The organism is Gammaproteobacteria bacterium (assembly GCA_017999615.1).
Taxonomy (GTDB): domain Bacteria; phylum Pseudomonadota; class Gammaproteobacteria; order JAABTG01; family JAABTG01; genus JAGNLM01.
Genome location: JAGNLM010000001.1, coordinates 114782 through 345467, shown reverse-complemented (window position 1 = coordinate 345467; position 230686 = coordinate 114782). Strand labels below are relative to the sequence as shown.

The following is a 230686-nucleotide window of genomic DNA, read 5'->3' as shown; positions in this document are numbered from 1 at the left end:
CGTGGGGTCTTCCGGAAGCGTCCGCACCCGCACCAGGTGGCGATAGAAGCGGCGCAGCGCCGAGAGCCGGCGGGCGGTGGTGCGCACCCGTGCGCCCTCGCGGCTCGCCAGGTACTCGAGGAGTTGCGCGCGGCCGGCCGAGACGAGGTCCAGCCCCTCCCCGGCCAACCACCCGGCGAGCGCCAGGAGGTCGCTGCGATAGGCCGCCAGGGTGTTGGCGGAGAGCCCGCGCTCCATCCACAGGGCGTCCAGGAACTGGTCCACCAGGGCCGCGTCGGCCTCGCGCGGAAGACCGCTCACCGGCGCTCGTGGGAGAGAAGCCAGGCCTTCACGGCGAGGGCCTCGGCCGAGCCCGACCCTGCGCCGCCGCCCAGGTAGCCACCGAGCCCGGAGGCCGCGACCACCCGATGGCACGGGACGACGATGGGGATCGGGTTCGCGCGGCAGGCCCCCCCGACCGCGCGGGCGCTGCCGCCGACCGCCCGGGCCAGGGCCCCGTAGGTCACCTGGGCGCCCAAGGGGACCGCGCGCAGCGCCTCCCACACCCGGCGCTGGTACGCTGTGCCGCCGGTCTCCAGGGGAAGGTCGAAGGGGAAGCCAGGGTCGGCGAAGTAGGCGGCGAGCTGACGGGCCACCTCGGCGGCCGGGGAGCCCCCCGCCGGCGCCCGCAGCGCCGCCGAGGGTCCGAGCAGGTCGACGCCCGTCAGCCGCCCGTCCCGGATCCGAAGCCCCAGACGGGCCCCGGGGCCGGGCAGCGGGGTGGCAACCACCGGTTCGGACGGCTCGGAAACGATGACTGCCTCCGCCCTCGAGGCCGTTCCCCGGTGCCGTCGCCCGGGGCCACCCGAGGCCACGGACGGCGCCCGGCGAGGCCCGAGGGACGTATGCCCGGCGTCCCTCCGGGGTTACACCTTCTCGCGGATCTTCGCCGCGTTGCCGCGGCGGTCGCGCAGGTAATAGAGCTTCGCACGGCGGACGTCACCGCGGCGCTTCACCACGATGTCGTTGACGGCCGGGCTGTAGGTCTGGAAGGTGCGCTCGACACCCTCGCCGTGGGACACCTTGCGCACGGTGAACGAGGAGTTGAAGCCGCGGTTGCGTTTGGCGATGACCACGCCCTCGAAGGCCTGCAGGCGCTCGCGGGCACCCTCCTTCACCTTGACGTGCACGATCACCGTGTCGCCCGGGGAAAAGTCGGGCACTTCGCGGGTCATCTGTTCCCGCTCGATCATCTCGACGAGGTTGCTCATCGCTCCGGTCCTCCTGCGTCCTCTCTCCCCGCGCCGGCCCACTCGCGCCGTTCGCGGATGAATTCCTCCAGCAAGGCCCGGCGCTCCGGACCCAGTTCCAGCCCCGCCAGCAGGTCGGGGCGCCGCTGCCACGTGCGTCCGAGGGCCTGCTTCAGGCGCCAGCGACGCACCTCACCGTGGTCACCGCTCAGCAGCACCGCCGGCACCTGCCGGTCCCCGGCCACCTCGGGCCGGGTGTAGTGCGGGTAGTCCAGCAATCCGTCGGCGAACGAGTCCTCCCGCGCCGAGTCCTCGTGGCCGAGGGCGCCCGGCAGCAGGCGCGTCACGGCGTCGATGACGACCATGGCCGCCAGCTCGCCGCCCGAGAGGACATAGTCCCCGATCGACCACTCCTCGTCGACCACCGCATCGACGACCCGCTCGTCGATGCCTTCGTAGCGCCCCGCCACCAGCACGAAGCCGGGCCGCTCCGCCAACTCCCGCACACCGTCCTGGTCGAGCCGCCGGCCCTGGGGGCTCAGGTAGAGCACCCGGGCGCCCTCCACCCCCGCCTGCGCCGCCTCGATCGCGGCCACCAGCGGGTCGTAGAGCATCACCATCCCCGGCCCTCCGCCGTAGGGCCGGTCGTCCACGGTCCGGTGGCGATCGCGGGTGAAATCCCGCGGGTTCCAGAGGTCGACGCGCAGCCGCCCCTCCTTCACCGCCCGGCCGCTGACACCGTAACCGGTGACGGCCTCGAACATCGGCGGAAACAGCGTGACGACGCCGATGTGCATGGCGCTCAGAAGTCCGGGTCCCAATCCACCCGGACACGCCGCGCCGCCAGGTCCACCTCCTGCACCACCGAGCCGGGCAGAAACGGTATCAGCCGCTCCCGCTCGCCCTGTACCACCAGCACGTCGTTGGCCCCGGTGGCCATCAGTGCCGCCACCCGGCCGAGCTCCTGGCCTGCCGCGCTCACCACCGTGAGCCCGATCAGGTCCGCCCAGTAGTACTCACCTTCGCCGGGGTCGGGCAACTCGGCCCGGCGTACCGCCACCGTGGCGCCCGCCAGCGCCTGGGCCCGGTCGCGGTCCTCACAGCCCTCCAGCCAGGCAGCCACGCCTTTGCCGTGCGCGCGGCCGTCCCGCACCCGCCACAGACTGCACCGCCCGCCGCGGCACAGGTACCACGACGGGTACCCCAGCAGGTTCTCCGGCGGCTCGCACCACGACACCACCCGGACCCACCCGAGCACCCCGTGCGCACCGGCCACGCGGCCGAGCTCGACCAGGTCGCCCGGGTCCGGGACCGCGGCACCAAGGCCCCCGCCCCGGTCGGGCGGCGGCTCGAGCGCGGGCCCCTTACGCGGGGGTCGCGGCGGCCGGCTGCTGCTTGACGAGCTGGGCAACCCGCGCGGAGGCCTGGGCACCTTTCGAGACCCAGTAGGCGTACCGGTCGGCGTCGACCTGGAACGAGACCTCTTGGCTGGCGGCGATCGGGTTGAAGAACCCGACGCGCTCGATGAAGCCACCGTCCCTGCGGTTGCGGGAATCGGTGACCACCACGTGATAGAAGGGCCGCTTGTGCGCGCCGCTGCGGCTGAGTCGAATCGTAACCATGCGTCTCGCTATGTCCCGGGCCGGCCGAAAAGACGAGTATTCTACCGATCCTGGCCCGGATTGGAAGGCGCCCGTTCCGTCGCGGCGCTACCCGGGGAACGCCCCCGGGGGGGGCATCCGTCCGCGCATGCCCCGGAGCAGGCCGGCGAGCCCACCCTTCTTGCCCATGCGCTTCATCATCTTCTGCATCTGCGTGAACTGCTTCAGCAGGCGGTTGACGTCCTGGACCTGGGTCCCGGAGCCCGCGGCGATCCGCTTGCGGCGCGAGCCGTTGATGACGCCGGGGTGGCGGCGCTCCTGGGGGGTCATGGAGTTGATGATCGCCTCCACGTGCAGGAGCTCCCGGTCGTTCACCTGCGCCTTGACCTCGGCGGGCAGGTTGCCCATGCCCGGCAGCTTGTCCACCAGGCCGGACAGCCCGCCCATGCCCTTCATCTGGCGCAGCTGATCGCGAAAGTCCGCGAGGTCGAAGCCTTTGCCGGTCTTGAGCTTGGTGGCGATCTTCGCCGCCTGCTCCCGGTCGACCTTGCGCTCCACCTCCTCGATGAGCCCGAGCACGTCGCCCATGCCGAGGATGCGCGAGGCGATGCGGTCCGGGTAGAAGGGCTCGATGGCCGTGGTCTTCTCGCCGGTACCGATGAACTTGATGGGCTTGCCGGTGACGTGGCGCACCGAGAGCGCGGCGCCGCCGCGCGCGTCGCCGTCCGCCTTGGTGAGGACCACCCCCGTGAGCGGCAGGGCGTCGTGAAAGGCCTTCGCCGCCCGCGCGGCGTCCTGACCGCTCATGGCGTCCACCACGAACAGCGTCTCCACCGGGTCCACGGCGGCGTGGATGCGGCGGATCTCCTCCATCATCCCCTCGTCCACGTGCAGCCGCCCGGCGGTGTCCAGGAGGACCACGTCCAGCATCCTGCGCTTGGCGTCGCCCACCGCCCGGGTGGCGATCGCGACCGGGTCCTCGCCGGCGTGGGAGGGGTGGAACTGGGCGCCCACCTCGCGGGCGAGGACGGCGAGCTGCTCGATGGCGGCCGGCCGGTAGACGTCCGTGCTCGCCACCATCACGCTCTTCTTGCGCTCCTTCAGCCAGCGGGCGAGCTTCGCCACCGTGGTGGTCTTGCCCGAGCCCTGCAGGCCCGCCATCAGGAGGACGGCCGGCGGCCGCGCCCTCAGGTCCAGACCCTCCCCCGCCTCGCCCATCACCGCGATCAACTCGTCGCGCACGACGCGGATGAGCTCCTGGCCAGGCGTGAGGCTCTCCATGACCTCCTGGCCGAGGGCGCGCAGCCGCACCCGCTCCACGAGCTCCTTCACCACGGGGAGCGCGACGTCCGCCTCGAGGAGCGCCATGCGGACCTCGCGCAGGGTGTCGCGGATGTTGTCCTCGGTGAGGCGCCCCTGCCCCCTCAGGTTCTTCAGCGTGCGGGTCAGGCGCTCGGTCAGGCTTTCGAACACGTGGGCTTCCCCTTCAATACCGGAGGGTTATTGTGCCATGATGGCCCGGCGCCGCCGCCCCGGACCACCACGCCATGTTACCTGTCGTATTCAGTGTGAGTACCGTCCTGCTGTACCTGGTCGCCACCGCCCGGTTGGCCATCCCCATCGTCAAGGGTGTTCCGGACCCCCAGGCAAAGCCCCAGGCCCTCGCGCTCGCCGCCCTCGCGGTGGTCCTGCACGGGGTGGTCCTGTCCCAGGCCGTCTTCGTGCCGGGTGGGCTGAACCTCGGCTTCTTCTACGCGGCGTCGCTCTTCGCCTGGGTCATCGCCGCGATCATCGTCATCGCGAGCCTGGGGCAGCCGCTCGAGAACCTCTTCTTCGTCGGCCTGCCGCTGGCGGCGACGAGCGCCGCACTCGCGCTCGCCTTCCCGAGCAGCCGGGTGGTCGCCCTCGGACGGGGATTCGGCTTCGAGATCCACCTGGTGCTCGCAGTCATCGCCTACGCCCTGGTGTCGGTGGCGGCCGTGCAGGCGGTCGTCCTCGCGTTCCAGGAGCACCAGCTGCGGCGCAGGCGCCTCGGGGGCGCGGTCCGCGCCCTGCCGCCGCTGCAGACCATGGAGACGCTGCTCTTCCAGCTCATCGCCGCCGGCTTCTTCATGCTCACCACGGCCATCGTCAGCGGGGCGATGTTCGTCGAGGACCTCTTCGGGCAGCACCTGGCCCACAAGACCGTGCTCTCGGTCATCGCCTGGGTCATCCTCGGCATCCTGCTCTGGGGCCGCTGGCGCTTCGGCTGGCGCGGCCGGGTCGCCATCCGCTGGAGTCTCGGCGGGTTCTTCGCGCTGATGCTCGCCTACTTCGGCAGCAAGTTCGTGCTGGAGCTGGTGCTCAAGCGCTGAAGTGATCGGCTGAAGTGATCGGAGGCACCGCCACCGTTGTCTGACCTCTCCCTGGGGGCGCTCTTCGCCGTCCTCGTCCTGCTGGTCCTGATGTCGGCCTTCTTCTCCGGCTCCGAGACCGGGATGATGGCACTCAACCGCTATCGGCTGCGCCACCTGGAGAAGAGCGGCCACCCCGGCGCGCGGCGCGCAAGCGCGCTCCTCGCCCGCCCGGACCGGCTGATCGGGCTGATCCTGGTGGGCAACAACTCGGTCAACGTCCTGGCCTCGGCGATAGCGACCGTGATCGGCATCGAGCTCTTCGGCGAGGCCGGCATCGCGGTGGCGACGGTCGTCCTGACGCTCGTGATCCTGGTCTTCGGCGAGGTCACCCCGAAGACGCTCGCGGCGCTCGCGCCCGAGCGGGTCGCCTTCGCCGCCTCCTACGTGCTGACCCCCCTGCAGAAGCTCTTCTACCCGGTCGTGTGGCTGGTGAGCGCGACCTCGACGGGCCTGCTGCGCCTGCTCGGACTCTCGCGCGAGACCCTCGAGTCGCAACCGCTCAGCCGCGAGGAGCTCAGGACGGTGCTGAACGAGGCCAGCGCCATCCTGCCCCAGCGCCACCGCACGATGCTGCTCGGGATCCTGGACCTGGAGCACGTCACGGTCGACGACATCATGGTCCCCCGCACCGAGATGATGGGGATCGACCTCGAAGCGGAGATCGAGGAGATCCGCGAGCGGCTGCTGCGCTGTCAGCACGCCAGGGTGCTCCTCTTCGACGGCGACGTGGACCGGGTCGTGGGGATCCTGCAGTTGCGCCGGGCACTCGCGCTCCTCGACCGCGGCGAGCTCACCCGGGAATCCCTCCGGACCCTCGCGGTCGCGCCCTACTTCATCCCGAGCGGGACGCCCCTCGCGGTCCAGCTCCTGCACTTCCAGCGCCGGCGCGAGCGCCTGGGGCTGGTGGTCGACGAGTACGGCGACGTCCAGGGGCTGGTCACGCTCGACGACATCCTGGAAGAGGTGGTCGGCGAATTCACCACCGACCCGGGCGACCACACGCCGGAGATCGTGCCGCAGCCCGACGGCAGGCTCCTCGTCGACGCCGGCATCGGCGTGCGCGACCTCAACCGCGCCCTCGGCTGGGACCTGCCCACGGACGGCCCGAAGACCCTGAACGGCCTGATCCTGGAGTACCTGGAGACGATCCCCGACCCCGACACCAGCCTGCGTCTGGACGGGCACGCGATGGAGATCCTGCAGACCACGCCAAACGGCGTGAAGACGGTGCGCATCGACCCGTCGGTGCGCGTGCGCCGTCCCCGTCGAGCGGAGCCCTGACCGGCGGGCGTCAGAGCGCGTCCAGGGCCTCCTGCAGCCGGGTGACGGCGACGACCTCGATGCCCTCGGGCGGACGCCGCGGGGCGTTGGCCTTCGGCACGACGGCGAGGCGGAAACCGTGCTTGGCGGCCTCCCGCAGCCGCTCCTCCCCCCCCACCACCGGGCGCACCTCCCCGGCGAGGCCCACCTCCCCGAACACCACGCGGTCGCCGGCCCAGGGCCGGTTGCGCAGGCTCGAGAGCACCGCGAGCAGCACGGCCAGGTCGCCCCCCGTCTCCGTGACCCGCACGCCTCCCACCACGTTGACGAACACGTCCTGGTCGTAGGTCGCGACCCCACCGTGGCGGTGCAGCACCGCCAGCAGCATCGCGAGCCGGCTCGGGTCGAGGCCGACCGCCACCCGGCGCGGGGTGGAGAGGTGGCTCTCGTCCACCAGCGCCTGGACCTCGACCAGCATCGGCCGGCTGCCCTCGCGGGTCACCATCACGACACTGCCGGCGACCGGCGAGTCGTGGCGCGAGAGGAAGATCGCCGAGGGGTTGCCTACCTCCCGCAGCCCGCGGTCGGTCATGGCGAAGACCCCGAGCTCGTTGGCCGCGCCGAAGCGGTTCTTGAACGCCCGCACGACCCGGAAGCGGCTGCCCTGGTCGCTCTCGAAGTAGAGGACGGTGTCCACCATGTGCTCGAGCACGCGGGGCCCCGCGATGGTCCCCTCCTTGGTCACGTGGCCGACCAGGAGCACGGCGGTGCCGGTCTGCTTGGCGAAGCGCACCAGGCGCGCCGCGCTCTCCCGCACCTGGCTGACGCTGCCGGGAGCCGAGGGGAGCTGCTCGGAATAGACGGTCTGGATCGAGTCGACCACCGCCACCCGGGGCCGCTCGCGCTGGGCGGCGGCGAGGATGCGGTCCACCTCGATGTCGGCCAGCAGGCGCACGCCGGCGACGCCGAGGCCGAGGCGGTCGGCCCGCAGCCGCACCTGCTGGGGCGACTCCTCGCCGGTGACGTAGAGCACCGGCACGCCGTGGCGCTCGGCGACCGAGGTGAGGGCCTGCAGGAGCAGGGTGGACTTGCCAATCCCCGGGTCGCCGCCGATGAGCACGACCGACCCGGCGACGAGGCCGCCCCCGAGCACCCGGTCGAGCTCGTCGAAGCCGGTGGGCAGGCGGCCTTCCTCGTTCTGCTCGACGCTGGCGAGGTCGAGTACGCCCCCCTCCGCGGCGCCCGCCCACCCTCCCGAGGCGGCCTTGCGGGGCAGGGCCAGGGCCTCGACGAGGGAGTTCCAGGCCCCGCAGTCGGGGCACTGCCCGGCCCACTTGGGCTGCTCCGCCCCGCAGGCCTGGCACTGGTAGACGCGGCGGTCCTTAGGCGGCATGAGCGTCCGTGCCACCCTGACCGGTACCGAGGCGTGGCACCCGCGTTGTCAGCCCACAGAGGAGCTGGTACGCGATGGTCCCGGCGGCCTCGGCCACCTCCTCCACCGGCAGACCCTCGCCCCAGAGGACCACGCGGTCCCCCGGCCGGGCATCGGGCACGGAACGCAGGTCCAGGGTCACCATGTCCATGGAGACCCGGCCGACCAGCGGCACCCGCACGCCGTTCACCAGCACCGGCGTACCCGACGGCGCGTGGCGGGGGTAGCCGTCCCCGTAGCCGACCGCAGCGACCCCCAGGGGCATGTCCTCGGGGCAAACCCAGGTCCCCGAGTACCCAACGGCCTCGCCCCCCACAGCCCGGCTGACCGCAATCAGGCGGGTCTCCAGGGTCATCACGGGGCGAAGCCCGTCCTGCGCACCGACCCGCCCCGGGAAGGGCGAGGCACCGTAGAGCATGATGCCCGGCCGGACCCACTCCCGGTGGCTCTCGGGCCAGGCGAGCACACCCGCCGAGTTGGCGACGCTCGCCTCGGCCTCCAGTCCGGAGAGCGCCGCGCCGAGCCGCTCGAGCTGACGCGGCGTGCCGGGCGCGGCGGGGTCGTCTGCCATAGCGAGGTGGGTCATGAACCGCACCGGCGAGGCGACGTTGGGGCTCGCCCGCAGCCGGTCGCGCACGGCGCGCGCCTGCCCCGGGGCGAAGCCCAGCCGGAGCATCCCGGTGTCGAGCTTGACCCACACCCGGACCGGGGACTCGAGCCGCACCGACTCCAGGGCCTCGATCTGCCAGGGGTGGTGGATCGCGACGTCCACGCCGTGATGGGCGATGGCGTCCAGCTCTCCGGCCTCGAAGAAGCCCTCGAGCAGGAGCACCGGCACGCGCACGCCATGCGCGCGCAACCGCAGGGCCTCCTCCAGGGCAGCAACGCCGTAGGCGTCCGCACCGGCCAGGGCATCGGCGGCCGCGAGAAGCCCGTGGCCATAGGCGTCGGCCTTGACGATGGCGATGACCCGCCGGCCCGGGGCGGCCTCGCGGACCCTCCGCAGGTTGTAAGCCAGGGCCCCGAGGTCGACGAGTGCCCGGAGCGGGCGGCTCACAGATAGGCCCCCGCCCCCGCCGTCTCCGGTGAGTGGTTCTCGAAGCGGGTGTACTTGCCAAGGAAGGTCAGGCGCACCGTCCCGATGGGGCCGTTCCTCTGCTTGGCGACGATGATCTCCGCCGTCCCCTTGTCGGGGCTCTCCTCGTTGTAGACCTCGTCGCGGTAAATAAACATAATCAAATCAGCATCCTGCTCTATGGCCCCGGAGTTGTGGCTCACCACGCCGTCGGCCAACCAGCATGCTGGGCCAGGGACGGTCAGGTCGAAGACCTCCTCCTCTCCGTCAGGCTCCACGGCGACGACCCGGTCCCAGTACAGGTCGGACTGCGCCCAGCGGCGAAGGCTATCGCTCTCCAGCAGGTCGGCGTAGCTCGCCAGCGTTCTGCGGCTGGGTGCGAACCGGAAGTGACTTGAGCCGCCGTAGGCTGTCCCGCGCAGGGCAGCCATGCCCCGCTGGGTCACACCGCGCGCGTTCATGGCGGCCCGAACTTCCGCAAACACCTCCTTCGGAAGAGTGTCCACATTGGGGTTACTCTGCATCTCGAGAACAACCGAGCGCAGGCGGCTAGCCGGGACCACCCGCGGACCGAAAGCACCGACCTCGTCGAGGAAGCTGCGCTGCTGGTCCGAGCCCGTCACATCCACCGTGTAGACGGGGCGATGGCTCCGCTGGGCAACCCCTCGAATGCGCGCGACGATTCCGAAGCGCAGCAGCAGCGCTGCCACGTCGGACGCCAAACCGTCGCTCGCCGTCGAGAAGAAGACCCGGGCCGCACCTTTTGACCCCTGTGAGCGTACGCTGATGGAGCCATCCGTCGCCCAAAGGTGCCGAAGCAAGAGGGCAACCTTCTCATTACCAAGCCCGAACACCGAGACCGGTAGCCGCTTCTCGTGTGAACGCTGACCATAGATGCCGAGCGACTTGAGCCAGGCGCCGACACCGGCCGCATGCCAGCGGTTGCCGTTGCCGGCGATGACGAGCTGGTGCCATTGTCCCCGCCCAGCCTGCCGCGACACCGTGCTTCCGAGAGCCTCTGCCGCCGCACGTACCGCCCGACTGTTCTCCTCGGATGCCGTGGTGTAGCGAAGGGGCTGATGCTTCAGATAGCTCCCGTCCCCCACCAGGTGTCCGAGGAGCACGATCTGCTCCTCAGACCAATCCAGGTCCGACGGCCCCGGCTCGGGAATACGTCGTGCCATTGCCAGGCGGTCGCCGGGCCCAAGTTCGGAGACGGTCCTCCAGCCCTCGGCACCGAGCAGGCGGTGGGCGGCCGTGGCCCGCAGGGCCCGCCCACTCGCGAGTGTCACCCGGAATACCGGTCGGACACCGACGGACCAGACCTTGTCTGAGTCCGCTTCAACGACCCGCTGGTCCGCGTCCAGAGACCACACGCGGGGGGTCTGCCCGACCAGGTCCCGAACCGGAACCCGTCTGCCGTCGGAGAGGCAGACGAGGGTGTCCCCGGTCACGCATTCACGAAGGTCCGACATCACCGGCCGCTTGTTCGGGCGCTGCTCGAGGCTGCGGTTGAGCTGGGACAGGGCCACGATGGGGACCGCGAGCTCCTTGGCGAGCGCCTTCAGGGAGCGGGAGATCTCCGAGATCTCGGTGGCGCGGTTCTCCCGCGTGCCCGGCACCTGCATCAGCTGGAGGTAGTCGATCACCACGAGCCCGAGCCCGTGCTCGCGCTTCAAGCGCCGGGCGCGGGCGCGCAGCTCCGTAGGAGTGAGGGCCGGGGTGTCGTCGATGAACATGGGCCGCTCGGAGAGCATGCCGATGGCCGAGGTGAGCCGTGGCCAGTCGTCCGGGTCGAGCTTGCCCGTGCGCACCTTGTGCTGATCGATGCGCCCGAGCGAGGACAGGAGCCGCATCACCAGCTGCTCGGCAGGCATCTCCATGCTGAACACCGCCACCGGCAGCTTGTCGCCGAGCAGCGCGTGCTCCGCGAGGTTCATCGCGAAGCTGGTCTTGCCCATCGACGGGCGCCCCGCGACGATGACGAGGTCGGAGGCCTGCAACCCAGAGGTCAGGCCGTCCAGGTCGCTGAAACCCGTCGAGACACCGGTGATCGGATTGTCCCGCTGGTAGAGGGCGTCGATGCGGTCGACCACCGTGACCAGCAGGTCCTTGACCACCCGGAACCCCGCCCGCCGGCGCAGCCCCCGCTCGGCGATCTCGAAGACCAGCCGCTCGGCGTGGTCCAGCAGCGCCGAGGTGTCGCGGCCATCCGGTTGGAACGCCGAATCCGCGACCTCGCCCGCCACCCGGATCAGGTCGCGCAGCACCGAGCGCTCGCGCACCAGGGTCGCGTAGGCCTTGATGTTGGCGGCGCTCGGGGTGTTCGCGGCGAGCTCGCCGAGATAGGCGAGCCCACCGGCGGGCTCGAGCTCGCCCCGGTCCCGGAGCCAGCTCGAAAGGGTCACCACGTCGAAGGGGTTGTTCTGCTCGGCGAGCGCCCCGATGGCGCGGAAGATCAGGCGGTGGGCGTAGCGGTAGAAGTCCGCCTCACCGACGAGGTCCGCGACCTGGTCCCAGGCCGCGTTGTCCAGCATCAGCCCGCCGAGCACCGACTGCTCGGCCTCGATCGAGTGCGGCGGCACCTTGAGGGCCGCCGCCTCGGGATCGGGTCGGACGTCTCGGGGCGAGAGGGTTGCCATCACGGCCCCGGTCTATCACCGCGCAGGGGATTTCGCAATCGGGCCCGGCGACGACCGCCGCCGGGCCGGGCGGCCTCACGCCTCGGGCACGACCTCGACCGTGATCTGGGCGTCCACGTCGGCGTGCAGGTGCAGCGGGACCGAGAATTCCCCGAGCTGACGCAGCGGCCCCTCGGCGAGACGCACCTCGTGCTTGTGCACCTCGTGCCCCGCGGCAGCGGCCGCCTCGGCGATGTCAGAGGTGCCGACCGAGCCGAAGAGCCTGCCCTCGTCACCGGCCCGCCGGGCGATCCGCAGGCGCACCCCCTCGAGCTTCGCGGCCCGGGCCTGGGCCGCGCCGAGCGTCTCGGCCTGAGCCTTCTCCAGCTCCGCCCGGCGCTTCTCGAAGGCCTCCAGGTTGGCCGCCGTCGCCTGCGCCGCCTTGCCCTTCGGGATCAGAAAGTTGCGCGCATAGCCCGGCTTCACCCGGACCTTCTCGCCCAGGTTCCCGAGGTTCTGAACCTTCTCCAGCAGTATCACTTCCATCGTCCTACCTCACGACTTGTAGAATCGGCGCCGGAAATCGACCCACGCGTCGGCCCACCCAAGCGCCGCGAGCGCGACCATGGGGTACGGCCACAGCACCACCAGCGCCACGTAGAGTCCCGTCAACCAGGCTCGGCCACCCTTGCGCGGGCCGAGCAGCGCGTGCGCGACGGCCAGGCCCTGCAACGTCAGCACCACCAGCCCCACCAGCAGAATCTCGGCCGCCAGGCGCCGCAACCCGCCGGGTGCGAGGAGCAGCGCCAGCGCCACCACCGCGGTGGCCGCCGCGACCCGCCAGTCGAGCCGCAGCGCCCTGAACTCCTGCCCGAACCCGCCGGGGTTGTACAACAGCGCCTGCCACCAGCGCGCCACGAAGAGCGAAATGCTCGTCCCCAGCACCGTGGCCGCCGCCACCACCCCGGTCATCACCTCGGCGATGCGGGCGATGACCTCCGGGTTCAGCTTGATCCCCTGGCCCTCGAACATGGGCACCAGCCCGTCCTCGAGCACCCCCCGCCACCAGTCGGCCGGCGAGTCCACGACCCCGTGGACCAGCAGGATAGCCCCAGCCGCGGCGAGCGCCGCGAAGGTCAGGGTCGGCCCCTGGGCCGAGGCGCCGCGCAGCACCTGCGCGAGCGCCCACACCGGCAGCCACAGCAACCCCAGGAGCGCCAGCACCGGCAGCGGGCTGCCCAGCGCCACCCACCCGAGGGCCCCGGCGAGCAGCGTCGCCCCGGCCGTCACGAACAACCCCTCGAGCCAGCCCCGGCGCAGGGTCACCAGCCCCACCGCGCCGCCCGCCAGGTAACTCGCCGGCGGGATCACCACCGACAGGAGCGAGAACGCCACCACGGCCAGCACCGCCTGGCCCCGGCCCGCCATCACGAATGCCGCCAGGCCTTTCATCGGGCCGCCGGCTCGAGCGCCTGCCCTGCGCGTCTACTGGTGGGCGTCGGTGTACGGCAGCAGCGCCAGGAACCGCGCCCGCTTGATGGCGGTCGACAGCTGGCGCTGGTAGCGCGACTTCGTCCCGGTGATGCGGCTCGGGACGATCTTGCCGGTCTCGCTGACGTACTGCTTCAGCGTCGCGATGTCCTTGTAGTCGATCTCCTTGACGCCCTCGGCGGTGAACCGGCAGTACTTCTTGCGGCGGAAGAAACGCGACATGTCCTACCCCTCGTATCGTTCGTCCAGCGACCGGGCGCGCGCGGCGCCCGCCGTCACTCCTCGTCCTCGGCGGGCAGCTCGTCGGCCACCCGGTCCTCGCGCGGCGGCCGGGGCCCGCGCTCGCGGCGCTCTTCGCCCTCCTCGCGGGACCTGGCCATCGGCGAGGGCTCGGTGACCGCCTCGTCACGCTTGATGACCAGGTTGCGCAGCACCGCGTCGTTGAAGCGGAACGCGCTCTCGAGGTCGTCGAGCGTCTTCTGCTCGACCTCGATGTTCATCAGGACGTAGTGCGCCTTGTGGACCTTGGCGATGGGGTAGGACAGCTGGCGGCGGCCCCAGTCCTCCAGGCGGTGGATCCGCCCGTTGCCGCCTTCGATCATCGAGCGGTACCGCTCGAGCATCGCGGGAACCTGCTCGCTCTGGTCCGGGTGGACCAGGAACACGACTTCGTAGTGACGCATGGACGCTCCTTTCGGCTGTCGAGCCTCCCGGCGTTCCGGTCTGCCGGCGTTCCGGTGAGGCAAGGAGTCACACCCCGGCCTGTCCGGGGAAGCGCGGCATCATAGCCGAAAGCGGCCCTCGCCGGAAGCCCGATCAATGGGGTCAGACTCGATTGAACGGACTCGATAGGGATCACATTTTGTGGGATGTCCCTCTGCGCTGACGATGGGGCGTGACAATCGGTGCAGACGCCACTGGTCCTCAGACGCCCGCTCCCGTTTTCCGCTCACGCGCGCGTCGCGCCCAGCAGCCAGTCGCGGGCAGCGATCACCGTCACGTCGTCGGGGGCTGCGAGCACCGCCGGCCGGTCCAGCGTGACGAGCACCCGGGCGGCCCGGGGATGCTCCGGCGCCGCCTCCCGCAGGGCCCGGACCTCCCGCGCGAGCGTCTCCGGGGCGTCGACGCTCGCGCAGACCTGGATCAGCTCTTCCCGGCCTTCGAGATGACGCACGTGGAAGTCGACCTCGTAGCCGCTCGCGGTTCGCACGTAGGCGACCTCGGCGCCGCGCCGCCCCAACTCCAGGAACACGGCGGTCTCGAGGGCGTGGCCGAGATTCGCCCTGGCCGTCCGGTCGAAGAGGGGGATGAGGCCGGGGTCGACCGGGTAGACCTTGCGCGGGTTGACCTGGCGCCGGCGCTCGGAGTCGGTGGCGACGGCGACGCTGCGGAGCAGGAAGGCGTCCTCCAGGTAGCCGAGGTAGCTGTGCAGCGTATCCTTGCCGACCGGGACGCCCTGGGACTTCAGGTCGACGTGAAACTTGTGGATGCTGAAAGTCCCGGCTGCGTTGCCGAGCAGATGCCGCACCATCCAGCGCAGGACCAGCGGCTGGGTGACTGCGTGACGCTCGACGACGTCGCGCAGCAGCACGACGTCGACGTACCCTCGCAACAGCTCGATGCGGCTGCGCGCATCGAGCCCCTGCGCCTCGGGAAAACCGCCCTCGGTCAGGTAGCGGCGCAGGGCGTGGTCGAGCAGGGATTGCTCGGCCTTGGTCAGGCGGCCCGGCAGGCCTTGCGGCTCCTGCCCCGCGTGGCGCAGGCTCTCCCGGAAGCTGAACGGCAGCACGAACGCCTCCATCGCGCGCCCGCGCATGCGGGTGGCGACCTCGCGGGAGAGCAGGCGCGCCGATGACCCCGAGAGGAACAGGTCGACCTGCTCGCTGTCGAGCACGCGGCGGGCGAAGCCCTCCCAACCCGGCACCACCTGGATCTCGTCCAGGAAGAACGTGGCCCGTTGCCGGTCCCGCCAGTGGGGGTTGAGGCGGTAGTACTCCTCCACCAGCACGCCCAGGTCCCCGGCCTCCATGCCGGCGAGCCGCTCGTCCTCGAAGCTGAAGTAGAGCAGGCCGTCGCGCGGGGTGCCCCGGGCCAGGCGGTCACCGAGGATCTGCCAGAGCAGACTGGTCTTTCCCGCCCGGCGCATGCCGATCACGGCGGTCGCCTTGTTCGGCACCGCGGGCAGCCACACGTCGCGCCGGGTCAGCACCGGGACCGGAGCAGCGAGCCCGTCCAGGATCGTCTGCCGGATGAGCGGGCGGAATTGGTCTTCCATGACGGACACGTTAGTCCGGATATGTCCTTTTAGGAAGGACGAATCTCCCGGACACCCCGAGGACGGGCGACTGCGTGCCGTTGGGGTCTGCGTACCGTTGGGCTCTGACCCCCAGAAGCACAACGACCGGACGCAAGGTGCGGACCCGTGGTGTGGGACCGAGCAGTCCTAGCTGCGCTGCCGGACGGCCTCGTACAGGCAGACGCCGGCGGCGACGGAGACGTTCAGGCTCTCGACCGTGCCGGCCATGGGCACGCGCACCAGGGCGTCGCACTGCTCGCGGGTGAGGCGGCGCAGGCCCCCGCCCTCCCCACCCATCACCAGGGCGAGCGGGCCGGAGAGATCGGCCGCGAAGAGCGGCTGCTCGGCCCCGCCCGCCGCGCCCACCACCTGCAGGCCGCGGTCCTTGAGGGCCCGCAGCGTCCTGGCCAGGTTGGTCACCTGCACGAAGGGCACCGACTCGGCGGCCCCGCTCGCCACCTTGAGGACGGCCGGCGTCAGCCCGACGGCCCGGTCGCGCGGGGCGACGACGGCGTGAACGCCGGCCGCGTCGGCCGTGCGCAGGCAGGCACCGAGGTTGTGGGGGTCCTGGACCCCGTCCAGCACCAGGACCAGCGCCGGGCCCTGCGCTGCGTCCAGCAGCCGCTCCAGGTCCGCCTCACCGAGGGGAGCGGACTCCCCCGCATAGGCGGCGACCACCCCCTGGTGGCGGGCCCCCTCCGCGAGGCTGTCCAACTCCACGCGAGTGGACTCGTTGATCGGTACGCCGCGCTTGCGGGCCACCTCCACCAGCCGGTTGAGACGCGCGTCCTTGCGGCTCTCCAGCACCCAGAGCCGCGTCACCCGACCCGGCTCGTGCTCGAGCAGTGCGGCGACGGCGTGCAGTCCGAAGACGTTACGGTTCACCCCCACCCTCCCGCATTCCCAGGGAAACTGGGACATTCTGCGCTCCGGGATCGTGAGGCGTAGCACGAGTTTCGAGGGCCGCACGGAGGTAGCCCGGAAAGCCGCGCCAGCGTTGGGCTGCGGGAAAAGCAGAATGTCCCCATTTTTCTAGCGCTTTCCGCGGCGGCCCCGTACAGGCGGCGCCTCGGCGTCGGCGAGCTCGAAGTCGATCTTGCGGTTGTCCAGGTCGACCCGCACGACCCGGACCCGCAGGCGGTCGCCGAGACGGTAGACGCGGTGGGTGCGCTCACCCACCAGGCGATGGTGGGCAGCCTCGAAGTGGTAGTAGTCCGCCTTGAGGGCGGTGACGTGGACCAGGCCCTCGACGTAGACCCCGTCGAGCTCGATGAAGAGCCCGAAGGACGTCACCCCGCTCACCGTCCCGTCGAACACCTCGCCCACCTTGTCCACCATGTACTCGGCCTTGAGCCAGTCCACGGCGTCGCGGGTTGCGTCGTCGGCCCGCCGCTCGGTCATGGAACAGTGTTCGCCGAGCGGGACCATGTCCACCGGCCGGTAGACGAAGTCCCCGGGGCGCCCGCCCTCCAGCACGTGCCGGATCGCCCGGTGCACGACGAGGTCCGGGTAGCGGCGGATGGGCGAGGTGAAGTGCGCGTAGGCATCGAGCGCAAGCCCGAAGTGTCCGTTGTTCTCCGGGCTGTAGACCGCCTGGGCGAGCGAGCGGAGCATCACGGTCTGGATCAGGTGGCGGTCGGGCCGCCGGCCCACTTCCTCCAGGAGCTTCGCGTAGTGCCCCGGCTCCGGCGAAGCCCCGCCCCGGAGGCGCAGCCCCAACTCGGTCAGGAACTCCCGCAGGCTCTCCAGCTTCTCCCGGGTCGGCCCGTCGTGAACGCGGTACAGCGCCGGCATCTTGTGGCGGGCGAGAAAGCGCGCGGCGGAGATGTTGGCCGCGACCATGCATTCCTCGATCAGGCGGTGGGCGTCGTTGTGCTCCACCGGCTCGACCCGCTCGATCTTCTTGCCGGGGCCGAAGACGATCCGGGTCTCCACGCTCTCGAAGTCGATGGCGCCCCGCTCCTCCCGGGCCGCACGCAGCGCCCGGAAGAGCGCGTAGAGCTCCTCCAGGTGCGGCAGCAGGTCGCCGAGCTCCCGGCGCACCTTTCGGTCACCCTCCACCAGCGCGGCGGCGACCTGGTCGTAGGTGAGCCGGGCGTGGGACCGCATCACGCCCGGGTAGAAGCGCGAGCGGGTCACCTCGCCCTCCCGGGTGACCAGCATCTCGCAGACCATGCACAGCCGGTCGACCTCGGGGTTGAGGGAGCAGAGGCCGTTCGAGAGGGCCTCGGGCAGCATGGGAATGACACGCCCCGGGAAGTAGACCGAGGTGCCGCGGCTCCTCGCCTCGGCGTCGATGGTGCTGCCCGGCTGGACGTAGGCCGATACGTCGGCGATGGCGACGTAGAGCCGCCAGCCCTTCGGCGTGGGCTCGCAGTGCACGGCGTCGTCGAAGTCCTTGGCATCCGCGCCGTCGATGGTGACGAGCGGGAGCGCACGCAGGTCCTTGCGCCCGGCGAGTGCCGCCTCGGGCACCGTGTGGCCGAAGCCGGCCGCCGCGTCCTCCACACCCTCGGGCCAAGTGAACGGCAGGCCGTGGGAGCGGATGGCGATGTCGATCTCCATCCCCGGCCCCATGTGGTCGCCGAGGACCTCGGCCACGCGCCCGAGCGGGGGCGCCCGGTGGGTCGGCTGCTCGATCAGGTCCGCGACCACGATCTGGCCGGTCTTCGCCCCGTGCAGGTCCTGGGGCGGGACCAGGATGTCGTGGCGCACCCGCGAGTTGTCGGGGACCACGAAGGCGACGCCCTTCTCCACGAAGAGACGGCCGACCACCTGCTGGGTGTTGCGCTCGATGACCTCGACCAGCGCCCCCTCGCGCCGCCCGCGCCGGTCCACCCCGGAGACCCGGACCACCGCGCGGTCGCCGTGCACGAGGCCCCGCATCTCCCGGGCCGAGAGGAACAGGTCCGCGCTGGCGTCGTCGGGAACCAGGAAGCCGTAGCCGTCCGGGTGTCCGATGACCCGCCCCGAGACCAGATCGGTGCGGTTGACGAGCAGGTACCCCTCGCGGCGGTTGCGGACCAGTTGGCCGTCCCGGACCATCGCGTCGAGACGGCGCTGGAGCGCGTCGCTCTCGTACTCGTCGAGCCCGAGCTCCGTGGCCAGCCGCTCCCGGGTCCGGGGCTTGCCGGCCGCCTTCAGGTGCTCGATGACGAACTCACGGCTGGGGATCGGCCGCTCGTAGAGCCGGGTCTCCCGGCCGAGGTGGGCGTCGGCCTCGCGCCAGGTGTCTTCCTGGCGGCGCGTCTTGCGGGTCACGGGGGGTTCCTCCGGGGGGCAGGGGCGCATTGTAGGGCCCGCTTACGGAAATGGGGACATTCTGCATTCCGGGAGCGCGAGGCGGGCCGCGGGCCCCAGGGACCACACCAGGGCCCTCTGGAGACCCGCAGCGGCGTTGGCCTGCGGGAAAACCAGAATGTCCCCATTTTCCGTTGACAACCCCGGGGGTGGACAGTACATTTTCTGCCCTCCCTGCAAGGGGAGACCGCACCTGCCGGGGTGGCGGAATTGGTAGACGCGCTAGTTTCAGGTACTAGTGGGGGTAACCCCGTGGAGGTTCAAGTCCTCTCTCCGGCACCAACCGCAGCCCTGCGGCGGTCGCGCCCCTGAGTCGGGGCCGGCTCTTCCTCACCCCCTCGATCTCCCCTCCCGGCGCTCGGCCTCGGGTGCTCGGCGCGTCGAGCGCTCCCCTCCTCTCCCCGCGCCCGGGAACACGGGCTTGTCGGTGGACTTTACAGCCGGCGACCCCGACGGGGCGGGGCCGAACCCTCGCCTATGTCAAATGGCTGAGTCTCCGCGGGTTGGGCGCCATCAGGCACGGGAAATGCTTCGGCCCGACCGCATCCTGGCGACTGCACTCGACCCTCGTCAAACTGCATCGAGCCAACCACCCAGAACCCAGGGAGTCTCAGCGATGTTCACGAAACGCACGCTAACCGGGGCCGTCGTGGCGGCCGGTCTGAGCTTGGCCACCCTGCAGGCGGCGCAAGCAGTGGAAGTTGATTTCACGTTCACCGGGGGTGTCGGTGCGTGGTTCTATGATTCGACATCGGCTGTGTTCAACACCCCCGTGCCCATCTCGGGCGTGCTCACGCTCAACCTCTCGGACGCTGCTGCGGCCGGCGCTTCCGTTGAGTGGACCGTGAACGATGTCGTGAGCCTGAAACTGAACGGCTACCTCGCGCAGGAGAACAACCCCCCGTACTCCCCGACAAACGTCTACAACGATTCCATGCCGGTCTTCTATCGGAGTGATGCGAACATCGCCACCAGCGCTGGAGGCGAAAACCCTGGCCTTGTGCAGCCCCTGGTACCCGGTGTGGTCTGGGAGGACCAGAGCTTTTGGGAGCTCGACCCCGGAACAAACGGCGCTGTCAAATCCCTCGGTAGCGCTTCCTACGGCGCCAATCCGTTCGAGGACTCCGGTTCCGGTTACCTGCAGATCAACGCAGAGATCTTTCGTACCGATGCCCTGCCAGGGACCCATGTTTATGACCAGTTATATACCCTTTACCTCCAGCTAGACTCCGGGACGCTTTCAGAGACCCTTGAGTATGGCGATACGAACAAGGTTGGCGGGACAAATTATGCCTTCGACGGTTCGCACACCAGCGACATCACGTGGCAGGCCAGCCCCGTGCCCGTGCCGGCCGCCTTGCCGCTCTTCCTTTCGGCCCTCGGGCTGCTGGGCGCCCTGCGCCGGAGCCGGGCGGGTTAGGATGACGCGCTGGAACGACACACGCGGGAAGGACGACGCCTGGCGCAAGGGGATCGCAACGGGCTCGCAGGCGGGCTGGAAGGTAGCGTTGCGCGGATAGTGTAGCGGCAGGGCCGGCCCTCGAGGACGAGGGGGGTCGGCAGCGTAGCAAGGTTCGTGGCTCGAGCCAGGGGAGGCAGGGGCGGGCGGTCACCCTCCGGGTGACCGCCCGTTTCCATTTTCGCGGCGCCCCCTCGTCTCCCTATGTCGGAAACATTTACAGTGTCGGCAGGCCGCCGGACACGTCGCCCGCGGCAGAAAGACCCCTGAAATGGGAACTGACTCACAGATCCGGGCGGCCATCGCTTCCCCCGGTCGGGCCGGGCTGCGGGGACGCTGTCGAACTTGTTTACACTCCCCGCGAGCAGCCTCCTCCCACCCCTCACCCGAGCCCGTAACCCATTTGAATTCCCTGGGTTTCCAGCGCCCCGGCGCACCGGGCACGACTGTTGCAAAGGATGGGCGACGGGGAACCGGTCCAGGTCGCCAGTTCTGGGCGAACAACGGACCATTCTCCGGCGGAGCGAACCAGTCACCTTCTACAGAGGCTGCCGAGCGTATCGGGAGCCTGACAAGGGCTTCGGAGGGGGGCGCTGGGTCTCGCGGACGTCCAAGACTTTGCGCATGAGGAAATCGACCATGGCACTGCAGAAGTTCGTGCTGTTCAACAATCAGGCCAACACCACCTCCGGGGTGATTCCGGGATATGGGTTCCTCCCGACCTTTGGTGTGGTGCTGGATGGCTCCAACAACCTGTCGCAGCTCGAGAATGCCTACAACAACGCCCCGTACGGCACCCAGGAGCTGGACGACTTCGTCGCCAACCCGAACGACTGGGCAGCCATGGGCGGCGCCGCCGACTTCGTGAACGGCGAAGGCGGTGACGACGTCATCTACGGCGGCTACGGCCTGTATGTCAATGAGGTGAAGGCCTATTCGGACGAGTTGGGCCTTGCCGCCGTTCCTTACGGCAACAAACTCCCGTCGGGATACGGCGACGACTTCTCCGGTGACAGCATCTACGGTGGCGAGGGCAACGACGTCCTGTTCGGCGAGCGCGGCACCGACTTCATCTCCGGCGACAACGGCAGTGACTTCATCAGCGGTGGCTCGCACAACGACGTGCTGATGGGCGGGGCAGGCGACGACACCGTCCACGGCGACGCCGGCAACGACAAGATCTGGGGCGGCAGCGGTGACGACCTCCTCGAGGGTGAGACCGGCAACGACACCATGAAGGGCGACGCCGGCCAGGACACCATGTACGGCGAGGAAGGCAACGACCTGATGTATGGCGGCGCCAATGACTTCACGTCGGTCGTGTGCAACCCCTGCGAGGATGCGCTCCAGAAGCCCCTCGGTGACCTGATGTTCGGTGGCACCGGCTATGACACCATGTACGGTGACACCGGCAACGACACCATGTACGGCGGCGACCAGGACGACAAGATGTACGGCGGCGCCGACCAGGACGTGATGTACGGTGAGGCCGGAAACGACACGATGGACGGCGGCGCCGGCTTCGACATCATCGAGGGCGGCGAGGGGAACGACGTCATCACCAACGGCGAGATCGTGTCCGGTGGCGGAGGCAACGACAACATCACCGGCAGTGAAGACGACGACTGCATCTGCGGCGGCGACGGACAGGACACCGTCAACGGCGCAGGCGGCAACGACACGGTTGGCGGTGGCGCGGACAACGACTACGTGTCCGGCGGCGCCGGTGCCGACACGTTCGTCTACCGCTTCGCGACCATTTCGTGGTTCGGCTATGAAGACGGCCAGATCACGATGGGGCTGGACGGCAACGACATCATCAAGGACCTCGAGGCAGGCGACAAGATTTGCCTCGACGACGTAACGGACCTCGTCTCGAGCACCGAGGCGCTGAGCGACAACCCCGCAGCGAATGGCCAGCGCGGCATCGAGGTGTGGGACAACGGCGTGGACACCTACCTGGCGTTCGACAACACCACGTGGCTTGCCTATGACAACCCCGGTCATCCCGAGCTCGAGTCCAACTTCTGGATCAAGCTCGAGGGCGTGACGGGCGGCGATGTCGGCGCTTACCAGACGATCGAGGACATCGAGGCTGGCGAGAGCGTGGACATCTTCGTCGGCAACTGTGCATGCCCCGGCATGCCGGGCGACTGCGACCTGTACGACGTGCAGCCCGCGTAAGCCATCCGTAACGTCGGCCGGCCCACGCCGGCCGACGGCAGCGGTCAGAAGTGGGGCCGGGGGGCCTCGGCCACCCCGGCCCTTTTTTTTGCCCGGTGCGGGACCGGCCGCTTGGCCTACAATTCAGGCCGGGACGTCCCCAACCGGTTCGGAGACCTCAACCGATGACCCCCAGGCAACCCTCCCCGCTCCTGAAGGTCCTGCGCCAGTTCCGCGGCGCCTTCCTGGCGGTCGTCCTCTTTTCCTTGTGCATCAGCGTCCTGCAACTGGCGCTGCCCATCTACATCTTCAGCGTCTTCACACTGGTCTTCAACACCATGAGCGGGGAGACCCTGCTCATGCTCACCCTGATGGTGATGGGCGCCATTCTCGCCACCGCCGCCCTGGAGCTGGTGCGCGGCAAGGTCCTGGCGCGCGTGGCCCAGGGCCTGGACGCCCGCCTGGGGGGGGACGTGCTGGAGGCCGTGCTGCGAACGAGCGGGATCGTGCGCCCGGCCAGCGGCCAGGCCCTGCGGGACGTCACGGAACTGCGCGGCCTGCTCACCGGTAGCGAGATCTACCGGATGGTCGAATTCCCGCTGGTGCCGCTCTACATCGGCGCCCTGTACTTCTTCCACCCCACGCTGGCCTGGGTCGCCCTGGCCGGAACCGTGGTGCTCATGATCCTTGCAGTGGTCAACGAGGTGGTGAGCCGGCCCGCCCTGAAGAAGATGAACACCGAGACCCTCAAGGGCTTCTCGCGGGTCGACGACTACGTGCGCAGCGCCGACGCCATCCAGGCGATGGGCATGGTGCCGGCCGTCGTCCGGCGCTGGGAGCGCCAGAACCAGGAGAAGCTGCGCCAGCTCTCCGTCGCGAGCGGCCGGGCGGTGACCGTGAGCACCTTCGCCCGCTTCGTCCGCATGGCCCTGCAGGTCGCCCTGTACGGCGTCGGCGCCTATCTCTTCCTCCAGCACGAGCTCCTGGTCGGCGCCATGATCGCCGCCAACATGATCATGTCGCGCGGCCTGGCGCCGGTGGAGGCCTCGATCTCGACCTGGAAGACGCTCGTCTCCGGCCACGCCGCGTTCGGCCGCCTGAGCGAGCTCCTCGCGCAGAATCTGCGGCAGGCCGGCGGTCTCGCCCTCCCCTCGCCGGAAGGCCGCCTACAGGTGGAAAAGGTGACCGTCATCAGCGGCTCCCCCACTGCGGGAACACCGCGGGTCATCCTGCAGGGCGTGTCCTTCGACCTCGAGCCGGGCAAGCAGCTCGGCATCGTCGGACCGAGCGGCGCCGGCAAGACCACGCTCGGCCGGGTCATCGCGGGGGTGATCCCGGCGGCATCGGGTACGGTCCGACTGGATGGCGCGGACCTGCGCCACTGGGACCCCGACCAGCTCGGACACCACATGGGCTACCTCCCCCAGGAGGTCCAGCTCTTCTCCGGGACCGTCGCAGAGAACATCGCCCGCATGGCACCGACCGTGGACGTGAAGCCGGTGATTGCGGCCGCGCGGCTGACCGGCGCCCACGAGATGATCCAGCGCCTGCCGAAGGGCTACGAAACCGACGTGGGTGAGAACGGGTCTGCCCTCTCGGCCGGCCAGCGCCAGCACATCGGGCTGGCCCGGGCCTTCTTCGGGAATCCGCGCCTGGTGGTGCTCGACGAGCCCAACTCCAATCTGGACAGCGAGAGCGAGCAGGCGCTGGTTCGGGCCCTGGGGACCGCCCGCTCCGCCGGGATGACGGTCATCGTGATCACCCACCGGCCGAGCCTGCTCGACGGGGCGGACAAGCTCCTGGTGCTCCGCAACGGCAACGTCGAGCTCTTCGGGCCACGCTCCGACGTCCTGGCCCGGATCCTTCCGCCTGGGCCGGCAGTGGGCCGCCTGCCCGCCGGGGCGCCGGCCGCCCGCCTGCAGGTGCTCGGTCAGAACACCTAAAGGGGGGCCCAGCGGGTGCCGCTTACAGGCCGGGAACGGGGGTGGAGAACGAACGGGGACTGTCGGGCCATACCATGAGCATCATCGAGCGCGCGATCGAGAGGGAGTTGGAGGGCCAGCAGGCTGAGCGGCGCCGGGGCCCGGCAAAGCCGGCGACGCATGGCGAGGGCGAGCCGGAGGCCCTCGAGCTACCGCCGTACCCCCGGGCGCCCAGTGGCGCGACGCCGACCACTGCAGGCAGGCCTCGGCCGAGGGTTCCTGGCAGGCCCGCCGGAGCCGGCGGTCCCCCGCCCTCCCCGGGCCCAGCCCCCTCCCCGTCTCCCTCCGCATCCCCGGGAGCCCTGCCCCAGCCGTCCCGGGGAACCCGGGCAGTCGCCCTCCCCGCCGCCGACACGGAGAAGTCCTCGCGGGCAGAAGGCCCGCCCTCCGAGCCGATCGAGGGTGAGGCCGCGTCTGGCGAAGGCAGCCAGTCCCCATCCTCCGCCGGCCCGGCGGTCCCGGTCGAGGACGCTGAAGTTGTCCTTCCCGCCACCGACGTCCGGGGAGAGGCCCCTCCCGTCAAACACGAGTATCGCTCCATCATCGCGGTGGGCCTGCTGATCCTGCTCCTCGTGGTCGGTGGCTTCGGGGCCTGGGCAACGCTCGTCCCCTTGCAGGTGGCCGTCGTGGTCACCGGCGAGGTCAAGCTCGCGGGGGGCGACAAGCCGGTCCAGCACCTGGAAGGCGGCATCCTGCGCGAGGTCCTGGTGGAAGACGGCACGCACGTCGAGGCCGGACAGGTACTTGCCCGGCTCGACGACACCCAGTCCCGGGCGCGGCTCCAGGGGCTCGACGCCCGCTACAAGAGCCTGCGGGTGCGGGAGGCGCGGCTCATCGCGGAACGGGACGGGACCGACGCCATCGCGTTCTCCCCGGAGATCCTCGGGATGACCGGCGACGGGGGAGACGCCGCCGCACTGATGACAGCCCAGGAGAACCTGTTCCGGGCCCGCCGCGACGCACTGAGCGAGCAGCTCAAGACCCTGGAAGAACGCATCAAGCAGTACGAGAACCAGATTTCGGGCTACGACGTCCAGCGCCGCTCCACCGAGGAGCAGCTCGGCTACATCAAGGAAGAACTGACCGCCGCGAAGACCCTCTTCGACAAGGGCATTTACGAGAAGCCGCGGCTGCTCGCGCTGCAGCGCAACTCGGCCGCGCTGAAGGGGACCATCGGCCAATACACCGCGCAGATCGCGAGCACCAACGACCGCATCAGCGAGACGCGCTCGCAGATGGCGTCGGCGCGGACGCAGCGCCTGAGCGAGGTGAGCCGTGAGCTGCAGGAGGTCCAGTCCGACCTGCTCGACGCGACGGAAAAGCGCAACGCCGCGCGGGACATCCTGGAACGCACGGTGGTCCGCGCCCCTTACGCCGGGACCGTAGTCGCGCTCAAGTACCGAGCGTCGGGCATCGTGCTTCCGGCAGGCGCGAGCATCCTGAGCCTCGTGGCAGGGGACGAGTCCCAGGTGGTGGAGGTCAAGGTCAAACCGACCGACGTGGATTCCCTCAAACTCGGCATGCGCGCAGATGTGCTGTTCACGGGCTTCAGCCGGCGCACCACTCCGCGCGCGGAGGGGACGCTCGCCTACATCTCCGCCGACCGGCTGCAGGACCCGGCCGGATACCCGTATTACCTCGCCCGGATCGAGATGACGAGCGACTCGATGAAGGGGATGGAGGGCGTAGTGCTGAGCCCCGGCATGCCCGCAGAGGTCCACATCGCGACCGGCCAGCGCACCGCCCTGAGCTATGTGCTGAAGCCCATCCTCGACAGCTTCCGGCGGGCCGTCACGGACGGATGAGGATCGCCTTCGTACACAACAACTGCCCGGGGCAATACAAGCACCTGGCCCCGAGGCTCGCGGCCGACCCGGACAATCAGGTCGTCTTCTTCTCGAAGCCGAAGCGCCCCGAGCTTCCCCGTGTGCGCAAGATCGAGTGGGTGCCGAGGCGCGCCCCCTCCCCATCGACGCACCGGTACCTGCGGAATTTCGAAGAGGGTGTGCTGAACGGCCAGGAGGTGGCGCGCGCCGCCCAGGCCCTGAAGAAGGAGGGTTTCCAGCCCGACGTGGTCTGCGCCCACATGGGATGGGGCGAGGCCCTGTACCTGAAGGACGTGTGGCCCCGGGCGGCCCTTCTCGGGTATTTCGAGTATTTCTATCACGCGTTCGGAACGGACGTGGATTTCGAGCCGGGACGCGAGGTCGGCCTGGACGACGTCTGCCGGATCCGCACCAAGAACGCGCTCCATCTCCTCAATCTCTCCATCGCCGACCACGGGGTCACCCCGACCCACTGGCAATGGACGCTGCATCCCCCGGAGTATCGCGACAAGCTCACGGTGCTCCACGAAGGCATCGACACGACGACCGTTCGGCCCGACCCGTCCGCGAGGCTGGAGGTCGACTCCGGCCTGACGTTGTCCGCGCAAGACGAGGTCGTGACCTACGTCGCCCGGAACCTCGAGCCGTACCGGGGGTTTCCGTCCTTCATGCGAGCCCTCGCGATCCTCCTGAAACGCAGGCCACGCTGTCACGCCGTCATCGTCGGAGGCGACGGGGTGAGCTACGGCAGCCGTCCGGTCGACGGACGCAGCTGGCGCGAGCACCTGCTGGAAGAGGTGGACCTGGACCGATCCCGGGCTCACTTCCTCGGGCGAGTCCCCTACGAGCGCTATCTGAAGGTCCTGCAGGTCTCCCGGGCCCACGTGTATCTGAGCTACCCGTTCGTCCTTTCCTGGTCGATGCTCGAGGCCCTGGCCGCGGGCTGCCTGGTCGTAGGGTCGCGCACGGCTCCCGTGGAAGAGGTCATCGAGGACGGGCGTAATGGCTTCCTCGCGGATTTCTTCTCGCCGGAGGAGATCGCGGGACGCGTCGCCGAGGCGCTCGACCTTCACGCCGGGCGGGACACCTTGTGCGAGCGGGCGAGGCAGACCGTGGAGGAGCGTTACTCGCTCGCCCGCTGCCTGCCCCGGCACGTCGAGCTGGTCCGGAAGCTGGCGAGTGGCGCCCCCTCCCGTACCAGGGCACAGGGGCCTGCAGGCGGGCGCAAGGCAACGCCCCGGTAGCCTCGCCGGGAAAGACGGACACGCAGGAGACGCTGACTCAGCGGCGACTCAGCGGCGACTCAGCGGCCCCGGGGGCGGCGGCTCAATGCCAGGAGTGCAGCCAGCGCCCCCGCGAGAGAGACCCCGGCAGGCGGAAGCGGCGTGTGGAAGGAGGCCCGGGCCCGGCCAGTGGCCTCCGCGACGCCGTAGTCCAGGTTATCCATCACCAGCAGCGGCGGCGCCACACCCCACGCGAGCAGCCACCGGAGCGCCATCCCGTCGATCTGGACGACGAGCCGGGAGACCGGTGCCCCGGAGTACTCGAAATGCCCCGAGACCGCCCAGGCGCCCGGCACCGGCTCCACGGCGACGACCGAGGTCCAACTCTGCTCGAGGTCGGGACCGAAGAGCTCGAACCCGCCCACCTCGCTCACCCACCGGTACGTGCTCACTGCGAGGTCGAAGCCCAGGCGGTCCACGGGACGGGCGAAGTCCAGGGTCAGCACACCCCGGGCATCGGCGTAGAGGACTCCCCCCGAGAACACCGAGGGCTCGAAGCCCGAAGGCCACGGCACCCCGGCCCGGGCGTTCACGGCTGACCCCCAGAGCGAGTCCTGGTACCCGAAGGTGACGCCACCTGCAGTCAGGCCGTCCAGGGGAACGGGATTCGGCACGTCGAACGAAATCGTGTCCGCGCGGGCGGGCAAAGATGCCGCGAGCGAGGCCTGGAGAAGGGCCCCGAACAGGAGCAGACCTGGCAGCCTCATGGCACCGACCCCACCGTTTGCAGCCGGCCGTTTGCACGGCAGGAACTACCACAGCAACCACAGCAAGAACCGTGCCTCTAGAGCTTTTTCAATCGGTTACGCACGAACGAGCCCACACGAGGCTTCCATCCCCGTGTCCCTGTAAAGGGCCTCGACAGGCTAAAACGTGCCCCAGTCGACAGTCCCGCGCCAGACCGGCGGCGCCAGCCCCCTGGGCCAACCCCCTCAGTGATGCGTCCTTGCCGGCTTCGGCGCCCGCACGGGCTCGTCGACCACGAGACCCCGGCGGACGCGCTTGCCGAGCAGCACGCAGGCGCGGGAGAACGCCTCCTCCGCCTGGATGGCGCACCACTCCCAGTCCGAAGGGCTCGCGTCCTCCTCGCTCCGCCAGTGGGCGGTGACGTAGACCTCCCCCAGACGCAGTTCCACCGCCCAGTCGTGCCAGCTCACGTCGGGCTGCTCGTCCTCGGTGTAGGCCTGTTCCACCAGCCGGCAGTAATTGCCGCTGGAGTCGTCCCCCACGGTCATGTCGGAGACGACGAGCGCGGGGTCCACGCAGGAGTCCCAGCCGGTGTGCACCTGGTCGGCAGTGGCGAAGACCGCGTCCATGATGGCCGAGGGCGTGAGCGTCACCGTCACGACACTGTCGTGGTCTGGCTCGGAGATGGTCTCAACGTCGGTGGAGCTCATTCCAGTCCCTCACAGCTCGAGGAAGCTCAAGCACTGTGGCTTCGTCAGCCCTTCGAAAGAAAGCTGCCCGGGCCTGCTCCTGCCTGCCCTGGGGCCGCACGTGGGGGGCGAAAGATAACACATTGCAAGCCCCCGGATTTCCTGCGCACCCGCATCCGGGCAACCCGCCCCTCCCCCACCGCGAGTTGGACTCCGGAAAGTCCGCTTGAAGCGCGCTTCCGTCACGCTTATGGTGCCCTCATCCAGCGGCACACGGCTCTGCAGGTGACGGCCATGCGCGGTACTTCGCTCGCCTCCCTCGCTGCCGGCCTGGGCCTGACCCTCGTCGGCTGCGCCACCCCCCCCTCCAGCCCCTACGCCAGCCTGGCCTACCAGCAGGTCGCCCCGGGGTGGACGCTGACCCTGCACGAGCCCCTGCGGATCCCCGCCAACCAGGCCCACGCCGACGTCCAGGCCGTGGGTTCGGGGGAGATGGACCCGTACTGCGAATTCGAGATCGTGACCGTGTCCGAGTCGCCCCAGACCGTGGAACCGGACGTGTTCGAGGTCTGGCGGGTGGGCCGGTCCGTCAGCCCGAGCAGCGACTGGGGGATGAGTCAGCCGGTCCAGCTGGCGGCGGTCGGCATCAGCCTCGGGACCGGCGTGGGTGTCCTCTCCGACGTGGGGATTGGCATCGGGATCGGCGGCGGCCGCGGCTCCACCGGTGTGGGGATCGGGATTGGCATCGGCGACGGCTACGGCGGGTGGTGGTCGGGGCGCGACCCACCGACGCAGCTCTTCTACAAGACCCGCCTCTGGCTGCGCTCGGCGAAACAGCCCGGCGTGCGGCAGGTGACCTGCCAGTGGGACCAGATGACCCCGAGCGGGGCCGCGTACGCGCGGCACCTCACGCTGGAGGAGATCCGCAGGGCGCTCGGCCCGGCCTTCACCCTGGCCGCCCCAGGCGGGAGCCCTCGCCCGTAGCCCGCGGGTTGTAGCGCTACGGCCGCGAGCCGAGGTCTCCGGGCAGGATCCCCCGCCGCTGCAGCTCCGCCACGATGGCGAGCGCGCACTCGGGCGCCGACATCCGGTCCGGGCGCAGCTCGATCTCCGGGGCGAGCGGCGGCTCGTAGGGGTCGTCGATGCCGGTGAAGGACTTGATCTCCCCCGCCCGCGCCCGGCGGTAGAGGCCCTTCGGGTCGCGCTGCTCGCAGACCTCGATCGGGGTGTTCGCGTAGATCTCGAGAAACGGCAGGCCCGCCTCCCGGTGCAGGTCACGGACCCGGTCGCGGTCGGCCCGGTAGGGCGAGATGAAACTCGTCAGGGTGATGACGCCGGCGTCCGCGAAGAGCCCCGCGACCTCGCCGATCCGGCGGATGTTCTCGGCCCGATCCTCGGCGCTGAAGCCGAGGTTCTTGTTGAGCCCGTGGCGGATGTTGTCGCCGTCGAGCACGTAGGCGGTCCAGCCGTGCTCGATCAGCAGGTGCTCCAGGGTGAAGGCGATGGTGCTCTTGCCCGAGGCGCTCAAGCCCGTGAGCCAGAGCGTCGCACCGCGCTGGCCGAGGCTCCGGGAGCGCTGGTCCCGGTCCACGTGACCCTCGTGCCAGGTGACGTTGGTGGCCTTCATCGCGTCCATCGACTCCCTCCTTTCCCCCTCCACGCCCCGTGGCCGGCCGCTGGCCGCCCGGCCCTCCCGCCCAACCGGCCCGGGCCGGCCCGGGTTGTGTACATCGACCGGCAGCCTCGCCACTATACGGCCAGCGAGCGGAAGCCCGAAGGGCCAGGGGGCCAACGAGATGCATCACCCGAGATCGAGGCTGTGTCCTGTCCGGGCCCCGGACCGGAGCCCCTGCGGGGGCCTCGGCGCCATCAGCCCCGGCACCGGAGCCGGAGCGGGAGCGGGAGCGGGAGCGGGAGCGGGAGCGGGAGCGGGACAGGCTGCCCCCGGCCGCCACGCGGCCGGCATCCTCCTCGCCCTGGCACTGACCGCCCTCGCCGGCTGCGGCCAGAGCGAGCCCCCGGCGGGCGCGGCGGGCACGGGCACCGGTGCTGGCCCTGGGGCTGGCACTGGCGCGGACGCAGGCAAGGCCGCGGTCACCCGCACCCTGGTGCTCGGCGCCTACACCACCCCGCGCGAGGCCTACGGCAAGGCCATCCTGCCGGCCTTCCAGAAACACTGGAAGGAGAAGACCGGCGAGACCGTGGTCTTCCAGGAGTCCTACCTCGGCAGCGGCGCCCAGGCCCGCGCCATCGTCGGCGGCTTCGAGGCCGACGTCGCCGCACTCTCGCTCGAGGCCGACGTCGAAGCCATCGCCAAAGCGGGGCTCATCAGCGACGACTGGAAGGCGGGCCCCCACGGGGGGATGGTCACCCGCTCGGTCGTCGTGCTCGCGGTGCGCCCCGGCAACCCCAGGGGCCTGAAGGACTGGGACGATCTGCGCGCCCCCGGACTCAACGTGCTGACCCCCAACGTGCGCACGAGCGGCGGGGCCATGTGGAACGTCTGTGCCCTCTACGGCGCAGCCCTGCGCGGGGGGACCTCGGCCCCGAAGGGCGACGCCGCGGCGGCCGAGAAGCTCCTCGGCGAGGTGCTCGGCAACGTGAGCGTCATGGACAAGGGGGCGCGCGAGTCCATCCTCACCTTCGAGAAGGGGGTGGGGGATACCGCCATCACCTACGAGAACGAGGTCCTCGCGGCGCGCCAGGCGGGCCAGCCCTACGAGTACGTCATCCCGCGCGCCACCATCCTGATCGAGAACCCGGTGGCGGTCGTCGACCGCTACGCCGAGAAGCACGGCACCCGCGAGCTCGCCGCGGGCTTCGTCGCATTCCTCGGTAGCCCCGAGGCCCAGCGCGCCTTCGCCGAGTACGGCTACCGCCCGGTCGACGCAGGCGTGGCGCAGGAGGTCGCGGGCCGCTTCCCGGCGGTCACCGATCTCTTCACCGTCCGCGACCTCGGCGGCTGGCCCGAGGTGCAGAAGACCCTCTTCGCCCCCGGCGCCCTCTACGACCGGGTGGCCCGCGCCACCGGCGCCCGGCGCTGATGCCGGTCGGCCCCGCGGTCGAGCCCAGCGCGGGCGGCATCGCCGTCCGCTGGGGGGTCGTCAGCTACGTCGGCCTGCTCGTCGCCGTGCCCCTCGCCGCGTTGCTGGCGAGCGGGCTCGGCGAGGGGGTCACGGCCCTCTGGCAGGCGGTCACCTCGCCGGTCGCCGCCGACGCCCTCGCCCGCACCCTCTGGACCGCCGGGGTGATGGCGCTCGTCAACGCGGTGATGGGCACCGCGACCGCCTGGGTCCTGGTGCGCTACGAGTTCCCGGGCCGGGGGCTCCTCTCGGGCCTCGTCGACCTGCCCTTCGCCATCCCGACGCTCGTCACCGGGGTGATGCTGGTGCTCCTCTTCGGCCCCCAGTCCGCCCTCGGCGGCTGGCTCCACGCCCAGGGCCTGCCGGTCGCCTTCGCCACCCCGAGCATCGTGCTCGCACTCCTCTTCATTACCGTGCCCTTCGTGGTGCGGGCGGTCGAGCCCGTGCTGCTGGAACAGGACCCCGCCGAGGAGGAGGCCGCGCGCACGCTCGGCGCCGGCACCTTCACCGTGTTCCGCCGCGTGCTGCTGCCCCCGCTCCTGCCCGCCATCCTCTCGGGCACCATCCGCTCCTACGCCCGGGCGCTCGGGGAGTTCGGGTCCATCGTGGTGGTCTCGGGCAACATCCCCTACCAGACCCTGACCGCCCCCATCTACGTCTTCGGGGAGATCGAGAGCGGGCGCCCGCAGGTGGCCGCCGCGCTCTCGGTGGCGCTGCTGGCCGTCGCCCTCGCGCTCACCTTCGCCGCCCACGCCATCGAGCGCCTCACCGGGGTGCGCCGTGGCTAGCGGTGCAGGGCCGCGGCGGTCTGTGGCGGGCACGGCGCCGGGAGGTCGCGGCCGTGGCTAGCCGGGCCCCGACCCGCCACCTCTCCGCCGGGCAGTGGCTCCTCGTCGGCGCGGTCGCCCTCTACCTCGGCGGGGTCCTCCTCCTGCCCCTCTCGGCCATCGTCACCCAGGCCCTCGCGCGGGGGCCGGGACCGCTGCTGGCGGTCTTCGCCGATCCGGCGGCCCGCCACGGCCTCTGGCTCTCGCTCGCGCTCGCGGCCATCGCCCTCCTCGCGAACGGCCTCTTCGGCATCGCCGGGGCGCTCGTGCTCACCCGTGACCGTTTCCTCGGCCGGCGGGTGCTGGACGCCCTCGTCGACCTGCCGCTCGCGGTCTCGCCGGTGATGACGGGCCTCGCCTTCCTGCTGGTGTTCGGGCGCGGGGGCTGGCTCGAGCCCGCGCTCGAGGCGCTCGACTGGAAGGTCACCTTCGCCTTCCCGGGCCTCGTGCTCGCCACCCTCTTCGTCACCTTCCCGTTCACGCTGCGCGAGGTCGCCTACGTGCTGGAGGAGCTCGGCACGAGCGAGGAGGAGGCCGCCGCCACCCTCGGCGCCTCGCCCTGGCAGACCTTCTGGCGGGTGACGCTGCCCAACATCCGTTACGCGCTCGGCTACGGGGTGGTGCTCACCACCGCCCGCGCGCTCGGGGAGTTCGGCGCCGTGCTCATCCTGGGCGGGGCCATCTCCGGGCACACCGAGACCGCCACCACCTTCATCTACAACGCCCTCGAGGAGCGCCAGGAGAGCGCCGCCTACGCCATCGCCCTCGTCCTCGCGCTGGCGAGCGTGGTGCTCCTCGCGCTCCTCGAGTGGCTGAAACGCCGGCGCGCCCGGGAGCGTTGAGCCCATGAGCATCCACGTCCGCAACCTCACCAAGCGCTTCCACGACTTCCTCGCCGTCGACGACGTCACGCTGGAGGTCGCGAGCGGCGAGCTCGTCGCCTTCCTCGGCCCCTCCGGGAGCGGCAAGAGCACCATCCTGCGCATCATCGCCGGCCTCGAAACGGCCGATGCCGGCGAGATCTGGTTCGACGGCGGGCGCGCCGACCACCTGCACGCCCGCGCCCGGGGCGTCGGGTTCGTGTTCCAGCACTACGCGCTCTTCCGCCACATGACGGTCGCCGAGAACATCGCCTTCGGGCTCAACGTCCAGGGCGCCCGGCGCAAGCGCAAGGCCGCGCGGGTCGCCGAGCTCCTCGCCCTGATGGGCCTGCAGGGCCTCGGGGACCGCTACCCCGCGCAGCTCTCCGGCGGCCAGCGCCAGCGGGTCGCACTCGCCCGGGCGCTCGCCCCCGAGCCCCGGGTGCTGCTGCTCGACGAGCCCTTCGGCGCGGTCGATGCCAAGGTCCGCGAGGAGCTCCGGCACTGGCTCCGGCGCCTGCACGACGAGGTCCACGTCACCAGCATCTTCGTCACCCACGACCAGGAGGAGGCCTTCTCGGTCGCCGACCGGGTGATGGTCATCCACCGCGGACGCCTCGAGCAGGCCGGTCGCCCCGACGACATCCTGGACTACCCGGAGACCGAATTCGTCGCCCGCTTCATCGGCGAGGCCAACGTTTACGAGGGCAGCGCCCAGGACGGGCTGATCCGGGTCGGCGCGCTCGCCATCCCGGTCCCCGAGCTCCCCGACGGCACCCGGGCGACCGCGGTGCTGCGCTTCTACGACCTGAAGTTCTGGCGCGACGACGCCGCCGGCATCGCCACCGTGACGCGCATGACCACCCTCGGCGACCGGGTGAAGGTCGAGGCCGTCATCGACGGGGCCGGCGCCATCTTCTCCCAGTTCCCCCGCAGGAGCTCGCTGCTGCACGGCATCGAGCCGGGGTGCCGGATCCACGTGGCGATCACCCTCGCTCGAGTGTTCGCGCAGGGAGCGGACGGAGAGCGCCGCGGGGCCCTGCTCACGAAGGCGTCCTGATGGGGACGCGGGGGCGGGCGCGGCCTTCCCGGTCCGGCCTCAAGCGCGGTTTCCCGCGCTGTCCACCGCCCTCCCCCGTTCACCGAGAAACCCCTTCAGGAACCGCGCGGTGTGCGACCCCCGCCGCACGCGTGCGACCACCTCCGGAGGCCCCTCGGCGACCACCCTCCCGCCTGCGTCCCCGCCCTCCGGGCCGAGGTCGATGACCCAGTCGGCCTCGGCGACAACGTCCAGGTTGTGCTCGACGACGACCACCGTGTGGCCCGCGTCCACGAGCCGGTGCAACACCCGGACGAGCTTCTCCACGTCGGCCATGTGCAGACCCACGGTGGGCTCGTCGAGCAGGTAGAGGGTGTGGGGGCTCGATCGGCGGCGTCGGCCGCGCAGGCCGCGCGCCGCCTCGGCAGGCTCAGCAGGGCCAGCAGGATCAGCAGTGTCTGACCCCCCGGCCCCAGGCCCAGGCACTTCCCCCGGCTTCGCGCGCGCAAGCTCCGTGACGAGCTTCAGGCGCTGGGCCTCGCCGCCCGAGAGGGTCGGGCTGCGCTGGCCGAGGGTCAGGTAGCCGAGCCCCACGTCCTCGAGGAGCGCCAGGGCGTGGCGCACGGCCGGGTGGGCGGCAAAGACCTCGAGCGCCTCCTCCACCGGCAGCGCCAGGACCTCGGAGACCGTGAGGCCCCGATAGCGCACGGCGAGGGTCTCCGCGTTGAACCGTGCGCCCCCGCAGACCTCGCAGGGGACCTCCACGTCGGGCAGGAAGCTCATCTCCAGCTTGCGCACCCCCTGGCCCTCGCAGGCCTCGCAGCGCCCACCCGCGACGTTGAAGGAGAACCGCCCGGGGCCGTAGCCGCGCATACGGGCCTCCGGCGTCCCGGCGAAGAGCTTGCGGATGGTGTCCCACACCCCCACGTAGGTCGCCGGGCACGAGCGCGGGGTCTTGCCGATGGGGGTCTGGTCCACCTCCAGCACCCGGGCGACCTCCCCCCACCCCTGGATGGACGCACAGAGCCCCGCGAGGACGGCCGCCTCGGTCGCCGCACCGCCCTTGCGCCTGCGCGGGCGGAGCCTCGTGGCGGACGATGGGCGCACGCCGGCCGCGCCCTCCCTGGCCACCCCCTCCTTGGCCTCCCCTCCCCTCTCCGGCCGCTGGGCCAACAGCCGGGCGAGCCCCTCGTAGAGGACGTCACGGACGAGGGTGCTCTTGCCGCTGCCGCTGACGCCGGTGACGCAAACGAGGCGCCCGAGCGGCAGGGCTACGTCCAGGCCGTCGAGGTTGTGGCGGTGGACCCCCTCGACGTGCAGCCAGGCGGGGGCGCCGGGCTCGGCCTCTCCCGCGACGGCGCGCCTGGGGCGCTGGGGGTGGCGCAGGGGGTGGGCCAGCAGCCGCCCGGTCACCGACTCCGGGTTCGCCGCCAGGGACTCCGGCGTGCCCTCGGCCACGACGCGGCCGCCGTGCAGACCCGCCCCCGGGCCGAGATCGATGACGTGCCCAGCCTCGCGGATGGTCTCCTCGTCGTGCTCCACCACGACGACCGTGTTGCCGCGTCCGGACAGATCGCGAAGGGTGTCGATCAGGAGCCGGTTGTCCCGGGGGTGCAGCCCGATGGTGGGCTCGTCGAGCACGTAGCAGACCCCGCGCAGGTTGGAGCCCAACTGGGCCGCCAGGCGGATGCGCTGCGCCTCGCCGCCGGAGAGCGTCGGGGCCGAGCGCTCGAGGCTGAGGTAGCCGAGGCCCACCTGCTCCAGGAAGCCGAGCCTCCCCTGGAGCTCGGCCAGGGCATCCCGGGCGATCTCCGCTTCCCGGCCGGCGAGGCGCAGGGCGCGGAAATGGCGGTGCGCCGCGGCCACGGTCATCGCCGCGTATTCCGCGATGGACCGCCCCTGGAAGCGGACCGCCAGCGCGACGGGGTTGAGGCGACGGCCGGCGCAGGCGGGGCAGGTCTTCTCCTCGCCCTCGAACCAGTCGTTCCACCACACCTCCTCCCCGCTCTGCTCCGCGTCGAACCCGGGAAGGAGCGCGCCGGTGCCGTAGCAGCGCTCGCACCAGCCGTGCTTCGAGTTGAAGGAGAAGAGCCGGGGATCGGGCTCGGGAAAGCTGCGCCCGCAGGAGGGGCAGGCGCGCCGGGTGGAGAAGAGGGACTCGCCGACCCGCGCGAGCCCTTTGCCGTGCTCGAAGGCGGTCCCCAGCAGACCGCGGAGGTCCCCTTCGCGGCGCGGCTCCAACACGACCTCCCCCACCGGGAGATCGATGTCGTGCTCGCGGAAACGGTCGATCCGCGGCCAGCGGCCGGTCGGGGTCATGACGCCGTCGACCCTGAGCTCCCGGTAGCCCTTTCCGGCAGCCCAGCGGGCCAGGTCCGTGTAGTAGCCCTTGCGGGCCACGACGAGGGGCGCGAGCACCTGGGCCCGCTGGCCCCGTCGCTCCCGGAGCAACTGGGCCACGATGGAGTCCGGGGTCCGCGGCTCGATGGGACCGCCGCAGTCCGGGCAGTGCTGCACTCCGAGGCGTACGAACAGGAGCCGCAGGAAATGATAGGCCTCGGTGAGGGTTGCCACCGTGCTCTTGCGCCCGCCGCGGCCGGTGCGCTGCTCGATGGCCACGGTCGGCGGGATGCCGAGCACCGCGTCCACCTCCGCCCGGCGCGCCGGCTGCACGAACTGTCGGGCGTAGGCGTTCAGGGACTCCAGGTACCGGCGCTGGCCCTCCGCGAAGAGGATGTCGAAGGCCAGCGTGCTCTTGCCACTCCCGCTCACCCCCGTGACCACGGTGAAGCGGTCGCGCGGGATGGAGACGTCGACCCCCTTCAAGTTGTGCTCCCGGGCATTGAGGACCCGGATGGCACCCGGGCGCCCTCGCCCCGGGAGGTCCGCTCTGCCGGCGGGGGCGCTCTCACCCGGAGGGGAGGATCCCGCAGGAACGGACGGGGGTTGACCCGAGCCCATCGTCCGCAGCGCCGCCCCCGTGTGGCTCGCCGGGTGGGCCGCCACCTCCGCCGGGGTCCCCGCGCAGACCAACTCGCCGCCACCGTCCCCGCCCTCGGGTCCGAGGTCGATGATCCAGTCGGCGGCGCCCATCACCTGCAGGTTGTGCTCGATCACCACCACCGAGTGGCCGGCCTTCACCAGCGCCTGCAACGCCCCCAGGAGCGTCGCGACGTCCTCGGAGTGCAGCCCCGTCGTCGGCTCGTCGAAGAGGAACAGAACAGAAATGGGGACATTCTGCTTTTCCCGCGAGCCGCGTAGGCGCTTGCTCTCCGCGACGTCCCCGACTGCCCTTACCCCCCCCTCGGAAACCCGCGCCCCGCCTGGTTCTCCGGAAAACCAGAATGTCCCCATTTTTGCGAGCTTCAGGCGCTGGGCCTCGCCGCCGGAGAGGGTGGGGACGGGCTGGCCCAGGCGCAGGTAGTCGAGGCCGACGGCGACCAGGGGCTCGAGGGCGCGGGCGATCTCGGCGTCGCCGGCGAAGAACGCGAGGGCCTCGGAGACGGTCAGGTCGAGCACGTCTGCGATGGACAGGCCGGGCCGGGGAGCCCCATCCGCACCCGCGGGACCACCCGGTCCTTCCAGCCGGACCTCGAGCACCTCGGGACGGTAGCGCCGCCCGTCGCAGTCGGGGCAGCGCAGGTAGACGTCGGACAGGAACTGCATCTCCACGTGCTCGAAGCCGTTCCCGCCGCAGGTCGGGCAGCGCCCGTCACCCGCGTTGAAGCTGAAGGTGCCGGCGGTGTAGCCCCGCTCCCGGGCGAGCGGCTGGGCGGCGAAGCGCTTGCGGATGGCGTCGAAGGCGCCGACGTAGCTGGCAGGGTTGGAGCGGGTGGTCTTCCCGATGGGTGACTGGTCCACCAGGACCACGTCCCCGAGGGACTCGTGGCCCCGCAGGTCCCGGTGGGCGCCGGGCGCCTCGGTCGCGCGCCCGAGCCGCTTCAGCAGCCCCCGGTAGAGGACCTCCTCCACCAGGGTCGACTTGCCCGAGCCGCTGACACCCGTGAGGCAGACCAGCCGCCCGAGCGGGATGCGGACGTCGATCCCCTTCAGGTTGTGCTCCGCGGCGCCCAGGACCTCGAGCCAGCGGGTCGCCCCGTCGGGGGGGCCGACCCCGCCGCCTGCGCCAGCGCCAGCCCCCGGGAAGACGAGGGCGTCGGAGTCAGCCACCCTGGCAATGCCTGCCGATGACTCCAAACCCTGTTTCACCCGCTCGCCCGGCGGACCGAAGAACACCACCTCGCCGCCGTTCTCCCCCGGCCCCGGCCCCAGATGGAGGATCCGGTCCGCGGCCAGCATGACCTGGGGGTCGTGCTCGACCACGACCAGCGTGTTGCCGGCGTCACGCAGGCGCTGCAGGACCCCGATGATCCGCCCCACGTCCCGCGGGTGCAGCCCGATGCTGGGCTCGTCCAGGACGAAGAGCGTGTTGACGAGGGAGGTGCCGAGGGCGGTCGTCAGGTTGATCCGCTGCACCTCGCCACCCGAGAGCGTGCGCGATTGGCGGTCGAGCGTGAGGTAACCGACCCCGATCTCCACCAGGTAGGCGAGCCGGGTGCGGATCTCCCGCAGCAGCAGGTCGGTCGCCTGGTCGAGTGGGGCCGGCAGGTGCAGGCCGTCGAAAAAGGCGCGGGCCGTCCCGAGGGGGAGGCCCGCGAGGTCGTGCAGGGTGAGGCCCGGCAGGGCGCTCAGCACGGCGTCCGGGAAAGCCACCCCGGCCGGGCGGAAACGGGCGGTGCCCCCGAGCGCCGCGTCGGCGTCCTCCCTCGTACCGAGCCGCCAGAGCAGCGCCTCCGGTTTCAGGCGCGCCCCGCCGCAGGCCGGGCAAACCGCGTAGCTGCGGTACTTCGAGAGCAGCACGCGCACGTGCATCTTGTAGGCCTTGCTCTCGAGCCAGGAGAAGAAGCGCCCGACGCCGTACCAGACCCGGTCTTCCCACTCCCCTTCGCCTTCCAGCACCCAGCGGCGCTCCTCGGGGGAGAGGTCCCGCCAGGGCACGTCGGTGCGCACCCCCCGCCGGCGGGCGAAGCGCAACAGGTCGTCCTGGCACTCACCGTAGCTCTCGGTCTGCCAGGGGCGCACCGCCCCACCCGCGAGCGTCCTGGCCGGATCGGGGACGACCAGGTCCGGATGGATGCCGAGGGTGCGCCCGAAGCCCCGGCAGGTCTCGCAGGCCCCCAGGGGCGAGTTGAAGGAGAACAGGCTGGGGACCGGGTCACGGTAGCGCAGGTCACAGTCCGGGCAGTGCAGATCGCGGGAGAAGCGCCGGGGCGGCTCCTGTGCGTCGGCCCGATACACGCTGACCCGCCCGCGCCCGCGCTCGAGCGCCGCCTCCAGGGCCTCGACGAGCCGCGCGCGCCGCTCGGCGGCGGGCCGCAGGCGGTCCTGCACCACCTCCAGCGTGTCGCCGTCGCGCCGGTGGACGCGGGTGTAACCCTGGGCGGCGAGGAAGCCCCGCACCTCCTCCTCGGAGAAGGAGGCGGGAACCTGGACCGGGAACGTGACGAGCACCGGCAGCCCGTCGCCGAGGAGCGCGTCGGCGATGCTCTCCGGCGTGTCCCGGCGCACGGGGCGCCCGCAGCCCCCGCAGTAGAGCTGGGCCGCCCGGGCGTAGAGCAGCTTCAGGTGGTCGGACAGCTCGGTCATGGTGCCGACCGTCGAGCGCGAGGTCCGCACCGGGTTCGTCTGGTCGATGGCGATGGCCGGCGGTATCCCCTCGATGCGGTCCACCCGCGGGCGGTCCATGCGGTCGAGGAACTGGCGGGCGTAGGGCGAGAAGGTCTCGACGTAGCGCCGCTGGCCCTCGGCGTAGAGGGTGTCGAAGGCGAGCGAGGACTTGCCCGCGCCACTCACGCCGGTGACCACCAGGAGCTCCCCGAGGGGCAGGTCCAGGTCGAGACCTTTCAGGTTGTTCTGGCGGGCGCCCCGGATCCGGATGCAGTCGTCGCTCATGGCGCCGATGGTAGGGCAATCCTGGCCCGCTGGGCGCTCGCCCAACTCGGGCTTGGCACTCGGCGCTGGCCCCCTACGAAATCGAGCGGCTCAGGCGGCTCTCCCTGGACTTCCAGGCAGGGCTCAATGGCCTCCCGAACGTTGCAGTCGGCAGCGGCAGACCTTACCCTGCCCACCGTCCCCGGGGCGTACTCAGGCGAATCGGTCGCCGGAACGGCGCTGCCCCAGAACGATAAACGCTTTTGGAGGAGGCATCCGATGGCGAACGAGAACAACGCCGGCCACCAGCACAAGTGGCGGTTCTTCCGCTCCGGCGGATTCGACCAGGTCCGGCTCGAGACCGCCGAGGACCTGCGCAACCTGGAATCCCTCGATCAGAAGCTCTGGGCGGCGCTCGCCTGCCCGACCCAGGGCGTGGAATTCGACGAGAAGACCCTCGCGATCCTGGACGCCGACAAGGACGGCCGCATCCGCGCCCCCGAGATCCTCGCCGCGGTGAAGTGGGCCTGCTCCGTGCTGAAGAACCCCGGCGACATCACCCGGTGCGGGACCGCCCTGCCCCTCGCGGCCATCGACGACAGCAAGCCCGAGGGCAAGAAGCTCCTCGCCTCCGCCCGTCAGATCCTCACCTACCTCGGCAAGGCGAAGGCCGATTCCATCGCGGTCGAGGACACCTCCGACACCACCCGGATCTTCGCCCAGACCCGGTTCAACGGTGACGGTGTGATCCCGCCCGAGGCGGCCGAGGACCCCGCCGTCAAGTCCGTCATCGAGGACGTGATCAAGCTCCTCGGGGCCAAGACCGACCGCTCGGGCGGCCCCGGGGTGGACCAGCAGCTGGTGGACACCTTCTTCGACGAGGCCCGCGCCTACTCCGACTGGTGGGCGGAGTCCGAGAACGACGCCGGACTGCGGCCCCTCGGCGACGACACCGCCGCCGCGTCGGCCGTCTTCGAGGCCGTGAAGGCCAAGGTCGACGACTTCTTCACCCGCTGCGGCCTCGCGGTCTTCGACCCGCGCGCCGCCGGACCCTTGAACCCTGCCCTCACGGGCTACGAGGCCCTCTCGGGGCGCACCCTTTCGCCCGGCACCGAAGAGGTCGCCGCCCTGCCGCTCGCCCGCATCGAGGCCGGCGGCGCCCTGCCCCTCGGCGACGGGGTGAACCCGGCCTGGGCCGGCGCCATCGCCCAGCTGCGCAGCCGGGTGGTCGAACCGCTTCTCGGGTCGCGCAAGAGCCTGAGTGCCGCGGAGTGGGCCGAGATCTCCTCGAAGTTCGCCGCCCACGAGGCATGGCTCGCGCGCAAGAAGGGCACCGTCGCCGAGCCGCTCGGCCTCGACCGCGTGCGCGAGGTCCTCGGCAACGGCAGTCAGGAGACGGTCCAGGCGCTGCTCGCCCAGGACGCCGCCCTCGAGGCCGAGGCGAGCGCCATCGACTCGGTGGACCGGCTCGCCCGCTACTACCGGGACCTCTACACGCTGCTCAACAACTTCGTCTCCTTCCGCGACTTCTACACGGGCAAGAAGAAGGCGATCTTCCAGGCCGGCACCCTGTACCTGGACGGCCGCAGCTGCGACCTCTGCGTACGCGTCGAGGACGCCACCAAGCACGGTTCGCTCGCCAACCTGAGCCGCACCTACCTGGCCTACTGCGACTGTGTGCGCCGGGGCAGTGACGAGAAGATGACCGTCGCCTGTGCCTTCACGGCGGGAGATTCCGACAACCTCCTCGTGGGGCGCAACGGCGTCTTCTACGACCGCAAGGGTCGCGACTGGGACGCGACCATCACCAAGATCATCGACCACCCCATCAGCGTGGGTCAGGCGTTCTGGTCACCGTACAAGCGCATCGCCCGGATGATCGGGGAGCAGATCGAGAAGGTCGCGGGGGCACGCGAGAAGGCGGTGCAGGACCAGGCCGCTGCCGGGGTCGTCGACGTCTCCACGAAGGTCGAGGCGGGCAAGGCACCGCCGCCACCGCCCTTCGACATCGCCAAGTTCGCCGGTATCTTCGCCGCCATCGGCCTGGCCATCGGCGCCATCGGCACGGCCATCGCCTCGGTGCTGACGGGCTTCCTGGCACTCTCCCCCATCGAGATGCCGCTCGCCATCGTCGGCATCATCCTGGCCATTTCCGGGCCGTCGATGGTGATTGCGTACCTGAAGCTGCGCCAGCGCAACCTCGGTCCCATCCTCGACGCCAACGGCTGGGCCATCAACACGCTCGCGAAGATCAACATCCCCTTCGGCGGCTCCCTCACCTCGACCGCGAAGCTCCCCCCGGGCGCCGAGCGCTCGCTGCAGGACCCGTACGCGGAGAAGAAGCGGCCCTGGAAGACCTACACGGTGCTCGCGATCCTGGTGGGGGCCCTGGGCTTCCTCGGTTACCAGGGCTACCTGAAGCAGTGGTGGGACACCTTCGCGGCCCGGGTGCACCAGGTGCAGGGCGACGCCAAGAAACAGGAGGCCGGCGCCGCGCCCGCCGCCGAGGCGCAGCCGGCCGCTCCGGCTGAGGCCAAGCCGGCCGCCCCCGTCGAGGCGAAGCCTGCAGCGGAGAAGCCTGCCGAGAAGCCAGCAGCGGCAAAGCCCGCCCCCGACAAGCCGGCGAGCGAGAAACCAGCGGCTGAGAAACCGGCCACCCAGAAGCCGGCACCGGAAAAGGACTGACGCCAGCTTGGGCGCCGGACCTCACACCCAGCATTTTGGGCCCGTGAGGTCCGGCGGAACACGCCGAGGCTCGACGGCAGGGGGTGGGCAGGGGCTTGCGGGACACGCCGCAAGTACGTCCCTGTAGGCTCGTCTGCCGCCGTCCCTGGCGGCAGACGGTCCCGCAAGCCCCTGCCCACCCCCTGCCCTACCGCTACCTCTCCACCCCGCCGTTCCCCACCCCGCGCACCACGACCGCTCCTTTACGGGATACCGGACCGCGGGGTCCTCAGTCGAAGGGGTGCTGCAGGACGATGGTCTCGTTGCGGTCGGGGCCCGTGGAGACGATCGCGAGGGGCGCACCCGAGAGTTCCGCCAGCCGCTCCAGGTACGCGCGGGCCGCAGCCGGCAGGTCGTCGTAGCAGGTGATGCCGACCGTCGACTCGCTCCAGCCGGGCATCTCCTCGTAGACCGGCTCGACCTCCGCCATGGCCTCCGCACCGCTCGGAGGCGTATCCCGCACCTCCCCGCCCTGTGCGTAGCCCACACAGACCTGGATCGACTCCAGACCATCCAGCACGTCGAGCTTCGTGACGCAGAGGCCGGTCACGCTGTTGACGCGCACCGACCGGCGCAGCGCCACCGCGTCGAACCAGCCGCAGCGGCGCGCCCGGCCGGTCGTCGCCCCGAACTCCCGGCCGCGTTCCGCGATCCGCACGCCCGTCTCGTCGAAGAGCTCCGTCGGGAACGGGCCACCACCGACGCGGGTCGTGTAGGCCTTCGTGATGCCAAGCACGTAGTCGATCTCCCGCGGCCCGACCCCGCTCCCCGTCGCCGCCCCGCCGGCGGTCGTGTTCGAGGAGGTCACGAAGGGGTAGGTGCCGTGGTCGATGTCGAGGAAGGCCCCCTGGGCGCCCTCGAAGAGGATGCTCTCGCCCCGGGCGATCGCCTCGTGGAGCAAGTGAGGAACGTCGGCGGCGAGCGGCGCCAGTTCGTCGACCATGGCCATGGATTCGTCCAGCACGCGCTGGAAGTCGATTCGCTCGGCCTTGAAGTAGTGCTGGAGCGCGAAGTTGTGATAGTCGAGCACCTCCCCCAGCCGGGCGGCAAAACGCTCCCGGTGGAACAGGTCACCGAAGCGGAGCGCCCGGCGCGCCACCTTGTCCTCGTACGCGGGGCCGATGCCCCGCCCCGTGGTGCCGATGGCCGAGCTGCCCCGCGCGTTCTCGCGCGCCCGGTCCAGGGCCGCGTGGTACGGCAGGATCAGGGTGCAGGCGTCGCTCACCTTGAGCCGCTCGCGCACGGGGACGCCCCGGGCCTCGAGCCGCGCGATCTCGCCGAGCAGGGCATCCGGGGCGAGCACCACCCCGTTCCCCACGTAACAGGTGCCCCCCGGGCGCAGGATGCCCGAGGGCACGAGGTGAAGAACGGTCTTCTCGGCGCCGATCACGAGCGTGTGGCCGGCGTTGTGCCCGCCCTGGAAGCGCACCACGTGCTGCGCGCGCTCCGTCAGGAGGTCGACGACCTTGCCCTTACCCTCGTCGCCCCACTGGGTTCCGACGACTACGACGTTCTTTCCCATGACCTCCACCTTTCCTCAGGCCTTCGTATCGAGTGGCCGGGCCATCGCCGGACCTCGGGTGCGGTTTCGCGGGACCGTCTGCCGCCAGGGACGGCGGCAGACGAGCCTACAGGGATGTACTTGCGGCGTGTCCCGCGAGGCCGTACCCGGAGGTCCGCGCGACCCCCGGAAGCGGGGAGCGCATCCGGAGGTCCGCGCCGCGCCCGGAAGCCCGCGCCACGCCGAGACCTCAGCCGGGCTCCCGCAGTAACGGGGTGGACAGCGCCTCGACCACCCAGCGCGCCTCGTGCTCCACCAGCACACGGTCGCAGCCCAGTTCCCCCGGGTCGGCCGGCGCACCCGGGAGCGCGCTCACGACCCGCTCGCCGGCAGCCCGCAGGTCCCGCACCGCGGCGAGCAGCCCGGGCGCGTCCGACCAGGGCGCCAGGATCCCGGAGCGCGGGGCGGGCGCCCGCACGTCGCCGAGAGCGATCAGGGTCATCAGGTCCGTGCTGAAGCCCCGCGCCGGCCGCGCCCGGCCGAACACCCGGCCCACCTCGTCGTAGCGCCCACCGCGCGCCACCTCCTGGCCGTGCCCGGGAACGAACGCGGCGAACACGAGGCCCGTGTGGTAACGGTACCCCCGGAGCTCCGCCAGGTCGAAGTGGAGCGGGACCTCGGGCCTGCGCGCGGCCATCGCCCGCGCCACCTGGTCGAGGTCGCTCAGGCAGCCCCGCACGGCCTCCCCCGCCCCGGCGAGCACCGCGGCCGCCTCGCCGAGGACCTCACGGCCTCCGTTCAGCACGGGCAGGGCGGAGAGCCGCGCGCGCACCGGCGCGGGCAGCTCCCAGCGCGCGAGCCACTCCTCCACCTCCGGGACCGCCTTGCGCTGGAGCGCATCGAAGAGCTGCCGCTCCTGCTCCGCGTCGAGGCGCGCCTCCCGGGCGAGCCCCCGGAACACCCCGACGTGCCCGAGGTCCACGTGCACCGGGCGCACACCGGCGGAGGCGAGCGACTCCAGCATCAGGCAGAGCACCTCGACGTCGCTCTCCATCCCGGCGTGCCCGTAGAGCTCTGCGCCGACCTGGATCGGGCTGCGGCTGCGGGCAATCCCGTCCGGGAGCGTGTGCAGCACCGTGCCGAGGTAGCACAGGCGCACCGGCCCCACCCGGCGCAGGCTGTGAGCGTCGATGCGGGCCACCTGGGGCGTCATGTCCGCCCGGACCCCCATCAGCCGGCCGGTCAGTTGGTCCGTGAGCTTGAAGGTCTGCAGGTCGAGGTCCCCGCCCGTGCCCGTGAGCAGGGACTCCAGGTACTCGACGAAGGGCGGCACGACCAGTTCGTAGCCCCAGCGCTCGAAGAGGTCGAGCAACCGGCGCCGGGCCCGCTCGAGCGCGGCGGCCTCCGCCGGGAGGACCTCGGCGATGCCTTCGGGCAGCAGCCAACGGTCGCGGGCGCTCATCAGCGGACGAGATTCAGGATCAGGAGGCCCAGCAGCATGCTGGAGAGCCCGGTGAAGCGAAGGGCGCCGTCACTCATCCCCTCGACCCGGGCGAGCGTCCTGCGCAGGGTCGCTGGACTGACGAATGGCATCAGACCCTCGAAGACGAACACGAGGGCGAGCGCGGCAAGGAGGTCGTCCCACATGGCTGCTCCGTTGCGCCGGGTCCATTCGGAGGACTCCCGAGACGCCGCGCCCCGGAAACGACGACCGGGGGTTGGCCCCCCGGTCGCGCGGCTCACCCGGCTCCGTTACTGACCGCCTTTCTGGCTCTTGAAGTAGCGGAAGAAGTCGTTGTCCGGCCCCAGCAGGATCACGTCCGACGGACTGTCGAACGAGGCCCGGTAGGCCCCCAGGCTGCGGTAGAACGCGTAGAACTCCGCGTCCTCCCCGTACGCCTTCGCGTAGGTCTCGGCGGCCTGGCCGTCGCCCTCGCCGCGCACGCGCTGGGCGTCGCGCTCGGCCTCGGCCAGGATGACCTCCCTCTCACGCTCGGCCCGGGCGCGGATGCGCTTCGCCTCCTCCTCGCCGCGGGAGCGGAAGTCGCGCGCGACGCGCTGGCGCTCGGCCTGCATGCGCTGGTAGACGGAGGTGCTCACCTCGGTCGGCAGGTCGATCCGCTTGACGCGCACGTCGACGATCTCGATGCCGAACGGCTCGGCCTGGGCGTTCGCGGTCACCGTCAGGATGTCCATGATGTCCGCGCGCTTGCCCGAGACCACCTCCTGGATGGTCCGCTTGCCGAACTCGTCCTTCAGGCCCTTGCGCACGAACTCGCCGAGGCGCGCCCCCGCCCGGGCGATGCTGCCGCCGGTCGCGGTGTAGAAGCTCTCCACGTTCTTGACCCGCCACAGCACGAAGCTGTCCACGAGCACGTTCTTCTTCTCGCTCGTCAAGTAGAGCTCGGGGTCGGACTCGAGCGTCTGCAGCCGGGCGTCGAACTTCTCCACGTTCTGGATGACCGGGATCTTGAACTGCAGTCCGGCCTCGTAGTCCGAGCTCACCACCTTACCCAACTGGAACAGGATGGCCTTCTGCCACTGCTCCACGGTGAAGATCGAGAAGACGCCGATGACCACCATCAGCCCCAGCACGAAGACCCACAGCTTGCTGCGCGCCATCACCGGTCCCTCCGCCGCAGGTCCTCACGGCTGCGCCGCGCCGCGTCGACGGCCGCCGTCCCCAGTGTCGATCGCACGGAGGCGTCCGGCTCGGTGCCGGTGCCGGTGCCTGCGCCAGCGCGCGCCTTCTCCCCGAGCTTGTCGAGCGGCAGGTAGAGGACGTTGTTGGACCCCTCGGCCTCGAGGACCAGCGGGGTGCTGCGGGAGAGCACGTCCTCGATCGCGTCGAGGTACATGCGCTCGCGGGTGACGCCCGGGGCCTTCTGGTACTCCTTCAGTACCGCCAGGAAACGGCTCGCCTCACCGTCGGCGACCGCCGAAACGCGGGCCCGATAGGCGGCGCCCTGCTCCCGGATGGCGTCGGCGTCGCCGCGCGCCTTGGGCAGGATCTCGTTGGCGTAGGCCTCGGCCTCGTTGCGGAAGCGGACCTCGTCCTCGCGCGCCTTGACCGCATCGTAGAAGGATTCCTGCACCTGCGCAGGCGGCTGGGCGTCCTGCATGTTGACGCTGGTCACGACGAGCCCGGTCCCGTAGCGGTCCAGGATCGACTGCGCCAGATCCTGCACGGAGGCGGAGATGGCGCTGCGGCCCTCGGTGATGACGAAGTCCATCGTGCTGCGGCCCACCGTCTCGCGCACCGCGGACTCGGTGACGTCGCGCAGGATGCGGTCCGGGTCGCGGGTGTTGAAGAGATAGTCGGGGGCGTCCTTGACCCGGTACTGGATCGCGAATTTCACGTCGATGATGTTCTCGTCCTGGGTCAGCATCAGGGCCTCGCTGCCCACCGCGCCCTGGGTCCGGCCCGTGGACCGGAAGCCGATCTCGGCGGTGCGGACCTGCTGGACGTTGACCTTCTGGACGCGCTCGATGAAGTACGGCAGCCAGTGCGGCCCGGGGCCGGCGGTGCGCACGTAGGCGCCGAACCGGGTGACCACGCCTTCCTCGGCGGGGTCGATGATGTAGAAACCGGCCGCCGCCCAGACCGCCGCCAATATCCCGAGGCCGATGCCGAGGCCGCGCGAGTTGAACCGGGCGGCCCGGCCCGCGCCCCCGCTGGAGCCGCCCCGGCCGAAGAGATCACCGAGCTTGCTCTGCAGGTTGCGGATGACTTGGTCGAGGTCCGGAGGACCCTGATTGCCACTGCTGCCCCAGGGGTCCCGTCCCCCGCCCGGCTCGTTCCAGGCCATTCGGTGTGCTCCGCTGTGCGTTGGATGCCGGACGGCGCGCTGTGCGCCGCGTACGTCTTCGGATTCTATCGACCCGTCCGCCCGGGCCGCAACCGGCGCCCGCCGGCCGGAGGGCCCGGAAGGCGCTCACCCCGGGGATTGGCTCAGTGGCGGCGGCGCAGGGCCTCGAGGTCGGCGGGGGCCATGTCCACTTCGAGAAGCCACTCCCCGTCGCCCACGCTCTCGCCCACCACCACCCCCGAGGCGAAGAGGCTCGCCCGCATGCGGCCGGCCGTCATCGGCAGGCGCACGCTCATGCGCCTGCGCGGGGGCAGGACGCGCTCAGCGATGGCCTCGCGCAGGGCGTCGAGCCCAAGGCCCGCGGTCGCCGAGACCCAGACCTGGCGCGGCACCCCGTCCCCGTCCCGGGCCACGTGAGGCTCGACCCCGGGGCAGCGGTCGACCTTGTTGAGCACCTCGAGCTGGGGGACCTCCCCCGCTCCGATCTCCTCGAGCACCCGCTGGACCTGCTCGGCCTTCACCTCACGCTCCGGGTCGGAGGCGTCGACCACGGAGAGCAGCAGGTCCGCCTCGCGGGTCTCCTCCAGCGTGGCGCGGAAGGCGGCCACCAGGTCGTGGGGCAGGTGGCGGATGAAGCCCACCGTGTCGGCCAGGATCACCGCGCGGCCGCCGGGGAGGTCCAGGCGGCGCAGGGTCGGGTCGAGGGTCGCGAAGAGCTGGTCGGCCACCAGAACGCCCGCACCGGTCAGACGGTTGAAGAGCGTGGATTTCCCCGCGTTCGTGTAGCCCACCAGCGACACGGTGGGCAGCTCGGCGCGGCGCCGGCCACGCCGCTGCTGGGAGCGCTGGCGCTCCAGGTGCTCGAGCTCGCGGGCGATCTGCTGGATGCGGACCGAGATCAGGCGACGGTCCGTCTCGAGCTGCTTCTCGCCAGGCCCCCGCAGGCCGATGCCGCCGCGCTGACGCTCCAGGTGGGTCCAGCCGCGGACCAGCCGGGTGGAGAGGTGGCGCAGCTGGGCCAGCTCGACCTGCAGCTTGCCCTCGAAGGAGCGGGCGCGCTGGGCGAAGATGTCGAGGATCAGGCCCGTGCGGTCGAGGGTGCGGCAGGAGAGGAAGCGCTCGAGGTTGCGCTCCTGGCCCGGCGTCAACGCGTGATTGACGAGTACGAGGTCGGCACCCGAGGCCTCGACGGCCGCCTTGACCTCCTCGACCTTGCCGCTGCCCACGAACAGGCGGGGGTCGGGGCGCTCCCGCACACCGCTGACCTCGGCGACCGGCTCGACGCCCGCCGACACCGCGAGGGAGCGCAACTCCTCGAGGTCCTCGCCCTGCGCCTCCCCGTCCGGGAAACGAACGTGCACGAGGACCGCGCGCTCACCCCGCCGCGGTCGCTCAAACAAGCGCTCGAGACCCTCTGGCAGGCGCCGTGATCAGCCCTCCTCCTCCTCCGGCTCCGAGGCCTCGTCCGCACCCCGGGGCAACTTGACGTTGCGCGCCGGCACCACCGTCGAAATGGCGTGCTTGTAGACCATCTGGTTCACGGAGTTGCGCAGCAGCACGACGAACTGGTCGAACGATTCGATCTGGCCCTGCAGCTTGATGCCGTTGACCAGGTAGATCGACACCGGCACCCGCTCCTTGCGCAGTTGGTTCAGGAACGGGTCCTGCAAAGACTGGCCCTTACTCATGGAAACGTGCCCCCGTATCTTGTCTTTCTGCCGGTCCGAACCGCGCCACGCAATTAGTTTACCACCAAAGGAGGATAAACGCTCCTCTTGCCACGGAGGGTGAGAAGCGCGGGGGCCTCAGGAGAGGCTCTGCCGGGCGAGAAAACCCAGGACGAGGTCCACGGCGCCGGGGTCCAAGGGGTCGACCCGCAGGGCCCCGCTCTCCCCGCGCAGCCAGGTCAGCTGGCGCTTGGCGAGACCTCGCGTGGCCGCCACGGCGCGGGCGACCAGGGTCTCCCGGTCGGTCTCCCCCGCCAGGAAGGCCCACACCTGGCGGTAACCGACCGCGCGCATCGACGGCAGGTCCGGCGACAGGTCCCCCCGGGACCGCAGACGCTCCACCTCGGCCACGAGGCCCGCCTCCAGCATCGCCCGGAAGCGCGCCTCGAGCCGCCCGTGCAGGGCTGCGCGGTCAAGCGGCTCGAGCACCACCTTGACGACCCGGTAGGGCAGCGCGGAACCGGGCGATTCCGCGAGGAGCTCGCTCATCGGCCGCCCGGTCAACTCCCGGACCTCGAGGGCACGCTGGATGCGCTGGGGGTCGTTCGCGTGGATGCGGGCGGCGGCCGGGGGGTCGAGCGCGGCCAACCGCGCGTGGAGCGCGGGCCAGCCGAGCGCCCCGCCCTCCTCGCTGAGGCGCCGGCGCACCTCGGGGTCCGCCGGCGGCAGCGCCGAGAGCCCCCGCTCGAGCGCGCGAAAGTAGAGGCCGGTGCCGCCCACGAGCAGCGGCACCCGTCCCTCCCGGCGCACCTCCACGATGGCGTCGAGGGCATCGCGCCGGAACTCGGCGGCCGAATAGGACTCCCGCGGGTCGCGCAGGTCGATGAGCCGGTGCGGGGCCCGTGCCAGCACCTCGGGGCCCGGCTTGGCCGTGCCGATGTCCATCCCCCGGTAGACGAGCGCCGAGTCGACACTGACGATCCCGCAGCCCAGGCGCTCCACGAGGTGCACCGCCAGGTCGGTCTTGCCCGCGCCCGTCGGCCCCATCAGGAACACGACCGGCGGGGCGGCCGGTCCGGGGGGGACCGGGGTCACGGTCCGCGGCCCCCGGCGGGGGCGCCGAGGAGACGCTCGAGGTCCTGCGTGGTCACCTCCGCCACCAGCCCGGGTGGGCGTTCGTCCGCGGGGAGGGCGTCGAGCGCCCGCAGCAGCGCATCCACGTCCCCGGGTGCCGAGAAGGTGCCGGTCCCGGCCGCCGCCGCGGCGGAGTCGACCAGGGCCCCCAGCAGGGTCTCCCGCGCCGCCGACCTCTGGGCGTGCGCGAGTGCCCGGAGGACCCCCATCGCCAGTCCGGCCGGGTCCACGTCGTGCACCGCCGCCGGCACCCGGCGCACCAGCACCACCGCGGGCCCCGAACGGCTCAGGTCGAGCCCGATGGAGGCGCAGAGCGGCCCGAGGGCCTCCGCGGCCTGCGCTTCCTCGGGGCCGACAGTCACCGAGACCGGGACCAGGAGCGGGCGGGAGGGCGGCTCCTCGGCCGCGCGCGCGGCCTCAACCCCCCGGCGCGCCAGGTGCACGGCGAGGGCCCGGAGGTCCACCAGGGAGAGACCCCGCGAGTCCTCCGCAAGGAGGAAGCGACCGAGGACGACGCCCAGAACCCGCCGGGGCGCAGGGGGCGCGCCATCGCCCCGGGGCCCCCACTGCCGCAGCCGGGACTCGGGAATCCCCCGGGGGTATACCGCGGCCGGCTCGCGAAGTACCGCGCCGGCGCTCGGGCGAGGTTCCGGGGCCCCGTCCGGGGCCTGCGCCACCGACCGCACGAGGAAGTCGTGGACCAGCCTCGGCTCACGAAACCTCACCTCCTGCTTGGTCGGGTGCACGTTGACGTCGACCTCTTCGGGGTCCACCGAGAGGTACAGCACGTAGGCGGGGTGGCGGCCCGGGTAAACCCGATCCTGATAGACCTCGCGCAGGGCGTGCACCAGCACCCGGTCCCGCACCGGGCGCCCGTTCAGGAAGAGATACTGGACGTCCGCCTGGCTGCGCGCCGACTCGGGCAGACCGAGCCAGCCGGACAGGCGCATCCCCTCCCACGGGAAATCGACCTCGAGTGCCCCCTCCAGGAAAGCGGCGCCGCAGACGGCCGCGACCCGCCGCGCCCGCCCGGGCTCACCCGCCGCAGGCCGCAGGTCGAGCACCTCCCGCCGGTCGACGCGCAGGCGCAGACCCACCTCGAAACGGGCGAGCGCGAGCCGGCGCACGGCCTCTTCCACGTGGGCGGTCTCTGTGCGCTCGCTCTTCAGGAACTTGCGCCGCGCCGGGACATTGTGGAAGAGGTCCCGGACCTCGACGGTCGTGCCCGGGGGGTGGGCGACGGGGAAGGGCCCCTCGAGGGGACCGCCGGAGTCGACCCGCACCTGCCAGCCCCGCTCCTGGCCCGCGGCCCGCGACGCGAGCGTGAAGCGGGAGACGGAGGCGACGCTCGCCAGGGCCTCGCCGCGGAAACCGAGGCTCCCCACCCGCAGGAGGTCTTCCGCCGTGCGGACCTTGCTCGTGGCGTGCCGCGAGAGCGCGAGTGCCAGGTCCTCCGGGTGAATCCCAACGCCGTCGTCCCGCACACGCAGCAGGCGCACCCCGGCGTCCTCGACCTCGACCTCGATGCGCCGCGCCCCGGCGTCCAGGCTGTTCTCGAGGAGTTCCTTCACCACCGAGGCCGGCCGCTCGACCACTTCCCCGGCGGCGATCTGGTTGGCGAGCGCCGGCGGAAGCTCCCGGATCCGGGCGAGCACGGGGCTGACGTCATCGACCTGGGGCATGAGAGGCAGTGTACCCGGGCGCACGGAGGCGGCGGTTTTTTTCCGCGACCGGCTCTGAAGCGCGCGCTATCATGGCCGTTACAGGAGAACAGGGGACCACCCGCCACCGACCGCCCAGATGCTCGAGCCCCTCCGCCGCCTGGTCCAGGACGTCTCCACAGCCGAAAACCTCGACGAAGCGTTGCCCCTGATCGTGCACCAGGTCAGGGAGGCCCTCGAGGTGGACGCCTGCGCGGTGTTCCTGCGCGACGACGCCAGCGGCGAGATGGTCCTGATGGCGACCGAAGGACTCCCCCCCGGCTGCGAGGGGCGGGTTCGCCTGGCGCCGGGCGAGGGCCTGGTCGGATTCGTCGCCGAGCGCAAGGAGCCGGTCAACCTGGAGAACGCCGGGGCCCACCCCCGCTACGTGCCCTGTCCCCAGACTTGCGAGGAACGCTTTCACGGCTTCCTCGGCGTGCCCATCGTCCACTACCGGGAAGTCCTGGGCGTGCTGGTCGCCCAGCAGCGCGGGCACCGCCTGTTCAATCCCAGTGAGGCGGCGTTCATGGTGGCGGTCGCCGCGCAGCTCGCCGGCGCGATCCGGTCCGCACGCACCACCGGCGGGATTGGCAGGATCGGGGTGGGCACGAGCTTCGTGCAGGGCGTTGCCGGGGCCCCGGGCGTCGCCATCGGGACCGTCGCCGTCAGCCATCCCCTCGCCCGTCTCTCGGACGTGCCCGACCGCCCGGCGACGGACCCCAACGCCGAGGCCGAGCTGTTCCTCACCGCGGTCGAGCGGGTCCAGGACGAGCTGCGCAGCCTGGGCGACCGCATGTCCACCCTCCTGCCCCGGGAGGAGCGCTCACTGTTCGACGTCTTCGCCCTCCTGCTCGACAGCAAGCAGCTGGTGGAGCCCACCGTGCGCCGCATCCGCGCCGGGAGCTGGGCCCCGGCCGCCTGGCGCGACACGGTGATGGAGCACGTGCGGGCCTTCGAGCAGATGAACGACGAGTATCTGCGCACGCGCGCCGGCGACCTGCGCGACATCGGCCGGCGCGTGCTGGTGGCCCTGCAGTCCGAGGCCCGGGAGCCGCGCCGCTACCCCGAGCGCTGCGTGCTGGTGGGCGAGGAGATCACCGCGGCGGACCTCGCGGAGGTCCCTGCCGGCCGGTTGGCCGGTGTGCTCTGCAGCCGCGGCTCGGTGCTCTCCCACACCGCGATACTGGCCCGCGCCCTCGGCGTGCCGGCGGTGATGGGCCTCGGCGACCTGCCCATCGGACGCATCGACGGCGCGCCGGTCGTCGTCGACGGCTACCAGGGACGGGTCTACGTGCGCCCGCACCGCCGGGTGGTGGTGGAATTCGAGCGCCTGCTGCGGGACGAGGAGGTCCTGGCCGCGGGGCTGCGCGAGCTGAGGGACCTGCCCGCGCGCACCCCCGACGGCCACTCGGTGGAGCTCCAGGTCAACACGGGACTGGTGGCCGACATCCAACTGGGCCTCGAGAGCGGCGCCGAAGGGGTCGGGCTCTACCGCACCGAGTTCCCCTACATGATCCGCCACGCCTTCCCGAGCGAGGAGGAGCTGTTCCGCAACTACCGCCACGTGCTGGCCGCGCTCGCCCCGAGGCCGGTGGTGATGCGCACGCTCGACGTCGGCGGCGACAAGACCCTGCCCTACTTCGCCATCGAGGAAGACAACCCGTTCCTCGGCTGGCGAGGGATACGGATCACCCTCGACCAGCCCGAGATCTTCCACACCCAGCTGCGCGCCATGCTGCGGGCGAACATCTCCTTCGACAACCTGCAGATCCTGTTACCCATGGTGAGCCACGTGCGGGAGGTCGACGAGGCCCTCGCGATCGTCGACCGCACCGTCGCGGAGCTGCGCGAGGAGGGCCGCGCGGTCTCGCGCCCGCCGGTGGGCGTGATGGTGGAGGTGCCCGCGGCCGCCCTGCAGACGGCGGCGCTCGCGCGCCGGGCCGACTTCCTGTCCATCGGCACCAACGACCTGATCCAGTACCTGCTGGCGGTCGACCGCAACAACGCACGCGTCGCGGCGCTCTACGACGCCCTGCACCCCGCGGTCATCCAGACGGTCAACTGGGTGGTCGAAGAGAGCCACCGGACCGGCACACGCGTCGGAGTGTGCGGGGAGATGGCGGGCGACCCGGCATCCGCCCTGCTCCTGCTCGGCATGGGCGTGGACAGCATGAGCATGGCGGCCTCGAGCCTGCCGCGCGTCAAGTGGGTCGTGCGCAGCTTCACCCGGGACCACGCGCGCGAACTGCTCCAGGAGGCCCTCCAGCTCGAAGAGGCGTTTGCGGTGCGCCTGCTGGTGCACGCGGCCCTCAAGGACGCGGGCCTCGGCAACCTGATCCGGCCGCTGAAGTCGGCCGCCTAGCCGCCTGCCCCGCGGCGGCGGTCCAGGCGCTCCACGAAGTCGGCGATGAGGGTCCGGTAGAGCTCGTCCTTCAGCACCTTGTCCTCGACCCCGGCGTCGATGCTCGGGTTGTCGTTCACCTCGATGACCACGACACCCTTGTGGGTCTGCTTCAGGTCCACCCCGTAGAGCCCGTCGCCGATCAGGTTGGCCGCCCGCAGGGCCGTCTTCACGACCTCGGGCGGGGCATCTTCCACGCGCAGCGTCTCGAAACCGCCCTCCTTTGGGCGGCCCTTGACGTCGTGGTTGACGATCTTCCAGTGCCGCTCCGACATGTAGTAGCGGCAGACGAAGATCGGCTTGCGCGACAGGACCCCCACCCGCCAGTCGTAGTCGGTGTAGAGGAATTCCTGGGCCAGGATCAGGTCCGAGTCCTTGAACAGCCGGCCCGCGATCCGCTGCAGCTCCGCGCGGTTGTCGGCCTTGAAGACCCCGCGGGAAAACGAGCCGTCCGGGATCTTCAGCACGATGGGGTACGGGATCTCCGCTTCCAGCTCGTCCAGGCTCTCGCGGCGCACGATCTCGGTCTTCGGGGTCGGCACCCGGTTGGCCTGGAGCAGTTCCGCGAGGTAGACCTTGTTCGTGCAGCGCAGGATGGAATCGGGGTCGTCCAGCACCACCATGCCCTCGCTCTCGGCCTTCTTGGCGAAGCGGTAGGTGTGGTGGTTGATCTGGGTCGTCTCGCGAATGAACAGCGCGTCGTATTCCGCGAGCCGGCCGTAGTCCTTGCGGGTGATCAGGTCCACGTCCACGCCGAGATCGCGCCCTGCGGCGACGAGCCCCTTCAAAGCCTGCGCGTTCGAGGGCGGCATCGACTCGTCGGGGTCGTGCAGCACGGCCAGCTCGTACTTGAACCGGTGGCGCGCCCGGGGCTGGCGCCAGCGCTGCGAGAGGTAGCCGTCGAGCGCGGCGAAGAATCCCTGCTCCTGGGAGGGGGAGAGCGTGTTGACGGGCACCGCACGGACCTCGTCGATCCGCCACGCACCCTGCACCAGCCCGAACTCCACGCGCAGCAGCGGGCAGCGGAAGGCCTCGAAGATCTGCCGCGCGATGTCCCGCAGCTCCTTCACCTCGGTGTGACCGAAGCAGATCGTGATCTCGTAAGCGGTGGGCTGCAGGGTCGATTTCCGCCGGCCGAGGATCTTCTGCACATGGCTGTCCAGGTCCTCGGTCGAGAGGCTGTAGATGGAGCGGCGCGAGAGGTCCTGGATCGTGCGCACCGTGGGCACGACCTTGTGGCCCCGGGCCTCGGCGAGCAGCGAGCAGTAGTACCCGACGGACAGGTAGCGATAGCTGCGGCAGAGGTTGATGACGCGCATCTGCTTGCGCGCCGACCACTCGGGGCGGTTCAGGTAATCCCGCGCGGAGATGACGGGAAGGCTCGGGTAGTGCGCCTTCCAATCGGAGGCGTGCTCGACCAGCAGGACGTGCTCAGCCATGGCCCTCGTTCCGGTAAACGATCACCACCGCCTGCAGGCCCGCGCGCCCGTAGCGGGCCATGTGCGCGAACTCCCGGTGGGGGATCGGCATGTTGATGCTGTCGACCTGGCGCTCGCCCTCCGCGTAGTCGACGTAGGGGTCGTGGGCGTACACGAAGTGGTCGTCGAACCCGGTGACCACGACCCAGTGGGGAAACTTCTCCTCGTAGATGCGGTACGAGCTGATCAGCACCAGCGGGATCCCGCCGGCCCGGAATCGCTCGCGCAGCTCGGCGACCGAGAGCGTGCCGTGCTGGATGGGGATGCCGCGGCGCCGGCACTCCCCGATGAAGTCCTCGTGGACCAGGCGCATGACCTCCTTCTTCTCGGGGCTGCGGACCGAGTCGACCAGCGGCACGCCCTCGTCGTTGACGAAGACCTCGACGCGGAATCCCCGGCGCAGGGCCGACAGGGCGAGCCCGTACGGTCCGCACCCGCCGTGCCCCGAGGTCATGAAGATGGTCGTGGCCTCGCGCCAGATCCGCAGCTCCAGCGTGCGGTCGAGCGGCAGCGGGGGCGAGATCGCCTTCATCGCCATCATCAGCGAGGAGGCCCCGCAGGTGAAGTCGAGCGTCTGCTCGTAATAGGGGACGCGACCGAGGTCCGGGTTCAGGTGCGGCGCGAGCGACTTCTCGTAGCGCACGGCCTGCATGTGGTCCTCATAGTAATCGTCGTAGACCCCGAGCTCGCGGTATCCCAACGACTCGAAGAGACCTCGCGACGGGGCGTTGTCGCGGCGGATCTCCAGGCGCATGTAGGCCCGCTCCCGGCTCTGCGCCGCCGCCTCGGCCGCTCCCACGAGGGCCCGCCCGATGCCCTGGCCACCGTACTCGGGCATGACGGCGATGGAGTACAGCCGGGCCGTGGAAGTGGCCTTCGAGAACAGCACCAGGACGTACGCGACGAGCCGGCCGTCGCGCTCGCAGACGAGCGTCTCCGAGTTGCCACGGGCCAACAGGTAGCGGAATTGCCGCCGGCTGATCCGGTCGCCCTTGAAGGTCGCCTGCTCGATGGCCACCAGGGCCGGCGCGTCCGCGAGCGACGCGCGCCGGATCTCGCAGGGCGGACGGCCTTCCTGGACCCGGCGCGCGGGGGCCGGCGGGGTGCCGGGGGCAGGCGTCACGGCAGGTGTCGGTACGGGTGCGGGTGCGGATGCGGGTGCAGGTATGGGCATGGGGCTCGGGTCGCTTCGCGGCCGCGGCGGGACGACGCCCTTCATTCTCCGCCCCCCTGCCTCCAGGGGAAAGGACCGGGTCGGCAAGGGTTCGCTGGGGACGGGGGCCGGCGGGCGACGGCGAAAAGGCGCAGGCGTTACTATGAGCGGATGCACCGCGCGACACCCGACGTGATGGAGATGATGGCACGGCTGGTGGCCACGCCCTCGGTGAGCAGCGTCAGCCCCGCCTTCGACCAGAGCAACGCAGCGGTCATCGCCCTGCTCGCGGAATGGGCCGAGGGACTGGGCTTCACCGTGGAGGTCCGGGACCTGCCCGGCCACCCCGGCAAGCGGAACCTCGTGGCGACCCTGGGCCAGGGGGGGAATGGGCTGGTGCTCGCCGGTCACACGGACACGGTGCCCTACGACGAGGGGCAGTGGCGCCACGACCCCTTCCGGCTGACGCAAGACGGCGGTCGCCTGTACGGGCTTGGGATCGCCGACATGAAGGCCTTCTTCGCGCTCGCCCTCGAGGCGGCGAGAGGCCTGGGGCCAAGCCCTCTCGCGCGCCCGCTGGTGCTGCTCGCCACGGCGGACGAGGAATCGTCCATGTGCGGGGCCATCACGCTCGCCGAGAGCGGACGCCCCCTGGGGCGTTACGCCGTCATCGGCGAGCCGACCGGCCTCGTCCCGGTCCGGATGCACAAGGGCATCCTGATGGAGGCGGTGCGCCTGGTGGGCCGCGCGGGCCACTCGAGCGACCCGGCGCTCGGCAACTCGGCGCTCGAGGGGATGCACAGTCTCCTGTCGGAACTGCTCGCCTGGCGCACCGAGCTCCAGGCCGCGCACCGCGACGACACCTTCGCCGTGCCCGTGCCCACCATGAACCTGGGCCGCATCTGGGGCGGGGACAACCCCAACCGGATCTGCGGGGAGTGCGAGCTGCACCTCGACCTGAGGCCACTGCCCGGGATGCGCTTGGCCGACCTGCGCGCCGAGCTCCGACGCCGGGTGGAGAGGGTCGCGGCGGCTCGGGGGCTCGCCTGGGAGACCCGGCCGCTCTTCGCCGGGATCGAGGCGATGGAGACCCCGGCGGCCTCCGTACTCGTCCGGGCCCTCGAGGATCTGACGGGTTATCCGGCGGGCGCGGCGGCCTTCGGGACAGAGGCGCCCTACCTGACCGCCCTCGGCATGGAGACGGTCGTCTGGGGTCCGGGGGACATCGCCCAGGCCCACCAGCCGGACGAGTACCTCGCGCTCGAGCGGGTTCCCCGGACCGTGGGGCTGCTGGGGGCACTGATCGAGAGGTTCTGCCGGGAGTAGCCAGCGCTGAAAAACCCCTTTCGGTCGTCACCCCCGGAGGGGCCCCACGGGACACGCCGCAAGTACATCCCTGTAGGCTCGTCTGCCGCCGTCCCTGGCGGCAGACGGTCCCGTGGGGCCCCTCCGGGGGCCACGACCGCGCCGGGCTGGCCGCGCCAAACTCGCCGCTCCAGGCTAGGCACTCCAGGATGGGGTGCCGGCTCCTACCTCACCTGCCACCCTCGCCCGCCGTGACCCCCGTGACCCTGAGCGGGCTCCTGCCCCGAGCGCCCGGGGAACCCCTGGGAACCCCCAGTGAACCCCTGGGGGCTCCCTCCCCGCCCCGCCGTGCCGCCACTGGGTGCCACGCGCGCTCCACCCGGCCGCGAGCCGTCAAAGGCGGCCCCCGGCATCGGGCGACCGGGGTTCACCGCGGATCCGCCGACGCTCCGCTCCCGAACCACGGACCGGTCCACGCGCGGGGAGCGGTCCGTAGTCGCGGGGCGGTCCCGCGCTACGGAGCGGTCCGGCGTCGCGGGGCGGTCCCGCGCTACGGAGCGGTCCGGCGTCGCGGAGCGGTCCCGCGCTACGGAGCGGTCCAGCGTCCGGCCGGTCTGCCACGAGCGGGGCCGCTCGGGCTGCAGCCCCCCGTCGACCCGCGGACCCCCCAGCCTCTGCTGCAGGTGCTGCGCGTCCATACGCCGGGCGGACTGCCCGCCCGGACGTGCGCCCGGGATCCCCGTGAAGCGCTCGCGCGCCTGCTGCTCCCGGTAGCGCAGCCCGTGCCGGTGGCTCGGGTCGTGCTGCCAACGCCGCACGTCGGCCTCGCCGGCGAGCACCGGGTGCAGGTTGACGTGCCGGTTGAAGGTGACGTTGCGCACCGGGTCCCGGTGCCGGTGGACGTGAATGTAATGGTGGTGCCAGTCAAACCCGCCCCAAAGGTAATCGCTGACGGCGATTCCGAGGCCGAAGGAGATGCCCGCGACCAGGCCCGAGCTGACGACGTAGCCCCGCGGGTACCACCCGTACGGGGCGACCGGCCACCACCACCCCCCATAGACGACGGTCGGGTTGTAGACCGGGACGTAGACCACCTCGGGGTCCGCCGGCTCGATCACGATGACCTCCGGCTGCACCAACACCTTCTGGCGGTCGTTCGTGCCCAGGTTGCCCGCCTCGTGGGCACGGCGCCTGAGCTGCTGGACCGTGTCCATGACCCGGTCCTGCTCCGTGAGCACCGCGTCACCCAACCGCTGCGTCCACTCCAGGCGCTCGCTCATCATCTCCAGGACCTGCGGGAAGGGAGCCAGGGCCTTCACGCTCGGGTCCCACGGCTCGTCCTCCAGGGCACGCCCCAGGGCCCCACCGGAGAGGCCGGGGTTCGCCTTGACCCAGCGGGCCGCCTGGACGACCTCCAGGGGATAGGTCGAGGCCATCAGGACCTGGGACAGGAGGGCGTCCGGGTACAGGGCCACGGGCGCGAGGATGCGGTCCAGCTCCTGCTGAGACAGGGCCCCTCCCTCCTGAGCCCGGGCCACTGGCGCCAGGCCCACCAGGACCGCCAGCGTCAGTCCCACGAATCGCTTCCACAGGGCGTTCACGACCACGTCCTCCCGGTGCGCCCGCGCACCCTACCGAGACGGGCACCAGCCCGAACCGTGGCAGGATTGTCCCCAGGTGAGAATGAACGGCGACTGAACGGGTCGACCCCACCCTGGAGGACCCTTGCCGCCCCGGCAGACCCTCTGCATGCAGGGCGAGGGGGGGGTGGACTAGACTGTCATCAGGCCGCATCGCCGACGCGGATTCCTGAATTGAAATAACATACATTAATTTAGTATCTTCTGATTTTCCGCTAGAATTTACCGGTTTCCGCGACGTGCGGGTCCATCGAGTTTCGGGGTATCGTGAACATGAACAAAACGGTCACTTATGTGCTGACCGCCGGTCTCCTGGCGGCCGGCTTGAAGCTCACGCTGGTTCAGGCGCAGGGCGAGCCAGCAGCCGGCGCAGCGCCGGCGCCGCAACCCGTATCGCGGGAGATCATCGAGGTCAAATCCGGCAGCGCCGGCGGCGTGGTGTCCCTCGGGGGCACGGTGATGCCCGAGAAGATCGTCACCCTCTCCGCCCAGATGCCGGGTGACGTGAAGTTCGTGGCGGGCGCCGAGGGCGACACCTTCAAGAAGGGCGACCGCCTGGTGGAGTTGGATACGAACGCGCTGCGGGCAAAGCGCCTGCAGGCCGAGGCGCAGCTCGCTTCGGCGGACGCAGGGTTCCGCAACGCCATCGTCCAGTACAACCGGGAGTTACTCAACCCCAACGCCCAGGCCCAGTCCTACCTGGGCGGCATGCCCGCTCTGACGAGCATGTTCACCGACCCGATGCGCTCGATGATGGGCCAGGGCACACCGGGGGTGGAGCGCCATTCCAGCCTCTATGGCCAGGGTGTGCAGGTCGAGACCGCGCGTAACGCGGTGGAGCAGGCCCGGGCCGCCATCCGCGAGCTCGACCAGAGCCTGGAGAACGCGGTCAGCTTCGCGCCCTTCGACGGGGTGATCCTGAAGAAGATGGCCGAGCAGGGCGACATCGTTCAGCCCGGCATGCCGCTCGTGACCTTCGCCGACGTCACCAAGTTGCAGGTCCGGGTGGAAGTGCCTACCGGGCTGCTGAACACCGTCAAGTCGGCCGGCACCCTGCAGGCCAAGCTCGACAACGACTCCCAGCCCGTGGACGTCTCGGTCGACCGGATATTCCCCATGGCCGACCCCGGCGGACACACCACCACGGTGAAGTTCAACCTGCCGGACGCGACCGGGGCCCACTCGGGCATGTATGCCGAGGTCCTGATCCCAGACCCGACGAAGAAGTCCAGCGAGCACCCGGTGATCCCGAGCTCCGCCATCCTGTGGCGCGGTAGCCTGCCCGCGGTGTTCCTCGTCGAGGAAGGCGGGAACCTCAAGCTTCGCCTCATCCGCCTCGGGGACCGGACGCCCAGCGGGATGATCAGCGTGATCTCGGGGCTCAAGGCCGGCGACCGCATCCTGGCCAACCCGTCCGCTGGCACCCGCGCCGGCTCCTGAGCCGGAACGGACGTCCGCTATAGACACAGGCAGGGGCCGCACTGACACGGCCCCTGCCTTCCTCTTCACGGTCTCTCACCGGAAATCGAGTTCGCCCACACCATGACCGACCCGACTCCCAAAGAACCCACCGCTTCCTGCAAGGAAGTCCAGCAGGTCACCGAGATGGAACTGGGCTTCGCCGGAAAGCTCGCCCAGGCCTTCATCCACTCCCCGCTCTCACCGCTGCTCTTCGCGGTGATGATGCTGCTCGGCATCTACGGCCTGGCCGCCTCTCCGCGCCAGGAAGACCCCGAAATCTCGGTCCCGATGATCGACATCTTCTACCGGATGCCGGGCGCCTCGGCCGAGGAAATCGCCAAGATGCTGGTCGGCCCGCAGGAGCGCGTGCTGTCCGAGATCCCGGGCGTGAAGCACGTGTACTCCGCGAGCGATCAGGAGATGGGCATGATCACGCTGGAGTTCCACGTCGGCGAGGACATGGAGGCGGCGATCGTGCGCACCGGCGAGAAGCTGCGCACCAACGAGGACCTGCTCCCGCCGGGCGCCGAGAAGGCGCAGATGAAGCCCAAGGAGATCGACGACGTCCCCGTCCTGACGCTCACCCTCTGGTCCTCCGACGTGGACGACGCCACCCTGCGTGCGCTCGCCGTCAGCCTGCAGCAGCACCTGAAGCAGGTGCCCAAGACCGGAAACACCTTCGTGGTCGGTGGCCGCGCCCGCCAGGTGCGCATCGACGTCCGGCCCGAGCGGCTGAAGAGCTACGGCATGAGCATGGGCCAGATGGCCCAGGCGCTACAGGGTTTCAACGCCGAGGCGACCGTCGGGTCGACGGAGCGCGACGGCAAGTACACCTACGTGGTGACGGGCACCTTCCTCAACAACGCGGACGACATCAAGCGCCTGGTCGTGGGCATGAGCCGGGATGGTCGGCCCATCTACATGAACGACGTGGCCGAGGTATCCGTGGGGCCGGAAGAGCCACGCCAGATGGTGACCTTCGCCACCGGCGCGGCGCACGCGGGTGAGTCCGTCGATTACGCCCAGGCGGTGACCATCGCCATCGCCAAGCAGAAGGGCGCGAACGGCGTGGCGGTCGTCGACGCGGTGCTGGCCGAGGTCGAGGACGTCAAGGGGTACCTGATCCCGGACAACGTCCAGGTCACGGTCACGCGCAACTACGGGAAGACCGCGAACGACAAGGTCAACTCGCTCATCCTGAAGCTGTTCATCGCGACCGGCGCCGTCACCCTGCTGGTGTGGGTCTCGATGGGGTGGAAACCCTCCCTGGTCGTGCTGTTCACCATTCCGGTGGTGCTGGTCATCACCGTGTTCGCGGGCATGATGACGGGTTATTCCATCAACCGCGTATCGCTCTTCGCGCTGATCTTCTCCATCGGCTTCCTGGTCGACAACGCCATCGTCATCGTGGAGAACATCTACCGGCGCTGGCTTATGCACGGGGAGCCCTGCACCCACGTCGCCATCGACGCGGTGCGCGAGGTCGGCAACCCGACCGTACTCGCCACCTATACGGTGGTCGCGGCGCTGCTGCCCATGGGATTCGTCTCCGGGATGATGGGGCCGTACATGGAGCCCATCCCGGCGCTCGGCTCCGTGGCCATGGTCTTCTCGCTGGTCGCCGCCCTGCTCTTCGCGCCGTGGCTGGCGATGCGCATCGTGCCCAGCATGGACAAGCTGCGTGCGATGCACCACCGCGACGAGAAGATCGACAACTGGCTCGAGGGGGTCTATCAGAAGACCATCGGGACAATCTACAAGAACCGGTTCTACGGCCAGCTGTTCCTGTGGGGATTGATCGGGCTGTTCGCCCTCGCCGCCCTGATGTTCTACACGACGGCGATCACGGTGAAGATGCTGCCGTTCGACAACAAGTCCGAGTTCCAGGTGGTCATCGACATGCCTGCCGGGACGGCCCTGCCCGACACGGCGAGCTTCACGGCGGAGGTCGCCGACCTCGTTCGCCAGGTCCCCGAGGTCCTCTCCGTTCAGACCTACGTGGGGACCGGGGCGCCCTTCGACTTCAACGGCCTGGTGCGCCACTACTACCTGCGCATGTTCCCCTGGCAGTCCCAGATACAGGTCGTGCTCCTGGACAAGGAGGACCGGGACCGGAACGGACACGAGATCGCCATCGACGTGCGCGGGCGGCTCGCCAGCTTCATCGATGCGTCCGGGATCAAGAAGTACGACGGCGCAGGCGTCACCGTGGTCGAGATGCCGCCGGGCCCGCCGGTCCTGCAGACGCTGGTCGCCGAGGTCTATGGCCCTGACGCCGCTACCCGCAAGGACTCGGCCCGGGCCATACAGCGCGCCTTCGCCGAATCCGACCTGGTGGGCGAAGAGCAGACGATGATCCGCGCCCCGATGACCTCCTGGCGCTTCGAGGTGGACGCCGAGAAGGCGGCCCTGAGCGGCGTCAGCATCGACAGCATCAACAAGCACCTGGCGATGGCCATGGGCGAGTTCAAGGTCGGGGACGTCAAGGAGAAAGGCGTCCAGGAGCCCACCTTCATCCTGATGCAGGTGCCCCTGGCCAAGCGCTCCGTCCTGACCAACCTGAACGACCTGCCCATCATGAACCAGCGGGGCACGGCCAGTGTGCCGCTGGGTGAGTTGGGCCGCTTTGTCGAGGAGACGCGCGACGACATCATCTTCCACAAGGACCTGCGGCCGATGGAGTACGTGATCGGCGACGCCAAGGGCCGCCTTGCCGCACCCATCTACGCCCAGATGGACGTGGACCGTCTGCTGCAGAGCCATCGGACCCCCGACGACGTCGTCCTGTCGGGGACCTACGCCGGGCCGCCGGCGTCCGACAGCCACTCCGGGTTCGAGTGGAGCGGCGAGTGGACGGTGACCTTCGAGACCTTCCGGGACATGGGGGTGGCCTACGCCATCGCGCTGCTGGCCATCTACATGCTGGTCGTGTGGCAGTTCGGCAACTTCGTCATCCCGGCGGTCATCATGGCCCCCATTCCCCTGACGCTGCTCGGCATCGTTCCGGGACATATGATGTGGGGAGCGGACTTCACGGCGACCTCCATGATCGGCTGGATCGCGCTCGCGGGCATCATCGTGCGCAACTCCATCCTCCTGGTGGACTTCACGCTGGTCCTGGTGCGCAGGGGACTGCCGCTCTACGACGCCGTCATCACGGCGGCGAAGGCGAGGACCCGGCCCATCATGATCACGGCGCTCGCCCTCGTCCTCGGGTCCATGGTGATCCTCACCGACCCGATCTTCCAGGGCATGGCGATCTCGCTGCTCTACGGGGTGTTCGTCTCCACCATCCTGACCCTGCTGGTGGTGCCGCTCGGATGCCTCAGCGTGGGAGAGGACACCTTCCGCTGTGCCGCCTGTCTGGACACGGACGAGAACACGCCGGACTCCGCAGCCCAGAGCAAGGCCTCGTAAGCAGGCCATCGCAGACAGAAAGACGTAGAGAGCTGCTTGCGGCGGACGCCCCCCTCGGGGGGCGTCCCGCTGCAACAGCAGCGGCCGCCAGGGCCGCACCCTTCGGGAACCACCCTCCCTTCTCGCCAACACGCTGCTCTCCCCACGAATGGGTGGCAACGCCCGGTGTGTGTGGCTCGTTCGTACGCGATGGGTAAGCCCCCCCTCCCTCTCGGCACGCGCAGTCCTGAGCGCGCACCGCAAGCGCGAGGTTCACGCAACGCTTACGAAGAATGGGGGGGGAACTGCGGAAAGGACTTCCGTCCAGGCCGAGAGAAGCCCGGACGGAAGTCCCCAGTTACTTCAGGCGTAACGCGGGTACTCGGGCTTCCACATCTGCTTGCGGATGAATGCCGCCAGGTCGCGCGGCTTGCGGATGCCCGCCAGGCGGTCCCGGAAGGCGGACTCGGCGACGGCCACCGCGATGGCCGCAGAGACCTCCTGGATGCGCTCGAGCGAGGGGTAGATCCGCCCCATCTCCAGGTCGCTCTCGAGCACCTGGGCCGCCAGGGCCTTCGCCGACTCGAAGAACATGCGGTCCGTGACGCTCTTGGCCTCCACCGCGATCGCCCCGAGGCCCACGCCCGGGAAGATGTAGGCGTTGTTTCCCTGCCCCGGCACGTAGGTCTTGCCGTTGTACACGACCGGGTCGAACGGGCTGCCGCTCGCGAAGATCGCCTTGCCCTTCGACCAGGTATACGCCTCTTCCGCGGTGCACTCCGCCTTGGAGGTCGGGTTCGAAAGCGCAAAGACGATGGGGCGCTCGTTCATCGCCGACATCGTCTCGATCACTTCCTGACTGAAGGCCTTGGCCTGGGTCGAGACACCGACGATGGCGGTAGGCTTCAGCGCCTTGATCGCACTCAGCAGGTCCGGCTGGAACGGGAAATCGTGAGCGAAGCGCTGCTTGTGCTCGGCCAGCCCCTCGCGGCTCTTCACCACGAGGCCCTTGCTGTCCACGTACCAGCACTTGCGCCGAGCCTGCTCCGGCGGAACCCCCTCGTCGATCATCGCCGAGACGATCAACTCCCCGATTCCGACTCCGGCCTCACCGGCGCCGAAGAAGAGCACCTGCTGCTCAGCGAGCGTCTTCTTCGTCAGGCGCAGGGCCGAGTAGACCCCCGACAGCGCGACCGCCGCGGTGCCCTGGATGTCGTCGTTGAAGGTCAGCACGCGGTCCCGGAAATCCTCGAGGAGCCGGAAGGCGTTGAGGTTACCGAAGTCCTCGAACTGGATGAGCGCCTTCGGGTAGCGCTTGGCCGCGGCCATCATGAACTCTTCGACGAACTCGTCGTACGCCTCGCCGCGCACCCGGCGCTGACGGATCCCGATGTAGAGCGGATCCTCCAGGAGGGAGTCACGCTCGGTGCCCACGTCCAGCAGCACCGGCAGGGACTTCGAAGGATCGAGCCCTGCGCACGCGGTGTAGAGCGAGAGCTTTCCGATGGGGATGCCCATGCCGAACGCGCCCTGGTCGCCCAGGCCGAGGATGCGCTCCCCGTCGGTGACGACGATGATGCGCACGTCCTTCTCGGGCCAGTTCTTCAGGATCTCGGCGATGCGCCCCCGGTCCTTGTAGGAGAGGTACAGACCCCGCGGCCGGCGGAAGATGTGGCCGAACTTCTGGCACGCCTGCCCCACGGTCGGGGTGTAGATGATGGGCATCATCTCGTTGATGTGGTCCATCACCAGGCGGTAGTACAGCGTCTCGTTCCGGTCCTGCAGGGACGCGAGGTGAATGTAGCGGTCGAGGTCGGTCTGCTTGGCGCGGTAGTTCTCCAGCACCCGAACCAACTGCTCGTCCATCGTGTGGACGTACGGCGGCAGCAGGCCGCGCAGGCGCAGGGCCTCGCGCTCGGCCTCCGTGAACGCGGTGCCCTTGTTCAGCAAGGGGTCGCGCAGGAGCACCTGTCCCTTCGGGATCCGGGGCGCCGGCGCGCCGGCACTGCGGGTGGCCTTCGGGGCCGCCCGAGCGCTCGCCTTCGCGGCCGCCGTGCGGCTCCTCGCAGGTGTCTTCAGGCTCGCCTTCGCGGCCGTCTTCGCGCCCTTCCTCGGGCTCGTCTTCGCGCTCGCGCGCGTACTCTTCGTCTTCGGCATTGCGGGACTTCCTCCGGTGCAATGGACGGTGGGGAGGACTGCGCCCCCCCCACCGTCATCGAGTCAAACCACGGCTACATCATGCCCAGTGTCTTCGGCAGCCAGGTCGAGATGATCGGGATGTAGGTCACCATGCCCAGGAACACCAGCATGGTCAGGAGCCACGGCCAGACCGCGACCGTCAGCTCCGTGATCCCCATGTTGGTGATGCCGCTCGACACGTAGAGGTTGAGGCCCACCGGCGGGTGGCACATGCCCACCTCCATGTTCACCACCATCATGATTCCGAAGTGGACCGGGTCCACTCCCAGATTGATGGCGATGGGGAACAGGATGGGAGCCATGATGAGCACGATGGAGGACGGCTCCATCACGTTGCCGGCGAGGAGCAACAAGACGTTGACGATGAGAAGGAACCCGATGACGCCGAGGCCGGTGCCCATCATCCAGTCGGCCATGGCCTGCGGGATGTTCTCGTGGGTCATCAGGAACGAGAACAGCACCGCGTTCGTGATGATGTAGAGAAGCATCGCGCTCATGTTGGCCGAGTTGAGCAGTACGCGCGGTACTTCCTTCAACTTGAGGTCCTTGTACACGAAGACGGCAACGAAGAAGGCGTAGACCGCGCTCATCGCCGCCGCCTCGGTCGGGGTGAACATCCCGCTGTAGATGCCCCCGATGACCACGACGACCAGGAAGAGCCCCCACGCGCTCTTCCGGAACGTCTGCCACCGCTCGCCCCAGCTCGCCCGCGGCAGGCGCGGGAAGTTGCCCTTGCGGGCACGGTAATAGGTCGTGATCCCGAGCATGGTCGCGAGGATGATGCCCGGGATGATGCCGGCGATGAACAGGGCGCCGACAGAGGTGTTGGTGGAAACCGAATACATCACCATGACGATCGAGGGCGGGATCAGGATGCCGAGCGCGCCGGAGGTCGTGATGACCCCCGCGCCGAAGCGCTTCGGGTAACCCATCCGGACCATCGCCGGCAGGAGGATCGAGCCGATCGCCACCACCGTCGCCGGCGACGAACCGGACACCGCGGCGAAGAGCGCGCACGCCACGACGCCGCCCAACCCGAGCCCCCCATGCCAGTGACCCACCATGCTGTTGGCGAAGTTGATCATCCGCCGAGCGACGCCCCCGTGGGTGAGGAAGTTGCCGGCCAGGATGAAGAACGGGATGGCCATGATCTCGAACTTCTCGATGCCGGTGAACAGCTTCATCGCCACCGACTCGAGGGGGACGTGGGTCATGGTGAAGAGGAAGGTCAGCACGGTCAGGCCCAGCGAGATCGAGATGGGCATGCCCGTCAGCATCAGGGCAATCAGCAGAATGAAGATGAAGGCAGTGCTCATGGCTCACACCTCGTCCTTCGGTGGCATGCGGGGCGGGCGCGGGTGGGAGTCGTCCTGCAGGGCGTACCAGTTGAAATCCTTCTCAATCTTGATTTCCTTGGGGAGCTCCGCGCCTTCCGCCTCGAGCCCTTCCACGTGGCCGTGCTCGTGACGGGGCAGATTGCCGGTGCGCCAGAAGGACCAGGCCACCTGCAGAAACCGGAAACACATCAGGTAGGAGCCGAGCGGGATCGCCAGGTACGCGATCCAGGCGGGTATTTCCAGGTCCGGCGACGTCTGGTCGGTCTGGGAGAGCCCCCAGACGAACTCGGCCCCGAGGGTTCCGATGACACCGGTGAAGAGCGCGCCCGCGAGGAGACCGAACAGGATGAACAGGTCCCGCGGGCGGTCATGCAACTGGTTGACCAGCACGTCCACACCCACGTGGATGCCGGTGCGCACGCCGTAGGCGGCGCCGAACTTCGCCATCCATACGAACATGTAGATGGTGAGCTCCTGGGCCCAACCCATGTCGAGCCCGATGAGGAAGTCCTGCACGTAGGGTATCGCGTGTCCGGCGAGATAGCGGTGCGCGACTGCGGCGAAGGTGATGAGGGTGGCCCCACCCATCAGAAAGGTGATGAGCCACTCCTCCAGGTGATCTAGGATCTTCAGCATTGTGCCCCCTGAACGAGACACCGCCCGCACGGGGCGGGCGGTGTCTCGCGTCGGACTACTTCTGTTCGGCCGCCTTGATGCAGTGGCAGCCCGTTGCCTTGTAGACCGACTCGAGGAGCTCCCGCCCGACCCGGTCCTGCATCTGCGAATGCACCGGGAAAAGGGCCTTCTTGAAGGCGTCGCGCTCCGCCTTCGTCGGCGTATAGATCTCGGTCCGGCCACTCGCCTTCACGGCGGCCAACGCGTCGTCGTTGTCCTTCTTCGCGATCGAGTTGGCGTATTCCGTCGCCTCCTTCATCGCCTTGTCGAGCTGCTCGCGGACGTCCTTGGGCAGACCCTCCCAGAACGCCTTGTTCACGATCACCGCGTACCCCAGGTACCCGTGGTCGGTGAGCGTCAGGTGCTTCTGCACCTCGTGCATCTTCTGGGTGTAGAGGTTCGAGATCGGGTTCTCGGTGCCGTCCACCACGCCGGTCTGCAGGGCCTGGTACACCTCGGAGAAGGCCATCTGCTGGGGCAGGGAGGCGAGCGCCCGCATCTGGGCGTCGAGCACCTTGGAGGACTGGATCCGGAACTTCTTGCCCTTCATGTCCTCGGGCTTGCGGATGGGGGTGTTCGCGGAGAAGGACTTGAAGCCGTTGTCCCAGTACGCGAGGCCCCGGATCCCCTTCGGCTCGAGCTTGTCCAGGATCTGCCGGCCCACGGGGCCCTGGGTGACCTTGTGCAGGTCCTCGTAGCCGTCGAAGATGAACGGCAGGTCAAAGGCCTCGAACTCCCTGACCCCGAGCGGCCCGAACTTCGCGAGCGACGGGGCGAGCATCTGCACCGCACCGAGCGTCAGCGCCTCGAGCTCTTCCTTGTCCTTGTAGAGCGTGCTGTTGGCGTAGACCTCGACCTTCACGCGGCCCTTGGTGTACTCCTCAGCGACCTTCTTGAAGAACTCGGCGGCCCGGCCCTTGGGGGTGTCCGTCGCGACCACGTGGCTGAACTTGATCACGATCGGCGCGTCCGCCGCGTAGGCGGACAGCGAGGCGGCGCAGGCGAGAGCGCCTACCAGGAGGTGTCTACGCTTCATGGGTCGTTCTCCTCAGCAATGGGCGTCGAAAGGCTCGTTCTTTCTACCGGTTGATGATCCGCTCGTCAGCCTCGGGTGAACCCCTGCTTGGCCATCTGGCGGCGCACGTAGGCGATCCTCGCCTGGAGCGGCAGGTCCTTCGGACAGACGTCCTGGCAGCCCAGCAGCGACATGCAGCCGAACACGCCGTTGTCGTCCCCCACCAGCTCATAGTACTCGGCATCCGTGCGCGCGTCGCGCGGGTCGAGACGGAAGCGCGCGATCTTGCTCAGACCGACCGCCCCCACGAACCCCGGGCGCATCTGGGCGGTCGCGCATCCGGCGATGCAGCAGCCGCACTCGATACAGCGGTCGAGCTCGTAGATCTTCTCGGCCAGCTCGGGGTCCATCCGCTCCTCGAGCCGAGTGAGGTCCAGCTCCTGCTCCCTGGTGTGCACCCAGGTCTCGAGCCGCTCGCTCATCCCGCGCATCCACTTGCCGGTGTTCACCGCGAGGTCCGCGATGAGCTCGAAGCCGGGCAGGGGCGCCAGCATGATCTCGAGGCCCAGGTTCTTCGTCTGGGTCCGGCACGCGAGCCCGGGACGCCCGTTGATCAGCATCGCGCAGCTGCCGCAGATCCCTGCGCGGCACACGAAGTCGAAGACCAGCGAGGGGTCCTGTTTCTCGCGGATCTCGTTGAGCGCGATGAAGAGGGTCATCCCGTCCCCCTCCTCCAGCGGGTATTCCTGGATCCGCGGCACGCTCCCCGGCTCCTGCGGGTTGTAGCGCAGGACACGGATGGTGAGCCGCCGGTGGGCGGCCGTAACTGCGTTCTCGCTCATGCCCGGCCCTCCCCGACACGCTCGTTACGGCCCCGGAGACGGGGGGGCAACATCCCCTCCCAGGGCATCAACGCCTGCTGGACCGCGAAGCGGTCGGCACCGGCCATTTCGTTGCGCACCTGCTCCACCTCTGCCGTCCGCTTGGGGCTGTCGGGGTGGTCGATGTAGTCCTTCGCCCCGTAGCCGCGCCAGCCGGGGGGCAACTCCATGCGCATGATGTCGAGCGGCTCGTACTCGAGGGTGGGCAGGGTGTCGTCCTCGCCCCGCCAGAAGGCCAGGGTCCGAGAGAGCCACTGGCGGTCGTCACGCTGGGGGTAGTCCTCGCGGAAGTGGGCCCCCCGGCTCTCCGTACGCTGCAGGGCGCCGTAGGCGGTGGCCAGGGCGAGCTTCAGCATTCTCTGGGTCCGGTAGGCGACGACCAGCTCCGCGTTGGCGCCCCGCGCCTTGTGGCGCAGGCCGATGTGGCGGCTGCGCACCAGCAGGCCCTGGAGCTGCTCGACGCCCGCCGCCAGGTCGGCGCCGGTACGGAAGATCCCCACCTTCTCGGTCATCACGTGGAGCATGGCGCTGCGCAGGGCGTCCGCGCTCTCCGTGCCGCCGCCGTCGAGCAGCAGGTCGAGCTTGCCCTGCTCGCGCCGCACGAACTCCTCGACGAGCCCCATGGGCACGTCGATGCGGTTCTCCGGGCGCTGGCAGAAGTCCGCCACGAACTCGCTCACGATCATCCCGGCCACCACCGTCTCCGCGACGGAGTTGCCGCCGAGCCGGTTGAAGCCGTGCATGTCCCAGCAAGCCGCTTCACCGGCGGCGAACAGGCCCTTCAGCCAGGGGCTCTCGCCGGTGTGGTTGGTGCGCACCCCACCCATCGTGTAGTGCTGGGCGGGCCGCACGGGGATCCACTGCTCGGCCGGGTCGATCCCGAGAAAATACTCGCAGATCTCCTTGACCTCGCGCAGGTTGTGCTCGATGTGCTGACGCCCGAGGAGCGTGATGTCGAGCCAGAGGTGGGTGCCGAAGCGCCCCTTCACCCCCTTGCCCTTGCGGATGTGCTCCTCCATGCGCCGGGACACCACGTCGCGGGAGGCGAGCTCCTTCTTCTCCGGCTCGTAGTCCGGCATGAAGCGGTGGCCGTCCACGTCGCGCAACAGGCCGCCGTCACCGCGGCATCCCTCCGTCACCAGGATCCCGGTGGGGACGATGGCGGTCGGGTGGAACTGGACCGCCTCCATGTTGCCGAGCGGCGCCACGCCCGTCTCGAGGGCCAGGGCGTGACCCATACCCTCGCAGATCACGGCGTTGGTGGTGACGCTGTACAGCCGCCCTGCCCCGCCGGTCGCGACGACCGTTGCCCGCGCGACGTAGGCGCTCAGCTCGCCGGTCGTGAGGTCACGCACGACCGCACCGTAACAGCGGCCCCCGTCGTGGATCAGGGCCAGCGCCTCGGTGCGCTCGTGCACCGGGATGGAGTGGGCGATCGCCCGATCGCCCATCGTCGACAGCATCGCGTGCCCGGTACCGTCGGAGACGTAGCAGGTCCGCCACTTCTTGGTGCCGCCGAAGTCACGCTGGGCGATCAGCCCCGCGGCCTCCGCCCGCTCGGTGATCGTCACCCTCTGCCCGTTGGCCACGATCTCCCGGTCGCCGGGCCGAACCCGGCTCCAGGGCACGCCCCACGCGGCGAGCTCCCGGGCCGCCTGGGGGGCGGTGTGGACGAACATCCGCACCACCTCCTGGTCGGCACCCCAATCGCTCCCCCGCACGGTGTCGGCGAAGTGAACGTCCTCGTTGTCGCCGATGCCCCGCGTCACGTTGGCGAGACTGGCCTGCATGCCTCCCTGGGCCGCTGCGGAGTGGGACCGCTTCGGGGGCACGAGGGAGAGGATGATCGAATCGAGACCCCGCTGGCGGGCGCCGATGGCCACACGCAGGCCGGCGAGGCCACCGCCAATCACGAGCACGTCGCTGTAGATGAGCTTCACGGCTGACCCCCCAGGGAGAGGCCGATCCGCAGGTAGGCTACGAGCGCGGCCAGATCGATCACGAGATAGAACGCCGCGACCCCCAGGGTCGCGAGGAGCAGGCGCCGGCGCCCCTCCGCGCCGATCGTGAAGCTCGGCCAGCCCCACTTCAGCGCCAACCGGTAGAGCCCGAGGGCCGCGTGAGCCACCACGATGGGCAGCAGCACGATGTAGAGGGCCCAGGCGTTGTCCTCGACGACTCGCCGCGCCGAAGGCAGTCCGCCGATGTCCTCCGGCACCGTGATGGGCATGAAGAGGTGGACGGCGACCAGGAAGAAGAGCGCGAACCCTGTCAGCGCCTGGACCCACCACAGCCGGGTGTCGGTGTGGCGCAGGGTCGCGTTGTGGTGGCGGAAGATGGCGAGCTGGTGGTAGTCGTGCGGCAGCTTGCGCATGGCAAGGGCCGCGTGGGCCACGAGCAGGGTCAGGATCCCCAGCGAGAACACCGTGACGATCCAGGGTTGAGGCTCATCGAGGATGCCCTTGCCCTCGAACAGGCGGGCGATGAAGTCGACCGCCTCGGGCCCGAGCAGGATCGAGGAGTCGAGGAACAGGTGGAACCCCACGAAGAGGCCCAGGACGAGCCCCGTGAGACTCTGGGCCACGTCGAGCCGCGCCGGCCAACGGCTCGCGCGCCGACTCGGCACGGGGGCGGTGTGCACGGTCACGGCGCCCGTAGAGTTGGAAGTCATCGATTTTCTCCCCTGTGGGAGTCCGGCGGACTGCCGGTCCCGCTATCGGTAATTCTTATATACCTATAAGTCGCGGTTGCCCCTATCCCTATGACCTAGCTCAAAAAGCCGGGAGCGACCGCCTATCCCCTGTGGAATACCCATCGTATCCCGACAGGGTGACCCGGGGGTCTCCCTGTCGGGATATGGGTTACGAGGCGTAAGCCCTGCGGGCCTTTCGGGGAAGGTCCTCGGTCGCCCTAGCCTCCGCGAGCCGGGTTCTTCGCCGCGATTCGGGCCTTCCACTCCCTGGGACCCGACTCGTGGACGGCGTTGCCCTGGGCGTCGACCGCCACCGTCACGGGCATGTCCTTCACCTCGAACTCGTAGACCGCCTCCATGCCAAGCTCGGGGAAGGCGAGGACGCGCGAGGAGCGGACCGCCTTCGCGACCAGATAGGCCGCGCCGCCGACCGCAATCAGGTGCACCCCCTGGTGACGCCGGATGGCCTCGACGCCCTGGGGCCCCCGCTCCGACTTGCCGATGGAGCCGAGGAGGCCGGTCTGGCCAAGCATCGTGTCCATGAACTTGTCCATGCGCCGGGACGTCGTGGGGCCCGCGGGGCCCACCGCCTCGTCCCGCACCGGGTCCACCGGGCCGACGTAGTAGATGAGGCGGTTGGTGAAGTCGACCGGCAGGGGCTCGCCCCGGGCCAGCAGGTCCACCACCCGCTTGTGGGCGGCGTCCCGCCCGGTGAGGATGCGGCCGTTCAGGAGCAGCCGGTCACCCGCCTTCCAGGCGGCGCTCTCGGCCTTCGTCAGGTGCTCCAGGTCCACCCGGCGCGCGCCCGCCGAGACGTCCAGGGCGAGCTTCGGCCAATCCTCCAGGCTCGGCGGATCGAAGCGGGCCGGGCCGGAGCCGTCGAGCCGGAACTCCAGGTGCCGCGTGGCAGCGCAATTGGGGACCAGCGCAACCGGCTTCATGACCGCGTGCGTCGGGAAGTCCAGCACCTTCACGTCGAGAACCGTGGAGAGTCCACCCAGGCCCTGGGCACCGATACCGAGCGCGTTGACCTTGTCGAAGAGCTCCAGGCGCAACTCCTCGGCGCGGTTCTTCGGGCCCCGCGCCCGCAGCGCCTGGATGTCCACGGGCGCCAGCAGGGACTCCTTCGCCATCACCATCGCCTTTTCCGGCGTGCCCCCCACGCCGACCCCGAGGATCCCCGGTGGGCACCAGTCACCGCCCATGGTGGGGACCTGCTCGAGGACCCAGGCCACGAGGTCGTCGCTGGGGTTCAGGATGGTGAAGCGGGTCTTGCTCTCGGAGCCGCCACCCTTGGCCGCGATCTTGACCTCGAGCGTGTCGCCGGGAACCAGTTCCACGTGCACGACCGCCGGGGTGTTGTCACGGGTGTTCGGGCGCTTGCCGTCCGGGTCGGCGACCACCGACGCACGCAGCGGATTGTCCGGGTGGGTGTAGGCGCGGCGTACACCCTCGTTGACCATCTCCTGGATGCTGGCCCGGGCGTCCCACTGCACTCCCATGCCGACCTTGAGGAACACGACCGCGATGCCGGTGTCCTGGCACACGGGGCGGTGCCCCTCGGCGCTCATGCGGGAGTTGATCAGGATCTGGGCGATCGCGTCCTTCGCGGCAGGCGACTCCTCGCGCTCGTAGGCCTCGCTCATGGCCCGCACGAAGTCGACGGGGTGATAGTAGGAAATGAACTGGAAAGCGTCGGCAATGCTCTGGACGAAGTCGTCCTGACGAATGACGGCCATGGGCCCTCCACGGGAGCCATAAGGGATTTCAGTTTACTACCGCGCCCCTTCGACCCGCCTACACCTGTGTCAAGCCGCGGGGCGCCCCGCGGTACACGCGTCGGCGGAGCGGAATGCCCGCCGGGACCGCATCCTAATCCCGCTGGTCGGGGGGGACGTAGCGCAGGCCGGTCTCGCCGACATAGACCTGGCGCGGCCGGGCGATGCGGCGGTCCGGGTCGAGGCTCTGCTCGCGCCAGTGGGCGATCCACCCGGGCAGGCGGCCGATGGCGAAGACGACCGTGAACATGTTCGTGGGGATCCCGAGCCGGCGCAGGATGATTCCGCTGTAGAAGTCCACGTTGGGGTAGAGGCGCCGCTCCACGAAATACGGATCCTCGAGTGCGATCTCCTCCAGCCGGCGCGCGATGTCCAGCAGCGGGTCCGACACAGCCAGCTCGGTGAAGAGGCGCTCCGCGGCCCGCCGCAGGATGGTGGCGCGCGGGTCGAAGTTCTTGTAGACCCGGTGCCCGAAACCCATCAAACGCACTTTCCTTTCCTTGCCCTTCGCGAGCGCCACGTACTCTTCCGGGGTCATGTGCCCCCGGTGGATCGTCTCCAGCATCTCCAGCACTTCGACGTTCGCGCCCCCGTGCAGCGGACCCCAGAGGGCGCACACACCGGCGGCGCAGGACGCGAAGAGATTCGCGCGCGCCGAGCCCACCATGCGCACGGTCGACGTGCTGCAGTTCTGCTCGTGGTCGGCGTGCAGGATGAGCAGGAGGTTCAACGCGTCACGCACCACGTCCGGCGGCTCGTAGGGCTGATAGGGCATCGAGAACATCATGTGCAGGAAGTTCAGCACGTAGGGCAACCGGGGATTGGGATACATGTAGGGCAGGCCGCGCGAGTTGCGGTAGGCGTACGCGGCCAGGGTGCGCACCTTGCTGATGAGACGCGCCGCCGCCTGCTCGAGCTGGCTCGAGTCCTCGAGCTCGAAGAACTCCGGGTGGAAGCAGGACAGCGTGTTGATCATCGCCGAGAGGATCGCCATCGGCGGGGCCGAGCGGGGAAAGCCCTCGAAGTGGTGCTTCATCCGCTCGTCCAGATTGGCGTTGGCGGTGAGCTCCTGGCTGAAGCGGTCGTATTCCTCGCCGTCCGGCAGGCGGCCGAAGATCAGCAGCCAGGCCACCTCGACGAAGTTGGGGCTCTGCTCGAACTGCTCGATGGGGATCCCGCGGTAGCGGAGCACACCCCGCTCCCCGTCCACGAAGGTGATCGCGCTCTCGCAGCTGCCGGTGTTGGCGAAGCCCGGGTCGAGGGTGACGAGCCCGGTCCTGTCGCGCAGGTGGCGGATGTCCACCGCCCGCTCGCCTTCCGTGCCCTGGACGACCGGAAGCTCCACCTCCGTGTCGCCCACTATCAACCTCGCCGTTTGCGACATGCCCCTCACTCCTCCCCTCACTCCGAGCCGTGGATGTTAGGGCGAGACGCCCCCGCCGCCAATCGAAACCTCAGCAGCCACGCGCGCAGGCGACGGTCTGCTCGGCGATCTCCAACTCCTCGTTGGTGCGCACCACCAGCAGGGCCACCCGGGACCGCGCGGCGTGCACCTCCGAGACCTCCCCCGCGGCCGAGCGGTTGCGTTCCTCGTCGAGGGTGATGCCGAGACCCTCGAGGCCGCCGCAGACCCGGCGGCGCAGATCCGCGTCGTTCTCCCCGATCCCGGCCGTGAAGACGACTGCGTCGACCCGGCCCAGCACCGCCGTGTAGGCACCGATGTACTTGCGGATACGGTAGGCGAAGACATCCAGCGCCAGCAGTGCCCGCGGGTCCCCGGCGTCGGCCGCCCGGTGCACCTCGCGCAGGTCCGGGACGCCGCAAAGTCCCTTCAGGCCGCTCTCCTGGTTGAGGGCCGCATCGATCTCGGCCGGCTCCAGGCCGGCGACGCGCCCCAGGTAGAAGACCACCGCCGGGTCCAGATCCCCCGACCGGGTCCCCATCACCAGCCCCGCGAGCGGGGTCAGCCCCATCGAGGTGTCGACGCAGCGCCCGCCCTCGACGGCCGCCGCGCTGGCGCCGTTGCCCAGGTGCAGGGTGATCAGGTTCAGTCCCTCGAGGGAGCGCCCCAGGTAGTCGGCCGCCCGGCGGGCCACGTAGGCGTGGGAGGTTCCATGGAAACCGTAGCGCCGGACCCGGTGGCGCGTGTACCACTCCTCGGGCACCGCGTAGCGGTAGGCCCGGGCCGGCATGGTCTGGTGGAAGGCGGTGTCGAAGACCGCGACCTGGGGCACGTCCGGCGCGGCCTCCAGCGCCGCCTCGATTCCGACCAGGTGTCCCGGGTTGTGCAGCGGCGCCAGGGGTGCCACCTCGCGGATGGCCGCCACCACCGCGGCGTCGATCCGCGCGGGGGCCCGGAAGACGGGCCCCCCGTGGACCACCCGGTGACCGATGGCGTAGAGCTTCCGGGGGTCGTCCAGACCACCGCCCGAGCGCAGGGCCTCGCCCATCAAGGCGAAGGCGGCGCGGTGACTCGGCACCGGCAGGTGGCGCACGGAGGTGTCGACGCTGCCGTCCCCGCGCCGCACCCGCTGGGTGATCGCGCCGTCGGGCTCCCCGATTCGCTCCACCACGCCACCGGCTACTTCTTCCCGGCGGTCCATTTCGAACAGGCGGTACTTGACCGAGGAGCTCCCGGAATTCAGGACCAGCACCTTCACGGACACCTCCTGCAGGGGGCGTTTGTGCAGCGCCCCGCCCCGCTCCGCTCAGCCTCCGGCGGCGGCCTGGGCCTGAATGGCGGTGATGACGACCGTATTGACGATGTCGGTGACGGTACAGCCCCGCGAGAGGTCGTTCACGGGCTTCGCGAGACCCTGGAGGATGGGGCCGATGGCGACCGCGCCCGATGAGCGCTGCACCGCCTTGTAGGTGTTGTTGCCGGTATTGAGGTCAGGGAACACGAACACCGTCGCCTGCCCCGCCACCTCGCTCGAGGGCAGCTTGGTGCGCGCCACCGCCATGTCCACGGCAGCGTCGTACTGGATCGGGCCCTCGACCTTCAGCTCGGGGCTGCGCTCGCGCACGAGGCGCGTGGCCTCGCGCACCCGGTCCACGTCCTCGCCCTGTCCGGAGTCGCCGGTCGAATAGGAGAGCATGGCGATGCGCGGCTCGATGCCGAAGTAGGCCGCCGTCTCCGCGGAGTTGATGGCGATCTCGGCGAGCTGCTCGGCATCGGGGTGGACGTTCACCGCGCAGTCGCCGTAGACCAGCACGCGGTCGGAGAGGCACATGAGGAAGACGCTCGAGATGAGCGACCGCCCCGGGGCCGTGCGGATCACCTCGAAGGCCGGCCGGATGGTGTGCTGGGTGGTGTGCACCGCGCCCGAGACCATGCCGTCGGCATCCCCCTGATAGACCATCATGGTCCCGAAGTAGCTGACGTCGGTGAGCGCGTCGTACGCCCCACCCCGGGAGACCCCCTTGTGCCGGCGGAGCGCGAAATAGGTCTCCGCGTAGCGCTCGCGCTTCTCGCTCTTCAGCGGGTCGATGATCCGCACGTCGTTGAGCCGCAGACCCAGGCGCTCGATCTCCCGGCGCACCGCGCGCTCGTCGCCGAGCAGGGTCAGGTCGGCCACGTCGCGCAGGCGCAGGATCTCGGCCGCCCGCAGCACACGCTCCTCGGTGCCCTCGGGCAGCACGATGCGCATGCGCCGGCGCCGGGCCCTCTGGATCAGTTCGAATTCGAACATCAGCGGGGTGACACGCTGGGGCCTGGGCATCTCCAGCCGGCGCGTCAGGTCGGCCCCGTCGATCCGCGACTCGACCAGGCCAAGTGCCGCGGCGATCTTGCGCGGGTTGTCCGCGGTCAGGTGCCCCTCGAGCGCGGCGACCGCCATCGCCGTGGTGAAGGTGTCGGTCTGCACGCTCAGCACCGGCACGGGCGAGCGGTCCAGCCCGCCGAACACACGCAGCACCTGGGGAGCCGGCTCGAGCCCACCCGAGAGCAGCAGCGCCGCGACCCGCGGGTAGGCGGTCGAGGAGTCCGCCAGCAGACTGCCCAGGATGATGTCGGCGCGGTCGCCCGGCGTGATCACCAGGCTCGATTCCTCCAGGTGGTCGAGAAAGTGCGGCAGCTCCATGGCCGCGACCAGATAGCGGGCCACCTCGCGGCTCGCGCCGTCGTTGCCCTGGGAGAGCCAACGGGCCCCGAGCGCCGTGGCCACCTCGCCGACGGTGGGCATGGCGAGGACCGGGTTCTCGGGGATCAGGTAGACCGGCACGTCCCGCCACGGCCGGGCGGCGAACAGGTGCTCGGCCTCGACGAGGTCCGCGGGCTCCACGCCGTTCACGGCGACCGCCAGCACGTCGCCCTGCCGGTCCGACAGGCTGTCGAGGACCAGGTGCACGGCGTCGACGAGCTCCGAGGGCTCACGCTCCCGGCCGTTCACGACCAGGACCACGCGCGCGCCCAGCTGGCGCGAGAACTCGAGACTGAACCGGAGCTCGAGGGACGCGGTCACCCCCGAGAAGTCGGGGCCGAGGCAGAGCACCACGTCGAACTGGGACTCGATGGCCTTGTATCGCTCGAGGACCCGCTTCAGGAGCTCGTCCCCCGTCCCCTCGCCCATCAGGGAACGGGCCACGTCTGCGGTCACCCCGTACAGGGCGTCGGTGCTCACGTTGAGGGAGTAGCGGCTGGCGACCATCTCGAGCACCCGGTCGGTGCCGTCGCGCGAGGCGACCACCGGCCGGAAGAACCCGACCCGGTCGGTGCTCGCCGCCAGGAGGTCCATCAGACCGAGCGCTACGAGGGCCTTTCCCGACCCGGGACCGGCACCCGTTACGAAGAGGACTTTTGCCATCGAAGACTCACGTCATGGAAGCCGGGCACGCGTCGCCTCGCCAGAGCGTACCACGCCCGCGAGAACCTGCCCCCGCGCGGCCCGACTCGTTTGGGGACCACACCCGCCGGGGCGCCCTCGCCCACGGCATCACTCGAAGACATAACTGCCGTCGCTACGGACGGTGATGCTGTCACAGAGGTAGCGCACCTGCTCGTAGCCGTTCTTCCGCAGGAAGTGGTAAGCCATCTCCGAGCGCGGGCCGTTCGTGCAGTAGGCCACAATCGGGCGGTCCTTCGGCAGCGACGCGAGGTTCGCCTGCAGCCGATCCAGCGGCAGATGCGTCGCGCCCTTCAGGACACCCCCCGCGGCCTCGGCGTCGTCGCGCACGTCAAGAAAGAGCACCGCGCCGGGGTTGGCGGCCAGCCGGGCGAACTCCTCGCTGGAAACCGCACCCTCCTTCAGCTTCTTGGTGTAGCTGATCCGGGTCGGCGCCTCGCCGGCGGCGGTCGGCAATCCCCGCGCCGCCCACTGCCGGAAGCCACCCCCCAGGATGGTTGCGTTCCTGTAGCGGTACTTCTTGAGCTCCGCGAACGCCGTCAGGACGTCCTCGCCCTCCTCGCCGTTGCCGTAGACCACGATGGGCGCGCCGAGGTCGCTGACCCCGGGCAGCCGGGCGACCACCTTCTGGGCGATGAACTGCCGCGTCATGGCCGGAAAGGCCGCGGCCTCCAGGGACACGGCTCCCCGGATGTGCCCCGCGGCCACCTCGCCCGCGGGGCGCACGTCGATGACCACGTGGTGCGGGTCGAGCCGCGCGGCGAGCCATTCGGGCGTCGAGGTCACCGGCTTGCCGGCCTTGCGCCAGGCGGGGATCCCACCCTGGAACGCCTTTGCTTCGGCGTACCCGGCCCCGAGCGCAGCATCGACCGAACGGCCCGTGTAGAGGCAGGTCGGTCCGTCCCCGTAGAAGACGATGGGCAGATTCCGGTCCGGGGCCAACTGCCCCAGGCCCTTCAACAGGTCGTCCGCGGAGAGGCAGACGGCCCCCGGGATGTGGCCCTGCGCGTAGGCCTCCCGCGGGCGTGCGTCCACCAGCAGGAACGGGGCCTCCTCGCCGCGCAGCCACTCGAGCTCCTCGAGGCTCATCTCGGCCCCGGGCGGAAGCGTGAAGACCAGCCGGGTGATCCGCTCCGCGGGCCGGCCGGGGGTGAGCTCGACCCGGACCCGGTCGGGAACGGCGAGGTCCTTGACGCCGCCGGCGTTCACGAACTCGGTCTGCGGGCCGTAGAGGACCAGGTGGCACCTCCCGCCCACCTCGAGGCGCAGGGTGCTGGCCTTGCTCGAGACGTCCTCGATGGCGCCCTCGACGGTGTCGGCGCGCGCGCCGCAGGCGAGGGTGAGGGTGGCGCAGAAGAGCAGGCAGATCGGCGTCGGGCGCGGGATCGACATACGCGGATACCTCGCAGTGGGACGCCTGCCCGGCTCAGGACTCCTCGTAGCCCGTCACCATCGCCCGGATGTGGCCGAGCGCGGTGGGTCCCAGGGTGGACAGGTAGACGTGGACGAACAGGAACGCCAGCAGCGCGAACGACACGGCCACGTGCACACCGGCAACGACGCCCAACCCGCCGAGGACGTCGATCACCGGGGCGAGCCGGACCACGTCCATCAGCAGTGCGCCGGTCCCAATCTGCACGGGGAACAGGACCAGCATGACGAAGAAGTAGGCGATCTGCTGCAACGGGTTGAACCGCGTCTCGGCCGAAGGGTGGTGCGGATTGGGCTCGCCCCGGAAGATTCCGTGGCCGTAATAGTGCGCCTGGGCCAGCATCCACTGCCAGTAGTCCCGCCGGTGCGGCCGGGGCAGGTAGAGCCCGAGCCTCCCGGAGCAGGCGTACCCGCAGAGCCAGAGGAGGAACCCCACGGCCATCAGGACCCCCAGGATGTCGTGCAGCACCACGGCCGACCGGAACCGCGCGAGGCTGACGAGGTCCTGGTAGCGCAGCGCCAGCCCCGTGAGCAGCAGGAGCACGAACACCACCGCGTTCCCCCAGTGCCACAGGCGCAGAGGCAGGGAGTTCACGTAGACCCTCTGCCCGGCGCCCCCCGCGGGCGCGGCGGCCCCGCCCTCGCGGGGCGACCGGCCGGCGGCGGCGCGCCGGCGCAGCCAGAGGTGGGTGAGCGGCACCACCAGCCCCAACCCGGCCAGCGCGGCACCGAGCCCGTCGAGCCACACGCCGCGGGTCCCGCCCAGGACGTAGAAGCCCCTGCCGCCCCCGACCGGGTCGGACGAGGTCAAGGTCTCCGGAGACGCCTTCGTGGAGGTCCGCCGACCATCCTCCCGGACCAGGGCGAGATGGACGTTGCGGTAGGTCGGGGAATCCCTGTGGTGGCAGTTCTCGCACTCCTTGACCGCCCCGCCCGTGAAGGCGAGCTGGTGCGCATCGGACTGCTCGTTGACGTCCATCCTCCCCACCAGACCGATGCGCCTGCCCCCGCCCTGGCGGTTCGCTTGCTTCAGGAGGAAAGAGACCTCCGCCGAGTCGACGGCGCCGGAGCGCTCCAGGACCCGCGCGGCGAGGTCCCGCGCCTCCGGACCGACGAGTCCGGAGAGCTCCTCCTCCCTCACGGGGAGGCCGGTCTCCAGGTCCACGATCTGCAGAAACACCCCCTTGTCCGCCTGCGGGGCGTGGCACGCCCAGCAGGCGACGCTCTGCAGGTGCAGGTCGGCGTTGGGCAGCCAGGCCCGGTGCACCTCCTCGGTCCCCGGGTGGCAGCCGAGGCACGCCGCCTTCATTGCAGTGCCGCCCGTGGCCGATCCCACCTGGTGGGCGAAGTGGCACGAGGAGCAAAGCGGGGCGCGGTGCTCCCCCTCGGCCCGGGACTTGCCGTGCACGCTCTGTTCGTAGACCGTGAAGATGTCTTCGTGACACTTGCGGCAGGGAAGCCCGGCGAGAGTCCGGTAGGAGTCCCTCGGACCTACCGTGTGGAATCCGTGGCAGTCCGTGCAGACGGGGCCGTCCCGGCGCTGGGACGGACCTGCCCCACCCGGTCCGGTACCGGACAGCCGGTAGTGGACGCTACCCTGGACCCGTGCCGCCTGGTCGGAGTGGCACGTGCCGCAGGCACCAGCGGCCTGGCGCCGGAGCTCGGCGCGGCTCCCGGCCTTCCGTCCCGGGTGGGGCCCTGAGGCGACGTCCCGATGGCAGGACTCGCAGGGCAGCGCCCGATGCACCGAGGCCTCCAGGTCCGCCCGATCGACGAAGCCGGAGACCCGCTCGCCGTCGAGGAAAGTGACCGAGAGTCCGGGGGAACCGTGACAGCCAAGGCAGTTCCCCGGCCCGTCGGCATAGGCACCGGGGGCGAGCCCGAGCAGGGCCAGCAGCGCGGCAGCCGCCCGCAGACGCGGGCGAAGCCCGGACCCCAGACGACTCACGCGTCCGGACCCCGAGCTTCGCCCACTCGACGTGACAGGCCGATACTTCCCAGGAACCCCGGCCTCGAGCCTACCGCGCTGCGACGTTCAGGTTCACCTGCGGCCACTTCCTGCCGTGGCAGGCAGGGTTCGCGCAGAACGACCCGCCGTCCCGGCCGAACTCGGTTTTGCCATGGCAACCGGCGCAGCTCGGGTCGAGCCGCGTGCGGTGGTCGTGCATGAAGTTCGGCTCCAGGTGCGTCGGCGGCTGGCGCATCCCCGGCATCGAAGTGGACGCCACCGGAGCCGGCCCACCCTCGCGCTGGACCTCCGGCACGTTGTGGCAGAGGTTGCACTGCAGGCGGATGGCCTGACCCTTGGCGTTCAGGTGCTTGCCGTCGTGGCAACGGAAGCACCCGGGGAAGTCCTTGTGGGCCCCGTTGGCGGGGAAGGTGCGCCAGGTGACCTCGGGCGCCGAGAAGACGCTCTTGCCGAGGATGTCCGTGAGGACCTTCCGGAACTTGTCGCCGCCGGCAGTTGGCCCTGCGGCGCCCGCCTCCTGGCGATAGCGCGCCGCCGCCTCCTCCACCAGCTTGGACACCGTCTCCTGGCTCACCACGCCCTTCTCGTCGAGGGCCGCCAGCTCCTTCATCACGGCCATGACCCGCGCCTTGATGTCCGGGATGCTCTGGCGCAGCTGACTGGCGTAGATGGCCGCGTCCATCCGGTCCTCGGGGTTGGGGAAGGGGTGCCCCGACGCGTTGTGGCAGTCGATGCAGTCCATGGTCTTGCGGGGCAGCGCGTCGCGCGCGTCTGCCGCCAGCTTCGCGGTCGCGTCGGTGAAGGTGTCCGTGCGCCCGTCGGCGTACGTCACCTGGACCCAGGGGATCTCCTGCTTCTGGGGGTCCACCGCCGCGTATTGCACCGTGTTCTCCACGTGCCAGTGGATGCCCCGGGCGTCGGCCTCGCGGATCGCCCCGAAGCCGGTGTGCAGGGTCAGGCGCGTGGTCGTCTCGGTGCTCTTCGCGTCGGCGTCGTAGTGCTTCTTCACCCGCACCGTGTCGTCGTGGGCGGTCGCCGGCCAGTGGCACGCCTCGCAGGCGATGCGGGCGGGCTTCAGGGTCTTCGCCACCACGGGCCGGTCGTAGCCGACGATCATGGACCAGAGCTCGTGGGCGTGCTCGGTCTTCAGCACCATGGCCTTCAGCGTGGGCACCCGGCCCATATGGCACTCCACGCACTGCACCCGCGCGTGGGGCGACTCGGCGTGCGCGACCGGCTCCTCCGGGTGGACGGCGTGGCAGGCGTTGGTGCAGAACCAGTTGCTGTTGGTGAACTCCCAGGCCACGATGCCGCCGGCCGCCAGCGCCGCCAGCCCGATCAGCACGGCCACCAGCGCCAGGGCGCCACCCGCAATCCCACGCGACAGCGAAGGTTTCATCACGAAACTCCTCCCAAGGCCCTCGGCGACACTAGCCCCCGGGAAGATGACGCGTCAACCGCGAGCGGGCCTATCTACTTGATCCCGAGCACTCTTGCGGACCAGGGGACGGCGCGTACGCCCCCCGCCGGCCGCCCCTGCGGCCGGGCTCAGCCCGGGGTGGCCGGAAACGCCAGGCGCACCCGCAGGCCGGGGGCGTTGTCCGCCAACTCCACCCGCAGGCCGTGCAGTCGGGCGACGGCGTCGACGAGGCTGAGACCGAGACCGTTCCCCGGCGTGGACCGGGCGCCGTCGAGCCGGTAGAAGCGCCGGAAGACCTTCGGGCGCTCGGCCTCGGGGATCCCGGGTCCGCTGTCGGCCACCAGCACCACCGGACCGGTGGGCGTGCCCTCGACCGTCACCTGCACCGCCCCGCCGACGGGGGTGTACTTCACCGCGTTGTCGAGCATGTTGGCCAGGGCCTGGAACAGGAGGTCCCGGTCACCCCGGGCGAGGGCCTCGCCGGCGGCGTGCACCTCGAGCCGCAGGCCCCGCTCCTCCGCCAGCGGCTCGTAGAGCTCGGCCACGTCGCGCACGAGCGCCGCCAGGTCGAGCTCGGCGAAGCCGGCGCGGTGGGCGGGGGACTCGGCCCGGGCGATCCGCAGCAGGGAATTGAAGGTCGAGAGGAGAGCGTCGGCGTCGACGACTGCGTGGTCCACGGCCTCGAGGTCCACCTGCCCCCGCTGGGCCACGCCGCGCAACTGCTCCAGGCGCCCGCGCAATCGCGAGAGGGGCGTGCGCAGGTCGTGGGCGATGCTGTCGGAGACCCGCCGCACGTCGTCCATCAGGGCCTCGATGCGGTCCAGCATGCCGTTCAGGTTGACGGCCAGCTCGTCGAACTCGTCGCCGGCGCCGCGGGCGGGGACCCGCCGGGAGAGGTCCCCCGCCATGATCTCCCGCGCCGTCTGGTTCACCGCCTCGACCCGGCGGGCGGTGCTCCGGCTCATGAGGGCCGCGCCGAGGAGCGTGAGCGCCGCGGTCACCGGCAACCCCCAGGCGAGCGCCCGGACGATGCGGTTGCGGACCGCGCTGAGCTCGTGCAGGTCCCTCCCCACGAGGAGGGCGTATCCGCCCTGCAGGCGAAACACACGGCCCCGGGCGAGGTGCGCCTGGACGGGCGTCCACCCCGTCTCCTCCAACCGGAAATCCACCCACCCCTCGCCGCTCTCCGGGACCGGGGGCCACTGGCTCAAGTTGCCCACCAGGGGGTGACGCCGTGCGTCGACCAGCAGGTACACGGTCGAGCCCGCGGGGCGGCGGGCGACCCGCTCGAGGAGCGTCGCCGTGAGGCCCGCGAGGCCGTTCCGGCGGTAGCGCTCGGCGAGGCTTGCGACCTCGGTCTCGATGGCCTCGTCGGCCTCGCGGAAGAAGTAGGCGGCGGTCGACCAGTACACGAACCCGAGGAGGAGCACCGCCGAGACGGCGAAGAGCCCGGCGTAGACCAGCGCCAGGCGGAAGGTGACGCTGCGCAGCAGCCTAGGCGGGGGCACGGAGCACGTACCCGGCGCCGCGCACGGTGTGCAGCAGCGGCGTCTCGAAGTCCCGGTCGATCTTGCGCCGCAGCCGGCTCACGTGGACGTCGATGACGTTGGTCTGGGGGTCGAAGTGGTAGTCCCAGACGTGCTCCAGCAGCATGGTGCGGGTGACCACCTGACCCGCGTGGCGCATCAGATACTCCAACAGCCGGAACTCCCGGGGCTGCAGGTCCAGGGGCCGCCCGCCCCGGGAGACGGTGCGGGCGAGGAGGTCCAACTCCAGGTCGGCCACCTGCAGGCGGGTAGCGGGGGCCTCGCTGGCGCTCCGGCGCAGCAGCGCCTCCAGGCGTGCGTGGAGCTCGGAGAACGCGAACGGCTTGACCAGGTAGTCGTCGCCGCCGGCCCGCAGCCCCTCGACGCGGTGATCCACCTCCCCGAGGGCGCTCAGGACGAGCACGGGGGTCCGGTCCCCCGCCGCCCGCAGCGCCCGCACGATGGAGAGCCCGTCGCGCCCGGGGAGCATGCGGTCCACCACCATCGCGTCGTACCCGCCGCCGGAGGCGAGGAGGAGCCCCTCCTTGCCCTCGGCGGCGTGGTCGACGCTGGCCCCCGTCTCCCGCAGGGCCTTCATCAGGAACCCGGCGACGTGCGGGTCGTCTTCGATCAGCAGGATCTTCACGCCTCGAACTTTACCGCCACGAAGCGCCGGTCGCCCTCCCACTCGATCAACAGGACCACCGCGGAGCGCTTCTGCTCGTAGGCCTGACGCACCCTCTTCGCCACCGCGTCCGGCGAGTCGACCGGCGCCTGGTCGACCATCAGCACCAGGGTGCCGGGCTGGATCCCGGCGCGCGCGGCCGGGCTACCCTTCTTCACGTCGACCACCAGCACCCCGTCGGCCTCGCCTTTCACACCATACTTCTTCTTCGTGTCAGGCGTGAGCGCGGCCAACTGCAGGCCGAGCTGACCCCGGGCCGGCACTGCCTCACCGACCTCGCTCGAGGCCACCTTCTCGGAGTCCGGCGTCTGACCGACCGTCACCGTCAGCTCCCGGGTCCTCCCCTCGCGCAAGACCTCCAGGGTCGCCCGCTTGCCCGGCTCAACGGCGGCCACCAGCCTCGGCAGGGCCTTGAAGTCCTCGAGCGCCTTGCCGTCCATGGAGACGATCAGGTCACCGGGCTTCACGCCGGCCTTCGCCGCCGGGCTCTCGGGCGTCACCGCCGCCACCAGCGCCCCCTTGCCCTCCGGGACACCCAGGCCCTGGGCCAGGTCCTCGCTGACCGGCTGGATCTGCACCCCGAGCCAGCCCCGGGCGATGCTGCCGTGGTCGCGGAGTTGCTCGACCACGCTCTTCGCGAGCGAGGACGGTACCGCGAAGCCAATCCCAACGTTCCCGCCGGAGGGCGACCAGATGGCCGTGTTGATCCCGATAACGCGCCCCGTCGTGTCGAAGAGGGGCCCGCCAGAGTTGCCGCGATTGATCGGGGCGTCGATCTGCAGGTAGTCGTCGAATGGCCCCGAGCGCAGGTCCCGACCGCGGGCCGAGATGATACCGGCGGTCACGGACCCGCCCAGGCCGAAGGGGTTGCCCACGGCGATCACCCAGTCCCCGACCTTGGCCCCATCGGACTCGCCGAGCTCCACGTGGGGCAGGGAGCGGCCGGCGTCGATCTTGATGAGCGCCAGGTCGGTCTTCGCGTCCCGGCCCTTGACCGTCGCGCTGTGCTTGCTCCCGTCGTCCAGGGAGACAGTGATCTCCTGGGCGCCGTCGACCACGTGGTAGTTGGTCACGATGTAGCCGGTGGGGTCGATGATGAAGCCCGAGCCCTGGGCCTGGCGCGGGACGGCCGGCCCCTCCTCGTCACCGGGCACCCCGTGCTCCTCGAAGAAGCGGCGGAACAGGTCGTTGAACGGCGAGCCCTCGGGCAGCTGCGGCATCCGGAACTCCGGCCGCCCGACGAGCCTGCCCTCGATGCCCTTGCCCTTCACCGACACGTTGACCACCGCTGGCTTCACCCGTTCCACCACCCCGGAGAAGCTCGCGGGCCCGGCGGACTGGGCGCTCACCGCGTGAGCACTCCAGTCCGCGCTGAGCGGTGGCGCCACCAGAGCCCCACCGAGCGCGGCCAACACGGCCGCCGCGACGAGCAGGCGGGCCGGGCGGGTGCGGGCACCCACCGGGTGCGAGCGGACGACCGGCGTCCGGGACGGCGCGAGAACGACGTCGAATGTCTGTCTCATGGGGGCACTCCTCTCCAGTCTGGCTCGGGGTCGGGTCCGCGGGCGGCTGAGCCGCACCGCAGCTTCGAATCCCTTTATAGGGGCGGGAGGGTTACGCCAGGCTTGCCGCCGGATTACGGATTGGCAAGGTCCGCCACCCCCACCCACCGGCTGGATTGCCCGCGCCCGCCCGCTCGGCTACCGTGCTAGGTACGTGCCGGTCCCGGCCGGAGCCGCTCCGGCGCCGGCCCGGCGCCCTTTGCCCCTTGCCAGGAGGCCTCTCGCGTGAAGCAGCGGAGCCGCGCGTTGATCGCCCTCGCCCTCCTCGTGCCCTCGGTAGGGACTCTCGCGGCGCCCGCCGCCCCCACGGGGTCGCCCCGCATCGGCCTGGTGCTGAGCGGTGGGGGGGCCCGGGGCTCGGCGCACATCGGGGTCATCAAGGTCCTGGAGGAGCTGCGCATCCCCGTGCACGCCATCGCCGGCACCAGCATGGGCTCCCTCGTGGGCGGCGCATTCGCCGCCGGCCTGGGGGCCGCGGACCTGGAGCGTGCGGTGACGGGCGCCGACTGGAACGAGCTCTTCAACGACGACCCCCCGCGGGCCCTCTGGCCCGCCCGACGCAAGGAGGGCAGCTACCGGCCCACCTGGAATTTCTCCATCGGGGTACGCGACGGGAAGGCACGCCTGCCCCCGGGGGCTATCGCGGGCCAGAACGTCCAGTTGTTCCTGAGCGAGTTGACGAAGGGCGTCGAGGGGATAGAGCGCTTCGACGAGTTGGCGATCCCGTTCCGGGCGGTGGCCACCGACCTCGAGAGGGGCACCATGAAGGTCTTCGACCGGGGGTCGCTGCCCCTCGCCATGCGCGCGAGCATGGCAGTGCCCGGGGTGTTCGCGCCGCTGCACTCCGAGGGCCGCATCTACGTGGACGGGGGACTCGTGCGCAACACCCCCGTCGACGTGGCCCGGCAGATGGGCGTCGATCACCTGATCGTCGTGCGCCTGCTCGGTGACCCCATGAAGCCCGAACAGCTCAACACCGTCGTGGGCGTCGCCGGGCAGATGATCAACATCCTGATCAGCCAGAACGAGTCCGCGTCGCTCGCCGAGATCGACCCCGCGCGCGACGTCCTGGTCCAACCCAATCTGGGCGACATCGGCTCCGGCCAGTTCAACCGCGCCGCCGACGCCATCGCCATCGGCGAGCGGGCCGCGCGCGCCGCCGCTCCGCTCCTGGCGCGCTTCAGCCTGAGCGAGGCCGACTACGCGGCCTGGCGCCGGTTGACGGTCCGGCCCGCCCAGCCCGTCGAGCGGGTCGAGGAGGTCCGGGTCGTGGGACTCGAGCGGGTGAACCCGGAGGTCTTCACCCCACTCGAGCAGGACCTGGAGAAGAAGCCGCTGGACCGGGAGCGGCTGGTGGACGACATCCGGGTCGCCTACGCCAAGGGCGACTTCGAGCGGATCGGCTACCGCTTCGAGCGCGGGGACGAGGGCCACGTGCTGGTCGTCGACGCGATCGAGAAGTCCTGGGGTCCGGGCTACTTCAGCCTGGGCCTCGGCTTCTCCAGCGACAACCAGGGCGACGACCGCTTCGGGCTGCGCGGCACCTATCGCCAGAGCTGGCTCAACCGTCTCGGCGCCGAGTGGACCACCTCGGTCACGGTGGGCAACGAGCCGAAGCTCGCGACCGAGCTGTTCCAGCCGCTGCGCCTCGACCGGGCGGTGTTCGTGGCCCCCTACCTCGACTACTCGAAGACCCCGCTCAGCGTCTTCCGGGACGACCGCCGGGTGGCCCGCTACGACATCGCCCGCACGCGCGCCGGCGCAGACCTGGGCACGACGCTGGAGAACGGCGTCGAGGCCCGGGTGGGGGCATACTTCCTGTCGAACGACACGCAGGTGGACACGGGCCCGATGGCGCTGCCCGAGGGCCGCGTCAACGAGTCTGGGGCACGGGTCCGGGTCAGCTACGACACCCTGGACAGCCCCTACCTACCGCGCACCGGCAACCGCGTCACGCTGGAGGTCGACCGCCCGCTCCCGCCCATGGGCTCGGAGACCGACTTCATCCGCGCCTACGCGCGCTGGACCGGGGCCTGGGCGTTCGGCGAGCACACCCTCAGCACGGACGTGCGGGGCGGGAGCAGCTTCGGCGACCGCATGCCCTTCTACGAGCAGTTCGCGCTCGGCGGTTTCACGCGGCTCTCCGGCAACCCCAACGAGCTCTTCCGCGGCAACCAGATGGCCTTCGGGAACCTCATCTACCACCGCCAGATCGCGACCCTTCCGGCGCCGTTGGGCCGGGGGCTGTACGTCGGCGGGTCGCTCGAGGCGGGCCGGCTGTGGGACGTAGACGAGGCCCTCGACAACCCGTCGAGGTGGCGCTTCGGCAGCAGCGTCTTCTTCGGCGCCGACACCTGGATCGGCCCGATCTTCCTCGCCTATGGCCTGTCGGACGAGGGCGATCACACCCTCTACTTCATGCTCGGACGGCCCTGACGCGGCCGGGCGGCGCGACACCCATGGACAGCTACGACGAGATCCCCTACCACAGCGCGCCCTTCGCGGAGACCCACCCCGTGAACCTCGCGGTGCTCGGCCGGCTGTTCGGGCTCGAGACCCCCGACCCGGACCGCTGCCGGTTCCTGGAGCTCGGCTGCGCGAGCGGCGGGAACCTCATCCCCATGGCCGTGCACCTGCCCGGGGGCTGGCTCGAGGGGATCGAGCTCTCCGCCGCCCAGGCGGCGGACGGGGCGTCGCTCGTGGCCGAGCTCGGCCTCGCCAACGCACGCATCCGCCAGGGCGACATCCTGGACCTGGGGGACGACCTGGGGGAATTCGACTACATCGTCACCCACGGGGTGTACTCCTGGGTGCCCGAGGCGGTGCAGGAGCGGATCCTGGGGCTCTGCGCCGAGCACCTCGCGCCGGGCGGCGTGGCCTATGTGAGCTACAACACGCTACCCGGCTGGCGCATGCGGGGGACGCTGCGCGACGCCCTGCTCTACCACGCGCGCGGGGTCGAGGCGCCCGCCGAGCGGCTCGCCCGGGCGCGCGAGGTGCTCGCCCGCCTGGACGCGGCGTTGGCGGGCGTCGACACCCTCCCCGCGCGTTTCCTGCGCCAGGAGATCGGCTACCTGCGCGATGCCCACCCGAGCTACCTCTACCACGAGTACCTGGAGAGCCGGAACGAGCCCCTGCTGGTGAGCGAGCTCGTGCGCCGGGCCGGGCGCCACGGACTGCAATACCTCGGCGACACGGACCTGGCCGGGATGTTCCCCGCCAGTGCGGGCGCTGGCGTGGCCCCCCTGATCGAGGGCATCGAGGACCAGGTGGAGCTGGAGCAGTACCTCGACTTCGTGCGCAACCGCGGCTTTCGCCAGACCCTGTTGTGCCGGACGGAGCGGGACCTCCGGCGGGAGATCGACCTGGAGACCCTGGACCGGCTGGCCGTCTTCGCCTCGCTCGAGCCGCCGCGCAAGCTGGACCTGCGCACCACCCGGCCGGCCCCGTTCCGCAAGGCGAACGGCAAGGGCTTCGAGGTCCACCATCCCCTGACGCGGGCCGCCCTGGCGGTCCTGGGAGAGGCGTTCCCGGACTCCCTGACCCTGCCCGCCCTGCGCGAGGAGGCGGTCCGCCGGGTGAGCGCCGCCGGCGCGGGCCCCCTCGCACGCCAGACCGACCACCTGGCGGGCGAGATCTTCAGCCTCTACGCCCACGCGGCCCTCGGGCTCGACACCCGTGCGCGGTCCTGGCCCCGGGGGTCTCTCGAGCGCCCGCGCGCGGCCCGGCTCGCCCGGGCTCAGGCGGCGAGGGGCGCCGGGCACGTGGCCACGCCGCGCCACGGCACCCTCACGCTCGACCCGTTCGCCGCGCGGCTCGTAGCCCTCATGGACGGGACGCGGAGCCGTGACGAGCTGGTCGAGGGGCTCGCGACCGACCTCGCTGAGGGGCGGCTGGACGCCGGCGTCCCCGTCCCCCAGCCCCTGCGCCCCCGGGTGGCCGAGAACGTGGACCGCCTGCTGCGCCTCTTCGCCCGGCAAGGGGTGCTCGAGTAGCGCCCGAAAGCCCTTCGACCTGTCTCTTCCTGGCGACAGGCTGATCCCTTACCCCTCAATCAGTTACCGCCTCGGTCGCCCGGGCCTGTCGGCGCGCGGCGACAACCTGGGCGAACGCCGCGGCCCGGGACCCAGGCGCGGCGCGGTTCCCAGGCACCCCTCCCTTCTGGCATATCTCTTGCTGTCATTGGGCCGCCCGCACCGAAGGGGTGCCGGCGGCCCGGGCAAGCCTCGACTACCCCAGAACAGGAACACCCTGCACCCTATCCATGGTCACGCGCACATCCTTACGCCTGTTCGTCGCCGCCCTGGCAGCGGCCGTCAGCCTGGGGGCCTGGGTCTGGCTGAACCAGGCGCAGCCCGCCGCCGACTGGCACGGCACCATCAACGGCGTGTCGTTCAGCCCCTATCAGCGGGGCCAGGACCCTCTGGCCGAGCGCTATCCGAGCGCCGCGGACATCGACGGTGACCTCGCCCTGCTCGCCGGCAAGGTGAAGCGGGTCCGCACGTACTCCTCCCTCGACGGTATCGAGGAGGTGCCCCGGCTCGCCGCGAGACACGGACTCACCGTCACGGCGGGCGCGTGGCTCGACCAGCGCATGGAGCGCAACGAGCAGGAGGTCGTCAACCTCATCCGCAACGCCCGGGCCTACCGCAACATCGACCGCCTGATCGTCGGCAACGAGTCGGTGCTGCGCGCGGACCTGAGCGTGGACCGCCTGATCCGCTACCTGAAGGTCGTGCGCAACGCGACCGGCCTCCCGGTGTCCACCGCCGAGCCGTGGCACGTCTGGCTCAAGCACCCGGAGCTGGTGCGCGAGGTGGACTTCATCGCCGTGCACATCCTGCCCTACTGGGAAGGCGTGCCCGCCGACGGTGCCATCGACTACGTGCTGCACCGTTACGACGAACTGCGCGCCAAGTACCCCGGCAAGCCGATCCTCGTGGGCGAGGTGGGCTGGCCGAGCGGCGGCAGCAGCCGTGCGACCGCGGGCGCCACCCGGGACGCCGAGGCCACCCGCGTCAATCAGGCCCAGTTCGTGCGCAGCTGGCTCAACACCGCCCGCGAGCGCGGCATCGAGTACTTCGTGATGGAGGCGTTCGACCAGCCCTGGAAACGCCCCATCGAAGGCAGCGTCGGTAAGTACTGGGGCATCTGGGACGTGGACCGCCTGCCCAAGTTCGAGATGACCGGCGCGGTGGTCGAGAACCCGCACTGGGGACTCCACGCGGCCCTCGCCGTGACCCTGGGCCTGCTGCCCGGCCTGTGGTTCGTGCTGCGCCAGCCGCGCCTGCGCTCGACCGGGCACGTCTTCATGACCGCGCTCCTGCAGGGCGCCGGCGCCCTCTTCACCTGGAACCTGCTGATGCCGTTGCGCGAGGACTACGGTCCGGCGGGGCTCGCCCTGTGGGCCGCCCTGGTCGCGGCCCAGCTCGTGCTGATCGCCGTCGTCCTGGTGAACGGCTTCGAGCTCGCCGAGATGCTCTGGACCGGGCGCTGGGCGCGCCGGTTCCTCCCGGCGCAGCCGCTGCCGACCCAGCGCTTCCCGAAGGTCTCGCTGCACCTGGCGATCTGCAACGAGCCGGCGGACCTCGTCATCGAGACCCTGGACAGCCTCGCCGCCCTCGACTACCCGGACTTCGAGGTCCTGGTGATCGACAACAACACGCCGGACCCCGAGACCTGGAAGCCGGTCGAGGCGCACTGCCGCCAGCTCGGTGAGCGCTTCCGCTTCTACAGCCTCGGCAAGTGGCCTGGCTTCAAGGCGGGCGCGCTCAACTTCGCCCTGCGCGAGACCGCCCCGGACGCGGAGATCGTCGGCGTGGTGGACAGCGACTACGTGGTGGAGCGCGACTGGCTGAAGGGCCTGGTTCCGCACTTCAACCGCCCCGAAGTGGGCTTCGTGCAGGCGCCCCAGGACCACCGCGCCTGGGAGGGCAAGCGCTTCCAGGAGATGATCAACTGGGAGTACGCCGGCTTCTTCCACCTCGGCATGGTCCACCGCAACGAGCGCAACGCGATCATCCAGCACGGCACCATGACCCTCATCCGGCGCCCCGCGCTCGAGGTCCTGGGCGGCTGGGCCGAGTGGACCATCTGCGAGGACGCGGAGCTCGGCCTGCGGCTGCTCGAGTCGGGCTACGAGTCGGTGTACGTCAACCACGTCTACGGGCGCGGGCTGACCCCGCACTCCTTCGGCGCCTACCGCAAGCAGCGGTTCCGGTGGGCGTACGGCGCGATGCAGATCCTGAAGGGTCACTGGCGCGCCCTGACCGGCCGCGCGGAGAGCAAGCTCGACGGAGCCCAGCGCTACCACTTCATCATGGGCTGGCTGCCCTGGGTTGCCGAGGGCCTGTACTTCGTGTTCACCGGGGTCGCGCTGGCCTGGACCGCCGCGATGCTGTTCTGGCCCCAGCACTTCGATTTCCCGCCGGTGGGCGTGCTGCTCCCGGTGCTCGGGGTGCTGGTGTTCAAGCTGGTGCACTCGCTCTCGCTCTACGCCGCCCGCGTTCCCTGCGATTGGAGCCAGCGCATCGGCGCGGCGATCGCCGGCATGTCGCTCACCCACGTCATCGGGCGCGCCATGCTGCAGGGCATGGTGACCAACAAGGTGCCCTTCCTGCGCACCCCGAAGGCCGAAGAGAAGCCGGGCCTCGCGCTCGGCCTGTCCATGGCCCGCGAGGAGTCGCTGGCGATGGCCGCCCTGTGGCTCGCCTCGGCGGGCACGGTGCTGCGCTTCGGGACGCAAGGGGCGGAGGTGACGCTCTGGGCGGTGGTGCTGCTTGCCCAGTCGCTGCCCTACGCGGCGGCCCTGGTGACCTCGCTTGCCAACGCCCTGCCCACCCGCGAGCCGGCGAGCGCGCCGAGGCCGGCCCTGGAGCCCATCGGCCTGCCGGAGCCCGAGGAGGTGGCCCGGCGCGCCTGACGGGCGCCGTCCACCCGCACGGTCCCCCATTGCCCGGTTCCCCGGTGGCGTCGGCCGCCGGGGAACCGGCCCCGTCTCAGGGGGCCGCCACCACCGCCAGGTTCTGCCCCCGGTAGGGCTGGACGTATTCCACCCGGCCCGGCCCGGTGTAGGACTCGCCCCGGAAGTAGACCACCACGCGCCCCGAGGGGTGGCCGGCCAGCCAATCGGGGATCTGGTCCTCTCGAACGACCTCCAGGGGCCGCTGCAGCCGGCCGAGGAAGTGGAACTGGCCGTGGTACTTGCCCTCGTTCGCGAGCGGAACGCCCTGCGCCTCGAGGGAGCGCAGGGTGGAGGAGACCGCTCCCAGGTCGAAGGCCGGCCCGAGCACCGGCACGGCCGCCACCGCGAGCACCGCGACGGCAACGCCGCTCGTCAGGGCAAACCCCTCGACGCCGCGCCGGCCCCCCCCCGGCTCGCGGCGCCCGGCCAGCATCCGCCCCCCCAGCGCCGCCAGCACCGCCACCTCGGGCAGGAGGTACTGCTCCTGCTTCCCGCTCACGAGGCTCAGGGCCAGCAACGCGGACGCGCCCTGGACCAGGACGAAGCGCACCCCAGCCTCCCGGAAGGGCGTGCCCCGGGCCCCACGCCAGAGCGCCGGCCACCCCCACCAGGGCAGCGTCAGCACGGGCAGGGCCGCCAGATAGAACCACCAGGGCTCCCGGTGGGCAAAGGATTCGCTCAGCCGCCCCGCGGTCTGCCCCCACAGGATGGCGTCCCGGTAGGCCTCGCCCCCGGCGATCCCCGCGGGAACGGCCCAGGCGAGGGCCACCGCCGCCCCGCCGAGGGTGCCGAGGAGGAGCCTCCCGTACCACGCCCACCCGAGCGTTCCGGCCCCCCGTCCCCAGAGGGGCGCCAGCACGGCGACCGGCAGCAGGTGCAGGAGCACCACGGGCCCCTTGGTGAGGAGCCCCCCGCCGAGGGCGACCGCGTAGACGGCCCAGGCCGAGGCACCCCCTCCGCGCCACGCCCGGACGAGCCCGAGGGCGCCCAGCAGGACGAAGAACGAGAGCACCAGGTCGAACATGATGGCCGAGGAGAAGTACGCCCAGGGCCAGGAGGTGGCCAGCACCAGGGGCGCCCACCCCGCGGCCTCGGTCCGCTCGGGGAAGAGCTCCCGGGTGAGCGGGCGCAGGAGCCCCAGGCTGCCCAGGGCGAAGAGCGCGACCAGGGTCCGCGGCCACCAGGAGCTGACCCCGGCCGCCGCCCACCCGGCGTGGACCAGCCAGAAGAGGAGCGGCGGCTTGTGGCTGTAGGGCTCGCCGTTCAGGGTCGGGACCAGCAGGTCCCCGCGCTGCCACATCTCCCAGGCGACCGCGAGGTACCGCGTCTCGTCGACCGGCAGGACGGGACGCGCGAGGCTCGCCGCGAGGTAGAGCGCGAGGAGCGCGACGGCGAGTGCCGCTGCCCGGGCCGACTCGCTCACGGCCCCGGGGTCCCTTCTTTGCCCCCAGGGGGCCGGGCGAGGACCGGGCGGCGCATCCGCCGCTGCAGCCAGGCGACGCCCAGCAGGTCGACGATGCCGACCCAGAGCCGGTTGCTCACCCCGTACTTGGAGCTCCCGGCTGCCCGGGGCCGGTGGCTCACTGGCACGGACAGGACCCCGCCGCCCTCGCGCAGGGCCAGGGCGGGCAGGAAACGGTGCACGTGGTCGAAGTACGGGAGGGAGAGGAAGAAGTCGCGCCCGAAGACCTTGAGCCCACAGCCGGTGTCCGGGGTGTGGTCACCGAGCAGCCAGGACCTCACGCCGTTGGCCACCCGCGAGGAGAGCCGCCTCAGCCAGGTGTCGCGGCGTGTCACCCGGTTGCCGGCGACGAGCTCGAGGCCCGGCGCGCGGCGCGCCGGGGAAACCAGGGCGAGCAGCGCCGGCAGGTCCCGGGGGTCGTTCTGGCCGTCACCGTCGAGCGTGGCGACCCAGGGGAAGCGGGCGGCGCGCACCCCGGAGCGGAGGGCGGCGCTCTGCCCGCACGCCTCGGCGTGCCGCAGGACCCGCAGCCGCGGGTAGCGCGCGCACGCCTCGCCCAGGGCCTCGGCCGTCCCGTCCCGGCTGCCATCGTCCACGTAGAGGACCTCGAGGTCGGCGAGGCCGGCGAGCGCCTCGTGGATCTCGGCCACGAGCGTGGCCACGTTCTCGCGCTCGTCCCTGACCGGCACGACCACCGAGAGTCGACCGTCGAAATCGGGCGTCGCGTCGGTCACGTGGGGATCCCCTCCGCCGCGCCCCGTGGCGGCGCCTCCGAGGCCGGACAGCTTAGCCCAGAGCCAGCCGGCCTTTCACCACCTCCCCCAGGACCCGCGCACCGGCCCCTTCTCACCCTCGACTCTCCCCCTTCAGGTCCCCCGCCCCCCTGGTACATGATGGCCGTGACCGGGACCCCCCCGGGCGCCGCCGCGCGCACTGCGCCCCGGGGGCCCAGCCCCATCCTTTCCGGCCTGCGAGGACCGCCTGCGTTGACCACGACCCGTGACCTCTTCTCCTACCCCCGCTTCTGGGCCGAGCGCCTGGGTCCCGCGCCGTTCCTGCCCATGTCCCGCGCGGAGATGGACGCCCTCGGCTGGGAGGAGTGCGACGTGGTCCTGGTGACGGGCGACGCCTACGTGGACCACCCGAGCTTCGGCATGGCCCTCATCGGGAGGCTGCTCGAGGCCCAGGGATTCCGGGTCGGGGTCATCGCCCAGCCAAACTGGCACGGGCCCGAGCCCTTCCGGGCCCTCGGCCGGCCGCGGCTCTTCTACGGCGTCACCGCGGGCAACATGGACTCCATGGTGAACCGCTACACGGCCGACCGGCGGCTGCGCAGCGACGACGCCTACACGCCCGGAGGCGAGGCCGGGCGCCGGCCGGACCGGGCCGTCATCGTCTACGCGCAGCGCTGCCGGCAGGCCTTCCCGGACGTGCCCATCGTGCTCGGCGGGATCGAGGCGAGCCTGCGCCGCGTGGCCCACTACGACTACTGGTCCGACAAGGTCCGCCGCTCCATCGTCCCCGATGCCAAGGCCGACCTGCTGCTGTACGGCAACGCCGAGCGCGCCCTGGTGGCCCTCACCCACCGTCTCGCGGCGGGGGAGCCCGTCGGGTCCATCACGGACCTGCGGGGGACCGCCCTCGTGCGCCCCGCGGGCGCCCCGGCCGACCCCGACGCGGTCCGCCTACCGGCCTACGAGGAGGTCGCCCGCGACCCCGTGCGCTACGCCCAGGCCTCGCGCCTCGTGCACCTGGAGTCCAACCCCGGCAACGCCCGGCCCCTGGTGCAGCGCCACGGCGACCGCGACGTGTGGGTCAACCCGCCGCCGCTTCCGCTCTCCACCCGCGAGATGGACCGGGTATACGAGCTGCCCTACGCGCGCCGCCCTCACCCCGCCTACGGCGACGCCCGCATCCCCGCCTACGAGATGATCCGGTTCTCGGTGACCATCCTGCGGGGCTGCTTCGGCGGGTGCACCTTCTGCTCCATCACCGAGCACGAGGGCCGAATCATCCAGAGCCGCTCCGAGGACTCGGTCCTGCGCGAGGTGGAGACGCTGCGCGACGAGGCGCCCGGCTTCACGGGCGTCGTCTCCGACCTGGGCGGGCCCACGGCCAACATGTACCGCCTGGCCTGCCGGGACCGGCGCATCGAGGCGCAGTGCCGGCGGCTCTCCTGCCTCTACCCGGTCATCTGCCGCAACCTGCGGACCGACCACGGGGCGCTCGTCGGGCTCTACCGCAAGGTCCGGGCGCTGCCCGGCGTGAAGAAGGTCCTGATCGCCTCGGGCGTTCGCTACGACCTCGCGCTCGAGTCCCCCGAGTACGTACGGGAGCTCGTCACCCACCACGTGGGCGGCTACCTGAAGGTCGCCCCGGAGCACGTCCGCCCGGGTCCCCTCGCGCACATGATGAAACCGCCGGTCGCGGCCTTCGAGCGGTTCCAGGCGCTCTTCGAGCGCTACTCCCGGGAGGCGGGCAAGGAGCAGTACCTCGTGCCCTACTTCATCGCCGCGCACCCGGGGACCACCGACGAGGACATGCTGGAGCTCAGCCTCTGGATGAAGCGCAACGGCCTGCGCGCGGACCAGGTCCAGGCCTTCCTGCCCTCCCCCATGGCGCTGGCGACGGCGATGTACCACTCGGGCAAGAACCCCCTGCACCGGGTGGACGCGGGATCCGCCGAGGTGCACGTCCCCCGCGGCGGACGCGTGCGCCGCCTGCACAAGGCCTTCCTGCGCTACCACGACGCCGAGAACTGGCCGCTCCTGCGCGAGGCCCTGCGCCGGATGGGGCGGGCGGACTTGATCGGCAACGGCCGCCACCAGCTGGTCCCCTCCTGGCAGCCGCCCGGGACCGGACAGCGGCCCGAGGGCACCCGGGGTCCGGGGGGCGCGGGCCCCGCGCGGCCGGCACCGGGGCGGCGCCGGCGTTGAGCGCCCCGGCGGGCGCTGCGACTCCGCACTTCAGCGCTCGAAGAGCGCGATCGACTCCACGTGGGCGGTGTGGGGAAACATGTCCATCACGCCCGCCCGGGCGAGACGGTAGCCGTGCCGGCGCACCAGTTCCCCGGCGTCCCGGGCCAGCGTCTCGGGGTTGCAAGACACGTACACGAGACGCGCGGGCAACTGCGGGCCAAGACCCTGGATGACCTCCAGGGCCCCGCTGCGCGGGGGGTCCAGGAGCAGTGCGTCGGGCGAGGGGGTGAGCCAGGCCTGGCCCGCGAGGGGCCGGGTCAGGTCCGCAGCGTGGAATTCCACGTTCTCCAGGCCGTTCCTCGCGGCGTTCTCGCGCGCCCGCGCCGCCAGCGTGGGGTCGCCCTCGACCCCCACCACGCGGCCGCTCACCCGGGCGAGCGGGAGGGAGAAGTTTCCGAGGCCGCAGAAGAGATCGAGGACACGGTCGCCCGGCCCCACCCCGAGCAGGTCGAGGGCGAGCCGGACCATGGCGGCGTTGATCCCGGCGTTCACCTGGGTGAAGTCGGTCGGCTGGAAGCGCAGGGTGAGGCCCCACTCCGGCAGCCCGTAGGCGAGGGGGCGAGGGTCGGCGGGCCAGACGGGCCGGACGCTGTCGGGCCCGCCGGGCTGGGCGAGGACCTGCAGCCCGGTCTCCTGGCCCAGGGACCGCAGGACGTCGAGGTCCCCGGGGCCGAGGGGCTGGAGGTGGCGGACCACCACGGCGGCGTCTTCGTCGCCCACGCCCACCTCCACCTGGGGGACCGTGTGCGGGGCGGCGAGCGCCCCGAGCGCACCCCGCAGGGGGTCGAGCACCCCGGGGAGGGGCGCCGCCAGGACCTCGCAGCGGGTCAGCTCCACCAGGCGCTGGCTGCGCCGCTCCCGGAACCCCAGGAGCAGACGCCCCGGCCCCCGCAGGTACCGGACGCTCAGCCTCGCCTTGCGCCGGTAGCCCCAGACCGGACCGGTGAGGGGCGCCAGGACCTCCTCGGGCTCCACCGAGCCGATGTGGGTGAGGCCCTGGATCAGCCGGTCCTGCTTGAAGCGCACCTGGGCGGCAGGCGCCAGGTGCTGCAGCGTGCAGCCCCCGCAGACCCCGAAGTGGGGGCAGCGGGGGACCACCCGGTCGGGGGACGGGTCGAGGACCTCCACCACCTCGCCCTCGTCGAACCGGCCCCGGTGTCGGGTGACGCGCAGGAGCACCTCCTCCCCGGGGAGCGCGCCGTCGACGAACACGACCTTGCCGTCGACGCGGGCGATGCCGTGCCCCTCGTGGGTCAGGTCACCGATGCGGGCCTTCACGGGGGCCGCGGTTGCCCCTCGCGCCCGCGTCACGCCGGCCACGCGCGCAGCAAGGCCTGCAGGTGCGGGCGCTCGTCCCCGGCCAGGGTGTCGCGCACGAGCTGGCACTCGCGGGCGTGGCCCTGGGGGTCGAGGCGCCCGCGCACCAACTCGAGGCGCAGGTAGACGAGGTAGGTGTTGAGGACGTCGAGCTCGCAGTAGTCCCGGATCCCCGCGAGGTCTCCGGCGAGGTAGCGGTCCCAGACCTGGGCCCCGCTCTGCCCCATCTTCCCGGGCAGCCCCAGCAGGGTCGCCACCACCTCGAGGGGCGCCGCGGCCCTGCCCTGGTAGGCCGAGAGGACGTCCATCAGGTCGGTGTGCCGCTGGTGGAAGCGGCTGAGGTAGTTGTTCCAGCGAAAGCCGGGGTCCTCCTCACCCGTCTCCCAGTAACGCGGGGCGGCGACCCCGTGGAGCAGGGAGCGGTAGTGCAGGACCGGCAGGTCGAAGCCGAGCCCGTTCCAGGAGACCAGCGTGGGCGTGTAGCGCTCGATGCCGTCGAAGAAGCGATGCACGAGGTCGCGCTCGGGAGACTCGAGGTCGCCGAGCGACCAGAGCCGGAAACGGTCACGGTCCCGCAGGGCCACCGAGATGGCCACCACCCGGTGCAGGGGGTGGCGCAGGAAATCGCTCCCCGACTCCTGGTGGCGCAGGTGGAACATCGCCCGCCCCACCTGATCGTCCGGGAGCCCCTCGAGCCCGTAGAGCCGGCGCCCGGCGTCCACGTCTGGCACGGTCTCGATGTCGAAGGCGAGAACGTTCATGGCAAGGTCTCAGTCTCAGCCCGCGGACTCAGCCCGCTGGGAACACTCCGGTGGAAAGGTAGCGGTCGCCGCGGTCGCAGACCACGCAGACGATGACCGCCCCCTCGACCTCGGTCCCGAGGCGCAGCGCCGCCGCCACCGCCCCCCCCGAGGACACGCCGGCGAAGATGCCTTCGCGGGCGGCGAGGAGCCGGGTCGTCTCCTCCGCCTCCCTCTGCCCGACGTCCATCACCCGGTCCACCCGGGAGGGCTCGTAGATCGCCGGCAGGTAGGCCTCGGGCCAGCGCCGGATCCCGGGGATCTGGGCCCCCGCGGCCGGCTGGACGCCGATGACCTGGACGGCGGGGCTGCGCTCCTTCAGGTAACGCGAGGTCCCCATGATCGTGCCCGTGGAGCCCATCGTGCTCACGAAGTGCGTGACGCCGCCACCGGTGTCCCGCCAGATCTCGGGGCCGGTGCTCTCGTAGTGGGCGCGGGGGTTGTCGGGGTTGGAGAACTGGTCCAGGACGAGACCCTCCCCCGCCGCCTCGAGGGCGCGCGCGGTGTCGATCGCCTGCTCCATCCCGCCGGCGGCGGGCGTAAGGACGAGCTCGGCGCCGAAGGCCCGCATCACCGCCCGGCGCTCCTCGCTCATGTTCTCCGGCATCACCACGAGCATTCGGTAGCCCCGGGTCGCGGCGACCATCGCGAGTGCGATGCCCGTGTTGCCGCTGGTGGCCTCGATCAGGGTGTCCCCGGGGCGGAGCCGGCCGCGCTGCTCGGCGCGGAGGACCATGGAGAGCGCCGGGCGGTCCTTCACCGAGCCCGCCGGGTTGTTGCCCTCGACCTTCGCCAGGAGCTGGTTGCCGCTCCCCGCCCCGAGCCTCTGCAGGCGCACGAGGGGGGTGTTGCCGACGAAGGATTCGATGGTCGACCGGGTGGTCATGACTCGCGGCCCTCGGGGCCCTCGGTGAATGGGTGCCAGTCGTCGGGGCCCAGGTGCAGGGCCAGGATCAGCGCGTCCTCGCGGCCGTTGGCGGCGGGGTAGTAGCCCCGGCGCATGCCGACCTCGTTGAAACCGGCCTTGCGGTAGAGCGCGAGCGCGGGCCGGTTGGACGGGCGGACCTCGAGCAGCGCGGTGTCCGCGTGGTGCCGGCGGGAGAGCGCCACCAGGTGCGCCAGCAGGCGCGCCCCGTACCCCCGGCGCTGGTGCCCCGGGCTGACGCACACGTTCAGGATGTGGGCCTCGCCGACCGCCATCATCATCACCCCGTAGCCGACCAGCTCCCTGCCCTCCTCGAGCACCCAGCAGCTGTAGCCGACCCGCAGACAGTCCTCGAAGATCCCCCGGGTCCAGGGATGCGAGTAGGCTGCCCGCTCGATGGCGAGGACCGTCTCCAGGTCCGCCTCGCGCATGGGGCGCAGGCCCGCGCGCGGCTCACCCGCTCGCCCGCTCACCCGCCTCCTCGAGCAGCCGCAGCACCAGTCGCAGGTCTTCCCAGGCGCGGCGCTTGTCCGCGGGGTTGCGCAACAGATAGGCCGGGTGGAAGGTGACCACCAACGGCGTGCCCGCCGGACCGTAGGAGTGCGTGCGCCCCCGCAGCGCCTTTAGCGGGGCCTCCACCTTGAGCAGGTTCTGGGCGGCGATGCGCCCGAGGCACAGGATCACCGCAGGGCGCAGCAGGGCGACCTGCCGGTGCAGATACCCCTCGCAGTGTGCCACCTCCTCGGGCCGGGGGTCCCGGTTGTTCGGGGGGCGGCACTTCAGGATGTTGGCGATGAAGACCTGGTCCCGGGACCACCCCACCGCCCGCACCATGGAGGTGAGCAACTGGCCCGCCCGCCCCACGAACGGCAGCCCCTGGCGGTCCTCCTCGGCGCCCGGGGCCTCGCCGACCAACATCCACCGCGCGCCCGGGTCCCCGGCCCCGAAGACCGTCTGGTTGCGGGTCGCCGCGAGGTCGCAGGCCGTGCACGCGCGGACCCTGCGGGCGAGCGCCTCCCAGTCGTCGCCCGCGCAGGGCCCCGGGGCGGGGCCCCCAGCCGGGCCCCCGGCCGGGGACGGCGCCGGAGACCGCGCGAGCGGACCGTCGCCCCGCGGCTCCAGCGCCTGCACGCCGAGCAGCCTCAGATACTCCCTCCGCCGCTCGTCCACGACCGTGCGGCCCCTACAACTGCGGGTGGGTACGCTCGGCCGGGGCCATGATCTTGTTCAGGGCGTGCAGATAGGCCTTCACCGAGGCGACCACGATGTCGGTGTCCGCCCCCTGGCCGTTCACGATCCGCCCGCCCCGCTCGACCCGCACGGTGACCTCGCCCTGGGCGTCGGTGCCGCTGGTGATATTGTTGACCGAATAGAGCTGCAGCGTCGAGCCGCTGTGGAGCACCCCGTCGATCGCCTTGAAAGATGCGTCCACCGGACCGCCGCCGTCCGAGCGCGCCTGCACCTCCTGGCCGTCGACCAGCAGCGTGATGTCGGCGTGGGGCGAGCGCCCCGTCTCCGACACGACCTTGAGCCCCACGAGCCGGAAACGCTCGTGCTCGGACTCGGTGCCGCTGTTGGTCACCAGCGCCTGGAGGTCCTCGTCGTAGATCTCGTGCTTCTTGTCGGCCAGCTCCTTGAAGCGCTCGAAGGCCGCGTTCAATTCGGCGTCGCTCGCGAACACGACGCCGAGCTCCTTGAGCCGCGCCTTGAAGGCGCTGCGGCCCGAGTGCTTGCCGAGCACCATGCGGTTCGCGGACCAGCCCACGTCCTCCGCCCGCATGATCTCGTAGGTCTCCCGGTGCTTCAGCACGCCGTCCTGGTGGATGCCGGACTCGTGGGCGAAGGCATTGGCGCCCACGATGGCCTTGTTCGGCTGCACCGGAAAACCGGTGATGTTCGAGACCAGGCGCGAGCAGTGCACGATCTGCGTGGTATCCAGGCGCACGTCCAGCGGGAAGAGGTCCTGGCGCGTGCGCACGGCCATCACCACCTCCTCGAGCGCGGCGTTGCCCGCCCGCTCTCCCAGGCCGTTGACGGTGCACTCCACCTGACGCGCCCCGTTCGCGACCGCCGAGAGGCTGTTGGCGACGGCAAGGCCGAGGTCGTTGTGGCAGTGGACCGAGAACACCGCCCGGTCCGCGTTCGGCACCCGGGAGCGCAGCTCGCGGATGAGCGCGCCGAACCGATCCGGGGTGTTGTAACCCACCGTGTCCGGGATGTTCACGGTCCGCGCACCGGCGTCGATGACGGCCTCGATCACCCGGCAGAGGAAGTCGGTCTCCGACCGCCCGGCGTCCTCGGGCGAGAACTCCACGTCGTCCGTGTACTGCCGCGCGCGCTTGACCGCCTGCACCGCCTGAGCGAGCACCTGGTCCGGCGTCATGCGCAGCTTGCGCTCCATGTGGATCGGAGAGGTGGCGATGAAGGTGTGGATGCGCGGCGCCGCCGCCTCGCGCAGGGCCTCCGCCGCCCGGTCGATGTCCCGGTCGAGCGCCCGGGCCAACCCGCAGACGCCGCAGTCCCGGACCGCCCGGGCCACCGCCTGCACGGCCTCGAAGTCGCCGACGCTCGCCATCGGGAATCCCGCCTCGATCACGTCCACCCGCATGCGCTCCAGCGCCTTGGCGATGCGGACCTTCTCGTCGCGGGTCATGGAGGCCCCGGGGCTCTGCTCGCCGTCCCGGAGGGTGGTATCGAAGATGATCAGTCTGTCACGCATGGGGTCTGCTCCGTCGGTGCCGCGCCGCCCGGCGGCGCCGGCATGGCATCTCTCCGTCGGCCCGAGCCGGCGGCATCTTGAATCCTGGAATTTTGCGGCCCCCGAAGGGCCGAGGGGAGTGTGCGTGCGCTGCCGTCAGGGCAGCCGCAGTCGCAGCGACAGCAGGACGAGGGCGGTGACGCAGGCCTGGGCGCTCGCAAGGACGCCGCACCGGCGTACCGGTGCCGCGCAGACCGTGCCTGGCTGGCTCCGAATCATCTCCCCGCACCGCATCGAGACCCACGTACGCTGCGAACGATACTATGGCCCGCCCGGCTTGCCAAGCTCGGGAGGCCCTTCCTCCTCCGGCCTCGCCGGAGCCTGCACCTTGCGGGCCGCACGCCGGCGCCGGCGCTGCACCACCGTCACCGCGGGCCCGGACACGGCGTAGGCCAGGAACAGGCCGAAGAGGACGTGGGACGGGTGGATGGAGACGAGCACGAAACCGAGGACGGCGAGGAGCACGCCCACGAAGGGGACCCGCTCCTTCAGGTCCAGCCCGCCCTTGAAGCCCTTCAAATCCAGTCCGCCCTTGAAGCTGTAATAGCGCAGCTTGCTCACCATCAGGACGCCGGACAGCACGGTGAGCACCCAGGTCGCGTAACGCAGCGTCTCGCCCGAGAGCTCCCGGTCGGTCGCGAACCAGACCAGGCCCGCGACGATGGCCGCTGCCGACGGGCTCGGCAGGCCCTGGAAGTAGCGCTTGTCGGCGACCCCCACCTGGGTGTTGAAGCGGGCGAGCCGGAGCGCGGCGCCGACCGTGTACACGAACGCGGCGAGCCAGCCGAGCTTGCCGAGGGACTGCAGCGACCACTCGTAGGCCACCAGCGCCGGGGCGACCCCGAAGGACACCATGTCCGAGAGGCTGTCGTACTCGGTGCCGAAGGCCGTCTGGGTGTGGGTGAGACGGGCCACCCGGCCGTCGAGGCCGTCGAGCAGCATGGCCACGAAGACCGCCACCGCGGCGGCCTCGAATCGCTCCCCCATCGCGGCCACGACTGCGTAGAAGCCCGCGAACAGGGCTGCGGTGGTGAACAGGTTCGGCAACAGGTAGATCCCGCGCCGGCGCCGGTCCTGCGGGACGATGGGGTGGCTGTCCAACGCTGAGGCCCCTGCTCTTTCGCCTGGAAGGCTGGGTGCGCCCCGGAGGGCACGGAGTACACCAGGAAGAGGGTATCAGGAAATCCGGACCCCGCTCACCCCCGGCGTGCTCCGTGGCCCCTGGGGCCACGGTCCGCTCGCCGCCTCAGTTCCTGCTGCGGTCCACCAGCTTGTGGGCCTTGATCCAGGGCATCATGTCCCGCAGCTTGGCGCCGACCTCTTCCACCGGGTGGGCCTGCGTGAGACGGCGCATCGCCTTCAGGCTCGCCGCGCCCGCCTGGTTCTCGAGGATGAACTCGCGGGCGAACTGCCCCGTCTGGATCTCCTGCAGGATCTTGCGCATCTCCGCCCGCGTCTCGTCGGTCACGATGCGCGGGCCGCGCGTCAGGTCACCGTACTCGGCGGTGTTCGAGACCGAGTACCGCATGTTGGCGATGCCGCCCTCGTAGATCAGGTCCACGATCAGCTTCACCTCGTGCACGCACTCGAAGTAGGCCATCTCGGGGGCATAACCCGCGTCGACCAGCGTCTCGAAGCCCGCCTGGATGAGGGCGGTCAACCCGCCGCAGAGCACGACCTGCTCACCGAACAGGTCCGTCTCGCACTCCTCGCGGAAGGTCGTCTCGATGACCCCTGCCCGCCCGGCGCCGTTCGCCGAGGCGTAGGAAAGGGCGATGTCCCGCGCCTTGCCGCTCGCGTCCTGATAGACCGCGATGAGCGAGGGCACGCCGCCGCCCTCGGTGTAGGTGGAGCGCACCAGGTGGCCGGGGCCCTTCGGCGCGATCATGATGACGTCCACGTCGGCGGGCGGATCGATCTGCTGGAAGTGGATGTTGAACCCGTGCGCGAACGCGAGCGCCGCGCCCTTCTTCAGGTGCGGGCCGATCTCCTCGCGGTACACCTTCGCCTGGAACTCGTCGGGCACCAGGATCATCACGACGTCCGCGCCCGCGACCGCCTCGGGAACCGGCTTCACCGCAAAACCCGCGTTGCGCGCCTTGGCCTCCGCGGCCGAGCCGGCACGCTCGCTCACCACCACGTCGACACCCGAATCCTTCAGATTGTTGGCGTGTGCGTGGCCCTGGGAGCCGTACCCGATGATCGCCACCTTCTTGCCGCGGATGATCGACAGGTCGGCATCCTTATCGTAATAGATCTTCATAGCTGTCCCCTTAAAAAGTTCACTCCGCCACGGTTCGAAAGCCTTCCGTCACGCACGCAGGCACCGCTCGCCCCTGGCGATCCCAGACACCCCGGAACGTACGACCTCCACGATGTGTTTCGGTCCGACCGCGGCGATGAAGGCGTCGAGCTTGTCGCTCGAGCCAGTCAATTCGATGGTGTAGGTCGCGTCCGTCACGTCGACGATGCGCCCGCGAAAGATGTCCGCCAGCCGCTTCAATTCGTCGCGCTCGACGTCGACCGCACGGGCCTTGAGCAGCATCAGCTCGCGCTCCAGGTGCGGCCCCTCGGTCAGGTCCGCGAGCTTGACGACGTCCACCAGCTTGTTCAACTGCTTGGTGATCTGCTCCACGATCTCGTCACTGCCCCGGGTGACGAGCGTCATGCGGGACAGGGAAGGGTCTTCGGTCGGCGCGACCGTGAGCGATTCGATGTTGTAACCGCGCGCGGAGAACAGCCCCGCGATCCGCGACAGGGCGCCGGACTCGTTCTCCACCAGGATCGAAATGATGTGTCGCATGTCAGGCGAGCTCCCGCTCGGCGGAAAGGTGGGGCGGGAGCCGCATCTGGTCCTGGCCCTTGCCCGCTTCGATCATTGGGTACACGTTCTCGGTGGGGTCCGTCATGACGTCGAGGAACACCAGCCGGTCGCTGGCCATGGCCTCACGGAGGGCCGGCTCGACCCGGTCCGGGCGGTCGACCCGGACCCCGACGTGCCCGTAGGCCTCCGCGAGCTTCACGAAATCCGGCAGCGCCTCCAGGTAGGTGTGCGAGTACCGGCTCTCGTAAAAGAATTCCTGCCACTGGCGGACCATGCCCATGTAACGGTTGTTCAGGTTCACGATCTTCAGGGGCAACTTGTACTGGAAGGCCGTGGACAGTTCCTGGATGCACATCTGGATGCTCGCGTCGCCCGTGACGCAGACGACCGGCGCGTCGGGGAACGCCAGCTTCACCCCGATGGCGGCCGGCAGGCCGAACCCCATGGTCCCGAGCCCCCCCGAATTGATCCAGCGCCGCGGCTTGTCGAACTTATAATACTGCGCGACCCACATCTGGTGCTGCCCCACGTCCGAGGTGACGTAGGCGCCGCCCCCCGTGACCCGGTAGAGGGTCTCCACCACGGACTGCGGCTTGATGCGGTCGAGGGAGGGCGTGTACTCGAGGCAGCGCAGGGCGCGCCACTTCTCGATCCGCTCCCACCACTCGGCCAGCGCCCTCGCGTCGGGGCGCACCTCGCCTCCCTTCACCAGGTCGATCATCTCGCGCAGCACGTGCTGCACCGTGCCGACGATGGGCACGTCCACCCGCACGTTCTTCGCAATCGAGGACGGGTCCACGTCCACGTGGATGATCTGGGCGTGGGGGCAGAACTGCTCGGTGCTCCCCGTCACGCGATCGTCGAACCGCGCCCCCACGGCGAGCAGGACGTCGCACTCGTGCATTGCCATGTTGGCTTCGTAGGTGCCGTGCATGCCGAGCATTCCGAGGAACTGCCGGTCCGTGCCCGGGTAGGCCCCGAGACCCATCAGCGTGTTCGTGATCGGGTAGCCGAGCAGGCGGGTCAGCTCGGTGAGTTCGCCCGACCCGTTGCCGAGGACGACGCCACCCCCGCTGTAGATCATGGGACGCTTGGCGCCGAGGAGGAGGTCCGTCGCCCGCTTGATCTGCTTGCTGTGGCCCTTGACGGTGGGATTGTAGGAGCGCACGTGGACCTTCCTCGGGTACACGTAGGGCACCTTGACCCGCGGGTCCGTGACGTCCTTGGGGATGTCCACGACCACCGGCCCCGGCCGTCCCGTGGAGGCCAGGTAGAAGGCGCGCTTCAGCGTCTCGGCGAGGTCCCGCACGTCCTTCACGAGGAAGTTGTGCTTCACGCACGGCCGCGTGATGCCGACCGTGTCGACCTCCTGGAAGGCGTCGCTGCCGATCCAGGGCGTCGGCACCTGACCGGTCAGGACCACCAGCGGAATCGAGTCCATGAAGGCCGTGGCGATGCCGGTGACGGCGTTCGTGGAGCCCGGACCGGAGGTGACGAGGGCCACGCCCGTGCGCCCGGTCGCGCGCGCGTACCCGTCGGCGGCGTGCGTCGCGCCCTGCTCGTGACGGACCAGCACGTGCTTGACGGCGTCCTGCTTGTAGATCTCGTCGTAGATGTGCAGTACGGCCCCCCCGGGGTACCCGAAGATGCATTCCACGCCCTCGTCCTTGAGGAATTGCACGATGATCTGCCCGCCACTGAGCTCCACGGTTCGCCTCCGGATGGGGAACAACGCCACGGCCGCCCGCAAGCCCTCGGGGCGACAATCAGGCAAAGCTAATACGTCCTCGGGAGGGTAAGCCGCGCGGCCGGCGCCACGCAAGCCCCCTGCCGTGCGCGGCTTTTCCCGCCCCGTCAGGGCCTTCTCCGCAACCCGAGGGCTCCCGTGCGTGTCGGCCCGCACAGTCCCGGTCCGCGATTGTGACGATCTTCGCGCTGCCGGAACGGAGACCGCGGCCGGGGATGATCGGGCGTGCGCCGGGGGCTATAATTGCCACAGGATCCACGGGGCAGGACTGATGAAAGGAATCGGGCGCGTCCTCGTGCTCACGGTCGCGGCCACGGCACCCGCCCTCACGGCGGCGGCCCAGGTCTACCGTTGGGTGGACAGCGCGGGGACCGTGCAGTACTCGGAGCGCGTCCCCGCGGGCGTGCACGCCGAGCCCGTTCCCCTGTACTACGCCCCCGCGAGCCAGAACCAGGCGAGCGAGGAACTGAAGCGCCTGCGCGAGCGCTCCGGCCTCGGGGGCGCCTCCGCCCCGCCCGGCGTGCCCACCCAGCCCTCGGCCGACCGCAAGGCCGAGCAGGAACGGCAGCAGGCCGAGAACTGCCGCGTCGCCCGGGAGAACCTGCGCGTGCTCGAGACCGCCCAGCGCGTCTGGTCCAAGGATGCCCAGGGCAACGACGTGCGCCTGGACGACGACCAGAAGCAGGCGCGGCTCGAGGAGACGCGGCGCCAGGTCCAGCAGTACTGCGGCCCGTCGCCGTAGCCCGCCTGCGCCGCGCGCCCGCGCGGCTCCCCTCGCTGGAACGCCTCCACGAGCGCCCCCCGGGCGTCCCGGGGCCGTGGACGCCAGACCCCCCGCTTTTCCGGTAGACTCGCGGGTCCTCGAACGGGAGAGACCCTAGCCATGCGCGCCAGCCGACTGTTGCTCGCCACCGTCAAGGAGACCCCGGCGGACGCCGAGGTCGTCAGCCACCAGTTGATGATCCGGGCGGGGATGATCCGCAAGCTCGCGGCCGGCCTCTACACCTGGCTGCCGCTCGGGCTTCGCGTGCTGCGCAAGGTCGAGGCGGTGGTGCGCGAGGAGATGGACCGCGCCGGCGCCCAGGAGGTGCTGATGCCCGCGGTGCAGCCCGCCGAGCTCTGGCAGGAGTCGAAGCGCTGGGACTTCTACGGCTCCGAGCTCCTGCGCCTGAAGGACCGCCACGAGCGGGAGTTCTGCTTCGGTCCGACCCACGAAGAGGTCATCACCGACCTCGTCCGCCGCGAGGTGCGCAGCTACAAGCAGCTGCCGGCGAACTTCTACCAGATCCAGACGAAATTCCGGGACGAGGTCCGGCCGCGTTTCGGCGTCATGCGGGCCCGGGAGTTCCTGATGAAGGACGCCTACTCCTTCCACCTGGATCAGGCCTCGCTCGACGAGACCTACCGGGTGATGTACGAGGCCTATTCGCGGATCTTCCGGCGTATCGGCCTGGAATTCCGCCCGGTGCGGGCGGACACCGGGGCGATCGGCGGCAACCTCTCCCACGAGTTCCACGTGCTGGCCGACTCCGGGGAGGACGCCATCGCCTTCTCCGACGGGAGTGACTACGCAGCCAACGTGGAGCTGGCCGAGGCCCTTCCTGCCGGCGGGCCGCGTCCGGAGCCCACCCGGCCCATGGCCGTCGTGGAGACCCCGGCCCAGCGCACCATCGACGAGGTGAGCGCGTTCCTCGGCGTACCGCCCTCGCGCACGCTGAAGACGCTGATCGTGGACGGCGCCGACGGCGGGCTCGTCGCCCTGGTCCTGCGGGGCGACCACGCCCTGAACGAGGTGAAGGCCGCGAAGCTCCCCGAGGTGGCGCGCCCCCTCACCTTCGCGGCCGCGGAGCGGGTGCGGGAGGTGGTGGGCTGCGAGGTGGGGTCGATCGGGCCGATCGCGCTGCCGGTCGCCCTGGTCGTGGACCACGCGGCCGCCGCCGTGAGCGACTTCGTGTGCGGGGCGAACGCGGACGGCCAGCACCTCGTGGGCGTGAACTGGGGCCGGGACCTTCCCGAGCCCGCGACCGCAGACCTGCGCAACGTCGTCCCCGGCGACCCGAGCCCGGACGGGCGCGGCACGCTCTCCATCGCGCGGGGTATCGAGGTCGGGCACATCTTCCAGCTCGGCACGAAGTACAGCGAGGCGATGAAGGCCGAGGCCCTCGACGAGGAAGGCCGGCCGGTCACCCTCATCATGGGCTGCTACGGGATCGGGGTGTCCCGCGTGGTCGCCGCGGCCATCGAGCAGAACCACGACGACAACGGGATCGTCTGGCCGGAGGCCATCGCCCCCTACGCGGTGGCACTCCTACCCATGAACATGCAGAAGTCCATGCGCGTCGCCGAGGCTGCGGAGCGCCTCTACGCCGAGTTGCAGGCCGCCGGCGTCGAGGTGCTCTTCGACGACCGCCCGGTGCGCGCCGGCGTCATGTTCGCGGACATGGATCTCATCGGTGTCCCCCACCGGCTGGTGGTGGGCGAGCGGGGGCTCGACGCGGGGACGGTGGAGTACAAGGGCCGGCGGGACCAGGACAGCACCCAGGTCCCCCTGGCCGGTGTGGCCGCCTTCCTTCGCGAGCGCCTGGCCGGCGCCCGAACGGGCTGAGGGTCCGCGGGGGCGCGGTCAGGGGCCCGGCCGGAGGCTGGCGCCTACCGCGCTGGGCTGCCCTTGCGCCGGCTGCCCCGCAGCGGCGGAACACTGGCGTCCAGCGCGCGCGCCGATTCGTAGGCCCGGCGGCCTTCGTTGCCGTGGTAGGCCGCACGTGCCGCGGAGTAGCGCTCGAGGTCCTCGGGCGACATCGCCGAGACCCGCTTCTCGAGCCCGGCAAGCAGGTCCCGGGCACTGTCCAGATAGTGCTGGTTGAGGTCAGCCTCGGCCGCCGTCCGTGCCCGCTCGGCCAGCTCGGTCGCCTCGGTTGCGCGGCCACCCGCCGCGGCCCGCCGGGCCTCCTCCAGGTCCGCCCGGGCCTGGGGCACCGGGACGCCCGCGCGGTCGGCCCCCTCCAGGGAGGCCTGTGCGGCGCGCAGGGACAGGGCGAGGCGGCGGGCGGCGCTCGCTCCCTCCCGGGCCGCCAGGGCCTCGGTGCGGGCCTCCGGATAGTCATAGGACTTGATCGCGCGCTCGGCCTTCACCAGCCGGCCCTCGGCCTGGTCGAGCGCCGACCGGGCGTAGCTACCCGCGCCGGCCTCGCGCGCGGCCTGCACGGCCTGGCGGGCGTCGGACATCTCCTGGATGGGGGGCACGTGGGAGCACGCGCCGAGGAGCCCGAGAGCGAGGGTCGGGACGGCCAGCCATGCAACGCGCGCTCTTCTCATGGGGGTAGTCGGGGCCGGACCGGTAACCGGGCGCCGCACGCAACGGGGCGTGCAACTGGCCCGGACCGTAGCACCGGCCTTTCCGGGGTGTCAAGGCAACCGGGCCGGGGGGTTGAAGCCCGTCAGGCGACCACCGACACCCGGGCGAATTTGCGCTTGCCGACCTGGTAGACGTGGGTCGTGCCGGAGGAGACCTCGAGGTGGGGGTCCTCGACCCGCTCCCCGTCGATGCGGACCGCACCCTGGCGGACCATGCGCATGGCCTCCGAGGTGCTCGCCGCGAGGTCGGCCGCCTTCAGGAGGTTGCCGATCGGGAGCTTCCCGGCGGGGGCCTCGACCTGCCGCTCCGGCACCTCCTCCGGGATCTCCCGCTGCCGGAAACGCCGCTCGAAGTCCTCCAGCGCCGCCCGCGCGGCGGCCGCGCCGCGATAGCGGCCCACCAGCTCTTGCGCCAGGCGCACCTTCACGTCGCGGGGGTTCGTCTCCCCGGCTTCGGCCTGGGCCCGCAGCCGCGCCTGCTCGGCGGCGCTGGTGTCGAGCGAGAGCAGCTCGAAGTAGCGCCACATCAGGGTGTCGGAGACCGACATCAGCTTGCCGAACATCTCCGCCGGCGGCTCGTCGATCCCGACGTAGTTGCCGAGGGACTTCGACATCTTCTGCACGCCGTCCAACCCCTCGAGCAGAGGCATCGTGACGACGACCTGGGGCTCCTGCCCGTACGCCTCCTGGAGCTGGCGTCCCACCAGGAGGTTGAACTTCTGGTCCGTGCCCCCGAGCTCCACGTCGGCCCGCAGGGCCACCGAGTCGTACCCCTGGACCAGGGGGTAGAGGAATTCGTGGATCGCGATGGGCTGCCCGGAGCCGTAGCGCTTCGCGAAATCGTCGCGCTCGAGCATGCGGGCGACGGTCTGCCGGGCCGCGAGCTGAATCAACTCCGCGGCGCTCATCTCGCCCATCCAGCTCGAGTTGAAGACCACCAGCGTGCGCTCGGGGTCCAGGACCTTGAAGATCTGCTGCTCGTAGGTCCTCGCGTTCTCGAGGACTTCCTCCCGCGTGAGCGCCTTGCGCGTGGCGCTCTTGCCCGTCGGGTCACCGATCATCCCGGTGAAATCGCCGATGAGGAAGAGCGCCTCGTGGCCGAGCTCCTGGAACTGGCGCAGCTTCGTCAGCAGGACGGTGTGCCCCAGATGCAGGTCGGGGGCGGTGGGGTCGAATCCGGCCTTCACCCGCAGCGGCCGGCCGGTCGCGAGCTTCTTCTTCAGGTCCTGCTCCAGCAGGACCTCGACGGTTCCGCGCTTGAGCGCCTCGAACGATTCCAGAGCGTCGGTCACGGTCGCCCCCCCCGGGGAAGTCCCCTCAGCCGCAGCCCGAGGACCCGCAGCCCGAGGACCCACAGCCGCCCCCCGCCGACGAGCCGCAGCCGCAGCCGCTCGCCACGTTGGGGTTGCGGATGACGAACTGGGCCCCCTGGATGCCCTCGACGAAGTCGATCTCGGCGCCCATCAGGTACTGGACGCTCATCGGGTCGACGAGCAGCCGGACGCCTTCGGTGTCGACCACCGTGTCGCCCTCCTCCACCGACTCGTCGAAGGTGAAGCCGTACTGGAACCCCGAGCAACCCCCGCCCTGCACGAAGATGCGCAGCATCAGCAGGTCGTTGCCCTCATCGGTGATCAGCTCGCGCACCTTCTTCGCGGCGCTGGACGTCAACACCAGCGGGCTGTCCTCGGTAGCGACTTGGCTCATGGTCCCATCCTCGTGAACGGTCGGTCGGCTTTTATACGATTCCCCACAACCTGAGTCAACTTTTGCCTGGACTCAGGGCATCACCGCCACCAGGTCCAATCCGGTGGTCTCCGGGATCCCGAGCATCAGGTTCATGTTGTGGACCGCCTGGGCCGCAGCGCCGCGCCCGAGATTGTCGATGACCGACAGCACCACCACGGTGTCGCCCCCCTGGGGCCGGTGCGCGGCGATGCGGCACACGTTGGTGCCGCGCACGCTGCGCGTCTCCGGGTGCCCCCCCTCCGGAAGGACGTCGACGAAGGGCTCCCCGGCGTAGCGCTCCTGGAACAGGGCCTGCAGGTCCCAGCCGCCCCCGAGGGCGAACGCGTACAGGGTCGCGTGGATCCCCCGAATCATGGGGGTCAGGTGGGGCACGAAGGTGAGCCCCACCGGCCGTCCGGCCGCCCGCGCCAGCCCCTGGCGGATCTCCGGCAGGTGCCGGTGCCCGGGAACGGCGTAGGCCTTCATGCTCTCGCTCGCCTCGCACAGGAGCGAGCCCATGGTGGCCTTGCGCCCGGCCCCGCTGACACCGGATTTCGCGTCGGCGACCAGCCGGTCGAGGTCCACCAGGCCCCGCTCGACGAGGGGCAGGAAACCCAGCTGGACCGCCGTGGGGTAGCAACCGGGGTTCGCCACCAGGCGGGCGCGACGGATGGCGTCGCGGTTGACCTCCGGCAGCCCGTACACGGCCTCCTCGAGGAGGTCCAGGGCACCGTGCGGCGTGCCGTACCAGCGTTCCCACACCGCGGGGTCCTGCAGCCGGAAGTCGGCCGCGAGGTCGATCACCCGCACGCCCGCCTCCAGGAGCTCCTGCGCCATTCCCATCGCCGTACCGTTCGGCGTGGCGAAGAACACCACCCCGCAGGCCGCCAGCGCGGCCGGGTCCGGGGCCGTGAAGACGAGGTCGGTCCAGCCCCGCAGGCTCGGGAACAGGTCGGCGACCGCGGTTCCCGCCTCACCACGCGAGGTGATGACCGCGAGCTCCACCTCGGGGTGCCGCACCAGCAGCCGCAGCAGCTCGACCCCGGTGTAGCCGGTGCCGCCCACCACTCCCACCCTGATCATCGAGTCCCGTCCCTCCCGCATCGAGCCCGCGCGGGGCGCGGATAACAAAAAAGCGGCAAACGCCGCTTCGAAGCGATACACGAGCTCTTATTGTTGTAGTGCTCTCGCGAACGTTAGGCCACCCTGCGTGGCGCTGTCAACGGGCGGCGGGCGCCAGCTGAGACGCCCGCCGCGCGCGGCGATGGCTCAGCTCAGCACGACGCCGGTGTACTCGGCAATCCCGGGGTTGTCCCTCACGTTCCTGAGCTTCGGCTCGTTCACCTTTTTCACCCGCGCGGACTTCTGCGCACGCAGGTAACCCGCGACCACGTCCCAGACGTGCGGACCCGGGGCCTGGCTCCCCACCGTCGCCCAGCCCGCCACCTTGTACTTCTTGCCGGCCTCCACCTTCTCGCCGTTGTCGAGGGTCATCTCGGAGACGCGCCTGCCCATCCCCTCGAGCGGGTCGAGCACGTAGTCCAGACCGCCGACCCGGACCATGTCGCCGCCCTGCTGATAGTACGGGTCCTGGTTGAACAGGTTGTCGCAGACATCCTCCAGGATCACCTTGACCTCCGCGCCGGTCATCTCCCGGACGTAGGTCTCGGGATAGGTGATGCAGGTCTGGTCGAGGACGTGCTCCATCGTGATCATCTGACCGGGCAGGACGGTGGTGCCCCAGCGGAACCCGGGGGAGAGCGAGATCTGGGCGTCCCCCTGCACCCGCAGTGCGTCGCAGATGAGCTGGTCGAACGTCCCGTTGAAGTTGCCGCGGCGGAACATCAACTGCTCGGCCACCGCGAGCTCCTCCCGCAGCACCGAGAGGTGCGGCTTGCGAACCTCGGTGATGAGCTTCTCCATCTCCGGGTCAGGGGGCAGCAGGTTGGAGAACACCGGCACCAGGCGGTACCGGTAGCCCCTGACCTTGCCCTCGCCCAGATCGAAGTCCATCACGCCCACGAATTTGCCCTGCGACCCGGCATTGGTCACCAGCGTGACGCCGCCGCGGTTCCTGACCTCTACCGCAGCCGGCACGCCGTCGTGGGTGTGACCGCCGAAGATGGCGTCGATCCCAGTCACGATCGAGGCCATCTTCAGGTCCACGTCCATGCCGTTGTGGGAGATGACCACCACGGCGTCCGGCTTCTCCTTCGCGCGCACCTCGTCGACCACCTTCTGCATCTCGGCATCGCGGATACCGAAGGTCCAGAGAGGAATGAAGCGCTGGGGATTCGCGATGGGCGTGTAGGGAAACGCCTGACCGATCACCGCGACCCGCACGCCGCCGAGCTGCTTCACGGTGTAGGGTTGGAACGCGCGGCCGGTGTTCTCGTTGAAGCCCGGGTATTTCGCGAAGGGGTAGTCGAAGAGGGCGTCTTCGGTGACCGTGATGTTCTGGGCGACGAAGTCCCCCTGGAACTGGCCGAGATTCTCCAGCACCTCGGTGTCCCGGTAGGTGAACTCCCAGTGGCCCGTCATGACGTCGACGCCGAGCAGGTTGCAGGCCCGAACCATGTCCTTGCCGCGCGTCCAGTACGCGGTGCCCGAGCCCTGCCAAGTGTCACCACCGTCCAGGAGCAGGGTACGGTCCTTGCCGTAGCTCTCCCGCAGGCGCGTCACCAGCGTCTTCAGGTGCGCGAATCCGCCCACCTTGCCGTATTGCTCCGCCTCCTTCGCGTAACCGAGGTAGGTGAACGCATGAGCCTCCAGGCTGTCGGGCTTCACCTGGAACTGGTCCATCAGGTGCCTGCCCACGAGGTGCGGGGCCTTGCCCTTTGCCTCGCCCACGCCGAGGTTGACGTTGGGCTCCCGGTAGTACACCGGCAGCAACTGGGCGTGCGCATCCGTGATGTGCAGCAGGCGCGCGTTGCCGAACTTCGGCAGCTCGTAGAAGTCTCCGGGGACCTTCTGCGCGGCGAAGACCGACCGCGGCAGCATACCGGCCGCACCGGCGAAACCGACGAGGCGCACGAAATCGCGACGGGTGAGAGACATGGGGTGACCTCCTCCGATGGGATTGCCCGTCGCTTCGGGAGGACGGGCCTGTTCGAGCTTATTGCGGCGGAGACCGGGGTGAGACCGGCGAGCCGGACCCGATCCGCCGCTCCCTGACGGGCTTCTCGATTATGCCCGCCTCCACCCTTCGATTGCACGCCGGCCCCGGGTCGCCGATCATGCGTGGCATGGACCCACGCTCCGACCTCGTCCGGCACTATCTCTGGCTGCGGCGCTACGGCCTCAACGACTCCCACAGCGGCAACGCATCGGTACGCGACGGGGACCTCGTCTGGGTGACCCCGACCGGGTGCTGCGCCGACACGCTGCGCCCCGCGGACCTGCTCCCCTGCGCGCTCGACGGACCGCCCCCGGGCGGTGCCTCGCTCGACGCCCCGCTGCACCTCGCGGTGTACCGCCGGAACCCGGGGCTCGGGGCCGTCCTGCACAGCCACGGGCCCCACACGGTGGCGCTCACCTTCGAGGGCGGCGACTACGACCCCCCGGATTTCGAGGCCCAGTACTACTTCGGGCGGGTCCCCGTTCTGCCCATCCCCTACGACCGCTATCTCGCCGAGGCCCCGGAGGCCGTCTCCCGGGCCCTCGCGCAGCACCGGGTCGCGGTGGTCCGCGGGCACGGCGTCTTCGCCGCCGCCCCGAGCCTCAACCTGGCGTACAAGTGGACCTGTTCCCTGGAGCTCTCGGCCCGCACCGCCTATCTTGCCCGGACGCTTGGCTAGAATTACAGCATGTCGTTCCCACCGGCCACCGTGCCGACCGTGCTCGTGTTCGCCGGCCTCGACCCGACCGGGGGCGCCGGCCTGCAGGCGGACACCGAGGCCATCGCGAGCATGGGCTGCCACGCCGCGCCGGTGGCTACCGCGCTCACGGTGCAGGACACCCGCGACGTTTACGCGAGCTATCCCGTCGACCCCGGGACGCTGATCGAGTCCGCCCGGGCCGTCCTCGAGGACCTGCCGGTTGCCGCCTGCAAAGTCGGGCTCGCCGGCAGCGTCGCCCTGGTGGAGGCCATCCACTCGATCCTGGTGGACTACCCGGAGCTGCCCCTCGTCCTCGACCCGGTGCTCGCCTCGGGGGCGGGGTCTCCACTCGCCGCGGGGGACACCCAGGCCGCGCTGGTGGAACTGCTCCTGCCCCGCACCACCGTGCTCACCCCGAACAGCCGCGAGGCAAGGGCGCTCGCGCCCGAGGCGGATTCCCTGGAGGCGGCCGGCCAGGCGCTCCTCGACCGGGGCTGCGAGCTGGTGCTGATCACCGGCACTCACGAGGCGACGCCCCGCGTGGTCAACCTGCTCTACGGCAACCTCCGCCAGCTGGAGAGCTTCGAGTGGGACCGCCTGCCCGGGGAATACCACGGCTCGGGCTGCACGCTGGCCTCGGCGATCGCGGGGCTCCTGGCCCAGGGGCACGAGCCGCTCACCGCGATCCGCCAGGCCCAGGAGTACACCTGGGAGTCGCTCAAGCACGCCTATCGGACCGGCCACGGTCAGCTCATCCCGAACCGGCTCTTCTGGGCCCGCAGCACGCGGGCGAGCCGGACTTGAGACCCTGTCGGGGCCTGTACGCGGTCACCGACGGGGGGGACCGGCCGGTCGGGGACCTGGTCGCCCGGGTGGATCAGGTCCTCCTCGGCGGCGCGGTGCTGGTCCAGTATCGCGAGAAGACCGGCGACACCCGGCGGCGCGGCCGCGAGGCCGCCGCCCTGCTGGAGCTCTGCCGCGCCCGGGGGGTCCCGCTCATCGTCAACGACGACGCGAGACTCGCCCGCTCCCTCGGGGCCGACGGCGTGCACCTCGGGCGCGAGGACCTGCCGGTGGCCGAGGCCCGCGCCCTGCTGGGGCCGGGCCCGATCATCGGGGCCTCCTGCTACGCCGACCCGGATCGGGCCCTCGCGGCCGAGGCCGCCGGCGCCGACTACGTTGCCTTCGGGCGCTTCTTCCCCTCGCGCACCAAGCCGCTCGCCCCGGGGGCGAGCGTCCAGCTGCTCGCGGCCGTGCGGCCCCGGTTGCGGGTGCCGATAGTTGCGATAGGGGGCATCACACCCGAGAATGCCCCTGCACTGGTCGCGGCCGGGGCAGACCTGCTGGCCGTGGTCCACGGACTGTTCGGCGAGCCTGACCCCCGCGCCGCCGCTGCCCGTTTCGCCACCCTTTTCGAGACAGCCCCATGACCCGTTCCCACGACCTCTTCACCGAAGCCCAGCGCTTCATCCCCGGCGGTGTGAATTCCCCCGTGCGTGCGTTCCGCAGCGTCGGGGGCGACCCGGTGTTCGTGCGCCGCGCGGCGGGTGCCTACCTGGAGGACGAGGACGGCCGGCGCTACGTGGATTACGTGGGCTCCTGGGGCCCCATGGTCCTCGGCCACGCGCACCCCGAGGTGATCCGCGTGGTCCAGGAGACCGCGGCCGACGGCCTGTCCTTCGGCGCCCCCACGGTCCTGGAGACCCGCCTCGCCGAGCGGGTGTGCCACCTGGTGCCCTCCCTGGAGAAGGTGCGCTTCGTCTCCTCGGGCACCGAGGCCACCATGAGCGCGATCCGGCTCGCCCGGGGCTTCACCGGCCGGGACGCCATCGTCAAGTTCGAGGGCTGCTACCACGGCCACGCGGATTCGCTGCTGGTGAAGGCCGGCTCGGGCGCCCTGACCCTCGGCGTGCCGAGCTCCGCCGGGGTCCCCGCGGACGTGGCGCGCCACACCCTGACCCTGCCCTACAACGACGCCGGGGCGCTGCGCAAGGCCTTCGCGGAGAGCGGGAAGGCCATCGCCGCCATCATCGTCGAGCCGGTGGCCGGCAACATGAACTGCGTGCCCCCCCAGCCGGGGTTCCTCGAGACCCTGCGCGAGGTCTGCGACCAGTACGGCGCGCTGCTCATCTTCGACGAGGTGATGACCGGCTTCCGGGTCGCGCTCGGGGGCGCCCAGGCGCGGTTCGGGGTGCGTCCCGACCTGACCACCCTCGGCAAGGTCATCGGTGGCGGCATGCCCGTCGGGGCCTTCGGCGGACGCCGGGAGGTGATGGACCACATCGCGCCGCTGGGGCCGGTCTACCAGGCCGGGACCCTGTCCGGAAACCCGGTCGCCATGGCCGCGGGCCTGAAGACGCTCGAGCTCATCGCCGAGCCCGGGTTCTTCGAGCGCCTGGGGACGGCCACCGCGCGGCTCACCGCCGGACTGCGCGAGCGCGCCGCCGCCGCGGGCGTCCCGCTGGTCACGAACCAGGTGGGGGGGATGTTCGGGCTGTTCTTCTCGGACCGTCCGGCGGTGACCTCCTTCGCCGACGTCATGGCCTGCGACGTGGAGCGCTTCAAGCGCTTCTTCCACGGCATGCTGGAAGAGGGCGTGTACCTCGCCCCCTCGGCGTTCGAGGCCGGGTTCGTCTCGAGCGCCCACGGCGAGGCGGAGCTGGCGCACACCTGGCGCGCCGCCGAGCGGGTGCTCGCGCAGCTGGCGGGGTAGCCCGCGCCTACTCGACCGTCACCGACTTCGCGAGGTTGCGGGGCTGGTCCACGTCCGTGCCCTTCTGCACCGCCACGTGGTAGGCGAGGAGCTGCAGGGGCACCGTGTAGACGATGGGCGCCGTCCACTCGCCGACCGCGGGGACATCCATGACGTGCACGTCCTCCCGGGACACGAAGCCGGCCTCGGCGTCGGCGAAGACGTACAGCTGGCCGCCGCGCGCCCGCACCTCCTGGAGGTTGGACTTCAGCTTCTCCAGGAGCGCGTCGTTCGGGGCGACCGCGATCACGGGCATGGAGGAATCCACCAGCGCGAGCGGCCCGTGCTTGAGCTCGCCCGCCGGATAGGCCTCGGCGTGGATGTAGGAGACCTCCTTCAGCTTGAGCGCCCCCTCCATCGCCACCGGGTAGTGAAAGCCCCGCCCGAGGAACAGGGCGTGGTGCTTGTCCACGAACCGCTCGGCCAGACGCGCGACGATGGGGTCGAGCTCCAGCGCCTTCTCCACCTGGCCGGGGAGCGCGAGCAGCTGGCGCACCACGTCGGCCTCCGCCTCCGGGGAGAGCCCCCGGCGCCGGCCCAGCACGACGGCCAACAGCAGCAGGGCCGTGAGCTGCGTGGTGAACGCCTTGGTCGAAGCGACCCCGATCTCCGGCCCGGCCCGGGTCATCAGGACGAGCGACGACTCGCGCACCAGCGAGCTCTCGGGCACGTTGCAGAGCGCGAGCGAGGGGCCGAACCCCATCTCGCGCGTCGCCCGCAGGGCGGCCAGGGTGTCCGCCGTCTCGCCGGACTGGGAGATGGTCACCACGAGGGTGTCCGGGTCCACCACGTGGCGCCGGTAGCGGAACTCGCTCGCGACCTCCACGTCGCAGCGCACCCCCGCCAGCTGCTCCAGCCAGTACCGGGCCACCAGGCCCGCGTGGTAGCTGGTCCCGCAGGCGACGATCTGCACCCCCCTCACCCGATCGAAGGTCGCCGAGGCCGCGGGGCCGAAGGCCGCCTCCAGGACCCGCCCGTTCGCGAGCCGCCCCTCCAGCGTGTCGGCCAGCGCCCGGGGCTGCTCGAAGATCTCCTTCAGCATGTAGTGGCGGAACCTGCCGCGCTCGACGGCGTCGGCCGTCAGCTCGCTCACCCTGACCTCACGCTGGACCGGAGCCCCACCGGCCCCGTAGATCGTCAGGCTCGCACGCCGCAGGTCGGCGACGTCTCCGTCCTCCAGGAAGATGAAGCGCTGGGTGACCGGGAGCAGGGCCGAGACGTCCGAGGCGATGAAGTGCTCGCCGATCCCCACCCCGATGACGAGGGGGCTGCCCCGGCGGGCCGCGACCAGCCGCCCCGGCTCCTTCCGGGAGACGACCCCGATGGCGTAGGCCCCCTCGAGATCGAGGGCGGCGGCCTGCACCGCCCCGAGCAGGTCCCGACCCTGCTCGAGATACAGGAAGACCTGGTGGGCGATCACCTCGGTGTCCGTCTCCGAGGTGAACCGGAAGCCCTGGGCCAGCTGGCGCGCTTTCAGGGCCTCGTAGTTCTCGATGATCCCGTTGTGCACCACCGCCACGGTGTCGTTGCAGATGTGCGGGTGCGCGTTCGCCTCGCTCGGCACCCCGTGGGTGGCCCAGCGCGTGTGGGCGATGCCGAGCCCGCCGCGCAGGGGGCTCGCCTCCAGGGACCGCACCAGCTCGGCGACCTTGCCGGAGACGCGGACCCGGCCGAGGCCCCCCGCGCCGTCGATGACGGCGACGCCCGCGGAGTCGTAGCCGCGGTACTCCAGACGGCGCAGGCCTTCGACGAGGATGGGCAGGACGTCGCGCTCGGCGACCGCTCCAACGATGCCGCACATGGGATGCTCCTGGGACTCCGGTCGTGGCTCGAGTGTACAGCGGCGGGCGGTGGCTGATCCTGAGCGGGCGCCCCCGAAGGCGCGTCGCGGCGAAGCCCCTCGGGCCTGCGCCCCGACCCTGCCCTTACGGGAGGTGGGCCCCGCGACCCTTCCCGGCCCGGACCCAGGAGAGCGGGTCCAGCCAGCTGCCGGGCCCGACGCACGCGCCTTCGACGACGCAGTGGGCGCCGATCTCGGCGCCCTCCCCCACCTCGGCGTCCCGCAGGACGGCGCCGGGGCCCACGCGGACGCGGTCACCCAGCACGACCCGCCCCTCCAGCACGACGTTCACGTCGAGGAACACGTCGCGCCCCACCGTGACCTCGCCCCGGACGTCGAGGCGCGCAGGGTCGGCGAGGGCCACCCCGGAGAGCAGCAGGCGCTCGGCCTGGCGGCGCTGGTAGGCACGCTCCAGCTCGGCGAGCTGCAGGCGGTTGTTCACGCCGAGCACCTCCGCCAGGGCCCCCGGCTGCACGGTACGGACGGGCAGTCCCTCGGTGACGGCCTGGCCGATGACGTCGGTGAGGTAGTACTCGCCCTGGGCGTTGTCGTTGCCCAGCCGCGCGAGCCAGCCCCGCAGGCGCCCGGCCGGCACCGCAAGGATCCCGGTGTTCACCTCCCGCACCGCGCGCTCCGCGGGGGTGGCGTCCTTCTCCTCGACGATCCGCGACACCCGGCCCGCACCGTCCCGGATCACCCGTCCATAGCCCGTGGGCACGTCGAGGTCGACCGTGACGAGGGCCAGGGCGTCGGGCCCGGCGAGCGCGACCAGCTCGCGCAAGGTCTCGACGCGGGTGAGCGGCACGTCGCCGTAGAGGACCAGCACCGTGTCGGCGTCCGCCACCACCGGCATGGCCTGGGCGACGGCGTGGCCCGTGCCGAGCTGCCGGGCCTGCTCCACCCACTGCACCGGCATACGGGCCAGGCGCTCGGGCACCACCCGCCCGCCGTGCCCGTAGACGACCACGACCCGCGCGGGGTCGAGCTCCAGCGCGGTGGCGACGACGTGGGAGAGGAGCGGCCTGCCCCCCAGGGGGTGCAGGACCTTCGGCAGGTCGGAGTACATCCGCTTGCCCTGGCCGGCCGCCAAGACGACGACAGAGAGGTCGCTCATGTCGGATATCGAGCCCCGGCAGGTGCCGGGGCTGAGTCGCTGCTAACGCCCCTTCTTGCGCAGGCGCCGGATGGCCGCGAGCTGGGCGATGGCCTCGGCCAGCTCGGCCTGCGCCTTCGCATAGTCGATCTTGGCCGTCCGGTCCTTCAGGGTGCGCTCGGCGGTGGCCTTGGCTTCCAGGGCCTTGGCCTCGTCCAGATCCTTGGCCCGGAGCCCCGTGTCGGAGAGCACGGTCACGAGATGGGGCTGCACCTCGAGGAACCCCCCGGAGACGTAGAAGGACTCCTCCTCGCCTCCGGGCAGCTTGACCCGCACCTCGCCGGGCTTGAGCTCGGAGAGGAACTGGGCGTGCCGCGGCAGGATGCCCACGTCGCCCATCAGCGCAGGGGCGATGACCATCTCCGCGACGCCCGAGAAGACTTCGGACTCGGCGCTGACGATCTCGACCCGGATGGTCATGGCCATAGGAAGATCACTCCGCCGCTCAGAGCTGCTTCGCCTTTTCCACCGCCTCGTCGAGCGATCCGATCATGTAGAAGGCCTGCTCGGGCAACTGGTCCATCTCCCCTTCCACGATCGCCTTGAAGCCCCGGATGGTCTCCCGGAGCGGCACGTACTTGCCCGGCGTGCCGGTGAAGTTCTCCGCCACGAAGAACGGCTGGGACAGGAAGCGCTGGATCTTGCGGGCCCGGGACACGGTGAGCTTGTCGTCCTCGGACAGCTCGTCCATGCCCAGGATCGCGATGATGTCCTTCAACTCCTTGTAGCGCTGCAGGGTCTTCTGCACGCCCCGCGCCACCTCGTAGTGCTCGTTGCCCACGACCAGCGGATCGAGCTGCCGACTGGTGGAGTCGAGCGGGTCCACCGCGGGGTAGATGCCGAGCTCGGCGATCTGGCGCGAGAGCACCAGGGTCGCGTCCAGGTGCGCGAAGGTGGTCGCGGGCGACGGGTCGGTCAGGTCGTCCGCGGGCACGTACACCGCCTGGATGGAGGTGATGGAGCCGGTGCGGGTCGAGGTGATGCGCTCCTGCAGCGCGCCCATCTCCTCCGCGAGCGTCGGCTGGTAGCCCACCGCGGACGGCATGCGCCCGAGCAGCGCGGACACCTCGGTGCCTGCGAGCGTGTAACGGTAGATGTTGTCGATGAAGAGCAGGACGTCCCGGCCCTCGTCCCGGAAATACTCGGCGATGGTGAGACCGGTGAGGCCGACGCGCAGGCGGTTGCCCGGCGGCTCGTTCATCTGCCCATAGACCAGGGCCACCTTGTCGAGGACCCCGCCGTCCTTCATCTCGTGGTAGAAGTCGTTGCCCTCGCGGGTGCGCTCGCCGACACCGGCGAACACCGAGTAGCCGCTGTGCTCGACCGCGATGTTGCGGATGAGCTCCATCAGGGTGACGGTCTTGCCGACGCCGGCGCCCCCGAACAGGCCGACCTTGCCGCCCTTCGCGAACGGGACGATGAGGTCGATGACCTTGATGCCGGTCTCGAGCAGCTCCACCGTCGACGCCTGGTCCGCGAAAGCCGGGGCGCTGCGGTGGATGGCCCAACGCTCGGGCGCCTCCACCGGGCCCTTCTCGTCCACGGGCTCGCCGAGCACGTTCATGATCCGCCCGAGCGTCGCGGTGCCCACGGGGACCGAGATCGGCCCGCCGGTGTTGCGCACCGGCACCCCACGTTGGAGGCCGTCACTCGAGCCCATGGCGATCGTGCGCACGACGCCGTCCCCGAGCTGCTGCTGCACCTCCAGCGTCAGCCGCCCGTCCTCCAGGACCAGCGCGTCGTACACCTTCGGCACAGACTCGCGCGGGAACTCCACGTCGACCACGGCGCCGATGACCTGAACGATCTTCCCCGAGCTCATCTTCTCTTACCCCTTGGGCCCCGATGAAAGGGCTCGAATCGGTTCCGGGCGCGCGCGAGCGCGACCCCATCCTCAGACCGCTGCCGCGCCGCCCACGATCTCCGAGATTTCCTGCGTGATCGCGGCCTGGCGAGCCTTGTTGTACGCGAGCTGCAGCTCGTCGATCAATTCGCCGGCGTTGTCGGACGCGGACTTCATCGCCACCATGCGGGCCGCCATCTCGGAGGCGACGTTCTCCACCACCCCCTGGTAGACGAGCGACTCGATGTAGCGCGTGAGCAATACGTCCAGAACCCCCTTCGGCTCCGGCTCGTACAGGTAGTCCCAGTAGTAACTCCTGGTGTCCTCCTCCGAGGGCACGAGGGGAACCAACTGCTCGATGCGCGGGCGCTGGGTCATCGAGTTCACGAACTCGTTGTAGGCCATGTAGATCCGGTCTACCGCCCCTTCCGCATAGCGGTCCAACATCACCTTGACCGAGCCGATCAGGTCCTGGAGCGAGGGAGAGTCGCCGAGGTGCGTGCGCTGGGCGAGCACGTTCGCGCCGATGCGCCGGAAGAAGGCGTTGGCCTTGGTCCCGAACAGCACGAAGTCGAACTCGACGCCCGCGTCCCGCAGCTTTCGCATCTCCGCCACGGTCGCCCTGAACAGATTGACGTTCAGGCCCCCGGCCAACCCCCGGTCCGAGGAGAGCACGATGAAGCCGGCGCGCCGCAGCTCCCGGTGTTCCATGAACGGGTGCCGGTACTCCGGGTGCGCACTGGCCAGGTGCGCGATCACCGTGCGGATCTTCAGGGCATACGGCCGCGCCGTCGCCATGCGGTCCTGGGAGCGCCGCATCTTGCTCGCCGCGACCATCTCCATGGCCTTGGTGATCTTCTGGGTGTTCCGGATGCTCTTGATCTTCGTCCGGATTTCTTTCGCGCCCGCCACGGTGTCCCCTCGCGCTGTGCTGCCTCGCCGGTCCGCTGCCTCAGAAGACTGGGCGCGACTTGAACGTGTCGAGCGCCCGCTTCAACGCCTGCGCTATGTCGTCGTCGAAGGCACCGCTCTCGTTGATCCTGGCCAGCAGGCCGGACTGCTCGTCCGCCATGTAGCGCAGCATCGCCGACTCGAACTCCACGACCTTCTTTAGCGGAACGTCGTCGAGATACCCGCGGTCGACTGCGAAGAGCGACACCGCCTGCTCCGCCACCGACATGGGCGAGTACTGGCGCTGCTTCATGATCTCCGTGACCCGCTGGCCCCGCTCGAGCTGCTTGCGCGTGGCGTCGTCCAGGTCGGAGGCGAACTGCGCGAAGGCGGCCAGCTCCCGGAACTGGGCCAGCGCCAGGCGGATACCTCCGCCGAGCTTCTTCACGATCTTGGTCTGGGCCGCGCCGCCCACGCGCGAGACCGAGAGGCCCGCGTTGATGGCCGGGCGGATGCCCGAGTTGAACAGATCGCTCTCGAGGAAGATCTGCCCGTCCGTAATCGAGATGACGTTCGTCGGCACGAAGGCGGACACGTCGCCGGCCTGGGTCTCGATGATGGGCAGCGCCGTGAGCGAGCCGGTGCGGTTGGTGATCCGCCCGCCGGTCGTCTTCGTGACGTATTCGGCGTTGACGCGAGCCGCACGCTCGAGCAGCCGCGAGTGCAGGTAGAACACGTCGCCCGGGTACGCCTCGCGGCCCGGCGGACGGCGCAGCAGCAGCGACACCTGCCGGTAGGCCCAGGCCTGCTTGGTCAGGTCGTCATAGACGATCAGCGCGTCCCCGCCCCAGTCGCGGAAGTACTCGCCCATGGCGCAACCGGCGTAGGGCGCGATGTACTGCATGGCCGCGGATTCGGACGCCGGGGCAGCGACGATTACCGTGTGCTCCATCGCGCCGTATTCCTCGAGCTTGCGCACGACGTTGGCAATCGAGGAGGCCTTCTGCCCGATGGCGACGTAGATGCACTTAACGCCGGTGCCCTTCTGGTTGATGATCGTGTCGATCGCGATGGCGGTCTTGCCGGTCTGGCGGTCGCCGATGATCAGCTCGCGCTGGCCGCGGCCGATCGGCACCATCGCGTCGATGGCCTTCAGTCCCGTCTGCAGCGGCTGACTGACCGACTGGCGGCTGATGACACCAGGGGCCACCTTCTCGATGGGCGAGGTGTTCTGGGTCTCGATGGGCCCCTTGCCGTCCAGCGGCACGCCGAGGGAATTCACCACCCGCCCGAGTAGCACATCCCCGACGGGGACCTCGAGGATTCGCCCGGTCGTGCGGACCGTATCCCCCTCGGTGATGTGGCGGTACTCCCCAAGGATGACCGCGCCGACGGAATCACGCTCCAGGTTGAGCGCGAGACCGAAGGTGTTGTTGGGAAACTCGATCATCTCGCCCTGCATCACGTCCGATAGGCCGTGAATGCGCGCGATGCCGTCGGTCAGACTGACCACCGTCCCTTCCGTCCGTACCTCGGTGGCCAGGTTGAAGGACTCGATCCGCTTGCGGATCAGGTCGCTGATCTCTGTCGCGCTCAGTTGCATCTTCGAACCCCTGTCTGACTCCCGACCCTGTGCCCAGACCGCTGCCGCTTCGTCAGGCGAGCGCGCCGGCGAGCTGGGCAAGACGCCCCTTTACGGAGCCGTCGATCACGCGGTCTCCCGCGCGAATCACGACACCGCCGATGATCGACGAATCGACCTTGACCTCGAGGTCGACCTCGTGCCCGAGACGGTCGCGCATCGTTCGCGCGATCGCCCCCTCCAACTCGGCTCCGAGCGGGTACGCCGAGCGCACCTCCACCGTCTCCCGGCGCTGGGCCCGGGCCCGCTCGGCCTCGAACTGCTCGGCGATCCCCGGCAGCAGTCCGAGACGCTGGTTCTCCACCAGCATGCGAACGAAGTTACGCGACTGCTCCGACACCCCGTCGCCGAGGATCGAGAGCAGGAGCTCCGAGAGCGTATCCCTGGGAACCCGCGGGTCGGCGATGACGTCCCGCATGAGCGGGTCCGAGACCACGGCCGCCAGAAAACTCAGCAGGTCCGACCACTCGGCGACGGCATCCCCCTGCCACGCGATGCGGAAGACGGCCGTCGCGTACGGCCGGGCGAGCCTGGCGTGTTCCTTCATGCGGACTGGCCCTGCAGGTCGGCGACCAGCTTGTCGAGCACGACGCGGTGCTGCGCCTCGTCGACCTCCCGCCCGAGCACCTGCTCGGCGCCCCTGATCGCCAGCGCCACCACTTCGCGGCGCAGACCCTCGCGCGTACGGTTGGCCTCCTGCTCGATCTCGGCCCGCGCCGCGGCGACCATCCGCTCGCCCTCGGCACGGCCGGCGTCCTTGGCCTCTTCGATGATGTCCGCGGTGCGCTTCTGGGCGAGCGAGATCAACTCGTTCGCCTTGTCGTGCGCCTCGCGGATGATCTCCATGGCGCGCTTCTCGCCGAGCTCCTTGTCCCGCAGACCGCGCTCGGCCGCCGCCAGACCGTCGGCGATGCGCCTCTTGCGCTCCTCCAGCATGCGCAGCATCGGCTGCCAGAGGACGGCCTTGATGAACAGGACGAGCACCGCGAAGGTGATCATCTGACCCAACAGCGTGGCGGTGAAATTCACTGTCCGACTCCCGTTGCGAGCGTGACCGCGCCCTGCGCCGCGTCGCAGACCCTGAGCGTCGCGCCTATCCCGCGATGGCGGCCTTGGCAGCGCTGATGAAGGGGTTGGCGGTCACGAACCACATGGAGATACCGAGCACGATCATCGGGAAGGCCTCCATCAACCCGCCCGTAAACAGCATCTGGCCGAGCAACTGGGCGCGCATCTCGGGCTGGCGGGCCAGGGACTCCAGGTACTTCGAGGCGATGATGCCCCAGGAGAACGTGGTGGCAAGGGCCGCCGCGGTGAGGATGATACCGACCACCCACGCGGTGTTGGTGTACAGGCTGGTAACCAGTTCAGGACTCATCACAGCTCTCCTCTGTCTCAGGAATCGAACAACCCAATCAATGCGCCGCCTGCTGCTCGCTGGCCAGGGCCAGGAAGACGATGGTCAGCAGCATGAAGACGAAGGCTTGGAGCAGCACCACGAGGATGTGGAAGATCGCCCAGGCACCCCCCGGGATCCACTGGATCCACCAGGGCAGCAAGGCGATCAGCAGGAAGATGAGCTCGCCGGCGAACATGTTGCCGAACAACCGGAGCCCGAGGCTCAACGGCTTGGCGAGCTCCTCGATGATGTTCATCAGGACGTTGAACGGGGCCGCGTACTTGCCGAAGGGGTGGGTCAGGAGGTGATGCCCGAAGCCCGCCAGGCCCTTGCTCTTGATGTGGAAGCCGATGATGAGGAGGAACACCGAGAGGGACAGCCCGAAGGTCGTGTCCAGGTTCGTCGTCGGCACCATCTTCAGGTAGATGTGGTGCGGGTCGAGGCCGAAGAAACGCTCGCCGATGAGCCCTGCGATCCAGCCGCTCAGGTCGACCGGCAGGAGGTCCATGGAGTTCATCAGGACGACCCACACGAAGATCGTCAGGGCGAGCGGCCCGACCAGGGGGCTGGCGTGCGGGAAGATGTCCTTCACCTGCTGGTTGACGAACTCGACCACGACCTCGATCACGTTCTGCAGGCCGCCGGGCCGCTCCAGCTTCAGGTTCCTGCCGACCTTCCAGGCGATCAGCATGAAGACGCTGGCGAGCGCCAGCGACACCAGGAAGGTGTCGAGGAAGAAGACGGTGAAATCGACGAGATCAGCGGGGCGGTGAGTTGCGGGGTCGCACCCGACGCAGGCGTTGGTCAGGTGGTGCTGGATGTAGGCGACCGGATCGAAGGCGCCGTGCGTCGCTGCCTCGCTCATCCCCACTTCTCCACGCGGGCTCCCGCCCTCTCGACGCCGGACCGCGCGATTGCGCCGGCGATGTAATACGCCAACTGGGCCAGCCCGAACCCGACCAGTACGCCCGGCGCGGGCAGCGCCAGGTGCCCCATAGCCAGCCAGAACATGCCCAGTACGAACACGAAGCGCTCGACCGCCCCGGCGTACAGCGAAACTGTCTCCAGTCCGGGGCTGGTCCGACCCAGCTCAGCCGTCCTGCGCAGGCGCCTCCCGAGCAGCCAGGCGCTCACGAGCGCCACCGCACCGCCGAAGGCAACGCCCAACGCAGGCTCGCGTCCCCAACCCAGGAACGCGACCAGCGCCGCGCCCGCCACGATCGAAAACTGCACCAGCAGCAATCGGTAGACGTCGCTCGCCTTGAGCTCGAGGGAACGAGTCACGGTGACCATTCTTTCTTCTTTGCTGGCCCGCGACCCCAGGTTCCACAGCCGGCGACAGCCGCACGCCCCGTTCAGGAGCCGCGCCGACGCCGGTCCCCGCGAAAGCGGCGGCGAGTATAAGTTAATTCTGAATCACTGATCAACGGGCCCGGAGGCCCGCCGGTCCCGCCCCGGTCAGGCGCTCAGCGGATGTGGGCGAGGATGCCGTCGAGCTCGTCCAGGCTGTTGTACTGGATGACGAGCCGGCCCCTGCCCCGGGAGCTGTGCTGGATGTGCACCCGCGCGCCGAGGCGCTGGGCGAGGTCGTCCTGGAGACGCCGGGTGTCCGCGTCCAGGGAGGCAACGGATTTCCCGATCGCCGGCTCCTGCAGCATGCGCTGCACCAGCCGCTCGGTCTCCCGCACCGAGAGCCCGCGCGCCACCACGACCCGGGCGGCCTGGGCCTGCGCCTCGCCGCCCAGGGCGAGGAGCGCCCGGGCGTGGCCCATCTCGATGTCGCCGTTCTCGAGGAGCGTGCGGACCTCGGCCGCGAGGTCCAGCAGGCGCAGGAGATTGCTCACCGCCGCGCGCGAGCGGCCGACCGCGTCCGCGGTCTCCTGGTGGGTCAGCTCGAACTCCTCGATCAGGCGATTGAGGGCGCGCGCCTCCTCGATGGGGTTCAGGTCCTCGCGCTGGATGTTCTCGATGAGCGCGATGGCCACCGCCGCCTGGTCCGGGACTTCGCGCACCACCGCCGGGATCCGATCGAGCCCCGCGATCTGCGACGCGCGCCAGCGGCGCTCCCCCGCGATGATCTCGTAGCGCTCGCCCCCGAGCAGGGGCCGGACCACGATCGGCTGCACCACGCCCTGGGCCCGGATGGACGCCGCGAGGTCCTCGAGCGCCGCCGGGTCCATGTCGGTGCGCGGCTGGTAACGCCCCCGCTCGATGAGGTCGAGGGGCAGCTCCCGCAGGCTGCTCGCGGCCGGCTCTTCCTCCGGCAACGGCTCACCCGGTGCGCCGAAGGCGCCGCCGAGCAGCGCCTCGAGTCCCCGCCCCAATCCTCGCCTCTTGCTCACCTGGAACCCCCCCGGGCCCGCGGACACGGCCTGCCGTGGGGCAGGCCGGCGGCTTCGCCAGCGCTCGCGGGCGGCTGCCGGCCGGAACTATAGCACCGCCGATCCAAAAGCCAACGGGCCCGGACCGTCCTCACTCGAGGCTCGGACCTCACGCGAGGCTCGGACCTCACGCCGGGCTCGGGACCGCCACGCCCTCCCGGCGCAGGATCTCGCCGGCGAGCGCGAGGTAGGCGAGCGCCCCCTTGGACGCCCGGTCGTAGAGCAGCACGGGCAGGCCGTGGCTCGGGGCCTCGGCCAGGCGCACGTTGCGCGGGATGACGGTGCGGTAGACCCTGTCGCCGAAATGGCTGATGAGCTGCTCGGAGACCTGGTTCGCGAGGTTGTTGCGCACGTCGAACATGGTGCGCAGGAGCCCCTCGATCTTCAGCGCCGGATTGAGGTAGCGGCGGATCTTCTCCACCGTGTCCATGAGCGCCGAGAGCCCCTCGAGGGCGTAGTACTCGCACTGCATGGGGATCATCACGGTGTCCGCGGCCACCAGTGCGTTCACGGTGAGCATGCTGAGCGCCGGGGGGCAGTCGATGAGGACGTAGTCGTACTCGTCCCGGATGGGCTCGAGCCCGTGGCGCAGGCGCACCTCGCGCCCCACCTCGTCCAGCAGGCCGACCTCGGCGCCGGTGAGGTCGCCGTTGCTCGGGAGCAGGTCGTAGTGGGTCTGGGGCAGCCGCACGCGGATGTCCGCCGCGCTGGCCTCGCCCATCAGGAGGTCGTAGGTCGTGCGCTTGCGCGCCCGCTTGTCCACGCCGCTGCCCATGGTCGCGTTGCCCTGGGGGTCCAGGTCGACCAGCAGGACCCGCCGGCGCGCCGCGCCGAGCGAGGCGGCCAGGTTCACGCTGGTGGTGGTCTTGCCGACCCCGCCCTTCTGGTTCGTGATCGCGATCACGCGCGCCATGTCAGCCCCCTTCACCGGCCGGGGCCTGCGGCGGCCTCGACCTGCACGACCACGAGGTGGCGCTCCGCGCCGAGACCCGGCACCTGCAGGCGGTGCACCGAGACGGGTCCGGGCGGGTCCACGAGCTCCGCAAGCTCCGCGTGGGGCAACACCCCCTTCAGCGCCAGGATACGCCCTCCCCGCCGGACGAGCCTCGCGGCCTGCCGCACCACCTCCGCCAGCGGCGCCCAGGCCCGGGCGGTCACCGTGTCGTACGGGCGGTCGGGGCGGAAGTCCTCGACCCGGGACTGGACGACCTCCACGTTCTTCAGCCCCAGCTCCAGCACCACCTGGCGGCAGAAGCGGGTCTTCTTGCCGGCGCTGTCGAGGAGCGTCCACATGCGCCCGCCGTCCGCCACCGCCAGCACCAGCCCCGGCAGACCCGCGCCGGTGGCGACGTCGAGGCAGCGCTCGCCGCGCACGTACGGCGCCACGGCCAGCGAGTCCAGGAGATGGCGAGTCACCCTCTCGCCCGGCTCCTTGACCGAGGTCAGATTATAGGCGCGGCCCCAGTGTTCCAGTAACCGCAGGTATCCGAGGAGGTCCTCCACCTGCCGGGCAACCAGCGCGATCCCCAGCTCCGCCGCCCCGGAGACGAGCTGCCGGCGCAGGTCGAGCTCGTCATCCACCGCGGAGGAGTCACTCACCCGCCCCGGCCTCCGGCCGGCCCGCGGGCGGGCGCTTGCGCAGGTGGACGAGGAGCAGCGAGACGGCGGCCGGCGTGACCCCGGGGATGCGCGAGGCGTGGCCGAGGGTCACCGGCCGCTGGGCGGCGAGCGTCTGGCGGACCTCGAACGAGAGCCCCCGGACCTCCCCGTAATCCAGGTCCTCGGGCAGTGCCAGGTCCTCGTGCCGGCGCTGGCGGGCAACCTCCCCTTCCTGGCGCTCGATGTACCCGTGGTAGTGCGCCTGCACCTCCAGTTGCTCCGCGACGCTCGGGTCCGCGACACCGGGCCCGGCGCCGGGGAAGGTCATGAGGGCCCGGTAGCTCACCTCCGGGCGGCGCAGCAGGTCGAGGAGCGAGCTGTCCCGGGACGGCGCCTGGCCGAGGACGGCCAGCGCCTCGACGCTCGCGAGGGCCTCGGGGCGCAGGCGCGTCTCCCCGAGCCGTTGGCGCTCGCGCTCCAGCGCCTCGCGCCTGGCCTCGAACGCGCCCCAGCGCGCGTCGTCGACCAGCCCGAGGGCGCGCCCGGCGGGCGTCAGACGGAGATCGGCGTTGTCCTCGCGCAGCAGCAGCCGGTACTCGGCCCGGCTCGTGAACATCCGGTAGGGCTCGCGGGTGCCGCGGGTGACCAGGTCGTCGATCATCACCCCCACGTAGGACTCCTCCCGCCGGGGCCACCAGGACTCGCGGCCCTGCACCCGCAGCGCGGCGTTCACCCCGGCCACCACGCCCTGCGCGGCGGCCTCCTCGTAGCCCGTCGTGCCGTTCACCTGCCCGGCGAAGAAGAGACCCTCCACCTGGCGTGTCTCGAGCCAGGGCCGCAGGTCCCGCGGGTCGAAGAAGTCGTACTCGATGGCGTAGCCGGGGCGGGTGATGTGCGCCTCCTCCAGGCCCGGGATGGAGCGCACCAGGGCGTACTGGACGTCGAACGGCAGGCTCGTCGAGATGCCGTTCGGGTAGAGCTCGAAGGTGTCCAGCCCCTCGGGCTCGAGAAACACGTGGTGGCTCGGGCGCTCGGCGAAGCGCACCACCTTGTCCTCCACCGACGGGCAATAACGGGGCCCCACCCCCTCGATGCGCCCGGTGAAGAGCGGCGAGCGGTCGAGCCCGGCGCGGATGACGTCGTGGGTGCGCTCGTTGGTGCGCGTGATCCAGCAGGGGACCTGACGGGGGTGCTCCGCGGCGCTCCCGAGGAAGGAGAAGACGGGCGCCGGGTCGTCCCCCGCCTGGACGGTGAGCCGCGAGAAATCCACCGTGCGTGCGTCGATCCTCGGCGGGGTGCCGGTCTTCAGGCGCTCGACCCGGAAGGGCATGTCCCGCAGGCGCGCGGCGAGCGCGGTGGCGGGGGGGTCACCCGCGCGTCCCCCGGGGTAGCTCGTGAGTCCCACGTGGATCTTGCCCGCGAGGAAGGTGCCCACCGTGAGCACGACGCAGGGGGCGTCGAAGCGCAGGCCAATCTGTGTGATGACCCCGGCCACGCGGCCGCCCTCGACGACCAGGTCGTCCACCGCCTGCTGGAACAGGGTGAGGCCCGGCTGGCTCTCGAGGGCCCGGCGGACCTCGCGCTTGTAGAGCTGGCGGTCGATCTGGGCCCGCGTCGCCCGGACGGCCGGCCCCTTGCGCGCGTTCAGGGTCCGGAACTGGATCCCGGCGCGGTCGGCGGCGCGCCCCATGAGCCCCCCGAGGGCGTCCACCTCGCGCACGAGATGGCCCTTGCCGATCCCACCGATGGCGGGGTTGCAGCTCATCTGACCCAGGGTCTCGACGTTGTGGGTGAGCAGCAGCGTCCTCGCGCCGGCCCGGGCCGCGGCGAGCGCAGCCTCGGTGCCGGCGTGGCCGCCGCCGATCACGATGACCTCGAAGGAGTGCGGGTGTCTCAAAGGCAGCAGCGACTCGAAGGAAGCAGGGACCCACCGGAAGGGCGATTGGGAGTTGGCCCGATTTTCCCTAGAATCGGGTCTCCCCCTCAACCGGCGCCGTCATGACTGCAACTGCCAAGCTGCCCATCGGGGTGTTCGACTCCGGTGTGGGCGGCCTCACGGTCGTCCGCGCTCTCATGGAGCGCCTGCCCCTCGAGAGCATCCTGTACTTCGGCGACACCGCGCGGGTCCCCTACGGCGTGAAATCGGTGGCGACCATCGAGGCCTACACCGCGCAGATCACCGACTACCTGCTGGAGCAGGGCGTGAAGATGCTCATCATCGCCTGCAACACCATGGCGGCGGTGGCCTCCCACGTGGTCAAGGAGCGGGCCGGGGGCATCCCGGTGCTGGACGTGATCGAGGCCGGCGCCCGCGCCGCGGTGCAGGAGTCGCCCGCGCGCGCCATCGGGGTCATCGGCACCCCCACCACCATCGACAGCAACGCCTACGCCCGCCGGATCCACGCCCTCGACCCGCACGTGCGGGTGTACTCCCAGGCCTGCCCCCTGCTCGTGCCCCTGGTGGAGGAGGGCTGGCTCGACCACGCGGTGACCCACCTGACCGCCCAGGAGTACCTGCGCCCGGTGGTCGCCGAGAACGTGGACGCACTCGTGCTCGGGTGCACCCACTACCCGCTCTTGAAGCCCCTGCTGCAGGAGGTCGCGGGGCCCGGCGTCCGGCTCGTGGACTCGGCCATCACGGTGGCCGAGCAGGCGGCCCGCACCCTCACCGGGCTCGGCCTCGCCAACCCGGGGGACACCCTGCCCACCTACCGCTACACGGTGACGGACGTCCCCCTGCGCTTCCAGACGATCGGGGAGCGCTTCCTCGGCCGCTCCCTCGGGACCGTGGAACGGGTGCAATGGTAGACCCTGGGGGCGCTCGGCCTCCCAGCGCCTCTCGGGGGACCCGCGGCCGGGCGTGAGGCTCAGGACGTCTTGTTGGACTTCTTGGCCTTCTTCTCCGCCCGCTTCTCCTTCAGGGTCTTCGTGGGCTTCTTCTTCGGCTCTTTCTTGATGTCTTCGTTCTTGCTCACGGGTTTCTCTCCTTCCACTTGCGGCCGGCCGGGCGCACCGCTGCGGCGCACACCGGCGCCCACCCGCATGATACGGGGTCCGCGCGAGCCATCGTAGGGGGGGCTTTCTCCGGGCCGCGGCCCCCGGAGCCACAGGCCCCCCGGGAGCATGGGCACCGTGCGCCCCCCGGGTGCCGTAGAATGATCCGGGGCCAGGGGAGGAAACGAGTGGACAGAGCCGACTGGACGATCGCCCGCGCGCGGGAGGTTTACAACATCGACGACTGGGGCGAGGGCTACGTCGACATCGGCCCGAACGGACACCTGGTGGCGCGGCCCCGCGGCACCCGCGACCCCCGCACGGTCGACCTGCACACGCTCGCCCGGGAACTGAAGGACCTGGGGCTCTCCCCCCCGGTGCTGGTGCGCTTCACCGACATCCTCCACGACCGCGTCGACGCCCTGTGCGGGGCCTTCGCCGCCGCCATGCAGGAGGTGGACTACCAGGGCAGCTACACGGCGGTCTACCCCATCAAGGTCAACCAGGAGCGCCGGGTGGTCGAGGCGATCATCGGCCACGGCGCCGGGCGCATCGGCCTGGAGGCCGGGAGCAAGCCCGAGCTGATGGCGGTCCTGGGGCTCGCGCCGGCCGGCAGCACCATCGTCTGCAACGGCTACAAGGACCGGGAGTACGTGCGCCTCGCGCTCCTCGGCCGGCGCCTCGGGCAGCGGGTCTACCTGGTGGTCGAGAAACCCTCCGAGCTCGAGACGGTGCTGCGGGAGAGTGCGGCGACCGGCATCGAGCCGCTGCTCGGGCTGCGCCTGCGGCTCGCCTCGGTGGGCAAGGGCAAGTGGCAGAACACCGGCGGCGAGCGCTCCAAGTTCGGGCTGTCGGCCGAGCAGGTGCTCGCCATGATTGCCCGGCTCGGGCGCGAAGGGATGCTCGGCGTGCTCCAGCTCATGCACTTCCACATGGGCTCCCAGATCGCCAACGTGAGCGACATCCAGCACGGGCTGCGCGAGGCCGCCCGGTACTACGCGGCGCTGCGCGAGCTCGGGGCCGACATCCGCGTCGTGGACGTGGGCGGCGGGCTCGGCGTCGACTACGAGGGCACCTCCTGCCGCAGCTTCTGCTCGGTGAACTACTCGGTGCAGGAGTACGCCAACAACGTCGTGTACGCCCTGCGCGACGTCTGCGAGGAGGCGGGCCTGCCGCACCCGGACCTGATCACGGAGTCCGGCCGGGCGATGACCGCCCACCACGCCATGCTGATCACCGAGGTCCTGGACGTCACGCCGGCCCCGGGCACGGAACCTCCCCCGCCCCCGGCAGAGGCCGAGCACCGGCTCATCCAGGAGCTCTGGAACACCTACGAGGGCCTGTCGCACCGCAACAGCGTGGAGGCCTTCCACGATGCCGCCCACGGCCTGGAAGAGGCCCAGTCGCTCTTCACCCACGGCGTCTTCGACCTCGCCCAGCGGGCCCGCGCCGAGGCGCTCTACTTCGCGATCGGCCAGCGCCTGCGGGGGCTCCTCTCGGCGCGCAGCCGCGGCCACCGGGAGCTGCTCGACGAGCTGAACATCCGCCTCGCCGACAAGTACATCTGCAACTTCTCCCTCTTCCAGTCGATCCCGGACGCCTGGGCGATCGACCAGATCTTCCCCATCGTGCCCCTGCACCGCCTGGACGAGCGCCCGGACCGGCGCGGGGTCGTCCAGGACCTCACCTGCGACTCCGACGGCCAGGTCGACGTGTACGTCGACGGGGCGGGCATCGAGGCGACCCTGCCCCTGCACGCGCGCCGCCCCGGCGAGCCCTACCTGCTCGGGATCTTCCTCGTGGGGGCCTACCAGGAGATCCTCGGCGACGTGCACAACCTCTTCGGGGACACCCACTCGGCGAACGTGGAGCTCGGCGGCGACGGCTACCGCGTGGCCGAGCCCCGCTTCGGGGACGCCGTGCGCGACGTGCTCGGCTTCGTGGACCTGGACGCGCAGCGGCTGGTCGCGGCCTACCGGCGGCTCGGGGTCGAGGCCGGACTCGACCGCACGGAGCTCGAGGCGCACCTCTCCGAGCTGCGCGCGGGCCTCGAGGGGTACACCTACCTCGAGGAGTGAGGGGCCCGCGTGACCCCGCGTGACCCCGGGAGAGCGCCGCCGCTATACTCCAGGACCTCGCGCCGCGACGGATCGGAGGCATTCCCTTGCCCGCCAGCACCACACCCCACCCCCCGGTCGACGTCCGGACGTTCCAGGGGCTCGTCCTCGGCCTGCAGCAGTACTGGGGCCGCCTCGGCTGCGTCCTGCTGCAGCCCTACGACCTGGAGGTCGGGGCCGGAACCTTCCACCCCGCCACGTTCCTGCGCTCCATCGGCCCCGAGCCCTGGCGCGCCGCCTACGTGCAGCCCTCGCGGCGCCCCACGGACGGCCGCTACGGCGAGAACCCGAACCGCCTGCAGCACTACTACCAGTACCAGGTGGTGCTGAAGCCCTCCCCGCTCGAGATCCAGGAGCTCTACCTGGACAGCCTGCGCATGCTCGGCATCGACCCCCTGGTGCACGACATCCGCTTCGTGGAGGACAACTGGGAGTCGCCGACGCTGGGCGCCTGGGGCCTCGGCTGGGAGGTCTGGCTGAACGGCATGGAGGTCACGCAGTTCACCTACTTCCAGCAGGTGGGCGGCCTCGACTGCCGCCCCGTCACGGGCGAGATCACCTACGGCCTCGAGCGCATCGCGATGTACCTCCAGGGGGTCGAGAGCGTCTACGACCTGACCTGGGCCGAGGGTCCGCTCGGCCGGGTGACCTACGGCGACGTCTACCACCAGAACGAGGTGGAGATGTCGACCTACAACTTCGAGCAGGCCGACACCCGGGCGCTGTTCGCCTGGTTCGACACCTGCGAGGGCGAGTGCCTGCGGCTCATCGAGGTGGGGCTGCCCCTCCCAGCCTACGAGATGGTCCTCAAGGCCTCGCACACCTTCAACCTGCTCGACGCCCGCCGCGCCATCTCGGTCACCGAGCGCCAGCGGTTCATCCTGCGGGTGCGCACCCTCGCGCGGGCCGTCGCCGAGGCCTACTACAAGGCCCGCGAGGCCCTCGGCTTCCCGATGCTCGCCGGCTCCCGGGGGACCCGCCATGGCTGACCGTGACCTGCTGATCGAGATCGGCACCGAGGAGCTGCCGCCAAAGGCGCTCCAGGGCCTGGCCGAGGCCTTCCGGACCGGTGTCGTGGCGGGGCTCGACCGCGCCGAGTTGGCCCACGGCGAGGTGCGCGCATTCGCCACCCCGCGCCGGTTGGCCGTCCTCGCGCGCCAGGTCGCCGACCGCCAGCCCGACAAGGCCGTGGAGCGTCGGGGGCCGGCGCTGCGCGCCGCCTACGACGCCGAAGGCCGGCCCACGCAGGCGGCCCTCGGCTTCGCCCGCTCCTGCGGCTTCGACATCGCCGAGGTGCAGCGGCTCGAGACCGACAAGGGCAGCTGGCTTGTGCACCGCAGCACCCAGGTCGGGGCCCCGGCCGTGAGCCTGTTCGCCGGGATCGCCGAGGAGGCGCTGGCGCGCCTGCCCATCCCGAAGCGCATGCGCTGGGGCGATGGGGAGGTGGAGTTCGTGCGCCCCGTGCACTGGGTGGTCCTGCTCTTCGGCGGGGACGTGGTGCCCGCTGAGGTGCTGGGCGTGCGCGCGGGGCGCGAGAGCCGTGGCCACCGCTTCCACCACCCCGGCCCGGTGACCCTGTCCTCGCCCGGCGAGTACGCCGAGCGGCTGGAGGCCCCCGGCCGGGTGCTGGTCGACCTCGGGGCGCGGCGCGAGCGCATCCGCCGGCAGGTCGAGGCGGTCGCCGCCGACCTCGGCGGGCGCGCGGTGATCGACGAGGCCCTGCTCAGCGAGGTCGCCAGCCTGGTGGAGTGGCCCGTGGCCCTCGCGGGCGGGTTCGACGCGCGCTTCCTCGAGGTCCCGGCCGAGGCCCTCATCGCCACCATGAAGGGCAACCAGCGCTACTTCCACCTGGTCGACGGGAACGGGCGGCTCCTGCCCCACTTCATCGCGGTGGCGAACGTGGAGAGCCGGGACCCGGGCGCGGTGCGCGCGGGCAACGAGCGGGTGGTGCGCCCGCGCCTGGCGGACGCGGACTTCTTCTGGAAGAAGGACCGCGCGGCCCCGCTCGCGAGCCGCGCCGAGACGCTCGGCGGGGTCGTGTTCCAGCAGCGCCTGGGCACCCTCCTCGACCGCACCCGCAGGATCGCCCGGGTGGCGGGCGGCATCGCCCGGGAGCTCGGCGTCGACCCGGCCCTGGCCGAGCGGGCCGCCGCGCTCTCCAAGTGCGACCTGGTCACCGAGATGGTCGGGGAGTTCCCCGAGCTCCAGGGGGTGATGGGGCGGCACTACGCCCTGCACGACGGCGAGCACCCGGAGGTGGCCACGGCCATCGACGAGCAGTACCTGCCCCGGTTCGCGGGCGACGCGCTCCCGGCGACCACGACCGGTCAGATCCTCTCCCTGGCCGACAAGCTCGACACCCTCACCGGCATCTTCGGCATCGGGCAGAGCCCCACCGGGGACCGGGACCCCTTCGGGCTGCGGCGCGCGGCGCTCGGGGTCGTGCGCATCCTGATCGAGCGCGGGCTGGACGTCGACCTGCAGGCGTTGCTGTTGCTCTCGGCCCGGACCTACGACCTGTTCGAGGCCGAGCCGGTCGCCGAGCAGGTGCTGGAGTTCGCGATGGAGCGCCTGCGCGCCTATTACCTGGACGCGGGCGTCGCGCCGGACACCTTCGAAGCGGTGCTCGCCCGCCGCCCCACCCGCCCGGTGGACTTCGACCGCCGCGTACGGGGCGTCGGCGCGTTCCGCCGACTGCCCGAGGCGGCGAGCCTCGCGGCGGCCAACAAGCGCATCCACAACATCCTGCGCCAGGCCGGCGAGGCCCCCGAGGGCGGCGCGGACCCCGCGCTGCTCGAGGCCCCCGCGGAGCGCGAGCTGGCACGGGTCGTCGCCATAATGGCCCGGGAGGTGCAGCCGCTCCTCGCCGCCGGCGAGTACCCCGAGGCACTCACCCGCCTCGCGGGCCTGCGGGAGGGCGTCGACCGATTCTTCGACGAGGTGATGGTGATGGTCGACGACGAGCGGGTGCGCAGGAACCGGCTGGCCCTGCTGGCCGAGGTCAACGGGCTGTTCCTGCGCGCCGCGGACATCTCCCGGCTGCAGGCCTGAGACCCCAGCGTGCAACTCGTCATCCTCGACCGCGATGGAGTCATCAACCAGGACTCCGACGGCTACGTGAAGTCACCGGCGGAGTGGCACCCGATCCCGGGGAGCCTCGACGCCATCGCGCGCCTGAGCCGGGCCGGCTACCGGGTGGTCGTCGCCACCAATCAGTCGGGCATCGGGCGCGGGCTCTTCGACGTGGAGACCCTGAACGCCATCCACGACCGGATGAAGGGCCAGCTCGCGGAGCTGGGGGGCAGCATTGACGCCATCTTCTTCTGCCCCCACCGCCCGGAGGACGACTGCGCCTGCCGCAAGCCGAAGCCCGGCCTGCTGTTGGAGATCGCCTCGCGCCTGCGGGTTCCGCTCACCGGCGTCCCGGCGATCGGGGACTCCTACCGGGACGTGGAGTCGGCCGTGGCCGCCGGGGCCCGGCCCATCCTCGTGCGCACCGGCAAGGGCCACAGGACTCTGGCCGAGAAGGGACCGCTCCCCGGGGTGGAGGTCTTCGACGACCTGGGGGCGGTCGTTTCCCATCTGCTCTCGCCGGCCGCGGGGCCGGCCCCGGGGTAGGGAGCGACGGTGGCCGAAGCACCCCGAGACCCGGCACGCCAGGCCCCCGGGACCCCGGGCCCGACGGGGGTCCTGCTGCGCTCGCTACTCTTCCTGACGGGCCAGTACATCTCCCTGGTGCTGTTCGCGCCGTTCGCCTTGCTCACCTTTCCCCTGCCCCTCGCCACCCGTTACCGGGCGGTCAGCCAGTTCGCCCGCTTCAACCTCTGGTGGCTGGAGAAGACCTGCGGGCTCGGCTTCGAGGTGGCGGGGCGCGAGCACATCCTGTCCACCCCCGCCATCGTCATGGCGAAGCACCAGTCGGCGTGGGAGACCATCGCCTTGCAGGTACTGTTCCGCCCCCAGACCTGGGTGCTGAAGCGCGAACTGCTCTGGATCCCGATCTTCGGCTGGGGGCTCGCCCTGCTCGAGCCCATCGCCATCGACCGGCGGGCCGGCCGCCGGGCCATGGACCAGGTGCTCGCCCAGGGCGCGGATCGCCTGGAGCGCGGGGTCTGGGTGGTGGTCTTCCCGGAAGGGACCCGGGTGCCCCCCGGCACGCGCGGGCGCTACCACACCGGCGGGGCGCTGCTCGCCGAGCGCACGGGCCGGCCAGTGGTCCCGGTCGCCCACAACGCCGGGGAGTTCTGGCCCCGGCGCAGCCTGCGCAAGTACCCCGGGACGGTCCGGGTGGTGATCGGACCGCCGATTCCCTCGGCGGGACGCCGTGCCGCCGAGATCCTGGCCGACGTGGAGAACTGGATTGAGGGCACCATGGCCCGCATCGAGGGTCCCCGGGCGCGAGGGGAAGACCCCGCAGCGCCTGCCGAGCGGCCCGGGGCCCATTGAAAAAGCCCCCTGTATACACTAATTTACTCGGCTTTCCCGACCACGGCGCGCCCCGCGTCCGGCGAGTCGGCATTGAGGAGAGAGACCGATGGCAGACCTGTTTTCCGATGCGTGGATGAAGGCGTTTGCTGAGCAGTGGAACGCGGACCCCGACCTGGGTGGGGCCCTGGAGAAGATCGGCTTCAAGTCGAACGTGGCCTTCGGGTTCGACGGTGAGGCCGCGCCCCGCGGCGTGCTCGTGGTCGAGAACGGCAAGGTTGCGCAGGCCGGCGCGTACAATGGGGAGCCCCTGAACTGGGACATGCGCGCCAGCCCGGAGAACTGGGCCAACTGGGCCGCCAAGGGCCTCAGCATGATGGGCCTCGGCGTCGCCTACACCACCCGCAAGATGAAGTTCGAGGTGGGTGACTACAAGGCGATGATGAAGGACCCGCGCATGACCGGCCCCTTCATCAAGTGCTTCACGGCGATGGGGAAGGTGAAGGTCTGAGCTGTATCCAGGGCTGGGGGGTCGTGCACCCCCCGGCCGGTTCGATTGCGGGGGTGCCGGGATGCGTTTCCCACGGGCTGGGTCAATGGGGGCGTTGCTGGGCTCGGTGCTCACCGCGAGCGTTCTGGCCCAGGGACTCGGCGTGGGTGACGGGGGCCGCATCGTGCCCGTGGAGGCGCGCAGCTCCCAGGCCACGGTGACCCTCGGTGGGACGGTCGTTCCCTACAAGGAGGTGGCCCTCGCCGCCCAACTCCCCGGCCGCGTGATCTTCCTGGCCGGCACGGAGGGCGACACCTTCAAGGAGGGTGCGCGCCTCGTCGAGCTCGACGACAACGAGCTGCGCGCCCAGCAGCAGGCCGCGTTCGCCTCGCTGAGAGACGCCGAGGCGACGATGCGCAACGCCGGAATCCAGTACGAGCGCGAGCTCATCGCGCCCCAGCGCCAGTCGCCCTCCCAGATGCCCGGGATGGGCCTGCCCTCCCTGTTCGACCAGTTCGTGACCCGGCCCATGGGTGGCATGATGGGCCAGGGCAACCCGGCGCTCGAGCGCTCGGCGGACCTGTACGGTCACGGGATCCAGATCGAGCAGGCGCGCAACGCCTACCTGAAGGCCCTCTCCCAGGTGCAGCAGGTCGAGGCCAAGTTCCGGGACGCGAAGTCGATCGCGCCCTTCGACGGCATGATCATCAAGAAATTCGTGGAGGTCGGGGACACCGTACAGCCCGGCCAGCCGCTGCTCCAGTTCGCCGACACCCACTACCTGCAGGTCCAGGTGGAGGTCCCGTCGCGCCTGATGCCGGGCGTCCGGGATGGGATGTGGCTGCGCGCGAAGCTGGACATCCGCAACACCTGGGTGGACGTCCGGGTGGCGCAGATCTTTCCGATCGCCGATCCCCAGCGGCATACCGTGCGGGTGAAGCTGGACCTCCCCACCTCGGCGCCCGCCGCGCCGGGGATGTACGCGGAGGTGATGGTCCCGGACGTGGACGCGCCGGTACGCACCGTCGTGATCGTGCCGAACGCCGCGATCAGCCAGCGGGGCAGCCTGCCCATGGTCCACGTGGCCCGGGACGAGAAGAACAGAGAGCTGCGCATCGTGCGACTGGGCGAGCGAGTGGACGCCTACCACACCACGGTGCTGTCGGGCCTGCAGCCAGGGGAGATGGTCTACATCGACGCCGACAAGGGGGCCAGCTGGAATCCCGGCCCGGCCCCGAGTGGCTCGCACTACCGGGATTCCGCTTCACCCGGTTACTGACGACCGCGCCCCTGCGCAAGCCGACCGGACCGATGGGGCCTCCCCGGGAGGCCCGTCGGCCTTTTCGGGAACGGGGGCACCGGCCCCGAGACGCGAGCGACCATGGCTGAGCATCCTGACGCCCCCCGTACCCCAGGCCGCCCGGCCCGTTCCGCGCCCCCCCTGCCCGGCGAGAGCCTCGGTATCGCGGGGCGGCTGACGCAGGCCTTCATCAACTCCCCGCTCTCGCCCCTCCTGTTCATGGTCATGCTGTTCATGGGGCTGCTCGGGCTCGCCGTGACCCCGCGCCAGGAGGACCCCCAGATCTCGGTGCCCCTGGTGGACGTCTTCGTGCAGTACCCGGGCGCCTCCGCCGCCCAGGTCGCCGCCCTCGCCATCGAGCCCCTCGAGCGAATGATGAGCGAGATCCCCGGCATCGAGCACATCTATTCTGCGACCCAGCGCGGGCAGGGGATGGTGACGGCGCAGTTCTTCGTGGGCGAGGACCTCGGGGCGTCGATCGTCAAGGTCCACGACAAGATCCAGTCCAACATGGACAAGGTCCCGTCGGGCGTACTGCCGCCGCTCGTGAAGCCGAAGGGCGCCGACGACGTGCCGGTGGTGACGCTCACCCTCTGGTCGCGCACGGTGGACGACGGCGCCCTGCGCAAGCTCGGGCTCGACGTGCTCCAGGCATTGAAGGAAGTGCCCAATACCGGACAGGGGTTCCTCGTGGGCGGGCGCGCAGACCAGGTGCGGGTGGAGGTCTTCCCCGAGCGCCTCTCGGGATACGGGATCAGCCTGGACCAGGTCGCGAACACCATCCGGACCGCCAACTCCGAGCAGCGGGCCGGCAACCTCGAGTCGTCGGACACTCACTTCAGCGTCGTCACCGGGGCGTTCCTGCGCACACCGGAGGACATCGCCCGGCTCGTGGTGGGCAGCCGCAACGACGTGCCCGTGTACGTGCGCGACATCGCGCGGGTGAGCCAGGAGCCGGAGGACACGAGCCAGATCGTCGAGTACTACAGCGCACCTGCAGGCAAGCACCCGGTCGAGGCGGCCGGGGCCCCCGCGGTGACCGTGGCGCTCGCCAAGAAGGAGGGCAGCAACGGGGTCGAGGTCGCGCACGCCATCCTCGGCCGGCTCGAGGCCCTGAAGGGAGTGCTCATCCCGGACAACGTCCAGGTGTCCCTCACCCGCAACTACGGGGAGAGCGCGAACGACAAGGTGAACGAGCTGATCGCGAAGCTCTTCAAGGCCACCGGCTTCGTCTTCATCCTGGTCCTGCTTGCCTTCCGCGCGCTGCGCCCCGCGCTGGTCGTGCTCCTGGTCATCCCCGTCGTCATCCTGTTCACGGTGTTCGCGGCCTTCCTCATGGGCTACACGATCGACCGCGTCAGCCTGTTCGCCCTCATCTTCTCCATCGGCATCCTGGTGGACGACGCCATCGTGGTGGTGGAGAACGTCTACCGGCGCTGGCTGGAGGAGGGAAACACCTCGGCGGAGACCGCCGTCGACGCGGTGCGCGAGGTGGGTAACCCCACCATCCTCGCGACCTTCACGGTCGTCGCCGCCCTGCTCCCCATGGGCTTCGTGACCGGCATGATGGGGCCCTACATGGAGCCGATCCCGGCCCTCGGCTCCGCGGCCATGGTCTTCTCGCTCCTGGCGGCGTTCGTGTTCACCCCGTGGTGGGCGATGCACCTGAAGCCCCCCATGGCGTACCTGCGCACGGCGGAGAGGCGCGAGCACGAGACGAGCGAGCGGCTGGACAAGCTGTTCCGGGACATCCTGGTGCCGCTCATCCACGACCGCCGCAAGCGCATCGCCTTCCAGGCGGTCCTCTGGGGCAGCCTGCTGGTGGCCCTCTCGTTCTTCTACACGAAGTGGGTGACGGTGAAGATGCTGCCGCTCGACAACAAGTCCGAGCTCAGCGTCGTCATCAACATGCCCGAGGGGACCGCGCTCCCCGTCACCGCCAACCTCACCCGGCGCCTGGCGGAGATCGTGCGCCAGCGGGTGCCCGAGGTCACCGCGCTCCAGACCTACGTGGGCACCGCCCGGCCCTTCGATTTCAACGGCATGGTTCGCCACTACTACCTGCGGGACAAACCCTGGCAGGCGGAGATCCATGTCCAGGTCACCCACAAGAGCCAGCGCCACCTGACCAGCCACGACCTGGCGGTCGCGGCGCGCGAGTGGCTCACGGAGCCCGCGCGCGCGGCCGGCGCCCGGATCGCCGTCGTGGAGATGCCCCCCGGCCCGCCGGTCCTGCAGACCGTCGTCGCCGAGGTCCACGGGCCGGACCCCGCAACCCGGCGCCGGGTCGCGGCCGACCTCACCGAGATCTTCGAGCGGGCCCCGAACCTCGGGGACGTGGACAACCAACTGGAGGCCCCCTACGCCTACTGGCGGTTCGAGGTGGAGACCGAGAAGGCGGTGCGCCGGGGGATCTCGGTCGACACCATCAACCGCAACCTGGCGATGGCCATGGGCAACTACAAGCTGGGGGACATCAAGGGCGCCCGCGCCCTGGAGCCGACCCACATCGTCATCCAGGTCCCGCTCGCCCAGCGCTCCCAGGTCAACCGCTTGAGCGACCTCCCCATCCCGACGGCCACCGGCGGCACCGTGCCGCTCGCCGAGCTCGGCCGCTTCGTGCAGGTGCCCGAGGATTTCACCATCTACCACAAGGACCTGCGGTCCGTGGAGTACGTGACCGCAGAGAGCGTGGGCCGGCTGGCCGCGCCCATCTACGGCATGCTCCAGGTGGAGGACCTGCTCCAGGGCTACCGGTCTCCGGACGGTCACCCGGTGAGCGGCAGCTTCTTCGGCCCGCCCGAGAGCGACGGCCGCTCGGGCTTCGAGTGGACCGGCGAGTGGACCGTCACCTACGAGACCTTCCGGGACCTCGGGGTGGCCTTCGCCGCGGCGCTCCTGCTCATCTACGTCCTGGTGGTCTGGGAATTCGGCGACTTCCGGATACCCGCCCTGATCATGGCCCCCATTCCCCTGACCCTCCTCGGGATCATCCCCGGCCACTGGCTCTTCGACGCGGAGTTCACCGCTACCTCGATGATCGGCTGGATCGCGCTCGCCGGCATCATCGTGCGCAACTCCATCCTGCTGGTCGATTTCTCCATCCACGCCGTGCGCCGGGGGTTGTCGGTCGAGGAGGCGGTGATCCAGGCCTGCAAAACCCGCACGCGCCCCATCCTCATCACCGCCCTCGCGCTCGTGGCCGGGGCGAGCGTCATCCTGGGCGACTCCATCTTCAAGGGCATGGCGGTCTCCCTCGCCTTCGGCGTCATCGTCTCGACCCTGCTCACCCTGGTGGTCATCCCCATCGGCTGCGTGAACGCCGAGGACGCCCTCAAGCGGCTCGCCTTCAGCGGCACGGGGGGACAATCCCCGGCCAGGCGGCCCCCCGCCCCGGGGCGCCTCTCCGCCTATCCCGCCCTGGTGAAAGCGCGCCGCCGGTTGGGGGTCATCACCACGGAGGTCCGGGAGCAGGCCTTGGCCCTCTGGGAGCAGGTCTCGGTCCCCTTGCGCAGGGCGGCGGGACGCGCGGTGCGGCGGGTTGCGGTCCTGTCCCGGCACACGATCCGGCACTGGCGCTCCCGGCTGGCCTCGGCGGTTGCGGTCCCCCAACAGCCGGGACCCGCTGAGCCCGCACCCGCTGCGCGCGCCCCTCGTTCCGCGCCGGCACCCCGCGCGCCCCGCCCCTCCCCCACCCCGCCGCCTGCCCCCGCGCCGAAACCAGCCAGCCTGGAGCCGAGGCCGGCTGCGCCCGAGCGGAGGCCGCCCGCGCCGGGGCCAAAGACAGAGGCGCCGGAGCCCAGGTCGGCCCAGCCGGAGGCGAAGTTGGCAGGGTCCCGCAAGCGGCGCGGGATCCGGCTCAAAGAGAAGGTGCCCGGGCTGGAGGAAGAGCCCCCTGAGAACGGGGGCGAGTGAGCGGGCGAGGCCTGTCCGTGCCGGGCTTGTCCCCGGGAGGCACCTGCCCTGGACAGACACCGGCCTATCGCCAAGAATGTAAAATCACGGCCCGCAGCGATTCGAAGAAAAAGAGGCGCGGGCGGGGCCCACCCCATTCGGCTTCGCCGGCACCACGTGCGACAGCCAGGTTTTTGAAGAACGTAACGGAGAGAAGCAACATGCGTACAAGGTTTCTCGCACTCGCGGCCCTGGCACTTCCGTTGACCGGAGTGTGGGCGGCGCCTTCGGACGTGGACTTCTCGGCCACGGCGGTACAGACCATGCCGCAGAAGGGCACGGTGACCGGCAAGCTCTACGTGTCGAAGAACAAGATGCGCCAGGAGGCCGTGCAGGAGGGGCAGACCCGCATCACGATCACCGACGGGGAAAAGAACACGGCGTGGATCCTGAACCCCGACCGCAAGGAGTACGTCGAGATGAAGGGACCCGGGGCGGGAACCGCCGCGGCGGGCCGGCCCCCCATGCCGGACGAGGCCGGGCACCCCTGTCAGCAGAAGGACAGCGGGCTGAAGTGCACCAAGCTCGGCAGCGAGAGCGTGAACAGCCGGGCCACCGACAAATGGGAGGTGATCGCGGTCCAGGGCAAGGACTCCTTCCGCTCGGTGATGTGGGTGGACCAGCGCCTGCGCACACCGATCCGGGCGGAGTTCCAGGGCGGCGCGCAGACCGAGCTGCGTGACGTGACGGAGGGCCCGCAGCCGGCGGACCTCTTCGTCGTGCCCGCCGACTACAAGAAGGTCGAGCTGCCCCAGCGCCCGCCCCAGGGTCAGGCCGGAGCGCCGGCCGCGCCCCACGCGGTAAAGTGAAGGACAGTCCGTCCGTGGGGCGGGCAAGCCTCGCCCCACGGGCAAGCGAGCGGTGACGCGCGCATGATCACGGTGATCGGCAATCTGAAGGGCGGCTCGGGCAAGAGCACCGTCACCTTCAACCTCGCGCTGTGGCTCGTCTACCACGACGCCAACGCGGTCGCGTTCGACCTCGACCCCCAGGCGACGCTGAGCGACGTGGCCGAGGTCCGCCGCGAGGAGGGCTTCGAGCCCCCCATCACGGTCTACCGCGCCGAGAACGACCCGGCGGCGATCCTGCGCCGCCACGGCGGGGAGGTCCTGGTGGACGTGGGGGCCTCCAACCTCTGGGCGATGCGCCAGGCCATCAACATGGCTGACCGCATCCTCGTCCCGGTGACCCCGAGCCAGGCCGACATCTGGTCCACGCAGCGATTCCTCAACATCATCGTGGAGGCGCTGCGCAGCGACCGGCGCCCCGAGATCCTGACCTTCCTGAACCGGGCCGACACCCACATCTCCGTTCGCGAGTCGAACGAGGCCGAGGAGGCGTTGAGCTCGCTGCCCGGCGTGACGGCGCTGCGCACGCGCCTCGCCCAGCGCATGATGTTCCGCCGCTCGTTCAGCGAGGGCCTCGCCGTCTTCGAGCTGGAGCCCTCCGGCAAGGCGGCATGGGAGTTCAACCGGCTCGCCTCGGTCCTCTATCCCCACTTCGTGAAGCAGCCCGCAGCGCGCAGGGGCCAACGGCGGCCGCAGCGCGAGCAGGTCCCGGAGCACTGAGCATGGACGGATTTCCCGGAGGCTTTCCGCGCACGCGGATGCGGCGCATGCGCCGCGACGACTTCTCCCGCCGGCTGATGCGCGAGACGCGGGTCACCGCCGACGACCTGATCGCACCCTATTTCGTGCTCGAGGGCGAGGGGCGGCGGGAGGTCGTCGAATCGATGCCGGGGGTGGAGCGCCTCTCCATCGATGGACTCCTGCGCGAGGCCGAGGAGCTCCTGCGCCTCGGAGTGCCCGCCATCGCCCTGTTCCCGGTCACCCCCGGGGACTGCAAGACCCTGGACGCCCGGGAGGCTTTCAATCCGGAGGGTCTCGCGCAGCGCGCCGTGCGCGCCCTCAAGGCACGCTTCCCCGAGCTCGGGGTGGTCACCGACGTGGCGCTCGACCCCTTCACCACCCACGGCCAGGACGGCCTCATCGACGACTCCGGCTACGTGCTGAACGACGAGACCGTCGAGGTGCTGGTGCGCCAGGCCCTCTCCCACGCCGACGCGGGCGCCGACGTGGTCGCCCCCTCCGACATGATGGACGGCCGGATCGGCGAGGTCCGCGACGCCCTGGAGCGCGCCGGGCACCGCAACACCCGCATCCTGGCATACTCGGCGAAGTACGCGTCCAGCTACTACGGCCCGTTCCGCGACGCCGTGGGCTCGAAGGCGAGCCTCGGGGCCGGCAACAAGTACAGCTACCAGATGGACCCCGGCAACTCGGACGAGGCCCTGAGGGAGGTCGCCCTGGACCTGGCCGAGGGCGCCGACATGGTGATGGTCAAGCCGGGCATGCCCTATCTGGACATCGTGCGGCGCGTGAAGGACCACTTCGGCGCCCCCACCTACGTCTATCAGGTGAGCGGCGAATACGCGATGCTGACCGCCGCTGCGCGCAACGGTTGGCTCGAGGAGCGCGCCGTCGTGCTGGAGGCCCTCGCCTGCATCAAGCGCGCCGGGGCGGACGGCATCCTGACCTACTTCGCGCGGCGCGCCGCTGCCTGGCTGCGGGAAGGCTGAGTCGAGCCGGCCCTACCCGAAGGTCAGCCGCAGCCGCTCCGCCTTCAGGGACTCCGCCTCCTGCTCCAGGTTTGCGCGGGTGAGCGGGTGCCGGTCGAGCCAGCCGTCCGGAAACACCAGCTCCAGGGAGTCGTCCCCCGCCGCCAACCGGAAGGCGGGGAGCGGCTCCGGGCTGCGTCCGTGGTTGAGCAGGACCGCCAGGCGCAGCAGCACGCACATCCGGGTGGCGGGCTTCACCGCCGCCTCGGGCAACTCCGCCAGCTCCTCCCTCGGAAAGCGCCGGCGCTGGCCCCGGATGAGGAGGCTCAACACCGTCTGGTCCTCTCGGGAAAAACCCGGCAGGTCCGAGTAGCGCAACAGGTAGGCCCCGTGCTTGTGGTAACCCTGGTGGGAGACCGCCAACCCGACCTCGTGCAACCGGGCCGCCCACTGCAGCATCTTGCCCTGCTCCTCCCCCGCCAGGTCCCAGACCGCCTCGACCTGGGCCCGGCAGGCCTCCGCGGTCTGCGCCACGCGCTCGGCGAAGCGCTGGGAGACCTGGTAACGGCGGGCCACGGCGGCGATGGTGCGCTCCCGAACGTCCTCGTGCCCGATCCGCCCGAGCAGGTCGTAGAGGAGCCCCTCGCGCAGGGCCCCGTCCGACACCTTCATCTCGCGGACCCCGAGCGAGTCGAAGACCGCGGTCAGGATCGCCAGGCCTCCGGGCAGGATCCCCGTCCTCTCCCGGGAGAGCCCGTCCATCGCCAGGGCCTCGACGTTTCCGGCCCGAACCAGCGCGCGGCGGACCCTCTCGAGGCCCTTGCGGGTGATCGTGCCCGCGCTCCAGCCGTTCGCGACCAGCACGGAGCGCACGGCCTTGACCGTCCCCGACGAGCCGATGCAGTCGTCCCACCCCACGCGCCGGAAGTGTCGCTCGACCGACTCCAGCTCCAGCCGGGCCGCGATCTGGGCGCGCTGGAACGCCCCCTCGCTGAGAACCCCGCCCGGGAAGTGCGCGCGCGACGCGGTGACACACCCGAGGTAGAGGCTCTCCTGGTGACGCGGCTCGAAGCGCTGCCCGATGATGAGCTCGGTGCTCCCGCCCCCGATGTCCACGACCAGCCGCCGCCCCCCGTCGTCCGCCAGGGTGTGGGCAACGCCGAGATAGATGAGGCGGGCCTCCTCGTGCCCGGCGATGACCTCGATCGGGTGGCCCAGCGCCCGCTCGGCCGCGACGAGGAACTCCGCGCTCCCGCGCATGGTGCGCAGCGTGTTGGTCCCCACCGCCCGGACCTTGCCCCTGCGCAGGCCGCCCAGCCGCTCCCCGAAGCGCTCCAGGCACGCCAGGGCGCGGTCCCGGGACTCGGGGGACAGCCGGCGGTCGTCGTCCAGGCCCGCCGCGAGCTGGAGTTGCTCGCGGAGCTGGTCGACCACCTGCAGCGCCCCGCCGTCGCAGACCTGCGCGACGACCATGTGGAAGCTGTTGGACCCCAGGTCGACGGCGGCCAGGGTGTCGCAGGGTGCGGCGTCTCGGGAATTGGCGCGGGCCACGGGCCCACCTCGTCTCGTCTGGCTGGAGGGCGGCGGTTGCCGCCGGGGCGCGCAGTGTACCCCTAGCCGTCCTCGCTCCCCATGCCCATTTCCTTCAGCTTGCGCGTGAGAGTATTGCGGCCCCAGCCGAGCAGCCTCGCGGCGTCCTGGCGCCGGCCACCGGTGTGCGCCAGGGCGGCCTCCACCAGGGTCCGCTCCAGCAGCGGCAGGGCCTCCTCGAGCAGCCCCCCCTCGCCCCGCGCGAGGCGCCCCTGGGCCCAGCGGCGCAGCTCGGCCTCCCAGCCCGGACGCACCCCCTCCTCCCCCTTCTGCCGGAGCTCCACCGGCAGGTCCTCCAGGTGGATCTCCCGGCCCGTGGCCATGACCGTGAGCCAGCGGCAGGTGTTCTCCAGCTGGCGCACGTTGCCGGGCCACTCCAGACCGGCGAGGTAGGCCTCGACCTCGGACCGCATTTGTTTGGGCTCCACCCGCAGCTCCCGCGCCGCCGCCTCCAGGAAGTGGCGGGCCAGCGGGGGCACGTCCCCGCTGCGCTCGCGCAGGGGCGGGACGTGCACGCGGATGACGTTCAGGCGGTGAAAGAGGTCCTCGCGGAAGAGCCCCTGGCGGACCCGCCGCTCGAGGTCCTGGTGGGTCGCCGCGATCACCCGCACGTCCACCCGGACCGGGGCCGGCCCCCCCACGCGGTAGAACTCGCCGTCGGACAGCACCCGCAGGAGGCGGGTCTGGAGCTCGACGGGCATGTCGCCGATCTCGTCGAGGAAGAGCGTTCCCCCGTCCGCCTGCTCGAACCGCCCCCGGCGCTGGGCCTGGGCGCCGGTGAAGGCCCCACGCTCGTGGCCGAAGAGCTCCGACTCCAGCAGGTCGCGGGGGATCGCCGCGGTGTTGAGGGCCACGAAGGGCCGGTCCGCCCGGGGGCTGTGGCGGTGCAGGGCGCGGGCGACCAGCTCCTTGCCCGTCCCGGACTCGCCGGTGATGAGCACGGTGATGCTCGAGCGCGAGAGCCGCCCGATGGCCCGGAACACCTCCTGCATCGAGGGCGCCGAGCCGAGGATCTCCCCCCCCTCCCCGCCGCCCGCCTGGCCCTCGGCGGCGGTTCCCTTGCGCCGGGCGGCGGCCTTACGGACCAGCTCCACCGCCTCGTCCACGTCGAAGGGCTTCGGGAGGTACTCGAACGCCCCCCCCTGGTAGGCCGCGACGGCGCTGTCGAGGTCCGAGTAGGCCGTCATGATGATGACCGGCAGGTCCGGAAAACGGCTTCCGATCTCCCTCAGCAGGTCGAGGCCGTCGCGGTCCGGCATCCGGATGTCCGAGACGACGACGTCGGGGGGGCCCCCCTCCAGACGTTCCAGGACCCCGCCGCCGCCCGCGAACGTGGTGACCTCCATCCCCGCCTGGCGCAGCACCTTCTCGAGCACCCAGCGGATCGAGCGGTCGTCGTCGACCACCCACACCGTCTCCCGTCCCGTCACTCCGAGTCCTCCAGGGGCAGCAGGATGGTCATGACCGTCTCGCCCGGGCGCGAGCTGCAGTGGACGAGGCCGCCGTGCTGCTGGACCAGCGATTGGGCGATGGAGAGCCCGAGGCCTGTGCCGCCGGCCCGGCCCGACACCATCGGGTAGAAGATCCGGTCCAGGATCTCGGGGGGCACCCCGGGCCCGTCGTCGATCACCTCGAGGCGCAGGGCGAGGCGATGGAACCTCTGGCCGATGGTCACCTGCCGCTGCACCCGCGTGCGCACCGTGACGAGCCCCTCGGCGCCGACGGCCTGCACGGCGTTGCGCACGACGTTCAGGGTCGCCTGGATGAGCAGGTCGGAGTCGGCCACCACCTCGGGGATGCTGGGGTCGTAGTCACGGCGGATGCGCACCCCCGCGGGGGCCTCCGCCCGGGCGAGGGTGCAGACCCGGTCGACCACCTCGTGGATGTTCACGGGCCGTTTGTGGGGCAGGCGCCTCGGCCCGAGGAGCCGGTCGAGCAGGGCCTGCAGGCGGTCGGCCTCACCGATGATGACCTGCGTGTACTCCCGGAGCTCCGGATCGCCCAGCTCCCGCTCGAGCAGCTGGGCCGCCCCCCGCAGGCCCCCGAGGGGGTTGCGGATCTCGTGGGCGAGTCCCCGGAGCAGGAGGTGGATGGTCTGGCCCTGCTCGAGGGCCTGCTCCTCGCGGGCGAGCCGGCGGTGCCGGTCCACCGGCACCATCTCCACGAGGAGGCCCGTCACCCGCCTCTCGTCGAAGACCGGGGTCACGGTGCAGTCGACGACGGCCGCCTCGAGACCTGGCCGTTCCAGCGGCACCTCCCGCTCGGTGAAGGGCTGCCCGGCCTCCAGCGCGTGGGAGAGGAGGCGCACCCAGGCCTCGGCCCCGGGAAAAAGCTCCTCGGGCCCCAGGCCCTGCAGCTTGCGCGAGCTCGCCCCCAGCAGCGCCTCGGCGGAGGGATTGGCCGCCACCAGGCGGGGCCGGGCGTCGAAGAGCAGGACGGCCGTCGCCAGGTTGTCGACGATGACCTGGGCGCTGTTCAGCGTGGCAGGGAGAGGGGCGATCAGTGAGGCTGGGGGCGCGGCGCCGGCCGGTGCACCCGAAGGACGTGGAACGTGACCGGGCCTGCGCTCGCCACCGTCTCGCCACCGGAGTTGACCACCAGGGCGTCCAGCTGGTGCGTACCGCGGCTCAGGTTCTCCAGCGTCACGCCGAGCGACCCTTCCGCGCCCCCGGCCGGCTGGCCGTCGACCCGGACCACCACACGATGCCCGGGCGAGAGGGGCGGCTCGAGGGCCAGCGCGACGGAGACGTTCCCGTCGTTGGCCCGAACGGCCTCGTCCGGCCCCGGGCTCAGGATCTCGAACCGACGGTACGCGGTGCGGGGCTCGGCCGCGGGCGCGGCCACCGCCGCCGGGCGCCGCACAGGAGCGCCCATGGGCGCCGTCTGCGCGGGCTGCACATCGATCACCGTGGCGTTCGTGGTCATCGGGAAGTCCGAGAATTCCACCGACCCGTCCGGCCCGACCGAGCGGTACACCTGGGCGCTCGCGAGCGCCGTGACGGAGAGGAGCACCAGTGCGGACCACACGCGCATGCACGGACGATAGCCCATGGAAACCCGAAAAAAAAGGGACCCTGGGGCCGTCACCCCCACCCGGGGTCGCAGGGGCGGACGGGCAAAGCCCGCCCGCCCCCGTCGGTTACAGGCTGTAGTAGAGGTCGAACTCCACCGGGTGCGTCGTCATCCGCACGCGGGTCACGTCGTCCATCTTGAGCTTGATGTACGCGTCGATCAGGTCATCCGAGAACACCCCGCCCACCTTCAGGAACTCGCGGTCCCGGTCGAGCGCCTCGAGGGCCTGCTCCAGGGAGAAGCAGACCTGGGGAATGGCCTTCTCCTCCTCGGGCGGCAGGTCGTAGAGGTCCTTGTCGATCGGGTCACCCGGGTGGATCTTGTGGAGGATCCCGTCGAGCCCCGCCATCATCATCGCGGAGAACGCGAGGTAGGGATTGGCGGTCGGGTCGGGGAAGCGGACCTCGATGCGCCGCGCCTTGGGGTTGGTCACGTAGGGGATGCGGATGGAGGCCGAGCGGTTGCGGGCCGAGTAGGCCAGCATGACCGGCGCCTCGAAGCCCGGCACCAGGCGCTTGTAGCTGTTGGTCGAAGGGTTGGTGATGGCGTTCAGCGCCTTCGCGTGCTTGATGATCCCGCCGATGTAATAGAGGGCGGTCTCGGAGAGGCCCGCGTAGAGGTCCCCGGCGAAGAGGTTCTTGCCGCCCTTCGCGAGCGACTGGTGCACGTGCATGCCGCTGCCGTTGTCCCCCACCAGCGGCTTCGGCATGAAGGTCACGGTCTTGCCGTAGGACTTCGCCACGTTCCAGATCGCGTACTTCATGTTCTGGGTCGCGTCGGCGCGCTTCACCAGGCTGTCGAACCGGGTGCCGATCTCGCACTGGCCCGCGGTCGCGACCTCGTGGTGATGGACCTCCACCACGACGCCCATCTCTTCCATGGCGAGGCACATCGCCGAGCGGATGTCGTGCAGCGCGTCGACCGGGGGCACGGGGAAATAGCCGCCCTTCACGCCGGGGCGGTGCCCCAGGTTGCCGTCGGGGCTCACCCGCTCGGAGTTCCAGGAGGCCTCTTCCGCGTCCACCTTGTAGAAGCAGCCGGAGATGTCCGCACCCCAGCGCACGTCGTCGAAGATGAAGAACTCGGGCTCCGGCCCGAACAGCGCCGCGTCCGCGATGCCGGTCGACTTCAGATAGGCCTCGGCGCGCTTGGCGAGCGAGCGCGGGTCGCGGTCGTACCCCTGCATCGTGCTCGGCTCGATGATGTCGCAGCGCACGACCATCGTCGGCTCGTCCGAGAACGGGTCCATGACCGCGGTGCCGGCCTCGGGCATCAGGATCATGTCGGACTCCTGGATCCCCTTCCAACCGGCAATCGAGGACCCGTCGAACATCTTGCCGTCCTCGAACATGTCGGCGTCAACCGTGTGCGCCGGCAGGGTCACGTGCTGTTCCTTGCCGCGCGTGTCCGTGAAGCGCAGGTCGACGAACTTCACCCCCTTCTCCTGGATCGTCTTCAGCACGTCGTCAGCGGTCATGAGAGTCCTCCCCAATCGGGCGTCTTCAGTGAGGTCGAGCCGGCCGGCTGCTCCGCCACCCGGGCAGCCGGTCCAGCAACGCAAGGTCGAAGGGTCTACAGCATATACTGTGCCAGCCGCCGCCCGAGGGGTCTCGGGGGCCTGCCAGCAGGGTCCGGACTCCCCCGCGGGCCCTGGAGACGTCCGCAGCACCAGCGGGGACGCACCACGAACGTGCGCGCGGCCCCGGGGCGCACCAAACTGGGGCAATCCTCAGGGGGCAGGCTCCGGCGCCCGCGCCTCGGCGGGCGCCGCCGGCTGGGGCGCACGGACCTCACCGGCACCGGCAGGCGCCGGGAGCGCGGGCGGAGGTGGGGGCGGTAGATAGAGGTCGCCCCGCATGCCGCAGGCGGCCGCCCCGAGGGCCAGCGCGAGCACACCGAGGAGTCGCGCGGGGCCTTGGAAAGGAGAACCGGGGTTCGTGGCGGAGCGCATGGCGTGCCAGTATAGCGCGGTGGGTCACGCGGTGAGCCGGGCCGGGGCGGCGCATTCTTCGGCCCGGACCTTGCGGGCTTCGCCCTCAGCAGGCACAGTCTCCCCATGCGCGAGCGACTCACCGAGACCGAGGACGGCGTCACCCTCGAGCCCCCTGTCCCCGCGACGGGGCTCGTCGTCTGGCTCCACGGCCTGGGCGCCGACGGCCACGACTTCGTGCCCTTCGTCCGGGAGTTGGGGCTCACCGGGCGCGGCCTGCGGGTGGTCCTGCCCCACGCCCCGGCGCGCCCCATCCGGGTCTACCGCGGCTACGTGATGCGCGCCTGGTGCGACGTCCTCCACACCGACTTCGGCCGGGATCGGGACGAGCGCGGGATCGACGAGTCCGTGGCCCGCGTGACCGCACTCCTGCGGGCAGAGACCGCGCGCGGCATTCCGCCCCAGCGGGTCGTCATCGCCGGTTTTTCCCAGGGCGGGGTCGTGGCACTGGAGACCGGGCTGCGCTACCCGGAGCGACTGGCGGGGCTCATCGGGCTGTCCACCTACCTGGCCCTGCCGGACCGGCTGGAGGCGGAGGCCTCGGCCGCGAACCGGGGCCTGCCCGTGTTCGTCGGCCACGGGGACCAGGACCCCGTCATACCGGTGGGCCTGGGGGACGAATCCGCCCGCGCCCTGACGGGGGCCGGCTATCAGGTGGAGTACCGGCGTTACCCCATGGCGCACTCGGTGTCCCCCGAGGAGGGCTCGGACGTCGACCGCTGGCTGAGGAGCCATCTGGGCTGAGGCCGAAGCGCGAAGCCCCCGGGCCGGTCCCGGGCACCCCCCTGCACCCGGACTAGCCTCCCGGGCTACCCCCCGGACCGGGTCCCGAGGACGAGGACTCGCCGGGCGCCGCGCCGGAGGGGGCCTTGCGCCGGCGCCGACGCCGGGGCTTGCGCGCCTCCCCGGCGCTCGTCTCCCCAATATTCGCCGCCCCGGCACTCGCCGTCCCGGTGGTCGGCGCCCCTGCAGAGGGCTCCGCTGGCCTGGCCGCCCGCCGCCTGCGCCCTCCCCGCGCGGCTCCGCCGCCGGAGGACTGGGCCGGTTCGCCCGCCTCTCGCCCCCCGGCCCCGCCGGAAGACTCCCCCGCCGGGACCGCCTGCGGCACACCCCCGCTCGCGGACCGCGGCGCGCCCCGTGGCCCCCGCCCACGCTCCCCTGAACGCGCACGCTCCCCCGGGCGCCCACGCTCCCCGGGGCGCCCGCCGCCGCGGCCTTCGCCCGGGCGCCCGCGCTGGACGCGCTCGCGGCGCTCGCCTCGCACCGGGGGCGCGAGCTTCGTCAGGAGGTCGTCGGTCACCGGAACCACCGGGATCTTGTGGCCGATGAAGGCCTCGATCTCCGGCAGGGAGAATACATACTCGTCGCAGGCGAGGCTGACCGCGTCCCCCGTGGCGCCCGCCCGCGCGGTGCGCCCGATGCGGTGGACGTAGTCCTGGGCGTCCTGGGGCAGGTCGTAGTTGAAGACGTGGCTCACCTCGGGGATGTGCAGCCCGCGGGCCGCGACGTCCGTCGCCACCAGGACCGGCAGCTCGCCGCTCGTGAAGCGCCCCAGCAGCTTCAGCCGCGTGCGCTGGGGCACGTCCCCGGAGAGCACCTCCGCGTCGAAGCCGTTCCCCACCAGCATGTCCCGGACCCGCTCCGCGGCCCGCCGGGTATTCGTGAACACCAGGCTGCGCTTCGGGTCCATGCGGCGCATGAGCCCCACGAGCACTTTGAGCTTCTCCTCCACCGCGGTGTGGTAGAGCACCTGCGTGACGTTCTCGGCCGTGATCCGCGAGGGCGCCACGTTCACGATGGTGGGGTTGTTCATGTGCTCGTAGGCGAGCTCCGTCACCCGGTAGGACAGGGTCGCCGAGAACAGCATGTTGAGCCGCGACTCGGGGGGCGGGAGACGGCGCAGGAGGAAACGGATGTCCTTCAGGAAGCCCAGGTCGAACATCCGGTCCGCCTCGTCCAGGATCGCGACCTGCACCCCAGAGAGCGAGAAGACGTGCTGGCGAAAGTAGTCGATGACGCGCCCCGGCGTGCCCACCAGCACGTCGACGCCCTGGCGGAGCGCCTCGCGCTGCTGGTCGTACCCCTCGCCACCGTACACCACGACGGTGCGCAGTCCGGTGTGGCGCCCGAGGACCTCGGCGTCCCGGCCGATCTGGACCGCGAGCTCCCGGGTCGGCGCCAGGATGAACACCCGCGGCTGGCCAGGCCGGTGGTCCGGCGCCGCCGGACGCGTCAGCAAGTACTGCATCGCGGCCAGGAGGAAGGCGGCGGTCTTCCCGGTCCCCGTCTGCGCCTGACCCGCCACGTCCCGCCCGGCCAGCGCGACGGGCATGGCCTCGGCCTGGATCCGGGTGCAGAGGTGGAACCCCGCGTCCTCGGCACCCCGCAGCAGGGGCTCCACCAGCCCGAGGCTGGCAATCTCTACGTCTGTCAGATAACTGTCGTCGGCCATGGGGCACAGGATATCCGAAAAGGGACGCTCACTTGCAGTGCTTTGTCCGGTATAATCAAAAGTATCTGCCTACCGGAGGAGACGCCTGTACATGAGCGACCTGATCAGGTCCATCACCGACCACTCGTTCGATCACGATGTCCTGAAGTCTGAGAAGCCCGTCCTCATCGATTACTGGGCCGAGTGGTGCGGCCCCTGCAAGATGATCGCGCCGGTGCTCGAGGAGATCGCGAAGGAGTACTCCGGCCGGCTGACCGTGGCGAAGCTGAACATCGACGAGAACCCCGTCACCCCGCCCCGTTACGGCATCCGCGGGATCCCGACCCTCATGCTCTTCAAGAACGGGAGCGTGGAGGCCACGAAGGTAGGGGCGGTCTCCAAGTCGCAGTTGTCCGCGTTCATCGAGAGCCATATCTAGTCGCCGGCACGTCCGGCATCCCCCGTGTTGCTGGACGCCTCCCGGAGGGAGTGCTAGCCTTTAGCACAAACGCTGAATCCTCTCCCTAACCAGCGCCCTCCAACAACCGTCGCCCCCGGCGTCACGACTCTCGGCGTGGCAGCCGGTGTGGTGCCTATCCGTCCACCCCGCCGCCAGAGACCATCGGTCCCATACCCCTCATGAACCTAACGGAGCTGAAGCGCAAACCCGCCTCGGAGATCATGGAGATCGCCGAGTCCATGAGCATCGAGGGCGTCGCCCGCTCGCGCAAGCAGGACGTCATCTTCGCGATTCTGAAAGCCCACGCGAAGAAAGGCGAGGACATCTCCGGGGACGGGGTGCTCGAGATACTGCAGGACGGGTTCGGCTTCCTGCGCTCGGCCGACAGCTCCTACCTGGCGGGGCCCGACGACATCTACGTCTCGCCGAGCCAGATCCGGCGATTCAACCTGCACACCGGGGACACCATCTCCGGGAAGATCCGGCCCCCCAAGGAGGGGGAGCGCTACTTCGCGCTGCTCAAGGTCAACGACATCAACTTCGACACGCCCGAGGCCGCGAAGCACAAGATCCTCTTCGAGAACCTCACACCGCTCTTTCCGGACAAGCGGCTCAAGCTCGAGGTCGGCAACGGCACGACCGAGGACCTGACACCCCGCATCATCGACCTGATCGCGCCCATCGGCAAAGGCCAGCGCGGGCTCATCGTCTCCCCGCCGAAGTCGGGCAAGACCATGATGCTGCAGAGCATCGCCCACTCAATCGCGGCGAACCACCCGGAGTGCTACCTCATCGTGCTGCTCATCGACGAGCGGCCCGAGGAGGTCACCGAGATGCAGCGCTCGGTGCGCGGCGAGGTGGTTGCCAGCACCTTCGACGAGCCGGCCACCCGCCACGTGCAGGTCGCCGACATGGTGATCGAGAAGGCGAAGCGCCTGGTCGAGCACAAGAAGGACGTGGTCATCCTGCTCGACTCCATCACCCGCCTCGCCCGGGCCCACAACACCGTGGTGCCGGCCTCGGGCAAGGTCCTGACAGGCGGCGTCGACGCCAACGCCCTGCAGCGCCCAAAACGCTTCTTTGGCGCGGCGCGCAACATCGAGGAAGGCGGCAGCCTCACCATCCTCGCCACCGCGCTCATCGACACCGGGTCGCGCATGGACGACGTGATCTACGAGGAGTTCAAGGGCACCGGCAACATGGAGGTGCACCTGGAGCGGAAGATCGCCGAGCGCCGGGTCTACCCCGCCATCAACATCAACCGCTCGGGCACCCGCAAGGAAGAGCTCCTGCTCGCGCCCGACATCCTCCAGAAGACCTGGATCCTGCGCAAGCTCCTGCAGCCGATGGACGAGATCCAGGCGATGGAGTTCCTGCTCGAGCGCGTGAAGGCCACCAAGCTGAACGCCGAGTTCTTCGACTCGATGCGCCGGCAGGCCTGAGGGTCCAGGCGCGCACCCAGGCGTCCGCGCGGGCAGCGCCCTGCGCGGGCCCGGGCGCTCAGGGGGACGAGAGGGCGCTCAGCAGCAGCCGCGTCCCCACCAGCAGCAGGAAGACGGCGAAGACCCGCCGCAGCACCCCGGTCGGCAGCCGGTGTGCCAGCCGCGCCCCGATCGGGGCGAAGGTGACGCTGGCGAGCGCGATCCCGAGGACCGCGGGCAGGTAGACGTACCCCAGGCTCCCCCGCGGCAGCGCCGCGTCCCAACCGGTGGCGACGAAGCCGAGGCCCCCGGAGAGCGCGATGGGCAGGCCCACGGCGGCCGAGGTCGCGATGGCCTGGGCGACCGGCACGCGCCAGCGCACCAGGAGCGGCACCGTCAGCGTCCCGCCGGCGATCCCCGCCACCCCCGACACCGTGCCGATCACCGCCCCGGCGAGCGCGACCTTGAGCGTCCCGGGCACGGAGGTGGCCGCTTCAGCCGGCCCCCGGTCTCGCTTCGCGAGCATGTAGCCCCCGACCAGGACCTCGAGCAGCCCGAACAGCCCGGTCATCCAGCGGGTCGAGAGCCCCGCTGCCAGCGCCGCCCCGGCCAGGGCACCGGCCACCACCGCGGGGGCCAGGCGCGCGGCGAGCTCCCAGCGCACCGCCCCCCGCGCGTGGTGGGCCCGCACCGAGGACGCGGCAGTGGCGACGATGGTGGCGAGGGAGGTCCCCACGGCCATGTGCATCAAGGCCGAAGCCGGGAAGCCGGACTCTCGGAAGACCCACGCGAGGGCGGGGACGATGACGAGCCCGCCCCCGACCCCGAGCAGACCCGCCAGCACCCCGGCGACGCTGCCCACGGCCAGGTAGGTTGCGGTCACCAGCACCGCGGGGCCTCCCTCGGGGGTCTCGCCCCCCTACCCCTTCCACCAGAGCCAGGCGGCGTCGAGCCAGCGGCGCACGATGCCGCCCTGCTCGACGCTGCGCAGCGCGACGAGCGGCCGGCTCGTCAGCTCCTTGCCGGCGAACAGGACCCTCACCGTGCCGACGGTGTCCCCCTTGCGCAGGGGGGCCACGATCCTGGGATTCACCTCCAGGGTCTCGGAGACCTTGCCCGCCTGGCCCCGGGGTACCGTCACCTGGAGGTCGCTGGCGACCCCCACGTCGAGCTCCTTCACCTCTCCCTTCCAGACCCGGGTCCGGGCGAGCGACACGTTGGCCGCGTGCAGCTTCTGGCCCTCGAAGAAGCGAAAGCCGAAGCCGAGCAGCTTGCGGGCCTCGGCGGTGCGCACCTTCTCGCTCTCGGCGCCCATCAGGACCCCGACCAGGCGCATGTTCTCGCGCTCGCCGGAGACCACCAGGCAGTAGCCCGCCGTCGCCGTGTGGCCCGTCTTGATGCCGTCCACCCCCGCCTCCAGGCCGAGGAGCCGGTTGCGGTTCTGCTGCACGATGTTGTTGAAGGTGAACTCGCGCATCGCGTGCATCGGGTAGTACTCGGGGAAGTCCCGCACCAGCGCGGCACCGAGGGTCGCCAGGTCGCGGGCCGTCGTATAGAGGGCCGGGTCGGGCAGGCCGCTCGCGTTGGTGAAGTGGCTGTTGACCATCCCCAGGCGCTCGGCGTGCCGGTTCATCAGGCCGGCGAACACGTCCTCGCTCCCGGCGACGTGCTCGGCGAGCGCGACCGACGCGTCGTTGCCGGACTGGATCACCATCCCCTTCAGCAGGTCCTCCACGGCGACCTGCTTGCCGACCTCGATGAACATCTGCGAGCCGCCCATCTTCCAGGCCCGCTCGCTGATGACGACCTGGTCCGACATCCGGATCTTGCCGTTCTTCAGTGCGTCGAAGACGACATAGGCCGTCATGATCTTGGTGAGGCTCGCGGGCTCGAGGCGCAGGTCCGCGTTCTGCTCGCTCAGCACCTGCCCCGTGTAGTAGTCGAGGAGCAGGTGAGCCTTCGCCGCGACGACGGGCGTCACCGGCGCGGGGGACGCGGCGGCAGGGGCGGCAGGCTTTGCGGCCGGGGCGCTCACGGCGGGGGCCGGCGGGGGGGCGGGCTTCGCGGGGGCGGCGGCCGCCGCCGGAGCAGGCGCGGCAGGCGCTGGCGCGCCGGCAGGGGCGGCCCCGGCCAGGCTGGCCACGGCGAAGAGGGAAACGGTGACGAGAGACCGGATGCGCATCATGGTCCTGGATTGCCTCCGAAGGAGCGGGTCCGGGTAGCGAGGGGCAGCCGGACGGTTGAGCGGCGGATTCAAGGCCTCAGGTCCTCCCCGACCCGCGAGCCGCCTTGATTTCCTGCGACAAGAGGTGCACCGCCATGGCATAGAGTGGGCTGTGGTTGTAGCGCGTGATGGCGTAGAAATTCTGCAACCCCACCCAGTACTCGAGGCCATCCCGGACCTCCAGCTCGACCAGGGTGGCCAGTCCCTCGGGGAGCAGCTCGCCCTGGAATCGGACGCCCGTCTCCGCGAGGCGGGCTGCCGTAAGGCTCGGCCTGAGGCCAGCCCGAGCCAGCTGCGCCGCCTCCGGCCCGACGGCCGTCGCGGGCCAGGCCACCGGCCCTCCCGGCTCCCAGCCGTGGGCGCGCAGATAGCTGGCGACGCTGCCGACGGCATCCGCGGGGTTGCGCCAGATGTCCCGGCGCCCGTCGGAGTCGAGGTCCACGGCGTGGCTCCGGTAGCTGCTCGGCATGAACTGCGGGATGCCCATCGCGCCCGCGTAGGAGCCCCGGGGCTCCAGCGGCGACAGCCCCTCTTCGCGCGTCAGCACGAGGAAGTTCTCGAGCTCCTTGCGGAAGAACACGGCCCGGCGCGGGTACTGGAAGGCCAGCGTTGCGAGGGCGTCCAGCACCCGGTAGCCGCCGGTGTTCCGGCCGTAGCGGGTCTCCACCCCGATGATCGCGACGATCACCTCGGGCGCAACGCCATATTGGTGGCTCGCCCGCTCGAGGGCCGCGGCGTGGTCGCGCCAGAACGCCGCGCCACCCGCCACCCGCTCCCGGGTGAGGAAGATGCGCCGGTACTCGTGCCAGGGCTTCGCCTCGGCCGGCCGGGCGATCGCCTCGAGCACGGAGGGCTGCACCTCGGCCCGGGCGAGCACCTCTTCGAGCTCCGCCCGGGGATATCCGTAGCGCTCGGACACCTCCTCCAGGAAGCCGGACACGCCGGGCAGGTCGAGCATCCCGCCCCCCGCCCCCGCGAGAAGCCCGGGCGCGGCGAGGAGTGCCGGCACGGCGAGCAGCGCCGCCGCGAGCGTCCGCCCGGCCCGGGGCTCGCACCCGCCGGGGCCGTGACGCGCCAGGGGGCACGGCCGGGACTGCTCAGACGCTCGGGGCAAGGTCTTCACCGCTGCTCAACGGGCAACCGGCCGCTGGTGGGAGTACACCGCCATCAGGATACCGAAGCCCGCCATCACCGTCACGAGCGAGGTCCCCCCATAGCTCACCAGCGGCAGCGGCACCCCCACGACCGGCAGCAGGCCCGTCACCATCCCCACGTTGACGAACACGTACACGAAAAAGGTCAGGATCAGGCTGCCGCCCAGCAGGCGCCCGAAGTTCTCCTGCGCCTTCGAGGCGACGTAGAGCCCGCGGGCGATGATGTACAGGTAGAGGGCGAGCAGCACTCCCACCCCCAACAGTCCGAACTCCTCGCTCACCACGGCGAAGATGAAGTCCGTGGCGCGCTCGGGGAGGAAATCCAGGTGCGACTGGGTCCCGTTCAGCCACCCTTTGCCGTAGAGCCCCCCGGAGCCGATGGCGATCTTGGACTGGATGATGTGGTAGCCCGAGCCGAGGGGGTCGTTCTGCGGGTCGAGGAAGGTCAGCACGCGCTGGCGCTGGTAGTCCCGCAGGAACATCCAGGCAACCGGCGCCGCGGCCCCGATGGCGCCCACCAGCAGGCCGATGAGCCGCCAGCGCAGACCCGCGAGGAACAGCACGAAGGCCCCCGAGGCGCCCACCAGGAGCGCGGTGCCCAGGTCCGGCTGCCGGGCAATCAGGGCGGTGGGCAGGAGGACCAGGAGGGCGGCGCCGATCACCCGCGGGAAGCTCGGCGGCAGGGCGCCCTCGGAGAGGAAGCGGGCGAGCATCAGGGGCACGGTGACCTTGACCAGTTCCGAGGGCTGAAAGCGCACGAACTTCAGGTCGAGCCAGCGCTGGGCACCCTTGCCCACGTCCCCCGCCACCATCACCGCGACGAGGAGGAGCACCCCCGCGACGTACAGCCACGGCGCCCAGCGGAACATCAGCTGGGGCGGGATCTGGGCGACCAACGCCATCACGGTCAGGGCGAGCGCGAAGCGCAGGCCCTGGCGCAACAACACGTCGAGACTCTGCCCGCTCGCGGAGTACAGGACCACCCCCCCGAGGGCGGAGAGCAGGAGGATCCCCGTGAGCAGCGGCACGTCCAGGTGCAGCGGAGCCTGCATCAGACGGTTCGCCCGGTCGTCGGGAAGGAGGCTCACTCCTCTTCCTCCTCTTCCTCTCCGGCACCGCTGAGGGGATCCGTGGTGGACGCCCCGGTGCCCCCGAGCAGGTAGTGGTCCATGACCTTGCGCGCGACGGGCGCCGCCGTGCGCGACCCGCCGCCGCCGTTCTCCACCAGCACGGCGACCGCGATCCGGGGGTCCTCGGCCGGCGCGAAGGCGATGAAGAGCGCGTGGTCCCGCAGGTGCTTCTCCACCGTCTTCTCGTTGTACTTGCCGCCCCGCAGGGAGAACACCTGCGCGGTGCCGGTCTTTCCGGCGATCCGGTAGCGCGCGTCGGCGCCGACGCGCAGCGCCGTGCCCCCGGGGCTGTGGACGACGTTCACCATACCCTCGATGACCTTGTCCCAGAAACGGCTCGACTCCGGCGGGCCGGTGTGCTTCGTGCGCGGCGTGACCGGCGTCATCCGCCCGGTCGCCGGATCCACCACCGCCCGGGCCACCCGCGGCTCCACGCGCTGCCCCCGCGTGGCCATCGCCGCCGTCGCGGTCGCGAGCTGAACGGGGGTGGCGAGCCAGTAGCCCTGGCCGATCCCCGCGTTGACGGTCTCCCCCAGATACCAGTTCTGGCCCCGGCGGGTCTTCTTCCACTCGGTCGACGGCATGAGGCCCGGGAGCTCCCCTCCCACGTCGATGCCGGTCGGCTGGCCGAACCCAAACCCCGACATGAACTCGTGCATACGGTCGATCCCGAGGGCGAGCGCCATCTCGTAGAAGTAGACGTCGCAGGACCGCATGATCGCCAGATTCAGGTCGACCCGGCCGTGCCCTCCCCTCTTCCAGTCCCGGAAGACGTGGCTCACCCCCGGCAGGGAGAAGGAGCCACGGCAGTAGGTGGCTCCGGTCGCCAGCCCGACGTTGTAGAAGAGGCCCGCCAGCGCCATGAAGGGCTTCACCGTCGACCCCGGCGGGTATTGCCCGCGCAGGGCCCGGTTGTAGAGGGGCCGCTCCCGGGCGCTCTGCAGGGCCCGGTAGCTCGCCGCGTCGATCCCGTTGACGAACGGATTGGGGTCGAAGCCCGGCCGGCTCACGAGGGCCCGGACCGCGCCGGTGTGGGGCTCGATGGCCACCACCGCCCCGTTCTCCTCCCCCAGGGCCTCCTCGGCCGCGAGCTGCAGGGACATGTCCACGTGCAGGTACACGTCCTTGCCCGAAACCGCCGGGCGGTGCGAGAGCACCCGCAGGAGGCGCCCCGCCGCGTTGGCCTCGACCTGCTCGTAGCCCACCCGCCCGTGCAGGGACTCCTCGTACGCCTTCTCCACCCCGGTCTTGCCGATGTGGGTGGTGCCGGCGTAATCGGCACCGTCCAGCGTCTGCAGCTCCTGCTCGTCGATTCGCCCCACGTAGCCCACCACGTGCGCCGACGAGACCCCGAGGGGATAGTACCGGGTGAGGCGGGCCTCCACGTCGACGCCGGGGAAGCGGTGGCGGTTCACGGCGAACCGGGCCACCTCCTCCTCGCTCAGGTTGAGGCGCAGCGGCACGCTCTCGAAGCGCCTCCGGCGCTTGAGGAGCGAGCGGAAGCGGGTGAGCTCCCCGGCCCGGACCTCGATCACCTCCGCGAGGTCCGCGAGCGTGCGCTCCATGTCCGGCACCGACTCCGGGGTCACCTCCAGGCCGAAGGACAGCTGGTTGTGGGCCAGCAGCACGCCGTGCCGGTCGTAGACCTGTCCGCGCGTGGGCGGCACCGGCACCAGCTTGACCCGGTTGTCCTCGGACAGCGTGGCGAAGTGGTCGTGGCTGACGACCTGGAGATAGAACAGTCGCCCGACCAGGGCGCCGACCAGCAGGAGCACGCCGACGAGGGAGAGCACGAGCCGGTTCGCCACCAGCAGGGATTCCTGCATCCGGTCCCGCATTCGGCTGTCCAGACGCACGGCTCAGGGCGCCCGGGGCCTAGGAGACCTGATAGCGGCGGCGCACGTCGCGCAGGACGACGAACAGCCAGGGCCAGAGGAGCGTGCTGGTCACCGCCGGGGCCCAGATCGCCCGCGCCTCGGTCGGCATGCCCTGGATCCCGGTGACCCACAGGGAGAGCGCCCGGTCGAGGACGACGAGGAGGAAGATGCTGACGCCCTGCTCCCAGGGCGAGAGCACGCGCAGGCGCTGGTGCAGGCGCAACGCGAGGAACGCCACCAGCGAGAGGCTGAGCGCGTGCTGCCCGAGGAGCGCCCCGGTCATCACGTCGAGCAGCAGGCCGAGCCCCCACGCCACGCCGAGGCCCACGCGGTGCGGGAGCGCGAGCACCCAGTAGGCGAGCACCAGCGTCACCCAGGCGGGCCGCCAGGGCTCGGCCCAGTGGGGGAGCGGCAGCGCCGTCAGGACCAGCGCCACGAGAAAGCTCACGGCGATGGTGACGGTGCCCCGGCGTGGCGACGGCGGGCTCACGACCCTCCCCTCGCGGCGGCGGGGGTCCGGGCCCCCTCGCTGGGGCGCTGCCCCGCGCCCCACACCAGCAGGACCTCGCGGTTGCGCTCCATGTGGGCCGAGGGCTCCACGCGGACCTCGGCGAACGGCCGTCCGGTGTCCAGGCGCACCTGACTCACGCGGCCCACGGGGTACCCGGAGGGGAATCTCCCGTCCAGCCCCGAGGTCACCACCAGGTCGTCGACCCGCACGTCCGCGTTGAGCGGCATGTGAGCGAGCTCGAGCCCGCTGCTCACCCCGCGGCCAATGGCGATCGCCCGCAGCCCGTTGCGCGTGACCTGCACGGGCAGGGCGTGGTTGGGGTCGGTGACCAGGAGCGCGGTGGAGGAGAACGGCGTCACGTGCACCACCTGCCCCATCACGCCGTTCGCGTCGATGAGCGGCTGGCCCATGAAGGCGCCGTCCCGCGAGCCGCGATTCAGGAGGATCTTGTGGGAGAAGGGGTCCATGTCGACCGCCATCACCTCGGCGACCAGGACCCGCTCCCCGACCCGCGAGGAGGAGTCCAGCAGCTCACGCAGCCGCCGGTTCTCGGCCTCGAGGTCCGAGAACCGCCCCAGGCGCGCGTCGATGAGCAGGCGCTCGGCGCGCAGCCGCGCGTTCTCGTCCATCAGCGAGCGCCGGGTCGCGAGACGGTCGCTCCCCCACTGAGCGAGCTGGAACGGGGCGTTCACCGCGAGCTGCAGCGGCAGGACCAGAACCGACAGGCCCGCCCGCACCACCTCCAGGTGCCGGTAACGGTGGTCCACCGTCATCAGCACGAGGGACGCCAGGACGAACGCCACCAGCCGCAGGCTGAGGGCGGGACCGGGCGAGAACAGGGGCTTGGCCGGGGCTATGGGTGCCACCTCGTCGCCGCCCCCGCGGGGAACGCCTCGGCGGGGCTCACGGCGGGTGATCGACCCCGCGCGTGCGACGCCGCGCGCTCGAGCCGGGACTGTCTCGAGTGTAGCGAGCGGCGCACGAGCCGGGGAGAGGGTCCTACTCGCTGGCGAACACGTCCACGCCCTTTTCGTCCATCATCTCGAGGGCCCGCCCTCCCCCGCGCGCGACGCAGGTAAGGGGGTCCTCGGCGATGATCACGGGCAGGCCGGTCTCCTCCATCAACAGCCGGTCGAGGTCGCGCAGGAGCGCGCCACCGCCGGTGAGCACCATCCCGCGCTCGGCCACGTCCGCCCCCAGCTCGGGGGGGGTCTGCTCAAGCGCGGTCTTCACCGCGCTCACGATCCCGGACAGGGGCTCCTGGAGGGCCTCCAGGATCTCGTTGCTGTTCAGCATGAAGCTGCGGGGCACACCCTCGGCCAGGTTGCGGCCGCGGACCTCGATCTCCCGCAGCTCGTTCCCCGGGTAGGCCGACCCGATCTCGTGCTTCACGCGCTCGGCCGTCGCCTCGCCGATGAGGCTACCGTAGTTGCGGCGCACGTAGTTGATGATGGCCTCGTCGAAGCGGTCGCCCCCGATGCGCACCGAGGAGGCGTAGACGATGCCGTTCAGGGAGATGACCGCGACCTCCGTGGTGCCGCCGCCGATGTCCACCACCATCGATCCGCTCGCCTCGCTCACCGGCAGGCCCGCGCCGATGGCCGCGGCCATGGGCTCCTCGATCAGGTAGACCTCGCGCGCCCCGGCCCCGCCGGCGGACTCGCGGATCGCCCGGCGCTCCACCTGGGTCGAGCCACTCGGCACCCCCACCAGCACCCGCGGGCTCGGCCGCAGGAAGCGGTTCGCGTGCACCTTGTGGATGAAGTGTTGGAGCATCTTCTCGGTCACGGTGAAGTCCGCGATGACGCCGTCGCGCATCGGCCGGATCGCCGTGATGTGGCCCGGCGTGCGCCCGAGCATCCGTTTCGCGTCGTTGCCGACGGCGGCGATCGTCTTGGCACCGCCGGGGCCCCGCTCATGGCGGATGGCCACCACAGAGGGCTCGTTCAGGACGATGCCCTGGCCCCGCACGTAGATGAGCGTGTTGGCGGTGCCGAGGTCGATCGACAGGTCGTTGGAGAAGATACCCCTGAGGCTCTTGAGGAACATAGGAAGGGTCCGGGCCGTGGGCCGATAGTGCAGGAAGAGGCGATATAATGCGCGGGTGGGCCGCCTGGCGACGGTCCCTCGTCAACCGGCGCGAGAGCCCAATACTCTATCAGCGGCCATTTTCGCCGGCAACCCGGCCACCGCCGCAAGCGCGGACACAACCCTATGCCCCTGAGCGGAAAGGACGTCGAAAACATCGCCCACCTGGCCCGGCTCGCCCTGGCCGAGGAGGACATCGCCCGCTACGTGCGGGAGCTCTCGAGCATCCTGGACCTGGTGGAGCAGCTGCAGCGCGTGGACACGGCGGGCGTGCCACCCATGGCCCACCCCCTGGATGCCCACCAGCGCCTGCGGCCCGACGCGGTGACCGAGACGGACCAGCGCGAGCTCTTCCAATCCACGGCCCCCCTCACCGAGGCCGGACTCTACCTCGTGCCCCGGGTCATCGAGTGAGCCCCGTCCCAGATTCACAGCCCTGTGGGGCTTCCCCGGCGTACGGCCCGGCGGGACCGATCAATCAATCTGCTGGAGTCTGGTAAGACCCGAATGCACAACCGTTCCGTAGCCGAGATTGCCGCCGCCCTCAACCGCAGGGAGGTCTCCAGCGAGGAGCTCACCCGCCACTTCCTCGGGCGCATCGCCCGGTTGGACGGGCAGCTCAACAGCTTCGTCACCGTCACCGAGGAGCAGGCCCTGAGGCAAGCCCGCGAGGCCGACCGCCGCCGCGCCGCAGGTGAGGGGGGCCCCCTCACCGGGGTGCCGATGGCCCACAAGGACATCTTCTGCACCCTCGGCGTGCGCACCTCCTGCGGGTCGCGCATGCTCGACCCCTTCGTCGCCCCGTACGACGCGACGGTCGTGGAGCGCGTCGCGGCGGCGGGCATGGTGATGCTCGGCAAGACCAACATGGACGAGTTCGCGATGGGCTCGTCGAGCGAGACCAGCTTCTACGGGCCCGTGCGCAACCCCTGGGACCCCGGGCGGGTGCCCGGAGGATCCTCCGGCGGCTCGGCCGCCGCAGTGGCCGCCCGCCTCGCCCCCGTCGCCACCGGCACCGACACGGGCGGCTCCATCCGCCAGCCCGCGGCCCTCACCGGGCTCACGGGCCTGAAGCCCACCTACGGGCGGGTCTCCCGGTACGGGATGGTGGCCTTTGCATCGAGCCTCGACCAGGGTGGCCCCTTCGCGCGCAGCGCGGAGGACGCGGCCTGGCTCCTCTCCGCCATGGCCGGCTTCGACCCGCGTGACTCCACCAGCCTCGACCGTCCGGTGGACGACTACCTGGCCGCGCTCGACGCACCCCTCGAGGGCCTGCGGGTGGGGCTCCCGAAGGAGTACTTCGGCGAGGGGCTCGACCCCCGCGTGGGTGCGGTGGTGGAGGCGGCGGTGCGCGAGCTCGAGGGGCTCGGGGCGCGGGTGCGCGAGGTGAGCCTGCCGAACAGCTCGCTCGCGGTCCCGGTCTACTACGTGGTGGCCCCGGCCGAGTGCTCCTCGAATCTCTCCCGCTTCGACGGGGTGCGCTACGGCCACCGCTGTGCCGAGCCGAAGGGCCTCGAGGACCTCTACAAGCGCTCGCGCTCCGAGGGCTTCGGCGCCGAGGTGAAGCGCCGGATCATGATCGGCACCTACGCCCTGTCGGCGGGCTACTACGACGCCTATTACCTCAAGGCCCAGCAGGTCCGCCGTCTGATCGCCGACGACTTCCGCCGGGCGTTCGCGGAGGTCGACGTGCTGGTGGGCCCGACCTCCCCGTCGACCGCCTTCCGGCTCGGCGAGAAGACGAGCGACCCGGTGCAGATGTACCTCTCGGACATCTACACCATCGCCGTCAACCTGGCGGGACTGCCCGCGGTCGCGCTGCCGGCCGGCCTCGTCGACGGGCTGCCGGTGGGCCTGCAGGTGATCGGCGACTACTTCTCGGAGGCCCGGCTCCTCAACGTCGGCCACCGCTACCAGCAACTCACGGACTGGCACCAGCGCGTGCCGCCGGGATTCGAGTGACACACATGGACTGGGAAACCGTCATCGGGCTCGAGATCCACGCCCAGCTCGCCACGCGCAGCAAGATCTTCTCGGGCGCTTCCACCGCCTTCGGCGCCGAGCCGAACACCCAGGCCTGCGCCGTGGACCTGGGCCTGCCGGGCGTGCTCCCGGTGCTCAACGCGGGCGCCGTGCGCATGGCCGTGAAGTTCGGGCTCTCCGTCGGCGGCGCGGTGGCGCGCCGCTCGGTGTTCGCCCGCAAGAACTACTTCTACCCCGACCTGCCCAAGGGCTACCAGATCAGCCAGTACGAGCTCCCCGTGGTCGCGGGCGGCCACCTGGACATCGAGCTCGAGGACGGCAGCACGAAGCGGGTCGGCATCACCCGGGCACACCTGGAGGAGGACGCCGGGAAGTCGCTGCACGAGGACTTCCACGGGCTCACCGGGATCGACCTGAACCGCGCCGGCACGCCGCTGCTGGAGATCGTCTCCGAGCCGGACCTGCGCTCCCCCCGCGAGGCGGTGGCGTACATGAAGCGGCTGCACGCCCTGGTGCGCTATCTCGAGATCTGCGACGGCAACATGCAGGAGGGCTCGTTCCGCTGCGACGCCAACGTCTCCGTGCGCCCGCGAGGGCAGGCGACCTTCGGCACCCGCGCCGAGATCAAGAACCTGAACTCCTTCCGCTTCGTGGAACGGGCGATCCAGTACGAGGTGGAGCGCCAGATCGCACTCCTGGATTCGGGGGGCAAGGTGCAGCAGGAGACGCGCCTGTACGACCCCGACCGGGGCGAGACGCGGCCCATGCGCAGCAAGGAGGAGGCGAACGACTACCGCTACTTCCCCGACCCCGACCTGCTGCCGCTCGTCCTGGAGGAATCCTTCATCGAGGAGGTGAAGGCGACCCTGCCCGAGCTGCCGGACGCCCGCAAGTCCCGCTTCACGCGGGACTACGGCCTGTCGCCCTACGACGCGGGGGTGCTCACCGCGACGCGCGAGATGGCGGACTTCTACGAGTCCACCCTGCGCGCCGCCGGGGGGGAGCCGAAGCTCGCCGCCAACTGGGTCATGGGCGAGCTGTCCGGCGCCCTCAACAAGGGCAATCTCGAGGTCACGGCGAGCCCCGTGGGCCCCGAGGCCCTCGGCGGGCTGCTGCGCCGGATCGCCGACGGGACCATCTCCGGGAAGATCGCGAAGGAGGTCTTCGAGGCGATGTGGGCCGGTGAAGGCGACGCCGAGGCCGTCATCGAGCGCCGGGGCCTGCGCCAGGTCACGGACACCGGCGCCATCGAGCGCCTGGTGGAGCAGGTCATGGCCGCCAACCCCGAGCAGGTCGCCGGCTACCGCGCGGGCAAGGATAAGCTCCTGGGGTTCTTCGTCGGCCAGGTCATGAAGGTCTCGGGGGGCAAGGCCAACCCCGGCCAGCTGAACGAGATCCTCAAGCGCAAGCTCGCACCCCGCTGACCCCGGACGAGGGAAGCCCGTCAACCCCCGTCAAGGAAATCCCGTCGACCTCCGAAAAGCAGAGGCCGGGCAATGCCCGGCCTCTCGCAACCTCGAGTCACCGCCTGGCTCAGCTGGCCGGCAGCTCTGCGGCGGCCTCCGGGCGGTCGACCAGCTCGATGAGCGCCATCGGGGCGTTATCCCCGGCCCGGTAGCCGATCTTCAGGATCCGCAGATAGCCACCAGGGCGCGCCCGGTAGCGCGGGCCCAGCTCGTTGAAGAGCTTGGTCACCACCTCGCGGTCCCGCAGGCGGGCGAAAGCCAGCCGGCGGTGGTGCACGCTGTCCTCCTTGGCCATCGTGATCAGGGGCTCGGCAATGCTGCGAAGCTCCTTGGCTTTCGGCAGGGTCGTGCGGATCAGCTCGTGCCGGAACAACGACGCGCTCATGTTGCGGAACATGGCCCGCCGGTGGGCACTGGTACGGCTCAGCGCTCGGCCACTGTTACGGTGTCGCATGGGAATCGTTCCTGATGCTGGTTTCGAAGCCCGAGCCGCTCACGCGCTCAGTCCCCGGAATCCTTTTCGTAGAGCCCCACGGGGGGCCAGTTCTCGAGCCGCATCCCGAGGGACAGCCCGCGCGAGGCCAGCACGTCCTTGATTTCGGTCAGCGACTTCTTGCCGAGGTTCGGCGTCTTGAGCAGCTCCACCTCGGTCCTCTGAATCAGATCACCGACGTAATAGATGCCCTCTGCCTTCAGACAGTTCGCCGAACGGACCGTGAGCTCCAGGTCGTCCACCGGGCGCAGCAGGATCGGGTCGACGCCGGGCTGGCTGCCCAGATCGGGCATCGCCGGCTTCGCCTCCCCGCTCAGGTCGACGAACACCGAGAGCTGCTCCTGCAGCACGCGCGAGGCGCGCCTCACGGCATCCTCCGGCTCGATGGTCCCGTTCGTCTCGAGCTCGATCACCAGCCGGTCCAGGTCGGTGCGCTGCTCGACGCGCGCGTTCTCGACCGCGTAGGACACCCGGCGCACGGGACTGAACGAGGCGTCCAGGAGGAGCTTCCCGATGGGGCGATCCGCCGTCTGCTCGCTCACGCGCACCGCGGCCGGCTGATAGCCCCGGCCCCGGACGACCTTCAGCGTCATCGACAGATGACCCGCCTTGGTCAGATGCGCGATCAGGTGGTCGGGGTTGACGATCTCCACGTCGTGATCGAGCGTGATGTCACTCGCCCGCACCTCCCCCGGCCCCTTCTTGCTCAGGGTCAGGGTCGCCTCGTCCCGGGCGTGGAGCCTGATGGCCAGCCCCTTGAGGTTCAGCAGGATCTCGGTCACGTCCTCCTGCACACCCTCGATGGTGGTGTACTCGTGCAGGACGTTGTCCACGTCGACCTCGACCACCGCCACCCCGGGGATCGAAGACAGAAGGACGCGGCGCAGCGCATTGCCGAGCGTGTGGCCAAACCCCCGCTCGAGGGGCTCGACCGCGAGCTTCGAGACATGCCCGCCCAGCGGCTTCACCTCGACCAGACGCGGCCTGAGGAGCTCTGTCAGATTCGACTGCATCGCACGTCTCCGGGCTGGCGCCTACTTGGAGTACAACTCGACCACGAGGTGCTCGTTGATCTCCGAAGGCAGGTCGCTGCGATCCGGAATGTTCTTGAAGGTCCCCTTCAACTCCTTGGGGTCCACGTCCACCCACTCCGGGAAGCCGCGCTGCTGAGCCATCTGCATGGCCGCCTGGATCCGCATCTGCTGCCGCGCACGCTCGGACACCGCGACCACGTCGTTGGGACGAACCTGGTACGACGGGATATTCAGCTTGCGCCCGTTCACGGTGATTCCGTTGTGCCGGACCAACTGGCGCGCCTCACTGCGCGAGGCGGCGAATCCCATCCGCTGCACGACGCAGTCCAGCCGGCTCTCGAGGAGCTTCAGCAGGTTCTCGCCGGTCGAGCCCTTGCGCTGGTCGGCCTCGGCGTAGTAGCGGCGGAACTGCCGCTCCAGCATCCCGTAGACCCGGCGCAGCTTCTGCTTCTCGCGCAGCTGCGAGGCGTAGTCCGACACCCGCGTGCGGCGCTGCCCGTGCTGGCCCGGGGGGAAGCCCCGCGACTCGAACGGACATTTGCTCGTGAAGCACTTCTCCGCCTTGAGGAAGAGCTTCGCGCCCTCCCGACGGCACAAGCGACACTCCGCTCCGATGTATCTGGCCAAGCTCGCCTCCTGCCTCAGACGCGGCGCTTCTTCGGGGGACGAACCCCATTGTGGGGGATCGGGGTCACGTCGGAAATGCTGTTCACGCGGAAACCGACGTTGTTGAGCGCCCGCACCGCGGCGTCGCGCCCAGGGCCAGGACCCTTGACGCGCACCTCCACGTTCTTCATCCCGTATTCCTTCACCACCTGACCCACGCGGTCCGCAGCGACCTGGGCGGCGAAGGGCGTGCTCTTGCGCGAGCCGCGGAAACCGCTGCCCCCGGAAGTCGCCCACGCCAGCGTGTTGCCCTGCCGGTCGGTGATCGTGATGATGGTGTTGTTGAAGGACGCGTGCACGTGCGCCACGCCGTCCACGACGTTCTTCTTGACCTTCTTGCGAGTGCGTGCCGCCGCCTTAGGCTTCACCATACCGGAAACTCACCCTGTCTACTTCCTGATCATCCGGCGCGGACCCTTCCGGGTACGCGCGTTGGTCCGAGTACGCTGGCCCCGAACCGGCAGCCCGCGGCGGTGGCGGATCCCCCGGTAACACCCGAGGTCCATCAGACGCTTGATACTCATGGAGACTTCGCGCCGCAGGTCGCCCTCTACGGGGAACCGCCCGACCTCCGCGCGCAACCGGTCGAGCTCCTCTTCCGTGAGCTCCCTCAGCTTGCGCGCCGGCTCGATGCCGGCCCGCTCGCAGATGAGCCCCGCGCGGGTGTGCCCGATGCCGAAGATGTAGGTCAACGCGATCCGCGTGTGCTTGTTCGCGGGAAGGTTGATGCCAGCGATACGGGCCATCTGCCCCTCTCTCCTGTGTGTACGGACGCCCGCGGAAAGCGGGAAAGTGTACCGCGTTTGCGCCCTTCGTTCAAACCATTACTGCGTTACGAGTCAACCCTGCCGCTGCTTGTGCTTGGGATCCGAGCAGATCACCCGGACCACACCCTTGCGACGGATGATCTTGCACTTGCGGCAGACCTTCTTGACCGATGCCCTGACTTTCATCGCTGCGCCTCCCGCACCGGCCGCCTAGCGTGGCGCCCCGACGCGTCCGAAACCTCTGAGATTGGCCTTCTTCAGAAGGCCCTCATACTGGTGAGACATCAGGTGCGCCTGGACCTGCGCCATGAAGTCCATCACCACCACCACGACGATCAGGAGCGAGGTGCCGCCAAAGTAGAACGGCACGTTCCAGTTCAGGATCATGAACTCCGGCAGCAGGCACACCGCCACCAGGTAGATCGCCCCTGCGAGCGTCAGCCGGCTCATCACGCCATCGACGTAGCGCGCCGTCTGGTCGCCCGGCCGGATCCCCGGGATGAACGCCCCCGACTTCTTCAGGTTGTCCGCCGTCTCCCTCGGGTTGAACACGAGGGCGGTGTAGAAGAAGGCGAAGAAGGCGATCGCGACCGTGTAGATCAGCACGTACAGCGGCTGACCGGGCGAGAGCGTCCCCGCGAGGTCCTTCAGCCAGCCGAACCCGTCCCCCGACCCGAACCAGCTCGCCACCGAGGACGGGAACAGGATGATGCTGGAGGCGAAGATGGGCGGGATCACGCCCGACATGTTCACCTTCAGCGGCAGGTGGCTGGTCTGGCCGGCGTACATCTTCCGCCCGACCTGGCGCTTGGCATAGTTCACCGTGATGCGCCGCTGCCCGCGCTCCACGAACACCACGAAGCCCGTCACCACCAGGATCACCGCGAGGAGCAGGAACACCGTGAGGGTGTGCAGCTCCCCGGTGCGGGCGAGCTCCAGCGTGCCCCCGATGGCGCCCGGCAGACCCGCGACGATACCGGCGAAGATGATCATCGAGATGCCGTTGCCGATGCCGCGCTCCGTGACCTGCTCGCCGAGCCACATCAGGAACATGGTCCCGGTGACCAGGCTGATGACCGCAATCATCCGGAAGCCGAGGCCGGGGTCGATCACCACGTGGGCACCGGCCGCCTGCTGCCCCTCGAGGGCGATGGCCACGCCGAGCGCCTGGAAGGTGGCCAGGCCGACCGTCCCGTAGCGCGTGTACTGATTGATCTTCCGGCGGCCGTGCTCCCCCTCCTTCTTCAACTGCTCGAGCTTCGGGTGCACCACCGTCAGCAGCTGCAGGATGATGGAGGCCGAGATGTACGGCATGATGCCGAGCGCGAAGAGCGAGAACCGCCGCAGGGCGCCGCCCGAGAACATGTTGAACATGTCCAGGATCGTGCCCCGCTGCTGGTTGAAGAGCTCCTGCAGGGCGGCGGGGTCGATTCCCGGCACCGGGATGTGCGCCCCAATGCGGTAGACCACGAGCGCGCCCAACAGGAACAGGATGCGCTGCTTGAGCTCGGTCATCTGCCCGAGCTTCGGCACGCCACTACCTGCCCTCATGCGATCCTCGGCCACCGGTGGATTGCCCCGTCCTAGTCTTCGACCTTGCCGCCGGCCGCCTCGATGGCCGCCCGCGCGCCCTTCGTCACCTGAACCCCGCGCAGGGTCACGGCCTTCTCGAGGGTCCCCTTCAGCATCACCTTGGCCCGCAGCGTGCGCGCCGGCACCAGCCCGGCGAGGAGCAGCGCCTCCAGGTCGATGACCTCCGCCCGGACCCTGGCGAGGTCACAGGACCGGACATCGGCGACCCGTTGGGCGATGAGGGACTTGAAGCCCGACTTCGGCACGCGCCGCTGCAGCGGCATCTGCCCGCCTTCGAAGCCCGGCCCGATCTTGTGCCCGGTGCGGGCGTACTGGCCCTTGTGCCCGCGCCCGGCGGTCTTGCCGAGCCCGGAACCGATGCCGCGGCCGACACGCTTGGGCTCGGACTTGGAGCCCGGCGCCGGAGAAAGGGTGTTCAGTCGCATGCTCATTGCTCCTCGACCCTCAGCAGGTACGCGACCTTCTCGATCATCCCGCGGTTGGCGGCCGTGTCCACCACCAGCGCGCTGCTGTTCAGGCCCCGCAGCCCCAGCCCCCGTACGCAGGCCTGGTGGCTCGCGAGGCGGCCGGCGGTGCTCTTCACCAGCGTGACCCGCAGCTTCCCCGAGGCACCCGTGTCGCTAGTCATGGCTCACCCCGTGATCTCTTCGAGCGTCTTGCCGCGCTTCGCCGCGACCTGCTCGGGCGAGCGCATGTCCAACAGGCCCTTCACGGTGGCCCGCACCACGTTGATGGGGTTCGAGGACCCGATGCACTTGGCGAGCACGTCGCGCACGCCCAGCACCTCGAACACCGCCCGCATGGGGCCGCCGGCGATGATGCCGGTACCCTCCGACGCGGGCTGCATGTACACCTTCGCGGCCCCGTGGCGGGAGGTCGTGGGGTAGAAGAGCGTCGTGCCCCGCAGCGCGACCTGGCGCAGGTTCTGGCGCGCCCTCTCCATCGCCTTCTGGATCGCCACGGGCACCTCGCGGGCCTTGCCCCGGCCGATACCCACGCGCCCCTTGCCGTCACCTACCACCGTGAGCGCGGTAAAGCCGAACTGGCGGCCGCCCTTCACGACCTTCGCCACCCGGTTTACGGCGACCAGCTTCTCCAGCAGGTCGTCCTGGCTCGGCGCCGCTTCGTAATTCGCCATAACAGTCGAACCTCAGAATTCCAGACCGTGCTCCCGCGCCGCGTCGGCGAGGGCCTTCACGCGGCCGTGGTACTTGAAACCGGAGCGATCGAAGGCGACCGCGCTGATCCCCTTCGCCCGCGCCCGCTCCGCGATGAAGCGGCCGACGACGCGCGCGGCGTCAACGTTGCCGCCGTTCTTGACCTCGGACTTCACCTGCGCGTCGAGCGTGGACGCGCTCACCAGCGTCTCGGAGCCCGCCGGAGTGATGACCTGGGCGTAGATGTGCCGCGGCGTGCGATAGACACACAGCCGGTAGGACCCGCTCCCCTGGATGCGCACCCGCGTCTTCGCGGCGCGCCGCAGCCGTTCGGCTTTCTTAGCGTGCATGGACGGCGACCCCTACTTCTTCTTGGCTTCCTTACGGACCACGACCTCGTCGGAGTAGCGGACCCCTTTGCCCTTGTAGGGCTCGGGCGGCCGGTACCGGCGGATCACAGCGGCGACCTGCCCCACCTGCTGGCGGTCCGCACCCCGGATCACGATCTCCGTCTGGGTCGGCGTTTCGATGGTGACACCCTCCGGGACCGGAAAGCTCACCGGGTGCGAAAACCCGAGCGTCAGGTTGAGCGCACGGCCCGCGGCCTGGGCGCGGTAACCGACGCCGACCAGCGTGAGCTTGCGCTCGAACCCCTTGCTGACGCCGGTGACGATCCCGCTCACCACCGCGCGCGTCGTCCCGGCCAGCGCGTCAGCACGCGCCTCCGGTCCCCTCGGCGCGAAGCTCAGCACGTTGCTCTCGAGCTTGACCTCCACCTCCGGGTGGACGTCGTACTCCAGCATGCCCTTGGCCCCCTGGACCTTGAGCCGCTGTCCCTCCACCGAGACCTGGACCCCGGCCGGCAACACCACCGGCTTCTTCGCTACCCGTGACATGTAGACTCCTCCGTCACGCCACGATGCAGATCACTTCGCCACCGTGGCCGGCGGCCCGCGCGGCGCGATCGCTCATCACGCCCTGGGGCGTGGACACGATCGAGACACCCAGACCACCCAGCACCCGCGGCAGCTCGGACTTGCCGGCGTAGACCCGCCGCGCCGGGCGCGTGACCCGCTGGAGCGTCGTGATCACCGGACGGCCTTCGTAGTACTTCAAGACGACTGACAACTGCGGACGGCCCTCCGCGTCCTCCACGGCGTAGTCCGAGATGTAGCCCTCGTCCTTCAGCACGGCGGCAATCGCCACCTTCTGCTTGGACGACGGCATCGTCACCCTCACCTTGGACGCTGCCTGACCGTTGCGGATCCGCGTCAGCATGTCGCCGATCGGGTCTTGCATGCTCATAGATCTGTACCCCTGCCCGCGCCTTCTCGCCGACGCACTACCAGCTCGCCTTCACCAGCCCGGGCACATCCCCGCGCATCGCCGCCTCGCGGAGCTTGTTCCGGCCGAGCCCGAACTTGCGATAAAACCCGTGCGGCCGGCCCGTGGCCCGGCAGCGGTTGCGTCCCCGCGTCGGGCTCGCGTCCCGAGGCAGCTTCTGCAGCGCGAGCTGCGCCACCTCGCGCTCGCCGGCGCTGAGCCGCTCATCCTTCGCCTTCGCCTTCAGCTCGGCCCGCCGCGCGGCGTACTTCACCGCCAGCTTCGCCCGCCGCGCGTCCCGGTTGATCATCGACAGCTTGGCCATTGCGTCCGCCCTATCTGCTAGTTCCGGAAGGGGAAGTTGAAGGCCGCCAGAAGCGCGCGCCCCTCTTCGTCGTTCCGGGCGCTGGTCGTGATGGTGATGTCCATCCCGCGCAGCGTGTCGATCTTGTCGTAGTCGATCTCGGGAAAGATGATCTGCTCCCGAACACCCAGGCTGTAGTTGCCCTGCCCGTCGAAGGCCCGGCCGCTGAACCCGCGAAAGTCCCGGATACGCGGGATCGCGACGTTGATGAGCCGGTCGAGGAACTCGTACATCCGCTCCCCGCGCAGCGTCACCTTGCAGCCGATGGGCCAGCCCGCCCGGATCTTGAACCCGGCGATGGAGGTGCGCGCCTTCGTGATCACGGGCTTCTGCCCAGCGATCTGCGTCATGTCCCCCACCGCGTTGTCCAGCACCTTGCGGTCACCCACCGCCTCGCCCACACCCATGTTGAGCGTGACCTTGACGATGCGCGGCACCTGCATCGGGTTGGGATACTGGAACTTGTCCGTCAACTGCTTGACGACAGTGCCCCGGTAGTATTCCTGAAGTCTTGACATGGCCGCGCCCCTACGCGTCGACGACTTCGCCGTTCGACTTGAAGTACCGGACCTTGCGGCCGTCCTCGAGCGTGCGGAATCCCACGCGGTCGCCCTTCTTGGCGCCCGGGTTGTACACCGCTACGTTCGAAACGTGGATGGGCATCTCCTTCTCCACGATCCCGCCCTGCGCACCGCGCATCGGGTTCGGGCGAGTGTGCTTCTTCGCCACGTTAACGTTCTCGACGACCACCCGGTCATTCTCGAGCACGCGCAGAACCGTCCCGCGCTTGCCCTTGTCCTTGCCGGTCTGGACGACGACCTGATCACCCTTACGAATCCTGTGCATGATCGCAACCGCCTCAGAGCACTTCCGGCGCCAGAGAGATGATCTTCATGAACCGCTCGCTGCGCAGTTCGCGAGTGACCGGCCCGAAGATGCGCGTGCCGATGGGCTGGAGCTGGTTGTTGAGCAGCACAGCCGCGTTGCCATCGAAACGCACCAGCGACCCGTCCGCCCGCCGTACGCCCTTGCGGGTGCGCACGACCACGGCGTTGTAGACCTCGCCCTTCTTCACCTTGCCTCGAGGAATCGCCTCTTTCACGGTGACCTTGATGACGTCGCCGATACCGGCATACCGCCTCTTCGATCCCCCAAGGACCTTGATGCACATGAGCCGCCGCGCGCCGCTGTTGTCCGCCGCGTCCAGCATTGTCTGCATCTGAATCATCGCCAGCCTCCGTACCCGTACGCGGCAGCCCCACTATCGCCCTGAGGGCGCCCTCACCGCGCCCGCTCGACCACCCGGTGCAGACGCCAAGCCTTCGTCTTCGAGACCGGACGCCCTTCGACGACCTCCACCAGGTCGCCCTCGCGACACTCGTTCTGCTCGTCGTGGACGTGCAGCTTCGTCGAGCGGCGAACGTACTTGCCGTAAAGCTCGTGCTTCACCTTGCGCTCCACGAGAACCGTGGCGCTCTTCTCCATCTTGTCGCTGACCACCCGCCCGACCAGGGTCCGGGGTGTGTGCGTCGTCTCGCTCATGACCTCTCACTCCCGTAGGAGCGCTCGCTCATCACCGTCTTGATCCGGGCGATCTCCCTGCGCACCGCCTTGAACAGGTGCGGCCGCGGCGTCTGACCCGAGCCCTTCTGCATACGCAGGTTGAACTGCTCACGCAGCCGGCCGCGCAGCTCCTCGCCGAGCTCGCCCACGTTCTTCCCTCTCAGCTCGCGCACGTTCATCAGAGCACCACCCTCTCCACGACCGTCGTCCGGATGGGCAACTTCGCGGCCGCCAGCCGGAACGCCTCACGGGCGATCTCCTCGGGAACGCCCTCCATCTCGTAGAGCACCTTGCCGGGCTGCACCAGGGCCACCCAGTACTCCACGTTGCCCTTGCCGCTGCCCATGCGGACCTCGAGGGGCTTCTTCGAGACCGGCTTGTCGGGGAACACCCGGATCCAGACCTTACCGCCACGCTTCACGTAGCGGCTGATGGCCCGCCGGGCCGCCTCGATCTGGCGCGCCGTCAGGCGCCCGCGCGTGGTGGCCTTCAGCCCGAAGTCGCCGAAGCTCACCTTGCCGCCACGCTCGGCGAGCCCGCGGTTGCGGCCCTTGTGCTGCTTACGGAACTTGGTACGGGTCGGCTGCAGCATGTTCTCTCACTCCCCTCAGGCAACCGCAGCCTTCTCGGGCGCGGCTTCCTGGACCTCGGCCCGGCGCTCGAAGACCTCGCCCTTGAAGATCCAGACCTTCACGCCGATCACGCCGTACGTGGTACGCGCCTCGGCAAACCCGTAATCGATGTCCGCCCGCAGCGTGTGCAGCGGCACCCGACCTTCGCGATACCACTCGGCCCGCGCGATCTCCGCACCGTTCAGCCGCCCGGCGACGTTGATCCGGATGCCCTGCGCACCGATGCGCATGGCGTTGGCCACCGCGCGCTTCATGGCACGGCGAAACATGATCCGGCGCTCCAGCTGCTGGGCCACGCTCTCCGCCACCAGCTGCGCGTCCAGCTCGGGCTTGCGGATCTCCTCCACGCCAATGTGCACGGGCACACCGATCATCGACGAGACTTCGCGGCGCAATGCCTCGATGTCCTCGCCCTTCTTGCCGATCACGATCCCCGGCCGCGCCGTGTGGACCACGATGCGCGCATTGCGCGCCGGCCGATCGATCTGGATGCGGCTCACCGAGGCGTTTGCCAGACGCTTCTTCAAGAAGGTCCGCACCTTCAGATCCGTATTCAGATTGTCGGCGTAGCGCCGCCCCTCCGCGAACCAGCGCGAAGTCCAGTCCTTGATGATGCCGAGGCGGATGCCCGTCGGGTTGACCTTGTGTCCCATCGCGGCCTCTCTCAGTCGTCCGACACCTTGACGGTGATGTGGCTGGTGCGCTTCATGACCCGCGTGCCGCGCCCCTTCGCGCGCGCGTGCATGCGCTTCATGGTGGGGCCTTCATCCACCCAGATCGCCGAAACCTTCAACTCGTCCACGTCCGCGCCTTCGTTGTGCTCGGCGTTCGCGATCGCGGACTCGAGCACCTTGCGGACGATGCCCGCAGCCTTCTTCTCGGTGAACGTGAGCGTGCTCAACGCCCGGTCCACCGGCATGCCCCGCACCAGGTCGGCGACGAGGCGCGCCTTCTGGGCCGAAATGCGCGCGTAGCGCAGCGTCGATCGGGTCTCCATTCCGGCGCCCCTCACTTCTTCGCCTTGCGGTCCGCGGCGTGCCCGCGGAATATCCGCGTGGATGCGAACTCGCCCAACTTGTGGCCCACCATGTTCTCGGTCACGAGGACCGGCACATGCTGACGCCCGTTGTGCACCGCAATGGTCAGACCCACCATATCGGGCACGACCATGGAACGGCGCGACCAGGTCTTGATCGGGCGCTTGGTCCCGCTCGACCGCGCCGCGTCGACCTTCTTGACCAGGTGATGATCGACGAACGGCCCCTTCTTGACTGAACGCGGCACCGCAGTAGCCCTCTATCAGCGCTGTTTGCGACGACGCACGATCATGCCCGTCGTCCGCTTGTTCTTGCGGGTCTTGTAGCCCTTCGTCGGCACGCCCCACGGAGTGCACGGGTGCCGCCCGCCCGAGCTGCGGCCCTCGCCGCCGCCGTGCGGGTGGTCGACCGGGTTCATGACCACGCCCCGAACGGTCGGGCGGATACCCCGCCACCGCTTGGCGCCGGCCTTGCCCAGGGACTCCAGATTGTGCTCCCCGTTGCTCACCTCTCCCACCACCGCGCGGCAGTCCACGGGCACCTTGCGCACCTCGCCAGAGCGCATGCGCAGGGTCGCGTTCCCGCCCTCGCGCGCCAGGATCTGCACCGAGGTCCCTGCCGAGCGCGCCATCTGGGCGCCCTTGCCGGGCTTCATCTCCACGCAGTGCACCATGCTGCCGACCGGGATGTTGCGCAGCGGCAGGCAGTTACCCACCTTGATCGACGCCTCCGGCCCCGACATCACCTCGGCGCCCACGCCGAGCCCCTTGGCGGCGATCACGTACCGGCGCTCGCCGTCGGCATAGAGCACCAGCGCCAGGTGGGCGCTCCGGTTCGGGTCGTACTCGAGCCGCTCGACGCGCCCCGGGATCCCGTCCTTGTCGCGCTTGAAGTCCACGATGCGATAGCGCTGCTTGTGGCCCCCGCCCTGGTGGCGCACGGTCACGCGGCCGTAGGTGTTGCGGCCCCCGTTGCGCGACTTGGGTGCCAGCAACGGCCCGTACGGCTCGCCCTTGTGCAGTTCCGGGTTCTTCACCCGGACCACAAAGCGCCTCCCCGCAGAGGTCGGTTTGGCCTTGACGATCGGCATCTTCGCGCTCCTCTCGACTACTGCCCGCCGACGAAATCGATGTCGTGGCCGGCCTTCAGGCGAACGTACGCCTTCTTCCAGTCAGGCCGCCGCCCGGCCATGCGCCCGAACCGCTTGCGCTTGCCGGCGACGTTGACCACCTGCACCCCCTCGACCTCGACCTTGAACATCAGCTCCACGGCCTGCTTGATCTCGGGCTTGGTGGCGTCGGGCACGACCTCGAAGACGAACTGCCGGCTCTTGTCGGCGATCCGCGTGCTCTTCTCGGACACGTGCGGCGACAGCAACAGCTTCATCAGGCGCTCTTCGCTCATGCCAGCCTCTCCTCGAGGGCCCGCAGCGCCGGCACGGTGACCAGCACGTTCTCGAAACCGATCAGGCTGACGGGGTCGACGCTGCGCGCGGCCACCACGGCCACGTGCGGCAGGTTGCGCGCCGCCAGGGCGAGCCGGTCGTCGACCGAGTCGGTCACGATCAGCACGTCCTGCAGACCGAGCGCGTTCAGCTTCTGCGCCAACTCCTTCGTCTTCGCCGCGTCCACCCCGAAGGAGTCGACCACCTGGAGACGATCCAGACGCGCGAGCTCGGACAGGATGGCGCGCATGGCGCCCCGGTACATCTTCTTGTTCACCTTCTGGGAGTAGTCCGTCGGCTTCGCCGCGAACGTCACGCCGCCGCCCCGCCAGATGGGGTTACGCGACGAGCCCACACGGGCCCGGCCGCTGCCCTTCTGCCGCCAGGGCTTGGAGTTGCCTCCACTCACCTCGGCCCGCGTCTTCTGGGCCCGCGTACCGGACCGGGCCCCCGCCAGGTAGCTCGTGACGACCTGGTGCACCAGGGCCTCGTTGAAACGCGCCCCGAACACCGCGTCCGCGACCTGCACGGTACCGCCCGCCTCTTGAAGTGCCAGCTCCATCACCGCGTTCTCCGCTAGCGCGCCTTCGTCGCCGGGCGCACGACCAGATCGCCACCCTTCGGGCCCGGGACGGCGCCCCTCACGAGCAGCAAGTTACGCTCGGCGTCCACACGCACGACCTCGAGGGTCTGCGACGTGCGGCGCGCGTTACCCAGATGTCCCGCCATCCGCTTGCCCTTCACCACCCGGCCCGGCGTCTGGCGCTGACCGATGGAGCCGGGCGCCCGGTGCGAGAGCGAGTTGCCGTGGGTCGCGTCCTGGGCGCTGAAGTGGTAGCGCTTGATGACACCGGCGAACCCCTTGCCCTGGGTCGTGCCGGTCACGTCTACCTTCTGCCCCGCCTGGAACATGTCGACCCGGACTTCCTGTCCGATGGCCAGGTCCACCCCTTCCCCGTCTCCCAGGCGGAACTCCCACAGCCCGCGCCCGGCCTCGACACCCGCCTTCGCGAAGTGCCCGACCATCGGCCGGGTCACGCGCGAGGCCCGCCGCGTGCCGCAGGTCACCTGCACGGCGCGGTAGCCGTCGTTCTCGGCGCTCTTCACCTGGGTCACGCGGTTCGGCGTGACCTCGATCACCGTCACCGGGATGTACGCCCCGTCCTCGGTGAAGATGCGGGTCATCCCCGCCTTCCGTCCCACCACTCCCATCGTCATGGCTCGAGCCCTAGTTCAGCTTGATCTGCACGTCCACGCCGGCCGCAAGGTCCAGCTTCATCAACGCGTCGACGGTCTTGTCCGTCGGGTCGACGATGTCCATCAGCCTCTTGTGCGTGCGGATCTCGTACTGGTCGCGCGCGTCCTTGTCCTTGTGCGGCGAGACCAGCAGCGTGAAACGCTCCTTGCGGGTCGGCAGCGGGATCGGGCCGCGCACGAACGCGCCGGTCCGGCGCGCGGTCTCGACGATCTCCATCGCGGACTGGTCGATCAACCGGTGGTCGAACGCCTTCAGGCGAATGCGGATGCGTTGGCTTGCCATGATTGCGTTACTCGATCACCTTCGAGACGACGCCCGCACCCACCGTGCGGCCACCCTCCCGAATCGCAAACCGCAACCCCTCTTCCATCGCAATCGGCGCAATCAAACTCGCCACCACCCTCACGTTGTCCCCCGGCATCACCATCTCTACACCCTCCGGAAGATCCACCGACCCCGTCACGTCCGTCGTCCGGAAGAAAAACTGCGGCCGATAACCCGTGAAAAACGGCGTGTGCCTCCCACCCTCCTCCTTGGACAGAACGTACACCTCCGCCTCAAACTTCGTGTGCGGCGTGATCGAACCAGGCTTCGCTAACACCTGACCACGCTCCACATCGTCCCGCTTCGTACCCCTCAACAACACCCCAATGTTGTCCCCCGCAACCCCCTCGTCCAGAAGCTTGCGGAACATCTCTACCCCCGTGCAGGTCGTCTTCACCGTGGGCTTCAACCCCACGATCTCCACCTCCTCACCTACACGCACCTTCCCTCGCTCCACACGACCCGTCACCACCGTCCCACGACCCGAAATCGAAAACACATCCTCAATCGGCATCAAAAACGGCTGGTCCACATCCCGCTTCGGCATCGGAATGTACCGGTCCATCTCCGCCACCAACTTGTAGATCGACTGCGTCCCCATCTCCGACGTGTCACCCTCCAGCGCACGCAACGCACTGCCCGTGACAATCGGCGTCTCGTCCCCAGGAAACTGGTAACTGCTCAATAACTCCCGGACCTCCATCTCCACCAACTCCAAGAGCTCCGGATCGTCCACCATGTCCGCCTTGTTCAAATACACCACGATGTACGGCACACCTACCTGACGCGCCAGCAAAATGTGCTCCCGCGTCTGCGGCATCGGCCCGTCCGCCGCACTCACCACCAGAATCGCCCCGTCCATCTGCGCCGCACCCGTGATCATGTTCTTCACATAATCCGCGTGCCCCGGACAGTCCACGTGCGCGTAGTGACGCGCATCCGTCTGGTACTCCACGTGCGCCGTCGCAATCGTAATGCCACGCGCCTTCTCCTCCGGCGCGTTGTCAATCGAGTCGTACGCCCGGAACTCACCCCCAAACTTCTCAGCCATCACCTTCGTGATCGCCGCCGTCAGCGTCGTCTTCCCGTGGTCCACGTGACCAATCGTCCCCACGTTCACGTGCGGCTTCGTACGCTCGAATTTACCCTTGGCCATGGCGTCGCTATCCTCGGACTGCAGTTTGTCTCGTTGCTGCCTGTGCGAATTCTCTTCCGGCCCCCGCCCGCGCCCGTAGCCCGAGCGGCCGGCCTCAAGCCTTTCTCTTCTTGATGACAGCCTCGGCGATGCTCGCCGGCGCCTCGCTGTAGCGCGAGAACTCCATCGAATAGGTCGCCCGGCCCTGGCTCATGGAGCGCAGGTCGGTGGCATACCCGAACATCTCGGCGAGCGGCACCTCAGCGCGGATGATCTTTCCGGCCGGCGCGTCCTCCATGCCCTGCAGGAGACCCCGCCGCCGGCTGAGGTCACCCATCACGTCGCCCATGTACTCCTCGGGCGTCACGGACTCGACCTTCATCAGCGGCTCGAGCAGGACCGGACTCGCCTTCAGCGCCCCTTCCTTGAAGCCGAGCGCGCCGGCCAGCTTGAAGGCCATTTCGCTCGAGTCGACATCGTGGTAGGAGCCGTCGAACACCGTCACCTTCACATCCACCACAGGGAAGCCCGCGAGCACGCCGTTCTGCAACTGCTCGCGCACGCCCTTGTCCACCGCCGGGATGTATTCCTTGGGCACCACGCCGCCCACGATCCCGTTCACGAATTCGTAGCCGCCGCCGGACTCCTGCGGCTCGAGGCGCAGCCAGACGTGCCCGTACTGACCGCGGCCGCCGCTCTGGCGCACGAACTTCCCTTCCTGCTCCACCTTCCGGCGGATGGTCTCGCGGTACGCCACCTGGGGCGCGCCGACGTTCGCCTCGACCTTGAACTCGCGGCGCATGCGGTCGACGATGATCTCCAGGTGGAGCTCGCCCATGCCGGAGATGATGGTCTGGCCCGACTCCTCGTCCGTGTGTACCCGGAAGGAAGGGTCCTCCTGGGCGAGCCTGTTCAGGGCGAGGCCCATCTTCTCCTGGTCGGCCTTCGTCTTGGGCTCGGCCGCCACCGAGATCACCGGGTCGGGGAACTCGATCCGCTCCAGGGTGATGATCTTCTCGGGGTCCGAGAGCGTGTCGCCGGTGCTAACGTCCTTCAGGCCAACCGCCGCCGCGATGTCACCCGCCCGAACCTCCTTGATCTCCTCCCGGTTGTTGGCGTGCATCTGCAGGATGCGGCCGATGCGCTCCTTGCGGCTCTTCACCGGGTTGTATACCGCGTCGCCGGAGCGCAGCACGCCGGAGTACACCCGGAAGAACGTGAGCGTTCCCACGTAGGGGTCCGTCATGATCTTGAACGCCAGGGCCGCGAACGGCTCCTCGTCGGACGAGCGGCGCTCCGCCTCACTGCCCGCCGCGTCGTCGAGCACCCCCTTGATCGCGGGACGCTCCACCGGCGACGGCAGGTACCACAGCACGGCGTCCAGCATCGCCTGGACACCCTTGTTCTTGAAGGCGCTGCCGCAGAGGGTCGGCACGATCTCGTTGGCGAGGGTGCGCGCCCGAAGCCCCTTGCGGATCTCCTCGTCCGTGAGAGGCTGGCCCTCGAGGTACTTCTCCATCAACTCCTCGGAGGACTCGGCAGCCGCCTCGACCAGCTTCTCGCGCCACTCGGCGATGGCACCGATCATCTCGGCGGGCGGGTCCCGCAGCTCGAAGGACATGCCCTGGGTCTTGTCGTCCCAGTAGACGGCCTTGCCGCTCAGCAGGTCCACCACGCCCTTGAAATGCTCCTCGGCGCCGATGGGCAGCTGCAGCGGGACGGGCCGCGAGCCGAGGCGGGTCTTGATCTGCTCGACCACGCGCAGGAAGTTCGCGCCCGGACGGTCCATCTTGTTCACGAAGGCGAGGCGCGGCACACCGTACTTGGTGGCCTGGCGCCAGACCGTCTCGGACTGGGGCTCTACGCCGCCCACGGCGCAGAACACCGCACAGGCGCCGTCCAGCACGCGCAGGGAGCGCTCCACCTCGATGGTGAAGTCCACGTGCCCCGGCGTGTCGATGATGTTGATGCGGTGCTCGGGGAACTGCTGCGCCATCCCGCTCCAGAAGCAGGTGGTCGCGGCCGACGTGATGGTGATCCCGCGCTCGCGCTCCTGCTCCATCCAGTCCATGGTCGCGGCGCCATCGTGCACTTCGCCGAGACGGTGCGAGACGCCCGTATAGAACAGGATCCGCTCCGTCGTCGTCGTCTTACCGGCATCGATGTGGGCCATGATGCCGATATTGCGGTAGCGCTCAATGGGCGTTTCGCGTGCCACGGTCCCGTTCCCTTACCACCGGTAGTGCGAGAAGGCCTTGTTGGCCTCCGCCATGCGGTGGGTGTCCTCGCGCTTCTTCACCGCCGTGCCCCGGTTCTCCGCGGCGTCCATGAACTCGCCCGCCAGCCGCAGACCCATGCTCTTCTCGCCGCGCTTGCGGGAGGCGTCCACCAGCCAGCGCATGGCAAGCGCCGACTGGCGGCTCGCGCGCACCTCCACCGGCACCTGGTAGGTGGCGCCGCCGACCCGGCGGGACTTCACCTCGACCACCGGGCGCACATTGCCGAGCGCACGGATGAAGATCTCGAGGGCATCGCCCTTCGTCCGCTCGGCGACCCGATCCAGGGCGCCGTAGACGATGGACTCGGCAATCGACTTCTTGCCGCCCTTCATGATCACGTTGATGAACTTCGCAAGCGTCTCGTTCCCGTACTTGGGATCGGGAAGGATGCTGCGCCGCGCGATGATTCTTCTTCTGGACATGGCCTGCTACCTGTTCCTCAGCCCTTGGGCCGCTTTGCGCCGTACTTCGACCGGGACTGCCGGCGATCGTTGACGCCCGAGGCGTCCAGGCTCCCGCGCACGGTGTGGTAGCGCACACCCGGCAGGTCCTTCACGCGGCCCCCGCGGATGAGGACGACCGAGTGCTCCTGAAGGTTGTGCCCTTCGCCGCCGATATAGGAGCTGACCTCCATGCCGTTGGTCAGGCGAACGCGCGCGACCTTACGCAGCGCCGAGTTCGGCTTCTTGGGGGTGGTGGTGTACACGCGAGTGCACACACCCCGCTTCTGAGGGCTGCCTTCCAGGGCCGGCACGGAGCTCTTCTGAGACTTGCTCGTGCGCGGCTTGCGGACCAGCTGGTTGATCGTCGCCATGCCTGGTGCTCCAACTTCTGATGCGATGGCCAAAGACCCCCGGGCAGCATAAGCGTCGGTGTGCTTACACCGCCGGGGGCCATTGCGAGGAAACCGGGATGCGGCTTGCCGCAAAACCCCCACGGGCGTGACCGTGCCCGTGGAGAATGCGGGAGTTTAGGGAGGGCGCCCGCCGCTGTCAAGCAACGGCAGGGCCGCAAACCGCATTCCCTGCCTCATTCGCGGCTCTCAGTCCCCCGAGTCGGAGAACGGGGCGAGCTCCTCCGGGACCGACTCGCTCGGCAGGGGCTCGAAGGCCCGGGCGGCGTTGGCCGCCAGGTCGAGACCCAGCATCTCCCGGCGCTTGCGCCGGCGCTCGTCGTGGTAGGCGAGCCCCGTTCCGGCGGGCACCAGCCGGCCCACGATGACGTTCTCCTTCAGGCCCCGCAGCTCGTCCACCCGCCCGCTCACCGACGCCTCGGTGAGCACCCGGGTGGTCTCCTGGAAGGAGGCCGCCGAGATGAAGGACTCGGTCGACAGGGACGCCTTGGTGATCCCGAGCAGCAGGGGCTCCCACTTGGCCGGCAACCCGTTGTCCTTGGTCCGGACCCGCTCGTTCTCCTCCAGGATCCGCACCCGGTCGAGCTGCTCACCCCGCAGGAACATCGTGTCGCCGGCCTCGGTGACCTCGGCCTTGCGCAGCATCTGGCGGACGATCACCTCGATGTGCTTGTCGTTGATCTTCACGCCCTGGAGCCGGTAGACGTCCTGGACCTCGTTGATGATGTAGGAGGCCACGGCGTGTACGCCGCGCAGGCGCAGGATGTCGTGGGGGCTCAGGGCACCGTCCACGATGACCTCGCCCCGCTCCACCTGCTCGCCATCGAACACCGTCACCTGGCGCCACTTCGGGATCAGCACCTCGTGCTGGACCCCCTCCCGGTCGGTGATGATCAGGCGCTGCTTGCCCTTGGTGTCCTTGCCGAAGCTGACGGTGCCCGAGTGCTCGGCCAGCACCGCCGGCTCCTTGGGCTTGCGGGCCTCGAAGAGGTCGGCGACGCGCGGCAGACCGCCCGTGATGTCGCGGGTCTTCGAGGACTCCTGGGGGAGACGGGCGATGACGTCGCCCACCCCCACCTGGGAGCCGTCCTCGATGTTGATGATCGCGCCCGCGGGCAGCGCGTACTGCGCCGGGATCTCGGTGCCCGCCAGGTTGACCGGCTTGCCATCCGCGTCCAGCAACAGCACCTTCGGCGTCATGTCCTTGGAGGTCGACGGGCGCTCCTTCGGGTCCATGACCACCAGGTCGGTGAGGCCCGTGGTCTCGTCGCGCTCCTCGCGCACCGTCTGTCCCTCGACGATGTCCGTGAAGCGCACCCGGCCGCGCACCTCGGTGATGATGGGGTGGGTGTGCGGGTCCCAGCTGGCCACCACCTGGCCGGCCTCGACCGCGTCGCCCTCCGCCACCGTGATCACCGCCCCGTAGGGCACCTTGTAGCGCTCGCGCTCGCGGCCGTGGGCGTCCTGGATGGCCACCTCGCCCGAGCGGGAGACCGCCACGTACTTGCCCGAGCTGTTGGGCACGAGCTTGATGTTCTGCAGGCGCACCGTGCCCTCGGACTTCACCTGCACGTTGCTCACCGCCGCGGCCCGGGAGGCCGCGCCGCCGATGTGGAAGGTCCGCATCGTCAGCTGGGTGCCGGGCTCGCCGATGGACTGGGCGGCGACCACGCCGACCGCCTCGCCGATGTTGACCCGGTGCCCACGGCCCAGGTCACGCCCGTAGCAGTTGGCGCACACCCCGTGGCGGGTCAGGCAGGTGATCACCGAGCGCACCAGCACCTGGTCGATGCCGGCCTCCTCCAGACGCTCCACCCAGATCTCGTCCAGCAGGGTGGCCCGGGGCACCACGACCTCCCCGGTCCCGGGGCGCAGGATGTCCACCGCCGTCACCCGGCCGAGGACCCGCTCGCGCAGGGGCTCCACCACGTCGCCGCCCTCGATGAGCGGGGTGATCATGAGCCCGTCGCTCGCGCCGCAGTCCTCCTCGGTCACCACCAGATCCTGGGCCACGTCCACCAGACGGCGGGTGAGGTAGCCGGAGTTGGCGGTCTTGAGGGCGGTGTCGGCGAGACCCTTGCGGGCGCCGTGGGTGGAGATGAAGTACTGGAGGACGTCCAGCCCCTCGCGGAAGTTCGCGGTGATGGGGGTCTCGATGATGGACCCGTCCGGCTTCGCCATCAGGCCACGCATGCCGGCGAGCTGCCGGATCTGGGCGGCAGAGCCGCGCGCCCCGGAGTCGGCCATCATGTAGATCGAGTTGAAGGACTGCTGGCGGGCCTCGCCGCCGGACGCCCCCCTGACCACCTCGGTGCCCAGGCGCTCCATCATCGCCTTGGCCACCTTCTCGTTGGTGGAAGACCACACGTCCACCACCTTGTTGTAACGCTCGCCGTTGGTGACGAGACCCGAGGCGTACTGGTCCTCGATCTCCTTCACCATGGTCTCGGCCTCGGCCAGGATGTCCGCCTTCTCCGGCGGCACCTCCATGTCGTCCACGCCGATGGAGATCCCCGCGCGGGTCGCCCAGGCGAAGCCCGTGTACATCAGCTTGTCGGCGAACACCACCGTCTCTTTCAGGCCGACCCGGCGGTAGGCCGAGTCGATGAGCCGGGAGATCGCCTTCTTGTCCATGGTCTGGTTGACGAGATCGAAGGACATGCCCGGGGGCAGGATCTCCGAGAGGAGCGCCCGCCCGACGGTCGTCTTCACCAGCCGGCGCTGGGGGCGGATCTCGCCGTTCTCCCCGAAGACGCGCTCGTCGATGCGCACACGCACCCGCGCCTGCAGCTCGACGGCGCCCGCGGCGTGGGCCCGCTCGACCTCCTTCACGTCCGCGAAGACCATGTCCTCGCCCTGGGCGCGCACGCGCTCGCGGGTCATGTAGTAGAGGCCCAGCACCACGTCCTGGGTCGGCACGATGATGGGCTCGCCGTGGGCCGGCGAGAGGACGTTGTTCGAGGACAGCATGAGGGTCCGCGCCTCGAGCTGCGCCTCGATGGAGAGCGGCACGTGCACGGCCATCTGGTCGCCGTCGAAATCGGCGTTGAACGCCGTGCAGACGAGCGGGTGCAGCTGGATCGCCTTGCCCTCGATCAACACCGGCTCGAACGCCTGGATGCCCAGGCGGTGCAGGGTCGGGGCCCGGTTCAGCATCACCGGGTGCTCGCGGATCACCTCCTCGAGGAGATCCCACACCTCCGCCCCCTCCAGCTCCACCTTCTTCTTCGCCGCCTTGATGGTGGTCGCCAGCCCGCGGAACTCGAGCTTGGAGAACACGAAGGGCTTGAAGAGCTCGAGCGCCATCTTCTTCGGCAGGCCGCACTGGTGCAGCTTCAGCGTGGGGCCCACCACGATCACGGAGCGCCCCGAGTAGTCCACGCGCTTGCCGAGCAGGTTCTGGCGGAACCGGCCCTGCTTGCCCTTGATCATGTCGGCCAGGCTCTTCAGCGGCCGCTTGTTGGTGCCGGTGATGGCCCGGCCCCGCCGGCCGTTGTCGAGCAGCGCGTCCACCGCCTCCTGGAGCATGCGCTTCTCGTTGCGCACGATGATGTCGGGCGCGTTGAGGTCGAGCAGCCGCTTCAGGCGGTTGTTGCGGTTGATGACCCGGCGGTAGAGGTCGTTCAGGTCGGAGGTCGCGAAGCGCCCGCCGTCGAGGGGCACCAGGGGCCGCAGGTCCGGCGGCAGCACCGGCAGCACCGTGAGCACCATCCACTCGGGGCGGTTGCCCGAGACGAGAAACGCCTCGATCAGTTTCAGGCGCTTGGCCAGCTTCTTCAGCTTGGTCTCCGAGCTCGTGCCCTGCATCTCCTCGCGCAGGCGGGTCGCCTCGACCTTGAGGTCCATCGTGCGCATCAGCTCGTGGATCGCCTCGGCGCCCATGCGCGCGTCGAACTCGTCGCCGTACTGCTCGATGGACTCGAGATAGGACTCGTCCGACAGCAGCTGCCCGCGCTCGAGCGGCGTCATCCCCGGGTCGATGACCACGAAGGCCTCGAAGTAGAGGATCCGCTCGATCTCGCGCAGCGTCATGTCGAGCAGCAGACCCATGCGCGAGGGCAAGGACTTCAGGTACCAGATGTGGGCGACCGGGCTCGCGAGCTCGATGTGGCCCATGCGCTCGCGCCGCACCTTGGCGAGCGTCACCTCGACGCCGCACTTCTCGCAGATGACGCCGCGGTGCTTCAGGCGCTTGTACTTGCCGCACAGGCACTCGTAGTCCTTCACCGGTCCGAAGATCTTCGCGCAGAACAGGCCGTCGCGCTCCGGCTTGAAGGTGCGGTAATTGATGGTCTCCGGCTTCTTCACCTCACCGTAGGACCACGACCGGATCTTGTCGGGCGACGCCAACCCGATGCGGATGGCGTCGAACTCCTCAACCTGGCTCTGCTGCCGCAACAGATTCAGTAGGTCTTTCACTGCGTATCCCCCGCCAAACCGCCGGTATCCGTCAGTACTGCTCAAGCTCGATGTCGATGCCGAGCGAGCGGATCTCCTTCACCAGCACGTTGAAGGACTCCGGCATCCCCGCTTCCATCCGGTGATCGGCGTCCACGATGTTCTTGTACATCTTGGTCCTTCCGTTCACGTCGTCGGACTTGACGGTGAGCATCTCCTGCAGCGTGTAGGCCGCCCCGTATGCCTCGAGCGCCCACACCTCCATCTCCCCGAAGCGCTGCCCGCCGAACTGCGCCTTGCCGCCGAGCGGCTGCTGGGTGACCAGGCTGTACGGCCCGGTCGAGCGCGCGTGCATCTTGTCGTCGACCAGGTGGTTCAGCTTCAGCATGTACATGTAGCCGACCGTCACCGGGCGGGCGAAGGAATCGCCCGTGCGCCCGTCGTAGAGCGTGGTCTGGCCGCTGCGCGGCAGACCCGCCAGCTCGAGCAGCTCCTTGATCTCGTCCTCGGTCGCGCCGTCGAAGACCGGCGTCGCGATGGGAACGCCCTCACGCACGTTGCGGGCGAGCTCCACGATCTCCGGGTCGGTGAGCGAGGAGAGATCCTCCTTCACCCCGCCCGTCCCGTTGTACACGCGGTCCAGCAGGCGCCGCACCTCCGCCGCCTTCGCGTGCGCGTCGAGCAGCCGGCCGACCCGCCGGCCCAGCTCCTTCGAGGCCCACCCGAGGTGGGTCTCCAGCACCTGCCCCACGTTCATGCGCGAGGGCACACCGAGGGGGTTCAGCACCATGTCCACCGGGGTGCCGTCGGCCATGTAAGGCATGTCCTCCACCGGCACGATGGTGGAGACCACGCCCTTGTTGCCGTGCCGCCCGGCCATCTTGTCGCCCGGCTGCACCCGGCGCTTCACCGCCAGGTACACCTTCACCATCTTCAGCACGCCGGGGGCGAGGTCGTCGCCCGAGGTGAGCTTGACCCGCTTGGCCTCGAACTGCTCGTCGAGCGAGGTCCGGTGCTGGGCGAGCTGCTCGCGCGCCGTCTCGAGCTGGGTGTTCGCCTGCTCGCTCTTCATCCGGATCTCGAACCACTTCTCCCGCGGCAGCTCGGCGAGGTAGGCCTTCGTGACCCGGGCGTCCGCCTGCAGGTCCTTCGGGCCGCCCACCGCCGCCTTGCCCACCAGGATCTTCTCCAGGCGGTCGTAGACGTCGTCCTCGAGGATGCGGTACTGGTCACGCAGGTCCTTCTTGACGCTCGCGAGTTCCATCTCCTCGATCTGCTTGGCCCGCGCGTCCTTCTCCACACCGTCGCGGGTGAAGACCTGCACGTCGATGACCGTGCCGTTCATCCCCGAGGGCACGCGCAGGGACGTGTCCTTCACGTCCGAGGCCTTCTCGCCGAAGATCGCCCGCAGCAGCTTCTCTTCCGGAGTGAGCTGGGTCTCGCCCTTCGGGGTGACCTTGCCCACCAGGATGTCGCCCGAGCTCACCTCGGCGCCGATGTAGACGATCCCGGACTCGTCGAGCTTGGCGAGTGCCGCCTCGCTCACGTTCGGGATGTCCGCCGTGATCTCCTCGGGCCCGAGCTTGGTGTCCCGGGCGACCGCGATCAGCTCCTCGATGTGGATGGTGGTGTAGCGGTCCTCCTGCACCACCCGCTCGGAGATGAGGATCGAGTCCTCGAAGTTGTAGCCGTTCCAGGGCATGAACGCGACCAGCAGGTTCTGGCCGAGGGCGAGCTCGCCGAGATCGGTCGAGGGGCCGTCGGCCAGCGCGTCGCCACGCGCGATCACGTCGCCCGGACGCACCAGGGGCTTCTGGTTGATACAGGTGTTCTGGTTCGAGCGCGAGTACTTGGTCAGGTTGTAGATGTCCACGCCCGGCTCGCCCGGAACCGTCTCGTCGTCGTTCACCCGCACCACGATGCGCGCCGCGTCGACCGAGTCCACGACCCCGCCCCGGCGCGCCACCACGGTGACGCCCGAGTCGATCGCCACGGTACGCTCCATGCCGGTGCCCACGAGGGGGCGCTCGGTCTTCAGCGTCGGCACCGCCTGGCGCTGCATGTTCGAGCCCATCAGGGCGCGGTTCGCGTCGTCGTGCTCGAGGAACGGGATGAGCGAGGCGGCCACCGACACGATCTGCATCGGCGACACGTCCATGTACTCGACCTCGGCCGGGCCCTTCAGCGTGAACTCGTTCTCGAACCGGCAGGAGACCAGGTCGTCGCTGAGGCGGCCCTCCCCGTCGAGGGTGGCGTTCGCCTGGGCGATGACGTAGCGCCCCTCTTCGATCGCCGACAGGTAGTCGATGCGGTCGGTGACCCGGCTGTTCTCCACCTTGCGGTACGGGGTCTCGAGGAACCCGTAGCGGTTGGTGCGCGCGTACACCGCGAGCGAGTTGATGAGGCCGATGTTCGGGCCTTCCGGCGTCTCGATGGGGCAGACCCGCCCGTAGTGCGTCGGGTGCACGTCACGCACCTCGAAGCCGGCCCGCTCGCGGGTGAGGCCGCCCGGGCCGAGCGCCGACACGCGCCGCTTGTGCGTGACCTCGGAGAGCGGGTTGTTCTGGTCCATGAACTGGGAGAGCTGGCTCGAGCCGAAGAACTCCTTGATCACGGCGGAGACGGGCTTCGCGTTGATCAGCTCCTGGGGCATCAGGGTGTCGGCGTCCGCGAGGCTCAGGCGCTCCTTCACCGCGCGCTCCACGCGCACCAGCCCGACCCGGAACTGGTTCTCGGCCATCTCGCCGACGCTGCGGATGCGCCGGTTGCCCAGGTGGTCGATGTCGTCGATCGTGCCCTTGCCGTCCTTGATGTCGATGAGAACCTTCAGCACGTCGATGATGTCGGCGCGCGACAGCGTCCCCGAGCCCTCGATCTCCTCGCGGCCCACCCGGCGGTTGAACTTCATCCGGCCGACCGCCGAGAGGTCGTAGCGGTCCGCGGCGAAGAACAGGTTGTTGAACAGGCTCTGCGCCGCATCCTTCGTGGGCGGCTCGCCCGGGCGCATCATCCGGTAGATCTCGACCAGGGCCTCGATCTCGCTGCGGGTCGAGTCGATCCGCAGCGTGTCCGACATGTACGGACCGCGGTCGAAGTCGTTGCTGTAGATCGTCTCCACGGTCTCGACCGCGAGGCGCCGCAGGGTCTCGAGCGTCTTCTCGGTGATCTCGTCGTTCGCGTTGACGATCACTTCACCGGTCTTGCGGTCGATGACGTCCCGCGCGACCACGCGGCCCACCAGGTAGCTGTCGGGCAGATCGAGGAAGTCGACGCCGACCTGCTGCATGGTCTTGATGTGCCGGGCGGTCACCCGGCGACCCGCCTCGACCACCACCTTGCCGTCCGGCGCCTTGATGTCGAAGCCGAAGGTCTCGCCGCGCAGGCGCTCGGGCACCAGCCGCCAGCGCACACGGCCGTCCGCGATCTCGTAGGTGTTGGCGTCGAAGAAGGTGGCCAGGACCGCCTCGGTGCTGTAGCCGAGCGCACGCAGGAGGACCGTCGCCGGCAGCTTCCGCCGCCGGTCGATGCGCACGAAGATCGCGTCCTTGGGGTCGAACTCGAAATCGAGCCAGGACCCGCGGTAGGGGATCACCCGCGCCGAGAACAGCAGCTTCCCGGAGGAGTGGGTCTTGCCCTTGTCGTGCTCGAAGAAGACGCCCGGCGAGCGGTGCAACTGGGAGACGATCACGCGCTCCGTGCCGTTCACGATGAAGGTGCCGTTGTCCGTCATGAGCGGGATCTCGCCCATGTAGACTTCCTGCTCCTTGATGCTCTTGACGACCTTCTGGTCGCCCCCGGCCTCCTTGTCGTAGATCACCAGCCGCAGCTTGACCCGCAGCGAGGCCGCGTAGGTCTGCCCACGGATCTGGCACTCCTTGACGTCGAAGACCGGCTGCCCGAGGTTGTAGCTCACATACTCCAGCGCCGCGCCGCCCGAGTAGCTCGTGATGGGGAACACGGACTTGAAGGCCGCCTGCAACCCCTCGCCGCGCCTCCCGTCCACCGGCACGTCCGACTGCAGGAAGCCGCGGTAGGAATCCGTCTGGATCGCGAGCAGGTACGGGACTTCCAGGATGCTCGAGCGCTTCCCGAAGTTCTTGCGGATTCGCTTCTTCTCGGTGAAGGAGTAGCCCATGAGTCTTCCTCGGAACGCTAGGCCGGGGATCCGCCCCCGGCACTGTGATCGCGGCCGTCAGCCCCCGGCGCGGCGGCGCCCCGACACGGGCGCGAAAACGCCAAGAGGCCGGTGGCAGGCGCCACCGACCTCCCTGGCGTCGACAACTGGTGCGGCCGGCAAAACCGTCTCACTTCACCTCGACGGTTGCGCCTGCCTCCTCCAACTGCTTCTTGACGTCCGCCGCTTCCTGCTTGGACACCGCTTCCTTGATGGTCGCGGGCACGCCCTCGACCAGGTCCTTGGCCTCCTTCAGGCCGAGGCCGGTCATCGCGCGGACGACCTTGATGACGTTGACCTTGTTCGCGCCGAAGCTGGTCATGATGACGTTGAACTCGGTCTGCTCCTCGACCGCGGCGGCGGCGGGCGCGGCGGCCGCGGCGGCCATCGCGACGGGCGCGGCGGCGGAAACGCCGAACTTGTCCTCCATGGCCTTGATCAGGTCGACCACGTCGAGGACGCTCATGTTGGCGATGGTGTCGAGGATCTCTTCTTTGCTGACGGCCATTTTCGTACTCCCGAAGTTATGTTGTGCGAGCGGCCCGCAGGGCCCCTCAAGCGGCCTGTTTCTGGTCGCGGACGGCGGCGAGCGTGCGCACCAGCCGGGCGTGCGGCTCGGCGAGCGTGCGCACCAGCTTCTCCACCGGCGCCTTCATCACGGACATGAGCTGGCTGATCGCCTGGTCCTTCGTCGGCATCGTGGCAAGCCGGCGCAGGTCGGCCGCGGTCAGGAGATGTCCCTTGACCGCCACCACCTTGACCACCAGCTTGTCGTTCGTCCGGGCGAAATCCGACAACACCCGCGCCGCGGCCCCGGGGTCCTCGCGCGAGAACGCGAGCAGCAGGGGACCGGAGAGGTTGTTCGCCATGCACTCCAGGTCGGTGCCGGTAACCGCCCGGCGCGCCAGGGAGTTGCGCACGACTCGCAGGTAGACGCCGTTCTTGCGCGCTTCCCTGCGCAGGCGCGTCATGTCGTCGACCTTCAGGCCGCGGTACTCCGCGCCGATGGCCGACAGGGCGCCAGCGGCCACTTCGCTCACCTCCGCGACGACCGCCTTCTTCTGATCCAGGTTGAGGCCCACCTTTACTTTCTCCTGGACGGCGGGCGCTCGCGCGCACCGCCTGCCACACCTACCGAGGGGATCCCCACAGGACCCCTCGACCCGTTACGGCAGGCGGCGACGGGTCTCGCAACCCGTTCCGGACCTTGCCGTCTACGCAGGCCCGGCGCGCTCCGCGCCGACTCAGATGCCCTCCCGGCACACCTGCGGTCTTTGACGGCCTGCAGACCGGCAGCCGCCGGCCCGCTGGCCCAAAGTCCGTCAAATCGCGAGCGTCCCCCGGTCGACCGTGAGTCCGGGACCCATCGTCGTGGAGAGCGCAACCTTCTTGAAATAGATACCCTTGGCCGCCGACGGCTTCGCGCGGTTGAGATCGTGCAGGAGCGCGTCGAGGTTCTCGCGCAGCGCCTCCACGGAGAACGACGCCTTGCCGATCCGGCAGTGGATGATGCCGCCCTTGTCGGTGCGGTAGCGCACCTGACCCGCCTTGGCGTTGCGCACCGCGCCGGCGACGTCCTGCGTCACCGTGCCCACCTTCGGGTTCGGCATCAGCCCGCGGGGGCCGAGCACGGGACCGAGCTGGCCCACCACACGCATCGCGTCGGGAGAGGCGATGACCACGTCGAAGTCCATCCGCCCGCCCTTCACCTCGGCGGCGAGATCGTCGAACCCGACGACCTCGGCACCCGCGGCGCGCGCGTTCTCGGCGTTGGCACCCTGGGCGAACACCGCGACCCGCACCTGCTTACCGGTACCCCGCGGCAGCACGGTCGCCCCGCGCACCACCTGATCGCTCTTGCGCGTGTCGACGCCGAGGTTGATCGCAACCTCCACGGACTCGTCGAACTTCGCGGTGGCGAACTGCTTCACGAGCGCGAACGCCTCCTCGATCGGATAGGCCTTGCCGGGCTCGATCTTCTCCCGCATCTCCCGCAGACGCTTGGATTCCCTGGCCATGGCTCAGCCCTCCACCACGATGCCCATGCTGCGGGCGCTGCCGGAAACCGTCCGCACCCCCGCGTCGAGGTCGGCCGCCGTGAGGTCGCGCTGCTTCAGGCGAGCGATGTCCTCGACCTGGGCGCGGGTCACCGTGCCGACCTTGTCCGTGTGGGGACTGCTGCTGCCCTTGGGGATGCCCGCCGCCTTGCGCAGGAGCACCGAGGCCGGGGGCGTCTTCAGCACGAAGGTGAAGCTGCGGTCGCTGTAGACCGTGATCACCACCGGGGTCGGCAACCCCTCCTCCATGCCCTGGGTCTGCGCGTTGAACTGCTTGCAGAACTCCATGATGTTGACGCCGCGCTGGCCGAGCGCGGGACCCACGGGCGGGCTCGGATTGGCCTTCCCCGCGGGGATCTGCAGCTTGACGTAGGCTTCTACCTTCTTTGCCACGACGAGTCTCCTTCGGGTGCAAGCGCCTGACGGCTCCCCGACTCTGGGCCCTACTCCTTCTCGACCTGGCCGAAATCCAGCTCGACAGGCGTGGGGCGTCCGAAGATCAGCACCGAAACCTTCAACTTGCTCTTGTCGTAGTTCACTTCCTCGACGACGCCGTTGAAGTCGTTGAACGGCCCGTCGATGACCCGCACCATCTCGCCCGGCTCGAACAGCACCTTCGGCCGCGGCTTCTCGGCGCCCTCCTGCACCCGCTGCAGGATCGCGTTCGCCTCCCGGTCCGTGATCGGCGCCGGACGGTCGCTGGTCCCGCCGATGAACCCCATCACCTTCGGCACGCTCTTCACCAGGTGCCAGGTGTCGTCGTTCATCTCCATCTGCACCAGCACGTAGCCGGGGAAGAACTTGCGGTCGCTGCGCCGCTTCTGGCCGTCGCGCATCTCTACGACCTCTTCGGTCGGCACCAGGACCTCGCCGAAGCTGTCCTGCAGGCCGCTCCTCTGGATGCGCTCACCCAGCATGCGCACCACCTGGTTCTCGAAGCCCGAGTACGCGTGCACGACGTACCAGCGTTTGGCCACGGCTCAGCCTCCGTGCCCGATCAGCGCCTTGATGGCCCAGGCGAGGATCATGTCGAGCAGCCAGAGGAACACCGCCACCGCGGTGACCATCGCGATCACGATGGAGGTCGTCTGGACCGTCTCCTTGCGGCTCGGCCACACGACCTTGCGGACCTCGGTGCGCGCGTCCTTGAAGAAGCCCCAGGCGGACCGGCCCTGGGTCGTGCGCAGCAGCACCGCGACCGCGCCACCGCCGAGGAGCAGGAGGACCAGCACCCGGAGCAGCAGGGAGTGACCGCCGAAGAAGTAGAACCCGCCGATGCCCACCGCCACGAGCAGCAGCGCCGCAGCCCACTTCAGGCCGTCCTGGCGGCTTTCCACGCTTTCCACGCTAGTCGTCATGCCGGTAGGATTCGATCCAGATCGTGCGCCTGAAATCGGCGCAGGGGAGCGCGGCGGACCATCCGTCCGCTGCCTCCCCGGCGCCCCGTGTCCATCGAAACGTATATGGCAGGCCAGGAGGGTCTCGAACCCCCAACCTGCGGTTTTGGAGACCGCCGCTCTGCCAATTGAGCTACTGGCCTTCGGACCCTTCCTATTCGATCACCTTCGAGACGACGCCCGCACCCACCGTGCGGCCACCCTCCCGAATCGCAAACCGCAACCCCTCTTCCATCGCAATCGGCGCAATCAAACTCGCCACCACCCTCACGTTGTCCCCCGGCATCACCATCTCTACACCCTCCGGAAGATCCACCGACCCCGTCACGTCCGTCGTCCGGAAGAAAAACTGCGGCCGATAACCCGTGAAAAACGGCGTGTGCCTCCCACCCTCCTCCTTGGACAGAACGTACACCTCCGCCTCAAACTTCGTGTGCGGCGTGATCGAACCAGGCTTCGCTAACACCTGACCACGCTCCACATCGTCCCGCTTCGTACCCCTCAACAACACCCCAATGTTGTCCCCCGCAACCCCCTCGTCCAGAAGCTTGCGGAACATCTCTACCCCCGTGCAGGTCGTCTTCACCGTGGGCTTCAACCCCACGATCTCCACCTCCTCACCTACACGCACCTTCCCTCGCTCCACACGACCCGTCACCACCGTCCCACGACCCGAAATCGAAAACACATCCTCAATCGGCATCAAAAACGGCTGGTCCACATCCCGCTTCGGCATCGGAATGTACCGGTCCATCTCCGCCACCAACTTGTAGATCGACTGCGTCCCCATCTCCGACGTGTCACCCTCCAGCGCACGCAACGCACTGCCCGTGACAATCGGCGTCTCGTCCCCAGGAAACTGGTAACTGCTCAATAACTCCCGGACCTCCATCTCCACCAACTCCAAGAGCTCCGGATCGTCCACCATGTCCGCCTTGTTCAAATACACCACGATGTACGGCACACCTACCTGACGCGCCAGCAAAATGTGCTCCCGCGTCTGCGGCATCGGCCCGTCCGCCGCACTCACCACCAGAATCGCCCCGTCCATCTGCGCCGCACCCGTGATCATGTTCTTCACATAATCCGCGTGCCCCGGACAGTCCACGTGCGCGTAGTGACGCGCATCCGTCTGGTACTCCACGTGCGCCGTCGCAATCGTAATGCCACGCGCCTTCTCCTCCGGCGCGTTGTCAATCGAGTCGTACGCCCGGAACTCACCCCCAAACTTCTCAGCCATCACCTTCGTGATCGCCGCCGTCAGCGTCGTCTTCCCGTGGTCCACGTGACCAATCGTCCCCACGTTCACGTGCGGCTTCGTACGCTCGAATTTACCCTTGGCCATGGCGATACCCCCGGGACGTTTCGGTTGACTTCAATGATTCTGGGTGGTTCGGATTTCTGTCAGATTCAGCTGGAGCCCATGACCGGAATTGAACCGGTGACCTCATCCTTACCAAGGAAGTGCTCTACCGACTGAGCTACATGGGCGGGACACGACCATTTCGAGTTCCTTCTGCTCAGCCCCCAGCGGACTCGGTCGCTGGAGCGGGTGATGGGAATCGAACCCACATCATCAGCTTGGAAGGCTGAGGTTCTACCATTGAACTACACCCGCGGCGTCGCTGACCCCGTCTTCGGGCGCCCCCAGGACCGGGAGGACGCCGTCGCGTTTGGTGGAGGGGGGAGGATTCGAACCTCCGAAGGCTGAGCCGTCAGATTTACAGTCTGATCCCTTTGACCGCTCGGGAACCCCTCCGGAACGTAAGCAGCGGATTTTGGGGGAGCGAAGGGGTCCGTGTCAACGGCCAGCCGGTCTCAGGGGCGCAGGACCCAGCCGGTGCGCCCGTCCACGACCGAACTCGGCCGGGGCAAGCCCCCGAGGGGGCCGACGAGGATCCCCTCGAGGGCCCGGCCGAAGGAGCGGCGGACCGCCAGGGCGCTGCGGGCGGGGGGACGCCCGGAGAGGTTGGCGCTGGTGGACACGAGCGGCCCGCCAAAGGCCCGGCAGAGGGCAGCGGCCACCGGGTGGGCCGTCACCCGCACCGCGACGCTCCCCCGCCCGCCCGTGACCCAGGGCCCCGCCGCCGGGCCCGCCGGCAGGACCCAGGTCACGAACCCCGGCCAGGTGGCGCAGGCCCGCGCCCAGGGCTCGCCCCGGGTGGAGACCCAGCCCTCGAGCTGCCCCGTCTCGGCGGCAATCAGGATGAGCCCCTTCAGCGACGCCCGGCGCTTGAGGGTGAGCAGGCGGGCGACGGCCCCGGGCAGGCCCGGGTCGCAGCCGAGCCCGTAGACCGATTCGGTGGGGTAGGCGACGACGCCCCCCCGGCGCAGCGCCCGCACCGCCTCGCGGAGCCGGAACGGGGACACCGGGGGCGGCGGACCCGCCGCCGGCCGGCCGGGGCGCGGGACTCGCCCGCCGGTCAACCTTCCTTCTTGGCCCGCCGCGGCCCGGGCCTGGCCGCCGGGGCCTTAGGGGCCTTGGCGGCCTTGCGGGGCTTCGGCGCGGCGGCGCCCGAGGCCGTGGATCCCTTCGGGGCCTTGGGCGTCTTGGCGGCCTTAGGGGCCCTGGCGGCCTTGGGAGCCTTGGCGGCCTTCGCCGGCGCCCGGCCCTTGCGCCCGGGCTTCCCGATCGGGGCCTCGGCCAGGAACTTCTCGCACTCCTCGAGCGTGAGCGACGCCGGGTCGCGGTCCTTCGGGATGCGTCCGTTGCGCTTGCCGTCGGTGACGTAGGGGCCGAAGCGCCCCTTCAGCACCCGCACCCCCGTCCCCTCGAAGCGGCGGATCTCGCGGGCCGCGTCGGCCTCACGCTTCGCCACGATCAACTCGAGGGCCCGCTCGAGCGAGACGGTGTAGGGGTCGTCGCCGGGCTTCAGCGACGCAAAGCTCCCCCCGAACTTCACGTACGGGCCGAAGCGGCCCACGTTGACACTGACCGGCTCCCCCTCGGGGGTCACACCGAGCTCGCGCGGCAGATGGAAGAGGGTGAGCGCCTCCTCGAGCGAGATCGTGTCGAGCCGCTGCCCGGGGCGCAGGCCGGCGAAGCGGGGCTTCTCCTCGTCCTCCGGCGTCCCGATCTGGGCGAAGGGCCCGTAGCGCCCCATCCGCACCGTCACCGGCCGGCCGCTCGCGGGGTCCGCCCCCAGCTCCCGCACCTGGGCCAGGTCCCGCCGGGAGACCGCGGCGTCCTTCTCCTTCACCTGCCCCTCGAACTCCTTCCAGAACTCCCGCAGCAACGGCACCCACTCCCGCTCGCCGCGGGAGATGGAGTCCAGGTCGTCCTCGAGGCGCGCGGTGAAGTCGTAGTCCACGTAGCGCGAGAAGTGCTCGGTGAGGAAGCGGTTCACGATGCGGCCGATGTCGGTCGGGCGGAACCGGCGGCTCTCGAGCTCGGCGTACTCGCGCTGCTGGAGGGTGGAGATGATCGACGCATAGGTCGAGGGCCGGCCGATGCCGTACTCCTCGAGGGCCTTCACCAGCGAGGCCTCGGTGTAGCGCGGGGGCGGCTCGGTGAAGTGCTGCTCCGGGCGCACCTCGAGGAGCTCCACCACCTGCCCCTCCTCGAGCGGGGGCAGCCGGCGCTCCTCGTCGTCCTCGGTGCGCTCGTCGCCGCCCTCCCGGTAGACCGCCATGAAGCCGGGGTCGGCAACGGTGGACCCGGTGGCGCGGAAGGTGTTCCCCGTCCCACAGGCGAGGTCCACCCCCACCGTGTGGAAGACCGCGGGGGTCATCTGGCAGGCGACCGTGCGCCGCCAGATGAGCTCGTAGAGGCGCAGCTGGTCCCGACTCAGGTGCGCGGCCAGCTCCTCGGGCCTGCGGCTCACCGAGGTCGGCCGCACCGCCTCGTGCGCCTCCTGGGCGTTCTTGCTCCGGTTGGTGTAGACCCGGGCGCGGTCGGGCAGCTTGTCCACACCGTAGCGCTCGGCGATGAGCCCGCGGATCTCCTCGAGCGCTTCCCGGGCGAGGGTCACCGAGTCCGTGCGCATGTAGGTGATGAGACCGACCCGGCCGCCGCCGGTGTCGACCCCCTCGTAGAGCTGCTGGGCGGTGCGCATGGCGCGCTGGGCGGAGAAGCCGAGCTTGCGCACCGCCTCCTGCTGCAGGGTGGAGGTGGTGAAGGGGGGCGCGGGGGTGCGCCGGCGCTCCTTGCGCTCCACCGAGCGCACGGTGAGCCGGCCCCCGGCCGCGGCGAGGAGCCCCTTCTGCACCCGCTTCGCCTCGGCCGCGGTGCGGATGCTGAACTGGCCGAGCTTCTCGCCCTGCCACTCGGTCAGCCGCGCCAGGAGCTCGCCGCCCTCGGCCCGGGCGTCGGCCTCCACCGTCCAGTACTCCTCTTGCTGGAAGGCCTCGATCTCCAGCTCGCGCTCCACGATGAGGCGCAGGGCCGGGCTCTGCACCCGCCCCGCAGAGAGCCCGCGCCGGATCTTCTTCCACAGCAGGGGCGAGAGGTTGAAGCCCACCAGGTAGTCGAGCGCCCGGCGCGCCTGCTGGGCGTTCACCAGCGGCATCGCGAGGTCGCGCGGGTGCGCGACGGCGTCCTGCACCGCCTGCCGGGTGACCTCGTAGAAGACCACGCGGTGCACGTCCTTGTTCTTCAGGAGCCCGCCCTCGGCGAGGAGCTCGTGCAGGTGCCAGGAGATGGCCTCCCCCTCGCGGTCCGGGTCGGTCGCGAGGTAGAGGGTGTCCGCCTTCTTCATCGCGCGGGCGATGGCGTCCACGTGGCGCTTGTTCTTCTCGATGGGCTCGTAGCGCATCTCGAAGCCGCCCGCGGTGTCGACCGCGCCCTCCCGGGCGACCAGGTCGCGCACGTGCCCGTAGGAGGCCAGCACCTGGAACTCCGGTCCGAGGTACTTGCCAATCGTGCTCGCCTTCGCGGGCGACTCGACCACCACCAGCTTGTTCCCCATCGAGCGGTCTCGCTGTTCTCCTCGGTACGTCACTCGGGCGCGGGCCGGGCGGTGGCCGCATAACGCCCGCCGCCGTGGGCCTCCACCAGGCCGCGCAGCTCGAGCAGAAGCAGGATGCTGGAGACCGCTTCGGCGGTCAATCCGCTGCGCTCGACCACGGTGTCGACCCCGACGGGGTCGAAGCCGAGGCTCTCCAGCACCCGGCGGTGGTCCGGGTCGAGGGGCTCCGCGGCGCCCCCGGCCCGCGTAGCGCCCGGCCCCAGCCCGGCGGCGGACCCGGCACCCGCCGCCCCAGACCCCGCCGCGGCGGCCTCCCCCGCGCCATCCCGGGGGACGTGCGCGAGGAGCCCCCCGAGGGCCTGGAGGACGTCGGCGGCCGATTCCACCAGCGTCGCCCCTTCGCGCAGCAGGACGTGGCAGCCACGCGCCAGGGGGTTGCGGACCGACCCCGGGACGGCGAAGACCTCCCGCCCCTCCTCCCCGGCCAGGCGCGCGGTGATGAGGGAGCCCGAGCGCAGGGCCGCCTCCACCACGAGCGTGCCGAGCGCGAGGCCGGCGATGATCCGGTTGCGGCGGGGGAAGTGCTCGGGCAACGGGGGCGTCCCCACCGGGAACTCCGAGACGAGCGCCCCTTCGGCCGCGATCCGGTGCGCAAGCTCCCGGTGGGCGGCGGGGTAGACCCGGTCGAGCCCGGTGCCAGCCACCGCGACCGTGAGCCCGCGAGCGGCGAGCGCCCCCTGGTGGGCCGCGCCGTCCACCCCGAGGGCGAGCCCGCTGGTGACGACCAGCCCGGCCGCCGCCAGATCCCGGGCGAGCTCCCGGGCGATCTCCGCGCCGCCCGGGGTGGGGTTGCGGCTGCCCACGACGGCCACCTGGGGCAGCCCGAGGACCTCGGGGTCACCGAGGACGTAGAGGACCTGGGGTGGGTCGGCGGTGCGCCGCAGCAGCTCGGGGTAGCGGGGGTCGCTCACGGGGAGGAGGTGGCGCCCGGGCTCTGCCGCCCAGGCGAGGTCCGCCTCGACGCCGGGGTCGCTCTCCTGGCGCAGGTGCTCGAGCGACTCGGCCGTGAGCCCGAGACCGGCCGGCGCGTGCCGGGCGGCCTCCAGGACCGCGCAGGCCGACCCGAACCGGGCTACGAGCGCGGCGAGACCCCGGCTGCCGAGGCCGGGGCACCGATGCAGCATCAGCCAGCAAGCGAGCTCGTCCATCCCTGGCGAACCTCGTGCGGAAGGTAGCGCCGCCGCGGCGGCCGGTCAGGCCCACCGGGTGGCCTCGCCCCTGATCCGGGGGGCTCCCCTGGGTGGGCCTCCCTCGGGGGCTCCCCTAGGGTGTCGCGACCGTGTCGCTCACGTGCATCGCCCCGGTCGCCTCCATCACCAGGGCGTAGCTTACGCGCTCGAACGGGCGCACCACCATCACCACGCCGGCGCGGCGCACGGGCAGCTCCACCTCGGGGTGGCCGCCCATGGCGTTCGCGATGGTGGCCGAGAAGATGTCGAGCGGCGTCGTGAACTTCGCCGCGTCCTCGGGGTCGTTCGGGTCCGGCACCCGGTGCATCGGCACGAAGCGGTCGGTCACCACCTCGCCCTTCTGATACACGGCGAGCACGTGCCCGGGCTGCAGCCCGTCGCGCGTGCCACGGTCGATCACCACCGCCTGGTGCAGGCCCACCTGGCTCACGCCGTCGACCACCGAGATGATGGTCCCGGTCAACTCCTCGTCCGGGGGGCGCGGCAGGAACGGCTCCCGGAGGACGTCGTCCTCGAGCGGCAGCAGGCGGTCGCCGGGCTGCACCTCGCGGGTGGAGCGGGTGACGAGCAGCGTGGCCGGGTCACCGGCCTCCTCGAGCACCGCGTTGCCCACGTAGATCGCCTGGTAGCCCAGCACCTCTTCCGTCCCCGGCGAGCGGTACTCGGGCCCCTGGCGGTAGATCCCGAAGCGCTCGACGGAGGTGTCGGCGAGCCGGCGGGCGAAGACGGCGTGCCCGGCGGTGCCCACCAGGTGCTCGCGCCCGGCGGCCAGCACGTAGGGGGCGCTGGTCAGGTCGTCGAACTCGAGCACCCGCGACTCGGTGATGAAGGGCCCGATGGCCTCCACCGGGATCACGGGGATGGCGCGCTCGATGGGGGTCTCGCGCACCCCCGGGGAGAGCTTCACCACGCCGGGGCGGCGGGCCTGCTGGGCGCGGTGGGCGCGGACCACGGGCTTGCCGTTCACGTACTCGAGCGTCAGGAGGTCGCCCGGGTAGATCAGGTCGGGGTTCCGGACCTGGGGGTTGGCCCGCCAGATCTTCGGCCAGTGCCAGGGCTCGCGCAGGTAGTGCCCGGCGATGTCCCACAGGGTGTCGCCGCGCTTGACCGTGTACCGTTCGGGTGCCCCCGGAGCGAGATCGACGGCGCCCGCCGCGAGCGGCAGGGCGAGCGCGAGGGTCAGGAGAACGGAACCGATGCGCGTGCTGTCCATGGTGGTCCCTCGAGAGTCCGGGTCCTGGAAACGACCCGAAAATCAGTTCGAATTATGGACTTAGAAAAGACTGATTACCAAGTTTCTTGATCCGGGCCGGCCCTGGCGGCAACGATGTGTGAGAAAACAGCCACTTGAGTCCCCCCAGGGCTTGTGTTCCGGGCCTGCCGCCCTTACTGTGGATCGAACGAGACCGCGCCCCGAGCACCCACCCATGGCCAAGCTTCCCATCCTGCACTTCCCCGACGCCCGGCTGCGCCGCACGGCCAAGCCCGTGGAAAAGGTCGACGCCGATATACAGCGCCTGCTCGACGACATGCTTGAGACGATGTACGACGCTCCTGGGATCGGGTTGGCAGCCGTGCAGGTCAACGTGCCGCTGCGGGCCGTGGTCATCGACGTCTCGGAGGAGCACGACCAGCCGCTCTGCCTCGTCAACCCGGTCATCGTGGAGCGCCGTGGCACCGAGGAGATGGACGAGGGGTGCCTCTCGGTCCCCGGGTTCTACGAGCCGGTGGAGCGCTCCGAGTGGGTCCGGGTCCGGGCGCTCGGCCGGGAAGGTGAGCCGATCGAGATCGAGACCGACGGGCTGCTCGCCGTCTGCATCCAGCACGAGCTGGACCACCTCGACGGCAAGCTCTTCGTCGACTACCTCTCCTCGCTCAAGCGCAACCGCATCCGCAAGAAGCTCGAGAAGGCCGACCGGGAGCACACCGCGCCCGGCACACCGGCCAGCGCCGCGCACCCCGCGATCTAGTGCGCATCGTCTTCGCGGGCACCCCGGAGTTCGCCGCCGCGCACCTGGCGGCGCTGCTCGAGGCCGGGGAGACCGTGGCCGCGGTCTACACCCAGCCGGACCGCCCGGCGGGGCGGGGCCAGCGCCTGCGCGAGAGCCCGGTGAAGCAGCTGGCCGCCGCCCGGGGGATCCCCGTGCTGCAGCCGGAGAGCTTGCGCGGGGCGGAGGCCGCCGAGGCGCTCGCCCGCATCGCCCCCGACCTGATGGTGGTGGTCGCCTACGGGCTCCTCCTCCCCCGGGCGGTGCTCGCCACCCCCCGCCTCGGCTGCGTGAACGTCCACGCCTCCCTCCTCCCCCGCTGGCGCGGCGCCGCCCCCATCCAGCGCGCCATCCTCGCCGGGGACGCCGAGAGCGGGGTCTCCCTGATGCAGATGGACGAGGGGCTGGACACCGGGCCCGTGCTGCGCACCGCGCCCTGCCCCATCGCGCCCCGGGACACCGCCGCGACCCTGCACGACCGCCTGGCGGCCCTCGGCGCCAGGGCGCTCGTCGAGCTCGTGCGGGACCTGCGCGAGGGCCCCGTCGCCGCCGTCGCCCAGACCGAGGCCGGGGTCACCTACGCCCGCAAGATCGAGCGCGCGGAGGCGGAGATCGACTGGCAGGAGGACGCCGCCGCGATCGAGCGCCGCGTGCGGGCGTTCAACCCCTGGCCGGTGGCACGGACCACCCTCGGCGGGGAGATCCTGCGGGTGTGGGAGGCCGAGGCGCTCGGACGGGACGGGGACAGGGCACGCGGGGGGGACGGGCCCGGGGCGCTCGGAGGGGATGAGGACAGCGCACGCGGGGGGGACGGGCCCCGGGCCGAGCCCGGAGAGGTCCTCGCCGCGGGGCGCGAAGGCATCGAGGTCGCCGCCGGGGCGGGGCGGCTGCGCATCACGGGGATGCAGCTTCCCGGCGGGCGCCCCATCCGGGCCGCGGACTACCTGAACGCCCACCCGTCCCCGGTCGGCGCGGTGCTCGGCAGAGCCCATTGAACGCCCGCTCCGCGGCGCTGGGCGCCCTCCTCGGGGTGCTGGAGGACGGGGAGAGCTTGAGCCTCGCCCTGCCGCGCGCCGTCGCGGGGCTCGCGGACCCCCGGGACCGGGCGCTCGCGGAGGAGCTGGCCTACGGGGTGCTGCGCTGGCTGCCGCGCCTGGAGGCGGTGCTCGGGCAGGTGCTGGAGCGCCCGCTGAAGCCCCGGGAGACCCTCGTGCGCGCCGCCCTGCTCCTCGGCGCCCACCAGCTCCTGCACACCCGCATCCCGCCCTACGCCGCGGTCGCCGAGACCGTCGCGCTCCTCGACGCCTCGGGGCGCGGCTGGGCGAGGGGGCTCGCGAACGCCGTGCTGCGGCGCATCGACCGGGAGCGGGCGGCACTCCTTGCCCGCGCCGAGGCGAGCGACGAGGGGCGCTGGGCCCACCCCGCCTGGCTGGTGGACGCGATCCGCCGCGCCTGGCCGGAGGACTGGGAGCGGGTCCTCACCGCGAACAACACCCACCCGCCCCTCACCCTGCGGGTCAACGCCCTGCGCACGACCCGCGAGGCCTACCGGGACCGGCTCGCCGCCGCGGGCCTCGCCGCCCACCCCGCGCCCCACGCCCCCCAGGGCCTCGTGGTGGACCCGCCCGTCGGTGTCGAGCGCCTGCCGGGCTTCGCCGAGGGGCTCTGCTCGGTCCAGGACGCCGCGGCCCAGCTGGCCGCCGCCCTCCTCGCCCCTGCCCCCGGGGACCGGGTGCTCGACGCCTGCGCCGCGCCGGGCGGGAAGACCGCGCACCTCCTGGAGCTCGAGCCCCGGGTGGCCGAGCTGGTGGCGGTGGAGCGGGACCCCCAGCGCGCCCGGCGCCTGGAGGCGACCCTCGCGCGGCTGGGGCTCCACGCCACCACGCTCGTCGCCGACGCCGCCGAGCCCGGCGCCTGGTGGGACGGCCGCCCCTTCCAGCGCATCCTGCTCGACGCCCCCTGCTCGGCCACCGGCGTCATCCGCCGCCACCCGGACATCAAGACCCGCCGCTCCACGGCCCAGATCGCCGCCCTCGCCGCCGCCCAGCAGCGGCTCCTCGAGGGGCTCTGGCCGCTGCTGGCTCCCGGCGGGGTGCTGTTGTACGCTACCTGTTCGGTCTTTCCCGAGGAAAACGAGGAGCCGCTCACCCGCTTCCTCGCCGTCCACGCCGAGGCGCAGCTGGCGCCCCTGGACGCGCCGTGGGGACGGGCCCGAACCGCCGGCCGGCAGATCCTGCCGGGAGACGATGGGATGGATGGCTTCTTCTACGCGCTCGTTCGCCGCAGGGGTTGACCGTTGCAGGCCGGCTCCCTGACGGCGCGGCTCGGCTGGGTGCTCCTGGCCGCTTTCCTCTTTGCCCCGGCGCACGCGGGCGAGGGAGGTTTTCGCGTGCGCGAGGTCCAGTCCCGCCTGGTCGAGGGGGTCTACCGCGTGGACGCCACCGTGGACCTCGACTTGAGCCGCTCGGCCCGGCGCGCCCTCGAGAGCGGGGTCGCCCTGCCCCTCCTCTACCGCTTCCGCATCCTGCGCAGCCGTGACTACCTCTGGGACGCCGAGGTCGCCGAGCTCAACCAGCGCTACCGCATCGAGTACCACGCCTTGAGCGAGCGCTACGTGCTCGTGAACGTCAACGCCGGTACCGGGCAGGCCTACTCGAGCCTCACCGAGGCCCTGCACGCCATCGAGAACCTGAAGTCGTTCCCGCTCATCGACGCCGAGCTCCTGCGGCCCGGCCCGCGCTACGTGGGCACGCTCCAGGTGCTGGTGGACAGCGAGGCCTTGCCGGTCCCGCTCCGGCTGCAGACCTGGGTGAACAACGCCTGGCGGCTCGACAGCCAGCCCCTCCAATGGCCGCTCAACCCCTGATCCGCTGGGTCTCGGGCGTCGGACCGCTCGCTGTTCTGACCCTCGTCCTGCTGGCGGCGCTCCTCCTGATGAGCACCGCCACCGAGAACTCGGCCGCCTTCGGCCGGCTCTACACGCTCCTCATCGTGGTGAGCCTGGTGGGCCTCGCCCTCCTCGCCACCCTCATCACCGTGAACCTGGTGCGGCTGCTGCGCCAGCGCCACGCGGGCGTCGCCGGCTCGCGCCTCGCCACCCGCATGGTGCTCATGTTCGTGCTGGTCGCGGGCACGCCGGTCCTGGTGGTCTTCTACTTCTCGCTGCAGCTCCTCGAGCGCGGCATCGACAGCTGGTTCGACGTACAGGTGGACCGGGCCCTCACCGACGCCCTGGAGTTGAGCCGCAGCGCCCTCGACACGCGCATGCGCGAGGTCCACCGCCAGACCCGGCAGGCCGCGGGCGACCTCGCCGGGGTGCCGAAGGAGCTCGCCGCCGCGCGCCTGGACGAGGTCCGCGAGCGCGCCGACGCCGTGGAGATGTCGGTGCTCTCGGCCCAGGGGCGGGTGCTCGCGGCAAACAGCGCCGACACCGCGACCCTCCTCCCGCACCGCCCGGACGACGCGGTGCTCCTGCAGGCGCGCCAGTCCGGGAGCTACGTCGGCCTCGACCCCCTGCCCCGCGCCGGGCTCGTCATCCGATCCATCGAGCGGGTCCCCGACCTCACGCCCTCCTACGAGAGCCGCTTCCTGCAGGCCCTCTACCCGGTCGCCGAGCGCATGAGCGCCCTCGCCGACACCGTGCAGTCCGCCTTCGCCAAGTACCGGGAGCTCACCTACCTGCGGGGGTCGCTGAAGACGAGCTTCATCCTCACCCTCTCGCTCGCCGTGGTCCTGAGCCTCCTCGGCGCGGTGTGGGCGGCGATCTTCTCCAGCCGCAGCCTCGCCGCGCCCATCCGCGACCTCGCCGAGGGAACCCGGGCGGTCGCGGGCGGCGACCTCGAGACCCAGCTGCCCCAGTCGAGCCGCGACGAGATGGGCTTCCTGGTGCAGTCCTTCAACGAGATGACGCGCCAGCTGGCGCGCGCCCGGGACGAGGCCCGCCGCAGCCAGGAGGCGGTGGAGGCCCAGCGTACCTCCCTCCAGGCCCTCCTCGCGCAGCTCTCCTCCGGGGTGGTCACGGTGGACCGGGAGCGGCGCCTCGGCACCGCCAACAACGCGGCGGGCCAGATCCTCGACCTGGACCTCGAGGCCGAGACCGGCCGCCCCCTGCGCGCCATCGCCGAGACCCACGCCCACCTGCAGCCGGTCATCGACGCCTTCGAGCGCCACCTGGAGGGCGAGGCCACCGAGTGGCGCGAGGAGGTGACGCTGTTCGGGCCGGTGGGCCGGCAGGTGCTCATGTGCCGGGGCACCCCGCTCGCGGGCCTCGGCGGCGAGCACGTGGTGGTCTTCGACGACATCACCGCGGTCATCCAGGCCCAGCGCGACGCCGCCTGGAGCGAGGTGGCCCGGCGCCTCGCCCACGAGATCAAGAACCCGCTCACCCCCATCCAGCTCTCGGCCGAGCGCCTGCGCCACAAGTACCTGGACAAGATGCAGGACAAGGACCGGGAGGTCATGGACCGCCTCACCCACACCATCATCCAGCAGGTGGACTCGATGAAGGAGATGGTGAACGCCTTCTCGAGCTACGCCCGCAGCCCCCAGGTCCGCCTCGAGCCCGCGAGCCTGAACGACCTCGCCCGGGAGGTGGTGGAGCTCTACCGGTACAATCGGGGGGCCACCCCCATCGAGGCCACCCTCGACCCCCGGGTCCCGACGCTCGAGCTCGACACCGGCCGGGTGCGTCAGGTCCTGCACAATCTGATCAAGAATGCCCTCGAGGCCTGCGAGGGCCGCGAGGGGTGCGCGGTCGCCGTGCGCACCCGGCTCGTCGAGGAGAAGGGCAAGCGGCAGGTGGAGATCGCCGTCGAGGACAACGGGCCGGGCTTCACCCCGGACGTGCTCGAGCGGGTCTTCGACCCCTACGTCACCACCAAGAGCCGGGGCACCGGCCTCGGGCTCGCGATCGTGAAGAAGATCGTGGAAGAGCACGGCGGCATGGTCCGCGCCCAGGCCCGCGCCGAGGGCGGGGCCCGCGTGCTGGCACGGCTGCCCGCGGCGAGCGGGGCAGCCCGGCGTGAGACGGAGCCGAAGGAGGGCTGATGAGCGCACCCTACATCCTGGTGGTCGACGACGAGCCGGACATCCGCGAGATCGTCCGCGAGATCCTGGAAGACGAGGGCTACCAGGTGGGCCTCGCAGAGAACGCCGCCGCGGCCCGCGAGTCCCGCCGCGCGCGCCGCCCCGACGCCACGCTGCTCGACATCTGGATGCCGGACACCGACGGCATCACGCTGCTCAAGGAGTGGTCCGAGAGCGGCGAGAACGACACCCCCATCATCATGATGTCGGGCCACGGCACGGTGGAGACCGCGGTGGAGGCCACGCGCCTCGGGGCCTACGACTTCATCGAGAAGCCCCTCTCGATGGCGAAGCTGCTCCTCACGGTGAAGCACGCCCTCGAGTCCGCGCGCCTGAAGCACGAGAACATCGGCCTGAAGCGCCAGGCCCAGCCCGAGGCCGAGCCCATCGGGCGGAGCTCCGTGATGCAGGCCCTGCGCCAGCAGGTGCGCCGCATCGGCCAGCACGACGCCGCCGTGCTGGTGACCGGCGAGCCCGGCAGCGGCCGCCAGGTGGTGGCGCGCTTCCTGCACGCCAACAGCTCCCGGGCCGCGGGGCCGTTCGTCGACGTGGGCGTCGCGGGCATGACCTGGGACGGCTCGGCGGTCGAGCTCTTCGGCAGCGAGGACGGCAGCCGCGTGCACTACGGCTGGCTCGAGCAGGCGAGCGCCGGCACGCTCTTCCTGAACGACATCGCCGACATGGACCTCGCCACCCAGGCCCGGCTCCTCGGGGCGCTGCAGCAGCGCGCGCTCCTGCGGGTGGGGGCCAAGGAGCCGGTGCAGATCGACGTGCGGATCGTCGCCGCGACCAGCCGCAACCTCGGCGAGGAGGTCGCCGCCCGGCGCTTCCGCGAGGACCTCTACTACCACCTGAACGTGGTCCCGCTGCAGGTCCCGGCCCTGCGCGAGCACGCCGAGGACATCCCCGAGCTCCTCGAGTTCTACGTCAACCAGTTCGCGGTGCAGGACAAGCTGCCGTACCGGCGCTTCGCGATGGCGGCGCAGAACTATCTGCGCCAGTACAGCTGGCCCGGCAACGTGCGCGAGCTGAAGAACCTCGTCCAGCGCCTCCTCATCCTCGGCACCGAGGACGAGATCGACCAGGAGGAGGTGGAGACCGCGCTCGGCGCCATGCCGCGCAAGACCGTCCCCGGGCAGCTCCCGGGCTTCGACCTGCCGCTCCGCGAGGCGCGCGACCTCTTCGAGAAGGCCTACCTCGAGCACCTGCTGCAGATCTCCGGGGGCAACGTCTCCAAGGTCGCCCAGCGCGCGGGGCTCGAGCGCACCCACCTCTACCGCAAGCTACGCGCCCTCGGGGTAGACACCAAGAAGGTCACGGGCGGCCCATGAAGATCATCATCCTCGGCGCGGGCCAGGTCGGCAGCTCGGTCGCCGAGAACCTGGCGAGCGAGGCGAACGACATCACCGTGGTCGACTCCGACCCGGCGGGGCTCGAGCGCCTGCGCGACCGGCTCGACATCCGCACCGTGCTCGGGCGCGGCTCCCACCCCGACGTGCTGGAGCAGGCGGGGGCCGAGGACGCCGACATGATCCTCGCGGTCACCAACAGCGACGAGACGAACATGATCGCCTGCCAGGTGGCCTACACCCTCTTCCACACCCCCACCAAGATCGCGCGCGTGCGCGCCGGGGAGTACCTGAGCCACCAGGAGCTCTTCGGCCAGGAGGCGCTGCCGGTCGACGTGATGATCAGCCCCGAGCAGCTCGTCACCGAATACATCCAGAGCCTGGTGGAGACCCCGGGCGCGATGCAGGTGCTCGACTTCACCGGCGGCCGGGTGCGCCTGGTCGCGGTCAAGGCCTACCACGGCGGGCCGCTGGTCGGCCAGGAGCTGCGCACCCTGCGCGAGCACATGCCGCGGGTCGACGCGCGGGTCGCGGCCATCTTCCGCCAGGGCCGTCCGATCATCCCCGAGGGGGCCACCGTCATCGAGGCCGACGACGAGGTCTTCTTCATCGCCGCCCGCGAGAACATCCGCAAGGTGATGAGCGAGCTGCGCGAGATGGACAAGCCCGTGAAGCGCGTGCTGCTGGCCGGCGGCGGCAACATTGGGCTTCGCCTCGCGCGCGCGCTCGAGGGCCACTACCAGGTCAGGCTCGTCGAGCGCGACCCGGCGCGGGCGCGGTTCCTCTCCGAGCAGCTCGACCGCACCATCGTGCTCACGGGCGACGCCGCGGACCAGGACCTGATGAGCGAGGAGCACGTGGACTCGGCGGACGTCTTCTGCGCGGTCACCAACGACGACGAGGTGAACATCCTCGCGGCGATGCTCGCCAAGCGCATGGGCGCGCGCCGGGTGATGGCGCTCATCAACCGGGCGGCTTACGTGGACCTGGTGCAGGGCGGGGCGATCGACATCGCCATCTCGCCCCAGCAGGCCACCATCGGCACGCTCCTCGCCCACGTGCGCCGGGGCGACGTGGTGATGGTGCACAGCCTGCGCCGGGGCGCGGCCGAGGCCATCGAGGCCATCGCCCACGGCGACCCCAAGACCTCCCGGGTCGTGGGCCGGCGCGTCGACCAGATCCCGCTCCCCCCCGGCACCACCATCGCCGCCGTGGTGCGCGGCGACACGGTCCTCATCGCCCACCACGACACGCTCATCGAGTCCGAAGACCACGTCATCCTGTTCCTCGTGGACAAGCGCCGCGTCGCCGACGTGGAGCGGCTGTTCCAGGTGGGCGTGACCTTCATTTAAAAATGGGGACATTCTGCTTTTCCGCAGAGCCAGGCGGGGCGCGGGTTTCGGGGGGTGGGGCCGAGGATGGGCGAGATGGGAACGATCCGGACTTCCGATCGAGAGGGAGGTGAGAGTCACATGACATCCGCCCTGCGCAAGGTCGTTGCCGCGGTGCTCGCCGCGGGCGTGGCGCCGCTCTCCTGGGCGGCCGACTTCTCGAGCGAGCCCTATCTGCTGCGCCTGTTCCTCGGACTCGACCGCGCCAGCAACTACGCCGACACCGCCGGCCGCCAGGCCTCCATCGCCTTTCCGGGGGGCTCCTCCGTGAACCCCGCGGGCGACGCGGCACGGCCCCGTCAGCGCACCGAGGTGACGCTCACCGGGATTGGCGCGACCGGTGACCACGGGTCCACGCTCCTCGCCTTCCCGGCGACCCTGGCGGTGCCGACCGACGAGAACACAGTGCTCTCGTTCGCCTACGCCTACACCGACACCCCGGACGCCGACACCCGGCAGGGCCTCGAGAACCACATCCGGTCCAACGAATTCTTCCTCGGTCTCGCGCGGCGCCTGACGCCGGCGACCTCCGTGGGCGGCCAGGTGCGGGTGGTGGATTCCACCATCGACGAGGAGTCCCGCGCGGCGTTGAACATCCCGGCCCGGCTCGAGGTCGACGTGCGCTCCGTCGACCTGACCCTCGGGGTGCAGACGGACCTCACAGACAGCGTGCGCCTCGGCGCCATGGCGAACGTCGGGCGCGGCACGACGACGGACACGGTCCAGAACCTCGCCCCCATCCCCGTCTTTCCACCGTTCGTCGTCATCCCCTCGGGCACCGAGCTCGACCGGTTCGACGACACCATCTACACGGGGTCGGCAGGGGTGGGCGCCGCCTACCTGCCCTCGCCCGCCCTGGGAGTCTTCGCCGACGCGACGTACGACCGGGTGCACAGCCGCGTGGGCGGCCACGCGGACATCGGGCGCTTCGCGCTCGGGGTGGAGTCCCGCCCGGGACCGGCCTGGCTCGCCCTGCGGGCAGGCTGGACGCTCGACACGGAGTCCGAGAGCACCCTCAGCGCCGGCCTCGGGCTCTACCCCACGAAGGGCGTGCGGGTGGACCTCGCGGTGCAGCGCAACGCCGCCCCCGAGATCCACCGCGAGTTCGGGCGGATGGACCTGCTCACCGCCTCGGTGGCCTTCGACTTCTGACCTGAAAATGGGGACATTGTGGGTTTCCGCAACCCCAGGCGGGGCGCGGCTTCACGGGACGTCCCTGGAACGTAGGCGCGGCGCGGCTTAGCGGAAACCCACAATGTCCCCATTTTCATTGCCGGTTCCGCGGGGGTCGGGGCGGGCGGGGCGGTAGCTCTCGCTGTTGTAGACCTCCCAGAAGGCCTCGTTCGGCTCGCCCTCGGCGTCCCGGTACTCGGGGCGGATGCCAAAGACCTCGGTGCAGTCGGGGAGCACGCTCTTCTTCACCCGGCGCCCGTGCAGCGGGCCGTGCTCGAAGAGCCCGCCCGCCTCCCAGAGCACCCGCTCGCGGGTGATGATCTGGTTCGGCCGGGCGCTCTGGGCGAGCCGCGCGGCGACGTTCAGGGTGTCGCCCCAGACGTCGAACCAGAGCCGCCCGGCGCGGGTGCGCCCCGAGGCGTCGGGGAGCACGTGGCTCGTGTCGATGACCCCGGCCGCGACCGGGCCGATGGTGATCCCGATCCGCGCGGGCCACATCACGTAGCCGCCGTCCCGGACCTTGCGCAGCACCTCCTCGGCGTCCCCGAGCGGGGGCAGCGAGCGCCGGAACCGGAGCATCGCCAGCAGCGCCCCGATCGCCGCCCGGTGCATGTGCACGGGGCCGCCCTCCATCCCGAGCCCCGCAATGGCGATGCGGGCGTCGCCCTCCGCGCGCAGGGGCTCCACCCCGACGCTGAGGCAGGCGTCGTCGAAGCGCAGCCAGAACTCGCGCATGGCGGCGACAATCCGCTCGGGGAGCATCTTCTCGCAGGACTGGCTGAACCCCACCGCGTCGCAGAAGAGCAGCACCACGTGGCGCGTCGAGGGCTCGACGAAGCCCTGGCGCGCGTAGCGCTCCGCGACGGGGCCCGTCAACGCGCTCGAGAGCAGCTGCATCGCCCGCTCGCGCTGGAGCTCCGCCTCCTCGCGCTGGCCTTCGGCGATCTGGCGCTGACGCTCGGCCTCGGCGTGCTGGCGGACGGCTTCGGCACGCTCGCGCTCGGTCTCCGCCCGCTGCAGCTCGAGCTCCACCGTGCGCCGGCGCAGGCGCAGCTCCGCCATGCTGCGCTGGCGATAGTTGCGCAGATACCAGAGGTTCAGCACGACCCCGAACACGGCCGCCGCGGCCGGCAGCGTGAGTTTGGCGGAGAGTTGCAGGAGTGCCTGGGGCTCCATGCCCGTGGCGGCGCCTGCCACCAGCGGCACCAGCAGGGAACAGGCGGCCAGCGCCATGAGCTGGGTGGAGGACAGGGGGAAGATCGTCAACACGACCAGATTCGCGAGCACGTAGCTCGGCATGTGGTAGCCCGCCCCGTGGGAGAGCCCGAGCTGCAGGCCCTCGCCCCCGAGCGCCGCCAGCGCGCAGACCGCAACCACAAACCGCACGGTGGAGAGCGGAGCCGCGCGGCGGGGGAAGACCAGCACGAGGAGCGCCCCCGCGACAGCCAGGACCAGCGGCAGAATGACCGCGAGCCGCGGCCCGAGGGCGCCTCCCCCCAGGCCCGCCACACTGTCTGCTCGCTCCGGCGCGAACCACAGATGGAGAAAGATGGTCGCGATCCAGAACGGGATGACGGCGGCCGCGAGCCAACGAACACGGCAGAGCCCCTGCTCCACGAACCGCGCGAGGTAGCGAGGCCGGCCCAGCACCGGCGCGGCCTCGCAGACGGTGAGGGTCCGGTCGATGATCGAGAAGGGAGTCCAGCCCATCATCCCCTCAGTCGATGCAGACCTCGCACGCCGACACCGCGTCGTGGCGCACGAGCGACCCGGTCAGCTCGCCCACGCGCCCAAGGCCGTGGCGGTCCAGGTAGGAAAGGATCCCGGCGTTGATCCCGGCGCACACGAGAGGATCGTAGAAGAGCGCAGTACCGATGCCTACGGCGCTCGCCCCCGCGATGAGGAACTCGAGCGCGTCCTCCGCGCAGGTGACCCCGCCCTGGCCGATGATGGGCACGCCGTGGGGCGCCGCCACCTGGTGGACCTCGTGCACCTTGAGGAGCGCGATCGGCTTGATGGCCGGCCCCGAGAGCCCGCCCTGGTTGTTCCCGAGCACGGGCCGGCGGGTCTCCACGTCGATAGCCATCCCCATCAGCGTGTTGATGACCGAGAGCCCGTCCGTACCCGCCTCGATGCAGCGGCGCGCGTTCTCGCGGATGTCGGTCTGGTTCGGGGAGAGCTTGGTGATGAGGGGCTTCCTGGTCACCGCCCGGCAGGCAGCGACCACCCGCGCGGACACGTCCGGATCGTTGCCGAAGGCCGCCCCGCCCGCCTTCACGTTCGGGCAGGAGATGTTGATCTCGATGGCGTCGACCGGGGAGTCGTCGAAGACGCGCGCGACCTCGCGGTAGTCCTCCACCGTGGAGCCGGCGATGTTGGCGATGAAGCGGGTCTCGGAGAAGTCGAGCCGGGGCAGGATCTTCTCCACGACGTAGCGCGCCCCCGGATTCTGCAGCCCGATGGCGTTCAGCATCCCCATGGGCGTCTCGTAGACCCGGTGCGGGGCGTTGCCGAGCCGCGGCTCGAGCGTCGTGCCCTTCAGGCACACCGCCCCCACCTCCCGGTGGTCGAAGCCCTCGACCCGCGTGTACTCGTCGCCGAAGCCGACGCAGCCCGAGAGCAGCACCAGCGGGCTCTGCAGGCGCAGACCGCAGAACTCGACCGCGAGACGCTCGCTCACCATCGCACCACCACCGGAACGTTCCGGCGCGCGAGCAGGACCGCTTCCCCACGCTCCAGGGCGGCCACGCATTCGGAGAGCTTCGCCTTGGCCTCGTGGATGTTGACGGTGATCATCGGAAGCCTGGTGAGGAACAAACCAGAAAGTGGACCCACTTTATGGTTCAGCGTGAACGAGCGCAACTCGGCGGCAAAACACGGGACCATCGCGGCGCGAGCCGCGTCACGCGGGCGTTCCGGGTAACCTGTGTGCTTCCGCTCCCCCGCGCGTCCACTCGCAGCCAGGCCCGCTCACCATGTTCCACGTCGTCCTCTACCAGCCCGAAATCCCGCCCAACACGGGGAACGTCATCCGCCTCTGCGCCAACACGGGGGCAACGCTGCACCTCATCCACCCGCTCGGCTTCCAGCTCGAGGACGCAAAGCTCCGCCGCGCGGGGCTCGACTACCGGGAGTGGGCGCAGGTGCGGGAGCACGCGAGCTGGGAGGCGTACCTGGAGAAGGAGCGCCCGGGGCGAGTGCTTGCCTTCTCGACCCGGGGCACCGGGTCCTACGCCGACGCCGACTACCGGCCGTGGGACGCGCTGCTCTTCGGGCCGGAGACCCGGGGGTTGCCCGGGGAGCTCCTGGCCGCGATCGGGCCGGGGAACGTGCTGCGCCTCCCGATGGTGCCCGGGAGCCGGAGCTTGAACCTCTCGAATGCGGTGGCGGTGGTGGTCTACGAGGCCTGGAGACAGCAGGGGTTTCCGTCACCGGGATGAGCGGTCACCGCACCGGTCCAGGCCGGGCCAGCACCCCTCCCCGCGCCCCCGGGGCCGCAAACGTGACCCGGGCGCCCCCACCCCTGGGGGACGAACGACTCCCAGGCGCGCCGCGCCCCGCGCGGCCGCACTCCAACCCTCAGACCGAGGTCGACCCCAGGCGTGCCGCCGCGAACGGCACGGCGCGAGCCAACGGCAGGTCCAGCTGGGAATACAGGCGATAGGGCTCGTTGACCTCTTCGACGCCGGGTGTCGCCGGCCCGTGTGCGTAGAGGGCCTCAAGCGCCTGGGTGACGTTTCCGAGGTAGGGATGGCGCACCCCCCGGTGATGACAGGCGTCCCCAATCAGGCGGGCCTCGATCCCCAGCCGGGTCAACACGCGCTTCAGCGATGGAGCCAGGAAGAACCCGAGGTTCTGAAGACCCAGGTCTCGGGCTCGCGAGCAGAGCCCGATCAACAGGCGGCGCAGCATCTCGGTACGGGCGCTCAGGAGTCCCTCCGCCTCGAACCGGCTCACCGGCCCGACCAGGGGGTCGCGACGCACGATCAGGAGCCGAGAGACCTCGCCATCGGGGCGGCTGAGCGCGCCCAGACGGGCCGGATCAATCCGGCAGTGACTCTCCACGGGGAGAGGTCCCTGCTCCTGCCGGATCACCAGACGGGCGCTGGCGAGCCATCCACCGGTGTTGGTGCAGCGGATCAGGAAATGGATGGAGTGGGCGTCGAACTCGTCCGACTCCTCCTTCGTATCGAAGTGCAGCGGGTCTTCGAAGCCCGTTTCGAGGCAATAGACCTGATACCGCAGGCGGTACGCAATACTTCTGCTCGGCTCGGTGTCCGCGATGACCGCCTCGTAGGGATGAGCATTCAGCGCAAATGCCCCCAATGCTGGCTTGGTCTCCATGCGGCACCCCCTCTTGCCCCGCACTCTCACCGATTCACCCACGCCGTGACCGCACTGCAACGCACCGGTCACCGCCCGAGGCTCCCCAGCGACGCGGATCGCGCGCCCCTCCCCGGCACCGGGCAGCAGAATATAGGCAAAAAATGCGCCATGCGTCACAAAAGCTTGGACAGGTCATCAGCGAATGGCCCTATCTCACTGTCTTTGGGGCCCGGCGCTATCCACCGGATGGGAGACTTCTGAGGCCGCAGTCCCCGCGAACCACCAGGGACTGCCGACAAACGTAAGAACAGCCGACGCGGAGTTTCCTGAGGTTAAGACTAAGCAAAACAGCCTAACTCTACCATTTTGCGGCAAGATTGGCAAACCGCCCCGGACGTGGGCATCCGGCCCGCAAGGGTCAGAACTCCTGTAAAGAACGCCGACAACCGCACGCAAACAGGTCATGAGAGGCGACCGTCCCGCACCGGAGCACGCTGTGACGACGAACCCGAGCCCCGCACCCCCCAGTCTCGCGGAGGTGTACGAGCAGTATTTCACCATGGTCCGCGCGGACACCCCGGCTTTGCGCGAGGCCGCGTTCCGCCTGCGTTACCAGGTGTACTGCGTCGAGAACGCCTTCGAAGACCCCTCGCATTTCCCTGACCGCATGGAGTACGACGCCTACGACCAGCGCGCGGTCCATGCCCTACTGGTGCACCGCCCCACGGGCAACGTCGCGGGCACCGTGCGACTGATCCTGCCGGATGGCAGCCGGCCGAGCGACCTGCCGTTTCACGCCGTCTGCCGCAGCCGGGCCCCCTTCCCCCCGGGCAGCACGGCGGAGATCTCCCGCTTCGCCATCTCCAAGGACTTCCGCCGCCGGCAGTCGGAGGGGCTCTACCCGGACGAGCACAGCGTCGCGCGCGACGACACCTCCGGACCCACCGACCAGCGCCTCATCCCCACGATGGCTATCGGCCTGATGCGCGAGATCGCCCGCATGAGCACCGAGCGGGGCGTGACCCACTGGTGCGCGGTGATGATGCCGGCGCTGCTGCGCCTGCTCGGGCGCCTCGGGATCCATTTCCATCCCGCCGGGCCCCCGGTGCAGTACCACGGCCGGCGGCAACCGTGCTATCGGGACGGCGTCGAGCTCCTGGAGCAGGTCCGGACGGAGCAGCCGGCGATCTGGGACTTCCTCACCGACGGGGGCCGGATGTTCTCCGAACGGGAGACCGCTCGGGCCTCCGCCGGCCGTTAGACCGGAGCCCCGGGGAAAGCCCCCGGCCAACGGGAGCGCGGTCAGAAGCGATACCAGACCTCCCCGTAGACGCGGTCCTGGTGCTCGAACCGGCCGAAGTAGCCGTCCGAGCCTCCGCCGAAGACGTCGACACCCCCGACCAGGCTCCAGTTCGGCTGGAACGCCCAGGTCACGCGCCCCTGCAGATTCCAGTCGGTGTCGCCGAGCGCCGTGGCGTAGAGGATCTCGGGCGCCACCTTGGGGTGGAACGCCTTCGTGCTCAACAATACCGTGGCCACGCTGGTCAGGGCATCCTGCACCATCCCGGGCTCACGGTCGAAGACGCGGGCCTGGATGTACTGCAGATTGAGCCGCGTCTCGTTTTCGAAGGCGAACTCGACGCTCGCGATCCAATCGAGCGCGTCGCTGCGCAGCAATCCATCCGACTCCCCCGGGTCCGCAGTCTCGTAGAGCTGGCCCCGGGTGTAGATCGCCTCGCCCTTCACCACGAACGGCCCCAGGTCCTTGGCCACCGTGCCACCGTACTGGTGGATCCGCTCGTGGATCGGCCGGTAGGCGATGGTCGGCGTGGGCGCAAGGCTCACGCTGCGCTTGAACACCGGGAAACGGTCCGGAGAGCTCCAGAAGAACAACGAGGCGTCCCACCCGCCGGTCAGGTAGTTGGCGCGCAGGCCATAGCCCGAGTT

The 230686-nt window shown here is 70.5% G+C and carries 201 protein-coding genes and 5 tRNA genes (2 of these 206 cut by a window edge); 56 read left to right on the top strand and 150 right to left on the bottom strand.

Annotated features, from left to right (window positions below; translation table 11 throughout):
- From xerD to ffh, 7 genes are all read right to left on the bottom strand, one after another.
- Positions 1 to 237, bottom strand: partial view of a site-specific tyrosine recombinase XerD gene (gene xerD / locus KA217_01505; GenBank protein ID MBP7711131.1) — the 5' portion only. 603 nt of this gene lie to the left of the window's left edge; 237 of the gene's 840 nt are visible here — the first part of the coding sequence; it begins with the start codon at positions 235 to 237; its stop codon lies off the left edge, out of view.
- 59 nt (positions 238 to 296) lie between these two features.
- Positions 297 to 770, bottom strand: coding sequence for a methylated-DNA--[protein]-cysteine S-methyltransferase (locus tag KA217_01500; protein ID MBP7711130.1), 474 nt, complete (start codon positions 768 to 770; stop codon positions 297 to 299).
- A gap of 135 nt (positions 771 to 905) precedes the next feature.
- On the bottom strand, positions 906 to 1250 hold the full coding sequence (rplS, locus tag KA217_01495; protein ID MBP7711129.1) for a 50S ribosomal protein L19: 345 nt from the start codon (positions 1248 to 1250) through the stop codon (positions 906 to 908).
- Positions 1247 to 2026, bottom strand: a complete 780-nt coding sequence (gene trmD / locus KA217_01490; GenBank protein MBP7711128.1) for a tRNA (guanosine(37)-N1)-methyltransferase TrmD — start codon at positions 2024 to 2026, stop codon at positions 1247 to 1249. Before trmD ends, rplS begins: the two co-directional genes overlap by 4 nt.
- Before the next feature lie 5 nt (positions 2027 to 2031).
- Positions 2032 to 2523 carry a ribosome maturation factor RimM gene (rimM, locus tag KA217_01485; protein MBP7711127.1) on the bottom strand — a complete coding sequence of 164 codons (492 nt, stop codon included), beginning with the start codon at positions 2521 to 2523 and terminating at the stop codon, positions 2032 to 2034.
- 70 nt (positions 2524 to 2593) lie between these two features.
- Positions 2594 to 2851 (bottom strand): 30S ribosomal protein S16, encoded by a 258-nt coding sequence (gene rpsP / locus KA217_01480; GenBank protein MBP7711126.1) that lies wholly within the window; start codon positions 2849 to 2851, stop codon positions 2594 to 2596.
- An 87-nt stretch (positions 2852 to 2938) separates the two neighbouring features.
- Positions 2939 to 4303, bottom strand: a complete 1365-nt coding sequence (ffh, locus tag KA217_01475; protein ID MBP7711125.1) for a signal recognition particle protein — start codon at positions 4301 to 4303, stop codon at positions 2939 to 2941.
- A 74-nt stretch (positions 4304 to 4377) separates the two neighbouring features.
- On the opposite strand from ffh, the gene ccsA reads away from it, so the two are divergent.
- A complete protein-coding gene (gene ccsA, locus KA217_01470; GenBank protein MBP7711124.1) occupies positions 4378 to 5184 on the top strand; it encodes a cytochrome c biogenesis protein CcsA in 807 nt (268 codons plus the stop codon).
- A 36-nt stretch (positions 5185 to 5220) separates the two neighbouring features.
- Positions 5221 to 6507 (top strand): HlyC/CorC family transporter, encoded by a 1287-nt coding sequence (locus tag KA217_01465; GenBank protein ID MBP7711123.1) that lies wholly within the window; start codon positions 5221 to 5223, stop codon positions 6505 to 6507.
- A gap of 10 nt (positions 6508 to 6517) precedes the next feature.
- Here KA217_01465 and radA read toward each other — a convergent pair whose 3' ends face one another.
- The 10 genes from radA to rnr form a co-directional block, all read right to left on the bottom strand.
- Positions 6518 to 7879, bottom strand: coding sequence for a DNA repair protein RadA (gene radA / locus KA217_01460; protein ID MBP7711122.1), 1362 nt, complete (start codon positions 7877 to 7879; stop codon positions 6518 to 6520).
- On the bottom strand, positions 7869 to 8975 hold the full coding sequence (gene alr, locus KA217_01455) for an alanine racemase (protein MBP7711121.1): 1107 nt from the start codon (positions 8973 to 8975) through the stop codon (positions 7869 to 7871). The genes radA and alr overlap by 11 nt, the downstream gene beginning before the upstream one ends.
- Positions 8972 to 11635: a replicative DNA helicase gene (locus KA217_01450; protein MBP7711120.1), complete on the bottom strand. Its 2664-nt coding sequence runs from the start codon at positions 11633 to 11635 to the stop codon at positions 8972 to 8974. The genes alr and KA217_01450 overlap by 4 nt, the downstream gene beginning before the upstream one ends.
- Before the next feature lie 75 nt (positions 11636 to 11710).
- Positions 11711 to 12160 (bottom strand): 50S ribosomal protein L9, encoded by a 450-nt coding sequence (gene rplI / locus KA217_01445; protein MBP7711119.1) that lies wholly within the window; start codon positions 12158 to 12160, stop codon positions 11711 to 11713.
- 9 nt (positions 12161 to 12169) lie between these two features.
- Positions 12170 to 13066 carry a hypothetical protein gene (locus KA217_01440; protein MBP7711118.1) on the bottom strand — a complete coding sequence of 299 codons (897 nt, stop codon included), beginning with the start codon at positions 13064 to 13066 and terminating at the stop codon, positions 12170 to 12172.
- 33 nt (positions 13067 to 13099) lie between these two features.
- Positions 13100 to 13327, bottom strand: a complete 228-nt coding sequence (rpsR, locus tag KA217_01435) for a 30S ribosomal protein S18 (GenBank protein ID MBP7711117.1) — start codon at positions 13325 to 13327, stop codon at positions 13100 to 13102.
- A gap of 53 nt (positions 13328 to 13380) precedes the next feature.
- Positions 13381 to 13788, bottom strand: a complete 408-nt coding sequence (gene rpsF / locus KA217_01430) for a 30S ribosomal protein S6 (protein ID MBP7711116.1) — start codon at positions 13786 to 13788, stop codon at positions 13381 to 13383.
- A gap of 266 nt (positions 13789 to 14054) precedes the next feature.
- Positions 14055 to 15380, bottom strand: coding sequence for an ATP-binding protein (locus tag KA217_01425; protein ID MBP7711115.1), 1326 nt, complete (start codon positions 15378 to 15380; stop codon positions 14055 to 14057).
- A 168-nt stretch (positions 15381 to 15548) separates the two neighbouring features.
- Positions 15549 to 16322: a 23S rRNA (guanosine(2251)-2'-O)-methyltransferase RlmB gene (rlmB, locus tag KA217_01420; protein ID MBP7711114.1), complete on the bottom strand. Its 774-nt coding sequence runs from the start codon at positions 16320 to 16322 to the stop codon at positions 15549 to 15551.
- A 111-nt stretch (positions 16323 to 16433) separates the two neighbouring features.
- Positions 16434 to 18692: a ribonuclease R gene (gene rnr / locus KA217_01415; GenBank protein MBP7711113.1), complete on the bottom strand. Its 2259-nt coding sequence runs from the start codon at positions 18690 to 18692 to the stop codon at positions 16434 to 16436.
- Positions 18693 to 18896: 204 nt separating this feature from the next.
- On the opposite strand from rnr, the gene KA217_01410 reads away from it, so the two are divergent.
- The 6 genes from KA217_01410 to KA217_01385 all read left to right on the top strand — a co-directional run bounded on the left by KA217_01410 (position 18897) and on the right by KA217_01385 (position 27375).
- A tRNA-Leu gene (locus tag KA217_01410) sits at positions 18897 to 18983 on the top strand.
- A gap of 334 nt (positions 18984 to 19317) precedes the next feature.
- A complete protein-coding gene (locus KA217_01405) occupies positions 19318 to 20121 on the top strand; it encodes a hypothetical protein (GenBank protein ID MBP7711112.1) in 804 nt (267 codons plus the stop codon).
- A gap of 678 nt (positions 20122 to 20799) precedes the next feature.
- Positions 20800 to 22344, top strand: coding sequence for a hypothetical protein (locus tag KA217_01400; protein ID MBP7711111.1), 1545 nt, complete (start codon positions 20800 to 20802; stop codon positions 22342 to 22344).
- Between the two features lie 164 nt (positions 22345 to 22508).
- A complete protein-coding gene (locus KA217_01395; GenBank protein ID MBP7711110.1) occupies positions 22509 to 24266 on the top strand; it encodes a type I secretion system permease/ATPase in 1758 nt (585 codons plus the stop codon).
- Between the two features lie 587 nt (positions 24267 to 24853).
- Positions 24854 to 26110 carry an HlyD family type I secretion periplasmic adaptor subunit gene (locus KA217_01390; GenBank protein ID MBP7711109.1) on the top strand — a complete coding sequence of 419 codons (1257 nt, stop codon included), beginning with the start codon at positions 24854 to 24856 and terminating at the stop codon, positions 26108 to 26110.
- Complete coding sequence (locus KA217_01385) at positions 26107 to 27375, top strand: glycosyltransferase family 4 protein (protein MBP7711108.1); 1269 nt, start codon at positions 26107 to 26109, stop codon at positions 27373 to 27375. Before KA217_01390 ends, KA217_01385 begins: the two co-directional genes overlap by 4 nt.
- Before the next feature lie 59 nt (positions 27376 to 27434).
- On the opposite strand, the gene KA217_01380 is transcribed toward KA217_01385, so the two are convergent.
- Both KA217_01380 and KA217_01375 read right to left on the bottom strand, forming a co-directional pair.
- Positions 27435 to 28121: a hypothetical protein gene (locus tag KA217_01380; protein ID MBP7711107.1), complete on the bottom strand. Its 687-nt coding sequence runs from the start codon at positions 28119 to 28121 to the stop codon at positions 27435 to 27437.
- Positions 28122 to 28346: 225 nt separating this feature from the next.
- Positions 28347 to 28811 carry a hypothetical protein gene (locus tag KA217_01375; GenBank protein MBP7711106.1) on the bottom strand — a complete coding sequence of 155 codons (465 nt, stop codon included), beginning with the start codon at positions 28809 to 28811 and terminating at the stop codon, positions 28347 to 28349.
- Positions 28812 to 29084: 273 nt separating this feature from the next.
- Between KA217_01375 and KA217_01370 the strand changes: the two genes are divergently transcribed.
- Positions 29085 to 29774, top strand: a complete 690-nt coding sequence (locus KA217_01370) for a hypothetical protein (protein MBP7711105.1) — start codon at positions 29085 to 29087, stop codon at positions 29772 to 29774.
- 16 nt (positions 29775 to 29790) lie between these two features.
- Here the strand turns inward: KA217_01370 and cysC are convergent, their stop codons facing one another.
- Positions 29791 to 30426 carry an adenylyl-sulfate kinase gene (gene cysC / locus KA217_01365; GenBank protein ID MBP7711104.1) on the bottom strand — a complete coding sequence of 212 codons (636 nt, stop codon included), beginning with the start codon at positions 30424 to 30426 and terminating at the stop codon, positions 29791 to 29793.
- 160 nt (positions 30427 to 30586) lie between these two features.
- On the opposite strand from cysC, the gene KA217_01360 reads away from it, so the two are divergent.
- Genes KA217_01360 through cysA form a run of 4 tightly spaced genes read left to right on the top strand, consistent with a single transcriptional unit; the run spans position 30587 to position 34620 of the window.
- A complete protein-coding gene (locus tag KA217_01360) occupies positions 30587 to 31834 on the top strand; it encodes a sulfate ABC transporter substrate-binding protein (GenBank protein MBP7711103.1) in 1248 nt (415 codons plus the stop codon).
- Positions 31834 to 32661: a sulfate ABC transporter permease subunit gene (locus tag KA217_01355; GenBank protein ID MBP7711102.1), complete on the top strand. Its 828-nt coding sequence runs from the start codon at positions 31834 to 31836 to the stop codon at positions 32659 to 32661. Before KA217_01360 ends, KA217_01355 begins: the two co-directional genes overlap by 1 nt.
- Positions 32662 to 32714: 53 nt before the next feature.
- Complete coding sequence (locus KA217_01350) at positions 32715 to 33542, top strand: sulfate ABC transporter permease subunit (GenBank protein MBP7711101.1); 828 nt, start codon at positions 32715 to 32717, stop codon at positions 33540 to 33542.
- Positions 33543 to 33546: 4 nt separating this feature from the next.
- Complete coding sequence (gene cysA / locus KA217_01345; protein ID MBP7711100.1) at positions 33547 to 34620, top strand: sulfate ABC transporter ATP-binding protein; 1074 nt, start codon at positions 33547 to 33549, stop codon at positions 34618 to 34620.
- A 39-nt stretch (positions 34621 to 34659) separates the two neighbouring features.
- On the opposite strand, the gene uvrA is transcribed toward cysA, so the two are convergent.
- Complete coding sequence (uvrA, locus tag KA217_01340; protein MBP7711099.1) at positions 34660 to 40551, bottom strand: excinuclease ABC subunit UvrA; 5892 nt, start codon at positions 40549 to 40551, stop codon at positions 34660 to 34662.
- A 258-nt stretch (positions 40552 to 40809) separates the two neighbouring features.
- On the opposite strand from uvrA, the gene KA217_01335 reads away from it, so the two are divergent.
- Complete coding sequence (locus KA217_01335; GenBank protein MBP7711098.1) at positions 40810 to 43215, top strand: hypothetical protein; 2406 nt, start codon at positions 40810 to 40812, stop codon at positions 43213 to 43215.
- A gap of 268 nt (positions 43216 to 43483) precedes the next feature.
- On the opposite strand, the gene KA217_01330 is transcribed toward KA217_01335, so the two are convergent.
- The 9 genes from KA217_01330 to mutL form a co-directional block, all read right to left on the bottom strand.
- A complete protein-coding gene (locus KA217_01330) occupies positions 43484 to 44776 on the bottom strand; it encodes an adenylosuccinate synthase (protein ID MBP7711097.1) in 1293 nt (430 codons plus the stop codon).
- Positions 44777 to 45005: 229 nt separating this feature from the next.
- Positions 45006 to 46217, bottom strand: coding sequence for an ATP phosphoribosyltransferase regulatory subunit (locus KA217_01325; protein ID MBP7711096.1), 1212 nt, complete (start codon positions 46215 to 46217; stop codon positions 45006 to 45008).
- A complete protein-coding gene (locus KA217_01320; protein ID MBP7711095.1) occupies positions 46217 to 46402 on the bottom strand; it encodes a DUF2065 domain-containing protein in 186 nt (61 codons plus the stop codon). Before KA217_01320 ends, KA217_01325 begins: the two co-directional genes overlap by 1 nt.
- A 105-nt stretch (positions 46403 to 46507) precedes the next feature.
- Positions 46508 to 47377 (bottom strand): protease modulator HflC, encoded by an 870-nt coding sequence (hflC, locus tag KA217_01315; protein ID MBP7711094.1) that lies wholly within the window; start codon positions 47375 to 47377, stop codon positions 46508 to 46510.
- Positions 47377 to 48564 (bottom strand): FtsH protease activity modulator HflK, encoded by a 1188-nt coding sequence (gene hflK / locus KA217_01310; GenBank protein MBP7711093.1) that lies wholly within the window; start codon positions 48562 to 48564, stop codon positions 47377 to 47379. The genes hflC and hflK overlap by 1 nt, the downstream gene beginning before the upstream one ends.
- 143 nt (positions 48565 to 48707) lie before the next feature.
- Complete coding sequence (gene hflX / locus KA217_01305) at positions 48708 to 49964, bottom strand: GTPase HflX (protein MBP7711092.1); 1257 nt, start codon at positions 49962 to 49964, stop codon at positions 48708 to 48710.
- Between the two features lie 30 nt (positions 49965 to 49994).
- Positions 49995 to 50252 (bottom strand): RNA chaperone Hfq, encoded by a 258-nt coding sequence (hfq, locus tag KA217_01300; GenBank protein MBP7711091.1) that lies wholly within the window; start codon positions 50250 to 50252, stop codon positions 49995 to 49997.
- Between the two features lie 117 nt (positions 50253 to 50369).
- Positions 50370 to 51278, bottom strand: a complete 909-nt coding sequence (gene miaA / locus KA217_01295) for a tRNA (adenosine(37)-N6)-dimethylallyltransferase MiaA (GenBank protein ID MBP7711090.1) — start codon at positions 51276 to 51278, stop codon at positions 50370 to 50372.
- 44 nt (positions 51279 to 51322) lie between these two features.
- Positions 51323 to 53047, bottom strand: a complete 1725-nt coding sequence (gene mutL, locus KA217_01290) for a DNA mismatch repair endonuclease MutL (GenBank protein MBP7711089.1) — start codon at positions 53045 to 53047, stop codon at positions 51323 to 51325.
- Between the two features lie 118 nt (positions 53048 to 53165).
- Here mutL and ptsP point away from each other — a divergent pair, with 118 nt between their 5' ends.
- A complete protein-coding gene (gene ptsP, locus KA217_01285; GenBank protein MBP7711088.1) occupies positions 53166 to 55427 on the top strand; it encodes a phosphoenolpyruvate--protein phosphotransferase in 2262 nt (753 codons plus the stop codon).
- Here ptsP and KA217_01280 read toward each other — a convergent pair.
- Both KA217_01280 and KA217_01275 read right to left on the bottom strand, forming a co-directional pair.
- The gene (locus KA217_01280; GenBank protein MBP7711087.1) at positions 55424 to 56905 is read right to left on the bottom strand and encodes a RimK family protein; all 1482 of its coding nucleotides are present in this window, start codon (positions 56903 to 56905) and stop codon (positions 55424 to 55426) included. The genes ptsP and KA217_01280 overlap by 4 nt on opposite strands.
- Complete coding sequence (locus tag KA217_01275) at positions 56898 to 58118, bottom strand: peptidase C39 family protein (protein MBP7711086.1); 1221 nt, start codon at positions 58116 to 58118, stop codon at positions 56898 to 56900. The genes KA217_01280 and KA217_01275 overlap by 8 nt, the downstream gene beginning before the upstream one ends.
- A gap of 150 nt (positions 58119 to 58268) precedes the next feature.
- Between KA217_01275 and argE the strand changes: the two genes are divergently transcribed.
- On the top strand, positions 58269 to 59423 hold the full coding sequence (gene argE / locus KA217_01270; protein MBP7711085.1) for an acetylornithine deacetylase: 1155 nt from the start codon (positions 58269 to 58271) through the stop codon (positions 59421 to 59423).
- Between the two features lie 203 nt (positions 59424 to 59626).
- On the opposite strand, the gene KA217_01265 is transcribed toward argE, so the two are convergent.
- Positions 59627 to 61003 carry a DUF3300 domain-containing protein gene (locus tag KA217_01265; protein MBP7711084.1) on the bottom strand — a complete coding sequence of 459 codons (1377 nt, stop codon included), beginning with the start codon at positions 61001 to 61003 and terminating at the stop codon, positions 59627 to 59629.
- Between the two features lie 306 nt (positions 61004 to 61309).
- Here KA217_01265 and KA217_01260 point away from each other — a divergent pair, with 306 nt between their 5' ends.
- Positions 61310 to 62482 carry an efflux RND transporter periplasmic adaptor subunit gene (locus KA217_01260; GenBank protein MBP7711083.1) on the top strand — a complete coding sequence of 391 codons (1173 nt, stop codon included), beginning with the start codon at positions 61310 to 61312 and terminating at the stop codon, positions 62480 to 62482.
- A gap of 165 nt (positions 62483 to 62647) precedes the next feature.
- A complete protein-coding gene (locus KA217_01255; GenBank protein ID MBP7711082.1) occupies positions 62648 to 65920 on the top strand; it encodes an efflux RND transporter permease subunit in 3273 nt (1090 codons plus the stop codon).
- Between the two features lie 342 nt (positions 65921 to 66262).
- Here KA217_01255 and KA217_01250 read toward each other — a convergent pair whose 3' ends face one another.
- From KA217_01250 to KA217_01170, 17 genes are all read right to left on the bottom strand, one after another.
- Complete coding sequence (locus tag KA217_01250) at positions 66263 to 68056, bottom strand: NAD-dependent malic enzyme (GenBank protein MBP7711081.1); 1794 nt, start codon at positions 68054 to 68056, stop codon at positions 66263 to 66265.
- Between the two features lie 74 nt (positions 68057 to 68130).
- Entirely contained in the window at positions 68131 to 69414 is a 1284-nt protein-coding gene (locus KA217_01245) for a TRAP transporter large permease subunit (protein ID MBP7711080.1), read from the bottom strand.
- Positions 69415 to 69417: 3 nt separating this feature from the next.
- Entirely contained in the window at positions 69418 to 70071 is a 654-nt protein-coding gene (locus tag KA217_01240; protein MBP7711079.1) for a TRAP transporter small permease, read from the bottom strand.
- Positions 70072 to 70126: 55 nt separating this feature from the next.
- Entirely contained in the window at positions 70127 to 71146 is a 1020-nt protein-coding gene (locus tag KA217_01235; protein ID MBP7711078.1) for a TRAP transporter substrate-binding protein, read from the bottom strand.
- A gap of 65 nt (positions 71147 to 71211) precedes the next feature.
- Positions 71212 to 71967 (bottom strand): fumarate reductase iron-sulfur subunit, encoded by a 756-nt coding sequence (locus KA217_01230; protein ID MBP7711077.1) that lies wholly within the window; start codon positions 71965 to 71967, stop codon positions 71212 to 71214.
- The gene (locus KA217_01225) at positions 71964 to 73946 is read right to left on the bottom strand and encodes a fumarate reductase flavoprotein subunit (protein ID MBP7711076.1); all 1983 of its coding nucleotides are present in this window, start codon (positions 73944 to 73946) and stop codon (positions 71964 to 71966) included. Before KA217_01225 ends, KA217_01230 begins: the two co-directional genes overlap by 4 nt.
- Entirely contained in the window at positions 73943 to 74677 is a 735-nt protein-coding gene (locus KA217_01220; protein ID MBP7711075.1) for a fumarate reductase cytochrome b subunit, read from the bottom strand. The genes KA217_01225 and KA217_01220 overlap by 4 nt, the downstream gene beginning before the upstream one ends.
- 239 nt (positions 74678 to 74916) lie before the next feature.
- Positions 74917 to 76437: a fumarate hydratase gene (locus KA217_01215; protein ID MBP7711074.1), complete on the bottom strand. Its 1521-nt coding sequence runs from the start codon at positions 76435 to 76437 to the stop codon at positions 74917 to 74919.
- A 133-nt stretch (positions 76438 to 76570) separates the two neighbouring features.
- Positions 76571 to 77860 carry a citrate synthase gene (locus KA217_01210; GenBank protein MBP7711073.1) on the bottom strand — a complete coding sequence of 430 codons (1290 nt, stop codon included), beginning with the start codon at positions 77858 to 77860 and terminating at the stop codon, positions 76571 to 76573.
- 70 nt (positions 77861 to 77930) lie between these two features.
- A complete protein-coding gene (locus KA217_01205) occupies positions 77931 to 79136 on the bottom strand; it encodes an acetate kinase (protein MBP7711072.1) in 1206 nt (401 codons plus the stop codon).
- Positions 79137 to 79184: 48 nt separating this feature from the next.
- The gene (pta, locus tag KA217_01200) at positions 79185 to 81281 is read right to left on the bottom strand and encodes a phosphate acetyltransferase (GenBank protein ID MBP7711071.1); all 2097 of its coding nucleotides are present in this window, start codon (positions 81279 to 81281) and stop codon (positions 79185 to 79187) included.
- Positions 81282 to 81410: 129 nt separating this feature from the next.
- Positions 81411 to 82712 carry a hypothetical protein gene (locus KA217_01195; GenBank protein ID MBP7711070.1) on the bottom strand — a complete coding sequence of 434 codons (1302 nt, stop codon included), beginning with the start codon at positions 82710 to 82712 and terminating at the stop codon, positions 81411 to 81413.
- A gap of 34 nt (positions 82713 to 82746) precedes the next feature.
- The gene (locus tag KA217_01190; protein MBP7711069.1) at positions 82747 to 84699 is read right to left on the bottom strand and encodes a cytochrome b/b6 domain-containing protein; all 1953 of its coding nucleotides are present in this window, start codon (positions 84697 to 84699) and stop codon (positions 82747 to 82749) included.
- 70 nt (positions 84700 to 84769) lie between these two features.
- Positions 84770 to 86119, bottom strand: coding sequence for a NapC/NirT family cytochrome c (locus KA217_01185; protein ID MBP7711068.1), 1350 nt, complete (start codon positions 86117 to 86119; stop codon positions 84770 to 84772).
- A 149-nt stretch (positions 86120 to 86268) separates the two neighbouring features.
- Entirely contained in the window at positions 86269 to 87648 is a 1380-nt protein-coding gene (locus KA217_01180) for a HAMP domain-containing protein (GenBank protein ID MBP7711067.1), read from the bottom strand.
- Positions 87635 to 88312, bottom strand: coding sequence for a response regulator transcription factor (locus KA217_01175; GenBank protein ID MBP7711066.1), 678 nt, complete (start codon positions 88310 to 88312; stop codon positions 87635 to 87637). Before KA217_01175 ends, KA217_01180 begins: the two co-directional genes overlap by 14 nt.
- A complete protein-coding gene (locus KA217_01170) occupies positions 88309 to 89874 on the bottom strand; it encodes a DegQ family serine endoprotease (protein ID MBP7711065.1) in 1566 nt (521 codons plus the stop codon). Before KA217_01170 ends, KA217_01175 begins: the two co-directional genes overlap by 4 nt.
- 285 nt (positions 89875 to 90159) lie before the next feature.
- Between KA217_01170 and KA217_01165 the strand changes: the two genes are divergently transcribed.
- From KA217_01165 to KA217_01155, 3 genes are all read left to right on the top strand, one after another.
- A complete protein-coding gene (locus KA217_01165; protein MBP7711064.1) occupies positions 90160 to 92349 on the top strand; it encodes a patatin-like phospholipase family protein in 2190 nt (729 codons plus the stop codon).
- A 23-nt stretch (positions 92350 to 92372) separates the two neighbouring features.
- Positions 92373 to 93908 carry a class I SAM-dependent methyltransferase gene (locus tag KA217_01160; GenBank protein MBP7711063.1) on the top strand — a complete coding sequence of 512 codons (1536 nt, stop codon included), beginning with the start codon at positions 92373 to 92375 and terminating at the stop codon, positions 93906 to 93908.
- Between the two features lie 269 nt (positions 93909 to 94177).
- Positions 94178 to 96835, top strand: coding sequence for a glycosyltransferase (locus KA217_01155; protein MBP7711062.1), 2658 nt, complete (start codon positions 94178 to 94180; stop codon positions 96833 to 96835).
- Positions 96836 to 96911: 76 nt separating this feature from the next.
- On the opposite strand, the gene KA217_01150 is transcribed toward KA217_01155, so the two are convergent.
- Both KA217_01150 and KA217_01145 read right to left on the bottom strand, forming a co-directional pair.
- A complete protein-coding gene (locus KA217_01150; GenBank protein MBP7711061.1) occupies positions 96912 to 98300 on the bottom strand; it encodes a glycosyltransferase family 39 protein in 1389 nt (462 codons plus the stop codon).
- Complete coding sequence (locus tag KA217_01145; GenBank protein ID MBP7711060.1) at positions 98297 to 99073, bottom strand: glycosyltransferase family 2 protein; 777 nt, start codon at positions 99071 to 99073, stop codon at positions 98297 to 98299. The genes KA217_01150 and KA217_01145 overlap by 4 nt, the downstream gene beginning before the upstream one ends.
- Before the next feature lie 252 nt (positions 99074 to 99325).
- On the opposite strand from KA217_01145, the gene KA217_01140 reads away from it, so the two are divergent.
- Positions 99326 to 101275: a YgiQ family radical SAM protein gene (locus KA217_01140; GenBank protein ID MBP7711059.1), complete on the top strand. Its 1950-nt coding sequence runs from the start codon at positions 99326 to 99328 to the stop codon at positions 101273 to 101275.
- 30 nt (positions 101276 to 101305) lie between these two features.
- Here KA217_01140 and rlmD read toward each other — a convergent pair whose 3' ends face one another.
- From rlmD to KA217_01090, 10 genes are all read right to left on the bottom strand, one after another.
- Positions 101306 to 102628 carry a 23S rRNA (uracil(1939)-C(5))-methyltransferase RlmD gene (rlmD, locus tag KA217_01135; protein MBP7711058.1) on the bottom strand — a complete coding sequence of 441 codons (1323 nt, stop codon included), beginning with the start codon at positions 102626 to 102628 and terminating at the stop codon, positions 101306 to 101308.
- Positions 102625 to 103395 (bottom strand): 3'-5' exonuclease, encoded by a 771-nt coding sequence (locus tag KA217_01130; protein ID MBP7711057.1) that lies wholly within the window; start codon positions 103393 to 103395, stop codon positions 102625 to 102627. The genes rlmD and KA217_01130 overlap by 4 nt, the downstream gene beginning before the upstream one ends.
- 28 nt (positions 103396 to 103423) lie before the next feature.
- Positions 103424 to 104320, bottom strand: coding sequence for a cysteine synthase CysM (gene cysM / locus KA217_01125; GenBank protein MBP7711056.1), 897 nt, complete (start codon positions 104318 to 104320; stop codon positions 103424 to 103426).
- A complete protein-coding gene (rimI, locus tag KA217_01120) occupies positions 104317 to 104790 on the bottom strand; it encodes a ribosomal protein S18-alanine N-acetyltransferase (protein ID MBP7711055.1) in 474 nt (157 codons plus the stop codon). The genes cysM and rimI overlap by 4 nt, the downstream gene beginning before the upstream one ends.
- 22 nt (positions 104791 to 104812) lie before the next feature.
- Complete coding sequence (locus tag KA217_01115) at positions 104813 to 105529, bottom strand: uracil-DNA glycosylase (GenBank protein MBP7711054.1); 717 nt, start codon at positions 105527 to 105529, stop codon at positions 104813 to 104815.
- A 13-nt stretch (positions 105530 to 105542) separates the two neighbouring features.
- Entirely contained in the window at positions 105543 to 107078 is a 1536-nt protein-coding gene (locus KA217_01110; protein MBP7711053.1) for a 2-isopropylmalate synthase, read from the bottom strand.
- Positions 107079 to 107378: 300 nt separating this feature from the next.
- A complete protein-coding gene (gene pssA / locus KA217_01105; GenBank protein ID MBP7711052.1) occupies positions 107379 to 108218 on the bottom strand; it encodes a CDP-diacylglycerol--serine O-phosphatidyltransferase in 840 nt (279 codons plus the stop codon).
- A 145-nt stretch (positions 108219 to 108363) separates the two neighbouring features.
- Positions 108364 to 109380: a ketol-acid reductoisomerase gene (ilvC, locus tag KA217_01100; GenBank protein MBP7711051.1), complete on the bottom strand. Its 1017-nt coding sequence runs from the start codon at positions 109378 to 109380 to the stop codon at positions 108364 to 108366.
- Positions 109381 to 109428: 48 nt separating this feature from the next.
- Positions 109429 to 109920 (bottom strand): acetolactate synthase small subunit, encoded by a 492-nt coding sequence (gene ilvN / locus KA217_01095; protein MBP7711050.1) that lies wholly within the window; start codon positions 109918 to 109920, stop codon positions 109429 to 109431.
- 1 nt (position 109921) lies between these two features.
- On the bottom strand, positions 109922 to 111649 hold the full coding sequence (locus tag KA217_01090) for an acetolactate synthase 3 large subunit (GenBank protein MBP7711049.1): 1728 nt from the start codon (positions 111647 to 111649) through the stop codon (positions 109922 to 109924).
- A 310-nt stretch (positions 111650 to 111959) separates the two neighbouring features.
- Between KA217_01090 and KA217_01085 the strand changes: the two genes are divergently transcribed.
- Together KA217_01085 and KA217_01080 are read left to right on the top strand one after the other, a co-directional pair.
- Positions 111960 to 112430 (top strand): DUF4124 domain-containing protein, encoded by a 471-nt coding sequence (locus KA217_01085; protein MBP7711048.1) that lies wholly within the window; start codon positions 111960 to 111962, stop codon positions 112428 to 112430.
- Between the two features lie 141 nt (positions 112431 to 112571).
- Positions 112572 to 114293: a proline--tRNA ligase gene (locus KA217_01080; protein ID MBP7711047.1), complete on the top strand. Its 1722-nt coding sequence runs from the start codon at positions 112572 to 112574 to the stop codon at positions 114291 to 114293.
- A 44-nt stretch (positions 114294 to 114337) separates the two neighbouring features.
- On the opposite strand, the gene KA217_01075 is transcribed toward KA217_01080, so the two are convergent.
- The 5 genes from KA217_01075 to soxB all read right to left on the bottom strand — a co-directional run bounded on the left by KA217_01075 (position 114338) and on the right by soxB (position 119827).
- Positions 114338 to 115003 carry a DUF4398 domain-containing protein gene (locus tag KA217_01075; GenBank protein MBP7711046.1) on the bottom strand — a complete coding sequence of 222 codons (666 nt, stop codon included), beginning with the start codon at positions 115001 to 115003 and terminating at the stop codon, positions 114338 to 114340.
- A gap of 122 nt (positions 115004 to 115125) precedes the next feature.
- Complete coding sequence (locus KA217_01070) at positions 115126 to 116334, bottom strand: tyrosine--tRNA ligase (protein MBP7711045.1); 1209 nt, start codon at positions 116332 to 116334, stop codon at positions 115126 to 115128.
- A 25-nt stretch (positions 116335 to 116359) separates the two neighbouring features.
- On the bottom strand, positions 116360 to 116749 hold the full coding sequence (erpA, locus tag KA217_01065) for an iron-sulfur cluster insertion protein ErpA (protein MBP7711044.1): 390 nt from the start codon (positions 116747 to 116749) through the stop codon (positions 116360 to 116362).
- Positions 116750 to 116821: 72 nt separating this feature from the next.
- Positions 116822 to 117853, bottom strand: a complete 1032-nt coding sequence (locus KA217_01060; GenBank protein ID MBP7711043.1) for an N-acetyl-gamma-glutamyl-phosphate reductase — start codon at positions 117851 to 117853, stop codon at positions 116822 to 116824.
- A 186-nt stretch (positions 117854 to 118039) separates the two neighbouring features.
- Positions 118040 to 119827, bottom strand: coding sequence for a thiosulfohydrolase SoxB (gene soxB, locus KA217_01055; protein MBP7711042.1), 1788 nt, complete (start codon positions 119825 to 119827; stop codon positions 118040 to 118042).
- A 188-nt stretch (positions 119828 to 120015) separates the two neighbouring features.
- Between soxB and KA217_01050 the strand changes: the two genes are divergently transcribed.
- From KA217_01050 to hemL, 4 genes are read left to right on the top strand one after another with little or no spacing between them, the layout of a single operon-like run.
- Entirely contained in the window at positions 120016 to 120567 is a 552-nt protein-coding gene (locus KA217_01050; protein MBP7711041.1) for a class II aldolase/adducin family protein, read from the top strand.
- 9 nt (positions 120568 to 120576) lie between these two features.
- Positions 120577 to 121392, top strand: a complete 816-nt coding sequence (locus KA217_01045; protein MBP7711040.1) for a hydroxymethylpyrimidine/phosphomethylpyrimidine kinase — start codon at positions 120577 to 120579, stop codon at positions 121390 to 121392.
- Positions 121389 to 122018: a thiamine phosphate synthase gene (locus KA217_01040; protein ID MBP7711039.1), complete on the top strand. Its 630-nt coding sequence runs from the start codon at positions 121389 to 121391 to the stop codon at positions 122016 to 122018. The genes KA217_01045 and KA217_01040 overlap by 4 nt, the downstream gene beginning before the upstream one ends.
- Complete coding sequence (hemL, locus tag KA217_01035) at positions 122015 to 123301, top strand: glutamate-1-semialdehyde 2,1-aminomutase (GenBank protein ID MBP7711038.1); 1287 nt, start codon at positions 122015 to 122017, stop codon at positions 123299 to 123301. The genes KA217_01040 and hemL overlap by 4 nt, the downstream gene beginning before the upstream one ends.
- Before the next feature lie 7 nt (positions 123302 to 123308).
- Here hemL and glmS read toward each other — a convergent pair whose 3' ends face one another.
- The 15 genes from glmS to mnmG all read right to left on the bottom strand — a co-directional run bounded on the left by glmS (position 123309) and on the right by mnmG (position 137985).
- Positions 123309 to 125141, bottom strand: coding sequence for a glutamine--fructose-6-phosphate transaminase (isomerizing) (gene glmS, locus KA217_01030; GenBank protein MBP7711037.1), 1833 nt, complete (start codon positions 125139 to 125141; stop codon positions 123309 to 123311).
- Between the two features lie 124 nt (positions 125142 to 125265).
- Positions 125266 to 126294, bottom strand: coding sequence for a bifunctional UDP-N-acetylglucosamine diphosphorylase/glucosamine-1-phosphate N-acetyltransferase GlmU (gene glmU / locus KA217_01025; GenBank protein ID MBP7711036.1), 1029 nt, complete (start codon positions 126292 to 126294; stop codon positions 125266 to 125268).
- Positions 126295 to 126336: 42 nt separating this feature from the next.
- The gene (locus tag KA217_01020; protein ID MBP7711035.1) at positions 126337 to 126759 is read right to left on the bottom strand and encodes a F0F1 ATP synthase subunit epsilon; all 423 of its coding nucleotides are present in this window, start codon (positions 126757 to 126759) and stop codon (positions 126337 to 126339) included.
- Positions 126760 to 126778: 19 nt separating this feature from the next.
- Positions 126779 to 128155: a F0F1 ATP synthase subunit beta gene (atpD, locus tag KA217_01015; GenBank protein ID MBP7711034.1), complete on the bottom strand. Its 1377-nt coding sequence runs from the start codon at positions 128153 to 128155 to the stop codon at positions 126779 to 126781.
- A 72-nt stretch (positions 128156 to 128227) separates the two neighbouring features.
- Positions 128228 to 129088 carry a F0F1 ATP synthase subunit gamma gene (atpG, locus tag KA217_01010; protein ID MBP7711033.1) on the bottom strand — a complete coding sequence of 287 codons (861 nt, stop codon included), beginning with the start codon at positions 129086 to 129088 and terminating at the stop codon, positions 128228 to 128230.
- A 40-nt stretch (positions 129089 to 129128) separates the two neighbouring features.
- The gene (gene atpA / locus KA217_01005; protein MBP7711032.1) at positions 129129 to 130670 is read right to left on the bottom strand and encodes a F0F1 ATP synthase subunit alpha; all 1542 of its coding nucleotides are present in this window, start codon (positions 130668 to 130670) and stop codon (positions 129129 to 129131) included.
- A gap of 52 nt (positions 130671 to 130722) precedes the next feature.
- Entirely contained in the window at positions 130723 to 131256 is a 534-nt protein-coding gene (locus tag KA217_01000; GenBank protein MBP7711031.1) for a F0F1 ATP synthase subunit delta, read from the bottom strand.
- Positions 131253 to 131738 carry a F0F1 ATP synthase subunit B gene (locus KA217_00995; GenBank protein ID MBP7711030.1) on the bottom strand — a complete coding sequence of 162 codons (486 nt, stop codon included), beginning with the start codon at positions 131736 to 131738 and terminating at the stop codon, positions 131253 to 131255. The genes KA217_01000 and KA217_00995 overlap by 4 nt, the downstream gene beginning before the upstream one ends.
- 64 nt (positions 131739 to 131802) lie before the next feature.
- Positions 131803 to 132087, bottom strand: coding sequence for a F0F1 ATP synthase subunit C (gene atpE / locus KA217_00990; protein MBP7711029.1), 285 nt, complete (start codon positions 132085 to 132087; stop codon positions 131803 to 131805).
- Between the two features lie 37 nt (positions 132088 to 132124).
- Positions 132125 to 132973: a F0F1 ATP synthase subunit A gene (gene atpB / locus KA217_00985; protein MBP7711028.1), complete on the bottom strand. Its 849-nt coding sequence runs from the start codon at positions 132971 to 132973 to the stop codon at positions 132125 to 132127.
- Positions 132970 to 133401 carry an ATP synthase subunit I gene (locus tag KA217_00980; protein MBP7711027.1) on the bottom strand — a complete coding sequence of 144 codons (432 nt, stop codon included), beginning with the start codon at positions 133399 to 133401 and terminating at the stop codon, positions 132970 to 132972. The genes atpB and KA217_00980 overlap by 4 nt, the downstream gene beginning before the upstream one ends.
- 173 nt (positions 133402 to 133574) lie before the next feature.
- Positions 133575 to 134450, bottom strand: coding sequence for a ParB/RepB/Spo0J family partition protein (locus KA217_00975; GenBank protein ID MBP7711026.1), 876 nt, complete (start codon positions 134448 to 134450; stop codon positions 133575 to 133577).
- A 166-nt stretch (positions 134451 to 134616) separates the two neighbouring features.
- The gene (locus tag KA217_00970) at positions 134617 to 135402 is read right to left on the bottom strand and encodes a ParA family protein (protein MBP7711025.1); all 786 of its coding nucleotides are present in this window, start codon (positions 135400 to 135402) and stop codon (positions 134617 to 134619) included.
- A gap of 11 nt (positions 135403 to 135413) precedes the next feature.
- Positions 135414 to 136052, bottom strand: a complete 639-nt coding sequence (gene rsmG / locus KA217_00965; GenBank protein ID MBP7711024.1) for a 16S rRNA (guanine(527)-N(7))-methyltransferase RsmG — start codon at positions 136050 to 136052, stop codon at positions 135414 to 135416.
- Positions 136053 to 136080: 28 nt separating this feature from the next.
- Complete coding sequence (gene mnmG / locus KA217_00960) at positions 136081 to 137985, bottom strand: tRNA uridine-5-carboxymethylaminomethyl(34) synthesis enzyme MnmG (GenBank protein MBP7711023.1); 1905 nt, start codon at positions 137983 to 137985, stop codon at positions 136081 to 136083.
- Positions 137986 to 138086: 101 nt separating this feature from the next.
- Here mnmG and KA217_00955 point away from each other — a divergent pair, with 101 nt between their 5' ends.
- The 12 genes from KA217_00955 (at position 138087) to hemB (ending at position 153946) form a co-directional block, all read left to right on the top strand.
- Positions 138087 to 138896 carry a glutamate racemase gene (locus tag KA217_00955; GenBank protein ID MBP7711022.1) on the top strand — a complete coding sequence of 270 codons (810 nt, stop codon included), beginning with the start codon at positions 138087 to 138089 and terminating at the stop codon, positions 138894 to 138896.
- A 347-nt stretch (positions 138897 to 139243) separates the two neighbouring features.
- On the top strand, positions 139244 to 141160 hold the full coding sequence (gene speA / locus KA217_00950) for a biosynthetic arginine decarboxylase (protein ID MBP7711021.1): 1917 nt from the start codon (positions 139244 to 139246) through the stop codon (positions 141158 to 141160).
- Between the two features lie 86 nt (positions 141161 to 141246).
- Positions 141247 to 142188 (top strand): glycine--tRNA ligase subunit alpha, encoded by a 942-nt coding sequence (glyQ, locus tag KA217_00945; GenBank protein MBP7711020.1) that lies wholly within the window; start codon positions 141247 to 141249, stop codon positions 142186 to 142188.
- Entirely contained in the window at positions 142181 to 144250 is a 2070-nt protein-coding gene (locus tag KA217_00940; protein MBP7711019.1) for a glycine--tRNA ligase subunit beta, read from the top strand. Before glyQ ends, KA217_00940 begins: the two co-directional genes overlap by 8 nt.
- A gap of 9 nt (positions 144251 to 144259) precedes the next feature.
- Positions 144260 to 144817 (top strand): D-glycero-beta-D-manno-heptose 1,7-bisphosphate 7-phosphatase, encoded by a 558-nt coding sequence (gmhB, locus tag KA217_00935; GenBank protein ID MBP7711018.1) that lies wholly within the window; start codon positions 144260 to 144262, stop codon positions 144815 to 144817.
- Positions 144818 to 144889: 72 nt separating this feature from the next.
- A complete protein-coding gene (locus tag KA217_00930; GenBank protein MBP7711017.1) occupies positions 144890 to 145645 on the top strand; it encodes a 1-acyl-sn-glycerol-3-phosphate acyltransferase in 756 nt (251 codons plus the stop codon).
- Positions 145646 to 145733: 88 nt separating this feature from the next.
- Positions 145734 to 146135 (top strand): SCP-2 sterol transfer family protein, encoded by a 402-nt coding sequence (locus KA217_00925; GenBank protein ID MBP7711016.1) that lies wholly within the window; start codon positions 145734 to 145736, stop codon positions 146133 to 146135.
- A gap of 85 nt (positions 146136 to 146220) precedes the next feature.
- The gene (locus tag KA217_00920; GenBank protein ID MBP7711015.1) at positions 146221 to 147393 is read left to right on the top strand and encodes an efflux RND transporter periplasmic adaptor subunit; all 1173 of its coding nucleotides are present in this window, start codon (positions 146221 to 146223) and stop codon (positions 147391 to 147393) included.
- A 102-nt stretch (positions 147394 to 147495) separates the two neighbouring features.
- On the top strand, positions 147496 to 151329 hold the full coding sequence (locus KA217_00915) for an efflux RND transporter permease subunit (GenBank protein ID MBP7711014.1): 3834 nt from the start codon (positions 147496 to 147498) through the stop codon (positions 151327 to 151329).
- Between the two features lie 200 nt (positions 151330 to 151529).
- Positions 151530 to 152177 carry a hypothetical protein gene (locus KA217_00910; protein MBP7711013.1) on the top strand — a complete coding sequence of 216 codons (648 nt, stop codon included), beginning with the start codon at positions 151530 to 151532 and terminating at the stop codon, positions 152175 to 152177.
- Positions 152178 to 152240: 63 nt separating this feature from the next.
- On the top strand, positions 152241 to 152936 hold the full coding sequence (locus KA217_00905; protein ID MBP7711012.1) for an AAA family ATPase: 696 nt from the start codon (positions 152241 to 152243) through the stop codon (positions 152934 to 152936).
- Between the two features lie 2 nt (positions 152937 to 152938).
- The gene (gene hemB / locus KA217_00900; protein ID MBP7711011.1) at positions 152939 to 153946 is read left to right on the top strand and encodes a porphobilinogen synthase; all 1008 of its coding nucleotides are present in this window, start codon (positions 152939 to 152941) and stop codon (positions 153944 to 153946) included.
- Positions 153947 to 153958: 12 nt separating this feature from the next.
- Here the strand turns inward: hemB and KA217_00895 are convergent, their stop codons facing one another.
- The 5 genes from KA217_00895 to glnA all read right to left on the bottom strand — a co-directional run bounded on the left by KA217_00895 (position 153959) and on the right by glnA (position 160064).
- Positions 153959 to 155398 carry an exopolyphosphatase gene (locus tag KA217_00895; protein ID MBP7711010.1) on the bottom strand — a complete coding sequence of 480 codons (1440 nt, stop codon included), beginning with the start codon at positions 155396 to 155398 and terminating at the stop codon, positions 153959 to 153961.
- A gap of 140 nt (positions 155399 to 155538) precedes the next feature.
- Entirely contained in the window at positions 155539 to 156945 is a 1407-nt protein-coding gene (gene ntrC / locus KA217_00890; protein MBP7711009.1) for a nitrogen regulation protein NR(I), read from the bottom strand.
- Complete coding sequence (gene glnL / locus KA217_00885; GenBank protein MBP7711008.1) at positions 156942 to 158015, bottom strand: nitrogen regulation protein NR(II); 1074 nt, start codon at positions 158013 to 158015, stop codon at positions 156942 to 156944. Before glnL ends, ntrC begins: the two co-directional genes overlap by 4 nt.
- A complete protein-coding gene (locus KA217_00880; protein ID MBP7711007.1) occupies positions 158015 to 158542 on the bottom strand; it encodes a DUF4124 domain-containing protein in 528 nt (175 codons plus the stop codon). Before KA217_00880 ends, glnL begins: the two co-directional genes overlap by 1 nt.
- 112 nt (positions 158543 to 158654) lie before the next feature.
- Positions 158655 to 160064 carry a glutamate--ammonia ligase gene (gene glnA / locus KA217_00875; protein ID MBP7711006.1) on the bottom strand — a complete coding sequence of 470 codons (1410 nt, stop codon included), beginning with the start codon at positions 160062 to 160064 and terminating at the stop codon, positions 158655 to 158657.
- 579 nt (positions 160065 to 160643) lie between these two features.
- Here glnA and KA217_00870 point away from each other — a divergent pair.
- Positions 160644 to 161321, top strand: coding sequence for an alpha/beta fold hydrolase (locus tag KA217_00870; protein ID MBP7711005.1), 678 nt, complete (start codon positions 160644 to 160646; stop codon positions 161319 to 161321).
- Positions 161322 to 161373: 52 nt separating this feature from the next.
- Here the strand turns inward: KA217_00870 and KA217_00865 are convergent, their stop codons facing one another.
- Positions 161374 to 163029 (bottom strand): DEAD/DEAH box helicase, encoded by a 1656-nt coding sequence (locus KA217_00865; GenBank protein ID MBP7711004.1) that lies wholly within the window; start codon positions 163027 to 163029, stop codon positions 161374 to 161376.
- A 91-nt stretch (positions 163030 to 163120) separates the two neighbouring features.
- Between KA217_00865 and trxA the strand changes: the two genes are divergently transcribed.
- The gene (gene trxA / locus KA217_00860) at positions 163121 to 163447 is read left to right on the top strand and encodes a thioredoxin TrxA (protein ID MBP7711003.1); all 327 of its coding nucleotides are present in this window, start codon (positions 163121 to 163123) and stop codon (positions 163445 to 163447) included.
- A 200-nt stretch (positions 163448 to 163647) separates the two neighbouring features.
- Positions 163648 to 164910: a transcription termination factor Rho gene (rho, locus tag KA217_00855; GenBank protein ID MBP7711002.1), complete on the top strand. Its 1263-nt coding sequence runs from the start codon at positions 163648 to 163650 to the stop codon at positions 164908 to 164910.
- A 58-nt stretch (positions 164911 to 164968) separates the two neighbouring features.
- Here rho and KA217_00850 read toward each other — a convergent pair whose 3' ends face one another.
- The 8 genes from KA217_00850 to KA217_00815 all read right to left on the bottom strand — a co-directional run bounded on the left by KA217_00850 (position 164969) and on the right by KA217_00815 (position 173834).
- Positions 164969 to 165778, bottom strand: a complete 810-nt coding sequence (locus KA217_00850; GenBank protein MBP7711001.1) for a sulfite exporter TauE/SafE family protein — start codon at positions 165776 to 165778, stop codon at positions 164969 to 164971.
- Positions 165779 to 165808: 30 nt separating this feature from the next.
- Positions 165809 to 167071 carry a D-alanyl-D-alanine carboxypeptidase gene (locus KA217_00845; protein MBP7711000.1) on the bottom strand — a complete coding sequence of 421 codons (1263 nt, stop codon included), beginning with the start codon at positions 167069 to 167071 and terminating at the stop codon, positions 165809 to 165811.
- Between the two features lie 79 nt (positions 167072 to 167150).
- Positions 167151 to 168071, bottom strand: coding sequence for a lytic murein transglycosylase B (gene mltB / locus KA217_00840; GenBank protein ID MBP7710999.1), 921 nt, complete (start codon positions 168069 to 168071; stop codon positions 167151 to 167153).
- A gap of 171 nt (positions 168072 to 168242) precedes the next feature.
- Positions 168243 to 169319, bottom strand: a complete 1077-nt coding sequence (gene rodA, locus KA217_00835; protein ID MBP7710998.1) for a rod shape-determining protein RodA — start codon at positions 169317 to 169319, stop codon at positions 168243 to 168245.
- Positions 169320 to 169351: 32 nt separating this feature from the next.
- Positions 169352 to 171235, bottom strand: coding sequence for a penicillin-binding protein 2 (mrdA, locus tag KA217_00830; protein MBP7710997.1), 1884 nt, complete (start codon positions 171233 to 171235; stop codon positions 169352 to 169354).
- A 37-nt stretch (positions 171236 to 171272) separates the two neighbouring features.
- Positions 171273 to 171764 (bottom strand): rod shape-determining protein MreD, encoded by a 492-nt coding sequence (gene mreD, locus KA217_00825; GenBank protein ID MBP7710996.1) that lies wholly within the window; start codon positions 171762 to 171764, stop codon positions 171273 to 171275.
- The gene (gene mreC, locus KA217_00820) at positions 171761 to 172651 is read right to left on the bottom strand and encodes a rod shape-determining protein MreC (protein MBP7710995.1); all 891 of its coding nucleotides are present in this window, start codon (positions 172649 to 172651) and stop codon (positions 171761 to 171763) included. The genes mreD and mreC overlap by 4 nt, the downstream gene beginning before the upstream one ends.
- A 133-nt stretch (positions 172652 to 172784) precedes the next feature.
- Positions 172785 to 173834 carry a rod shape-determining protein gene (locus KA217_00815; protein MBP7710994.1) on the bottom strand — a complete coding sequence of 350 codons (1050 nt, stop codon included), beginning with the start codon at positions 173832 to 173834 and terminating at the stop codon, positions 172785 to 172787.
- A gap of 165 nt (positions 173835 to 173999) precedes the next feature.
- Here KA217_00815 and gatC point away from each other — a divergent pair, with 165 nt between their 5' ends.
- The 3 genes from gatC (at position 174000) to gatB (ending at position 177280) form a co-directional block, all read left to right on the top strand.
- Positions 174000 to 174287, top strand: coding sequence for an Asp-tRNA(Asn)/Glu-tRNA(Gln) amidotransferase subunit GatC (gene gatC, locus KA217_00810; GenBank protein MBP7710993.1), 288 nt, complete (start codon positions 174000 to 174002; stop codon positions 174285 to 174287).
- 93 nt (positions 174288 to 174380) lie between these two features.
- On the top strand, positions 174381 to 175835 hold the full coding sequence (gene gatA, locus KA217_00805) for an Asp-tRNA(Asn)/Glu-tRNA(Gln) amidotransferase subunit GatA (GenBank protein MBP7710992.1): 1455 nt from the start codon (positions 174381 to 174383) through the stop codon (positions 175833 to 175835).
- 5 nt (positions 175836 to 175840) lie between these two features.
- The gene (gene gatB, locus KA217_00800) at positions 175841 to 177280 is read left to right on the top strand and encodes an Asp-tRNA(Asn)/Glu-tRNA(Gln) amidotransferase subunit GatB (protein MBP7710991.1); all 1440 of its coding nucleotides are present in this window, start codon (positions 175841 to 175843) and stop codon (positions 177278 to 177280) included.
- Between the two features lie 109 nt (positions 177281 to 177389).
- On the opposite strand, the gene rplQ is transcribed toward gatB, so the two are convergent.
- The 49 genes from rplQ to KA217_00555 all read right to left on the bottom strand — a co-directional run bounded on the left by rplQ (position 177390) and on the right by KA217_00555 (position 214640).
- Positions 177390 to 177776 carry a 50S ribosomal protein L17 gene (rplQ, locus tag KA217_00795; protein MBP7710990.1) on the bottom strand — a complete coding sequence of 129 codons (387 nt, stop codon included), beginning with the start codon at positions 177774 to 177776 and terminating at the stop codon, positions 177390 to 177392.
- Between the two features lie 47 nt (positions 177777 to 177823).
- Positions 177824 to 178828, bottom strand: coding sequence for a DNA-directed RNA polymerase subunit alpha (gene rpoA, locus KA217_00790; GenBank protein ID MBP7710989.1), 1005 nt, complete (start codon positions 178826 to 178828; stop codon positions 177824 to 177826).
- A gap of 21 nt (positions 178829 to 178849) precedes the next feature.
- Positions 178850 to 179476 (bottom strand): 30S ribosomal protein S4, encoded by a 627-nt coding sequence (rpsD, locus tag KA217_00785; GenBank protein MBP7710988.1) that lies wholly within the window; start codon positions 179474 to 179476, stop codon positions 178850 to 178852.
- Between the two features lie 14 nt (positions 179477 to 179490).
- A complete protein-coding gene (rpsK, locus tag KA217_00780; GenBank protein ID MBP7710987.1) occupies positions 179491 to 179886 on the bottom strand; it encodes a 30S ribosomal protein S11 in 396 nt (131 codons plus the stop codon).
- Between the two features lie 18 nt (positions 179887 to 179904).
- Complete coding sequence (rpsM, locus tag KA217_00775; protein MBP7710986.1) at positions 179905 to 180261, bottom strand: 30S ribosomal protein S13; 357 nt, start codon at positions 180259 to 180261, stop codon at positions 179905 to 179907.
- A gap of 93 nt (positions 180262 to 180354) precedes the next feature.
- A complete protein-coding gene (gene rpmJ / locus KA217_00770) occupies positions 180355 to 180468 on the bottom strand; it encodes a 50S ribosomal protein L36 (GenBank protein ID MBP7710985.1) in 114 nt (37 codons plus the stop codon).
- Between the two features lie 24 nt (positions 180469 to 180492).
- Positions 180493 to 181833, bottom strand: coding sequence for a preprotein translocase subunit SecY (gene secY / locus KA217_00765; GenBank protein ID MBP7710984.1), 1341 nt, complete (start codon positions 181831 to 181833; stop codon positions 180493 to 180495).
- Positions 181834 to 181865: 32 nt separating this feature from the next.
- A complete protein-coding gene (gene rplO, locus KA217_00760) occupies positions 181866 to 182300 on the bottom strand; it encodes a 50S ribosomal protein L15 (protein ID MBP7710983.1) in 435 nt (144 codons plus the stop codon).
- Positions 182301 to 182302: 2 nt separating this feature from the next.
- Positions 182303 to 182503, bottom strand: coding sequence for a 50S ribosomal protein L30 (rpmD, locus tag KA217_00755; GenBank protein MBP7710982.1), 201 nt, complete (start codon positions 182501 to 182503; stop codon positions 182303 to 182305).
- Between the two features lie 3 nt (positions 182504 to 182506).
- Positions 182507 to 183013 (bottom strand): 30S ribosomal protein S5, encoded by a 507-nt coding sequence (rpsE, locus tag KA217_00750; protein ID MBP7710981.1) that lies wholly within the window; start codon positions 183011 to 183013, stop codon positions 182507 to 182509.
- A 12-nt stretch (positions 183014 to 183025) separates the two neighbouring features.
- Positions 183026 to 183382: a 50S ribosomal protein L18 gene (rplR, locus tag KA217_00745; GenBank protein MBP7710980.1), complete on the bottom strand. Its 357-nt coding sequence runs from the start codon at positions 183380 to 183382 to the stop codon at positions 183026 to 183028.
- Between the two features lie 12 nt (positions 183383 to 183394).
- Positions 183395 to 183928 (bottom strand): 50S ribosomal protein L6, encoded by a 534-nt coding sequence (gene rplF / locus KA217_00740; GenBank protein ID MBP7710979.1) that lies wholly within the window; start codon positions 183926 to 183928, stop codon positions 183395 to 183397.
- 13 nt (positions 183929 to 183941) lie between these two features.
- Complete coding sequence (gene rpsH, locus KA217_00735; GenBank protein MBP7710978.1) at positions 183942 to 184337, bottom strand: 30S ribosomal protein S8; 396 nt, start codon at positions 184335 to 184337, stop codon at positions 183942 to 183944.
- A 37-nt stretch (positions 184338 to 184374) separates the two neighbouring features.
- A complete protein-coding gene (gene rpsN / locus KA217_00730) occupies positions 184375 to 184680 on the bottom strand; it encodes a 30S ribosomal protein S14 (protein MBP7710977.1) in 306 nt (101 codons plus the stop codon).
- Between the two features lie 17 nt (positions 184681 to 184697).
- Positions 184698 to 185237, bottom strand: coding sequence for a 50S ribosomal protein L5 (gene rplE / locus KA217_00725; GenBank protein MBP7710976.1), 540 nt, complete (start codon positions 185235 to 185237; stop codon positions 184698 to 184700).
- A gap of 10 nt (positions 185238 to 185247) precedes the next feature.
- Positions 185248 to 185565: a 50S ribosomal protein L24 gene (gene rplX / locus KA217_00720; protein ID MBP7710975.1), complete on the bottom strand. Its 318-nt coding sequence runs from the start codon at positions 185563 to 185565 to the stop codon at positions 185248 to 185250.
- A gap of 13 nt (positions 185566 to 185578) precedes the next feature.
- On the bottom strand, positions 185579 to 185947 hold the full coding sequence (gene rplN / locus KA217_00715) for a 50S ribosomal protein L14 (GenBank protein MBP7710974.1): 369 nt from the start codon (positions 185945 to 185947) through the stop codon (positions 185579 to 185581).
- Between the two features lie 53 nt (positions 185948 to 186000).
- Positions 186001 to 186261 carry a 30S ribosomal protein S17 gene (gene rpsQ / locus KA217_00710; GenBank protein ID MBP7710973.1) on the bottom strand — a complete coding sequence of 87 codons (261 nt, stop codon included), beginning with the start codon at positions 186259 to 186261 and terminating at the stop codon, positions 186001 to 186003.
- Positions 186258 to 186461 carry a 50S ribosomal protein L29 gene (rpmC, locus tag KA217_00705; GenBank protein ID MBP7710972.1) on the bottom strand — a complete coding sequence of 68 codons (204 nt, stop codon included), beginning with the start codon at positions 186459 to 186461 and terminating at the stop codon, positions 186258 to 186260. The genes rpsQ and rpmC overlap by 4 nt, the downstream gene beginning before the upstream one ends.
- On the bottom strand, positions 186461 to 186874 hold the full coding sequence (gene rplP, locus KA217_00700; GenBank protein ID MBP7710971.1) for a 50S ribosomal protein L16: 414 nt from the start codon (positions 186872 to 186874) through the stop codon (positions 186461 to 186463). The genes rpmC and rplP overlap by 1 nt, the downstream gene beginning before the upstream one ends.
- A gap of 15 nt (positions 186875 to 186889) precedes the next feature.
- Positions 186890 to 187567, bottom strand: coding sequence for a 30S ribosomal protein S3 (rpsC, locus tag KA217_00695; protein ID MBP7710970.1), 678 nt, complete (start codon positions 187565 to 187567; stop codon positions 186890 to 186892).
- Between the two features lie 11 nt (positions 187568 to 187578).
- The gene (gene rplV / locus KA217_00690; protein MBP7710969.1) at positions 187579 to 187911 is read right to left on the bottom strand and encodes a 50S ribosomal protein L22; all 333 of its coding nucleotides are present in this window, start codon (positions 187909 to 187911) and stop codon (positions 187579 to 187581) included.
- Positions 187912 to 187922: 11 nt separating this feature from the next.
- Positions 187923 to 188198, bottom strand: coding sequence for a 30S ribosomal protein S19 (rpsS, locus tag KA217_00685; GenBank protein ID MBP7710968.1), 276 nt, complete (start codon positions 188196 to 188198; stop codon positions 187923 to 187925).
- Between the two features lie 15 nt (positions 188199 to 188213).
- Positions 188214 to 189041, bottom strand: coding sequence for a 50S ribosomal protein L2 (gene rplB, locus KA217_00680; GenBank protein MBP7710967.1), 828 nt, complete (start codon positions 189039 to 189041; stop codon positions 188214 to 188216).
- Positions 189042 to 189058: 17 nt separating this feature from the next.
- Positions 189059 to 189355, bottom strand: a complete 297-nt coding sequence (gene rplW, locus KA217_00675) for a 50S ribosomal protein L23 (protein ID MBP7710966.1) — start codon at positions 189353 to 189355, stop codon at positions 189059 to 189061.
- Positions 189352 to 189957, bottom strand: coding sequence for a 50S ribosomal protein L4 (gene rplD / locus KA217_00670; protein MBP7710965.1), 606 nt, complete (start codon positions 189955 to 189957; stop codon positions 189352 to 189354). The genes rplW and rplD overlap by 4 nt, the downstream gene beginning before the upstream one ends.
- 14 nt (positions 189958 to 189971) lie before the next feature.
- Entirely contained in the window at positions 189972 to 190613 is a 642-nt protein-coding gene (gene rplC / locus KA217_00665; protein ID MBP7710964.1) for a 50S ribosomal protein L3, read from the bottom strand.
- 10 nt (positions 190614 to 190623) lie between these two features.
- Positions 190624 to 190935 carry a 30S ribosomal protein S10 gene (gene rpsJ / locus KA217_00660; GenBank protein MBP7710963.1) on the bottom strand — a complete coding sequence of 104 codons (312 nt, stop codon included), beginning with the start codon at positions 190933 to 190935 and terminating at the stop codon, positions 190624 to 190626.
- A gap of 7 nt (positions 190936 to 190942) precedes the next feature.
- Positions 190943 to 192133, bottom strand: coding sequence for an elongation factor Tu (gene tuf, locus KA217_00655; protein MBP7710962.1), 1191 nt, complete (start codon positions 192131 to 192133; stop codon positions 190943 to 190945).
- A gap of 94 nt (positions 192134 to 192227) precedes the next feature.
- On the bottom strand, positions 192228 to 194330 hold the full coding sequence (fusA, locus tag KA217_00650) for an elongation factor G (protein ID MBP7710961.1): 2103 nt from the start codon (positions 194328 to 194330) through the stop codon (positions 192228 to 192230).
- A 12-nt stretch (positions 194331 to 194342) separates the two neighbouring features.
- Positions 194343 to 194813 (bottom strand): 30S ribosomal protein S7, encoded by a 471-nt coding sequence (rpsG, locus tag KA217_00645; protein ID MBP7710960.1) that lies wholly within the window; start codon positions 194811 to 194813, stop codon positions 194343 to 194345.
- 17 nt (positions 194814 to 194830) lie between these two features.
- On the bottom strand, positions 194831 to 195205 hold the full coding sequence (rpsL, locus tag KA217_00640) for a 30S ribosomal protein S12 (protein MBP7710959.1): 375 nt from the start codon (positions 195203 to 195205) through the stop codon (positions 194831 to 194833).
- Positions 195206 to 195433: 228 nt separating this feature from the next.
- A complete protein-coding gene (rpoC, locus tag KA217_00635; protein ID MBP7710958.1) occupies positions 195434 to 199663 on the bottom strand; it encodes a DNA-directed RNA polymerase subunit beta' in 4230 nt (1409 codons plus the stop codon).
- Positions 199664 to 199694: 31 nt separating this feature from the next.
- Positions 199695 to 203777, bottom strand: coding sequence for a DNA-directed RNA polymerase subunit beta (gene rpoB / locus KA217_00630; GenBank protein ID MBP7710957.1), 4083 nt, complete (start codon positions 203775 to 203777; stop codon positions 199695 to 199697).
- 169 nt (positions 203778 to 203946) lie between these two features.
- Positions 203947 to 204324, bottom strand: a complete 378-nt coding sequence (gene rplL / locus KA217_00625; GenBank protein MBP7710956.1) for a 50S ribosomal protein L7/L12 — start codon at positions 204322 to 204324, stop codon at positions 203947 to 203949.
- 46 nt (positions 204325 to 204370) lie between these two features.
- Positions 204371 to 204898 (bottom strand): 50S ribosomal protein L10, encoded by a 528-nt coding sequence (gene rplJ / locus KA217_00620; protein ID MBP7710955.1) that lies wholly within the window; start codon positions 204896 to 204898, stop codon positions 204371 to 204373.
- A 240-nt stretch (positions 204899 to 205138) separates the two neighbouring features.
- On the bottom strand, positions 205139 to 205834 hold the full coding sequence (rplA, locus tag KA217_00615) for a 50S ribosomal protein L1 (protein ID MBP7710954.1): 696 nt from the start codon (positions 205832 to 205834) through the stop codon (positions 205139 to 205141).
- A gap of 3 nt (positions 205835 to 205837) precedes the next feature.
- Positions 205838 to 206266, bottom strand: a complete 429-nt coding sequence (gene rplK, locus KA217_00610) for a 50S ribosomal protein L11 (GenBank protein ID MBP7710953.1) — start codon at positions 206264 to 206266, stop codon at positions 205838 to 205840.
- Between the two features lie 50 nt (positions 206267 to 206316).
- Entirely contained in the window at positions 206317 to 206850 is a 534-nt protein-coding gene (gene nusG / locus KA217_00605; GenBank protein ID MBP7710952.1) for a transcription termination/antitermination protein NusG, read from the bottom strand.
- Positions 206851 to 206853: 3 nt separating this feature from the next.
- Positions 206854 to 207231, bottom strand: a complete 378-nt coding sequence (secE, locus tag KA217_00600; GenBank protein MBP7710951.1) for a preprotein translocase subunit SecE — start codon at positions 207229 to 207231, stop codon at positions 206854 to 206856.
- A 106-nt stretch (positions 207232 to 207337) separates the two neighbouring features.
- Positions 207338 to 207413, bottom strand: a tRNA-Trp gene (locus KA217_00595).
- An 11-nt stretch (positions 207414 to 207424) separates the two neighbouring features.
- Positions 207425 to 208615 carry an elongation factor Tu gene (gene tuf / locus KA217_00590; protein MBP7710950.1) on the bottom strand — a complete coding sequence of 397 codons (1191 nt, stop codon included), beginning with the start codon at positions 208613 to 208615 and terminating at the stop codon, positions 207425 to 207427.
- Positions 208616 to 208685: 70 nt separating this feature from the next.
- A tRNA-Thr gene (locus KA217_00585) sits at positions 208686 to 208761 on the bottom strand.
- A gap of 53 nt (positions 208762 to 208814) precedes the next feature.
- A tRNA-Gly gene (locus KA217_00580) sits at positions 208815 to 208888 on the bottom strand.
- Positions 208889 to 208944: 56 nt separating this feature from the next.
- Positions 208945 to 209029: transfer RNA gene (locus KA217_00575), tRNA-Tyr, on the bottom strand.
- Positions 209030 to 209088: 59 nt separating this feature from the next.
- Positions 209089 to 209640: an L-threonylcarbamoyladenylate synthase gene (locus KA217_00570; protein MBP7710949.1), complete on the bottom strand. Its 552-nt coding sequence runs from the start codon at positions 209638 to 209640 to the stop codon at positions 209089 to 209091.
- 53 nt (positions 209641 to 209693) lie between these two features.
- Positions 209694 to 212177 (bottom strand): DNA topoisomerase I, encoded by a 2484-nt coding sequence (locus tag KA217_00565; protein MBP7710948.1) that lies wholly within the window; start codon positions 212175 to 212177, stop codon positions 209694 to 209696.
- A gap of 29 nt (positions 212178 to 212206) precedes the next feature.
- Positions 212207 to 213385 (bottom strand): DNA-processing protein DprA, encoded by a 1179-nt coding sequence (gene dprA / locus KA217_00560; protein MBP7710947.1) that lies wholly within the window; start codon positions 213383 to 213385, stop codon positions 212207 to 212209.
- Between the two features lie 115 nt (positions 213386 to 213500).
- Positions 213501 to 214640 (bottom strand): LysM peptidoglycan-binding domain-containing protein, encoded by a 1140-nt coding sequence (locus KA217_00555; protein MBP7710946.1) that lies wholly within the window; start codon positions 214638 to 214640, stop codon positions 213501 to 213503.
- Between the two features lie 214 nt (positions 214641 to 214854).
- Between KA217_00555 and KA217_00550 the strand changes: the two genes are divergently transcribed.
- The 8 genes from KA217_00550 (at position 214855) to KA217_00515 (ending at position 224392) form a co-directional block, all read left to right on the top strand.
- Entirely contained in the window at positions 214855 to 215397 is a 543-nt protein-coding gene (locus tag KA217_00550) for a peptide deformylase (protein ID MBP7710945.1), read from the top strand.
- A complete protein-coding gene (gene fmt / locus KA217_00545; GenBank protein ID MBP7710944.1) occupies positions 215397 to 216410 on the top strand; it encodes a methionyl-tRNA formyltransferase in 1014 nt (337 codons plus the stop codon). Before KA217_00550 ends, fmt begins: the two co-directional genes overlap by 1 nt.
- Positions 216407 to 217708, top strand: a complete 1302-nt coding sequence (rsmB, locus tag KA217_00540; GenBank protein ID MBP7710943.1) for a 16S rRNA (cytosine(967)-C(5))-methyltransferase RsmB — start codon at positions 216407 to 216409, stop codon at positions 217706 to 217708. The genes fmt and rsmB overlap by 4 nt, the downstream gene beginning before the upstream one ends.
- Before the next feature lie 3 nt (positions 217709 to 217711).
- Positions 217712 to 218281: a DUF4390 domain-containing protein gene (locus KA217_00535; GenBank protein MBP7710942.1), complete on the top strand. Its 570-nt coding sequence runs from the start codon at positions 217712 to 217714 to the stop codon at positions 218279 to 218281.
- Complete coding sequence (locus KA217_00530) at positions 218263 to 220461, top strand: HAMP domain-containing protein (protein ID MBP7710941.1); 2199 nt, start codon at positions 218263 to 218265, stop codon at positions 220459 to 220461. Before KA217_00535 ends, KA217_00530 begins: the two co-directional genes overlap by 19 nt.
- A complete protein-coding gene (locus KA217_00525) occupies positions 220461 to 221831 on the top strand; it encodes a sigma-54-dependent Fis family transcriptional regulator (GenBank protein MBP7710940.1) in 1371 nt (456 codons plus the stop codon). Before KA217_00530 ends, KA217_00525 begins: the two co-directional genes overlap by 1 nt.
- Positions 221828 to 223201, top strand: coding sequence for a Trk system potassium transporter TrkA (trkA, locus tag KA217_00520; protein MBP7710939.1), 1374 nt, complete (start codon positions 221828 to 221830; stop codon positions 223199 to 223201). The genes KA217_00525 and trkA overlap by 4 nt, the downstream gene beginning before the upstream one ends.
- Positions 223202 to 223321: 120 nt before the next feature.
- Entirely contained in the window at positions 223322 to 224392 is a 1071-nt protein-coding gene (locus KA217_00515) for a hypothetical protein (protein ID MBP7710938.1), read from the top strand.
- Between the two features lie 87 nt (positions 224393 to 224479).
- Here KA217_00515 and KA217_00510 read toward each other — a convergent pair whose 3' ends face one another.
- The 3 genes from KA217_00510 to KA217_00500 are packed head-to-tail and all read right to left on the bottom strand — an operon-like array spanning position 224480 to position 227209.
- Positions 224480 to 226123, bottom strand: a complete 1644-nt coding sequence (locus KA217_00510; GenBank protein ID MBP7710937.1) for a hypothetical protein — start codon at positions 226121 to 226123, stop codon at positions 224480 to 224482.
- A gap of 7 nt (positions 226124 to 226130) precedes the next feature.
- Positions 226131 to 227096, bottom strand: a complete 966-nt coding sequence (locus KA217_00505; GenBank protein MBP7710936.1) for a dihydroorotate dehydrogenase — start codon at positions 227094 to 227096, stop codon at positions 226131 to 226133.
- A complete protein-coding gene (locus KA217_00500) occupies positions 227090 to 227209 on the bottom strand; it encodes a type II toxin-antitoxin system Phd/YefM family antitoxin (protein ID MBP7710935.1) in 120 nt (39 codons plus the stop codon). Before KA217_00500 ends, KA217_00505 begins: the two co-directional genes overlap by 7 nt.
- A 179-nt stretch (positions 227210 to 227388) precedes the next feature.
- On the opposite strand from KA217_00500, the gene trmL reads away from it, so the two are divergent.
- Positions 227389 to 227853 (top strand): tRNA (uridine(34)/cytosine(34)/5-carboxymethylaminomethyluridine(34)-2'-O)-methyltransferase TrmL, encoded by a 465-nt coding sequence (gene trmL / locus KA217_00495; GenBank protein MBP7710934.1) that lies wholly within the window; start codon positions 227389 to 227391, stop codon positions 227851 to 227853.
- 139 nt (positions 227854 to 227992) lie between these two features.
- Here the strand turns inward: trmL and KA217_00490 are convergent, their stop codons facing one another.
- The gene (locus KA217_00490) at positions 227993 to 228757 is read right to left on the bottom strand and encodes a GNAT family N-acetyltransferase (GenBank protein ID MBP7710933.1); all 765 of its coding nucleotides are present in this window, start codon (positions 228755 to 228757) and stop codon (positions 227993 to 227995) included.
- A 478-nt stretch (positions 228758 to 229235) separates the two neighbouring features.
- Here KA217_00490 and KA217_00485 point away from each other — a divergent pair, with 478 nt between their 5' ends.
- Complete coding sequence (locus KA217_00485; GenBank protein ID MBP7710932.1) at positions 229236 to 230000, top strand: PEP-CTERM/exosortase system-associated acyltransferase; 765 nt, start codon at positions 229236 to 229238, stop codon at positions 229998 to 230000.
- A 41-nt stretch (positions 230001 to 230041) separates the two neighbouring features.
- Here KA217_00485 and KA217_00480 read toward each other — a convergent pair whose 3' ends face one another.
- On the bottom strand, positions 230042 to 230686 hold the 3' portion of the coding sequence (locus KA217_00480; GenBank protein MBP7710931.1) for a hypothetical protein. Its footprint extends 840 nt past the window's final position; the window shows 645 of its 1485 coding nt (coding positions 841-1485); its start codon lies off the right edge, out of view; the stop codon is at positions 230042 to 230044.

Excerpts from the sequence above, each read along its gene's own strand:
- secE (MBP7710951.1), bottom strand. The coding sequence starts at position 207,231 with ATGACGACTAGCGTGGAAAGCGTGGAAAGCCGCCAGGACGGCCTGAAG.
- rpoB (MBP7710957.1), bottom strand. The coding sequence starts at position 203,777 with ATGGGCTACTCCTTCACCGAGAAGAAGCGAATCCGCAAGAACTTCGGG.
- dprA (MBP7710947.1), bottom strand. The coding sequence starts at position 213,385 with ATGGACGAGCTCGCTTGCTGGCTGATGCTGCATCGGTGCCCCGGCCTC.
- cysA (MBP7711100.1), top strand. The coding sequence starts at position 33,547 with ATGAGCATCCACGTCCGCAACCTCACCAAGCGCTTCCACGACTTCCTC.
- rplX (MBP7710975.1), bottom strand. The coding sequence starts at position 185,565 with ATGCACAGGATTCGTAAGGGTGATCAGGTCGTCGTCCAGACCGGCAAG.
- KA217_00815 (MBP7710994.1), bottom strand. The coding sequence starts at position 173,834 with ATGTTCCTCAAGAGCCTCAGGGGTATCTTCTCCAACGACCTGTCGATC.
- trmD (MBP7711128.1), bottom strand. The coding sequence starts at position 2,026 with ATGCACATCGGCGTCGTCACGCTGTTTCCGCCGATGTTCGAGGCCGTC.
- radA (MBP7711122.1), bottom strand. The coding sequence starts at position 7,879 with ATGCCGCCTAAGGACCGCCGCGTCTACCAGTGCCAGGCCTGCGGGGCG.
- rplV (MBP7710969.1), bottom strand. The coding sequence starts at position 187,911 with ATGGAGACCCGATCGACGCTGCGCTACGCGCGCATTTCGGCCCAGAAG.
- rpsH (MBP7710978.1), bottom strand. The coding sequence starts at position 184,337 with ATGAGCATGCAAGACCCGATCGGCGACATGCTGACGCGGATCCGCAAC.
- KA217_01370 (MBP7711105.1), top strand. The coding sequence starts at position 29,085 with ATGCGCGGTACTTCGCTCGCCTCCCTCGCTGCCGGCCTGGGCCTGACC.
- KA217_01195 (MBP7711070.1), bottom strand. The coding sequence starts at position 82,712 with ATGTCGATCCCGCGCCCGACGCCGATCTGCCTGCTCTTCTGCGCCACC.
- speA (MBP7711021.1), top strand. The coding sequence starts at position 139,244 with ATGATCCGGGGCCAGGGGAGGAAACGAGTGGACAGAGCCGACTGGACG.
- glmS (MBP7711037.1), bottom strand. The coding sequence starts at position 125,141 with ATGTGCGGCATCGTTGGAGCGGTCGCCGAGCGCGACGTCCTGCCCATC.
- KA217_00515 (MBP7710938.1), top strand. The coding sequence starts at position 223,322 with ATGACATCCGCCCTGCGCAAGGTCGTTGCCGCGGTGCTCGCCGCGGGC.
- trmL (MBP7710934.1), top strand. The coding sequence starts at position 227,389 with ATGTTCCACGTCGTCCTCTACCAGCCCGAAATCCCGCCCAACACGGGG.
- rplC (MBP7710964.1), bottom strand. The coding sequence starts at position 190,613 with ATGACGATGGGAGTGGTGGGACGGAAGGCGGGGATGACCCGCATCTTC.
- KA217_01110 (MBP7711053.1), bottom strand. The coding sequence starts at position 107,078 with ATGCGTGACAGACTGATCATCTTCGATACCACCCTCCGGGACGGCGAG.
- rplA (MBP7710954.1), bottom strand. The coding sequence starts at position 205,834 with ATGGCCAGGGAATCCAAGCGTCTGCGGGAGATGCGGGAGAAGATCGAG.
- soxB (MBP7711042.1), bottom strand. The coding sequence starts at position 119,827 with ATGTCTCTCACCCGTCGCGATTTCGTGCGCCTCGTCGGTTTCGCCGGT.
- rplI (MBP7711119.1), bottom strand. The coding sequence starts at position 12,160 with ATGGAAGTGATACTGCTGGAGAAGGTTCAGAACCTCGGGAACCTGGGC.
- KA217_01130 (MBP7711057.1), bottom strand. The coding sequence starts at position 103,395 with ATGAACGTTCTCGCCTTCGACATCGAGACCGTGCCAGACGTGGACGCC.
- atpD (MBP7711034.1), bottom strand. The coding sequence starts at position 128,155 with ATGAGCTCGGGGAAGATCGTTCAGGTCATCGGCGCCGTGGTCGACGTG.
- rplL (MBP7710956.1), bottom strand. The coding sequence starts at position 204,324 with ATGGCCGTCAGCAAAGAAGAGATCCTCGACACCATCGCCAACATGAGC.
- argE (MBP7711085.1), top strand. The coding sequence starts at position 58,269 with ATGCACCGCGCGACACCCGACGTGATGGAGATGATGGCACGGCTGGTG.
- KA217_00550 (MBP7710945.1), top strand. The coding sequence starts at position 214,855 with ATGGCCAAGCTTCCCATCCTGCACTTCCCCGACGCCCGGCTGCGCCGC.
- KA217_01325 (MBP7711096.1), bottom strand. The coding sequence starts at position 46,217 with ATGAGCGCCCGCGACCGTTGGCTGCTGCCCGAAGGCATCGCCGAGGTC.
- rodA (MBP7710998.1), bottom strand. The coding sequence starts at position 169,319 with ATGCAGGCTCCGCTGCACCTGGACGTGCCGCTGCTCACGGGGATCCTC.
- KA217_01160 (MBP7711063.1), top strand. The coding sequence starts at position 92,373 with ATGGACAGCTACGACGAGATCCCCTACCACAGCGCGCCCTTCGCGGAG.
- KA217_00555 (MBP7710946.1), bottom strand. The coding sequence starts at position 214,640 with ATGGACAGCACGCGCATCGGTTCCGTTCTCCTGACCCTCGCGCTCGCC.
- mutL (MBP7711089.1), bottom strand. The coding sequence starts at position 53,047 with ATGCCCCAGGTCGATGACGTCAGCCCCGTGCTCGCCCGGATCCGGGAG.
- KA217_00490 (MBP7710933.1), bottom strand. The coding sequence starts at position 228,757 with ATGGAGACCAAGCCAGCATTGGGGGCATTTGCGCTGAATGCTCATCCC.
- KA217_00905 (MBP7711012.1), top strand. The coding sequence starts at position 152,241 with ATGATCACGGTGATCGGCAATCTGAAGGGCGGCTCGGGCAAGAGCACC.
- hflC (MBP7711094.1), bottom strand. The coding sequence starts at position 47,377 with ATGGCGCGCAGCAAGCTGTGGGTCTTCGTGCTGGGGCTGATGGTGGTC.
- rplF (MBP7710979.1), bottom strand. The coding sequence starts at position 183,928 with ATGTCACGGGTAGCGAAGAAGCCGGTGGTGTTGCCGGCCGGGGTCCAG.
- miaA (MBP7711090.1), bottom strand. The coding sequence starts at position 51,278 with ATGGGGCCGACGGGCGCGGGCAAGACCGACCTGGCGGTGCACCTCGTG.
- KA217_01450 (MBP7711120.1), bottom strand. The coding sequence starts at position 11,635 with ATGGCAACCCTCTCGCCCCGAGACGTCCGACCCGATCCCGAGGCGGCG.
- rho (MBP7711002.1), top strand. The coding sequence starts at position 163,648 with ATGAACCTAACGGAGCTGAAGCGCAAACCCGCCTCGGAGATCATGGAG.
- mltB (MBP7710999.1), bottom strand. The coding sequence starts at position 168,071 with ATGCTCGACCTGCCCGGCGTGTCCGGCTTCCTGGAGGAGGTGTCCGAG.
- atpE (MBP7711029.1), bottom strand. The coding sequence starts at position 132,087 with ATGAGTCCTGAACTGGTTACCAGCCTGTACACCAACACCGCGTGGGTG.
- KA217_00940 (MBP7711019.1), top strand. The coding sequence starts at position 142,181 with ATGGCTGACCGTGACCTGCTGATCGAGATCGGCACCGAGGAGCTGCCG.
- KA217_00870 (MBP7711005.1), top strand. The coding sequence starts at position 160,644 with ATGCGCGAGCGACTCACCGAGACCGAGGACGGCGTCACCCTCGAGCCC.
- glmU (MBP7711036.1), bottom strand. The coding sequence starts at position 126,294 with ATGAGCGACCTCTCTGTCGTCGTCTTGGCGGCCGGCCAGGGCAAGCGG.
- rimI (MBP7711055.1), bottom strand. The coding sequence starts at position 104,790 with ATGCGCGAGGCGGACCTGGAGACGGTCCTCGCCATCGAGCGGGCAGCC.
- KA217_00525 (MBP7710940.1), top strand. The coding sequence starts at position 220,461 with ATGAGCGCACCCTACATCCTGGTGGTCGACGACGAGCCGGACATCCGC.
- glnA (MBP7711006.1), bottom strand. The coding sequence starts at position 160,064 with ATGACCGCTGACGACGTGCTGAAGACGATCCAGGAGAAGGGGGTGAAG.
- KA217_00980 (MBP7711027.1), bottom strand. The coding sequence starts at position 133,401 with ATGGTCACCGTGACTCGTTCCCTCGAGCTCAAGGCGAGCGACGTCTAC.
- atpA (MBP7711032.1), bottom strand. The coding sequence starts at position 130,670 with ATGCAACTGAGCGCGACAGAGATCAGCGACCTGATCCGCAAGCGGATC.
- KA217_00970 (MBP7711025.1), bottom strand. The coding sequence starts at position 135,402 with ATGGCGCGCGTGATCGCGATCACGAACCAGAAGGGCGGGGTCGGCAAG.
- rpmD (MBP7710982.1), bottom strand. The coding sequence starts at position 182,503 with ATGACTAGCGACACGGGTGCCTCGGGGAAGCTGCGGGTCACGCTGGTG.
- trxA (MBP7711003.1), top strand. The coding sequence starts at position 163,121 with ATGAGCGACCTGATCAGGTCCATCACCGACCACTCGTTCGATCACGAT.
- gatA (MBP7710992.1), top strand. The coding sequence starts at position 174,381 with ATGCACAACCGTTCCGTAGCCGAGATTGCCGCCGCCCTCAACCGCAGG.
- rpsE (MBP7710981.1), bottom strand. The coding sequence starts at position 183,013 with ATGGCGAATTACGAAGCGGCGCCGAGCCAGGACGACCTGCTGGAGAAG.
- rpoA (MBP7710989.1), bottom strand. The coding sequence starts at position 178,828 with ATGCAGTCGAATCTGACAGAGCTCCTCAGGCCGCGTCTGGTCGAGGTG.
- KA217_01085 (MBP7711048.1), top strand. The coding sequence starts at position 111,960 with ATGAAAGGAATCGGGCGCGTCCTCGTGCTCACGGTCGCGGCCACGGCA.
- ilvC (MBP7711051.1), bottom strand. The coding sequence starts at position 109,380 with ATGAAGATCTATTACGATAAGGATGCCGACCTGTCGATCATCCGCGGC.
- KA217_00500 (MBP7710935.1), bottom strand. The coding sequence starts at position 227,209 with ATGATCACCGTCAACATCCACGAGGCCAAGGCGAAGCTCTCCGAATGC.
- gatC (MBP7710993.1), top strand. The coding sequence starts at position 174,000 with ATGCCCCTGAGCGGAAAGGACGTCGAAAACATCGCCCACCTGGCCCGG.
- rpsN (MBP7710977.1), bottom strand. The coding sequence starts at position 184,680 with ATGGCCAAGCTGTCGATGATCAACCGGGACGCGCGGCGGGCGAAGCTG.
- atpB (MBP7711028.1), bottom strand. The coding sequence starts at position 132,973 with ATGAGCGAGGCAGCGACGCACGGCGCCTTCGATCCGGTCGCCTACATC.
- rnr (MBP7711113.1), bottom strand. The coding sequence starts at position 18,692 with ATGCGCCCCTGCCCCCCGGAGGAACCCCCCGTGACCCGCAAGACGCGC.
- cysC (MBP7711104.1), bottom strand. The coding sequence starts at position 30,426 with ATGGACGCGATGAAGGCCACCAACGTCACCTGGCACGAGGGTCACGTG.
- KA217_01000 (MBP7711031.1), bottom strand. The coding sequence starts at position 131,256 with ATGAAGGAACACGCCAGGCTCGCCCGGCCGTACGCGACGGCCGTCTTC.
- KA217_00510 (MBP7710937.1), bottom strand. The coding sequence starts at position 226,123 with ATGGGCTGGACTCCCTTCTCGATCATCGACCGGACCCTCACCGTCTGC.
- KA217_01220 (MBP7711075.1), bottom strand. The coding sequence starts at position 74,677 with ATGACTTCCAACTCTACGGGCGCCGTGACCGTGCACACCGCCCCCGTG.
- KA217_01440 (MBP7711118.1), bottom strand. The coding sequence starts at position 13,066 with ATGAAAGGCCTGGCGGCATTCGTGATGGCGGGCCGGGGCCAGGCGGTG.
- KA217_00910 (MBP7711013.1), top strand. The coding sequence starts at position 151,530 with ATGCGTACAAGGTTTCTCGCACTCGCGGCCCTGGCACTTCCGTTGACC.
- KA217_01170 (MBP7711065.1), bottom strand. The coding sequence starts at position 89,874 with ATGAGACAGACATTCGACGTCGTTCTCGCGCCGTCCCGGACGCCGGTC.
- KA217_00920 (MBP7711015.1), top strand. The coding sequence starts at position 146,221 with ATGGGGGCGTTGCTGGGCTCGGTGCTCACCGCGAGCGTTCTGGCCCAG.
- rplN (MBP7710974.1), bottom strand. The coding sequence starts at position 185,947 with ATGATTCAGATGCAGACAATGCTGGACGCGGCGGACAACAGCGGCGCG.
- rpsJ (MBP7710963.1), bottom strand. The coding sequence starts at position 190,935 with ATGGCAAGCCAACGCATCCGCATTCGCCTGAAGGCGTTCGACCACCGG.
- rplR (MBP7710980.1), bottom strand. The coding sequence starts at position 183,382 with ATGCACGCTAAGAAAGCCGAACGGCTGCGGCGCGCCGCGAAGACGCGG.
- rpsL (MBP7710959.1), bottom strand. The coding sequence starts at position 195,205 with ATGGCGACGATCAACCAGCTGGTCCGCAAGCCGCGCACGAGCAAGTCT.
- KA217_00530 (MBP7710941.1), top strand. The coding sequence starts at position 218,263 with ATGGCCGCTCAACCCCTGATCCGCTGGGTCTCGGGCGTCGGACCGCTC.
- KA217_01245 (MBP7711080.1), bottom strand. The coding sequence starts at position 69,414 with ATGAGCACTGCCTTCATCTTCATTCTGCTGATTGCCCTGATGCTGACG.
- KA217_01210 (MBP7711073.1), bottom strand. The coding sequence starts at position 77,860 with ATGTCGCAAACGGCGAGGTTGATAGTGGGCGACACGGAGGTGGAGCTT.
- KA217_01060 (MBP7711043.1), bottom strand. The coding sequence starts at position 117,853 with ATGATCAGGGTGGGAGTGGTGGGCGGCACCGGCTACACCGGGGTCGAG.
- rplB (MBP7710967.1), bottom strand. The coding sequence starts at position 189,041 with ATGCCGATCGTCAAGGCCAAACCGACCTCTGCGGGGAGGCGCTTTGTG.
- KA217_01185 (MBP7711068.1), bottom strand. The coding sequence starts at position 86,119 with ATGAAACCTTCGCTGTCGCGTGGGATTGCGGGTGGCGCCCTGGCGCTG.
- KA217_01360 (MBP7711103.1), top strand. The coding sequence starts at position 30,587 with ATGCATCACCCGAGATCGAGGCTGTGTCCTGTCCGGGCCCCGGACCGG.
- KA217_00865 (MBP7711004.1), bottom strand. The coding sequence starts at position 163,029 with ATGGCCGACGACAGTTATCTGACAGACGTAGAGATTGCCAGCCTCGGG.
- KA217_01425 (MBP7711115.1), bottom strand. The coding sequence starts at position 15,380 with ATGGAAGACCAATTCCGCCCGCTCATCCGGCAGACGATCCTGGACGGG.
- KA217_01255 (MBP7711082.1), top strand. The coding sequence starts at position 62,648 with ATGGAACTGGGCTTCGCCGGAAAGCTCGCCCAGGCCTTCATCCACTCC.
- KA217_01215 (MBP7711074.1), bottom strand. The coding sequence starts at position 76,437 with ATGGCCGTCATTCGTCAGGACGACTTCGTCCAGAGCATTGCCGACGCT.
- rplD (MBP7710965.1), bottom strand. The coding sequence starts at position 189,957 with ATGGAGCTGGCACTTCAAGAGGCGGGCGGTACCGTGCAGGTCGCGGAC.
- KA217_01335 (MBP7711098.1), top strand. The coding sequence starts at position 40,810 with ATGGCGAACGAGAACAACGCCGGCCACCAGCACAAGTGGCGGTTCTTC.
- uvrA (MBP7711099.1), bottom strand. The coding sequence starts at position 40,551 with ATGAGCGACGACTGCATCCGGATCCGGGGCGCCCGCCAGAACAACCTG.
- tuf (MBP7710962.1), bottom strand. The coding sequence starts at position 192,133 with ATGGCCAAGGGTAAATTCGAGCGTACGAAGCCGCACGTGAACGTGGGG.
- tuf (MBP7710950.1), bottom strand. The coding sequence starts at position 208,615 with ATGGCCAAGGGTAAATTCGAGCGTACGAAGCCGCACGTGAACGTGGGG.
- KA217_01375 (MBP7711106.1), bottom strand. The coding sequence starts at position 28,811 with ATGAGCTCCACCGACGTTGAGACCATCTCCGAGCCAGACCACGACAGT.
- KA217_01075 (MBP7711046.1), bottom strand. The coding sequence starts at position 115,003 with ATGAGAAGAGCGCGCGTTGCATGGCTGGCCGTCCCGACCCTCGCTCTC.
- KA217_01355 (MBP7711102.1), top strand. The coding sequence starts at position 31,834 with ATGCCGGTCGGCCCCGCGGTCGAGCCCAGCGCGGGCGGCATCGCCGTC.
- trkA (MBP7710939.1), top strand. The coding sequence starts at position 221,828 with ATGAAGATCATCATCCTCGGCGCGGGCCAGGTCGGCAGCTCGGTCGCC.
- KA217_01045 (MBP7711040.1), top strand. The coding sequence starts at position 120,577 with ATGTCGTTCCCACCGGCCACCGTGCCGACCGTGCTCGTGTTCGCCGGC.
- hemL (MBP7711038.1), top strand. The coding sequence starts at position 122,015 with ATGACCCGTTCCCACGACCTCTTCACCGAAGCCCAGCGCTTCATCCCC.
- rplW (MBP7710966.1), bottom strand. The coding sequence starts at position 189,355 with ATGAGCGAAGAGCGCCTGATGAAGCTGTTGCTGTCGCCGCACGTGTCC.
- rplQ (MBP7710990.1), bottom strand. The coding sequence starts at position 177,776 with ATGCGACACCGTAACAGTGGCCGAGCGCTGAGCCGTACCAGTGCCCAC.
- rplP (MBP7710971.1), bottom strand. The coding sequence starts at position 186,874 with ATGCTGCAGCCGACCCGTACCAAGTTCCGTAAGCAGCACAAGGGCCGC.
- rpmJ (MBP7710985.1), bottom strand. The coding sequence starts at position 180,468 with ATGAAAGTCAGGGCATCGGTCAAGAAGGTCTGCCGCAAGTGCAAGATC.
- rpsK (MBP7710987.1), bottom strand. The coding sequence starts at position 179,886 with ATGGTGAAGCCTAAGGCGGCGGCACGCACTCGCAAGAAGGTCAAGAAG.
- rplE (MBP7710976.1), bottom strand. The coding sequence starts at position 185,237 with ATGTCAAGACTTCAGGAATACTACCGGGGCACTGTCGTCAAGCAGTTG.
- rpsG (MBP7710960.1), bottom strand. The coding sequence starts at position 194,813 with ATGTCCAGAAGAAGAATCATCGCGCGGCGCAGCATCCTTCCCGATCCC.
- rpsM (MBP7710986.1), bottom strand. The coding sequence starts at position 180,261 with ATGGCCCGTATCGCTGGCATCAACCTTCCCGCGAACAAGCACACGCGG.
- KA217_01235 (MBP7711078.1), bottom strand. The coding sequence starts at position 71,146 with ATGAAGCGTAGACACCTCCTGGTAGGCGCTCTCGCCTGCGCCGCCTCG.
- hfq (MBP7711091.1), bottom strand. The coding sequence starts at position 50,252 with ATGAGTAAGGGCCAGTCTTTGCAGGACCCGTTCCTGAACCAACTGCGC.
- rplO (MBP7710983.1), bottom strand. The coding sequence starts at position 182,300 with ATGCGACTGAACACCCTTTCTCCGGCGCCGGGCTCCAAGTCCGAGCCC.
- secY (MBP7710984.1), bottom strand. The coding sequence starts at position 181,833 with ATGAGGGCAGGTAGTGGCGTGCCGAAGCTCGGGCAGATGACCGAGCTC.
- rpsR (MBP7711117.1), bottom strand. The coding sequence starts at position 13,327 with ATGTCGCGTTTCTTCCGCCGCAAGAAGTACTGCCGGTTCACCGCCGAG.
- pta (MBP7711071.1), bottom strand. The coding sequence starts at position 81,281 with ATGGCAAAAGTCCTCTTCGTAACGGGTGCCGGTCCCGGGTCGGGAAAG.
- KA217_01380 (MBP7711107.1), bottom strand. The coding sequence starts at position 28,121 with ATGAGGCTGCCAGGTCTGCTCCTGTTCGGGGCCCTTCTCCAGGCCTCG.
- rpmC (MBP7710972.1), bottom strand. The coding sequence starts at position 186,461 with ATGAACGTGCGCGAGCTGAGAGGGAAGAACGTGGGCGAGCTCGGCGAG.
- erpA (MBP7711044.1), bottom strand. The coding sequence starts at position 116,749 with ATGAGCCAAGTCGCTACCGAGGACAGCCCGCTGGTGTTGACGTCCAGC.
- rlmB (MBP7711114.1), bottom strand. The coding sequence starts at position 16,322 with ATGTCCCAGTTTCCCTGGGAATGCGGGAGGGTGGGGGTGAACCGTAAC.
- ilvN (MBP7711050.1), bottom strand. The coding sequence starts at position 109,920 with ATGCGACACATCATTTCGATCCTGGTGGAGAACGAGTCCGGCGCCCTG.
- KA217_01395 (MBP7711110.1), top strand. The coding sequence starts at position 22,509 with ATGACCCCCAGGCAACCCTCCCCGCTCCTGAAGGTCCTGCGCCAGTTC.
- KA217_01320 (MBP7711095.1), bottom strand. The coding sequence starts at position 46,402 with ATGTGGGACGACCTCCTTGCCGCGCTCGCCCTCGTGTTCGTCTTCGAG.
- rpsQ (MBP7710973.1), bottom strand. The coding sequence starts at position 186,261 with ATGAGCGAGACGACGCACACACCCCGGACCCTGGTCGGGCGGGTGGTC.
- KA217_01330 (MBP7711097.1), bottom strand. The coding sequence starts at position 44,776 with ATGGGAAAGAACGTCGTAGTCGTCGGAACCCAGTGGGGCGACGAGGGT.
- KA217_01155 (MBP7711062.1), top strand. The coding sequence starts at position 94,178 with ATGGTCACGCGCACATCCTTACGCCTGTTCGTCGCCGCCCTGGCAGCG.
- KA217_00925 (MBP7711016.1), top strand. The coding sequence starts at position 145,734 with ATGGCAGACCTGTTTTCCGATGCGTGGATGAAGGCGTTTGCTGAGCAG.
- KA217_00955 (MBP7711022.1), top strand. The coding sequence starts at position 138,087 with ATGACTGCAACTGCCAAGCTGCCCATCGGGGTGTTCGACTCCGGTGTG.
- KA217_01080 (MBP7711047.1), top strand. The coding sequence starts at position 112,572 with ATGCGCGCCAGCCGACTGTTGCTCGCCACCGTCAAGGAGACCCCGGCG.
- KA217_01020 (MBP7711035.1), bottom strand. The coding sequence starts at position 126,759 with ATGGCCATGACCATCCGGGTCGAGATCGTCAGCGCCGAGTCCGAAGTC.
- ptsP (MBP7711088.1), top strand. The coding sequence starts at position 53,166 with ATGCTCGAGCCCCTCCGCCGCCTGGTCCAGGACGTCTCCACAGCCGAA.
- KA217_00505 (MBP7710936.1), bottom strand. The coding sequence starts at position 227,096 with ATGGTGAGCGAGCGTCTCGCGGTCGAGTTCTGCGGTCTGCGCCTGCAG.
- rplS (MBP7711129.1), bottom strand. The coding sequence starts at position 1,250 with ATGAGCAACCTCGTCGAGATGATCGAGCGGGAACAGATGACCCGCGAA.
- KA217_00565 (MBP7710948.1), bottom strand. The coding sequence starts at position 212,177 with ATGGGGAACAAGCTGGTGGTGGTCGAGTCGCCCGCGAAGGCGAGCACG.
- KA217_01275 (MBP7711086.1), bottom strand. The coding sequence starts at position 58,118 with ATGCCCATACCTGCACCCGCATCCGCACCCGCACCCGTACCGACACCT.
- KA217_00895 (MBP7711010.1), bottom strand. The coding sequence starts at position 155,398 with ATGGTCGTCGCGCAGGTCTGCGACGGCGGGGCGCTGCAGGTGGTCGAC.
- rpsC (MBP7710970.1), bottom strand. The coding sequence starts at position 187,567 with ATGGGACACAAGGTCAACCCGACGGGCATCCGCCTCGGCATCATCAAG.
- KA217_01405 (MBP7711112.1), top strand. The coding sequence starts at position 19,318 with ATGTTCACGAAACGCACGCTAACCGGGGCCGTCGTGGCGGCCGGTCTG.
- rpsF (MBP7711116.1), bottom strand. The coding sequence starts at position 13,788 with ATGCGTCACTACGAAGTCGTGTTCCTGGTCCACCCGGACCAGAGCGAG.
- hemB (MBP7711011.1), top strand. The coding sequence starts at position 152,939 with ATGGACGGATTTCCCGGAGGCTTTCCGCGCACGCGGATGCGGCGCATG.
- hflK (MBP7711093.1), bottom strand. The coding sequence starts at position 48,564 with ATGGCCTGGAACGAGCCGGGCGGGGGACGGGACCCCTGGGGCAGCAGT.
- KA217_01240 (MBP7711079.1), bottom strand. The coding sequence starts at position 70,071 with ATGCTGAAGATCCTAGATCACCTGGAGGAGTGGCTCATCACCTTTCTG.
- rpsP (MBP7711126.1), bottom strand. The coding sequence starts at position 2,851 with ATGGTTACGATTCGACTCAGCCGCAGCGGCGCGCACAAGCGGCCCTTC.
- KA217_00845 (MBP7711000.1), bottom strand. The coding sequence starts at position 167,071 with ATGCGCATCCGGTCTCTCGTCACCGTTTCCCTCTTCGCCGTGGCCAGC.
- cysM (MBP7711056.1), bottom strand. The coding sequence starts at position 104,320 with ATGACCACCCGGTCGACCATCGAATCCTTCGTCGGCAACACCCCCCTC.
- KA217_01385 (MBP7711108.1), top strand. The coding sequence starts at position 26,107 with ATGAGGATCGCCTTCGTACACAACAACTGCCCGGGGCAATACAAGCAC.
- mrdA (MBP7710997.1), bottom strand. The coding sequence starts at position 171,235 with ATGCGGGACCGGATGCAGGAATCCCTGCTGGTGGCGAACCGGCTCGTG.
- KA217_01280 (MBP7711087.1), bottom strand. The coding sequence starts at position 56,905 with ATGGCTGAGCACGTCCTGCTGGTCGAGCACGCCTCCGATTGGAAGGCG.
- gatB (MBP7710991.1), top strand. The coding sequence starts at position 175,841 with ATGGACTGGGAAACCGTCATCGGGCTCGAGATCCACGCCCAGCTCGCC.
- ccsA (MBP7711124.1), top strand. The coding sequence starts at position 4,378 with ATGTTACCTGTCGTATTCAGTGTGAGTACCGTCCTGCTGTACCTGGTC.
- KA217_01230 (MBP7711077.1), bottom strand. The coding sequence starts at position 71,967 with ATGAGCGAGAACGCAGTTACGGCCGCCCACCGGCGGCTCACCATCCGT.
- KA217_00915 (MBP7711014.1), top strand. The coding sequence starts at position 147,496 with ATGGCTGAGCATCCTGACGCCCCCCGTACCCCAGGCCGCCCGGCCCGT.
- KA217_01400 (MBP7711111.1), top strand. The coding sequence starts at position 20,800 with ATGGCACTGCAGAAGTTCGTGCTGTTCAACAATCAGGCCAACACCACC.
- KA217_01050 (MBP7711041.1), top strand. The coding sequence starts at position 120,016 with ATGGACCCACGCTCCGACCTCGTCCGGCACTATCTCTGGCTGCGGCGC.
- KA217_01250 (MBP7711081.1), bottom strand. The coding sequence starts at position 68,056 with ATGCCGAAGACGAAGAGTACGCGCGCGAGCGCGAAGACGAGCCCGAGG.